This window comes from Escherichia fergusonii ATCC 35469 (assembly GCF_000026225.1).
GTDB lineage: Bacteria > Pseudomonadota > Gammaproteobacteria > Enterobacterales > Enterobacteriaceae > Escherichia > Escherichia fergusonii.
Map to the genome: position 1 here is coordinate 57,672 of NC_011740.1, position 230,686 is coordinate 288,357.

The 230,686-nt window shown below is 50.6% G+C and carries 203 protein-coding genes, 7 tRNA genes, 3 rRNA genes, 1 pseudogene and 1 riboswitch (2 of these 215 only partly in view); of the genes and pseudogenes, 118 read left to right on the top strand and 96 right to left on the bottom strand.

All coding sequences use genetic code 11. From position 1 onward, the window contains the following. The 3 genes from kefC to EFER_RS00535 form a co-directional block, all read left to right on the top strand. Positions 1-1,132, top strand: the 3' portion of a protein-coding gene (gene kefC, locus EFER_RS00525) for a glutathione-regulated potassium-efflux system protein KefC (protein WP_000377102.1). 731 nt of this gene lie to the left of the window's left edge; the window shows 1,132 of its 1,863 coding nt (coding positions 732-1,863); the start codon falls outside the window, past its left edge; its stop codon occupies positions 1,130-1,132. Between the two features lie 192 nt (positions 1,133-1,324). Beyond that, positions 1,325-1,804: a type 3 dihydrofolate reductase gene (gene folA, locus EFER_RS00530; protein ID WP_000624375.1), complete on the top strand. Its 480-nt coding sequence runs from the start codon at positions 1,325-1,327 to the stop codon at positions 1,802-1,804. A gap of 62 nt (positions 1,805-1,866) precedes the next feature. After that, the gene (locus EFER_RS00535; protein WP_075210438.1) at positions 1,867-2,004 is read left to right on the top strand and encodes a type II toxin-antitoxin system CcdA family antitoxin; all 138 of its coding nucleotides are present in this window, start codon (positions 1,867-1,869) and stop codon (positions 2,002-2,004) included. Between the two features lie 116 nt (positions 2,005-2,120). Here the strand turns inward: EFER_RS00535 and EFER_RS00540 are convergent, their stop codons facing one another. From EFER_RS00540 to lptD, 8 genes are read right to left on the bottom strand one after another with little or no spacing between them, the layout of a single operon-like run. Further along, entirely contained in the window at positions 2,121-2,570 is a 450-nt protein-coding gene (locus EFER_RS00540) for a hypothetical protein (RefSeq protein ID WP_001248957.1), read from the bottom strand. Between the two features lie 35 nt (positions 2,571-2,605). Continuing rightward, positions 2,606-3,205 (bottom strand): DUF4291 domain-containing protein, encoded by a 600-nt coding sequence (locus tag EFER_RS00545; RefSeq protein ID WP_000796360.1) that lies wholly within the window; start codon positions 3,203-3,205, stop codon positions 2,606-2,608. Positions 3,206-3,229: 24 nt separating this feature from the next. Further along, positions 3,230-4,078 carry a bis(5'-nucleosyl)-tetraphosphatase (symmetrical) ApaH gene (gene apaH / locus EFER_RS00550; protein WP_000257193.1) on the bottom strand — a complete coding sequence of 283 codons (849 nt, stop codon included), beginning with the start codon at positions 4,076-4,078 and terminating at the stop codon, positions 3,230-3,232. A 6-nt stretch (positions 4,079-4,084) separates the two neighbouring features. Further along, on the bottom strand, positions 4,085-4,462 hold the full coding sequence (apaG, locus tag EFER_RS00555; protein ID WP_000610901.1) for a Co2+/Mg2+ efflux protein ApaG: 378 nt from the start codon (positions 4,460-4,462) through the stop codon (positions 4,085-4,087). Between the two features lie 2 nt (positions 4,463-4,464). Further along, entirely contained in the window at positions 4,465-5,286 is an 822-nt protein-coding gene (rsmA, locus tag EFER_RS00560; RefSeq protein ID WP_001065388.1) for a 16S rRNA (adenine(1518)-N(6)/adenine(1519)-N(6))-dimethyltransferase RsmA, read from the bottom strand. Further along, positions 5,283-6,272 carry a 4-hydroxythreonine-4-phosphate dehydrogenase PdxA gene (pdxA, locus tag EFER_RS00565; protein ID WP_000241248.1) on the bottom strand — a complete coding sequence of 330 codons (990 nt, stop codon included), beginning with the start codon at positions 6,270-6,272 and terminating at the stop codon, positions 5,283-5,285. Before pdxA ends, rsmA begins: the two co-directional genes overlap by 4 nt. Continuing rightward, positions 6,272-7,558 (bottom strand): peptidylprolyl isomerase SurA, encoded by a 1,287-nt coding sequence (surA, locus tag EFER_RS00570; RefSeq protein WP_000800490.1) that lies wholly within the window; start codon positions 7,556-7,558, stop codon positions 6,272-6,274. Before surA ends, pdxA begins: the two co-directional genes overlap by 1 nt. A 53-nt stretch (positions 7,559-7,611) precedes the next feature. Next, complete coding sequence (gene lptD / locus EFER_RS00575) at positions 7,612-9,963, bottom strand: LPS assembly protein LptD (RefSeq protein WP_000746135.1); 2,352 nt, start codon at positions 9,961-9,963, stop codon at positions 7,612-7,614. 254 nt (positions 9,964-10,217) lie between these two features. On the opposite strand from lptD, the gene djlA reads away from it, so the two are divergent. Further along, positions 10,218-11,033 (top strand): co-chaperone DjlA, encoded by an 816-nt coding sequence (djlA, locus tag EFER_RS00580; RefSeq protein WP_001200589.1) that lies wholly within the window; start codon positions 10,218-10,220, stop codon positions 11,031-11,033. Between the two features lie 70 nt (positions 11,034-11,103). Here djlA and rluA read toward each other — a convergent pair whose 3' ends face one another. From rluA to araB, 6 genes are all read right to left on the bottom strand, one after another. Continuing rightward, positions 11,104-11,763 (bottom strand): bifunctional tRNA pseudouridine(32) synthase/23S rRNA pseudouridine(746) synthase RluA, encoded by a 660-nt coding sequence (rluA, locus tag EFER_RS00585; RefSeq protein ID WP_000525176.1) that lies wholly within the window; start codon positions 11,761-11,763, stop codon positions 11,104-11,106. Between the two features lie 11 nt (positions 11,764-11,774). Then, positions 11,775-14,681 carry an RNA polymerase-associated protein RapA gene (gene rapA, locus EFER_RS00590; RefSeq protein ID WP_001117032.1) on the bottom strand — a complete coding sequence of 969 codons (2,907 nt, stop codon included), beginning with the start codon at positions 14,679-14,681 and terminating at the stop codon, positions 11,775-11,777. Positions 14,682-14,844: 163 nt separating this feature from the next. Beyond that, a complete protein-coding gene (gene polB, locus EFER_RS00595) occupies positions 14,845-17,196 on the bottom strand; it encodes a DNA polymerase II (RefSeq protein ID WP_000035706.1) in 2,352 nt (783 codons plus the stop codon). Positions 17,197-17,270: 74 nt separating this feature from the next. After that, positions 17,271-17,966 (bottom strand): L-ribulose-5-phosphate 4-epimerase, encoded by a 696-nt coding sequence (araD, locus tag EFER_RS00600; protein ID WP_000888703.1) that lies wholly within the window; start codon positions 17,964-17,966, stop codon positions 17,271-17,273. 102 nt (positions 17,967-18,068) lie between these two features. Beyond that, positions 18,069-19,571, bottom strand: a complete 1,503-nt coding sequence (araA, locus tag EFER_RS00605; protein WP_000151711.1) for an L-arabinose isomerase — start codon at positions 19,569-19,571, stop codon at positions 18,069-18,071. A 10-nt stretch (positions 19,572-19,581) separates the two neighbouring features. Then, the gene (gene araB, locus EFER_RS00610) at positions 19,582-21,282 is read right to left on the bottom strand and encodes a ribulokinase (protein WP_000951831.1); all 1,701 of its coding nucleotides are present in this window, start codon (positions 21,280-21,282) and stop codon (positions 19,582-19,584) included. A gap of 337 nt (positions 21,283-21,619) precedes the next feature. On the opposite strand from araB, the gene araC reads away from it, so the two are divergent. The 7 genes from araC (at position 21,620) to EFER_RS00645 (ending at position 28,807) form a co-directional block, all read left to right on the top strand. Continuing rightward, positions 21,620-22,465 (top strand): arabinose operon transcriptional regulator AraC, encoded by an 846-nt coding sequence (araC, locus tag EFER_RS00615; protein ID WP_000840169.1) that lies wholly within the window; start codon positions 21,620-21,622, stop codon positions 22,463-22,465. Positions 22,466-22,686: 221 nt separating this feature from the next. After that, positions 22,687-23,919: a ribokinase gene (rbsK, locus tag EFER_RS00620; protein WP_000285498.1), complete on the top strand. Its 1,233-nt coding sequence runs from the start codon at positions 22,687-22,689 to the stop codon at positions 23,917-23,919. 25 nt (positions 23,920-23,944) lie between these two features. Next, positions 23,945-24,868 carry a dihydrodipicolinate synthase family protein gene (locus tag EFER_RS00625; protein WP_000848329.1) on the top strand — a complete coding sequence of 308 codons (924 nt, stop codon included), beginning with the start codon at positions 23,945-23,947 and terminating at the stop codon, positions 24,866-24,868. A gap of 54 nt (positions 24,869-24,922) precedes the next feature. Continuing rightward, positions 24,923-25,876, top strand: a complete 954-nt coding sequence (locus tag EFER_RS00630) for a tripartite tricarboxylate transporter substrate binding protein (protein ID WP_000831652.1) — start codon at positions 24,923-24,925, stop codon at positions 25,874-25,876. A 48-nt stretch (positions 25,877-25,924) separates the two neighbouring features. Continuing rightward, positions 25,925-26,362, top strand: a complete 438-nt coding sequence (locus EFER_RS00635; protein ID WP_001220299.1) for a tripartite tricarboxylate transporter TctB family protein — start codon at positions 25,925-25,927, stop codon at positions 26,360-26,362. A gap of 9 nt (positions 26,363-26,371) precedes the next feature. Further along, on the top strand, positions 26,372-27,859 hold the full coding sequence (locus tag EFER_RS00640; RefSeq protein ID WP_000353209.1) for a tripartite tricarboxylate transporter permease: 1,488 nt from the start codon (positions 26,372-26,374) through the stop codon (positions 27,857-27,859). Between the two features lie 183 nt (positions 27,860-28,042). After that, entirely contained in the window at positions 28,043-28,807 is a 765-nt protein-coding gene (locus EFER_RS00645; RefSeq protein WP_001148364.1) for a DedA family protein, read from the top strand. Between the two features lie 80 nt (positions 28,808-28,887). Here EFER_RS00645 and thiQ read toward each other — a convergent pair whose 3' ends face one another. The 4 genes from thiQ to sgrR all read right to left on the bottom strand — a co-directional run bounded on the left by thiQ (position 28,888) and on the right by sgrR (position 33,958). Further along, a complete protein-coding gene (gene thiQ, locus EFER_RS00650; protein ID WP_000916293.1) occupies positions 28,888-29,586 on the bottom strand; it encodes a thiamine ABC transporter ATP-binding protein ThiQ in 699 nt (232 codons plus the stop codon). After that, positions 29,570-31,180, bottom strand: a complete 1,611-nt coding sequence (gene thiP / locus EFER_RS00655) for a thiamine/thiamine pyrophosphate ABC transporter permease ThiP (RefSeq protein ID WP_000235657.1) — start codon at positions 31,178-31,180, stop codon at positions 29,570-29,572. Before thiP ends, thiQ begins: the two co-directional genes overlap by 17 nt. Next, positions 31,156-32,139 carry a thiamine ABC transporter substrate binding subunit gene (gene thiB / locus EFER_RS00660; protein WP_012599860.1) on the bottom strand — a complete coding sequence of 328 codons (984 nt, stop codon included), beginning with the start codon at positions 32,137-32,139 and terminating at the stop codon, positions 31,156-31,158. Before thiB ends, thiP begins: the two co-directional genes overlap by 25 nt. A 30-nt stretch (positions 32,140-32,169) precedes the next feature. After that, positions 32,170-32,269: riboswitch (TPP riboswitch) on the bottom strand. A 33-nt stretch (positions 32,270-32,302) separates the two neighbouring features. Continuing rightward, complete coding sequence (sgrR, locus tag EFER_RS00665) at positions 32,303-33,958, bottom strand: DNA-binding transcriptional regulator SgrR (protein WP_001141182.1); 1,656 nt, start codon at positions 33,956-33,958, stop codon at positions 32,303-32,305. Positions 33,959-34,046: 88 nt separating this feature from the next. Between sgrR and sgrT the strand changes: the two genes are divergently transcribed. Further along, positions 34,047-34,172: a glucose uptake inhibitor SgrT gene (gene sgrT / locus EFER_RS00670; RefSeq protein ID WP_000553887.1), complete on the top strand. Its 126-nt coding sequence runs from the start codon at positions 34,047-34,049 to the stop codon at positions 34,170-34,172. Positions 34,173-34,277: 105 nt separating this feature from the next. Then, entirely contained in the window at positions 34,278-35,456 is a 1,179-nt protein-coding gene (locus tag EFER_RS00675) for an MFS transporter (protein ID WP_000262118.1), read from the top strand. 60 nt (positions 35,457-35,516) lie between these two features. Here EFER_RS00675 and EFER_RS00680 read toward each other — a convergent pair. Further along, a pseudogene (locus EFER_RS00680) lies at positions 35,517-36,827 on the bottom strand (MFS transporter). Between the two features lie 231 nt (positions 36,828-37,058). Between EFER_RS00680 and EFER_RS00685 the strand changes: the two are divergent. Beyond that, positions 37,059-37,955 (top strand): LysR family transcriptional regulator, encoded by an 897-nt coding sequence (locus EFER_RS00685; RefSeq protein WP_001050010.1) that lies wholly within the window; start codon positions 37,059-37,061, stop codon positions 37,953-37,955. A 36-nt stretch (positions 37,956-37,991) separates the two neighbouring features. On the opposite strand, the gene aroD is transcribed toward EFER_RS00685, so the two are convergent. The 9 genes from aroD to leuL form a co-directional block, all read right to left on the bottom strand. After that, complete coding sequence (aroD, locus tag EFER_RS00690) at positions 37,992-38,747, bottom strand: type I 3-dehydroquinate dehydratase (protein ID WP_000180226.1); 756 nt, start codon at positions 38,745-38,747, stop codon at positions 37,992-37,994. Between the two features lie 29 nt (positions 38,748-38,776). Further along, entirely contained in the window at positions 38,777-39,988 is a 1,212-nt protein-coding gene (locus EFER_RS00695; RefSeq protein WP_000792607.1) for an MFS transporter, read from the bottom strand. 10 nt (positions 39,989-39,998) lie between these two features. After that, positions 39,999-40,862, bottom strand: a complete 864-nt coding sequence (locus tag EFER_RS00700) for a shikimate dehydrogenase (RefSeq protein WP_000840818.1) — start codon at positions 40,860-40,862, stop codon at positions 39,999-40,001. 18 nt (positions 40,863-40,880) lie between these two features. Next, on the bottom strand, positions 40,881-42,893 hold the full coding sequence (locus EFER_RS00705; RefSeq protein ID WP_000020268.1) for an oxidoreductase: 2,013 nt from the start codon (positions 42,891-42,893) through the stop codon (positions 40,881-40,883). A 265-nt stretch (positions 42,894-43,158) separates the two neighbouring features. Beyond that, positions 43,159-43,764, bottom strand: a complete 606-nt coding sequence (leuD, locus tag EFER_RS00710; RefSeq protein WP_000818233.1) for a 3-isopropylmalate dehydratase small subunit — start codon at positions 43,762-43,764, stop codon at positions 43,159-43,161. A 10-nt stretch (positions 43,765-43,774) separates the two neighbouring features. Continuing rightward, a complete protein-coding gene (gene leuC, locus EFER_RS00715) occupies positions 43,775-45,175 on the bottom strand; it encodes a 3-isopropylmalate dehydratase large subunit (RefSeq protein ID WP_001140645.1) in 1,401 nt (466 codons plus the stop codon). Between the two features lie 2 nt (positions 45,176-45,177). Beyond that, positions 45,178-46,269 carry a 3-isopropylmalate dehydrogenase gene (gene leuB / locus EFER_RS00720; protein WP_000042375.1) on the bottom strand — a complete coding sequence of 364 codons (1,092 nt, stop codon included), beginning with the start codon at positions 46,267-46,269 and terminating at the stop codon, positions 45,178-45,180. Then, positions 46,269-47,840: a 2-isopropylmalate synthase gene (gene leuA / locus EFER_RS00725; protein ID WP_000082807.1), complete on the bottom strand. Its 1,572-nt coding sequence runs from the start codon at positions 47,838-47,840 to the stop codon at positions 46,269-46,271. The genes leuB and leuA overlap by 1 nt, the downstream gene beginning before the upstream one ends. 89 nt (positions 47,841-47,929) lie before the next feature. After that, positions 47,930-48,016: a leu operon leader peptide gene (leuL, locus tag EFER_RS00730; RefSeq protein ID WP_012599863.1), complete on the bottom strand. Its 87-nt coding sequence runs from the start codon at positions 48,014-48,016 to the stop codon at positions 47,930-47,932. Between the two features lie 657 nt (positions 48,017-48,673). Between leuL and leuO the strand changes: the two genes are divergently transcribed. From leuO to mutT, 23 genes are all read left to right on the top strand, one after another. Beyond that, positions 48,674-49,618: a transcriptional regulator LeuO gene (gene leuO, locus EFER_RS00735; protein WP_001115404.1), complete on the top strand. Its 945-nt coding sequence runs from the start codon at positions 48,674-48,676 to the stop codon at positions 49,616-49,618. A 316-nt stretch (positions 49,619-49,934) separates the two neighbouring features. Continuing rightward, positions 49,935-51,659, top strand: coding sequence for an acetolactate synthase 3 large subunit (gene ilvI / locus EFER_RS00740; RefSeq protein WP_000425680.1), 1,725 nt, complete (start codon positions 49,935-49,937; stop codon positions 51,657-51,659). A gap of 2 nt (positions 51,660-51,661) precedes the next feature. Then, positions 51,662-52,153, top strand: a complete 492-nt coding sequence (gene ilvN / locus EFER_RS00745) for an acetolactate synthase small subunit (RefSeq protein ID WP_001353460.1) — start codon at positions 51,662-51,664, stop codon at positions 52,151-52,153. Positions 52,154-52,333: 180 nt separating this feature from the next. Continuing rightward, positions 52,334-53,338, top strand: coding sequence for a catabolite repressor/activator (gene cra / locus EFER_RS00755; RefSeq protein ID WP_000762414.1), 1,005 nt, complete (start codon positions 52,334-52,336; stop codon positions 53,336-53,338). A gap of 593 nt (positions 53,339-53,931) precedes the next feature. Beyond that, positions 53,932-54,390: a division/cell wall cluster transcriptional repressor MraZ gene (gene mraZ, locus EFER_RS00760; protein ID WP_000488287.1), complete on the top strand. Its 459-nt coding sequence runs from the start codon at positions 53,932-53,934 to the stop codon at positions 54,388-54,390. Between the two features lies 1 nt (position 54,391). Continuing rightward, positions 54,392-55,333: a 16S rRNA (cytosine(1402)-N(4))-methyltransferase RsmH gene (gene rsmH, locus EFER_RS00765; protein WP_000970479.1), complete on the top strand. Its 942-nt coding sequence runs from the start codon at positions 54,392-54,394 to the stop codon at positions 55,331-55,333. Further along, positions 55,330-55,695 (top strand): cell division protein FtsL, encoded by a 366-nt coding sequence (gene ftsL / locus EFER_RS00770; protein WP_000625658.1) that lies wholly within the window; start codon positions 55,330-55,332, stop codon positions 55,693-55,695. The genes rsmH and ftsL overlap by 4 nt, the downstream gene beginning before the upstream one ends. A 15-nt stretch (positions 55,696-55,710) precedes the next feature. Then, the gene (gene ftsI / locus EFER_RS00775; protein ID WP_000642222.1) at positions 55,711-57,477 is read left to right on the top strand and encodes a peptidoglycan glycosyltransferase FtsI; all 1,767 of its coding nucleotides are present in this window, start codon (positions 55,711-55,713) and stop codon (positions 57,475-57,477) included. Beyond that, entirely contained in the window at positions 57,464-58,951 is a 1,488-nt protein-coding gene (gene murE / locus EFER_RS00780; RefSeq protein ID WP_000785118.1) for a UDP-N-acetylmuramoyl-L-alanyl-D-glutamate--2,6-diaminopimelate ligase, read from the top strand. Before ftsI ends, murE begins: the two co-directional genes overlap by 14 nt. Next, positions 58,948-60,306 carry a UDP-N-acetylmuramoyl-tripeptide--D-alanyl-D-alanine ligase gene (gene murF / locus EFER_RS00785; RefSeq protein WP_000626661.1) on the top strand — a complete coding sequence of 453 codons (1,359 nt, stop codon included), beginning with the start codon at positions 58,948-58,950 and terminating at the stop codon, positions 60,304-60,306. The genes murE and murF overlap by 4 nt, the downstream gene beginning before the upstream one ends. Next, a complete protein-coding gene (gene mraY / locus EFER_RS00790; protein WP_000964131.1) occupies positions 60,300-61,382 on the top strand; it encodes a phospho-N-acetylmuramoyl-pentapeptide-transferase in 1,083 nt (360 codons plus the stop codon). The genes murF and mraY overlap by 7 nt, the downstream gene beginning before the upstream one ends. A gap of 2 nt (positions 61,383-61,384) precedes the next feature. Continuing rightward, entirely contained in the window at positions 61,385-62,701 is a 1,317-nt protein-coding gene (murD, locus tag EFER_RS00795; protein WP_000796452.1) for a UDP-N-acetylmuramoyl-L-alanine--D-glutamate ligase, read from the top strand. Continuing rightward, entirely contained in the window at positions 62,701-63,945 is a 1,245-nt protein-coding gene (gene ftsW / locus EFER_RS00800) for a cell division protein FtsW (RefSeq protein WP_002431685.1), read from the top strand. Before murD ends, ftsW begins: the two co-directional genes overlap by 1 nt. Then, positions 63,942-65,009 (top strand): undecaprenyldiphospho-muramoylpentapeptide beta-N-acetylglucosaminyltransferase, encoded by a 1,068-nt coding sequence (gene murG, locus EFER_RS00805; RefSeq protein ID WP_000016545.1) that lies wholly within the window; start codon positions 63,942-63,944, stop codon positions 65,007-65,009. The genes ftsW and murG overlap by 4 nt, the downstream gene beginning before the upstream one ends. A 53-nt stretch (positions 65,010-65,062) precedes the next feature. Next, on the top strand, positions 65,063-66,538 hold the full coding sequence (murC, locus tag EFER_RS00810) for a UDP-N-acetylmuramate--L-alanine ligase (RefSeq protein ID WP_001096084.1): 1,476 nt from the start codon (positions 65,063-65,065) through the stop codon (positions 66,536-66,538). Beyond that, entirely contained in the window at positions 66,531-67,451 is a 921-nt protein-coding gene (locus EFER_RS00815) for a D-alanine--D-alanine ligase (RefSeq protein WP_000130078.1), read from the top strand. Before murC ends, EFER_RS00815 begins: the two co-directional genes overlap by 8 nt. Before the next feature lies 1 nt (position 67,452). Continuing rightward, positions 67,453-68,283: a cell division protein FtsQ gene (gene ftsQ, locus EFER_RS00820; RefSeq protein ID WP_000075730.1), complete on the top strand. Its 831-nt coding sequence runs from the start codon at positions 67,453-67,455 to the stop codon at positions 68,281-68,283. Beyond that, entirely contained in the window at positions 68,280-69,542 is a 1,263-nt protein-coding gene (gene ftsA / locus EFER_RS00825) for a cell division protein FtsA (RefSeq protein ID WP_000588466.1), read from the top strand. Before ftsQ ends, ftsA begins: the two co-directional genes overlap by 4 nt. Before the next feature lie 61 nt (positions 69,543-69,603). Continuing rightward, a complete protein-coding gene (gene ftsZ / locus EFER_RS00830; RefSeq protein WP_000462787.1) occupies positions 69,604-70,755 on the top strand; it encodes a cell division protein FtsZ in 1,152 nt (383 codons plus the stop codon). A gap of 100 nt (positions 70,756-70,855) precedes the next feature. Further along, positions 70,856-71,773 carry a UDP-3-O-acyl-N-acetylglucosamine deacetylase gene (lpxC, locus tag EFER_RS00835; protein WP_000595473.1) on the top strand — a complete coding sequence of 306 codons (918 nt, stop codon included), beginning with the start codon at positions 70,856-70,858 and terminating at the stop codon, positions 71,771-71,773. Between the two features lie 231 nt (positions 71,774-72,004). After that, a complete protein-coding gene (gene secM, locus EFER_RS00840; RefSeq protein WP_000014339.1) occupies positions 72,005-72,511 on the top strand; it encodes a secA translation cis-regulator SecM in 507 nt (168 codons plus the stop codon). 61 nt (positions 72,512-72,572) lie between these two features. Further along, on the top strand, positions 72,573-75,278 hold the full coding sequence (gene secA, locus EFER_RS00845) for a preprotein translocase subunit SecA (RefSeq protein ID WP_000905746.1): 2,706 nt from the start codon (positions 72,573-72,575) through the stop codon (positions 75,276-75,278). A gap of 62 nt (positions 75,279-75,340) precedes the next feature. After that, positions 75,341-75,739, top strand: a complete 399-nt coding sequence (gene mutT, locus EFER_RS00850) for an 8-oxo-dGTP diphosphatase MutT (protein ID WP_000736070.1) — start codon at positions 75,341-75,343, stop codon at positions 75,737-75,739. A 95-nt stretch (positions 75,740-75,834) separates the two neighbouring features. Here mutT and yacG read toward each other — a convergent pair whose 3' ends face one another. Genes yacG through coaE form a run of 3 tightly spaced genes read right to left on the bottom strand, consistent with a single transcriptional unit; the run spans position 75,835 to position 77,402 of the window. Beyond that, on the bottom strand, positions 75,835-76,029 hold the full coding sequence (gene yacG, locus EFER_RS00855; RefSeq protein ID WP_000005041.1) for a DNA gyrase inhibitor YacG: 195 nt from the start codon (positions 76,027-76,029) through the stop codon (positions 75,835-75,837). Positions 76,030-76,038: 9 nt separating this feature from the next. Beyond that, positions 76,039-76,782: a cell division protein ZapD gene (zapD, locus tag EFER_RS00860; protein ID WP_000957725.1), complete on the bottom strand. Its 744-nt coding sequence runs from the start codon at positions 76,780-76,782 to the stop codon at positions 76,039-76,041. Then, positions 76,782-77,402, bottom strand: a complete 621-nt coding sequence (coaE, locus tag EFER_RS00865; RefSeq protein WP_001270925.1) for a dephospho-CoA kinase — start codon at positions 77,400-77,402, stop codon at positions 76,782-76,784. The genes zapD and coaE overlap by 1 nt, the downstream gene beginning before the upstream one ends. Positions 77,403-77,627: 225 nt before the next feature. Here coaE and guaC point away from each other — a divergent pair, with 225 nt between their 5' ends. After that, the gene (gene guaC / locus EFER_RS00870; protein WP_001217325.1) at positions 77,628-78,671 is read left to right on the top strand and encodes a GMP reductase; all 1,044 of its coding nucleotides are present in this window, start codon (positions 77,628-77,630) and stop codon (positions 78,669-78,671) included. Positions 78,672-78,705: 34 nt separating this feature from the next. Here the strand turns inward: guaC and hofC are convergent, their stop codons facing one another. The 4 genes from hofC to nadC form a co-directional block, all read right to left on the bottom strand. After that, positions 78,706-79,908: a protein transport protein HofC gene (gene hofC / locus EFER_RS00875; protein ID WP_000201911.1), complete on the bottom strand. Its 1,203-nt coding sequence runs from the start codon at positions 79,906-79,908 to the stop codon at positions 78,706-78,708. Beyond that, complete coding sequence (gene gspE, locus EFER_RS00880) at positions 79,898-81,283, bottom strand: type II secretion system protein GspE (RefSeq protein ID WP_001057870.1); 1,386 nt, start codon at positions 81,281-81,283, stop codon at positions 79,898-79,900. Before gspE ends, hofC begins: the two co-directional genes overlap by 11 nt. 9 nt (positions 81,284-81,292) lie before the next feature. Continuing rightward, positions 81,293-81,730, bottom strand: coding sequence for a prepilin peptidase-dependent pilin (gene ppdD / locus EFER_RS00885; RefSeq protein WP_000360917.1), 438 nt, complete (start codon positions 81,728-81,730; stop codon positions 81,293-81,295). 213 nt (positions 81,731-81,943) lie between these two features. Beyond that, positions 81,944-82,837 carry a carboxylating nicotinate-nucleotide diphosphorylase gene (gene nadC / locus EFER_RS00890; RefSeq protein WP_001135144.1) on the bottom strand — a complete coding sequence of 298 codons (894 nt, stop codon included), beginning with the start codon at positions 82,835-82,837 and terminating at the stop codon, positions 81,944-81,946. A gap of 87 nt (positions 82,838-82,924) precedes the next feature. Here nadC and ampD point away from each other — a divergent pair, with 87 nt between their 5' ends. Both ampD and ampE read left to right on the top strand, forming a co-directional pair. Beyond that, a complete protein-coding gene (gene ampD, locus EFER_RS00895; protein ID WP_000923695.1) occupies positions 82,925-83,476 on the top strand; it encodes a 1,6-anhydro-N-acetylmuramyl-L-alanine amidase AmpD in 552 nt (183 codons plus the stop codon). Then, the gene (gene ampE / locus EFER_RS00900; protein ID WP_000171974.1) at positions 83,473-84,327 is read left to right on the top strand and encodes a beta-lactamase regulator AmpE; all 855 of its coding nucleotides are present in this window, start codon (positions 83,473-83,475) and stop codon (positions 84,325-84,327) included. Before ampD ends, ampE begins: the two co-directional genes overlap by 4 nt. 39 nt (positions 84,328-84,366) lie before the next feature. Here ampE and aroP read toward each other — a convergent pair whose 3' ends face one another. Beyond that, entirely contained in the window at positions 84,367-85,740 is a 1,374-nt protein-coding gene (gene aroP / locus EFER_RS00905; protein ID WP_000969915.1) for an aromatic amino acid transporter AroP, read from the bottom strand. A gap of 589 nt (positions 85,741-86,329) precedes the next feature. Between aroP and pdhR the strand changes: the two genes are divergently transcribed. The 4 genes from pdhR to lpdA all read left to right on the top strand — a co-directional run bounded on the left by pdhR (position 86,330) and on the right by lpdA (position 93,457). Then, positions 86,330-87,094 (top strand): pyruvate dehydrogenase complex transcriptional repressor PdhR, encoded by a 765-nt coding sequence (gene pdhR, locus EFER_RS00910; protein ID WP_000331776.1) that lies wholly within the window; start codon positions 86,330-86,332, stop codon positions 87,092-87,094. Positions 87,095-87,254: 160 nt separating this feature from the next. After that, entirely contained in the window at positions 87,255-89,918 is a 2,664-nt protein-coding gene (aceE, locus tag EFER_RS00915; RefSeq protein WP_000003821.1) for a pyruvate dehydrogenase (acetyl-transferring), homodimeric type, read from the top strand. 14 nt (positions 89,919-89,932) lie between these two features. Further along, positions 89,933-91,825: a pyruvate dehydrogenase complex dihydrolipoyllysine-residue acetyltransferase gene (gene aceF, locus EFER_RS00920; protein WP_000963505.1), complete on the top strand. Its 1,893-nt coding sequence runs from the start codon at positions 89,933-89,935 to the stop codon at positions 91,823-91,825. 207 nt (positions 91,826-92,032) lie between these two features. Next, positions 92,033-93,457: a dihydrolipoyl dehydrogenase gene (lpdA, locus tag EFER_RS00925; protein ID WP_000102485.1), complete on the top strand. Its 1,425-nt coding sequence runs from the start codon at positions 92,033-92,035 to the stop codon at positions 93,455-93,457. A gap of 70 nt (positions 93,458-93,527) precedes the next feature. Here lpdA and EFER_RS00930 read toward each other — a convergent pair whose 3' ends face one another. Then, complete coding sequence (locus EFER_RS00930; RefSeq protein WP_000587613.1) at positions 93,528-95,384, bottom strand: DUF3300 domain-containing protein; 1,857 nt, start codon at positions 95,382-95,384, stop codon at positions 93,528-93,530. A 354-nt stretch (positions 95,385-95,738) separates the two neighbouring features. On the opposite strand from EFER_RS00930, the gene acnB reads away from it, so the two are divergent. Continuing rightward, a complete protein-coding gene (gene acnB / locus EFER_RS00935; protein ID WP_012599867.1) occupies positions 95,739-98,336 on the top strand; it encodes a bifunctional aconitate hydratase 2/2-methylisocitrate dehydratase in 2,598 nt (865 codons plus the stop codon). 196 nt (positions 98,337-98,532) lie between these two features. After that, on the top strand, positions 98,533-98,895 hold the full coding sequence (gene yacL / locus EFER_RS00940; RefSeq protein ID WP_000384317.1) for a protein YacL: 363 nt from the start codon (positions 98,533-98,535) through the stop codon (positions 98,893-98,895). Positions 98,896-98,932: 37 nt separating this feature from the next. Here yacL and speD read toward each other — a convergent pair whose 3' ends face one another. The 3 genes from speD to EFER_RS00955 all read right to left on the bottom strand — a co-directional run bounded on the left by speD (position 98,933) and on the right by EFER_RS00955 (position 101,062). Further along, complete coding sequence (speD, locus tag EFER_RS00945; RefSeq protein WP_000734288.1) at positions 98,933-99,727, bottom strand: adenosylmethionine decarboxylase; 795 nt, start codon at positions 99,725-99,727, stop codon at positions 98,933-98,935. Between the two features lie 15 nt (positions 99,728-99,742). Continuing rightward, positions 99,743-100,609: a polyamine aminopropyltransferase gene (gene speE / locus EFER_RS00950; protein ID WP_000818399.1), complete on the bottom strand. Its 867-nt coding sequence runs from the start codon at positions 100,607-100,609 to the stop codon at positions 99,743-99,745. A gap of 105 nt (positions 100,610-100,714) precedes the next feature. Next, a complete protein-coding gene (locus EFER_RS00955) occupies positions 100,715-101,062 on the bottom strand; it encodes a YacC family pilotin-like protein (RefSeq protein ID WP_000846617.1) in 348 nt (115 codons plus the stop codon). Between the two features lie 165 nt (positions 101,063-101,227). Here EFER_RS00955 and cueO point away from each other — a divergent pair, with 165 nt between their 5' ends. After that, complete coding sequence (gene cueO, locus EFER_RS00960) at positions 101,228-102,778, top strand: multicopper oxidase CueO (protein WP_001189665.1); 1,551 nt, start codon at positions 101,228-101,230, stop codon at positions 102,776-102,778. A 46-nt stretch (positions 102,779-102,824) separates the two neighbouring features. On the opposite strand, the gene gcd is transcribed toward cueO, so the two are convergent. Beyond that, complete coding sequence (gene gcd, locus EFER_RS00965) at positions 102,825-105,215, bottom strand: quinoprotein glucose dehydrogenase (protein WP_012599868.1); 2,391 nt, start codon at positions 105,213-105,215, stop codon at positions 102,825-102,827. 205 nt (positions 105,216-105,420) lie between these two features. Between gcd and hpt the strand changes: the two genes are divergently transcribed. Then, positions 105,421-105,957: a hypoxanthine phosphoribosyltransferase gene (hpt, locus tag EFER_RS00970; RefSeq protein WP_000683336.1), complete on the top strand. Its 537-nt coding sequence runs from the start codon at positions 105,421-105,423 to the stop codon at positions 105,955-105,957. Positions 105,958-105,997: 40 nt separating this feature from the next. On the opposite strand, the gene can is transcribed toward hpt, so the two are convergent. Continuing rightward, positions 105,998-106,660 carry a carbonate dehydratase gene (gene can, locus EFER_RS00975; RefSeq protein WP_000651599.1) on the bottom strand — a complete coding sequence of 221 codons (663 nt, stop codon included), beginning with the start codon at positions 106,658-106,660 and terminating at the stop codon, positions 105,998-106,000. A gap of 108 nt (positions 106,661-106,768) precedes the next feature. Between can and EFER_RS00980 the strand changes: the two genes are divergently transcribed. The 4 genes from EFER_RS00980 (at position 106,769) to EFER_RS00995 (ending at position 110,290) form a co-directional block, all read left to right on the top strand. After that, entirely contained in the window at positions 106,769-107,695 is a 927-nt protein-coding gene (locus EFER_RS00980) for an ABC transporter ATP-binding protein (RefSeq protein ID WP_000150637.1), read from the top strand. Further along, complete coding sequence (locus EFER_RS00985; protein WP_000972208.1) at positions 107,692-108,462, top strand: ABC transporter permease; 771 nt, start codon at positions 107,692-107,694, stop codon at positions 108,460-108,462. Before EFER_RS00980 ends, EFER_RS00985 begins: the two co-directional genes overlap by 4 nt. A gap of 104 nt (positions 108,463-108,566) precedes the next feature. Continuing rightward, positions 108,567-109,007: a PTS sugar transporter subunit IIA gene (locus tag EFER_RS00990; RefSeq protein WP_000901979.1), complete on the top strand. Its 441-nt coding sequence runs from the start codon at positions 108,567-108,569 to the stop codon at positions 109,005-109,007. Positions 109,008-109,063: 56 nt separating this feature from the next. Continuing rightward, a complete protein-coding gene (locus tag EFER_RS00995; RefSeq protein ID WP_000591804.1) occupies positions 109,064-110,290 on the top strand; it encodes a polysaccharide deacetylase family protein in 1,227 nt (408 codons plus the stop codon). Positions 110,291-110,293: 3 nt separating this feature from the next. Here EFER_RS00995 and panD read toward each other — a convergent pair whose 3' ends face one another. After that, entirely contained in the window at positions 110,294-110,674 is a 381-nt protein-coding gene (gene panD / locus EFER_RS01000) for an aspartate 1-decarboxylase (protein ID WP_000621515.1), read from the bottom strand. A 273-nt stretch (positions 110,675-110,947) separates the two neighbouring features. On the opposite strand from panD, the gene EFER_RS01005 reads away from it, so the two are divergent. Further along, the gene (locus EFER_RS01005) at positions 110,948-111,880 is read left to right on the top strand and encodes an Rpn family recombination-promoting nuclease/putative transposase (RefSeq protein WP_000339927.1); all 933 of its coding nucleotides are present in this window, start codon (positions 110,948-110,950) and stop codon (positions 111,878-111,880) included. Positions 111,881-111,948: 68 nt separating this feature from the next. Then, positions 111,949-112,164 (top strand): RpnC/YadD family protein, encoded by a 216-nt coding sequence (locus EFER_RS24525; protein ID WP_000351998.1) that lies wholly within the window; start codon positions 111,949-111,951, stop codon positions 112,162-112,164. A gap of 81 nt (positions 112,165-112,245) precedes the next feature. On the opposite strand, the gene panC is transcribed toward EFER_RS24525, so the two are convergent. The 15 genes from panC to thpR all read right to left on the bottom strand — a co-directional run bounded on the left by panC (position 112,246) and on the right by thpR (position 126,346). Next, entirely contained in the window at positions 112,246-113,097 is an 852-nt protein-coding gene (panC, locus tag EFER_RS01015) for a pantoate--beta-alanine ligase (RefSeq protein WP_000905379.1), read from the bottom strand. A gap of 11 nt (positions 113,098-113,108) precedes the next feature. Beyond that, positions 113,109-113,903 carry a 3-methyl-2-oxobutanoate hydroxymethyltransferase gene (gene panB, locus EFER_RS01020; RefSeq protein ID WP_000805475.1) on the bottom strand — a complete coding sequence of 265 codons (795 nt, stop codon included), beginning with the start codon at positions 113,901-113,903 and terminating at the stop codon, positions 113,109-113,111. A gap of 111 nt (positions 113,904-114,014) precedes the next feature. Further along, complete coding sequence (locus EFER_RS01025; protein WP_000956757.1) at positions 114,015-115,301, bottom strand: fimbrial-like adhesin; 1,287 nt, start codon at positions 115,299-115,301, stop codon at positions 114,015-114,017. Positions 115,302-115,325: 24 nt separating this feature from the next. After that, positions 115,326-115,922, bottom strand: a complete 597-nt coding sequence (locus EFER_RS01030) for a fimbrial-like protein (RefSeq protein ID WP_000553772.1) — start codon at positions 115,920-115,922, stop codon at positions 115,326-115,328. A 25-nt stretch (positions 115,923-115,947) separates the two neighbouring features. Then, positions 115,948-116,556, bottom strand: a complete 609-nt coding sequence (gene yadL / locus EFER_RS01035; protein ID WP_105223358.1) for a fimbrial-like protein YadL — start codon at positions 116,554-116,556, stop codon at positions 115,948-115,950. A gap of 11 nt (positions 116,557-116,567) precedes the next feature. Next, positions 116,568-117,143: a fimbrial protein gene (locus tag EFER_RS01040; RefSeq protein WP_000594336.1), complete on the bottom strand. Its 576-nt coding sequence runs from the start codon at positions 117,141-117,143 to the stop codon at positions 116,568-116,570. Positions 117,144-117,158: 15 nt separating this feature from the next. Further along, on the bottom strand, positions 117,159-119,756 hold the full coding sequence (locus EFER_RS01045) for an outer membrane usher protein (RefSeq protein WP_001169655.1): 2,598 nt from the start codon (positions 119,754-119,756) through the stop codon (positions 117,159-117,161). A gap of 35 nt (positions 119,757-119,791) precedes the next feature. Then, positions 119,792-120,532: a fimbrial chaperone gene (locus tag EFER_RS01050; protein WP_000465914.1), complete on the bottom strand. Its 741-nt coding sequence runs from the start codon at positions 120,530-120,532 to the stop codon at positions 119,792-119,794. Positions 120,533-120,628: 96 nt separating this feature from the next. Continuing rightward, positions 120,629-121,213: a fimbrial protein gene (locus EFER_RS01055; RefSeq protein WP_000038429.1), complete on the bottom strand. Its 585-nt coding sequence runs from the start codon at positions 121,211-121,213 to the stop codon at positions 120,629-120,631. A 354-nt stretch (positions 121,214-121,567) separates the two neighbouring features. Continuing rightward, positions 121,568-122,047 (bottom strand): 2-amino-4-hydroxy-6-hydroxymethyldihydropteridine diphosphokinase, encoded by a 480-nt coding sequence (folK, locus tag EFER_RS01060; RefSeq protein ID WP_000150769.1) that lies wholly within the window; start codon positions 122,045-122,047, stop codon positions 121,568-121,570. After that, positions 122,044-123,441: a polynucleotide adenylyltransferase PcnB gene (pcnB, locus tag EFER_RS01065; RefSeq protein WP_206748349.1), complete on the bottom strand. Its 1,398-nt coding sequence runs from the start codon at positions 123,439-123,441 to the stop codon at positions 122,044-122,046. The genes folK and pcnB overlap by 4 nt, the downstream gene beginning before the upstream one ends. 59 nt (positions 123,442-123,500) lie before the next feature. Next, entirely contained in the window at positions 123,501-124,397 is an 897-nt protein-coding gene (gluQRS, locus tag EFER_RS01070) for a tRNA glutamyl-Q(34) synthetase GluQRS (protein ID WP_000132641.1), read from the bottom strand. A gap of 65 nt (positions 124,398-124,462) precedes the next feature. Continuing rightward, positions 124,463-124,918, bottom strand: a complete 456-nt coding sequence (gene dksA, locus EFER_RS01075; RefSeq protein WP_001155227.1) for an RNA polymerase-binding protein DksA — start codon at positions 124,916-124,918, stop codon at positions 124,463-124,465. 178 nt (positions 124,919-125,096) lie between these two features. Beyond that, a complete protein-coding gene (sfsA, locus tag EFER_RS01080) occupies positions 125,097-125,801 on the bottom strand; it encodes a DNA/RNA nuclease SfsA (protein ID WP_001159440.1) in 705 nt (234 codons plus the stop codon). 14 nt (positions 125,802-125,815) lie between these two features. Next, on the bottom strand, positions 125,816-126,346 hold the full coding sequence (gene thpR, locus EFER_RS01085; protein ID WP_000016488.1) for an RNA 2',3'-cyclic phosphodiesterase: 531 nt from the start codon (positions 126,344-126,346) through the stop codon (positions 125,816-125,818). 73 nt (positions 126,347-126,419) lie between these two features. Between thpR and hrpB the strand changes: the two genes are divergently transcribed. The 6 genes from hrpB (at position 126,420) to fhuB (ending at position 137,603) form a co-directional block, all read left to right on the top strand. Further along, positions 126,420-128,849 carry an ATP-dependent helicase HrpB gene (gene hrpB, locus EFER_RS01090; RefSeq protein WP_012599872.1) on the top strand — a complete coding sequence of 810 codons (2,430 nt, stop codon included), beginning with the start codon at positions 126,420-126,422 and terminating at the stop codon, positions 128,847-128,849. Between the two features lie 93 nt (positions 128,850-128,942). Beyond that, a complete protein-coding gene (mrcB, locus tag EFER_RS01095) occupies positions 128,943-131,477 on the top strand; it encodes a bifunctional glycosyl transferase/transpeptidase (RefSeq protein ID WP_000918182.1) in 2,535 nt (844 codons plus the stop codon). 219 nt (positions 131,478-131,696) lie between these two features. Next, entirely contained in the window at positions 131,697-133,886 is a 2,190-nt protein-coding gene (gene fhuA, locus EFER_RS01100; RefSeq protein WP_000124384.1) for a ferrichrome porin FhuA, read from the top strand. A gap of 50 nt (positions 133,887-133,936) precedes the next feature. After that, positions 133,937-134,734 (top strand): Fe3+-hydroxamate ABC transporter ATP-binding protein FhuC, encoded by a 798-nt coding sequence (fhuC, locus tag EFER_RS01105; RefSeq protein WP_001158929.1) that lies wholly within the window; start codon positions 133,937-133,939, stop codon positions 134,732-134,734. Continuing rightward, positions 134,734-135,624, top strand: coding sequence for a Fe(3+)-hydroxamate ABC transporter substrate-binding protein FhuD (gene fhuD / locus EFER_RS01110; RefSeq protein ID WP_012599873.1), 891 nt, complete (start codon positions 134,734-134,736; stop codon positions 135,622-135,624). The genes fhuC and fhuD overlap by 1 nt, the downstream gene beginning before the upstream one ends. Next, positions 135,621-137,603: a Fe(3+)-hydroxamate ABC transporter permease FhuB gene (fhuB, locus tag EFER_RS01115; protein WP_000044018.1), complete on the top strand. Its 1,983-nt coding sequence runs from the start codon at positions 135,621-135,623 to the stop codon at positions 137,601-137,603. The genes fhuD and fhuB overlap by 4 nt, the downstream gene beginning before the upstream one ends. 34 nt (positions 137,604-137,637) lie before the next feature. Here the strand turns inward: fhuB and hemL are convergent, their stop codons facing one another. After that, the gene (gene hemL, locus EFER_RS01120; RefSeq protein WP_000045283.1) at positions 137,638-138,918 is read right to left on the bottom strand and encodes a glutamate-1-semialdehyde 2,1-aminomutase; all 1,281 of its coding nucleotides are present in this window, start codon (positions 138,916-138,918) and stop codon (positions 137,638-137,640) included. A 159-nt stretch (positions 138,919-139,077) separates the two neighbouring features. Between hemL and EFER_RS24810 the strand changes: the two genes are divergently transcribed. The 4 genes from EFER_RS24810 to erpA are packed head-to-tail and all read left to right on the top strand — an operon-like array spanning position 139,078 to position 140,990. Next, complete coding sequence (locus EFER_RS24810; RefSeq protein ID WP_370918659.1) at positions 139,078-139,128, top strand: hypothetical protein; 51 nt, start codon at positions 139,078-139,080, stop codon at positions 139,126-139,128. A 14-nt stretch (positions 139,129-139,142) separates the two neighbouring features. After that, entirely contained in the window at positions 139,143-140,564 is a 1,422-nt protein-coding gene (gene clcA / locus EFER_RS01125) for a H(+)/Cl(-) exchange transporter ClcA (RefSeq protein WP_000845378.1), read from the top strand. A 23-nt stretch (positions 140,565-140,587) separates the two neighbouring features. Continuing rightward, the gene (gene yadW / locus EFER_RS23975; RefSeq protein WP_128971877.1) at positions 140,588-140,653 is read left to right on the top strand and encodes a small protein YadW; all 66 of its coding nucleotides are present in this window, start codon (positions 140,588-140,590) and stop codon (positions 140,651-140,653) included. Further along, positions 140,646-140,990 carry an iron-sulfur cluster insertion protein ErpA gene (erpA, locus tag EFER_RS01130; RefSeq protein WP_001295564.1) on the top strand — a complete coding sequence of 115 codons (345 nt, stop codon included), beginning with the start codon at positions 140,646-140,648 and terminating at the stop codon, positions 140,988-140,990. The genes yadW and erpA overlap by 8 nt, the downstream gene beginning before the upstream one ends. A gap of 60 nt (positions 140,991-141,050) precedes the next feature. Here erpA and EFER_RS01135 read toward each other — a convergent pair whose 3' ends face one another. Genes EFER_RS01135 through mtnN form a run of 3 tightly spaced genes read right to left on the bottom strand, consistent with a single transcriptional unit; the run spans position 141,051 to position 143,207 of the window. Then, entirely contained in the window at positions 141,051-141,680 is a 630-nt protein-coding gene (locus EFER_RS01135) for a TRIC cation channel family protein (RefSeq protein WP_000964242.1), read from the bottom strand. Positions 141,681-141,715: 35 nt separating this feature from the next. Then, the gene (gene btuF / locus EFER_RS01140; protein ID WP_000002269.1) at positions 141,716-142,516 is read right to left on the bottom strand and encodes a vitamin B12 ABC transporter substrate-binding protein BtuF; all 801 of its coding nucleotides are present in this window, start codon (positions 142,514-142,516) and stop codon (positions 141,716-141,718) included. Continuing rightward, the gene (mtnN, locus tag EFER_RS01145) at positions 142,509-143,207 is read right to left on the bottom strand and encodes a 5'-methylthioadenosine/S-adenosylhomocysteine nucleosidase (RefSeq protein ID WP_000689837.1); all 699 of its coding nucleotides are present in this window, start codon (positions 143,205-143,207) and stop codon (positions 142,509-142,511) included. The genes btuF and mtnN overlap by 8 nt, the downstream gene beginning before the upstream one ends. 82 nt (positions 143,208-143,289) lie before the next feature. On the opposite strand from mtnN, the gene dgt reads away from it, so the two are divergent. The 3 genes from dgt (at position 143,290) to cdaR (ending at position 147,676) form a co-directional block, all read left to right on the top strand. Next, positions 143,290-144,807 carry a dGTPase gene (dgt, locus tag EFER_RS01150; protein ID WP_000614290.1) on the top strand — a complete coding sequence of 506 codons (1,518 nt, stop codon included), beginning with the start codon at positions 143,290-143,292 and terminating at the stop codon, positions 144,805-144,807. A gap of 129 nt (positions 144,808-144,936) precedes the next feature. Further along, positions 144,937-146,361 (top strand): serine endoprotease DegP, encoded by a 1,425-nt coding sequence (gene degP, locus EFER_RS01155; RefSeq protein WP_000753932.1) that lies wholly within the window; start codon positions 144,937-144,939, stop codon positions 146,359-146,361. Between the two features lie 157 nt (positions 146,362-146,518). Then, positions 146,519-147,676, top strand: a complete 1,158-nt coding sequence (gene cdaR, locus EFER_RS01160) for a DNA-binding transcriptional regulator CdaR (RefSeq protein WP_000929412.1) — start codon at positions 146,519-146,521, stop codon at positions 147,674-147,676. Between the two features lie 114 nt (positions 147,677-147,790). On the opposite strand, the gene EFER_RS01165 is transcribed toward cdaR, so the two are convergent. The 5 genes from EFER_RS01165 to map all read right to left on the bottom strand — a co-directional run bounded on the left by EFER_RS01165 (position 147,791) and on the right by map (position 153,584). Then, on the bottom strand, positions 147,791-148,177 hold the full coding sequence (locus EFER_RS01165; RefSeq protein ID WP_000272185.1) for a DUF3461 family protein: 387 nt from the start codon (positions 148,175-148,177) through the stop codon (positions 147,791-147,793). Between the two features lie 157 nt (positions 148,178-148,334). Continuing rightward, positions 148,335-149,147 (bottom strand): phosphodiesterase YaeI, encoded by an 813-nt coding sequence (gene yaeI, locus EFER_RS01170; protein WP_000633014.1) that lies wholly within the window; start codon positions 149,145-149,147, stop codon positions 148,335-148,337. 53 nt (positions 149,148-149,200) lie between these two features. Continuing rightward, positions 149,201-150,025, bottom strand: coding sequence for a 2,3,4,5-tetrahydropyridine-2,6-dicarboxylate N-succinyltransferase (gene dapD, locus EFER_RS01175; RefSeq protein ID WP_001186646.1), 825 nt, complete (start codon positions 150,023-150,025; stop codon positions 149,201-149,203). 30 nt (positions 150,026-150,055) lie between these two features. Then, on the bottom strand, positions 150,056-152,728 hold the full coding sequence (gene glnD / locus EFER_RS01180) for a bifunctional uridylyltransferase/uridylyl-removing protein GlnD (protein WP_001094549.1): 2,673 nt from the start codon (positions 152,726-152,728) through the stop codon (positions 150,056-150,058). 61 nt (positions 152,729-152,789) lie between these two features. Then, the gene (gene map, locus EFER_RS01185; RefSeq protein ID WP_001018199.1) at positions 152,790-153,584 is read right to left on the bottom strand and encodes a type I methionyl aminopeptidase; all 795 of its coding nucleotides are present in this window, start codon (positions 153,582-153,584) and stop codon (positions 152,790-152,792) included. A 367-nt stretch (positions 153,585-153,951) separates the two neighbouring features. On the opposite strand from map, the gene rpsB reads away from it, so the two are divergent. The 20 genes from rpsB (at position 153,952) to tilS (ending at position 177,422) form a co-directional block, all read left to right on the top strand. Beyond that, complete coding sequence (gene rpsB, locus EFER_RS01190; protein WP_000246882.1) at positions 153,952-154,677, top strand: 30S ribosomal protein S2; 726 nt, start codon at positions 153,952-153,954, stop codon at positions 154,675-154,677. A 134-nt stretch (positions 154,678-154,811) separates the two neighbouring features. Further along, positions 154,812-155,663: a translation elongation factor Ts gene (gene tsf / locus EFER_RS01195; protein WP_000818114.1), complete on the top strand. Its 852-nt coding sequence runs from the start codon at positions 154,812-154,814 to the stop codon at positions 155,661-155,663. A gap of 146 nt (positions 155,664-155,809) precedes the next feature. Further along, complete coding sequence (pyrH, locus tag EFER_RS01200; RefSeq protein ID WP_000224573.1) at positions 155,810-156,535, top strand: UMP kinase; 726 nt, start codon at positions 155,810-155,812, stop codon at positions 156,533-156,535. Between the two features lie 149 nt (positions 156,536-156,684). Next, positions 156,685-157,242 carry a ribosome recycling factor gene (frr, locus tag EFER_RS01205; RefSeq protein ID WP_000622418.1) on the top strand — a complete coding sequence of 186 codons (558 nt, stop codon included), beginning with the start codon at positions 156,685-156,687 and terminating at the stop codon, positions 157,240-157,242. A gap of 92 nt (positions 157,243-157,334) precedes the next feature. Continuing rightward, the gene (ispC, locus tag EFER_RS01210) at positions 157,335-158,531 is read left to right on the top strand and encodes a 1-deoxy-D-xylulose-5-phosphate reductoisomerase (RefSeq protein ID WP_000811934.1); all 1,197 of its coding nucleotides are present in this window, start codon (positions 157,335-157,337) and stop codon (positions 158,529-158,531) included. A gap of 188 nt (positions 158,532-158,719) precedes the next feature. Continuing rightward, positions 158,720-159,478, top strand: coding sequence for a (2E,6E)-farnesyl-diphosphate-specific ditrans,polycis-undecaprenyl-diphosphate synthase (ispU, locus tag EFER_RS01215; protein ID WP_001295562.1), 759 nt, complete (start codon positions 158,720-158,722; stop codon positions 159,476-159,478). Between the two features lie 12 nt (positions 159,479-159,490). After that, the gene (gene cdsA, locus EFER_RS01220; protein WP_000922431.1) at positions 159,491-160,348 is read left to right on the top strand and encodes a phosphatidate cytidylyltransferase; all 858 of its coding nucleotides are present in this window, start codon (positions 159,491-159,493) and stop codon (positions 160,346-160,348) included. A gap of 11 nt (positions 160,349-160,359) precedes the next feature. Next, a complete protein-coding gene (gene rseP, locus EFER_RS01225; protein ID WP_000953850.1) occupies positions 160,360-161,712 on the top strand; it encodes a sigma E protease regulator RseP in 1,353 nt (450 codons plus the stop codon). A 31-nt stretch (positions 161,713-161,743) separates the two neighbouring features. Further along, entirely contained in the window at positions 161,744-164,152 is a 2,409-nt protein-coding gene (bamA, locus tag EFER_RS01230) for an outer membrane protein assembly factor BamA (protein ID WP_001240913.1), read from the top strand. Between the two features lie 123 nt (positions 164,153-164,275). Continuing rightward, positions 164,276-164,761: a molecular chaperone Skp gene (gene skp, locus EFER_RS01235; RefSeq protein WP_002431677.1), complete on the top strand. Its 486-nt coding sequence runs from the start codon at positions 164,276-164,278 to the stop codon at positions 164,759-164,761. 3 nt (positions 164,762-164,764) lie between these two features. Continuing rightward, positions 164,765-165,790: a UDP-3-O-(3-hydroxymyristoyl)glucosamine N-acyltransferase gene (gene lpxD / locus EFER_RS01240; RefSeq protein ID WP_001139290.1), complete on the top strand. Its 1,026-nt coding sequence runs from the start codon at positions 164,765-164,767 to the stop codon at positions 165,788-165,790. A gap of 104 nt (positions 165,791-165,894) precedes the next feature. Further along, on the top strand, positions 165,895-166,350 hold the full coding sequence (gene fabZ / locus EFER_RS01245; RefSeq protein WP_000210739.1) for a 3-hydroxyacyl-ACP dehydratase FabZ: 456 nt from the start codon (positions 165,895-165,897) through the stop codon (positions 166,348-166,350). Positions 166,351-166,353: 3 nt separating this feature from the next. Further along, on the top strand, positions 166,354-167,142 hold the full coding sequence (lpxA, locus tag EFER_RS01250) for an acyl-ACP--UDP-N-acetylglucosamine O-acyltransferase (protein WP_000565966.1): 789 nt from the start codon (positions 166,354-166,356) through the stop codon (positions 167,140-167,142). Continuing rightward, positions 167,142-168,290 carry a lipid-A-disaccharide synthase gene (gene lpxB, locus EFER_RS01255; RefSeq protein ID WP_000139668.1) on the top strand — a complete coding sequence of 383 codons (1,149 nt, stop codon included), beginning with the start codon at positions 167,142-167,144 and terminating at the stop codon, positions 168,288-168,290. The genes lpxA and lpxB overlap by 1 nt, the downstream gene beginning before the upstream one ends. Next, positions 168,287-168,883 carry a ribonuclease HII gene (gene rnhB / locus EFER_RS01260; protein WP_000569420.1) on the top strand — a complete coding sequence of 199 codons (597 nt, stop codon included), beginning with the start codon at positions 168,287-168,289 and terminating at the stop codon, positions 168,881-168,883. Before lpxB ends, rnhB begins: the two co-directional genes overlap by 4 nt. Positions 168,884-168,919: 36 nt before the next feature. Further along, a complete protein-coding gene (dnaE, locus tag EFER_RS01265) occupies positions 168,920-172,402 on the top strand; it encodes a DNA polymerase III subunit alpha (protein ID WP_001294748.1) in 3,483 nt (1,160 codons plus the stop codon). A 12-nt stretch (positions 172,403-172,414) separates the two neighbouring features. Next, the gene (gene accA, locus EFER_RS01270; RefSeq protein ID WP_000055746.1) at positions 172,415-173,374 is read left to right on the top strand and encodes an acetyl-CoA carboxylase carboxyl transferase subunit alpha; all 960 of its coding nucleotides are present in this window, start codon (positions 172,415-172,417) and stop codon (positions 173,372-173,374) included. A gap of 97 nt (positions 173,375-173,471) precedes the next feature. Beyond that, complete coding sequence (gene ldcC, locus EFER_RS01275; protein ID WP_001021009.1) at positions 173,472-175,613, top strand: lysine decarboxylase LdcC; 2,142 nt, start codon at positions 173,472-173,474, stop codon at positions 175,611-175,613. 56 nt (positions 175,614-175,669) lie between these two features. Further along, positions 175,670-176,059 carry a VOC family protein gene (locus EFER_RS01280; protein WP_000901098.1) on the top strand — a complete coding sequence of 130 codons (390 nt, stop codon included), beginning with the start codon at positions 175,670-175,672 and terminating at the stop codon, positions 176,057-176,059. A gap of 64 nt (positions 176,060-176,123) precedes the next feature. After that, positions 176,124-177,422 (top strand): tRNA lysidine(34) synthetase TilS, encoded by a 1,299-nt coding sequence (gene tilS / locus EFER_RS01285; protein WP_000176557.1) that lies wholly within the window; start codon positions 176,124-176,126, stop codon positions 177,420-177,422. A gap of 48 nt (positions 177,423-177,470) precedes the next feature. Here tilS and rof read toward each other — a convergent pair whose 3' ends face one another. Further along, entirely contained in the window at positions 177,471-177,731 is a 261-nt protein-coding gene (rof, locus tag EFER_RS01290) for a Rho-binding antiterminator (RefSeq protein ID WP_000062318.1), read from the bottom strand. Next, the gene (locus EFER_RS01295; RefSeq protein WP_000417058.1) at positions 177,718-177,918 is read right to left on the bottom strand and encodes a YaeP family protein; all 201 of its coding nucleotides are present in this window, start codon (positions 177,916-177,918) and stop codon (positions 177,718-177,720) included. Before EFER_RS01295 ends, rof begins: the two co-directional genes overlap by 14 nt. A gap of 165 nt (positions 177,919-178,083) precedes the next feature. On the opposite strand from EFER_RS01295, the gene EFER_RS01300 reads away from it, so the two are divergent. From EFER_RS01300 to nlpE, 3 genes are read left to right on the top strand one after another with little or no spacing between them, the layout of a single operon-like run. After that, positions 178,084-178,629, top strand: coding sequence for a YaeQ family protein (locus EFER_RS01300; RefSeq protein ID WP_001185281.1), 546 nt, complete (start codon positions 178,084-178,086; stop codon positions 178,627-178,629). Continuing rightward, positions 178,626-179,048 carry an alternative ribosome rescue aminoacyl-tRNA hydrolase ArfB gene (arfB, locus tag EFER_RS01305; protein ID WP_000605340.1) on the top strand — a complete coding sequence of 141 codons (423 nt, stop codon included), beginning with the start codon at positions 178,626-178,628 and terminating at the stop codon, positions 179,046-179,048. Before EFER_RS01300 ends, arfB begins: the two co-directional genes overlap by 4 nt. 13 nt (positions 179,049-179,061) lie before the next feature. Then, positions 179,062-179,772 carry an envelope stress response activation lipoprotein NlpE gene (gene nlpE, locus EFER_RS01310; RefSeq protein WP_000239168.1) on the top strand — a complete coding sequence of 237 codons (711 nt, stop codon included), beginning with the start codon at positions 179,062-179,064 and terminating at the stop codon, positions 179,770-179,772. Between the two features lie 155 nt (positions 179,773-179,927). Here the strand turns inward: nlpE and EFER_RS01315 are convergent, their stop codons facing one another. The 7 genes from EFER_RS01315 to metN form a co-directional block, all read right to left on the bottom strand. After that, positions 179,928-180,752 carry a YaeF family permuted papain-like enzyme gene (locus EFER_RS01315; protein ID WP_002431949.1) on the bottom strand — a complete coding sequence of 275 codons (825 nt, stop codon included), beginning with the start codon at positions 180,750-180,752 and terminating at the stop codon, positions 179,928-179,930. A gap of 52 nt (positions 180,753-180,804) precedes the next feature. Continuing rightward, the gene (gene proS / locus EFER_RS01320) at positions 180,805-182,523 is read right to left on the bottom strand and encodes a proline--tRNA ligase (RefSeq protein WP_001260696.1); all 1,719 of its coding nucleotides are present in this window, start codon (positions 182,521-182,523) and stop codon (positions 180,805-180,807) included. Positions 182,524-182,633: 110 nt separating this feature from the next. Beyond that, complete coding sequence (gene tsaA, locus EFER_RS01325; RefSeq protein ID WP_000094016.1) at positions 182,634-183,341, bottom strand: tRNA (N6-threonylcarbamoyladenosine(37)-N6)-methyltransferase TrmO; 708 nt, start codon at positions 183,339-183,341, stop codon at positions 182,634-182,636. Next, on the bottom strand, positions 183,338-183,742 hold the full coding sequence (gene rcsF, locus EFER_RS01330) for an Rcs stress response system protein RcsF (RefSeq protein WP_001202321.1): 405 nt from the start codon (positions 183,740-183,742) through the stop codon (positions 183,338-183,340). The genes tsaA and rcsF overlap by 4 nt, the downstream gene beginning before the upstream one ends. A gap of 117 nt (positions 183,743-183,859) precedes the next feature. Beyond that, positions 183,860-184,675 carry a methionine ABC transporter substrate-binding lipoprotein MetQ gene (metQ, locus tag EFER_RS01335; protein WP_000874226.1) on the bottom strand — a complete coding sequence of 272 codons (816 nt, stop codon included), beginning with the start codon at positions 184,673-184,675 and terminating at the stop codon, positions 183,860-183,862. A gap of 39 nt (positions 184,676-184,714) precedes the next feature. Continuing rightward, on the bottom strand, positions 184,715-185,368 hold the full coding sequence (locus EFER_RS01340) for a methionine ABC transporter permease MetI (protein WP_001294600.1): 654 nt from the start codon (positions 185,366-185,368) through the stop codon (positions 184,715-184,717). Next, positions 185,361-186,392, bottom strand: coding sequence for a methionine ABC transporter ATP-binding protein MetN (gene metN, locus EFER_RS01345; RefSeq protein WP_000593991.1), 1,032 nt, complete (start codon positions 186,390-186,392; stop codon positions 185,361-185,363). The genes EFER_RS01340 and metN overlap by 8 nt, the downstream gene beginning before the upstream one ends. Positions 186,393-186,579: 187 nt before the next feature. On the opposite strand from metN, the gene gmhB reads away from it, so the two are divergent. The 8 genes from gmhB (at position 186,580) to dkgB (ending at position 193,723) form a co-directional block, all read left to right on the top strand. Continuing rightward, on the top strand, positions 186,580-187,152 hold the full coding sequence (gmhB, locus tag EFER_RS01350) for a D-glycero-beta-D-manno-heptose 1,7-bisphosphate 7-phosphatase (protein ID WP_001140174.1): 573 nt from the start codon (positions 186,580-186,582) through the stop codon (positions 187,150-187,152). Positions 187,153-187,518: 366 nt separating this feature from the next. Beyond that, a 16S ribosomal RNA gene (locus EFER_RS01355) occupies positions 187,519-189,060 on the top strand. 68 nt (positions 189,061-189,128) lie between these two features. After that, positions 189,129-189,205 (top strand) — tRNA-Ile (locus tag EFER_RS01360). A gap of 42 nt (positions 189,206-189,247) precedes the next feature. Beyond that, a tRNA-Ala gene (locus EFER_RS01365) sits at positions 189,248-189,323 on the top strand. A gap of 183 nt (positions 189,324-189,506) precedes the next feature. Beyond that, a 23S ribosomal RNA gene (locus tag EFER_RS01370) occupies positions 189,507-192,410 on the top strand. Positions 192,411-192,510: 100 nt separating this feature from the next. Next, positions 192,511-192,626: ribosomal RNA gene (gene rrf / locus EFER_RS01375) — 5S ribosomal RNA — on the top strand. The 16S, 23S and 5S rRNA genes sit together here with 3 tRNA genes alongside, the layout of an rRNA operon. Positions 192,627-192,680: 54 nt before the next feature. Then, a tRNA-Asp gene (locus EFER_RS01380) sits at positions 192,681-192,757 on the top strand. 162 nt (positions 192,758-192,919) lie between these two features. Beyond that, positions 192,920-193,723: a 2,5-didehydrogluconate reductase DkgB gene (gene dkgB / locus EFER_RS01385; RefSeq protein WP_000997005.1), complete on the top strand. Its 804-nt coding sequence runs from the start codon at positions 192,920-192,922 to the stop codon at positions 193,721-193,723. On the opposite strand, the gene yafC is transcribed toward dkgB, so the two are convergent. Further along, positions 193,720-194,634, bottom strand: coding sequence for a DNA-binding transcriptional regulator YafC (gene yafC, locus EFER_RS01390; RefSeq protein ID WP_000648560.1), 915 nt, complete (start codon positions 194,632-194,634; stop codon positions 193,720-193,722). The two genes, dkgB and yafC, sit on opposite strands and share 4 nt — an antisense overlap. Positions 194,635-194,874: 240 nt before the next feature. On the opposite strand from yafC, the gene EFER_RS01395 reads away from it, so the two are divergent. Beyond that, complete coding sequence (locus EFER_RS01395) at positions 194,875-195,675, top strand: endonuclease/exonuclease/phosphatase family protein (RefSeq protein ID WP_001230983.1); 801 nt, start codon at positions 194,875-194,877, stop codon at positions 195,673-195,675. Positions 195,676-195,752: 77 nt separating this feature from the next. Next, the gene (locus EFER_RS01400; RefSeq protein WP_000235383.1) at positions 195,753-196,523 is read left to right on the top strand and encodes a class I SAM-dependent methyltransferase; all 771 of its coding nucleotides are present in this window, start codon (positions 195,753-195,755) and stop codon (positions 196,521-196,523) included. Positions 196,524-196,570: 47 nt separating this feature from the next. Here EFER_RS01400 and mltD read toward each other — a convergent pair whose 3' ends face one another. Together mltD and gloB are read right to left on the bottom strand one after the other, a co-directional pair. Beyond that, positions 196,571-197,929 (bottom strand): murein transglycosylase D, encoded by a 1,359-nt coding sequence (mltD, locus tag EFER_RS01405; protein WP_000644685.1) that lies wholly within the window; start codon positions 197,927-197,929, stop codon positions 196,571-196,573. Between the two features lie 71 nt (positions 197,930-198,000). Next, positions 198,001-198,756 (bottom strand): hydroxyacylglutathione hydrolase, encoded by a 756-nt coding sequence (gloB, locus tag EFER_RS01410; protein WP_001052732.1) that lies wholly within the window; start codon positions 198,754-198,756, stop codon positions 198,001-198,003. A 33-nt stretch (positions 198,757-198,789) separates the two neighbouring features. Between gloB and EFER_RS01415 the strand changes: the two genes are divergently transcribed. Further along, positions 198,790-199,512, top strand: coding sequence for a class I SAM-dependent methyltransferase (locus EFER_RS01415; RefSeq protein ID WP_001353445.1), 723 nt, complete (start codon positions 198,790-198,792; stop codon positions 199,510-199,512). Here the strand turns inward: EFER_RS01415 and rnhA are convergent. Beyond that, a complete protein-coding gene (gene rnhA / locus EFER_RS01420) occupies positions 199,509-199,976 on the bottom strand; it encodes a ribonuclease HI (RefSeq protein WP_000917883.1) in 468 nt (155 codons plus the stop codon). The two genes, EFER_RS01415 and rnhA, sit on opposite strands and share 4 nt — an antisense overlap. Before the next feature lie 64 nt (positions 199,977-200,040). Between rnhA and dnaQ the strand changes: the two genes are divergently transcribed. Together dnaQ and EFER_RS01430 are read left to right on the top strand one after the other, a co-directional pair. Further along, a complete protein-coding gene (gene dnaQ, locus EFER_RS01425; RefSeq protein ID WP_001366128.1) occupies positions 200,041-200,772 on the top strand; it encodes a DNA polymerase III subunit epsilon in 732 nt (243 codons plus the stop codon). 132 nt (positions 200,773-200,904) lie between these two features. Further along, positions 200,905-200,981 (top strand) — tRNA-Asp (locus tag EFER_RS01430). A gap of 98 nt (positions 200,982-201,079) precedes the next feature. Here EFER_RS01430 and yafV read toward each other — a convergent pair. After that, entirely contained in the window at positions 201,080-201,850 is a 771-nt protein-coding gene (gene yafV / locus EFER_RS01435) for a 2-oxoglutaramate amidase (RefSeq protein WP_001118018.1), read from the bottom strand. Positions 201,851-202,030: 180 nt separating this feature from the next. Here yafV and ivy point away from each other — a divergent pair, with 180 nt between their 5' ends. Further along, positions 202,031-202,477, top strand: coding sequence for an Ivy family C-type lysozyme inhibitor (gene ivy, locus EFER_RS01440; protein WP_001308392.1), 447 nt, complete (start codon positions 202,031-202,033; stop codon positions 202,475-202,477). Positions 202,478-202,519: 42 nt separating this feature from the next. Here the strand turns inward: ivy and fadE are convergent, their stop codons facing one another. Then, positions 202,520-204,964, bottom strand: coding sequence for an acyl-CoA dehydrogenase FadE (gene fadE, locus EFER_RS01445; protein WP_000973091.1), 2,445 nt, complete (start codon positions 204,962-204,964; stop codon positions 202,520-202,522). A gap of 239 nt (positions 204,965-205,203) precedes the next feature. Here fadE and lpcA point away from each other — a divergent pair, with 239 nt between their 5' ends. Together lpcA and EFER_RS01455 are read left to right on the top strand one after the other, a co-directional pair. Further along, positions 205,204-205,782: a D-sedoheptulose 7-phosphate isomerase gene (gene lpcA, locus EFER_RS01450; protein WP_012599876.1), complete on the top strand. Its 579-nt coding sequence runs from the start codon at positions 205,204-205,206 to the stop codon at positions 205,780-205,782. Positions 205,783-205,986: 204 nt separating this feature from the next. Beyond that, positions 205,987-206,754, top strand: coding sequence for a class II glutamine amidotransferase (locus EFER_RS01455; RefSeq protein WP_000333380.1), 768 nt, complete (start codon positions 205,987-205,989; stop codon positions 206,752-206,754). Here the strand turns inward: EFER_RS01455 and dpaA are convergent. After that, positions 206,725-207,465 (bottom strand): peptidoglycan meso-diaminopimelic acid protein amidase, encoded by a 741-nt coding sequence (gene dpaA, locus EFER_RS01460; RefSeq protein WP_001225681.1) that lies wholly within the window; start codon positions 207,463-207,465, stop codon positions 206,725-206,727. The genes EFER_RS01455 and dpaA overlap by 30 nt on opposite strands. A 300-nt stretch (positions 207,466-207,765) precedes the next feature. Between dpaA and EFER_RS01465 the strand changes: the two genes are divergently transcribed. Then, complete coding sequence (locus EFER_RS01465) at positions 207,766-208,515, top strand: C40 family peptidase (RefSeq protein ID WP_065757557.1); 750 nt, start codon at positions 207,766-207,768, stop codon at positions 208,513-208,515. A gap of 62 nt (positions 208,516-208,577) precedes the next feature. Here the strand turns inward: EFER_RS01465 and argA are convergent, their stop codons facing one another. Further along, the gene (gene argA, locus EFER_RS01470) at positions 208,578-209,909 is read right to left on the bottom strand and encodes an amino-acid N-acetyltransferase (protein ID WP_000238002.1); all 1,332 of its coding nucleotides are present in this window, start codon (positions 209,907-209,909) and stop codon (positions 208,578-208,580) included. Between the two features lie 231 nt (positions 209,910-210,140). Between argA and amiC the strand changes: the two genes are divergently transcribed. Next, complete coding sequence (gene amiC / locus EFER_RS01475) at positions 210,141-211,394, top strand: N-acetylmuramoyl-L-alanine amidase AmiC (RefSeq protein ID WP_000017146.1); 1,254 nt, start codon at positions 210,141-210,143, stop codon at positions 211,392-211,394. 74 nt (positions 211,395-211,468) lie between these two features. Here amiC and EFER_RS01480 read toward each other — a convergent pair. From EFER_RS01480 to EFER_RS01490, 3 genes are all read right to left on the bottom strand, one after another. Continuing rightward, a tRNA-Met gene (locus EFER_RS01480) sits at positions 211,469-211,545 on the bottom strand. Between the two features lie 33 nt (positions 211,546-211,578). Continuing rightward, positions 211,579-211,655 (bottom strand) — tRNA-Met (locus tag EFER_RS01485). Between the two features lie 33 nt (positions 211,656-211,688). Continuing rightward, a tRNA-Met gene (locus EFER_RS01490) sits at positions 211,689-211,765 on the bottom strand. 208 nt (positions 211,766-211,973) lie between these two features. On the opposite strand from EFER_RS01490, the gene mltA reads away from it, so the two are divergent. Both mltA and tcdA read left to right on the top strand, forming a co-directional pair. After that, positions 211,974-213,071, top strand: a complete 1,098-nt coding sequence (mltA, locus tag EFER_RS01495) for a murein transglycosylase A (RefSeq protein WP_000678652.1) — start codon at positions 211,974-211,976, stop codon at positions 213,069-213,071. 76 nt (positions 213,072-213,147) lie between these two features. After that, entirely contained in the window at positions 213,148-213,954 is an 807-nt protein-coding gene (gene tcdA / locus EFER_RS01500) for a tRNA cyclic N6-threonylcarbamoyladenosine(37) synthase TcdA (RefSeq protein WP_000117720.1), read from the top strand. A gap of 50 nt (positions 213,955-214,004) precedes the next feature. Here the strand turns inward: tcdA and csdE are convergent, their stop codons facing one another. Together csdE and csdA are read right to left on the bottom strand one after the other, a co-directional pair. After that, positions 214,005-214,448, bottom strand: coding sequence for a cysteine desulfurase sulfur acceptor subunit CsdE (csdE, locus tag EFER_RS01505; RefSeq protein WP_000184286.1), 444 nt, complete (start codon positions 214,446-214,448; stop codon positions 214,005-214,007). After that, positions 214,448-215,653, bottom strand: coding sequence for a cysteine desulfurase CsdA (csdA, locus tag EFER_RS01510; protein WP_000991048.1), 1,206 nt, complete (start codon positions 215,651-215,653; stop codon positions 214,448-214,450). The genes csdE and csdA overlap by 1 nt, the downstream gene beginning before the upstream one ends. Before the next feature lie 188 nt (positions 215,654-215,841). Between csdA and EFER_RS01515 the strand changes: the two genes are divergently transcribed. The 4 genes from EFER_RS01515 (at position 215,842) to rlmM (ending at position 218,844) form a co-directional block, all read left to right on the top strand. Then, positions 215,842-216,069 carry a YgdI/YgdR family lipoprotein gene (locus tag EFER_RS01515; protein ID WP_000750398.1) on the top strand — a complete coding sequence of 76 codons (228 nt, stop codon included), beginning with the start codon at positions 215,842-215,844 and terminating at the stop codon, positions 216,067-216,069. A gap of 350 nt (positions 216,070-216,419) precedes the next feature. Continuing rightward, on the top strand, positions 216,420-217,337 hold the full coding sequence (gene gcvA, locus EFER_RS01520) for a glycine cleavage system transcriptional regulator GcvA (RefSeq protein WP_000044392.1): 918 nt from the start codon (positions 216,420-216,422) through the stop codon (positions 217,335-217,337). Positions 217,338-217,355: 18 nt separating this feature from the next. Further along, positions 217,356-217,751 (top strand): DUF423 domain-containing protein, encoded by a 396-nt coding sequence (locus tag EFER_RS01525; protein ID WP_000203898.1) that lies wholly within the window; start codon positions 217,356-217,358, stop codon positions 217,749-217,751. Further along, complete coding sequence (gene rlmM, locus EFER_RS01530) at positions 217,744-218,844, top strand: 23S rRNA (cytidine(2498)-2'-O)-methyltransferase RlmM (protein ID WP_001045539.1); 1,101 nt, start codon at positions 217,744-217,746, stop codon at positions 218,842-218,844. Before EFER_RS01525 ends, rlmM begins: the two co-directional genes overlap by 8 nt. A 53-nt stretch (positions 218,845-218,897) precedes the next feature. On the opposite strand, the gene xni is transcribed toward rlmM, so the two are convergent. From xni to queF, 5 genes are all read right to left on the bottom strand, one after another. After that, positions 218,898-219,653 carry a flap endonuclease Xni gene (gene xni, locus EFER_RS01535; protein ID WP_002431867.1) on the bottom strand — a complete coding sequence of 252 codons (756 nt, stop codon included), beginning with the start codon at positions 219,651-219,653 and terminating at the stop codon, positions 218,898-218,900. A gap of 111 nt (positions 219,654-219,764) precedes the next feature. Then, entirely contained in the window at positions 219,765-221,132 is a 1,368-nt protein-coding gene (gene sdaB / locus EFER_RS01540; RefSeq protein WP_000626404.1) for an L-serine ammonia-lyase II, read from the bottom strand. Positions 221,133-221,189: 57 nt separating this feature from the next. After that, positions 221,190-222,479 carry an HAAAP family serine/threonine permease SdaC gene (sdaC, locus tag EFER_RS01545; RefSeq protein ID WP_000450488.1) on the bottom strand — a complete coding sequence of 430 codons (1,290 nt, stop codon included), beginning with the start codon at positions 222,477-222,479 and terminating at the stop codon, positions 221,190-221,192. Between the two features lie 551 nt (positions 222,480-223,030). Beyond that, positions 223,031-224,395, bottom strand: a complete 1,365-nt coding sequence (gene ppnN / locus EFER_RS01550; protein WP_000627981.1) for a nucleotide 5'-monophosphate nucleosidase PpnN — start codon at positions 224,393-224,395, stop codon at positions 223,031-223,033. A 115-nt stretch (positions 224,396-224,510) separates the two neighbouring features. Next, positions 224,511-225,359: an NADPH-dependent 7-cyano-7-deazaguanine reductase QueF gene (gene queF, locus EFER_RS01555; protein ID WP_000100477.1), complete on the bottom strand. Its 849-nt coding sequence runs from the start codon at positions 225,357-225,359 to the stop codon at positions 224,511-224,513. Positions 225,360-225,427: 68 nt separating this feature from the next. Between queF and syd the strand changes: the two genes are divergently transcribed. The 4 genes from syd to EFER_RS01580 all read left to right on the top strand — a co-directional run bounded on the left by syd (position 225,428) and on the right by EFER_RS01580 (position 228,177). After that, entirely contained in the window at positions 225,428-225,973 is a 546-nt protein-coding gene (gene syd, locus EFER_RS01560) for a SecY-interacting protein (protein WP_000343994.1), read from the top strand. A 628-nt stretch (positions 225,974-226,601) separates the two neighbouring features. Next, positions 226,602-226,931, top strand: coding sequence for a YqcC family protein (locus tag EFER_RS01570; RefSeq protein ID WP_024256374.1), 330 nt, complete (start codon positions 226,602-226,604; stop codon positions 226,929-226,931). Further along, a complete protein-coding gene (gene truC / locus EFER_RS01575) occupies positions 226,931-227,713 on the top strand; it encodes a tRNA pseudouridine(65) synthase TruC (RefSeq protein WP_000890013.1) in 783 nt (260 codons plus the stop codon). The genes EFER_RS01570 and truC overlap by 1 nt, the downstream gene beginning before the upstream one ends. 17 nt (positions 227,714-227,730) lie before the next feature. Beyond that, positions 227,731-228,177 carry a flavodoxin gene (locus EFER_RS01580; RefSeq protein WP_000807763.1) on the top strand — a complete coding sequence of 149 codons (447 nt, stop codon included), beginning with the start codon at positions 227,731-227,733 and terminating at the stop codon, positions 228,175-228,177. Between the two features lie 96 nt (positions 228,178-228,273). Here the strand turns inward: EFER_RS01580 and EFER_RS01585 are convergent, their stop codons facing one another. Together EFER_RS01585 and EFER_RS01590 are read right to left on the bottom strand one after the other, a co-directional pair. Further along, entirely contained in the window at positions 228,274-229,272 is a 999-nt protein-coding gene (locus EFER_RS01585; protein ID WP_012599879.1) for a tripartite tricarboxylate transporter substrate binding protein, read from the bottom strand. Next, positions 229,273-230,686, bottom strand: the 3' portion of a protein-coding gene (locus EFER_RS01590) for a tripartite tricarboxylate transporter permease (protein ID WP_000502612.1). The gene runs 89 nt beyond the window's last position; 1,414 of the gene's 1,503 nt are visible here — the last part of the coding sequence; its start codon lies beyond the right edge, outside the window; its stop codon occupies positions 229,273-229,275.

A 230,686-nucleotide genomic window follows, 5' to 3' on the forward strand; every position in this document is an offset into this window, starting at 1 on the left:
GGCGTTTCTGGCGGGCGTACTGCTGGCAAGCTCGGAATACCGTCATGCGCTGGAGAGCGATATCGAGCCATTTAAAGGTTTGCTGTTGGGGCTGTTTTTCATCGGTGTTGGCATGTCGATAGACTTTGGCACGCTGCTTGAAAATCCGTTGCGCATTGTCATTTTGCTGCTCGGTTTCCTCATCATCAAAATCGCTATGCTGTGGCTGATTGCCCGACCGTTGCAGGTGCCGAATAAACAGCGTCGCTGGTTTGCGGTGCTGTTAGGGCAGGGCAGTGAGTTTGCCTTTGTGGTATTTGGCGCGGCGCAAATGGCGAATGTGCTGGAGCCGGAGTGGGCGAAGTCGCTGACCCTGGCGGTGGCGCTGTCGATGGCGGCAACGCCGATTCTGCTGGTGATCCTCAATCGCCTTGAGCAATCTTCTACCGAACAAGCGCGTGAAGCCGATGAGATTGATGAAGAACAGCCGCGGGTGATCATTGCTGGATTCGGTCGTTATGGACAGATTACCGGACGTTTACTGCTCTCCAGCGGGGTGAAAATGGTGGTACTCGATCACGATCCGGACCATATCGAAACGCTGCGAAAATTCGGCATGAAAGTGTTTTACGGCGATGCCACGCGGATGGATTTACTGGAATCTGCGGGAGCGGCGAAAGCGGAAGTGCTGATTAACGCCATCGACGATCCGCAAACCAACCTGCAACTGACGGAGATGGTGAAAGAACATTTCCCGCATTTGCAGATTATTGCCCGCGCCCGCGATGTTGACCACTACATTCGTTTGCGTCAGGCAGGCGTTGAAAAGCCAGAGCGTGAAACCTTTGAAGGGGCACTGAAAACCGGGCGTCTGGCGCTGGAAAGTTTAGGTCTGGGGCCGTATGAAGCGCGGGAGCGTGCAGATGTATTCCGCCGTTTTAATATTCAGATGGTGGAAGAGATGGCAGTAGTTGAGAACGACACCAAAGCCCGCGCAGCGGTCTATAAACGCACCAGTGCGATGTTAAGTGAGATCATTACCGAAGACCGCGAACATCTGTCATTAATTCAACGACATGGCTGGCAGGGCACCGAAGAAGGTAAACATACCGGCAACATGGCGGATGAACCGGAAACGAAACCCTCATCCTAATAAAGAGTGACGTAAATCACACTTTACAGCTAACTGATTGTTTTTGTTTCATTGTAATGCGGCGAGTCCAGGAAGAGAGCGTGGACTCGCCAGCAGAACGTAAAATTTTCCTCAACATCATCCTTGCGCCAGTCGACGAAGGTTTACGCTTTACGTATAGTGGCGACAATTTTTTATATCCAGGATAAATCAATGATTAGTCTGATTGCGGCGTTAGCGGTAGATCGCGTTATCGGCATGGAAAACGCCATGCCGTGGAACCTGCCTGCCGATCTCGCCTGGTTTAAGCGCAACACCTTAAATAAACCCGTGATTATGGGCCGCCATACCTGGGAATCCATCGGTCGTCCGCTGCCAGGACGCAAAAATATTATCCTCAGCAGTCAACCGGGTACGGATGATCGCGTAACGTGGGTTAAATCGGTGGATGAAGCCATCGCGGCGTGTGGTGACGTACCAGAAATCATGGTGATTGGCGGTGGTCGCGTTTATGAGCAGTTCCTGCCCAAAGCGCAAAAACTGTATCTGACGCATATCGACGCAGAAGTGGAAGGCGACACCCATTTCCCGGATTACGAGCCGGATGACTGGGAATCGGTATTCAGCGAATTCCACGACGCTGATGCGCAGAACTCTCATAGCTATTGCTTTGAGATTCTGGAGCGGCGGTAAGTTTTTGCTATGACTACAAATTGAACGATAAGACGTCTGATTTTACCAGTGAGCGCGATTTTGTGAGTCGCGCTCATTGCGTAGGTCTAAACCCTCAAGCCACTCTACAGTGGACTGAAGTAAACGAGGATGCAATCTCGGCATTAAATGAACTTGCAGAAGAAACAGGATGTTTCTCTGATGAGTACCGGAAATTTTAAGTTTTTAAACTCTGCTATTTCTGTACAGAAGTCAGAATGTTGAGTATCTGCTAAATACTTTCTTTTTGGTCTGTCGTCTGGCGATGTATTTTAGATTGTTACACATCACATCGTAGTTAGATAACATCAGCAAAGTGTTTTTTGAATAATCGAATCCAGGTTTGGTCATCAAAAACATCACCGATGATGTCAGGGATTTCAATTATTCGAAGATCGTCAGGACTGGAAAGTAGCAGTTCAAGCAATTCTTTAGCGGGTAACTGCTGGGTGTAGGGAATAGTTTCTGGCGGATAAAGCTGCTTAAGTTGCTGCCAGATATCAATGAGTTGGGTCGTTTTACTTTCTGTTATCCATACATCTTCAGCCATCCTGGTTATGTTCATTATTGACTGCTGAGAGACAGAACAGAAGAAGCCGTAGTCGACAGCAACGCTGATGCAATCACAAAGAAAAGCGATTCGCCTGCGATGCCAGGTTCGCTGCTCAGCAAACGGGGGTTCATCTGCTTCGTCAATCATTTCCAGAATAATTTCTCTGGTATTAAGCCCGGCGTTGATTTGTCGCACTTAGATATTTTCCGCTTAATAGGCGCGTATTTGTCTCAGGAATTTTTCATTCCCAAAGCCTTTCTTGCAGCTGCACTAACAGGATAAATTTTTTCTGGCGGCAGGAAGGATTTCGCCTGTGTTGTTTTACCGTTTATCAAAAGGTTATGACACTTTCGCACCAGCGGCGTCAGATCATCAATGGCAACAATGGCGTCTTCGTTAAATTGACTGATCAAGTTACGAGAAATACCAAGCTGTAATGATCGGTGCTCCAGTTTTTTGCCATTTATGCTGCGTTCTGGGTCCCACTGAACATATACATTTGCTTGCGCAAATAACGTTTCCCAAACTCCTGCATGTGGATAGACATGGGCTTCCGGCGTGGTTAGCACCGCTTGTTCCAGCAATGTATCAAAGAAGGTGCGTTTGATTCGGATTGCGAGAATGCGTTGTTGATCTTTTTTCAGTCCCCAGTTGCTACGCTCCATCATCCACATAAAAGAGGGTTTAATCCAGGTCATGCGGTTGAATGAAAAAGGTGCGCCAAATCGCCCGTCACGTACGGCGACGTCAGCGATTGCATCATTGTAAGCCTGATAAACCGTGATGGTGTGCTGATTGTAATCAGCACGTATTTCAAAATAGTCAGCCATTATTCCTCCCTGAATGGTAAAGCGTTAAGACGCGACCGCCTCTCCCTCACCCAAATCCTTATGCCGGTTCGACGGCTGGACAAAATACTGTTTATCTTCCCAGCGCAGGCAGGTTAATGTCCCGCCCCAACAGCAGCCAGTATCCAGCGCGTAAATACCTTCCGGCGTACCTTTGCCCTCCAGCGATGCCCAGTGACCAAAGGCGATGCTGTACTCTTCAGCGACAGGGCCAGGAATCGCAAACCACGGTTTCAGTGGGGCAGGGGCTTCTTCCGGCGATTCTTTGCTGTACATATCCAGTTGACCGTTTGGAAAGCAAAAACGCATACGGGTAAAGGCGTTGGTGATAAACCGCAGTCTTCCCAGCCCCCGCAATTCCGGTGACCAGTTATTTGGCATATCGCCGTACATGGCATCCAGGAAGAAGGGATAGGAGTCACTCGACAGCACCGCTTCTACATCGCGTGCGCACTCTTTGGCGGTCTGCAGATCCCACTGCGGCGTGATCCCTGCGTGGGCCATTACCAGCTTTTTCTCTTCGTCGATTTGCAGCAAAGGCTGGCGACGCAGCCAGTTAAGCAGCTCGTCGGCATCCGGCGCTTCCAGCAGCGGTGTCAGGCGATCTTTCGGTTTATTGCGGCTGATCCCGGCGAATACCGCCAGCAGATGCAGATCGTGATTGCCCAGCACCAGACGTACGCTGTCGCCTAAGGATTTCACATAGCGCAGAACATCCAGCGAACCAGGGCCGCGCGCAACCAGATCGCCTGTCAGCCAGAGGGTATCTTTCCCAGGGGTAAATTCTACTTTATGCAGCAATGCGATCAGTTCATCGTAACAACCATGAACGTCGCCAATTAGGTATGTCGCCATATTCTTTTAATGAATGAGTGTGGGAACGGCGAGTCGGAATACGGGAATGTCGATGCTGAAGGGGACGCCATTTTCATCGATCATTTCGTAGTGACCCTGCATGGTGCCCAGCGGGGTTTCAATGATTGCACCGCTGGTGTACTGGTACTCTTCGCCAGGCGCGATAAGTGGCTGAACGCCAACCACTCCTTCGCCCTGGACTTCGGTTTCACGGCCATTGCCATTGGTGATCAGCCAGTAACGCCCCAACAACTGCACTGGCGCTCGCCCCAGATTGCGTATGGTTACGGTATAAGCAAAAACGTAACGTTCATTATCAGGTGAAGATTGTGCCTCAATGTAGACGCTTTGAACCTGAATACACACTCGGGGCGAATTGATCATCGTTAACTCTCCTGCAAAGGCGCGTTCTCCGCCAGATAGTTCGCCATCTGGCAATATTGCGCGACAGAGATATTTTCCGCTCGCATCGCCGGGTCGATCCCCATTCCTGTTAATACCTCGACGCTAAACAGGTTGCCGAGGCTGTTACGAATGGTTTTACGACGCTGGTTAAAGGCTTCGGTGGTGATGCGGCTCAACACGCGAACATCTTTAACCGGGTAGGGCATCGTTGCATGAGGAACCAGGCGCACGACGGCGGAATCCACTTTGGGTGGTGGTGTAAAGGCTGACGGCGGTACTTCCAGCACCGGGATCACGTTACAATAGTATTGCGCCATGACGCTTAATCGACCATACGCCTTGCTGTTCGGTCCTGCAACCAGACGATTCACCACCTCTTTTTGCAACATAAAGTGCATGTCGGCAATGGCATCAGTATAGCTAAACAGATGGAACATCAACGGCGTGGAGATGTTATAAGGCAGGTTGCCGAAAACACGCAGCGGCTGGCCCATTTTCTCGGCCAGTTCGCCAAAGTTAAAGGTCATCGCATCCTGCTGATAAATAGTCAGTTTCGGGCCTAAGAATGGATGCGTTTGCAGACGTGCCGCCAGATCGCGGTCAAGTTCGATGACCGTCAGCTGGTCCAGACGTTCGCCGACCGGTTCGGTCAATGCCGCCAGACCGGGGCCGATTTCGACCATTGCCTGGCCTTTCTGCGGGTTAATGGCAGAAACAATGCTGTCGATCACGAACTGATCGTTGAGAAAGTTTTGCCCGAAGCGTTTACGGGCTAAGTGGCCCTGGTGGACTCGATTATTCATTGGGTGTTAACAATCATTTTGATGGCGAGATTAAGCGCCGTAATAAAACTGCCGACATCTGCTTTGCCACGTCCCGCCAGTTCAAGTGCGGTGCCGTGGTCCACTGATGTGCGAATAAAGGGCAGGCCCAGCGTAATGTTCACACCGCGCCCGAAGCCCTGGTATTTTAGCACGGGAAGACCCTGATCGTGGTACATCGCCAGCACGGCGTCGGCGTTATCGAGATATTTCGGCTGAAACAGGGTATCGGCAGGCAGCGGCCCTTTAAGTTTCATCCCCTGCACCCGTAACTCGTCGAGCACCGGAATGATAGTGTCTATCTCTTCCGTACCCATATGACCGCCTTCGCCCGCGTGCGGATTTAGCCCGCAGACCAGAATGCGCGGTTCGGCAATACCAAATTTGGTCCGCAAATCGTGATGCAAAATAGCAATGACTTCGTGCAAAAGCGCAGGGGTGATAGCATCTGCGATATCGCGCAGCGGTAAATGCGTCGTTGCCAGCGCCACGCGAAGTTCTTCGGTTGCCAGCATCATCACCACTTTTTTCGCCTGCGAACGCTCTTCGAAAAACTCGGTATGACCGGTAAACGGAATGCCTGCGTCGTTAATGACGCCTTTATGCACGGGGCCTGTGATCAGCGCAGCAAATTCACCGTTCAGACAGCCATCACACGCTCGCGCCAGCGTCTCCACCACATAATGCCCATTTTCAACCGCTAACTGCCCCGCAGTGACAGATTCACGTAGCGCGACAGGAAGTAGCGTTAATGTGCCCGCAGTTTGCGGTTGTGCAGGGGAGTTGGGGGAATAAGGGCGGAGGGTGAGCGGCAAACCGAGCATCGCTGCCCGGTCGGTAAGGAGAGTGGCATCGGCACAAACAACCAGTTCGACCGGCCACTCACGCTGTGCAAGCTGGACAACTAAGTCCGGGCCAATCCCGGCGGGCTCGCCGGGAGTGATCACAACACGTTGGGTTTTAACCATTAGTTGCTCAGGATTTTAACGTAGGCGCTGGCGCGTTGTTCCTGCATCCAGCTTGCTGCTTCTTCCGAGAACTTACGGTTCATCAGCATGCGGTACGCACGATCTTTCTGCGCAGCGTCGGTTTTATCGACATTACGGGTATCCAGCAGCTCGATCAAATGCCAGCCAAAGGAGGAGTGAACCGGTGCACTCATTTGGCCTTTGTTCAGGCGGGTGAGTGCGTCACGGAACGCCGGATCAAAAATGTCTGCTGTTGCCCAACCGAGATCGCCGCCCTGGTTAGCAGAACCTGGATCCTGGGAGAACTCTTTCGCTGCGGCAGCAAAAGTCGTTTTACCACTTTTGATATCAGCAGCGATTTGCTCCAGTTTCACGCGGGCTTGTTCGTCGGTCATAATCGGCGATGGTTTCAGCAGAATATGGCGAGCATGAACTTCGGTAACCGAGATATTTTGGCTACCACCACGCAGATCGTTGACTTTCAGAATATGGAAGCCAACACCGGAACGAATTGGGCCAACAACATCGCCTTTCTTCGCGGTACTTAACGCCTGGGCAAAGATACCCGGCAGTTCCTGAATGCGTCCCCAGCCCATCTGACCGCCTTTCAGGGCTTGTTGATCAGCAGAGTAGGAGATTGCCAGTTTGCCAAAATCAGCGCCGTTACGGGCTTGATCGACAATGGCACGCGCCTGGCTTTCTGCTTCGTTCACCTGATCAGAAGATGGATTTTCTGGCAGCGGGATCAGAATGTGGCTCAGATTCAGCTCAGTGCTGGCATCGTTTTGATTCCCGACCTGCTGCGCGAGAGATTCCACTTCCTGCGGCAGGATAGAGATACGACGACGAACTTCATTGTTGCGCACTTCAGAGATAATCATCTCTTTGCGGATCTGATTACGATAGGTGTTGTAGTTCAGCCCATCGTAAGCCAGACGGCTACGCATCTGATCCAGCGTCATGTTGTTTTGTTTAGCGATGTTAGCAATCGCCTGATCCAGCTGCTCATCGGAGATTTTCACCCCCATTTTCTGGCCCATTTGCAGCAGGATCTGATCCATGATCAACCGTTCCAGGATCTGATGACGCAGCGTAGCATCATCAGGAAGTTGTTGCCCCGCTTGTGCGGCATTCAGTTTTACTGACTGCAATAAACCATTAACGTCGCTTTCCAGCACCACGCCATTATTGACGACGGCTGCGACTTTATCGACTACCTGGGGGGCAGCGAAACTGGTATTCGCGATCATGGCGATACCGAGAAGCAGCGTTTTCCAGTTCTTCATACTTTTTCCATTTCAATTAGCCGCAATGCGGATTACGTTGTAACTCAATCAAATCACAAAGAGTTTTGATACGGCAGAATGTTCGAACGCAACATCTCTTGCGTGCCGAGGCCATAGTTAGAGCTCAGGCCACGAAGTTCGATGTTAAAGCCGATTACGTCGTCATAAACTGCATGTTGTTTATCATTATCCCAGCCGTTCAGCTTACGCTCGTAACCGACACGAATCGCATAACAGCAGGAACTGTACTGCACGCCTAACATGGAGTCGGCTGGTTTGTTCACATTGGTATCGAAGTAGTAAGCCCCGACAATCGACCAGCGATCAGCAAATGGCCAACTGGCTACGCCACCTACCTGCGAAATCCCCTTATTATATTGTTCAGAGGTGGAATAACGTGGCAATGTCGCCTGAATATATTCCGGGCTGGCATAGCGGTAATTTAGCTGTACCAGACGGTCTTGATCCCGACGGTACTCAATGCTGGCATTACTGGTCGCGACGTTATCCAGACGAGTGTCGTACTGCACACCACCCCGTACACCCCAACGCTCGGAGATTCGCCAGTAAGTATCACCAGCCCACACCAGTGAACCTTTATCGTCGTCTTTCTCCCATTTTATGTGGTCATCGCCAGTGCGAGACTCGCTGAAATAGTAGATTTGACCAACAGAAACGTTAAAACGTTCAACGGCATTTTCATCATATATACGAGATGTGACACCGGTCGTAACCTGGTTTGCTGATGCGATGCGGTCCAGACCACCATAAGTACGGTCGCGGAACAGGCCGCTATAGTCAAACTGCAACAGAGAAGAGTCGAAATTGTAGATGTCGCTCTGATCGCGATAGGGTACGTACAGATACTGCGCGCGTGGTTCCAGTGTCTGGGTAAAGCCAGGCGCCAGCAGATTCATGTCACGCTCAAAGACCATTTTGCCATCAACTTTAAATTGCGGCATTACACGGTTAACAGAATCAGCCAGCTTGTTTGTATTTCTGGCGTTATACCAGTCAAGATTGGTCTGCTGATAGTGTGTCGCCAGCAGTTTGGCTTCGGTATTTAAACTGCCCCAGTTGTTCGACAACGGGAGATTGATCGTCGGTTCAAGGTGCAGACGTGTGGCTTCTGGCATATTGCTATTGGTATTTACAAAATGCACTGCCTGACCATAGATACGGGTATCAAACGGACCGAGATCGTTATGGTAGTAGTTGACGTCTAACTGCGGCTCAGCGGCGTAACTGTTACCACTGTTATCGTCAAAGACCTGAAACTGTTTGGTCGAAAGTGTGGCGTCAAAGTTCTGTACTGCGTAACCGACGCTGAATTTTTGCGTAGCGTAGCCGTCGGTACTGGAACCGTACTTATTATCAAAGTCGTTGAAATAACTTGGATCACTAACTTTGGTGTAGTCAATATTGAAGCGCCACACCTGATCCATTACACCAGAGTGTTGCCAGTAAAATAACCAACGACGTGAGTTATCATCGTTCGGGTGTTCATCTTCATAGACTTTATCTGAAGGCAGATAGTCCAGTTCCATCAAGCCTGCGCCCGCCTGGGAGAGGTAGCGGAACTCGTTCTCCCACATAATGTTGCCACGACGATGCATATAATGCGGCGTGATGGTGGCATCCATATTTGGCGCGATGTTCCAGTAATATGGCAGGTAGAACTCAAAGTAGTTCTTGGTCGTGTACTTGGCGTTTGGGATCAAGAAACCGGAGCGGCGTTTGTCACCCACCGGTAACTGCAAATAGGGGCTGTAGAAGATTGGCACCGGGCCAACTTTAAAACGGGCGTTCCAGATTTCGGCTACTTGCTCTTCGCGGTCATGGATAATTTCGCTCCCCACCACGCTCCAGGTATCGGACCCCGGTAAGCAGGAGGTAAAGCTGCCGTTATCCAGAATGGTATAACGGTTTTCGCCTCGTTGTTTCATCAGGTCCGCTTTACCGCGCCCCTGACGACCCACCATCTGGTAATCCCCTTCCCAGACGTTAGTATCTTTGGTGTTCAGATTCGCCCATCCCTTTGGCCCTTTCAGAATGACCTGGTTGTCGTCGTAATGGACATTACCGAGCGCATCAACAGTACGAATCGGTTCTGGCTCGCCTGGTGCTTCTTTTTGATGAAGTTGCACTTCATCGGCCTGCAGTCGACTGTTCCCTTGCATGATATCTACATTGCCGGAAAACACTGCGTCATCAGGATAATTCCCTTTGGCGTCGTCAGCATTAATCGTCACGGGCAGTTCGTTCGTGTCGCCCTTCACCAGAGGACGGTCATAGCTCGGCACGCCCAACATACACTGTGAGGCGAGATCGGCTGCCAGGCCCTGTTGACTGTAAAGGGCGGTGGCAATCATGGTGGCCAGGAGGGTGGGGATACGTTTTTTCATACGTTGAATTTTATTGTTCCATCATCGGTAACGTTGCGCGCGGCAAACGGTCAGAGACTAACGTACTCATCATCTCTACGCTAGTGTTAATCCTGCCCGAATAGTGTCTGTGATGTTAGGCACGGCATAGAATGACAGGTATGATAATGCAAATTATAGGCGATGTCTCACAATAGACCGCAGCCCGAAATGGGTAAAAGCGCCTTAAATTGTGAGAGATAGCCCTGATATCCGAGTGTCGATTTGGGGAATATATGCAGTATTGGGGAAAAATCATTGGCGTGGCCGTGGCCTTAATGATGGGCGGTGGTTTTTGGGGCGTTGTATTAGGGCTGTTGATTGGCCATATGTTTGATAAAGCCCGCAGCCGTAAAATGGCGTGGTTCGCCAATCAGCGTGAGCGTCAGGCGCTGTTTTTTGCCACCACTTTTGAGGTGATGGGGCATTTAACCAAATCTAAAGGTCGCGTCACTGAGGCTGATATTCATATTGCCAGCCGTTTGATGGATCGAATGAATCTGCATGGCGCTTCCCGTACTGCGGCGCAAAATGCATTCCGGGTGGGAAAATCAGATAATTACCCACTGCGTGAAAAGATGCGCCAGTTTCGCAGTGTCTGCTTTGGTCGTTTTGACTTAATTCGTATGTTTCTGGAGATCCAGATTCAGGCGGCGTTTGCTGATGGTTCGCTGCATCCAAATGAGCGGGCGGTACTGTATGTCATTGCTGAAGAATTAGGGATCTCCCGCGCTCAGTTTGACCAGTTCCTGCGCATGATGCAGGGCGGTGCACAGTTTGGCGGCGGTTATCAGCAGCAATCTGGCGGTGGTAACTGGCAGCAAGCGCAGCGAGGCCCAACGCTGGAAGATGCCTGTAATGTGCTGGGTGTGAAGCCGACGGATGATGCGACCACCATTAAACGTGCCTACCGTAAGCTGATGAGTGAACACCATCCGGATAAGCTGGTAGCAAAAGGTTTGCCGCCTGAGATGATGGAGATGGCGAAGCAGAAAGCGCAGGAAATTCAGCAGGCCTATGAGCTGATAAAGCAGCAGAAAGGGTTTAAATAAGTTTCAGGGCGAGTAAGAAGAGAAGGCCTTAACGCCTTCTCCTGCCTACCTAATCGCGCTACCGAGACTATTAAAAATCCGCGGGCGCCTTAAACGTCATACTATTGCCATATGCCGGATGGGTAATCGTCAACATCTCTGCATGTAGCAGTAAACGTGGTGCCATTGCCCTGGCTTCTGGTGATGCATAAAAACGATCGCCGAGAATCGGATGGCCCAGCGCCAGCATATGCACACGCAGCTGATGCGAACGCCCGGTAATCGGTTTTAACACCACTCTTGCTGTGTTATCCGCAGCATACTCCACCACTTCATATTCCGTCTGCGCAGGTTTACCCGTTTCGTAACAGACTTTCTGTTTCGGGCGGTTTGGCCAGTCGCAAATCAGCGGCAGATCGACCAGACCTTCCGCTGGGGATGGGTGCCCCCAGACGCGGGCCACATACTGCTTTTTCGGCTCGCGCTCGCGGAACTGGCGTTTTAATTCCCGCTCCGCGGCTTTGGTCAGCGCCACTACAATCACGCCGCTGGTAGCCATATCCAGACGATGCACCGATTCCGCCTGCGGATAATCACGCTGAATGCGCGTCATCACGCTGTCTTTGTGCTCCTCCAGACGCCCCGGCACCGATAACAAGCCGCTCGGCTTGTTGACCACCATAATGTGGTCATCCTGATACAGGATAACCAGCCAGGGTTCCTGCGGCGGATTGTAGTTTTCCATCCCCATTTTAGGCTCCGTTACTGATGCGTCACAACGATCAAACGCAGGGCATCCAGACGCCAACCTGCCTGATCCAGGCTTTCCATTACCTGCTGACGGTTGCTCTCAATGGCGGTCAGTTCATCGTCACGAATGTTCGGGTTCACTGCGCGCAGAGCTTCCAGACGAGACAGCTCGGCAGACAGTTTTTCGTCGGCTTCGTTACGTGCTGCATCAATCAATGCACGGGCAGATTTCTCGATCTGCGCTTCACCCAGCTGAAGGATAGCGTGAACATCCTGCTGCACGGCATTAACCAGCTTGCTGCCAGTGTGGCGGTTAACCGCGTTAAGCTGACGGTTAAAGGTTTCAAACTCCACCTGCGCTGCCAGGTTGTTGCCGTTTTTATCCAGTAGCATACGTACCGGCGTCGGTGGCAGGAAGCGGTTGAGCTGCAACTGCTTCGGAGCCTGGGCTTCAACGACATAAATCAGCTCCACCAACAGCGTACCTACCGGCAACGCTTTGTTTTTCAACAGTGAAATCGTGCTGCTACCGGTATCGCCAGAGAGGATCAGATCCAGACCGTTGCGGATCAGCGGATGCTCCCAGGTAATAAACTGCGCATCTTCACGCGCCAGCGCCACTTCACGGTCGAAGGTAATGGTGATGCCATCTTCCGACAGGCCAGGGAAGTCCGGCACCAGCATATGATCGGACGGCGTCAGCACGATCATGTTGTCGCCGCGATCGTCCTGATTGATACCGATAATATCGAACAGGTTCATGGCGAAGGCGATCAGGTTGGTATCGTCATCCTGCTCTTCAATGCTTTCAGCTAATGCCTGCGCTTTTTCGCCACCGTTGGAATGGATCTCCAGCAGGCGGTCACGACCCTGTTCCAGCTGTGCCTTCAACGCCTCGTGCTGCTCGCGGCAGTTTTTGATCAGATCGTCAAAGCCTTCGGTTTGATCCGGTGAGGCCAGGTAGTTAATCAGATCGTTATACACGCTATCGTAGATAGTGCGTCCGGTCGGGCAGGTGTGCTCGAATGCATCCAGACCTTCGTGATACCAGCGCACCAGTACCGACTGAGCGGTTTTTTCCAGATAAGGCACATGGATCTGAATATCGTGTGCCTGACCGATACGATCCAGACGACCAATACGCTGCTCCAGCAGATCCGGGTTGAACGGCAGATCGAACATTACCATGTGGCTGGCGAACTGGAAGTTACGCCCTTCAGAACCAATTTCCGAACACAGCAGCACCTGCGCGCCGGTGTCTTCTTCGGCAAACCATGCCGCAGCGCGGTCACGCTCAATAATCGACATGCCTTCGTGGAACACCGCAGCGCGGATACCTTCACGCTCGCGCAGTACCTGCTCCAGTTGCAGCGCGGTAGCGGCTTTAGCGCAGATCACCAGCACTTTCTGTGAGCGATGGCTGGTCAGGTAGCCCATCAGCCACTCAACGCGCGGGTCGAAGTTCCACCAGGTGGCGTTATCGCCTTCAAATTCTTGATAAATACGCTCCGGGTAGAGCATATCGCGAGCGCGGTCTTCCGCACTTTTACGTGCGCCCATAATGCCGGACACTTTAATCGCCGTCTGATACTGCGTCGGCAGCGGCAGTTTAATAGTGTGTAGCTCGCGTTTCGGGAAGCCTTTAACGCCGTTACGGGTGTTACGGAACAGCACGCGGCTGGTGCCGTGGCGATCCATCAGCATGGAAACCAGTTCCTGACGGGCGCTCTGGGCATCTTCGCTGTTGCTGTTTGCCGCCTGCAGTAACGGCTCAATATCCTGCTCGCCGATCATCTCACCGAGCATGTTCAGTTCGTCATTGCTGAGTTTGTTACCTGCCAGCAGCATGGCAACGGCATCTGCTACCGGACGATAATTTTTCTGCTCTTCAACGAACTGCGCGAAATCGTGGAAACGGTTCGGGTCCAGCAGGCGCAGACGGGCGAAGTGGCTTTCCATCCCCAGTTGTTCCGGGGTCGCAGTCAGCAGCAGAACGCCGGGCACATGCTCTGCCAGTTGTTCAATGGCCTGATATTCACGGCTCGGCGCATCTTCGCTCCACACCAGGTGATGCGCTTCATCGACCACCAGCAGGTCCCATTCGGCTTCACAGAGATGTTCCAGACGCTGTTTGCTACGACGGGCAAAATCCAGCGAGCAAATGACCAGCTGTTCGGTGTCGAACGGGTTGTAAGCATCGTGCTGAGCTTCGGCATAACGCTCATCATCAAACAGCGCAAAGCGCAGGTTGAAACGGCGCAGCATTTCTACCAGCCACTGATGCTGTAAGGTTTCCGGGACGATAATCAGTACACGTTCAGCAGCGCCAGAGAGCAGTTGCTGATGCAGGATCATCCCGGCTTCAATGGTTTTCCCTAAACCCACTTCGTCAGCCAGCAGGACGCGCGGCGCATGGCGGCGGCCAACATCATGAGCGATGTTGAGCTGATGCGGGATCAGACTGGTACGCTGACCGCGCAGGCCGCTGTACGGCATACGGAACTGTTCGCTGGAATATTTACGTGCGCGATAACGCAGCGCAAAGCGGTCCATACGGTCAATCTGCCCGGCAAACAGACGGTCCTGCGGTTTGCTGAACACCAGTTTGCTATCAAGGAAAACTTCACGCAGGGCTACGCCGGACTCTTCAGTATCCAGGCGAGTACCGATATAGGTCAGCAAGCCATTTTCTTCTTTTACTTCTTCGACTTGCATCTGCCAGCCGTCATGGCTGGTAATGGTATCACCAGGGTTGAACATCACGCGGGTCACGGGGGAATCACTGCGTGCGTACAGACGGTTTTCACCAGTAGATGGGAAAAGTAAAGTGACAGTTCGCGCATCCACCGCGACAACGGTTCCAAGTCCCAATTCGCTTTCTGTATCGCTGATCCAGCGTTGACCAAGTGTAAAAGGCATATGTGTTCGGCTCTATATCTTTAATTGCAGGCAATAACCACCCGCTACCGTGCTTATGAGGTAGTGGCGTTATTCAGGTCCAGGAATGGAAAGGGCGCTATGGTACTGGATGGCAAAGCATTCGTCACGCATCAAAATGGTATCTGGCGAACTCTTTTTTTGCTCAAAATAGCCCAAGTTGCCCGGTCATAAGTGTAGCAAAATTATCCTCAATAAAAGGGAGTATTCCCTCCGCCACGGGTTGTAGCTGGCGGGTCAGATAGTGTTCGTAATCCAGCGGTGAACGTTGGTAGTCCAGCGGCTCCGGGCCGTTGGTGGTCCATACATACTTAATGGTGCCGCGGTTCTGATATTGCAAGGGGCGACCACGCTTTTGGTTTTCTTCATCGGCAAGGCGTGCGGCGCGTACATGAGGCGGCACATTACGCTGGTATTCGCTCAGTGGACGGCGAAGGCGTTTACGGTAAACCAGCCGTGCATCCAGTTCGCCAGCCATCAGTTTGTCGATGGTTTCGCGAACGTATTCCTGATATGGCTCGTTGCGGAAGATAAGTAGGTATAGCTCCTGCTGAAACTGCTGGGCCAGCGGTGTCCAGTCGGTGCGCACGGTTTCCAGCCCTTTAAACACCATCCGCTGTTTATCGCCCTCCTGAATCAGCCCGGCATATCGCTTTTTGCTGCCCGTATCGGCTCCGCGAATGGTTGGCATCAGAAAACGGCAGAAATGGGTTTCATACTCCAATTCCAGTGCGCTAGTCAGCCGTTGCTGTTGCAACGTTTCTGCCCACCAGGCGTTAACGTGCTGCACCAGTGCACGACCGATTTTCGCCGCTTCTTCTTCGGAGTGCGCGCCTTTCAGCCAGACAAACGTTGAGTCAGTATCGCCGTAGATTACGTCATAGCCCTGCGCTTCAATCAACGCTTTGGTTTGCCGCATGATCTGATGACCACGCATGGTGATTGACGACGCCAGGCGGGGATCGAAGAAGCGACAGGCGGTAGTCCCGAGCACGCCATAAAAGGCATTCATGATGATCTTCAGCGCCTGCGACAGTGGCTTATTGCCCTGGCGTTTGGCTTCATCGCGCCCGTGCCAGATGTTAGTCACAATCTCCGGCAGGCAATGTTTCTCCCGCGAGAACCAGGCATCGAGAAAGCCTTCGGTGCTGTGCTCTGGATCAGGCTGCGCCATGCCTTCCACCAGCCCGACGGGATCAATCAGATAGGTGCGGATGATCGAGGGGTACAGGCTTTTGTAGTCCAGCACCAGTACCGAATCATAAAGCCCAGGCCGCGAATCCATCACATAGCCGCCAGGGCTGGCGTGCGGCGGCACTTCGCCGAGATTAGGCGCGACATAACCAGCGCGATGCATTCGGGGAAAATAGAGATGACCAAACGCTGCCACCGACCCCCCGTGCCGATCTACCGGCAGGCCGTTAACCGTCGCTCGTTCGAGTAGAAACGGCATGATTTCAGTTTTGTGGAAGATCTGCGTCACCAGCTCGCAATCTTTCAGGTTATAAGTCGCCAGCGCAGGTTTATCTTCGGCGAAACGGCGGTCAATTTCGTCCATCCGATCCCACGGGTTATCGATAGATTTTCCTTCGCCTAATAACTCCTGAGCGACGGTTTCCAGCGAGAACGAAGAGAAATTCCAGAATGCAGATTTCAGCGCCTCGATACCGTCGATAATTAGCCGCCCTTTGGCCTGGGCAAAAAAGACGCCGTTTTTAAAGCCGTGCTCGCGCCACTCCAGCTCACTGTTATCGCGCCCCAGACGCAGTGGAATACGGTAGCGCTCGGCATGTTTTTGCAGCATTCGCAGATCGAACTGCACCACGTTCCAGCCGATGATCACATCAGGATCGTGGTTAGCAAACCAGGCGTTGAGTTTTTCCAGCAGCTGCGGACGACTGGCGACGTACTCCAGTTCGAAATCAAGCGCGGAGGCATCGCCATTCTCCGGCCCCAGCATATAAACGATGCGCTGCCCGCAGCCTTCCAGACCGATGCAGTACAGTTCACCGTGGCGGGTGGTTTCAATATCAATAGAAACCCACTTGAGCGGCGGGCGGTAGTCGGGATGCGGTTTCAGACGGGCATTAACGATAGCGCCATTGTGCATATCACCCTCGACCCACACCGGTGAGGTGATAAACCGCTCCATCAGATAGCGTTCTGGCGGGCGCACATCGGCCTCGTAAACGGTAACGCCAGCTTCACGCAGGCGCTTTTCGTAATTCATCAACTGGCGATGGGCGCGACAGTAAAGGCCATACACCGGCTGGCGGTGAAAATCCTTTAACGCCAGCGGCGTCAGGCGAAAGCCTTGTTCACCTTGCAAAATATGCTGAGTGCGGGGAACCTGATCGGCGGGAATAAACGCCACGGACTCTTGCGGTGCAAGCGTAACCTGCAACGGCCCGTTGTCCGTCGCTAACCAAAAGGAAACTTCGGTTCCTTGCGGGGTATCCCGCCAGTGTCGGGTTAAGATAAAACCTGCCTGCGCCACGCTGAAAATCCAATAAAAAACCAGGCTTGAGTATAGCCTGGTTTTGGTTGACTGGCTGTGGTTTTATACAGTCATTACTGGCCGTAATAGGCTTTTGCACCATGCTTACGCAGATAGTGTTTATCCAGCAATGTTTGCTGCATATCAGGCAGTTGCGGAGCAAGCTGGCGGCAGAAAATCCCCATATAAGCGACTTCTTCCAGCACGATGGCGTTATGCACCGCATCTTCGGCATTTTTGCCCCATGCAAACGGGCCGTGAGAATGGACCAGAACGCCAGGCATTTGCGCTGCATCGATACCCTGTTTTTCGAAGGTTTCGACGATCATTTTGCCCGTTTCCCATTCATATTCGCCGTTGATTTCCGCATCGGTCATTTTGCGGGTGCAGGGAATGGAGCCGTAGAAATAGTCGGCGTGGGTGGTGCCGGTTGCCGGGATTGACTGGCCCGCCTGCGCCCAGATGGTGGCGTGGCGGGAGTGCGTATGCACAATGCCGCCAATGGACGGGAATGCCTGATAGAGCAATCGATGAGTTGGCGTATCGGAGGAGGGCTTTTTCGTTCCTTCAACCACTTCACCGGTTGCGATGCTGACCACGACCATATCGTCGGCGGTCATGATGCTGTAATCGACGCCAGAAGGTTTGATCACAAAGACGCCGCGCTCGCGATTAACAGCGCTGACGTTGCCCCATGTGAGCGTGACCAGGTTGTGTTTTGGCAGTGCCAGGTTGGCTTCTAAAACCTGACGTTTGAGATCTTCTAACATGTTGACTCCTTCGTGCCGGATGCGCTTTGCTTATCCGGCCTACAAAATCGGAACGTGTAGGCCAGATAAGACGCGTCAGCGTCGCATCAGGGATGCGGCTACTTAGCGACGAAATCCGTAATACACTTCGTTCCAGCGCAGTGCATCTTTAAACGCTGGCAGGCGGGTGTCGTTATCAATCACCGTGATTTCAATGTCGTGCATCTCGGCAAACTGGCGCATATCGTTGAGGTTCAGCGCATGGCTGAAGACGGTATGGTGTGCGCCACCGGCAAGGATCCACGCTTCGGAAGCGGTTGGCAGATCCGGTTGCGCTTTCCACAGCGCATTCGCCACTGGCAGTTTCGGCAAGGAGTACGGAGTTTTCACCGTGTCGATGCAGTTAACCAGCAGGCGATAACGATCGCCGAGATCAATCAGGCTGGCGACAATGGCCGGACCGGTTTGGGTGTTGAAGATTAGGCGGGCCGGGTCGTCTTTACCACCAATACCGAGGTGCTGAACGTCGAGGATCGGTTTCTCTTCTGCGGCGATCGACGGGCAGACTTCCAGCATGTGGGAGCCGAGCACCAGGTCATTACCTTTCTCGAAGTGGTAGGTGTAGTCCTCCATAAAGGAGGTGCCGCCCTGCAGACCGGTTGACATCACCTTCATGATGCGAAGCAGGGCGGCAGTTTTCCAGTCGCCTTCGCCCGCAAAGCCGTAGCCCTGCTGCATCAGACGCTGCACGGCCAGGCCAGGAAGCTGTTTCAGACCGTGTAAATCTTCAAAGGTCGTGGTGAACGCATGGAAGCCACCTTGTTCCAGGAAACGCTTCATCCCCAGCTCAATACGCGCCGCTTCCAGCACATTCTGCCGTTTCTCGCCGTGGATTTGAGTGGCAGGCGTCATGGTGTAGCTGCTTTCGTACTCATCGACCAGCGCGTTAACATCGCCATCGCTGATGGAGTTCACCACCTGCACCAGATCGCCAACCGCCCAGGTATTGACGGAGAAACCGAACTTGATCTGTGCGGCAACTTTATCGCCGTCAGTGACCGCCACTTCACGCATGTTATCGCCAAAGCGGCAAACTTTCAGATGACGGGTATCCTGTTTAGATACCGCCTGACGCATCCAGGAGCCGATACGCTCATGTGCTTGTTTATCCTGCCAGTGACCGGTAACGACGGCATGTTGCTGACGCATACGCGCGCCAATGAAGCCGAACTCGCGACCGCCATGTGCAGTCTGGTTCAGGTTCATAAAGTCCATGTCGATACTGTCCCACGGCAGCACCGCGTTGAACTGGGTGTGGAATTGCAGCAACGGCTTATTGAGCATGGTCAGGCCGTTAATCCACATTTTGGCTGGAGAGAAGGTGTGCAGCCATACCACCAGACCAGCGCAACGATCGTCGTAATTCGCGTCGCGGCAAATAGCGGTGATTTCATCCGGCGTGGTGCCCAGCGGTTTCAGCACCAGTTTGCAGGGCAGTTTCGCTTCCGTATTCAGCGCATTAACGACGTGCTCGGCATGTTGGGTGACCTGATGCAGGGTTTCCGGGCCATACAGATGCTGGCTACCAATGACAAACCACACTTCATAATTATCAAAAATCGTCATCGTCGAGTCCTTATAGAGTCGGAACGGCCTGGTCAGCCAGTGCCGGGGCGGAAGTTGGAAGATAATGTTGTTCGGCGCTCATCGCCCATTGTTGATAGCGGCGATAAAGCTGTTCAAAGCGTTGTGCCTGTTCGCTGCGTGGTTGCAGAGTTTTCTCTACCGCACTGGCCATTTTTTGCTGTGCTGATGGGATGTCTGCGTGCACTTTCGCGGCGACGGCAGCAAAAATCGCCGCACCGAGCGCGCAACACTGATCAGAGGCGACAATTTGTAGCGGGCGATTCAGCACGTCGCAGCAGGCCTGCATAATGACCTGGTTTTTCCGCGCGATGCCGCCCAGCGCCATCACGTTATTGACGGCGATCCCCTGATCGGTGAAGCACTCCATAATTGCGCGTGCGCCAAAGGCGGTAGCGGCAATTAAACCGCCGAACAGTAGCGGAGCGTCGGTAGCGAGGTTCAGGTCGGTAATCACCCCTTTCAGGCGTTGGTTAGCGTTTGGCGTGCGACGGCCGTTAAACCAGTCGAGTACTACCGGCAGGTGATCCAGAGACGGATTTTTGGCCCATGCTTCGGTCAGCGCCGGGAGCAGTTGTTTCTGGCTGGCTTTGATTTGCTCTTTCAGTTCTGGATGCCGGGCGGCAAGCTGTTCCAGCGGCCAGCCAAGAACGCGACCAAACCAGGCGTAGATATCACCAAACGCCGATTGGCCTGCTTCCAGACCGATAAATCCAGGCACCACGCTGCCATCAACCTGACCGCAAATGCCTTTAACTGCCCGCTCGCCAACGCTCTGTTTGTCGGCAATCAGAATGTCGCAGGTGGAAGTACCGATAACTTTTACCAGAGCGTTAGGCTGTGCGCCTGCGCCAACTGCGCCCATATGGCAGTCAAACGCGCCGCCGGAAATCACCACGCTTTCAGGCAGGCCGAGATGCTGCGCCCATTCCGGGCATAACGTGCCCACCGGAATATCGGCAGTCCAGGTGTCAGTGAACAGCGGGGAAGGCAAATGGCGATTGAGGATCGGGTCCAGTTCGTCAAAGAAACTGGCTGGCGGCAGGCCGCCCCAGCTTTCGTGCCACAGCGATTTATGTCCGGCGCTGCAACGTCCGCGGCGAATATCCTGCGGGCGCGTGGTACCGGAAAGCAGAGCTGGCACCCAGTCGCACAGCTCAATCCACGATGCGGCAGATTGCGCCACGGCGCTGTCCTGGCGAGTCACATGCAGTATTTTTGCCCAGAACCATTCGCTGGAATAAATACCGCCAATATAGCGGGAGTAGTCAACGTTGCCCGGCGTGTGACATAAACGGGTAATCGCTTCCGCTTCTTCAACCGCGGTGTGGTCTTTCCACAATACGAACATCGCGTTCGGGTTTTCGGCAAACTCCGGGCGCAGCGCCAGTACATTACCGTCGGCGTCAATCGGTGCGGGCGTCGAGCCGGTTGTGTCAACGCCAATCCCGACCACGGTTGCGCGCTGTTCGGCACTAAGCGCTGCCAGCACGGTTTTCAGCGCCGCTTCCATTGACTCAATGTAGTCACGCGGATGATGACGGAACTGGTTATTCGGGGCATCACAAAATTGCCCTTTCTGCCAACGGGGATACCACTCTACGCTGGTTGCGATCTCTTCACCGGTGGCGCAGTCCACCGCCAAAGCTCGCACAGAATCACTGCCAAAATCGAGGCCAATCGCAATTGCCATTGTCTCACTCCATGCCAAAAAACGGGTATGGAGAAACAGTAGATATCGGTGCAAAAAACCGTCAGGCAGGATCCGCTAATCTTATGGACTAAAATGCTATGGCATCACAAAGTGTGACGCTGAGCAAAGTTCCTGTGTGGACAAGATGGCTGTACTTATAGACACTTCTGTTACACGTTTTCGTTATCGCTGCGGGCGCGTTTGTGAGCCAGTGCTTTTTACCTGCGGGTTTGCCGGGCTGATGGTCAGACGAGTGATTCCAGTCGAAGCTTAAATGCACATGTTTGTCTTGATATGGACAATTTGTTTCTTCTCTCCGTACCGGGAGTTATGAAATATGGCTGAACCACAAAACGATCCACTGCTGCCAGGTTACTCTTTTAATGCCCATCTGGTTGCTGGATTAACACCGATTGAGGCAAATGGTTATCTCGATTTTTATATCGACAGGCCGTTGGGCATGAAAGGATATATCCTCAATCTCACGTTGCGTGGCGAAGGGATAATCAATAATAGAGATCAGCAATTTATTTGCCGACCGGGCGATATTCTACTTTTCCCACCTGGAGAAATTCATCACTACGGACGCCATCCGGGAGCCTGTGAATGGTATCACCAGTGGGTCTATTTTCGCCCCCGCGCGTACTGGCAGGAGTGGCTAAACTGGCCGACGATATTTGCCCATACCGGCTTTTATCGCCCGGATGAAGCGCACCAGCCGCACTTTAACGAACTGTTTGGACAGATTATCAGTGCCGGGCAAGGGGAAGGGCGTTACTCGGAGCTGCTGGCGATTAATCTGCTGGAGCAACTGCTATTACGACGCATGGCAGCCATTAATGAATCTTTGCATCCACCGATGGATAACCGGGTACGTGACGCCTGCCAGTATATTAGCGACCATCTGGCAGATAGCCATTTTGATATTGCCAGTGTGGCTAAGCACGTTTGTCTTTCGCCATCGCGTCTTTCACATCTGTTTCGCCAGCAATTAGGGATCAGCGTATTAAGCTGGCGTGAAGATCAGCGTATCAGTCAGGCGAAACTGTTACTTAGCACGACACGTATGCCTATCGCTACTGTGGGACGTAATGTTGGCTTTGACGATCAGCTTTATTTTTCCAGAGTATTTAAAAAATGTACTGGTGCAAGCCCGAGCGAGTTTAGAGCAGGATGTGAATAATAAGAAAGAAGGGGACCTCCTTCTTTCATCACCCGACGTTATTTATATATATTTCGCATAATAAATTTTCTTTTATTTATCAACCAAATATTAATTATTTTTAGGTGAATCGTTTCGCCTGAATAATATTTTTGTTTGTTTTTGTTTGTCTGTTTTTTTCTTGATAAAACTCCCGTTAATAATTTGTTTTTTAGTGATAATAAAATCAAAAAGGAAGACTTATGTATCGGGATACCCGTCGTGAACATATTGTCCGGCTACTTCGCAACAAGGAGGAGTGCACTGTCAGCGATTTAGCTCATTATTTTTCCGTTACCAAAGAGACTATTCGGACAGATTTAGCATGGTTGCAAAAGCGTGGCATGGTTATTCGCCATCATGGTGGCGTCTCATTAAAAAAACATTTAATGCAAAACGCGCTTTCGCAACAAGAGTATGTCGATATGAGTTTGCTTATCAAGCAACAACAGCAGGGAATTGGCTTTTTAACCTCCCTTGATGATAAAGGACACCGAATGGCAGGAAAAGTGTGTGTGTTAGGATCATTTAACGTCGATATCGTGGCGAAAGTGTATCGTTTTCCGCATGAAGGTGAAACGTTGGTGGCCAAAGAAACCACCATGGGGCCGGGAGGGAAAGGTGCGAATCAGGCACTTGCTGCTCATCGGGCTGGGGCGCAAATACACTTCGCCTGTAAGATTGGTCGCGACCAGTTTAATCATTTTGCCCGCAATCATATTGAATCGATTGGTATTGGCTCATTTACTTTTTACGAATCTGAACGATCTACCACGGGTTGTGCAGTTATTTATGTAAATAATGAAGGTGAAAACATGATTGCCATGTCTCCAGGGGCTAATCATGAATTAAGTGATAACGATATTATTCAACTTTCTCACTTTATTGCTGAATCCAATGTCTTCATTGTGCAGATGGAGAATAATCTTGCCGCCACTCACCTGGCATTAAAATGTGCCAAACAAATGCAGGTGACAACGATTTTAAATCCTGCGCCGTGGTCCATTGATGTTGCCACACTATTACCTTATGTTGATATTGTGACACCCAATGAAACCGAAGCATCGGCGATGTCAGGTATGGTAATTAATGATATTTCTGATGCTATGAAGGCGGCGAAGCATATTCATAATGCCGGGCAGTGCTCAGTAATTATCACGATGGGAAAACAAGGCGCATTAATTTATGACGGGCAACAATGTGCGCATATTCCGGCATTTTCGGCAGTCGCTGTAGATACAACAGGTGCGGGGGATGCGTTTAATGGCGCGCTCGCCGCCGCACTGGCGAAGGGTGAATCACTTGTTAAAGCAGCCTGGTATGCCAGCGCTTTCGCTTCGCTGGCAGTAGAAAAAGAAGGGGCAGCCAATATGCCAGATATCTCTCTGGTGGATGCCAGAATTCAGCAGCAGAACGTCGCCATTCAAACTTTCTGATGTTTCACTGAACGAAGGATGAAATATGAAAACAATTGAAGGGATTATTCCGGTAATGCTAACGCCTTTTACGGCGGATAATAAAATTGATTACTCTGGTCTTAAACGGCTAATTGACTGGTATATCGAAAACGGTGCCGACGCGTTATTTGCCGTGTGTCAGTCCAGTGAAATGCAGTATTTAACCTTAGAAGAGCGCGTGGAACTGGCGAGCTTTGTGGTTGAATATAGCCAACAACGAATACCTGTTATCGCTTCTGGTCATATTTCTGATGATGTGCAATTGCAAATTCAGGAACTTAATGCAATGGCAGCAACGGGTATTGATGCGCTGGTGTTAGTGACTAACCATCTCGACCCACATAACGAAGGCACTGCGGTATTCCGTCGCACACTTGATACGCTTTTGGCGTCACTACCAGAAAGCATGGCACTGGGCCTGTATGAATGCCCGGCCCCGTATCGCCGCTTATTAACCGATGAGGAACTGCTTTACTGCGCACAAAGCGGGCGTTTTCAAATCTTAAAAGATGTCAGTTGTGATCTGCCTACAGTGACGCGCCGGGTGCAATTAACCCAGCAGACGCCAATGACGATTGTTAATGCCAATGCTGCCATTGCCTGGGAGGCGATGCTTGCAGGTTCGAAAGGTTTTTGTGGCGTCTTTACCAACTTTCATCCTGACTTGTATCACTGGCTTTGGCTTGAAGGAAAACAACACCCTGAAGAGGCAAAACAACTCGCCTGGTTTTTATCGCTGAGTGCCGTCAGTGAAAATATTGGCTATCCGAAAAATGCCAAAATATTTCATCAGCAGCGAGGAACATTTGACTGTGTTCACTGCCGGGTAACGGCTGACGATGTGCTGAAAAAATATTGGGGGCTGGAGGTGGTGCTAAAACAAATTGCTGATGCCGCAGATTTCCAGCGTCAACAACTCAAATATTAATATCCGACAGCACTTGCTGTTATTAAAAAATAATTAAGACAGGAGTCTATAAATATGAAACGTACCCTGATGAGTTGTGCCGTTGCTTCACTGCTGGTTTCAGGTTCCGCGCTGGCTGCATGGCCAGAAAAACCAATCCAAATCATTGTGCCCTGGGGCGCGGGAGGAAATACCGATACTGTTGCACGCCTGGTGGCAGAAGGGCTGCAAAAAGAGTTGAAAGTGAATGTCAACGTGGTGAATCGCACGGGAGGTGCTGGGGTGGTTGGCCATGATGCCATTGCGAAAGCTAAAGCGGATGGCTATACCCTGGGAATTGCGACGGTAGAAATCACCATGATGCACCATCAGGGGATGACGGCGTTAACGTATCAGAACTACACGCCAATTACACGGCTGGCAGTGAATCTGGGAGGCGTGCAAGTCGCAGCAAATTCGCAGTTCGAAAATATCGTCCAGATGACCGACTACATCAAGGCGAATCCAGGTAAGTTAAAAGCATCGGGTAGCGGGTTAAATTCCGGCTGGCATCTGAACTTGATAGGTATGCTCGACAGTATGGGGCTTCCGTCTTCTGCCGTGACCTGGGTGCCTTCTGAAGGTTCCAGTTCTGCACTGATGGAACTGGTTTCCGGTGGTATAGATTTTACAACGTCATCACCGGGCGAAGCGAAAAGTATGGTCGATGCCAAAATGGTACGTAATTTAGCGACCATGGCAGAAAAATCGGCAGGGCTTTATAAAGATCTTCCAGTATTCCAACAAGCAACTGGCTATAAATATCATTTGGCGACATGGAATGCCTTAGTGGTTCCGGCGGGTACTCCTGAAGAGGTCTCACAAAAATTAACTGCCGCTATGCAGGCAGTGTTTGCGCAGGGGAAATTACAAGAATTCGCTACCAAACAAGGGTTTGAAGTTTACCCGCTGTATGGCAAAGAAATGACGACTTTTATGGCAGATGAAGATGCCAGATACGGAAAATTAATAACCAAAATCAAGGGTTAATCAGACAGGGCGGTGAATATATCGCCGCCCAATTACAGGGATAGCATTATGCGCATAATACCGGTAACGCCGTTATTTCTGCTGATTTTTGCCATGTTTATTTTTGGCTGGAGCATAACGCAATATGGAGGCATATCGCAGTATGGCGCTGGATTTATGCCTTGCATCATCAGTGGATTGTTGTTGTTTTTAGCGGCTATTGATGTAGCGATAGATATTAAACACCGGCACCGTAACAAAGTTTCTTTAACGCTTGATGAAGTGAAAGCACTTTTACTGGTTATTACAGTGGTACTGCTGTTTATATTATTGTTAGATATTCTCGGTTTTGTAATTTGCTCATTTTTGTTGCTTTTTATTTTAATGAAAATACGAGGTGTCAGACTTTTGCATTCCGTTATCGTTTCGATATCGGCATCTCTTATTATCTGGTTTATTTTTGCCAGAGTGTTGTTGGTAGCCTTTCCTGAAGGAATCTTGTTTTAAGGATGCAATATGGATATTTTGATTCAGGCACTAACGTATATTAATTTGAATGCCATTCTGTCCATTATTGCTGCTACAGCCTTTGGGTTATTTGTGGGGGCCATTCCAGGATTGACCGCAACGATGGCGGTTGCGCTAATGGTACCTTTTACCTTCTTTCTTGATCCTATTCCCGCTCTGGCATTAATGATTGCCGTTGGTGCGTCATCCATTTATGCCGGAGATATCCCCGGCGCACTTTTGCGTATACCAGGGACACCTGCTTCGGCGGCTTATGTTGCTGATTCAAATGAACTGGTAAAGCAAGGTAAGGTGAATCGCGTATTGGGACTTGGGCTGGTGAGTTCGGTCATTGGTGGCGTGATTGGATCACTTATTTTGATGTTGGCTGCGCCTGTACTGGCGAAATTTGCCCTTAAATTTAGTTCTTATGAATACACATGGCTTTCTCTTTTAGGCTTAACCTGCGCGACTCTGGTTGTGGGTAATCAACCACTGAAAGGCATGGTGACCTTATGTTTGGGATTATTACTGGCGTGTATCGGTTATGATCAAATATCCGGGGTTCCACGTTTTACGTTTGGGCAAATCAGCCTGTTACAAGGGGTGAACTTTATCCCGGCGATGATTGGTCTGTTCGCGATATCCGGCGCAATTGAATATTATCGTGACAAAATTAGCCAGGTAAGTGGTGCCGTGCCACAAACGCAAACGGGGATTAATTTATTCAAGGGAATGGGGCAGGTGATTTGGTCACGAAAATTAAATCTTGGCCGTAGCAGTATTATCGGTACGCTTATCGGAGCGTTACCCGGCGCTGGAGCAGATATTGCTGCGTGGATAAGTTACGCCATTTCAAAAAAATTCTCTCGCCAGCAGGAGTTATATGGGCATGGTTCTGAGGAGGCGATTGTTGATTCCTCGAGCAGTAACAACGCCAGCCTGGCGGGGAGTTGGATCCCTTCATTAGTTTTCGGTATTCCGGGCGATTCTGCCGCCGCAATTATCATCGGCGTGCTCTATATGAAGGATATGAATCCAGGACCGACATTATTTCTGTTCCAGGCAGATAAACTCTATGCCGTGTTTATCTTGTTTCTGATCGCCAATATTGCATTACTACCGTTAGCCACAATTGCTGTCAGTTTTATCAAACGCATCATCTGGATTGATAAAGCGATTCTGTACCCGATTATTCTGATTTTCAGTATTGTCGGTGCATTTGCTATCGATAACTCGGGTGCCTCTGTCGTTGTCATGTTGGTCATGGGGGTTCTTGGATACTGGTTACAACGTAAGGAATACCCGGTTTCGCCCATTATTTTGGGGATGATTCTTGGGCCAATGTTGGAAAAAAACTTATTATCTTCAATGATTAAGTCTAATGGCGAATGGCTGGCGTTTGTTGAGCGCCCGGTATCTATGGCACTGGCTGCCTGTTTCTTTTTGGTTGTCGCGTTGCAAGGACGCAATATCTACCGTTCATTTAGCCGTTAATCCGCTGTTTTCAGACCATCCATGTTGTGGATGGTCTGCCTTCCCCTAAGTAAAATCCTGCGTGACTGCTAAATTTATACTCTAAATGATTCGCGTTGCAGGAGTATATTCATACAAAGAATAGATTGACCTGAATACCACCACTTCGCACAATCCACGACGAATTCATCAACCGGGCGCATTATGCAAGCATTGCTGGAACACTTTATTACTCAATCGACCGCGTATTCTCTGATGGCTGTTGTGCTGGTGGCTTTTCTGGAGTCGCTGGCGCTGGTCGGTCTGATTCTGCCAGGTACGGTACTGATGGCAGGACTGGGGGCACTGATTGGCAGCGGCGAGTTGAGTTTTTGGTATGCCTGGCTGGCCGGTATTGTCGGTTGCCTGCTGGGGGACTGGATCTCCTTCTGGCTGGGCTGGCGTTTTAAAAAGCCGTTGCATCGCTGGTCTTTTATGAAGAAGAACAAAGCGTTGCTCGATAAGACCGAACATGCGCTACATCAGCACAGCATGTTTACCATTCTGGTCGGACGTTTTGTCGGGCCGACGCGTCCGCTGGTACCGATGGTGGCAGGGATGCTGGATCTGCCAGTGCGTAAGTTTCTTTTACCGAATATTGTAGGTTGCCTGTTGTGGCCGCCGTTTTACTTCCTGCCGGGGATTCTGGCGGGCGCGGCGATCGATATTCCTGCCGGAATGCAGAGTGGCGAGTTTAAATGGTTGCTGCTGGCAACAGCGGTGTTTTTGTGGGTTGGTGGCTGGCTGTGCTGGCGGTCATGGCGCAGTGGTAAAGCGACTGACCGTTTAAGTCATTATTTGTCGCGCGGTCGTTTGTTGTGGCTGACGCCGTTGATTTCTGCCATCGGCGTGGTAGCGCTGGTGGTGTTAATTCGCCACCCGTTGATGCCGGTGTATATCGATATTTTGCGTAAAGTGGTTGGAGTTTAGGCCTGCATGGCAGTGTAACTGTTTGATATTTAAATTTTTATTGTCGGATGCGGCATTCACACCGCATCCGATATGACAGATTAACCTTTAATCCCCAATAGTGCCGAAGCACTCGCCTTACCGCTCAACAACTCATCGGTCATACCCTGCCAGGCGATGCGCCCGTCGGCGACCACCACCGAGCGTGTGGCGATCCGGGCCGCATCTTCCACACTGTGCGACACCATCAATAGCGTCATTTTTTGCTGCTGGCAGCTCGTGCTCACCAGCGTCAGCATCTCCTGACGTAACGCCGGATCGAGCGCAGAGAACGGTTCATCGAGCAATAAAATCGGCTGTTCGCGTACCAGACAACGCGCTAACGCCACGCGTTGTCGCTGACCGCCGGAAAGCTCGCCCGGTAACCGCGCCATTAAATTATCAATCCCCATCTGACGGGCAATAGCGTGCATTTTCTCCTGCTGCGCCGCGTTCAGTTTCAAGCCCGGATTTAGCCCCAGCCCGATGTTCTGCGCGACCGTCAGGTGACTGAACAGGTTGTTCTCCTGAAACAGCATCGACACCGGACGGCGTGACGGCGGCGTCGTGGTGTGATCAACGCCGTCGATAGTCAGCGAACCGCTGGCTGGCGTCAGAAAACCGGCGATCAAATTCAGCAGGGTACTTTTACCCGCGCCGCTTGGCCCGAGGATCGCCACCTGCTCGCCGCGTTCCACCGTTAAGCTAAAACGCATCGGCAAATGGTGATAAAGCCAGGTGATATCAGTCAGTTTTAACATTTCGCCCCGGTAGTTTTTCAATCACGGTAAACAGCAGAAAACAGAGCAGCAGTAGAATTAACGCGGTCACCGCGCCATCCTGGCTACGATAGGAGCCAATTTGCTGGTAGAGATAAAATGGCAGGGTACGGAAATCATCGTTACCGAACAACGCCACCACGCCAAAATCACCAATCGACAGCACACAGGCAAAGGCCAGCGCCTGCGCCAGTGGGCGTTTCAGGGCGCGCAGCTCCACTACTTTTAATCGTGACCAGCCTTCAATGCCCAGCGACTGACACAACATACTGTAACGCGCGGTGATATCGCGCATCGGGTTTTCCAGCACTTTCAGCGCATAAGGGATGGCCATTAACGCATTGGTGAAAATCACGATGCCGTCAGCAGATTGTGGCAGGCCGATGGTGTTGTTGAGCAGTAAAAAGAAGCCCGTTGCCAGCACAATCCCCGGCATAGCGAGGATCAACATGCCGCTCATCTCCAGCGCCTGGCCCGCCAGCATTTTTTGCCGTGCCCGCAATTCGCGACTGCTCCATAGCAGCATCATGGTCAGCACCACGCACAATACGCCTGCCGCCAGCGCAATACGCAACGAGGTCCACAGCGCCTGCCACAGCACCGGTTGTGCCAGCACCTCTGGCAACTGGCGATTTACCCCATCGACAATCACCGCCAGTAACGGTGGCAGCAACAGCAGCAGCGCCAGCACAATTAACACCGTGTCGCAAATGCGGCTATGCAGACGGTCGTCCGGGTCGCGCCAGCCTTGCAGCAGCGTGGTGCCGGGCGCAATGGCTTTACTTAGTCGCTGACTCAACAGCACCAGCCCAAGGCAACATATCATCTGGATCAGCGCCAGCATCGCCGCGCGGGCAGGATCGTAGTCGTAACTCAGCGCCTGATAAATAGCCAGCTCGATAGTGGTCGCCTGCGGACCACCGCCCAGCGACAGCACGGTGGCGAAGCTGGCGAAACAGAGCATAAAGATCAGCGCAGCAACCGGCGGGATTTGGCGCCGTAACCACGGCCATTCAACGAAGCGGAAAAAATGCCAGCCGCGCATGCCAAGCTGGGCAGCAAGCTGACGCTGTTCGCCGGGAATGTTTTCCAGTGCCTGGAGCAATAAGCGGCTCGCCATCGGCAGATTAAAAAATACGTGCGCCAGCAAAATGCCTTGCAGGCCGTAGGGCGAAAAGGTCCACTCCAGACCGAGCGATTGGCAGAGTGATGCCAGCCAACCCTGGCGACCATAGACGCTAAGAATGCCGAAAACAGCAACCAGCACCGGGAGGATCAGGGTCATTGCGCACAGACGCAACAGCGCCAGCCGTCCCGGAAAGCGCCTGCGGTAGAGGGCGCGGGCGAGGAATATTGCCGGTACGACAGAGATCAGCGCCGAGAGAAACGCCTGCCAGAAGGAAAAGCGCACCACATGCCACAGGTAGCTGTCCTGCCAGATTGCCATCCAGTCACCCTGCGGCGCGTTCCACCACAGGGCGAGAAACGCCGCCAGTGCGACCGCCACCACAAGCGTAGCGGCGCTTACACCTGGAATTAACCAGCCGGGAATTAACGGCTGACGGCGCGTTGCCATTCGCTAATCCATGCCTGACGTTGTGCCGCCACTTCGGCTGGCGTGAACTCTAGCGTGGTTGCTGGTTTGGTCAGTTGTTCAAACCCGGCAGGCAGCGTGACGTTTGCCACCGGATACATCCAGTTGCCGGTTGGGATCGCATTCTGAAAAGCCGGAGAAACCATAAACTGGAGGAATTTCTGCGCCAGCTCCGGCTGCTTGCTGGCAGCGGTGCGGGCGGCAACTTCCACTTGCAGATAGTGACCTTCGCTGAAATTCGCGGCGGCGTAGTTATCTTTCTTCTCTTCGAGAATGTGATAAGCCGGAGAGGTGGTGTAACTTAGTACCAGATCGCTTTCGCCTTTTAAAAACAGGCCGTAGGCTTCGCTCCAGCCTTTGGTGACCGTGACCGTTTTCTTCGCCAGCTTCTGCCAGGCCTGCGGGGCGTCATCGCCATAGACTTTTTGCATCCACAACAGCAGACCCAGGCCCGGCGTACTGGTACGCGGATCCTGATAAATCACCCGCCAGTTTTGATCGCTTTCAACCAATTCTTTCAGGCTTTGCGGCGGATTTTTCAGTTTGTTCTTGTCATAGACGAAGGCGAAATAGCCGTAATCAAACGGGACAAAAGTGTCATTATTCCAGCCACCGGGAACATTAAAGGCATCCGCTGCCACACCGCTTTTAGCAAAAAGCCCGGTTTTGCTGGCGGCGTCTAACAGATTGTTATCCAGCCCCAGCACCACATCGGCTTTACTGTTTTTGCCTTCCATCCGCAGACGGTTGAGAAGCGAAACGCCATCTTCCAGCGCCACCAGTTTGAGTTCGCAATTACAGTCGGCTTCAAAGGCTTTTTTCACCACCGGACCAGGCCCCCAGTCGGCGGCGAAGGAATCGTAGGTATAAACAGTCAGAACGGGTTTAGCGAAAACAGGTGCTGTACAGAGCAACAGCAGGGGAAGATATTTTTTTAACACTTTGCACCTCAAAGAAGAGTGGCAAAGGACTTGAGAAGGAGCCTCAAATCCCTTCGCCGGCGTTATCCGGATCAGGTTCGACGGGTATTTTCTCAGCGCACGCGTCTGCGTGGCACCCCGTTGAGAACGGCGTTAGTGTAGTGATTTTGTTATCAACCAGCAATCATGGATCCGGTGGTGCAAACCACGCGGATTTAAAATCGAACCAGCCGAGAGTGTTCATGCGCAGGCCGCGCATACTGCGTTGCCCCTGAATGATCAGCCAGTGGTGGATGAGCGGCACCATTGCTTTGCTGGCGACCAGTTGCTGGCACCAGTTCGCCAGGTTCATTTCGCCATTGCGCCAGCGGGCGGCGTCGGCTTGCCAGTCGATCGGAATACAGTGTTGTAGCAGCGGCACTTCGCACAAATGCGCGAACAGCGAAAAATCCAGCGGCAGCGTAAAGTTGGCGCTGTTAAGCCAGATGTCGCTTTCGATCTCTCCTTCGTGCCACTGATCGTAGCTGATCTCTTTGATTTCCAGCGTGACCTGGTGACTTGCCAGAATCTGCTGCATGATCCTGGCAATCACCCGATGCTCACTATGATCCTGATAAAAGGTCAGGGTGAGGCTTTCCAGTCCGGCAGGTTTTTCGCTCTGTAGGATATGGGCATGGTGCCAGCGCGGCAGCAGACCGTAGGCCGGAAACCACAGTTGCTGGTACTGCTCTTCGGCAAAATAGACCAGGTTGGTGGGGGAGAGAACATAGCTTACCCAGTCTCTTACCGCCTGATTCGCCCCACGATGGGTGCGGCTGTCGAACAGTAAATAATAGCAACCTTCCTCCAGGCGGCTTTCAATCTCTTTTTCCTCGCCCTGAGGCCCTTCAAGCATCAGTCCACAGGCTGGCTCGTCGGCACTTTCCGGCAGAACCCAGACGTTTACTTCGTCGATTAATGCGCGATAACCGAAGAAGTCATCGAATGCCTGAATTTTCAGTTGATTGCTGCTGTTGCGGAGCACCGCATACGGACCGGTGCCGATGGGATGGCTGGCAAAGTTACTGAGGGTTTCCCATTCGCGCGGCAGGATCATCGCCGGAACTTGCCCCAGCAGTAACGGCAACCAGCGGTCTGGCTGCGTGAGATGGATGTCCAGCGTCCAGGGCGTCGGCGACACAATTTCAGCAATATGCGAATAGAGCGGCAGCGTATTGATCCGTTTCAAAGAGGCTATCACGTCGTCCATTTCCAGTTCACGACCATGATGAAAATGGACTCCTGGACGTAAAAAGAAGCGCCAGTGAAGCGGTGAAATTTGCTGCCAGTGGTGGGCGATGTCCGCCTCCAGTTCCCCATTTTCCTCATTTACGCGCGTTAGCGAACTGAAAATTTGCCGGGCAATATGCGTTTCGGAACGGCGCAATGCGCTGCCGGGCAGCAGATTACGCAACGGACGATAGTAGAGCACGCGCAGGATATGTCGCCCCTGGCGGAAGCTACGCCCCAGATGAGAAACCAGCATTTTCCGCACAGCTGCTTTGTCGCCAACCAACTGCACCAGTTGGTCTATATGGTCCTGCTCAAGTAAATCTTCCGCACGTTGTTGCTGGAGCGCCAGCCCGGTATAGAGGAATGTCAGGCGTGAACGCTTACCGCGACCGACTTCCGCTTCCCACGTCAACCAGCCACGCTCCTGCATGGTATTCAGGAGCGTGCGCATATGGCGACGGGAACAGTTGAGCAACTCCGCCAGTTCGTTCAGCGTGGTCTCCTGAGATTTACCGTCGCAGCATTGCCACAAACGGATGAACTGCTGTTGCAAACGAGAGGAAGGCATAAAAGGGGAACTCCTGGGGAAAATCCAGCAATTTAATAATCCCTATATTAGGCCAATAATCACTGTCGATGAAGCGAGGAGGTGGGATATGCATCAGTTTTATCAGCGGTATTTTACCGCAACTGAAAAGTTGTCCTGGTTATATTGGTTAAGCGCCTCCCGGCGTTTAGCAATGCTGGAAGAACTGATGCAGTGGGAGTTGAGTGCTCCGTAACTGAATTGCCGACATCATGTGTGACTGAGTATTGGTGTAAAATCACCCGCCAGCAGATAATACCTGCTGGCTTTTTTTATTCTCGCCGCGCTAAAAAGGAAACTTATGGTCTGGATTATGACGATGGCTCGCCGTATGAATGGTGTCTACGCGGCTTTTATGCTGGTCGCCTTTATGATGGGAGTCGCAGGGGCGCTACAGGCTCCTACATTGAGTTTATTTCTCAGTCGTGAGGTTGGCGCCCAGCCATTCTGGGTCGGACTCTTTTATACGGTGAATGCTATCGCCGGGATTGGCGTAAGTCTGTGGCTGGCAAAGCGTTCTGACAGCCAGGGCGACAGGCGTAAACTGATCATGTTTTGCTGCCTGATGGCGATTGGCAATGCGCTACTGTTTGCATTTAATCGTCATTATCTGACATTGATCACCTGTGGTGTGTTTCTGGCCTCACTGGCTAATACAGCAATGCCACAGCTGTTTGCCCTGGCGCGGGAATATGCGGATAACTCTGCGCGTGAAGTCGTGATGTTTAGCTCAGTTATGCGTGCGCAGCTTTCTCTGGCATGGGTTATCGGTCCACCGCTGGCTTTTATGCTGGCGTTGAATTACGGCTTCACGGTGATGTTTTCGATTGCTGCCGGGATATTCGTCATCAGCCTGATATTGATTGCGTTTATGCTTCCGTCTGTAACCCGGGTGGAGTTGCCGCCAGAAAATGCTCCAGCAATACAAGGTGGCTGGCAGGATAATAATGTTCGGATGTTGTTTGTTGCCTCAACGCTAATGTGGACCTGCAACACGATGTACATTATTGATATGCCATTGTGGATAAGCAGCGATCTTGGATTACCTGACAAACTGGCGGGTCTACTGATGGGCACGGCAGCAGGGTTGGAAATCCCGGCAATGATTCTGGCGGGTTACTTTGTAAAACATTTTGGCAAACGGCGCATGATGCTCGTGGCAGTAGCCGCTGGTGTGCTGTTTTATATCGGGCTAATTTTCTTTCATAGTCGTATGGCGCTGATCACACTACAGCTGTTTAACGCAGTGTTTATCGGCATTGTTGCAGGTATTGGGATGCTATGGTTTCAGGATTTGATGCCAGGCAGAGCGGGATCAGCTACAACATTATTTACTAATAGCATTTCTACCGGGGTGATTCTGGCAGGTGTTATTCAGGGAGCAATAGCGCAAAGTTGGGGGCATTTTGCAGTCTATTGGGCAATTGCTGCCATTTCGATCGTGACGTTATTTTTAACCGCGAAGGTAAAAGACATTTGATGAATGTAGGATGAGTATAAAAAGGGGGAGAAAATGCTTCCCCCTTTTATCGTATACCGATTATTTCAGGACAATACGCTTAATGTCGCCAATGATAAAGACATAAGCAATGACGCCGATTAATGCTGTCACCCCGATATAGATCAACGCATAAAAGAAATTACCGCTTAACGAGATAATAAAACCGATAATCAGCGGGGTAATAATTGATGCGAGATTAGCACAGAAATTAAAAATCCCCCCGGTAAGTCCCGCCATATTATCTGGGGCGATATCAGAAATTAAGGTCCAGCCGAGCCCTACCATTCCCTAGCCAAAAAAAGCAATCGACATAATAACAATAACCGTGGTGTTATCATTAACCCAGTTGGCTGCAATAATACAGCTTGATAACAGTAATCCAGAAATAATTGGCAGTTTCCGACTGATATTTACCGAACCTGTTTTATTTAACAGACGATCAGATATCCAGCCGCCAAAAATAATACCAATCGCCGCAGCAAGAAACGGCCAGGTAGCAAAGAATCCAACATGGAGCCACGGCATCTGGCGCTCGTTTGCCAGATAAGTAGGGAACCAGGTCAGAAAGAAAACCAGTGTAGTATTCCCGGCAAATTGCCCAAGACTGGCCCCGATAATTTGCCGACAGGAGAGAAGTCTTTCGGCATCATTCCAGTTAAACGGAATATTACTGTTAGCTACGGTGTTATTGTTTACGCCAATGTACGCCAGTTCTTCTTTATTTGCTGATTTTGATTCATGTGGCTCATGATAAAAACGCCACCATACGAAGGTAAACAGAATACCTATCGCACCGGTAGCAAAAAATAATATTCGCCAACCATAATGTTCCAGCACAAAAAACAACAAAGGAGAAAACGCGGCAAGGCCAATATATTCTCCAACGGTGTAAGTTGCCGTTGCCCGTGCTCGTTCATGTTGTGGAAACCATTTGCTCACCACCCGACTGTTTACCGGAAAACAAGGCGCTTCGCTAATACCTAAACCTAATCGCAGAAGTAATAATGATTTTAACCCAAGAGCAAAGCTTTGCAGAAGAGTGAATGTTGACCAGAAAAAAATTGAAAGTGCGTAGGTTAATTTATTCCCAAAACGGTCTAAAAATATGCCACCTGGAATTTGTGCCAGGGCATAGGTCCAGGCAAAAGCAGAGAAAACAATGCCCATCATTGCTGGATCTATTGCCAGTTCCCTGGTGAGTTGCGGAGCGACTATCCCCAGAATGGTGCGATCAAGGTAATTGATCATCGTACCAATGGATAATAGCAATAATATGACAATTCGAGCTCGACTTCTTTTTTGTACCATAGGTGGTGATGCCAGACCATCCTGGGAAGTTTGTGTCCTCATGGAAATATCCTTTAAAAGTTTAAAATATTTTTGCATGTATCTTTACAGGCAAAAATACTCTTTCTTCTTATTCATGAGATTTATGTTTTAGTATGCTTTGTTACAGATAAAAATTATCAGTCGAGAATAATTGATATGACTCCAGAAAATGACGTTTAGTCCGCAGCAATATTAAACGCTATGGTATATTGGCTACAGTGATTTTATTCTTATATTATACGGTCAAAAATAATGAATCTAAAGCAACTTTATTATTTTAAGCGTCTTGCTGAAACAGAACATTACACTGAAGCAGCATCCGCACTTTGTATTACTCAACCCGCCCTAAGCCACGCAATCTCTGAACTGGAGAAAGAGTTAGGTGTGGCACTCTTTGCCCGCCGTGGGCGTAACATTCAGATCACGCCAAACGGTAAACGTTTTTTACCCTATGTTGAAGATGCTCTGACGTCATTAGAGAATGGTCGTATGACGTTACAAAAAAGTTGCGATAAAAACAAAGAAAATATTCGTATTGCCTTTATTTATACCATGGGGGAATATGTTGTCCCACAGTTAATCAATAAATTCTCATTATCACCTGCATATTCAGATGTGACATTTTCTTTTACCCAGGGAACATCGTTAACGTTATTACAGGATTTAAAAGCAGGAAAAACAGATTTAGCAATATGTTCTTATATTGCCGATGAGCCTGATATTAATTTTATTCCTGTTATTCAACAGGAATTGGTTGTGGTTACCGCCAGGGAACACCCACTCGCCAGTTTATATAAAAATGAGGTCGATTTAGGCGAGACGATCCATTATCCCTATGTATATTTTTCTGAAAACAGCGGCTTACGTCCATTTATTGATAACGTATTTATGCAGCAAAAACTGGTGCCAGATATTGCCTGCTATGTGGAAGAAGATACAGCAATGGCGGGTCTGGTGAGTATCAATTACGGTATTGCTATTATGCCAAGAATTACTGCTCTCTCTTATTACCCTGTACATATTCTGAACATTAAAAATGCGATTCCTCCACGTTATATCTACCTGGCGACGATGAAAGATCGTGTGCTCTCCCCGGCATTACAGACATTTAAAGATGTCATCATCAACGATTGCCAGAGTTTTCGGTAATAATGCGCCCGGCATTAAATTCCGGGCGCAAAGCCATCAGGAAAGAATATCCATTACTTCACGCAACTGAGCAATGGCGATCTGCCCAGGCGCTGAAGCCTGGCCCACCGTACCAAATGTCATTGCAGAACCAAACAGGCGACCCGTAACCCGGCTGACGCCACCGATTTTACCCATCGACATGGTGATCAATGGTTGAGTGGCGTATTTCTCTTTCATCGTCAGTGTCGCCGAAAGCAGCGTCAATACGTCTTGCGGACTTTGTGGCATGACTGCGATTTTGGGCAGGTCGGCTCCCAGATCCTGCATGCGGCGCAGGCGATAAATAATATCTTCCTGTGCAGGTGTTTTATGGAAATCATGATTACTCATGATCACCTTAACCCCTGCGGCATGGGCGTCATTCACCAGAGCACGAACTTTGTTTTCATCGTTGAATAATTCAACGTCAATCAGGTCAGTAAGACCGCTTAATGCCGCCTGGCGATTCAGCTCAAAATAGGCGTCGTCACTGATTTCTGTTTCGCCGCCTTCTTTTTTACTGCGAAAAGTAAACAGCAGCGCGGTTTCGGCAAGCAGTTGGCGAATTTCCCCCAGTGCCTGTAAAACTTTCGCTACGTTATGCACTTCTGCGAAGTGATCGACCCGCCATTCGATGATATCTGCTCCACAACTGGCCAACGCACGGGCATTGTTTTGCAACTCGTCGAGTGATTTACCCAGCAGCGGCACGCAAATCAGCGTTTCGCCTTCCCGAAAAGTGATGTTTTTAACCGTTACTGCATTCGTCATAGTGTTATCCATTTTTTGTCAGTAAATCTTCAGGCGGCAGCCGGAACGCGGGCTGTTTTTTGCGCGGCACGTGCCTGAAATTGACGATAACCGATATAAAGGGCTATCACAAAGCCGATGACGGCGATTAAGAGATCGAACCACATGATGCTGGCAATGCTAATTTTTGACAGTTTCGCCGTGATCAATGGGATCGTGAAACTGGCAAGACTACCCGCAGTGTAAAAGATCCCCGTCGCTTTGCCTTTACCGTTTGGTAAGCTCATCGCCATGATCGTGGCACCAAGTTGCAGGACACCACCGGCTGCCGCAAAACCAATGACAAAGGCGAATCCGGTGACAACCATCGGCGTCGGGAACAGGCAGACGATCAACAACGCCACCATCGACAAAGTAGTGTAGATGATCATTGCGATAGCTGAACTCATCACATCTTTGACAAACGCCGCAGTGACGAACACGCAGGTCAGTGATCCTACGGTATAAATGCTCAGCAATTTAATGGCAGAAGCGTATGGGATCCCGGCAACAAACTGGCCATACTGCGCTAACCACTGGCTGACCAGATAAAAAGTCGCCATGCCGATATAGCCATATAACGTAAAGATCAGCATATCCATGGTATTGGCGTTTGTCTGAGGTGCAGTAACTGTTGCGGTTTTTGCGACAGTTTCTTTTTTTGCCCGATGATCCGGGAAGGGCATTTTCACCAGATAGATGCCGCTAATCACAAATAGCCCGGCTGCGATGAGGAATGACCAGCCAAACCACAAGTTTGCCCAAATCAGGAAGCTGATAATAAACGGCAACAGGAACTGCCCGGCAGAAACAAATGCTTTGATCAGCACATTCGCACGACTGGCAGAATTAGGGAAAGATTCCATTAACGCCGGATAAGTACCGGAATCGAGGAAACTGTTCGCCAGGCCCGCCAGAATACCGAAGACATAGGCGGCATAGATATTTTTGGTCAGCAAAATCCCGACTAAAAACAGCAGATAACTGAGAATGCCGAGATAAATAAACGGCTTACGACCAAAGCGATCAGAGAGGAAGCCGGTTAATAGTGTTGCCAGCTTACCAATCCCCAGCGAGGAGATCACAATAGAAACACCTGCGGCATCGGTGCTCCATTGTTGCTGCAAATGCGCCATGTTGAGGGTGATTAACAGCACCCCCATGCCGTGAAGCATATAGTTGAGATAAAGCCCCGCCGCAGTTGGGACGTATTTATTTTTCATTACGCCGACCTTAGAACAGAATGCTTTTAATATAATCAACGGGCATTTCTTTACCCGTCCAGATTTCAAAAGCTGCAGCACCTTGCCAGAGCATCATTCCCAGGCCGTTAATAGTGCGACAACCGCTGTTCTCTGCGACTTCCAACAGATGGGTTTTGCGTGGGTTGTACACCACATCAGAGACGATCAGATCCGGGCGCAGGAAACTGGCATCGGGCAGCAACATTTGCCCTTCGAACGGCTTCATACCTACGCCAGTGGCATTGGTGAGCAGCACACTGCAGTCAATCTCTGCACGCAACTTGTCATGATCGTCGAGATCAAACAGATGGATCTCGCAGTCGGTGTTGTTGCGGATCTTCGCCACAGTTTGCTCGGCATTCGGGAAAAATTTATCCCGTTTGTTGAAGATAGAAATTTCTTTCACGCCGTCCAGTGCTGCCTGTACGCAAATTGCGGTGGCAGCTCCTCCTGCACCCAGGACAGTCATTTTTTTGCCGATAACATCAATATTGGCTTCTTTCAGTGCACGCATATAGCCCGTGCCATCGGTGATGTGGCCGGTTAATATGCCGTCATCGTTAACGACAGTGTTGACCGCACCAACCAGTTGCGCAGCCGGAGAGAGATTGTCCAGATACTGACAAATCTCGGTTTTATTTGGCATTGAAACATTAAAGCCGCGCAGTTTTAGGGCCCGGAATCCCTGAACAACATCTTTCAGTTCCTGGTTATCGACTTCAAAAGCTAGGTAAACATAGTCCAGCCCCAGATGTGCAAAGGCTTCATTGTGCATTGTTGGAGACATGCTATGACGAATAGGTGTCGCAATAAGCCCAATCAGTTCAGTATGCCCGGTAATACGTTCTGCCATGATAACGTCCTCAAGTTGTTAGAAATGAAATTCTTTTCCCAGGGCACCCATATCTTCCAGGGTATCCAGTACGCTGCGGCCTTCCCGCACACCATCAATAATCCGGCGCGCCATTACACTATCGCCTATATTCATCATTTTGATGTTGTTTTCTCTGGCCCAGCGGTCGATGTCGTCAAATCCGGCCCGATTGGCTCGCATCCCTAAACAGATAAAGCCGTAATCAAAGGGGATATCGAAGGTGCTTTGTGCGTTTTTAACGGTGAAATGATCAGCGGAAACAGCCATTAGCTGTGTTTGCATATGCTGCTCTACGCGATGTTCTTCCAGCAGATTTAACATGGCGTTTTTGGTGATGATATCGAGGTCACGTGCCGGGGCGTCCAGCATCTCAATAAGTGTTACGTTCGCGCCACGGGTAGCAAAATATTCGACCACGTCCAGACCTACAGCACCGCCGCCAACAACGGCGATACGCTTGCCTTGCGTCTTCGTAAATCGGTCGAGATTGTTGATCATGCCGGTAATGGAAAATACGTTACCGTCTGCGAGATCAATGTGTTCCTGTAAACTGTCGATAGGCGGTAACAGAGGAACCGAACCGGTGGCGTTAACAATTAAGTCAGGATGCAATGCTGCCACACTGGTGACATCCGCACGCTTACCGACCTGTAACATCAGGTTGTTGAGTGACGCGAGGCGGTTTTTCATAAACAGAGGGAAGTCAGCAATACGCGTTTTTTCCGGCAGACGGGATATTTCGCAGGAAAGACCACCGAGGTGTGTTTTCTCTTCCAGAAGCCAGGTCATGCAACCGACTTCAGCTGCTGTACAGGCGGCTTCCATTCCCGCCGTACCGCCGCCAATAACAACCACGTTGGTAGTACGAGTAACGTTACGCAGCTTGTAGGCGTCGCCATGGATAATATCCGGGTTAATGGAACAACGCAGAGGGCGCGAGCGGGCAATACGGTGATCGGCACAACCGATATTGCAGGAGATGCATTTACGCATCAGCCGTTCATTGCCACTTTGTACTTTTTGTACCCACTCCGGTTCAGCAATCAGCCCACGACCAATGGCGATAAGGTCTGCATCACCGCTGGCCACAATATCTTCAGCCACTTTGGGAGAACGAATATTACCCGCGATAACGGTAGGTTTATGGAATTTGTCACGCACGGCACGAGAAAGGTAGCGCTTCCAGCCATCTTCCAGTGACATCTGGTCGATTTGCAGATTCAGGCTGTCGTTTTGCGCTGCCGATACGTTGATGATATCCACTTTATCCTGACAGAGTTCAAGAATACGCAGTGAGTCCTCCAGCGTGTTGCCACCTGCGAGGAAATCATCGGCACTGATACGTAAGCTGACAGGGAAGCGTGGGCCTACGCTGGCGCGTACTTTATCAACCACCAGGGTTAAAAAGCGGGCTCGGTTTTCCAGGCTGCCACCAAATTCATCGTCACGTTTATTAAAGAGCGGCGATAAAAACTGGCTGATTAAATAGGAGTGACCACCGTGGATCTCCACACAATCAAAATTAGCGCGACGCACACGTTCAGCGGCTTCACCAAATTTATCTATTGCGTGATAGATCTCCTCATGAGTCATCGGGCGCGGCGTGTTGCCGTTTTTCTTCGATGGCGTACTGGAGGAGGAGAGCGGCGTTTCACCATTCAGACGATAGGCATAAGCGGAAGCACCAGCGTGATTTAATTGTATGGCGACACACGCGCCGTGGCGGTGAAGGGTTTCGGTAAGTTTAAACAGACCAGGAATATATTGATCGTTATCGATACGTAATTGCGTGGTGCCGTTGGAGGCAAAAGGGAAATCGATGCAGATATTCTCAATGGTAATCAGGCCCGTGCCGCCACGTGCACGAAGTTCATAGTAATCAAGCTGCTCTTGCGATACTTCACCGTTCAGACTCGCCAGATTGGTGCCCATTGGCGGCATGATTATCCGGTTTTTGATGGTCATTCCGTTGATGGTCAGCGGGCTGAACAGATGGGGGTAGTGGCTCATGTCATCTCTCCACTGGATGCCCAGGGACAGACATACGCCTGCAGTGGGTCCAAAGTTAATATTTCACTGCGGGCAAGATAACGAGGCGGTTGCAAGAAAAATAATGCTTTTTTTTGTCGGGAGTTATAGGAAAATTCTATGGAATTAACTAAATATTCACGGTGAGTTTTGAATAATTTAAAGAGTTGCGTGATTTGTTTACTTATTCGTACGCCAGGATACATAAACGCGGGGAAAGGCCCGGTCATTTGACCGGGCAAGGGGATTAATTCATAAACGCAGGTTGTTTTGCTTCATAAGACGCAATTGCGTCGTCGTGCTGCAGAGTCAGGCCGATGCTGTCCAGACCGTTCATCATGCAGTGGCGGCGGAAGGCATCGATGGTAAAGCGATAAGTTTTCTCTCCCACTTTCACCTCTTGCGCTTCCAGGTCCACATCAAAATGAATCCCCGGATTGGCTTTCACCAGCGCAAACAGTTCGTCCACTTCTGCATCGCTTAATTTCACCGGCAGCAGCTGGTTGTTAAAGCTGTTGCCGTAGAAGATGTCAGCAAAACTCGGTGCAATCACCACTTTAAAACCGTAATCGGTCAATGCCCACGGCGCATGCTCACGCGAGGAACCGCAGCCGAAGTTTTCTCGTGCCAGCAAAATGGAAGCGCCCTGATATTGCGGGAAGTTCAGTACGAAGTCCGGGTTTGGCTGTTGGCCTTTTTCATCCAGAAAACGCCAGTCATTAAACAGATGCGCGCCAAAACCAGTGCGCGTCACTTTCTGCAAAAACTGTTTCGGGATGATTGCGTCAGTATCGACATTGGCGGCATCCAGCGGAACCACCAGGCCTGTGTGTTTGATAAATTTCTCTGCCATGGTGTGCTCCTTATTTAATGTTGCGAATGTCGGCGAAATGTCCGGTCACAGCAGCGGCTGCAGCCATTGCCGGGCTGACCAGATGCGTGCGCCCGCCGCGCCCCTGGCGGCCTTCAAAGTTACGGTTGCTGGTGGAGGCACAACGCTCGCCCGGATTCAGGCGGTCGTTATTCATCGCCAGACACATTGAGCAACCGGGCAAGCGCCATTCAAAACCGGCTTCAATAAAGATTTTGTCCAGACCTTCCGCTTCTGCCTGGGCTTTTACCGGACCAGAGCCGGGAACTACTAGCGCCTGTACGCCAGGTGCGACTTTCCGGCCTTTGGCGATTTCCGCTGCCGCGCGTAAATCTTCAATGCGCGAGTTAGTGCAGGAACCGATAAACACTTTGTCGATAGCCACTTCGGTCAGCGGAATACCCGGTTTCAGCCCCATATAGGCCAGCGCTTTTTCTGCCGACGCGCGTTCAACCGGATCGGCAAACGAAGCCGGATCGGGAATGTTATCGTTCACGGAAATCACCTGACCGGGATTAGTTCCCCATGTTACCTGCGGGGCGATCTCTTCTGCTTGCAGAGTGACAACGGTATCGAAAGTTGCGCCTTCGTCGGTTTGCAGAGTTTTCCAGTAGGCAACGGCGTCGTCGAAATCTTTGCCTTTCGGCGCATGCAGACGGCCTTTGACATAGTTAAAGGTGGTTTCGTCCGGTGCAACCAGACCGGCTTTCGCGCCCATTTCGATTGCCATATTGCACAGGGTCATGCGACCTTCCATGCTTAAATCACGGATTGCTTCGCCGCAAAACTCCACCACATGTCCGGTGCCGCCTGCGCTGCCGGTTTTACCGATGATCGCCAGCACGATATCTTTCGCGGTAATGCCCGGCGCGGCTTTGCCCTGGACTTCAATTTTCATAGTCTTCGCACGGCCCTGTTTCAGGGTTTGCGTTGCCAGTACGTGTTCAACTTCAGAAGTGCCGATACCAAAGGCCAGTGCGCCAAACGCGCCGTGGGTGGCGGTATGTGAGTCGCCGCAGACAATGGTCATTCCTGGTAAGGTGACGCCCTGTTCCGGCCCCATTACGTGGACGATCCCCTGATACGGGTGATTCAGGTCATACAGTTCGACGCCAAACTCTTTGCAGTTTTTGATCAGCTCCTGCATCTGGATGCGCGCCATTTCACCGCAGGCATTAATGTCTTTAGTCTGAGTCGAGACGTTGTGATCCATGGTAGCGAAGGTTTTCCCCGGCTGGCGTACCGGGCGACCGTGGGCGCGCAGACCATCGAACGCCTGCGGTGAGGTCACTTCATGCACCAGATGGCGGTCGATATATAACAGCGGGGTTTCATTTTCGGCTTCATACACTACGTGAGCGTCGAATAATTTTTCGTATAACGTCTTAGCCATGATTACACCCCTTCTGCCACATAGCGGGCAATGATATCGCCCATTTCATCGGTACTAACGGCGGCAGCGCCACGGGCTAAATCTCCGGTGCGAATGCCTTCTTCTAACGCGCGGTTAATGGCGCGTTCAATGGCGGAAGCCGCATCATCGGCATCCAGGCTGTAACGCAGCAGCAGCGCCAGCGACAGAATTTGTGCAATCGGGTTGGCGATGTTTTTGCCTGCGATATCGGGTGCCGAGCCGCCCGCCGGTTCATACAGACCAAAACCTTGCTCGTTCAGGCTGGCGGAAGGCAACATGCCCATGGAGCCTGTGATCATCGCGCACTCATCAGACAGAATGTCGCCAAACAAGTTGGAGCACAGCAGAACGTCAAACTGTGATGGATCTTTAATCAACTGCATGGTGGCGTTGTCGATGTACATATGCGCCAGTTCGATGTCCGGATATTCCGTGGCGATCTCATTAACAATCTCCCGCCATAAAATAGAGGATTGCAGCACATTGGCTTTGTCGATTGAGGTGACTTTGTGACGGCGCTTGCGGGCAGATTCAAACGCGATACGGGCAATGCGCTCGATCTCAAAACGGTGATACACCTCGGTATCAAACGCTTTTTCATATTGTCCACTACCTTCGCGGCCTTTTGGTTGACCGAAATAGATGCCGCCGGTCAGTTCGCGCACACACAGGATGTCGAAGCCGTTAGCGGCAATGTCAGCACGCAGCGGACAGAATGCTTCCAGCCCCTGATACAGTTTTGCCGGACGCAGGTTGCTGAATAATTTGAAGTGCTTACGCAAAGGCAACAGCGCGCCGCGTTCTGGTTGCTGGTCTGGCGGCAAATGTTCCCATTTCGGGCCGCCCACCGAGCCAAACAGCACGGCATCGGCTTGCTCACAACCTTCAACCGTCACAGGCGGCAGCGGCTGCCCGTGGTTATCAATGGCTGCGCCGCCTACATCGTAATGGCTGGTGGTGATACGCATCGCAAAGCGGTTACGCACGGCATCCAGCACTTTCAGTGCCTGGGTCATCACTTCCGGCCCGATCCCATCTCCGGGTAAAACGGCAATATGGTAATTCTTCGACATCACACGGTTTCCTTGTTGTTTTCGTTGTGTTGAGCTTTGCGTTGCAACTCTTTTTCGACTTCTGCGGCGCGCCAGATATTGTTCAGTACGTGCACCATGGCTTTGGCGGAGGACTCGACAATATCGGTGGCCAGGCCGACGCCGTGGAAGCGGCGACCGTTGTAGTTAGCGACGATATCCACCTGACCCAGCGCATCTTTACCGTGGCCTTTGGCCGTCAGGCTGTATTTCACCAGTTCGACGTTATAGTCAGTGATGCGGTTAATCGCCTGATAGACGGCATCGACCGGACCATTACCGTTGGCAGCTTCCGCTTTAACTTCCTCGCCACAGGCCAGTTTGACGGCGGCAGTGGCAATATCGTTAGAACCAGACTGCACGCTGAAGTAATCCAGACGGAAATGCTCCGGCTCTTCTTGCTGCTTACCGATGAAGGCCAGCGCCTCCAGATCGTAATCAAACACCTGACCTTTTTTGTCCGCCAGCTTCAGGAAGGCATCGTACAAATTGTCTAAATTATATTCACTTTCTTTATACCCCATCTCATCCATGCGGTGTTTTACTGCCGCACGACCGGAACGAGAGGTCAGATTCAGCTGGATTTGGTTCAGACCAATAGATTCTGGTGTCATGATTTCGTAGTTTTCGCGGTTTTTCAGCACGCCATCCTGGTGGATACCGGAGGAGTGTGCGAATGCGCCGCTGCCAACAATGGCTTTGTTTGCCGGGATCGGCATATTACAAATCTGGCTAACTAACTGGCTGGTGCGCCATATTTCCTGGTGATTAATGGCGGTATGAACGTTGAGAATATCCTTACGAACTTTGATCGCCATGATTACTTCTTCCAGCGAACAGTTACCGGCTCGCTCGCCGATCCCATTCATTGCACCTTCCACCTGGCGTGCTCCGGCATGTACCGCCGCCAGTGAGTTGCCAACTGCCAGGCCTAAATCGTCGTGGGTATGTACGGAGATAATGGCTTTGTCGATGTTAGGCACGCGTTCATACAGGCCGCTGATGATTCCGGCGAACTCAAACGGCATGGTGTAGCCCACGGTGTCAGGAATGTTGATGGTGGTGGCACCGGCGTTAATCGCCGCTTCAACCACGCGCGCCAGATCGGCAATGGGTGTACGCCCGGCGTCTTCGCAAGAAAATTCAACATCATCGGTGTAATTACGTGCGCGTTTCACCATATAGATAGCGCGTTCGATCACTTCGTCCAGCGTGCTACGCAGCTTGGTGGCAATGTGCATTGGTGAAGTGGCAATAAAGGTATGGATACGGAAGGCTTCGGCAACTTTCAGAGATTCAGCTGCCACGTCGATATCCTTTTCCACGCAGCGAGCTAACGCACATACGCGGCTGTTTTTGACCTGGCGGGCGATTGTCTGCACCGATTCAAAATCGCCCGGCGAAGAGACGGGGAAACCGACTTCCATCACGTCAACACCCATACGCTCAAGGGCCAGCGCAATTTGCAGTTTTTCTTTCGCACTCAGGCTTGCCTGTAACGCCTGTTCACCGTCGCGCAATGTGGTATCGAAAATAATAACTTGCTGGCTCATCATTTATTCCTTGTCTCTTAGAGCGCCTCGCTTCGGGCATAAAAAAACCCGCGCAATGGCGCGGGTTTTTTGTTTGACTGAGTGCTGACTTAATTCTGAATGCCGCTCACCAGTCTACCGCGCAAAGAAGATGCGTTTAGTAGTAGTAGACCGTTAAAACGAACGATGTGAGTCATTAAGTCAGCTCCAAGCGAATGCGATATGCTTTTAGTGGTACTGGATAGCCAGGCTGATGTCAACCCCAGCCATTAGAAAGCTCGCTGTTTTCAAGGTCGAATACAGCACCTGATTTAGCTAAATGTGCTGATATTTTCGCATAATGCAAAATTAATACATAGGCCAGATGGCCAGTTTTTATTATTTGACATATCTAAGAATATTTCTTCGCATTTTCTCACTAAAAAGACACAGAGATAGATAACGTAAGTGAATAATTCAGGGCCCTGATTTCGTTGTATTTATCGGTTTGCTGAATCACTTCAGTGTCATTAATTGTTAATTAATGATAAATTAATGTTAACCATTAACAGAAAAGTACTATAAACATTTAATTAAACCACTAATTATCATTCACCCGGTGCATGATTGTTTATTTGTATGGCTTATGATTAGATCAAATATGTAATTCAAACTTTATGATTTGGGCAATTGTGATAGGGATCAACCAGCACTGGCGTGGGTTTTTTCTTTATCTAAGCCCATACCTTTATGTTTTCCTAATTTTCGTGTTTGCCCTTTTTCTTATTTTATATGCATGGTAAATCATATTTTCCGAGATTATTTCTCAGCATTCCGGCAAGAAAAGGGAGCTAAGCGTGACAGTGGAGTTTAATATGCCAGAGGTAAAATTTGATCAGCCAAGTCTTTCTGAGATAGGCAGACCACAGCTTCGCATGGTCGATCTGAATCTGTTAACCGTTTTTGATGCGGTGATGCAAGAGCAAAATATCACACGTGCCGCACAAACTCTGGGGATGTCACAGCCTGCGGTGAGTAACGCCGTGGCGCGCCTGAAAGTGATGTTTAATGATGAGTTGTTTGTCCGGTATGGTCGGGGGATCCAACCGACTGCTCGTGCGTATCAGTTGTTTGGTTCGGTAAGACAGGCTTTGCAATTAGTGCAGAATGAATTGCCCGGGTCTGGTTTCGAACCAGCCAGTAGCGAACGGATATTTAATCTTTGTGTTTGCAGTCCGCTGGACAATCTGCTGACCTCATTGGTTTATAATCGCATCAATGATATTGCCCCAAATATTCACGTTGTTTTTAAATCTTCTCTTAATCAAAACACTGAACACCAATTGCGTTATCAGGAAATCGAATTTGTCATTGGTTATGAAGAATTCCGCCGTCCTGAGTTTTCCAGCGTACCGTTATTTAATGATGAAATGGTGCTGGTTGCCAGCAAGAAACATCCGACGATTAATGGCCCGCTGTTGGAAAACGATGTTTATCAATTGCAGCACGCGGTTGTATCTCTGGAGCGTTTTGCTTCGTTCAGTCAACCCTGGTATGACACGACTGAAAAACAGGGCTGTATTGCTTATCAGGGAATGGCATTGATCAGTGTGTTGAATGTGGTTTCGCAAACCCATCTGGTTTCCATTGCGCCGCGATGGTTAGCCGAGGAGTTTGCTGAATCACTGGAATTACAAGTGCTTCCACTGCCTTTAAAACTGAATAGTAGAACATGTTATCTTTCGTGGCATGAAGCTGCCGGACGTGACAAAGGCCATCAATGGATGGAAGAGTTATTGGTCTCCGTCTGCCGCCATTAATCTTATCGCAATAAACCAGATCGAATGGTCTGGTTTATTCTGCTTTTTTTAAAAAATATGAAATTTTATGCTGTATTACTGATGGGGCTTTCTCAACAGAAAGTGAAAAATAGAGTAATCGCTGTAACTATCGATTTTTAAGAGATTATTTATTATTCCCAGCCTTATAGTCAGAGTTATTCTCCAGTTATTTCCGACTTTCATTCTGATTATACTTTTCTTTACATCGATATGGGATTTTCCCCTAATTGCCTGAGTCAAAACGAGCAGTTAATGTATTTTGGAATTTATTGTTCGTTTAACAGTGAGGCAAGCCATGGAGATGTTGTCTGGAGCCGAGATGGTCGTCCGATCGCTTATCGATCAGGGCGTAAAGCAAGTATTCGGCTATCCCGGGGGCGCAGTCCTCGATATTTATGATGCATTACATACCGTAGGCGGTATTGAGCATGTTCTCGTTCGCCATGAACAGGCGGCGGTGCATATGGCTGATGGCCAGGCACGTGCGACGGGGGAAGTGGGCGTCGTGCTGGTGACATCAGGCCCAGGGGCGACTAACGCCATCACGGGGATCGCTACAGCGTATATGGATTCGATTCCACTGGTGGTTCTTTCCGGTCAAGTGGCGACGTCATTGATTGGTTACGATGCCTTTCAGGAGTGTGACATGGTGGGGATTTCCCGCCCGGTGGTGAAGCACAGTTTTCTGGTCAAACAGACAGAAGATATTCCGCAGGTGTTGAAAAAAGCCTTCTGGCTGGCGGCAAGTGGTCGTCCAGGACCTGTGGTGGTCGATCTACCAAAAGATATCCTGAATCCGGCAAAAAAATTACCGTATGCCTGGCCGGAAGCAGTCAGTATGCGTTCTTACAATCCCACAACCACTGGGCATAAAGGGCAAATTAAGCGCGCTCTGCAAACGCTGGTTGCGGCAAAAAAACCGGTTGTCTACGTAGGCGGTGGGGCAATCACGGCGGGCTGCCATCAGCAGCTGAAAGAAACGGTGGAGGCGTTAAATCTGCCCGTTGTTTCCTCATTGATGGGGCTGGGGGCGTTTCCGGCAACGCATCGTCAGGCTCTGGGCATGCTGGGAATGCACGGCACCTACGAAGCCAATATGACGATGCATAACGCGGATGTGATTTTCGCCGTCGGGGTACGTTTTGATGACCGAACGACGAACAATCTGGCAAAGTACTGCCCAAATGCCACGGTTTTGCATATCGATATTGATCCTACCTCCATTTCTAAAACCGTGACTGCTGATATCCCGATTGTTGGAGATGCCCGCCAGGTCCTTGAACAAATGCTTGAACTCCTGTCGCAAGAATCCGCCCATCAACCGCTGGATGAGATCCGCGACTGGTGGCAGCAGATTGAACAGTGGCGCGCTCGTCAGTGCCTGAAATATGACACTCACAGTGAAAAGATTAAACCACAGGCGGTGATCGAGACTCTTTGGCGGTTGACGAAGGGGGACGCTTACGTGACGTCCGATGTCGGGCAGCACCAGATGTTTGCTGCGCTTTATTATCCATTCGACAAACCGCGTCGCTGGATCAACTCTGGCGGTCTCGGCACGATGGGGTTTGGTTTACCTGCGGCACTGGGCGTCAAAATGGCGTTGCCAGAAGAAACCGTGGTTTGCGTCACTGGCGACGGCAGTATTCAGATGAACATTCAGGAACTGTCTACCGCCTTGCAATACGAGCTGCCCGTACTGGTGGTGAATCTCAATAATCGCTATCTGGGGATGGTGAAGCAGTGGCAGGACATGATCTATTCCGGCCGTCATTCACAATCTTATATGCAATCGCTACCCGATTTCGTCCGTCTGGCGGAAGCCTATGGGCATGTCGGGATTCAGATTTCTCATCCGCAAGAGCTGGAAAGCAAACTTAGCGAGGCGCTGGAACAGGTGCGCAATAATCGTCTGGTCTTTGTTGATGTTACCGTCGATGGCAGTGAGCACGTCTACCCGATGCAGATTCGCGGGGGCGGAATGGATGAAATGTGGTTAAGCAAAACGGAGAGAACCTGATTATGCGCCGGATATTATCAGTCTTACTCGAAAATGAATCAGGCGCGTTATCCCGCGTGATTGGCCTTTTTTCCCAACGTGGGTACAACATTGAAAGCCTGACCGTTGCGCCCACCGACGATCCGACATTATCGCGTATGACCATCCAGACCGTGGGCGATGAAAAAGTGCTTGAGCAGATCGAAAAGCAATTACACAAACTGGTCGATGTCTTGCGCGTGAGCGAGCTGGGGCAGGGGGCGCACGTCGAGCGGGAAATCATGCTGGTGAAAATTCAGGCCAGCGGCTACGGACGTGACGAAGTGAAGCGCAATACGGAAATATTTCGTGGGCAAATCATCGATGTCACGCCATCGCTTTACACCGTCCAACTGGCAGGCACCAGCGATAAGCTTGATGCATTTTTAGCATCGATTCGCGATGTGGCGAAAATTGTGGAAGTTGCTCGCTCTGGCGTGGTCGGACTTTCGCGCGGTGAAAAAATAATGCGTTGAGAATGATCTGAAACCATAAATTGAGGCCCAATATCTCGTGTTGGGCTTTTTTTTGCGAAATCAGTGGAAACACAGAATAAAAGCGGTTGCCGCAGTTAATTTTCTGCGCTTAGATGTTAATGAATTTAACCCATACCAGTACAATGGATATGGTTTTTACATTTTACGCAAGGGGCAATTGTGAAACTGGATGAAATCGCTCGGCTGGCGGGAGTGTCGCGGACCACTGCAAGCTATGTTATTAACGGCAAAGCGAAGCAATACCGTGTGAGCGACAAAACCGTTGAAAAAGTCATGGCTGTGGTGCGTGAGCACAATTACCACCCGAACGCCGTGGCAGCTGGGCTTCGTGCTGGACGCACACGATCGATCGGGCTGGTAATCCCTGATCTGGAAAACACGAGCTATACCCGTATAGCAAATTACCTGGAGCGCCAGGCTCGCCAACGGGGTTATCAACTGCTGATTGCCTGCTCAGAAGATCAACCAGACAACGAAATGCGCTGTATCGAGCATCTTTTACAGCGTCAGGTAGATGCCATTATTGTTTCCACTTCGTTGCCACCGGAGCATCCGTTCTATCAACGTTGGGCTAACGACACCTTCCCGATTGTTGCGCTGGACCGCGCTCTTGATCGTGAGCATTTTACCAGTGTGGTTGGTGCGGATCAGGACGATGCCGAAATGCTGGCGGAGGAGCTACGTAAATTCCCCGCAGAAACCGTGCTTTATCTTGGTGCGCTGCCGGAGCTTTCTGTCAGCTTCCTGCGTGAGCAAGGGTTTCGTACTGCGTGGAAAGATGATCCGCGTGAAGTCCATTTCCTCTACGCCAACAGTTATGAGCGTGAAGCTGCCGGACAGCTGTTTGAGAAATGGCTGGAAACGCACCCAATGCCACAAGCATTATTCACCACCTCGTTTGCTTTGTTGCAAGGGGTAATGGATGTCACACTGCGTCGTGACGGTAAGTTACCTTCCGATCTGGCTATTGCTACTTTTGGTGATAACGAACTGCTGGATTTCCTGCAATGCCCGGTACTGGCGGTGGCGCAGCGTCATCGTGATGTTGCCGAACGTGTCCTTGAAATCGTGCTGGCGAGCCTTGATGAACCACGTAAACCTAAACCTGGTTTAACGCGCATTAAGCGTAATCTCTATCGCCGTGGAGTATTGAGCCGCAGCTAAGCGTTTTATGAAAATTGGCGCCGGAGAAAAAACTCTGGCGCTTTTCGGGATAAAATCTTATTTCCTTACCATAATTAAGATTATTCCTGAGCTTTGGCATTAACTCTTCGTAATTAATCTCTCTTTCTTATTAATTGCCCTGGTTTTGGTAATTGACACGTAACGAATAGTTACCATTGTATTGCTTTGTTACAGGCGAGAGAGCAATTGCCGAATTAACAAACACTTTTCTGTCTCCCCTTATCCAACCCCTTGCCGTGCCCCGTGCCTGGCGGTAAACAAGGACTGTTATCCTTATGCATATTGTCTTAAAATGCCGCCCGCGTCGCAAACTGACACTTTATATTTTCATTAAAGAAATTGGAGTCGTTTTTAAAACGGTAATGATGAGTGGGATTTTTTCTTGCAACTATTCATGACGTTAATTTGCTTCGTTCGTTGGGCGATTTTTAAACAATGCAGATATTAGTCGTAAACATTGGGTTTTTTGCTTCGGTAAGGAATGTTCCTGGCTTGACAAGCTTTTCCTCCGCTCCGTAAACTCCTTTTAGTGGGAATTTGTGGGATAAAGTGGTAATCGGGGGGAGACTGGCATGTTCCGGGGAGCAACGTTAGTCAATCTCGACAGTAAAGGGCGCTTATCGGTGCCTACCCGTTATCGGGAAGAACTGCTCGGGAACGCTGCCGGTCAAATGGTATGTACCATTGACATTCATCACCCGTGCCTGCTGCTTTACCCCCTTCCTGAATGGGAAATTATCGAGCACAAATTATCGCGTCTTTCGAGCATGAACCCCGTTGAGCGCCGTGTTCAGCGCCTTCTGTTGGGGCATGCCAGTGAGTGCCAGTTGGATAACGCAGGTCGACTATTGATCGCTCCTGTGTTGCGGCAACATGCCGGGCTGACAAAAGAAGTGATGCTGGTCGGGCAGTTCAATAAGTTCGAGCTGTGGGATGAAACGACCTGGCATCAACAGGTCAGGGAAGATATCGACGCTGAACAGTCTATTACCGAAAACTTATCGGAACGACTGCAGGACTTGTCTCTATAAAATGATGGAAAACTATAAACATACCACGGTACTGCTGGACGAAGCCGTAAATGGCCTCAATATCCGTCCTGACGGTATCTACATTGATGGAACTTTTGGTCGCGGTGGTCACTCACGTCTGATCCTCTCGCAGCTTGGCGAAGAGGGGCGTTTGCTGGCGATCGATCGCGACCCGCAGGCTATCGCCGTTGCGAAGACTATTGATGATCCGCGCTTCTCCATCATCCACGGACCTTTCTCCGCGCTGGGCGAATATGTTGCCGAGCGCGATCTTATCGGCAAGATCGACGGCATTCTCCTCGATCTTGGCGTCTCTTCACCGCAACTTGATGATGCTGAACGCGGCTTTTCCTTTATGCGCGATGGTCCGCTGGACATGCGTATGGACCCAACCCGTGGGCAGTCAGCCGCTGAATGGCTACAAACCGCAGAAGAAGCCGATATCGCCTGGGTATTGAAAACCTATGGTGAAGAGCGTTTTGCCAAACGCATTGCCCGCGCCATTGTCGAGCGAAACCGCGAACAGCCGATGACCCGCACCAAAGAACTGGCGGAAGTCGTGGCTGCCGCAACGCCGGTGAAAGATAAGTTTAAACATCCCGCGACCCGTACCTTCCAGGCGGTGCGCATTTGGGTAAACAGTGAACTGGAGGAGATAGAGCAGGCGCTAAAAAGCTCGCTCAACGTGCTGGCCCCGGGGGGGCGGCTCTCGATCATCAGCTTCCACTCGCTGGAAGACCGCATTGTGAAACGCTTTATGCGTGAAAACAGCCGTGGTCCGCAAGTTCCGGCAGGGTTACCGATGACTGAAGAGCAGCTCAAAAAACTGGGTGGCCGTCAGCTGCGAGCACTAGGCAAGTTAATGCCGGGCGAAGAAGAGGTGGCTGAGAACCCTCGTGCCCGTAGTTCAGTTCTGCGTATTGCAGAGAGGACGAACGCATGATCAGCAGAGTGACAGAAGCTCTAAGCAAAGTTAAAGGATCGATGGGAAGCCACGAGCGCCATGCATTGCCTGGTGTTATCGGTGACGATCTTTTGCGATTTGGGAAGCTGCCACTCTGCCTGTTCATTTGCATTATTTTGACGGCGGTGACCGTGGTAACCACGGCGCACCATACCCGTTTACTGACCGCTCAGCGCGAACAACTGGTGCTGGAGCGAGATGCTTTAGACATTGAATGGCGCAACCTGATCCTTGAAGAGAATGCGCTCGGCGACCATAGCCGGGTGGAAAGGATCGCCACGGAAAAGCTGCAAATGCAGCATGTTGATCCGTCACAAGAAAATATCGTAGTGCAAAAATAAGGATAAACGCGACGCATGAAAGCAGCGGCGAAAACGCAGAAACCAAAACGTCAGGAAGAACATGCCAACTTTATCAGTTGGCGTTTTGCGTTGTTATGCGGCTGTATTCTCCTGGCGCTGGCTTTTCTGCTCGGACGCGTTGCCTGGTTGCAGGTAATCTCCCCGGATATGCTGGTGAAAGAGGGCGACATGCGCTCTCTTCGCGTTCAGCAAGTATCCACCTCCCGCGGCATGATTACCGATCGTTCTGGTCGCCCGTTAGCAGTGAGTGTGCCAGTAAAAGCGATCTGGGCCGACCCGAAAGAAGTGCATGAAGCTGGCGGCATCAGCGTCGGTGACCGCTGGAAGGCGTTGGCTAATGCGCTTAATATTCCGCTGGATCAACTTTCCGCCCGCATTAATGCCAACCCGAAAGGGCGCTTTATCTATCTGGCGCGTCAGGTTAACCCTGACATGGCTGAGTACATCAAAAAACTGAAGCTGCCGGGGATTCATCTACGTGAAGAATCTCGCCGTTACTATCCGTCTGGCGAAGTGACCGCTCACCTCATCGGCTTTACTAACGTCGATAGTCAGGGGATTGAGGGCGTCGAGAAGAGTTTCGATAAATGGCTTACCGGGCAGCCTGGCGAGCGCATTGTGCGTAAAGACCGCTATGGTCGCGTAATTGAAGATATCTCTTCCACCGACAGCCAGGCGGCACACAATCTGGCGCTGAGTATTGATGAACGCCTGCAGGCGCTGGTTTATCGCGAACTGAATAACGCGGTGGCCTTTAACAAGGCTGAATCCGGTAGTGCCGTGCTGGTGGATGTCAACACCGGTGAAGTGCTGGCGATGGCTAACAGCCCGTCATACAACCCAAACAATCTGAGTGGCACGCCGAAAGAGGCGATGCGTAACCGTACCATCACCGACGTGTTTGAACCTGGCTCAACGGTCAAACCGATGGTGGTGATGACCGCGTTGCAACGTGGCGTGGTGCGAGAAAACTCGGTACTGAATACCGTTCCTTATCGAATTAACGGCCACGAAATCAAAGACGTGGCACGCTACAGCGAATTAACCCTGACCGGGGTATTACAGAAGTCGAGTAACGTCGGTGTTTCCAAACTGGCGTTAGCGATGCCGTCCTCAGCGTTAGTAGATACTTACTCACGTTTTGGACTGGGAAAAGCGACCAATTTGGGGTTGGTCGGAGAACGCAGTGGCTTATATCCTCAAAAACAACGGTGGTCTGACATAGAGAGGGCCACCTTCTCTTTCGGCTATGGGCTAATGGTAACACCGTTACAGTTAGCGCGAGTCTACGCAACTATCGGCAGCTATGGCATTTATCGCCCGCTATCGATTACCAAAGTTGATCCCCCGGTTCCCGGTGAACGTGTCTTCCCGGAGTCCATTGTTCGCACCGTGGTGCATATGATGGAAAGCGTGGCGCTACCGGGTGGCGGCGGCGTGAAGGCGGCGATTAAAGGCTATCGTATCGCCATTAAAACCGGTACTGCGAAAAAGGTCGGGCCGGACGGTCGCTACATCAATAAATATATTGCTTATACCGCAGGCGTTGCGCCTGCGAGTCAGCCGCGCTTCGCGCTGGTTGTTGTTATCAACGATCCGCAGGCGGGTAAATACTACGGCGGCGCCGTTTCCGCGCCGGTCTTTGGTGCCATCATGGGCGGCGTATTGCGTACCATGAACATCGAGCCGGATGCGCTGACAACGGGCGATAAAAATGAATTTGTGATTAATCAAGGCGAGGGGACAGGTGGCAGATCGTAATTTGCGCGACCTTCTTGCTCCGTGGGTGCCAGACGCACCTTCGCGAGCACTACGAGAGATGACACTCGACAGCCGTGTGGCTGCGGCGGGCGATCTCTTTGTAGCTGTAGTAGGTCATCAGGCGGACGGGCGTCGATATATCCCGCAGGCGATAGCGCAAGGTGTGGCTGCCATTATTGCAGAGGCGAAAGATGAGGCGACCGACGGTGAAATCCGTGAAATGCACGGCGTACCGGTCATCTATCTCAGCCAGCTCAATGAGCGTTTATCTGCACTGGCGGGCCGCTTTTACCATGAACCCTCTGACAATTTACGTCTCGTGGGCGTAACGGGCACCAACGGCAAAACTACGACTACTCAGCTTCTGGCGCAGTGGAGCCAACTGCTTGGCGAAACAAGCGCGGTAATGGGTACTGTTGGTAATGGCCTGCTGGGAAAAGTGATCCCAACAGAAAATACCACCGGTTCGGCAGTCGACGTTCAGCATGAGCTGGCGGGGCTGGTGGATCAGGGCGCGACTTTTTGCGCAATGGAAGTTTCCTCCCACGGGCTGGTACAGCACCGTGTGGCGGCATTGAAATTTGCGGCGTCAGTCTTTACCAACTTGAGTCGCGATCACCTTGATTACCATGGTGATATGGAACACTACGAAGCGGCGAAATGGCTGCTTTATTCTGAACATCATTGCGGTCAGGCGATTATTAACGCCGACGATGAAGTGGGCCGCCGCTGGCTGGCAAAACTGCCGGACGCGGTTGCGGTATCAATGGAAGATCATATCAATCCGAACTGTCACGGACGCTGGTTGAAAGCGACCGACGTGAACTATCACGACAGCGGTGCGACTATTCGCTTTAGCTCAAGCTGGGGTGATGGCGAAATTGAAAGCCATCTGATGGGCGCTTTTAATGTCAGCAACCTGCTGCTCGCGCTGGCGACGCTGCTGGCACTTGGCTACCCGCTGGCTGATCTGTTAAAAACCGCCGCGCGTCTGCAACCGGTTTGCGGACGTATGGAAGTGTTCACTGCACCGGGCAAACCGACGGTGGTGGTGGATTACGCGCATACGCCGGATGCATTGGAAAAAGCCTTGCAGGCTGCACGTCTTCACTGTGCAGGCAAGCTGTGGTGCGTCTTTGGCTGTGGTGGCGATCGCGATAAAGGTAAGCGTCCACTGATGGGCGCAATTGCTGAAGAGTTTGCTGACGTGGCGGTGGTGACGGACGATAACCCGCGTACCGAAGAGCCGCGTGCCATCATCAACGATATTCTGGCGGGAATGTTAGATGCCGGACATGCCAAAGTGATGGAAGGCCGCGCTGAAGCGGTGACTTGCGCCGTTATGCAGGCTAAAGAGAACGATGTGGTACTGGTCGCGGGCAAAGGCCATGAAGATTACCAGATTGTTGGCAATCAGCGTCTCGACTATTCCGATCGCGTCACGGTAGCGCGTCTGCTGGGGGTAATTGCATGATTAGCGTAACCCTTAGCCAACTTACCGATATTCTCAACGGTGAACTAAAAGGGGCAGATATCACCCTTGATGCTGTAACCACTGACACACGAAAACTGACGCCGGGTTGCCTGTTTGTTGCCCTGAAAGGCGAACGTTTCGATGCCCATGATTTTGCTGACCAGGCGAAAGCTGGCGGTGCGGGTGCACTACTGGTTAGCCGTCCGCTGGATATCGATCTGCCGCAGTTAATCGTCAAGGATACTCGTCTGGCGTTTGGTGAACTGGCTGCATGGGTTCGCCAGCAAGTTCCGGCGCGCGTGGTTGCTCTGACCGGTTCCTCCGGCAAAACCTCCGTTAAAGAGATGACGGCGGCGATTTTAAGCCAGTGTGGCAACACGCTTTATACGGCAGGCAATCTCAACAACGACATCGGTGTACCGATGACGCTGTTGCGCTTAACGCCAGAGTACGATTACGCAGTTATTGAGCTTGGTGCAAACCATCAGGGTGAAATTGCCTGGACTGTTAGCCTTACTCGCCCGGAAGCGGCGCTGGTCAACAACCTGGCAGCGGCGCATCTGGAAGGTTTTGGCTCGCTTGCGGGTGTCGCGAAAGCGAAAGGTGAAATCTTTAGCGGCCTGCCGGAAAACGGTATCGCCATTATGAATGCCGACAACAACGACTGGCTGAACTGGCAGAGTGTGATTGGCTCACGCAAAGTGTGGCGCTTCTCACCGAATGCTAACAACAGCGATTTCACCGCCACCAATATCCACGTGACCTCGCACGGTACGGAATTTACGCTGCAAACCCCAACGGGTAGCGTCGATGTTCTGCTGCCGTTGCCGGGGCGTCACAATATTGCGAATGCGCTGGCAGCCGCTGCGCTCTCCATGTCCGTGGGCGCAACGCTTGATGCTATTAAAGCGGGGCTGGCAAATCTGAAAGCTGTCCCTGGCCGTCTGTTCCCCATTCAACTGGCGGAAAATCAGTTGCTGCTCGACGACTCCTACAACGCTAACGTCGGCTCCATGACCGCCGCTGTTCAGGTACTGGCTGAAATGCCGGGCTACCGTGTGCTGGTGGTGGGCGATATGGCAGAACTGGGCGCTGAAAGCGAAGCCTGCCATGTACAGGTGGGCGAAGCGGCGAAGGCGGCTGGTATTGACCGCGTGTTAAGCGTGGGTAAACAAAGCCATGTTATCAGCACCACCAGCGGCGTTGGCGAACATTTTGCTGATAAAACTGCGTTAATTACGCATCTTAAATCACTGATTGCTGAGCAACAGGTAATTACGATTTTAGTTAAGGGTTCACGTAGTGCTGCCATGGAAGAGGTAGTACGCGCTTTACAGGAGAATGGGACATGTTAGTTTGGCTGGCCGAACATTTGGTCAAATATTATTCCGGCTTTAACGTCTTTTCCTATCTGACGTTTCGCGCCATCGTCAGCCTGCTGACTGCGCTGTTCATCTCATTGTGGATGGGCCCGCGCATGATTGCTCATTTACAAAAACTCTCCTTTGGTCAGGTGGTGCGTAACGACGGTCCTGAATCACACTTCAGCAAGCGCGGTACGCCGACTATGGGCGGGATTATGATCCTGACAGCGATTGTGATCTCCGTGCTGCTGTGGGCATACCCGTCCAACCCGTATGTCTGGTGCGTGTTGGTCGTGCTGGTCGGTTACGGTGTTATTGGCTTCGTTGATGACTATCGCAAAGTAGTGCGTAAAGACACCAAAGGGTTGATTGCTCGCTGGAAGTATTTCTGGATGTCGGTCATTGCGCTGGGTGTTGCTTTCGCTTTGTACCTTGCCGGCAAAGATACGCCCGCAACGCAACTGGTGGTCCCGTTCTTTAAAGATGTGATGCCGCAACTGGGACTGTTCTACATTCTGCTGGCTTACTTCGTCATTGTGGGTACTGGCAACGCGGTAAACCTGACCGATGGTCTCGACGGTCTGGCAATTATGCCGACCGTATTTGTCGCCGGTGGTTTTGCGCTGGTGGCGTGGGCGACCGGCAATATGAACTTTGCCAGCTATTTACACATACCGTATCTGCGACACGCCGGGGAACTGGTCATTGTCTGTACCGCGATAGTCGGGGCAGGGCTGGGCTTCCTGTGGTTTAACACCTATCCGGCGCAGGTCTTTATGGGCGATGTCGGTTCGCTGGCGTTAGGTGGCGCGCTGGGCATTATCGCCGTACTGCTGCGTCAGGAATTCCTGCTGGTGATTATGGGGGGCGTGTTCGTGGTAGAAACGCTTTCCGTCATCCTGCAGGTCGGCTCCTTTAAACTGCGCGGACAACGTATTTTCCGCATGGCGCCGATTCACCACCACTATGAACTGAAAGGTTGGCCGGAACCGCGCGTCATTGTGCGTTTCTGGATTATTTCGCTGATGCTGGTCCTGATTGGTCTGGCAACGCTGAAGGTACGTTAATCATGGCTGATTACCAGGGTAAAAATGTCGTCATTATCGGCCTGGGCCTTACCGGGCTTTCTTGCGTGGACTTTTTCCTCGCTCGCGGTGTGACGCCGCGCGTCATGGATACGCGGATGACACCGCCTGGCCTGGATAAATTACCCGAAGCCGTAGAACGCCACACGGGCGGTCTTAATGACGAATGGCTGATGGCGGCTGATCTGATCGTCGCCAGTCCCGGCATTGCATTGGCGCATCCTTCCTTAAGCGCTGCCGCCGATGCCGGAATCGAAATCGTTGGCGATATCGAGCTATTCTGCCGCGAAGCACAAGCACCGATTGTGGCGATCACCGGTTCTAATGGCAAAAGCACTGTCACCACACTAGTGGGTGAAATGGCGAAAGCGGCGGGCGTTAACGTTGGCGTGGGTGGCAACATTGGCCTGCCCGCGTTGATGCTGTTGGATGCTGAGTGCGAACTGTACGTGCTCGAGCTGTCGAGCTTCCAGCTGGAAACCACCTCCAGTTTACAGGCGGTGGCAGCGACCATTCTGAACGTGACAGAAGATCATATGGATCGCTATCCATTTGGTTTACAGCAGTATCGTGCGGCAAAATTGCGCATTTATGAAAATGCGAAAGTTTGCGTGGTTAATGCTGACGATGCCTTAACAATGCCGATTCGTGGTGCGGATGAACGTTGCGTTAGCTTTGGTATCAATATGGGCGACTATCACCTGAATCATCAGCAGGGTGAAACCTGGCTGCGGGTGAAAGGCGAGAAAGTGTTGAACGTGAAAGAGATGAAACTTTCCGGTCAGCATAACTACACCAATGCGCTGGCGGCACTGGCGCTGGCAGACGCAGCTGGATTACCACGTGCCAGTAGCCTGAAAGCGTTAACTACGTTCACTGGTCTACCGCATCGCTTTGAAGTGGTGCTGGAACATAACGGTGTGCGCTGGATTAACGATTCGAAAGCCACTAACGTCGGCAGTACGGAAGCAGCGTTGAATGGCTTGCACGTAGACGGCACGCTGCATTTGTTGCTGGGCGGCGATGGTAAATCGGCGGACTTCAGCCCACTGGCGCATTACCTGAATGGTGATAACGTGCGTCTGTATTGTTTTGGTCGTGACGGTGCGCAGCTGGCGGCGCTACGCCCGGAAGTGGCAGAACAAACTGAAACCATGGAACAGGCGATGCGCTTGCTGGCTCCGCGTGTTCAACCAGGAGATATGGTTCTGCTCTCCCCGGCCTGTGCCAGCCTTGATCAGTTCAAGAACTTTGAACAACGAGGCAATGAATTTGCCCGTCTGGCGAAGGAGTTAGGTTGATGCGTTTATCTCTCCCTCGCCTGAAAATGCCACGTCTGCCGGGATTCAGTATCCTTGCATGGCTCTTTACGGCAGTAAAAGGCTGGGTGATGGGCTCGCGGGAAAAAGATACCGACAGCCTGATCATGTACGATCGTACTCTGCTGTGGCTGACCTTCGGCCTTGCGGCGATCGGTTTTATCATGGTGACGTCGGCATCAATGCCGATCGGGCAACGCTTGACTAACGATCCCTTTTTCTTCGCTAAGCGTGATGGCGTCTACCTGATCCTGGCGTTCATTCTGGCGATTATTACACTGCGCCTGCCGATGGAGTTCTGGCAGCGCTATAGCACTACGATGCTGTTAGGTTCGATCATTTTGCTGATGATCGTACTGGTGGTAGGTAGCTCGGTAAAAGGGGCATCGCGTTGGATCGATCTTGGTTTGCTGCGTATTCAGCCAGCGGAGCTGACTAAGTTATCGCTGTTTTGCTACATCGCCAACTATCTGGTGCGTAAAGGCGACGAAGTACGTAATAACCTGCGTGGCTTCCTGAAACCGATGGGCGTGATTCTGGTGTTGGCGATCTTGCTGCTGGCACAACCTGACCTCGGTACGGTGGTGGTGCTGTTTGTGACGACGCTGGCGATGCTGTTTTTGGCGGGGGCGAAGCTGTGGCAGTTTATCGCCATTATCGGCATGGGAATCTCGGCTGTTATTCTGCTGATCCTCGCTGAACCGTACCGTATTCGCCGTGTAACTTCATTCTGGAATCCCTGGGATGATCCGTTTGGCAGCGGTTACCAACTGACACAATCGCTGATGGCGTTTGGTCGTGGCGAATTATGGGGACAAGGGCTGGGTAATTCGGTGCAGAAACTGGAGTATCTGCCGGAGGCGCATACTGACTTTATTTTCGCCATTATCGGTGAAGAACTGGGGTATGTCGGTGTGGTACTGGCACTTTTAATGGTATTCTTCGTCGCTTTTCGCGCGATGTCTATCGGTCGTAAAGCGCTGGAAATTGATCACCGTTTTTCAGGCTTTTTGGCCTGTTCTATCGGTATCTGGTTCAGCTTCCAGGCACTGGTGAACGTTGGCGCAGCCGCGGGGATGTTACCGACCAAAGGCCTGACATTGCCTCTCATCAGTTACGGCGGTTCGAGTTTATTGATTATGTCGACAGCGATCATGCTGTTGTTGCGCATTGATTATGAAACACGTCTGGAAAAAGCCCAGGCGTTTGCACGAGGTTCACGATGAGCGGTCAAGGGAAGCGGTTAATGGTGATGGCTGGTGGTACTGGTGGTCATGTGTTCCCAGGACTGGCGGTTGCGCACCATTTAATAGCCCAGGGGTGGGAAGTTCGCTGGTTGGGTACTGCCGATCGTATGGAAGCGGACTTAGTGCCAAAACATGGCATTGAAATTGATTTCATTCGTATCTCTGGTCTGCGTGGCAAAGGTATAAAAGCGCTGTTAGCTGCGCCTCTGCGTATTTTTAACGCCTGGCGTCAGGCGCGGGCGATTATGAAAGCGTTCAAACCTGATGTTGTATTAGGTATGGGCGGATATGTTTCCGGGCCTGGCGGTCTGGCGGCGTGGTCGCTTGGCATCCCGGTTGTGCTTCACGAACAAAACGGTATCGCGGGCTTAACCAATAAATGGCTGGCGAAGATTGCCACTAAAGTGATGCAGGCATTTCCGGGGGCTTTCCCCAATGCGGAAGTTGTTGGTAACCCGGTACGGACCGATGTGCTGGCACTACCGTTGCCGCAGCAGCGTTTGGCTGGACGTGAAGGTCCGATTCGCGTACTGGTGGTAGGTGGTTCCCAGGGAGCGCGGATATTAAACCAGACAATGCCGCTGGTCGCGGCAAAACTTGGCGATACAGTAACCATCTGGCATCAGAGCGGTAAAGGTGCGCAACAAATCGTTGAGCAGGCTTATGCGGATGCGGGGCAACCGCAGCATAAAGTGACAGAGTTTATTGATGATATGGCGGCTGCCTATGCCTGGGCAGATGTGGTTGTGTGTCGCTCTGGCGCGTTGACAGTCAGTGAAATAGCTGCCGCCGGATTGCCCGCGATTTTTGTGCCATTTCAGCATAAAGACAGGCAACAGTACTGGAATGCGTTACCGCTGGAGAAAGCGGGAGCAGCGAAAATTTTTGAGCAGCCACAGTTTACCGTGGATGCCGTTGCCAGCACGCTTGCTGGCTGGTCACGTGAAACTTTATTAACTATGGCAGAACGCGCCCGTGCGGCATCAGTACCTGATGCCACTGAGCGGGTTGCAAACGAAGTGAGCCGGGCTGCCCGGTCTTAATTGTAGTGATGCCTTTTGCATCGCATGGATTTCAGAAGTTAATGGCGTAAAGAATGAATACACAACAATTGGCAAAACTGCGTTACATCGTGCCCGAAATGCGTCGCGTTCGGCACATTCACTTTGTCGGCATCGGTGGTGCCGGTATGGGCGGTATTGCCGAAGTTCTGGCCAATGAAGGTTATCAGATCAGTGGTTCAGATTTAGCGCCAAACCCGGTCACTCAGCAGTTAACAAACCTGGGCGCGACGATTTACTTTAACCATCGCCCGGAAAATGTGCGTGATGCCAGCGTGGTGGTCGTCTCCAGTGCTATTTCTGCCGATAACCCGGAAATTGTTGCTGCCCATGAAGCGCGTATTCCGGTGATCCGTCGTGCTGAAATGCTGGCCGAATTAATGCGTTTTCGTCACGGTATCGCCATTGCCGGGACACATGGTAAAACCACCACCACCGCAATGGTGTCCAGCATTTATGCAGAAGCGGGCCTTGATCCGACATTTGTTAACGGTGGTCTGGTGAAGGCAGCAGGTGTTCATGCACGTTTAGGTCATGGCCGTTACCTGATTGCTGAAGCGGATGAGAGTGACGCGTCTTTCCTCCATCTGCAACCGATGGTGGCGATTGTCACCAATATCGAAGCCGACCATATGGATACTTATCAGGGCGACTTCGAGAATTTAAAACAAACCTTTATTAATTTTCTGCACAACTTACCGTTTTACGGTCGTGCAGTAATGTGTGTTGACGATCCGGTGATCCGCGAATTGTTACCACGTGTGGGCCGTCAAATTACCACTTACGGTTTCAGTGAAGATGCTGACGTGCGTGTGGAAGATTACCAGCAGATTGGTCCGCAGGGGCACTTTACGTTACTGCGTCAGGACAAAGAACCTTTGCGTGTAACACTCAATGCGCCTGGCCGTCATAACGCGCTGAATGCCGCAGCTGCGGTTGCAGTTGCCACGGAAGAGGGGATTGAAGATGACGTTATTCTGCGTGCGCTGGAGAGCTTCCAGGGAACCGGCCGTCGCTTCGATTTCCTCGGTGAGTTCCCGTTGAATCCAGTGAATGGTAAAAGCGGTACGGCAATGCTGGTCGATGATTACGGTCACCACCCGACCGAAGTGGACGCGACGATTAAAGCAGCACGTGCAGGCTGGCCGGAGAAAAATCTGGTGATGTTGTTCCAGCCGCATCGTTTTACCCGTACCCGCGATCTGTATGATGACTTCGCCAATGTTCTGACGCAGGTTGATACCCTGCTGATGCTGGAAGTCTATCCGGCAGGCGAATCCCCGATTCCAGGCGCAGATAGCCGTTCGCTTTGCCGCACAATTCGCGGTCGCGGTAAAATCGATCCAATACTGGTGTCTGATCCCGCTAAAGTTGCAGAGATGCTGGCGCCGGTCCTTACCGGTAACGATCTCATCCTCGTACAAGGGGCCGGGAATATCGGCAAGATTGCGCGTTATTTAGCAGAAATCAAACTCAAGCCGCAAACTTCTGAGGATGGACAGCATGACTGATAAAATTGCTGTTCTGCTGGGTGGCACTTCCGCAGAGCGGGAAGTTTCACTGAATTCAGGTGCGGCTGTGTTGGCGGGTCTGCGTGAAGGCGGTGTAGATGCATATCCTGTCGACCCGAAAGACGTCGATGTGGCACAGCTGAAATCCATGGGATTTCAAAAGGTGTTTATTGCCCTGCATGGCCGTGGCGGTGAGGACGGTACCCTACAAGGTATGCTTGAGCTTCTGGGCTTACCTTATACCGGTAGTGGTGTGATGGCTTCAGCTATTTCAATGGACAAGCTGCGTAGCAAATTATTATGGCAAGGGGCAGGGCTGCCCGTTGCTCCATGGGTGGCAATCACGCGTACTGAGTTTGAAAAAGGGCTTAGTGATGAAGTGGTTAAACAAATTTCTGCGTTAGGTTTACCATTAATAGTGAAACCAAGCCGCGAAGGCTCAAGCGTTGGAATGTCGAAAGTAGTAGCAGAAAATTCTGTTGAAAATGCATTAAAATTGGCATTTCAGCATGATGACGAAGTTCTGGTTGAAAAATGGCTAAGTGGGCCGGAGTTCACGGTTGCGATACTCGGAGAAGAAATTTTACCATCGATTCGTATCCAACCTGCTGGAACCTTCTATGATTATGAGGCGAAATATCTCTCTGATGAGACACAATATTTCTGTCCATCTGGTCTGGAAGCAGAACAAGAGTCGATTTTAAAGTCGTTAGTGCAAAAAGCATGGACAACTTTAGGCTGCAAAGGATGGGGACGCATTGACGTCATGTTGGATGATGATGGGCAGTTTTATCTGCTGGAAGCGAATACCTCGCCGGGGATGACCAGCCATAGTCTGGTGCCAATGGCTGCGCGTCAGGCAGGAATGAGTTTTTCGCAGTTGGTAGTACGAATTCTGGAATTGGCGGACTGATATGTCGCAGGCTGCGCTGAACACACGAAACAGTGAGGAAGAAATCTCTTCTCACCGCAATAATGGCACTCGTCTGGCGGGGATACTTTTCCTGCTGACCGTACTATGTACCGTGTTAGTCAGCGGCTGGGTTGTGCTGGGATGGATGGAAGATGCGCAGCGTTTACCATTGTCCAAACTGGTGTTAACGGGTGAGCGTCATTACACGCGTAACGATGATATCCGACAGTCGATTCTGGCGCTGGGTGAGCCGGGCACCTTTATGACTCAGGATGTCAACATTATCCAGAGTCAGATTGAACAACGTTTGCCATGGATTAAGCAGGTGAGCGTCAGAAAGCAGTGGCCCGATGAATTGAAGATTCATCTGGTTGAATATGTGCCGATTGCGCGTTGGAATGATCAGCATATGGTAGATGCCGAAGGAAATACCTTCAGTGTACCAACCGATCGCACCAGCAAGCAGGTTTTGCCCATGTTATACGGCCCGGAAGGTAGCGCAAATGAAGTCTTGCAGGGCTACCGGGAGATGGGCCAGGTGCTGGCAAAAAACAGGTTTACTCTGAAGGAAGCGGCAATGACCGCTCGCCGCTCCTGGCAGTTGACGCTGAATAACGATATTAAGCTCAATCTTGGCAGGGGCGATACGATGAAACGTTTGGCTCGCTTTGTAGAACTTTATCCAGTTTTACAGCAGCAGGCGCAAACCGATGGCAAACGGATTAGCTACGTTGATTTGCGTTATGACTCTGGTGCGGCAGTAGGCTGGGCGCCTTTACCGCCAGAGGAATCTAATCAGCAACAAAATCAGGCACAGGCAGAACAACAATGATCAAGGCGACGGACAGAAAACTGGTAGTAGGACTGGAGATTGGTACCGCGAAGGTTGCCGCTTTAGTAGGGGAAGTTCTGCCCGACGGTATGGTCAATATCATTGGCGTGGGCAGCTGCCCGTCACGTGGTATGGATAAAGGCGGGGTGAACGACCTCGAATCCGTGGTTAAGTGCGTACAACGCGCTATTGACCAGGCAGAATTAATGGCAGATTGCCAGATCTCCTCGGTGTATCTGGCGCTTTCTGGTAAGCATATCAGCTGCCAGAATGAAATCGGTATGGTACCGATTTCCGAAGAAGAAGTGACGCAGGAAGACGTTGAGAACGTTGTACATACCGCGAAGTCGGTACGTGTCCGCGACGAACATCGTGTTCTGCATGTTATCCCGCAGGAATACGCCATTGACTACCAGGAGGGCATCAAGAATCCTGTGGGGCTTTCCGGTGTACGGATGCAGGCTAAAGTGCATTTGATCACCTGTCACAACGATATGGCAAAAAACATTGTTAAAGCTGTTGAACGTTGTGGCCTGAAAGTTGACCAACTGATATTTGCCGGACTCGCAGCCAGTTATTCCGTATTGACGGAAGATGAACGTGAACTGGGGGTCTGCGTAGTGGATATCGGTGGTGGTACAATGGATATTGCCGTTTATACTGGCGGTGCCTTGCGCCATACCAAAGTTATTCCTTACGCCGGGAATGTGGTGACCAGCGACATCGCTTATGCCTTCGGTACACCACCAAGTGATGCCGAAGCGATTAAGGTACGGCATGGTTGTGCGTTGGGGTCGCTGGTAGGCAAAGATGAGAGCGTTGAAGTGCCAAGTGTGGGGGGGCGTCCACCACGCAGCCTGCAACGGCAGACTCTGGCAGAAGTGATTGAGCCGCGTTATACCGAGTTGCTAAATCTGGTCAACGAAGAGATATTGCAGTTACAGGAACAACTTCGTCAGCAAGGCGTGAAACATCACCTCGCGGCGGGGATTGTATTAACCGGTGGCGCTGCGCAAATTGAAGGCCTGGCGGCCTGTGCCCAGCGTGTGTTTCATACTCAGGTGCGTATTGGCGCACCGCTGAATATCACCGGGTTAACAGATTATGCTCAGGAGCCGTATTACTCGACGGCGGTTGGGTTGCTTCACTACGGAAAAGAGACTCATCTTAGTGGTGAGGCTGAAGTGGAAAAACGGGTTACAGCATCAGTTGGGTCGTGGATCAAACGACTGAATAGCTGGTTGCGCAAAGAGTTTTAATTTTTTAAGAGGTCGGCAATTATTACGGCCTCAGGCGACAGGCACAAAACGGAGAGAAACTATGTTTGAACCTATGGAACTTACCAACGACGCGGTGATTAAGGTCATCGGCGTCGGTGGCGGCGGTGGCAATGCCGTTGAACACATGGTGCGCGAGCGCATTGAGGGTGTTGAATTCTTCGCGGTGAATACCGACGCTCAGGCGTTGCGTAAAACAGCGGTTGGCCAGACTATTCAGATCGGTAGTGGTATTACCAAAGGTCTGGGTGCGGGGGCAAACCCGGAAGTCGGTCGCAATGCAGCTGACGAAGATCGCGAAGCATTGCGAGCAGCACTTGAAGGGGCAGACATGGTCTTTATCGCCGCCGGTATGGGTGGTGGTACGGGGACTGGTGCTGCACCCGTAGTGGCTGAAGTTGCAAAAGATTTAGGAATCCTGACCGTTGCTGTCGTCACTAAGCCGTTCAACTTCGAAGGCAAGAAGCGTATGGCATTTGCGGAGCAGGGGATCACTGAGCTGTCCAAGCATGTGGACTCGCTGATCACCATCCCGAACGACAAACTACTGAAAGTTCTGGGCCGTGGTATCTCCCTGCTGGATGCGTTTGGCGCAGCGAACGATGTACTCAAAGGCGCTGTTCAGGGTATCGCTGAACTGATTACTCGTCCGGGCCTGATGAACGTGGACTTTGCAGACGTACGCACCGTAATGTCTGAAATGGGCTACGCAATGATGGGGTCTGGCGTGGCGAGCGGTGAAGACCGTGCGGAAGAAGCGGCTGAAATGGCTATTTCTTCTCCGCTGTTGGAAGATATCGACCTGTCTGGTGCACGCGGTGTACTGGTTAACATTACAGCGGGCTTCGACCTGCGTCTGGATGAGTTCGAAACTGTGGGTAATACCATCCGTGCATTTGCGTCGGATAACGCCACCGTGGTTATCGGTACTTCTCTTGACCCGGATATGAACGATGAACTGCGCGTAACCGTAGTTGCAACGGGTATCGGTATGGACAAGCGTCCAGAAATTACTCTGGTGACCAATAAACAGGTACAGCAGCCGGTAATGGATCGCTATCAGCAGCACGGTATGGCGCCGTTAACACAAGAGCAGAAACCGGTAGCGAAAGTGGTAAATGACAATACGCCACAAAGCGCAAAAGAGCCGGATTATCTGGATATCCCAGCATTCCTGCGTAAGCAAGCTGATTAAGAATTAGCTGGAATTTGGGTTTCGAGGCTCTTTGTGCTAAACTGGCCCGCCGAATGTATAGTACACTTCGGTTGGATAGGTAATTTGGCGAGATAATACGATGATCAAACAAAGGACACTTAAACGTATCGTTCAGGCGACGGGTGTCGGTTTACATACCGGCAAGAAAGTCACCCTGACGTTACGCCCTGCGCCGGCCAACACCGGGGTCATCTATCGTCGCACCGACTTGAATCCACCGGTAGATTTCCCGGCCGATGCCAAATCTGTGCGTGATACCATGCTCTGCACGTGTCTGGTCAACGAGCATGATGTACGGATTTCGACCGTAGAGCACCTTAACGCTGCTCTGGCGGGTTTAGGCATCGATAACATCGTTATTGAGGTTGATGCTCCGGAAATCCCGATCATGGACGGCAGTGCTGCCCCGTTTGTCTACCTGCTGCTTGATGCAGGCATTGAGGAACTGAACAGCGCGAAAAAATTTGTACGTATCAAAGAGACTGTTCGTGTTGAAGATGGCGACAAGTGGGCTGAATTCAGACCGTACAATGGTTTTACGTTGGATTTCACCATCGACTTTAACCACCCGGCGATCGATTCCAGCACTCAGCGCTACGCGATGAACTTCTCTGCTGATGCATTTATGCGCCAGATTAGCCGGGCGCGTACCTTCGGTTTCATGCGTGATATCGAATATCTGCAGTCTCGAGGCTTGTGCCTGGGCGGCAGCTTCGATTGTGCCATCGTTGTTGACGATTATCGCGTGCTGAACGAAGACGGTCTGCGTTTTGAAGACGAGTTTGTACGTCACAAAATGCTCGACGCGATCGGTGATTTGTTCATGTGCGGTCACAACATTATTGGTGCATTTACCGCTTATAAATCCGGTCATGCACTGAATAACAAATTGTTGCAGGCAGTCCTGGCAAAACAGGAAGCTTGGGAATATGTGACCTTCCAGGACGACGCAGAACTGCCGCTGGCGTTTAAAGCGCCTTCGACTGTACTGGCATAACGACAAGTTTTTGTCGTATAAAATTCGACTGGTTAACCTGGCACTCTCTCCGGCCAGGTAAGCCAGTCGTTTTTTTTTGTATTTTATCTATTGCAGCAAAACAGTGTTGTGCGAACGCTGCTTTATTAATCACTTTTACCCCTGAGTACTCGTCATTACTGCTGTGGAATACGGGCTTTAATGATAAGATTTGTTTGTAAAAAGTGTGCATATGATCAGGATGGCAATGACGTGAGTGGAATACTGACGCGCTGGCGACAGTTAGGTAGACGCTACTTCTGGCCGCATCTCTTGTTAGGGATGGTCGCGGCGAGTTTAGGGTTGCCTGCGCTCAGCAATGCTGCCGAGCCTAACGCACCTGCGAAAGCCACCTCCAGTAATCATGAACCTTCTGCGAAGGTTAACTTTAGCCAGCTTGCTTTGCTTGAGGCTAACACTCGTCGGCCTAATTATTCCGTTGATTACTGGCATCAGCACGCAATTCGTACCGTTATTCGTCATCTCTCTTTTGCCATGGCACCGCAAGTCTTGCCTGTTGCAGAAGAGTCGTCCCCGCTGCAGGCTCAGCACCTTGCTCTGCTGAATACGCTCAGTGCGATGCTGACGCAAGAAGGTACACCTGCCACCATTGTGCACCGCGTGGACTATGCCCATTTCTCTCCTCTGGCTGCATTTAGCACATCCGTCTGGATTAGCCAGGCGCAGGGTATCCGCGCCGGCCCTCAACGCCTTAGCTAAAAATATAAAACCATTAATTCCTTGTATTGACTCCGCTGAGCGGGGCGTTTGAGATTTTATTATGCTTATCAAATTATTAACAAAAGTATTCGGTAGCCGTAACGATCGTACGTTGCGTCGTATGCGTAAAGCAGTCAATGTCATCAATGCGATGGAACCGGAGATGGAAAAACTCTCCGATGACGAGCTGAAAGCGAAAACTGCGGAATTCCGCGCCCGTCTGGAAAAAGGTGAAACAGTTGAAAGTCTGATCCCGGAAGCTTTCGCTGTGGTACGTGAAGCCAGTAAACGTGTATTTGGTATGCGTCACTTCGATGTGCAGCTGCTCGGCGGTATGGTTCTAAACGATCGCTGTATCGCAGAAATGCGTACTGGTGAAGGTAAAACACTGACCGCAACACTGCCTGCCTATCTTAATGCGTTGAGTGGTAAAGGTGTTCACGTAGTTACTGTCAATGACTATCTGGCCCAGCGTGACGCCGAAAATAACCGTCCGTTGTTTGAGTTCCTTGGCATGACCGTGGGGATCAACCTGCCAGGTATGCCTGCACCAGCGAAACGTGCGGCGTATGCAGCCGACATTACCTACGGTACAAACAACGAATTCGGCTTCGACTATCTGCGTGACAATATGGCATTTAGTCCGGAAGAGCGCGTACAGCGTAAACTGCATTATGCGCTGGTGGACGAAGTTGACTCCATTCTCATTGATGAAGCACGTACCCCACTGATCATTTCCGGCCCGGCAGAAGACAGTTCGGAAATGTACAAGAAAGTGAACAAAATCATCCCGCACCTGATTCGTCAGGAGAAGGAAGATTCGGATACGTTCCAGGGCGAAGGCCACTTCTCGGTTGATGAAAAATCGCGCCAGGTAAACCTGACCGAAAGAGGTCTGGTGTTGATCGAAGAATTACTGGTGAAAGAAGGCATTATGGATGAAGGTGAGTCGTTGTACTCCCCGGCTAACATTATGCTGATGCACCACGTAACAGCGGCACTGCGTGCACATGCCTTGTTTACCCGTGATGTTGATTACATCGTAAAAGACGGTGAAGTTATCATCGTTGATGAGCATACTGGCCGTACCATGCAAGGGCGTCGTTGGTCTGATGGTTTGCATCAGGCAGTGGAAGCGAAAGAAGGGGTGGAAATCCAGAACGAAAACCAGACGCTGGCTTCTATCACCTTCCAGAACTACTTCCGCTTGTATGAAAAACTGGCAGGTATGACCGGTACAGCGGATACCGAGGCATTCGAATTCCGTTCTATCTATCGACTGGATACCGTGGTTGTACCGACCAACCGTCCGATGATCCGCAAGGATATGCCGGATCTGGTGTATATGTCGGAAGCCGAGAAAATTCAGGCAATTATCGAAGATATCAAAGAGTGTACAGCGAGAAACCAGCCGGTACTGGTAGGTACTATCTCCATCGAAAAATCGGAGTTGGTGTCTAACGAGCTGACCAAAGCGGGTATCAAACATAACGTTCTGAACGCCAAATTCCACGCTAACGAAGCTGCTATCGTCGCCCAGGCGGGTTATCCTGGTGCGGTGACCATTGCAACTAACATGGCAGGCCGCGGTACGGATATCGTGCTGGGTGGTAGCTGGCAGGCAGAAGTTGCTGCTCTGGAAAACCCAACACCAGAGCAAATTGAAGAAATTAAAGCTGCATGGCAGGTTCGCCACGACCAGGTTCTGGCGGCGGGCGGTTTACACATCATTGGTACAGAACGTCACGAATCACGTCGTATTGATAACCAGTTACGTGGTCGTTCCGGTCGTCAGGGGGATGCGGGTTCTTCGCGTTTCTACCTGTCGATGGAAGATGCACTGATGCGTATTTTTGCCTCTGATCGCGTTTCCGGCATGATGCGCAAACTGGGTATGAAACCAGGCGAAGCCATTGAACACCCGTGGGTGACCAAAGCGATTGCTAACGCCCAACGTAAAGTTGAAAGCCGTAACTTCGATATTCGTAAGCAGTTGCTGGAATATGATGATGTGGCTAACGATCAGCGTCGCGCAATTTATGCACAGCGTAACGAACTGCTGGATGTCAGCGATGTAAGCGAAACCATCAATAGCATCCGTGAAGATGTCTTTAAAGTCACAATCGACGCTTATATTCCGCCACAATCTCTGGAAGAAATGTGGGATATTCCAGGTTTGCAAGAACGCCTGAAAAACGACTTCGATTTGGATATGCCGATTGCAGAATGGCTGGATAAAGAGCCGGAGTTGCATGAAGAGACGCTGCGCGAACGTATTCTGACTCACGCCATCGAAGTTTATAAGCGTAAAGAAGAGATTGTTGGTGCTGAGATGATGCGCCACTTTGAAAAAGGCGTGATGCTGCAAACACTCGACTCCCTTTGGAAAGAGCATCTGGCAGCAATGGATTATCTGCGTCAGGGTATCCACCTGCGTGGTTACGCGCAAAAAGATCCGAAGCAGGAATACAAGCGTGAGTCTTTCTCAATGTTTGCTGCAATGCTGGAATCACTGAAATATGAAGTGGTCAGTACGCTGAGTAAAGTTCAGGTACGTATGCCGGAAGAAGTTGAAGAGCTGGAGCAGCAGCGTCGTATGGAAGCCGAGCGTTTAGCACAAATGCAGCAGCTGAGCCATCAGGATGACGACACTGCTGCAGCTGCGGCACTTGCTGCCCAAACGGGGGATCGTAAAGTGGGTCGTAATGATCCTTGCCCGTGTGGTTCTGGTAAAAAATACAAGCAGTGCCATGGCCGCCTGCAGTAATTAAATATTCACACATAAGGTAAAAGGCGCAGGATTCTGCGCCTTTTTTACAGGTTTAAAGCATGAAAAAACTGCAAATTGCGGTAGGGATAATCCGTAACCAAAAGCATGAAATCTTTATAACGCAGCGTGCAGCAGATGCGCATATGGCGAATAAACTTGAGTTTCCTGGTGGCAAAATTGAGGCGGGAGAAACACCCGATCAGGCAGTAATTCGCGAGCTGCAGGAAGAGGTTGGTATCACCCCAGAACGATTCTCACTGTTTGAAAAACTTGAGTATCAGTTCCCTGACAGACATATCACGCTTTGGTTTTGGTTGGTTGAAAGCTGGGAAGGTGAGCCGTGGGGTAAAGAAGGGCAACCGGGTCAATGGATTGCACTTGACAATCTGAATGCGGAAGATTTTCCTCCGGCTAATGAACCAGTAATTGCAAAGCTCAAGCGTTTACAGGTCGGATAAGACGTTACGCCGTATCCTACATTTACACCAGATGCCTGATGCGACGCTGGCGCGTCAGGCCTGGTATCCGACAATGTTACAAACATAACGTCCGGTTATTTTGGTTCTTCGCTCCAGTCATCGCTTTCGGACAGATCGCCACTGCTGGGAATGCGTTTTTCCTCTGCGGCCCATTCTCCCAGGTCAATTAGCTGACAACGTTTAGAGCAAAATGGACGAAAGGGGCTTATTTCTCCCCAGACAACAGTTTTCCCGCAGGTTGGACAATTAACGGTAATCGTTTCTGACATTTTTACCCCTTAGCAGCAGGCCAGTTCAAAGTCCAGGCGTTCTGGCACCAGACCATTTTCACTGTCCAGCGGCATGAATCGAATCGCAAAACGGCTCTTATGACCGGAAATTTGCGGATAGAGCTGTGAATCCAGTGGCAATTGCAGACGCAGCAGATCGGCATCTTCGCCATTATCCTGATAAAAACCATTCAGGCTGGTTTGTTTGCGGAATGGAACAGAATTACGAATTAAATCCAGAACCAATGTGAGCGCATGGTTAAGCGGGCTGAGGCTGGCGAGCCATGTTTCGATTTGTGCATCACGCATTGCCTGTGGCATATGCAGCCAAATATGCAGTGTCGGTAAATCAAAACTACAGCAGCCGCCAGGGATACTCAGACGCTGACGAACCAGAGCAATCAGGCGATCTTCACGTAAAAATTGCCCGATACGCGGTGCAGAAATCAAAATACTTCCTGCGTTTTTTAACTCTGTTCGTAGCGCTTCAATACGGTCCTGGTCAACGCCCGGAACTTCAATCCACGCCTGAAGTTTCCGTTGTTGGCGTTCCAGTTCTTTGAGGAGTTCAGTACGCACTTCACCACGTTCAAACACATCCAGCAGGTCGGCAATATTGCGGAAGAAATGCAAAGCGCCAGCATGATCGGCAACAGGCAGATTGACGGAGAGTTGTTGAATCAGAAATTCAATACGCAACCATGTGCGCATTTTTTCATTAAGAGGATGTTCAAAAAGAACCTGGGTGAGCATTATGGTTTTTCCTGTGAGACAAACTGCGCCGCGAGTTGTAAATACTTCGCGTGCAGGTGGGCGACATCCGATGCAATCGCATCCGCTGTGCCGTTATTATCAATAACGTCGTCTGCCACGGCAAGGCGCGCGTCACGCGTGGCCTGGGCAGCAAGAATTTGTTCAACATGCTCGCGCGTAACATCATCACGCCGCATAGTTCGTTTGAGCTGTGTTTCTGGCGTGACATCGATAACGAGGACACGATTCGCTTTTTTATATAATGCGTTTTCCACCAGCAATGGCACAACCCATAACACGTAAGGGGAAGTTGCACGTTGAATCTGACACTGGGTTTCCTGCTGAATCAAAGGATGAAGCAGGGCATTTAGCCAGGCTTTCTCCTCCGGGTGAGAAAATATTCGTTCTCGTAAAACCCGCCGTTTCAATGACCCATCTTCAGCAATAATTTCACGACCAAAATGTTCTTCGATTGCCTTAAGCGCGGGTTTTCCAGGTTCAACTACCTGACGTGCAATAATATCAGCGTCAATGATATTTATACCGAGACGGGCAAACGCATTTGCAACAGTGCTTTTACCACTACCAATACCGCCCGTTAAGGCTACCGTATACCTCATATATGTATATTCCTGGAATTAAACATATTAATCAGTTTGTTAAAAAATAAACGGTGGAAATGGCCGTTAAAGCGGATGGTACTTACCATTCGTCAGGTAAATTTATGGGATTGTAGCGTAAAAAAAGAGAATTTCGCAGTCTTGCACGGTACTGATTAGTGCGTATGATAGCGTCACTGGAGTTGTGCTTTAACCCTTACTGCCATTAACCCCAGGAATCCGCACATGCGTATCGAAGAAGATCTGAAATTAGGTTTCAAAGACGTTCTCATCCGCCCTAAACGCTCCACTCTCAAAAGTCGCTCCGATGTTGAACTGGAACGCCAATTCACCTTTAAACACTCAGGCCAAAGCTGGTCAGGTGTACCTATTATTGCCGCAAACATGGATACCGTTGGAACATTTTCCATGGCATCTGCACTGGCCTCTTTCGACATTTTGACTGCTGTTCATAAACATTATTCTGTTGAAGAATGGCTGGCGTTTGTGAACAGCTCTTCTGTCGACGTGCTGAAACATGTCATGGTTTCCACCGGAACTTCTGACGCTGATTTCGAAAAAACCAAACAAATTTTGGCGCTTAATCCGGCATTAAACTTCGTTTGTATTGATGTAGCGAATGGCTACTCCGAACATTTCGTCCAGTTTGTGGCGAAAGCGCGTGAAGCATGGCCGACCAAAACCATTTGTGCAGGCAATGTGGTAACTGGCGAAATGTGCGAAGAGCTGATCCTGTCTGGCGCTGATATCGTTAAAGTCGGCATTGGTCCAGGCTCTGTTTGTACAACTCGCGTGAAAACGGGTGTCGGTTATCCGCAACTTTCTGCGGTAATCGAATGTGCCGATGCGGCACACGGTTTGGGCGGTATGATTGTCAGCGATGGCGGTTGCACCACGCCGGGCGATGTCGCTAAAGCCTTTGGCGGCGGTGCCGATTTCGTGATGCTGGGCGGTATGCTGGCGGGTCACGAAGAAAGTGGCGGACGTATTGTCGAAGAGAACGGCGAGAAATTTATGCTGTTCTACGGTATGAGCTCCGAGTCTGCCATGAAACGCCACGTTGGCGGCGTTGCGGAGTATCGCGCGGCAGAAGGTAAAACGGTTAAGTTGCCGCTGCGTGGGCCGGTAGAAAATACCGCTCGCGATATTCTCGGTGGTCTGCGTTCCGCTTGCACTTATGTTGGTGCTTCTCGTTTGAAAGAGTTGACCAAACGCACAACGTTTATTCGCGTTCAGGAACAAGAAAACCGTATTTTCAATAGCCTGTAACCACGCAACGCTGGCGTGCAAACTCACGCCAGCGTTATCCCATTCCACTCATTGCATCTCCAAGATGGAATATTGGTAAATACATTGCCACTACCAACGTTCCGATAATGATCCCTGTCACCACCAGTAATGCTGGCTCCAGAAGAGCAGCCAGGCTGTCTGCAAGACTGAATGTATTTTCGCTGTGGTGCTGAGCAAGATTGTGCAACATGGAGTCCAGCGAACCAGACGCTTCACCTGTTCTCACCAGTTGCATACATAGTGGACTGAACTCTTCGGCGTTTTTTAATGCCAGCCAGATGGGATGCCCCGTGCTGATTTCCTGCTGCATTTGCCTTAACCGTTGTGACCAGTATGGGCAACTGATGGTTTCTCTGACACTCTCCAACCCCTGCAAAAACGAGATCCCAACACTTTGTGTTAACGCGAGAATAGTAAAAATCTGTGTGAGCTTTTGCCCGCGTATCAGCGCACCAACGACAGGACAGCGAAGCAGCAAACGCTGGCGAATAATAAGCCACTCTGTGTTGCGACTGATTAACCGATTTGCGATAGCCAGCAGGACGATTAAGGCCATTATTAACCCTCCCCACTGACTGATAAAATCAGCTGTAGCCATGACACCTTGTGTCAGTGCAGGCAAGGGCGTGTTGAAGGTTTTATAAATAGCGGCAAATTCAGGCAACACAAAATGCAGCATTGCTACAACCACAACAATAGCCAGCGTTAAAATGATCAGCGGATAGCGCAATGCTTTTTTCACTTTCTCTGCCAGCAAATGCTGTGCTTTTTGCTGGCGGGCCAGTTCAAAACAACATTCATCCAGCTTTCCGGTTAATTCACCTGTACGGATCATCGCCTGGTAAAGTGGGGGAAATACCTCTGACCATTGCGTTAATGCACGGGAAAGCGCATTGCCTTGCTCCAGTTCATGGGCCAGTGTCTGTAACAGTGCCTGCCATTGTTTACTGGGATGCTGCCCGGCAAGTAGCGCTAACCCTTCAGAAAGTGTTAGTCCAGCTTTTAGCAGCGTTGCTAACTGATGGATAACTTCTGCGCTTCTTCGTGAACTCCAGTGGGCCTTCTGCACGTTTATCTTTCTCATGCTTAGGGGCGTGATCCGCAACTGCTGCAAATTAAGCAGCAGTCCGGCACGGTTTTGTGCCCACAATACGCCTTCTTGTGCGTGGCCATCGCTGTCAATCCCTTGCCAGCACCAGAGTTGCTTAGTGGCCATGAGGTATTCCCAACACGCGAATGAGCTCTTCAAACGTGGTTAACCCTTGCTCAACAGCCTGGCAGCCATTAGCAAAAAGCGGCTGGATACCTTCCTGTTGTGCGTGTGTTTCCAGTTCTGCCACACCACTACCGTTAGCGATCAACTGGCGTAACGATGGTGTGATGGGAAGAACTTCAAACAGCGCAACTCGACCGTAGAATCCCTGATTGCAGTGTTTGCAACCCAGAGCCTGCCAACGAGGAAGTGGTGTTGACCATAAATTCTCAGGAAGTGTGATTGACTCGCCATGAATATGACGGCAATGCGGACAAAGTTTTCTGACCAGGCGTTGGGCCACAACCAGTGTCAGTGCTGAAGACAACATCCAGTGGGCTACGCCCATTTGTTGCAACCGCACCAAAGTTTCACTGGTGGAGTTGGTATGCAGTGTTGAAAGCACCAGATGCCCGGTTTGCGCAGCTTTAATGGCTATTTCTGCTGTTTCACCATCACGAATTTCCCCCACCATGATGACATCAGGATCCTGGCGAAGAAGTGCCCGTAATACTCCCTGAAAGGTTAGCCCGGCGCGTGGGTGAATTTGTGTCTGATTTAATCCGTCAATGGGGATCTCAACAGGATCTTCCACGCTACAGAGATTGCTTTGTGGCGTATTTCGCGTTTGCAGTGCGCTATACAACGTGACAGTTTTACCGCTACCCGTTGGGCCGGTCACCAGTATCAGCCCCTGAGGTTGTTGCAGTGCCTGAATAAAGGGCTCCAGCTGGTTTTGTTGCATCCCCAGTTGGTGAATATCCAGTGCTTGTTCGACCTGATGCAGAAGGCGTAACACCACTTTTTCACCGCCACGACAAGGCAGAGTAGCAATTCGAAAAGAGACAGCATTCCCCGCCAAATCAACAGTAAATTGGCCATCTTGCGGCAGGCGGTGTTCCGCGATATCGAGATTACCCAGAACTTTCAGTCTTGCTGTCAATGCGGTTCCCGTCTCTTTTGCGACATCAGGAAGCGCGTGAAGAACGCCATCTATACGTAGTCGAATACGGTAACAACTTTCCGCTGGTTCGACATGAATGTCAGAAGCTCGTTTAGCCAGTGCCGAATGCAATGTTTGATTGAGTAGCTCTGCCGCCGTCAGATGACCAGGCGAAACCACGGCAGGAAGTGTTTGCTGCGGTTGATGCTGGTGGCTTTCCATTTGTTGGCGTGTCCAACAGACAATGTTGATCCGTTTTTGTGTTGCAAAATGCAGAGCGTCCAGCAACTCATGGGAAGGGGCATCCACAACGGCAACGTTAATCACTTCTTGATCACTATCTAACAAGATGCCCTGGTAACGTTGGCAGAGCGCAGTAAGTTGTGCGTTATTCATAGCCGCTCCTTAATTGCCGTTAAAACGGAAAACATCTTCACACGCCTGTTGTAAGGCGCTATCGCTTTGGATATTGCAGTTACGTGTCCAGCCAGTGATGCCGTTACCGTTACTCCAGTTTGGCGTCATAACAACGTTTAGGCCGTTGAGACTTTCCTGGCCGGTAAGCGTCACTACGCCTTGCGCGATACTCATACCCGAGACATAGCGTGTGGTGGTAGCAGAAGGAATACCATTGCTCCCCGCATCGCAGGTGGTGACTCCGCCATGTTCAAGTGCGCACAACTCGACTGCGGTTCGGTAAGGAACAAAAGTTTGCAGCATATCGGTCAGTGCTGCTTTGCGAAGGTAGTTTTGATAAGCAGGAATGCCAATGGCACTCAGGATGGCAATAATACCGATGACCACCATCAGCTCGATAAGAGTAAAACCGCGTTGTTTGTCCATTTTTTCACTCCATGATTACGTTGGCGCTACTTTGACAAACACAATTCAGGCTGGCGAGGATGAAAAATCAAAACGGGAAAGCCGCTCCAGAGGTTTTTAATCGGATTGCATAAAGGCACAGGCGAGATGCGAGGCGGCTCGAAAAACAGGGAGAGAAATTTATGACGGGCAGGACAATGTTATCCCGCCCGTTAAGGCATCTTCAGGAAAGGGTTAGCGAAAACGCATGGAGAGATCGAGTGCTCTGACATGTTTGGTCAATGCACCTACCGAGATAAAATCTACCCCAGTCTGCGCAAATTCACGCAGTGTTTTTTCCGTGACGTTACCAGAGACCTCCAGCTGCGCCTTACCATTTGTACGTTTTACGGCTTCGCGCATCTGCTCTGTTTCAAAGTTATCCAGCATGATGATATCTGCACCTGCTTTTAAAGCTTCATCCAGTTCTTCCAGGTTTTCGACTTCCACCTCTACCGGCACATCGGGGTGTAACCAAAATGCTTTTTCCACGGCCTGTCGCACTGAACCGGAGGCAATAATATGGTTTTCTTTGATCAGAAAGGCATCGGAAAGTCCCAGTCGATGATTCGCCCCTCCACCACAAAGTACGGCATATTTTAATGCGGAGCGCAGACCTGGCAGGGTTTTACGTGTATCCAGCAGTTGGGTATTGGTGCCCGCGAGAAGATCAACATACTGGCGAACTTTACTCGCTACACCAGAAAGTGTTTGTACAAAATTCAGTGCGGTACGTTCACCCGTTAGCAGCACGCGAGACGGGCCTTCCAGTTCGAAAAGCGGCTGATTTTCTTTTATGGTATCGCCATCGTCCACATGCCAGGTAATGGTGACATCGTCGCCCGCCAGTTGAATAAAGACCTCTTCAACCCAGCGTTTACCGCAAAAAACGCCATTTTCGCGGGTGATAACAGTGGCATGAGAGCGAGAGTTTTCCGGTAAAAGCTGTGCCGTAATGTCATTGTTGGCATCTACTTTTCCGCCTAAATCTTCCCGTAGTGCCTGTGCTACAGCATTGGGAATATCGAGATTTATGCGTTCCAGCAACTCGTCACGTCGGAAGTCGGGGTTATAGCGGCGAGGCGGCATGATAAAACTCCAGTTAGCTAACGAATCATAAGATAGAAACATGCTACTCTGAAGCGGGTATCAGCACCACATATAAGGAGATCCTGAATGTTGTTAGAAAATGGGTGGTTAGCAGAGGCACGTCGAGTTCCTTCTCCGCATTACGATTGCCGCCCGGATGACGAGGCCCCGTCACTTTTGGTGGTGCACAATATCAGTTTGCCGCCAGGGGAATTTGGTGGTCCGTGGATAGACGCATTATTCACCGGAACTATTGATCCTGATGCCCATCCTTTCTTTGCTGAAATTGCTCATTTGCGTGTATCAGCGCATTGCTTAATTCGTCGCGACGGCGAAATTGTCCAGTATGTTCCTTTTGATAAGCGCGCCTGGCATGCAGGTGTGTCAAATTACCAGGGGCGTGAACGTTGCAATGATTTTTCGATAGGTATTGAGCTGGAAGGTACCGATACGCTTGCTTATACCGATGCTCAGTACTTACAACTGGCGGCAGTGACACGGGCACTGATCACGCTTTATCCGTTGATTGCTAACAATATGACAGGGCATTGCGATATTGCTCCAGAACGTAAAACCGACCCCGGTCAGGCATTTGACTGGGCACGGTTTCGCGCTCTGGTGAATAAGGAGGCAATATGACGTTGTTTACAACCTTACTGGTGCTAATTTTTGAGCGCCTGTTTAAGTTGGGCGAGCACTGGCAATTTGATCACCGTCTTGAGGCTTTATTCCGGCGAGTTAAACATTTTTCCGCTGGGCGCACTTTAGGGATGATGCTCATTACAATGGCTATCACCTTCTTGCTACTGCGTGGTTTACAAGGACTTCTGTTCAATGTTCCCACACTGTTGGTCTGGATCCTGATCTCCTTGCTGTGTATTGGTGCAGGTCGTGCCAGAGTGCATTATCACGCTTACCTGAAAGCGGCATCCCAGGATGATGCCCATGCACGTAAAACAATGGCTAATGAGTTAACGTTGATTCATGGCGTGCCACCCGATTGTGATGAACGTGAGTATTTGCGTGAACTGCAAAATGCGCTGCTATGGATTAACTTCCGCTATTATCTGGCTCCATTATTCTGGTTGGTGGTGGGCGGTTCCTGGGGGCCTGTGACACTTGTTGGTTATGCATTTTTACGTGCCTGGCAATCCTGGCTGGCTCGTTATCAAACACCGCAGCAGCGTCAGCAGTCAGGAGTAGATGCCATTTTACATGTTCTGGATTGGTTGCCAGTTCGCCTTGCGGGTGTTGTTTATGCTTTAACCGGACATGGTGAAAAAGCGCTCCCAGCCTGGTTTGCCTCATTAACTGATCTACATAGCTCCCAATATCATGTACTTACCCGGCTGGCCCAGTTCTCACTGGCACGCGATCCACATCTCGATAAAGTCGAAAAGCCAAAAGCAGCGGTTGCTATGGCGAAGAAAACGTCTGTTGTGGTGGTTGTGGTGATTGCCGTTTTAACGATTTACGGTGCGCTGGTCTGAGTTAAATGCCCTCACCGGGGAGGTGAGGGCGAAATGAAATTAGTGTGCTTTTACTGCTTTTGCCGTTTTCTCTTTAAACAGATAGCCGATACCTAATACGATCAGCCACACCGGGATCAGGTATACCGAAATCGCCATTCCTGGGGTCATCAGCATAATCACCAGTACCGCCGCCATAAACAGCAGGCAGATCCAGTTACCCAGTGGATAAAGCAGGGCAGGGAAGCGGGTTACCACACCTTGCTCTTGTTTGGCGCGCCGGAATTTCATATGCGCCAGGCTAATCATTGCCCAGTTGATCACCAGTGCGGATACCACCAGCGCCATTAATAGTCCGAAAGCGGACTCTGGGGCAAGGTAGTTAATCAGTACGCACAACGCCGTTACCAGTGCAGACACCAGAATGGTGTTGACTGGTACGCCGCGTTTATCGACAGACGCCAGTGCTTTTGGCGCGTTCCCTTGTTGTGCCAGACCAAACAGCATACGGCTGTTGCAATATACGCAGCTGTTATACACGGAGAGCGCAGCAGTCAGTACCACGATGTTCAGTGCATTCGCCACAAAGGTATCGCCTAACTCGTGGAAGATCAGCACAAACGGACTGGTATCGGCGGTAACGCGGGTCCACGGCATCAGCGAGAGCAGTACGGCTAACGAACCAATGTAGAAAATCAGGATGCGGTAGATAACCTGATTAGTTGCTTTCGGGATACTTTGCTCCGGGTTATCAGCTTCTGCTGCGGTGATCCCCACCAGTTCCAGACCACCAAACGAGAACATGATAATCGCCATCATCATCACCAGCCCGGTAAAGCCGTGCGGCAGGAAACCACCCTGATCCCACAGGTTGCTAACGGTCGCCTGCGGGCCGCCGTTGCCACTGAACAGTAGCCAGCCGCCGAAGATGATCATCGCTACCACCGCAATAACTTTGATAATGGCAAACCAGAACTCCATCTCACCAAACACTTTAACGTTAGTCAGGTTGATGGCGTTGATCACCACAAAGAATACGGCGGCAGAAACCCAGGTTGGGATTTCTGGATACCAGAACTGAATGTATTTACCCACGGCAGTCAGCTCTGCCATGGCAACTAAAACGTACAGTACCCAGTAGTTCCAGCCAGAAGCGAAACCGGCAAAACTGCCCCAGTATTTATAAGCAAAGTGGCTAAAGGAGCCTGCGACAGGTTCTTCTACCACCATTTCACCCAGCTGACGCATGATCAGAAAGGCGATAAAACCAGCAATGGCGTAACCCAGGATAATCCCTGGCCCTGCGGACTGTATTACGGAGGCGCTACCCAGGAATAGCCCTGTTCCTATCGCGCCACCCAGCGCGATAAGCTGAATATGGCGGTTTTTAAGGCCGCGCTTTAGCTGCTCGCCGTGCTGTTGACCTTCCATCATGAAACCTCGTGTTGTGTTTACTCTTTATATTTCATGCCGCCTGAATGCACTGAACTATTTTGAGTAAATATTGTTCTGAACTCGCAGTGATGCGTGTGTAATTGTGTACTTCCGATTGTTGTATTTTTTTCTTTACGGTTTCCAATGGTGAATTGTTACCGAAAGTCTTCCGTCAGTTCAAGAATAATGGTAGGCGGCAGTGAATGCACCTGATTTGTGCTGGAATAAATGTGGAGTGCGTAAAAAGTCGCCAATTGTCAATTTCCTAATAATTGCACTACTAAATTAAAGTAATTATTAATTCAATTAGTATGAATAAAAATACATGATATTGGTAAGTGAATCGCTTCAGGTTGCATGATTTTTCGTTTCATTAAAGTTAAATTTTCTTCAGGCTGAGTAAATTTAACATTTGTGCATAGTTACAACTTTGAAACGTTATATATGTCAACTTGTTAAAATGTGCACGGTTTCATGATTTCAATCAAAACCTGTATGGACATAAGGTGAATACTTTGTTACTTTAGCGTCACAGACATGAAATTGGTAAGACCAATTGACTTCGGCAAGTGGCTTAAGACAGGAACTCATGGCCTACAGCAAAATCCGCCAACCAAAACTCTCCGATGTGATTGAGCAGCAACTGGAGTTTTTGATCCTCGAAGGCACACTCCGCCCGGGCGAAAAACTCCCACCGGAACGCGAACTGGCGAAACAGTTCGACGTCTCCCGTCCCTCCTTGCGTGAGGCGATTCAACGTCTCGAAGCAAAGGGCTTGTTGCTTCGTCGCCAGGGTGGCGGCACTTTTGTCCAGAGCAGCCTCTGGCAAAGCTTCAGCGATCCGCTGGTGGAGCTGCTCTCCGACCATCCTGAATCACAGTATGACTTGCTCGAAACACGACACGCCCTGGAAGGTATCGCCGCTTATTACGCCGCGCTGCGTAGTACCGATGAAGACAAGGAACGCATCCGTGAACTCCACCACGCCATAGAGCTGGCGCAGCAGTCTGGCGATCTGGACGCGGAATCAAACGCCGTCCTCCAGTATCAGATTGCCGTCACCGAAGCAGCCCACAATGTAGTTCTGCTTCATCTGCTAAGGTGTATGGAGCCGATGTTGGCTCAGAATGTCCGTCAGAACTTCGAATTGCTCTATTCGCGTCGCGAGATGCTGCCGCTGGTGAGTAGTCACCGCACTCGCATATTCGAAGCGATTATGGCCGGTAAGCCGGAAGAAGCGCGCGAAGCATCGCATCGCCATCTGGCCTTTATCGAAGAAATTTTGCTCGACAGAAGCCGTGAAGAGAGCCGCCGTGAGCGTTCTCTGCGTCGTCTGGAACAACGAAAGAATTAGTGATTTTTCTGGTAAAAATTATCCAGAAGATGTTGTAAATCAAGCGCATATAAAAGCGCGGCAACTAAACGTAGAACCTGTCTTATTGAGCTTTCCGGTGAGAGTTCAATGGGACAGGTTCCAGAAAACTCAACGTTATTAGATAGATAAGGAATAACCCATGTCAGAACGTTTCCCAAATGACGTGGATCCGATCGAAACTCGCGACTGGCTCCAGGCGATCGAATCGGTCATCCGTGAAGAAGGTGTTGAGCGTGCTCAGTATCTGATCGACCAACTGCTTGCTGAAGCCCGCAAAGGCGGTGTCAACGTAGCCGCAGGCACCGGTATCAGCAACTACATCAACACCATCCCCGTTGAAGAACAACCGGAGTATCCGGGTAATCTGGAACTGGAACGCCGTATTCGTTCAGCTATCCGCTGGAACGCCATCATGACGGTTCTGCGTGCGTCGAAAAAAGACCTCGAACTGGGCGGCCACATGGCGTCCTTCCAGTCTTCCGCAACCATTTATGATGTGTGCTTTAACCACTTCTTCCGTGCGCGCAACGAGCAGGATGGCGGCGACCTGGTTTACTTCCAGGGCCACATCTCCCCGGGCGTTTACGCACGTGCTTTCCTGGAAGGTCGTCTGACCCAAGAGCAGCTGGATAACTTCCGTCAGGAAGTTCACGGCAATGGCCTCTCTTCCTATCCGCACCCGAAACTGATGCCGGAATTCTGGCAGTTCCCGACCGTATCTATGGGTCTGGGTCCGATTGGTGCTATTTACCAGGCTAAATTCCTGAAATATCTGGAACACCGTGGCCTGAAAGATACCTCTAAACAGACCGTTTACGCGTTCCTCGGCGACGGTGAAATGGACGAACCGGAATCCAAAGGTGCGATCACCATCGCTACCCGTGAAAAACTGGATAACCTGGTCTTCGTTATCAACTGTAACCTGCAGCGTCTTGACGGCCCGGTCACCGGTAACGGCAAGATCATCAACGAACTGGAAGGTATCTTCGAAGGTGCTGGCTGGAACGTGATCAAAGTGATGTGGGGTAGCCGTTGGGATGAACTGCTGCGTAAAGATACCAGCGGTAAACTGATCCAGCTGATGAACGAAACCGTTGACGGCGACTACCAGACCTTCAAATCGAAAGATGGTGCGTACGTTCGTGAACACTTCTTCGGTAAATATCCTGAAACCGCAGCACTGGTTGCAGACTGGACTGACGAGCAGATCTGGGCACTGAACCGTGGTGGTCACGATCCGAAGAAAATCTACGCTGCATTTAAGAAAGCGCAGGAAACCAAAGGCAAAGCGACAGTAATCCTTGCTCATACCATTAAAGGTTACGGCATGGGCGACGCGGCTGAAGGTAAAAACATCGCGCACCAGGTTAAGAAAATGAACATGGACGGCGTGCGTCACATCCGCGACCGTTTCAATGTGCCGGTGTCTGATGCAGATATCGAAAAACTGCCGTACATCACCTTCCCGGAAGGTTCTGAAGAGCATACCTATCTGCACGCTCAGCGTCAGAAACTGCACGGTTATCTGCCAAGCCGTCAGCCGAACTTCACTGAGAAGCTTGAGCTGCCGAGCCTGCAAGACTTCGGCGCGCTGCTGGAAGAGCAGAGCAAAGAGATCTCTACCACTATCGCTTTCGTTCGTGCCCTGAACGTGATGTTGAAGAACAAGTCGATCAAAGATCGTCTGGTGCCGATCATCGCCGACGAAGCGCGTACTTTCGGTATGGAAGGTCTGTTCCGTCAGATTGGTATTTACAGCCCGAACGGTCAGCAGTACACCCCGCAGGACCGCGAGCAGGTTGCTTACTATAAAGAAGACGAGAAAGGTCAGATTCTGCAAGAAGGGATCAACGAGCTGGGCGCAGGTTGTTCCTGGCTGGCAGCGGCGACCTCTTACAGCACCAACAATCTGCCGATGATCCCGTTCTACATCTATTACTCGATGTTCGGCTTCCAGCGTATCGGCGATCTGTGCTGGGCTGCTGGCGACCAGCAGGCACGTGGCTTCCTGATCGGCGGTACTTCCGGTCGTACCACCCTGAACGGCGAAGGTCTGCAGCACGAAGATGGTCACAGCCACATTCAGTCGCTGACTATCCCGAACTGTATTTCTTACGACCCGGCTTACGCTTACGAAGTTGCTGTCATCATGCATGACGGTCTGGAGCGTATGTACGGTGAGAAACAAGAGAACGTTTACTACTACATCACCACGCTGAACGAAAACTACCACATGCCGGCAATGCCGGAAGGTGCTGAGGAAGGTATCCGTAAAGGTATCTACAAACTCGAAACCATTGAAGGTAGCAAAGGTAAAGTTCAGCTGCTGGGCTCCGGTTCTATCCTGCGTCACGTCCGTGAAGCGGCAGAGATCCTGGCGAAAGATTATGGCGTAGGTTCTGACGTATATAGCGTGACCTCCTTCACCGAACTGGCGCGTGATGGTCAGGATTGTGAACGCTGGAATATGCTGCACCCGCTGGAAACTCCACGCGTTCCGTATATCGCTCAGGTGATGAACGACGCTCCGGCAGTGGCATCTACCGACTATATGAAACTGTTCGCTGAGCAGGTCCGTACTTACGTACCGGCTGACGACTACCGCGTACTGGGTACTGATGGCTTCGGTCGTTCCGACAGCCGTGAGAACCTGCGTCACCACTTCGAAGTTGATGCTTCCTACGTGGTTGTAGCGGCGCTGGGCGAACTGGCTAAACGTGGCGAAATCGATAAGAAAGTGGTTGCTGACGCAATCGCCAAATTCAACATCGATGCAGAAAAAGTTAACCCGCGTCTGGCGTAAGAGGTAAAAGAATAATGGCTATCGAAATCAAAGTACCGGACATCGGGGCTGATGAAGTTGAAATCACCGAGATCCTGGTCAAAGTGGGCGACAAAGTTGAAGCCGAACAGTCGCTGATCACCGTAGAAGGCGACAAAGCCTCTATGGAAGTACCGTCTCCGCAGGCGGGTATCGTTAAAGAGATCAAAGTCTCTGTTGGCGATAAAACCCAGACCGGCGCACTGATTATGATTTTCGATTCCGCCGACGGTGCAGCTGACGCTGCACCTGCTCAGGCAGAAGAGAAGAAAGAAGCCGCTCCGGCAGCAGCACCCGCGGCTGCGGCGGCAAAAGACGTAAATGTTCCGGATATCGGCAGCGATGAAGTCGAAGTGACCGAAATCCTGGTGAAAGTGGGCGACAAAGTTGAAGCTGAACAGTCGCTGATCACCGTAGAAGGCGACAAGGCCTCTATGGAAGTTCCTGCTCCGTTTGCAGGCACCGTGAAAGAGATCAAAGTGAACGTGGGTGACAAAGTGTCTACCGGCTCGCTGATTATGGTCTTCGAAGTCGCGGGTGATGCAGGCGCGGCAGCTCCGGCGGCTAAACAGGAAGCGGCTCCGGCAGCGGCCCCTGCACCAGCGGCTGGCGTGAAAGAAGTTAACGTTCCGGATATCGGTGGTGACGAAGTTGAAGTGACCGAAGTGATGGTGAAAGTGGGCGACAAAGTTGCCGCTGAACAGTCACTGATCACCGTAGAAGGCGATAAAGCTTCTATGGAAGTTCCGGCTCCGTTTGCTGGCGTCGTGAAGGAACTGAAAGTCAACGTTGGCGACAAAGTGAAAACTGGCTCGCTGATTATGATCTTCGAAGTTGAAGGCGCAGCACCTGCGGCAGCTCCTGCGAAACAGGAAGCGGCAGCGCCGGCTCCGGCAGCAAAAGCTGAAACTCCGGCAGCAGCACCGGCTGCGAAAGCAGAAGGCAAATCTGAATTTGCTGAAAACGACGCTTACGTTCACGCGACTCCGCTGATCCGCCGTCTGGCACGCGAATTTGGCGTTAACCTGGCGAAAGTGAAGGGCACTGGCCGTAAAGGTCGTATCCTGCGCGAAGACGTTCAGGCTTACGTGAAAGAAGCGATCAAACGTGCAGAAGCGGCTCCGGCGGCAACTGGCGGCGGTATCCCTGGCATGCTGCCGTGGCCGAAGGTGGACTTCAGCAAGTTTGGTGAAATCGAAGAAGTGGAACTGGGCCGCATCCAGAAAATCTCTGGTGCGAACCTGAGCCGTAACTGGGTGATGATCCCGCATGTTACTCACTTCGACAAAACCGATATCACTGAGCTGGAAGCGTTCCGTAAACAGCAGAACGAAGAAGCAGCGAAACGTAAGCTGGATGTGAAGATCACCCCGGTTGTCTTCATCATGAAAGCCGTTGCTGCAGCACTTGAGCAGATGCCTCGCTTCAACAGTTCTCTGTCGGAAGACGGTCAGCGTCTGACCCTGAAGAAATACATCAACATCGGTGTGGCGGTGGATACCCCGAACGGCCTGGTTGTTCCGGTATTCAAAGACGTCAACAAGAAAGGCATCATCGAGCTGTCTCGCGAGCTGATGACCATTTCTAAGAAAGCGCGTGACGGTAAGCTGACTGCGGGCGAAATGCAGGGCGGTTGCTTCACCATTTCCAGCATCGGCGGCCTGGGTACTACCCACTTCGCGCCGATTGTGAACGCGCCGGAAGTGGCTATCCTCGGTGTTTCCAAGTCCGCGATGGAGCCTGTGTGGAATGGTAAAGAGTTCGTGCCGCGTCTGATGCTGCCGATTTCTCTCTCCTTCGACCACCGCGTGATCGACGGTGCTGATGGTGCCCGTTTCATTACCATCATTAACAACACGCTGTCTGACATTCGCCGTCTGGTGATGTAAGTAAAAGAGCCGGCCCAACGGCCGGCTTTTTTCTGGTAATCTCATGAATGTATTGAGGTTATTAGCGAATAGACAAATCGGTTGCCGTTTGTTGTTTAAAAATTGTTAACAATTTTGTAAAATACCGACGGATAGAACGACCCGGTGGATGATGGGCGTCATAAAAAAAACGTCAGACCCGCCGGAGATAAATATATAGAGGTCATGATGAGTACTGAAATCAAAACTCAGGTCGTGGTACTTGGGGCAGGCCCCGCAGGTTACTCCGCTGCCTTCCGTTGCGCTGATTTAGGTCTGGAAACCGTAATCGTAGAACGCTACAACACCCTCGGCGGTGTTTGCCTGAACGTCGGCTGTATCCCTTCTAAAGCACTGCTGCACGTAGCAAAAGTTATCGAAGAAGCCAAAGCGCTGGCTGAACACGGTATCGTCTTCGGCGAACCGAAAACCGATATCGACAAGATTCGTACCTGGAAAGAGAAAGTGATCAATCAGCTGACCGGTGGTCTGGCTGGTATGGCGAAAGGCCGCAAAGTCAAAGTGGTCAACGGTCTGGGTAAATTCACCGGGGCTAACACCCTGGAAGTGGAAGGTGAGAACGGCAAAACCGTGATCAACTTCGACAATGCGATCATTGCAGCGGGTTCTCGCCCGATCCAACTGCCGTTTATTCCGCATGAAGATCCGCGTATTTGGGACTCCACAGATGCGCTGGAACTGAAAGAAGTACCAGAACGCCTGCTGGTAATGGGTGGTGGTATCATCGGTCTGGAAATGGGGACCGTATACCACGCGCTGGGTTCACAGATTGACGTGGTTGAAATGTTCGACCAGGTTATCCCGGCAGCTGACAAAGACATCGTTAAAGTCTTCACCAAGCGTATCAGCAAGAAATTCAACCTGATGCTGGAAACCAAAGTTACCGCCGTTGAAGCGAAAGAAGACGGTATCTATGTGACGATGGAAGGTAAAAAAGCACCGGCTGAACCGCAGCGTTACGACGCCGTACTGGTAGCGATTGGTCGTGTGCCGAACGGTAAAAACCTCGACGCAGGCAAAGCAGGCGTGGAAGTGGACGACCGTGGTTTCATCCGCGTTGATAAACAGCTGCGTACCAACGTACCGCACATCTTTGCTATCGGCGATATCGTCGGTCAGCCGATGCTGGCACACAAAGGTGTTCACGAAGGTCACGTTGCCGCTGAAGTTATTGCCGGTAAGAAACACTACTTCGATCCGAAAGTTATCCCGTCTATCGCCTATACCGAACCAGAAGTTGCATGGGTGGGTCTGACTGAGAAAGAAGCGAAAGAGAAAGGCATCAGCTACGAAACCGCCACCTTCCCGTGGGCAGCTTCTGGTCGTGCTATCGCTTCTGACTGCGCAGACGGTATGACCAAGCTGATTTTCGACAAAGAATCTCACCGTGTGATCGGTGGTGCGATTGTCGGTACTAACGGCGGCGAGCTGCTGGGTGAAATCGGTCTGGCAATCGAAATGGGTTGTGATGCTGAAGACATCGCACTGACCATCCACGCGCACCCGACTCTGCACGAGTCTGTGGGCCTGGCGGCAGAAGTGTTCGAAGGTAGCATCACTGACCTGCCGAACCCGAAAGCGAAGAAGAAGTAATTCTTCGAGTGCCGGGACATCCGGTAATTAAAAAAGCGGCTAACCACGCCGCTTTTTTTACGTCTGTAATTTACCTTTCCAGTCGCCTTGCTCCGCGCTCAGAGAGACGTTCCCGTACTGCTGAGCGTTGCTCACTACTAAGTCTGGAGACGCGGCTGGTGTCATTCAAGCGATTCTCGCGAAAGACCTGACGTTGTTCAGGTGTTGCTGACTGAATTCGCTGGCGAGCGCTATCCCTTTGCTGTTGGCTCAGCGGTCGTTGCTGATTCTGAACTTTCTCCCGAAAAGCCTGACGCTGCTCAGGCGAGGCCGATTGAATACGCTGGCGGGCGCTATCCCTTTGCTGCTGACTCAACGGTCGTTGCTGGTTCTGAACTTTCTCCCGAAACGCCTGGCGCTGCTCAGGTGTCGCAGAATCATAACGCTTACGGGCTTTCTCCCGCTGTTGTTGAGTTAACTGGCGTTGCGGTGGGCGAACATTCCCGTCTTCACGGTTGTGGTATTCGCCATTAAAACGTGAAGTGTTGCTGTTACGGCGGGGCAGAGCATAATCACGAAAATCATCCTGTTGCTCCCGCTGATGAAATTGCTGTGAAGCAGCCTGACGTTGTGTATCACGCATGGTCACTGGTGCAGAGTGCGTCCGCTGTTGAAATTGACTCGCTGCCGCCTGGCGCTGGATATCGCGAGACTGTGCTGGCAGCTGTGTGGTGCTCATACCACCATTGACGTTTGTTTGATGAAAACGTTTTGCCATATCCTGATCATGGTAAGGCACGCCGTCACGGTAATTTGGATTATGCTGCCACCTCATATTCTTGTCAGTAAGATGCTCACCCGTGATACGGTTGAAATTATTGACGTTGATATTGATGTTATCGCCGTTATGCTGCCAGCCGTTCCCGTCCCGATAGTCGTCGTTGTGGTTATGGTGATTGTCGTCATCATGATGATGATCGTGATGATCATCATCCCAGTCGATATTGCTGAATAAGGCATACGTTGTGGCAACACCCATGCTGTAACCGAAGCCGCGCACGAAGCTATCAACAAACGGTTCGCCTGCTGGTGGTGGCAAATAAACGGGTGGATAAGCCGTATTTTCCCAGCTTCCGTAAACTACGGTGGGGTTATAGTTTGGAATATAAATTACGTCCGGTTTCGTTGGCTCAATGGTGATAATAGTCGGTTCGGGATCTGGCTGGGTAATAATGGTTGTTGTACTGGCGACAGACGTCGTGTCCTGGTTTTCCGATTCATGAGATTTTACCGGCGCAGCTTTCCGGGTTGTGGTCACAACTTTCTGTTCCACGGTTGATTTTAACGATCCGGTCTGCTGTGCCAGGCGACGTAATTTCTGTACTGAGTCCATGACGTCCTGCGGTTGTGCCAGGAATGCATCACCAAGATTTTTCACCCACTCCGGGTTTTCGCCCATTAATGCCATTAGTTGCGGAAAAGCCACCAGCGATTTTACGCTGGCATCCCAGGGTTGGTCAGAAACGGCCTGAATAGCATTATCACCCTGTTTTGTCGGATTATCTCGTGACCACTGAACTGCCTGTGCCACATTGGTTGGATAAGTGGCTGCCATCAATACTTGTGATAGCAAAGCATCAGGATAAAGCGCAATTGGCGCGACCCACTGGTCAATTTGCGCAGTGGTAAAAGTCGATTTCACTTCAGCGGTACTGGCAGGCGTAAGTGGTAGGGTTGCCGTTACTTCTGGTGCAGGCGTTGCTGGAGGAACTGGTGTCGGTTGCTCCCCGATTTGTGGGGCTGTTGCCACGGTGGCAATAACGGGCACTGGCTGGACGGGGGTATCTGGCGTGCGGCTTTTTATATATAGCCCGGCAGAGGCGGCACAAAGCCCGGCACTGCAAATAAGCACCAGCACATTGGGTTTAAACGGCGAAGTTATTATCATGATCCTGATCTCAAGGAAATCGTAATGGTCGGCGAACTGCCACCCGCAGGTGCTGAATGCGAAAGTATAAAGAGGCTGTAGTTTAAATTTTGACGAATATTGGGATTTGTTGAGATGGGTGATTATAACCGTGCGAATTAACAGGTGGTTTCAGACTGGTAACATTCTCTAGACTATCCTTAACGATTCAGCCACTTTTTTGTGTTGCTTTTTTGTAAACGAATTAACACATCGCTAAAATCCTGCTATTCTGCCCGTTGCGGTACTGGGCATTTACCCTACAAACTGCTGTCTCACAGGAGCGTGAAGAGAATCGCCTGCCGCACTATGACAATGAGAGCGAGGAGAACCGTCGTGCTAGAAGAATACCGTAAGCACGTAGCTGAGCGTGCCGCTGAGGGGATTGCGCCCAAACCCCTGGATGCAAACCAAATGGCCGCACTTGTAGAGCTGCTGAAAAACCCGCCCGCGGGCGAAGAAGAATTCCTGTTAGATCTGTTAACCAACCGTGTTCCCCCTGGCGTCGATGAAGCCGCCTATGTCAAAGCAGGCTTCCTGGCTGCTGTCGCCAAAGGCGAAGCTAAATCCCCGCTGCTGACTCCGGAAAAAGCTATCGAACTGCTGGGCACTATGCAGGGTGGTTACAACATTCATCCGCTGATCGACGCGCTGGACGATGCCAAACTGGCACCGATTGCTGCCAAAGCACTGTCCCACACGCTGTTGATGTTCGATAACTTCTATGACGTAGAAGAGAAAGCCAAAGCAGGCAACGAATATGCGAAGCAGGTAATGCAGTCCTGGGCAGATGCCGAATGGTTCCTGAATCGTCCGGCGCTGGCTGAAAAACTGACCGTTACCGTCTTCAAAGTAACTGGTGAAACCAACACCGATGACCTTTCTCCGGCACCGGATGCGTGGTCACGCCCGGATATCCCACTGCACGCGTTGGCGATGCTGAAAAACGCGCGTGAAGGCATCGAGCCAGACCAGCCGGGTGTTGTTGGTCCGATCAAGCAAATCGAAGCTCTGCAACAGAAAGGTTTCCCGCTGGCGTACGTCGGTGACGTTGTGGGTACGGGTTCATCGCGTAAATCCGCCACGAACTCCGTGCTGTGGTTTATGGGTGAAGATATTCCTCATGTACCGAACAAACGCGGCGGTGGTTTGTGTCTCGGCGGTAAAATTGCGCCAATCTTCTTTAACACAATGGAAGACGCCGGTGCACTGCCAATCGAAGTCGACGTCTCTAACCTGAACATGGGCGACGTGATTGACGTTTACCCGTACAAAGGTGAAGTGCGTAACCACGAAACCGGCGAACTGCTGGCAACCTTCGAACTGAAAACCGACGTGCTGATTGATGAAGTGCGTGCTGGCGGCCGTATTCCGCTGATTATCGGGCGTGGCCTGACCACCAAAGCGCGTGAAGCACTTGGTCTGCCGCAGAGCGATGTATTCCGTCAGGCGAAAGATGTCGCTGAGAGCGATCGCGGCTTCTCGCTGGCGCAGAAAATGGTCGGTCGTGCCTGCGGCGTGAAAGGCATTCGTCCGGGCGCGTACTGCGAACCGAAAATGACCTCAGTCGGTTCTCAGGACACCACCGGTCCAATGACCCGTGATGAACTGAAAGACCTGGCGTGCCTGGGCTTCTCGGCTGACCTGGTGATGCAGTCTTTCTGTCACACAGCGGCTTATCCGAAACCAGTTGACGTTAACACTCACCACACGCTGCCGGACTTCATCATGAACCGTGGCGGTGTGTCGCTGCGTCCGGGTGATGGCGTAATTCACTCCTGGCTGAACCGTATGCTGCTGCCGGATACCGTCGGTACTGGCGGTGACTCCCATACCCGTTTCCCGATCGGTATCTCTTTCCCGGCGGGCTCTGGTCTGGTGGCATTTGCAGCTGCAACAGGCGTAATGCCGCTGGATATGCCGGAATCCGTTCTGGTTCGCTTCAAAGGCAAAATGCAGCCGGGCATCACCCTGCGCGATCTGGTACACGCCATTCCGCTGTATGCGATCAAACAAGGTCTGCTGACCGTTGAGAAGAAAGGCAAGAAAAACATCTTCTCTGGTCGCATTCTGGAAATTGAAGGTCTGCCGGATCTGAAAGTTGAGCAGGCCTTTGAGCTGACCGATGCGTCCGCCGAGCGTTCTGCTGCCGGTTGTACCATCAAGCTGAACAAAGAACCGATCATCGAATACCTGAACTCCAACATCGTTTTGCTGAAGTGGATGATCGCGGAAGGTTACGGCGATCGTCGTACCCTGGAACGTCGTATTCAGGGCATGGAAAAATGGCTGGCGAATCCTGAGTTGCTGGAAGCCGATGCAGATGCGGAATACGCGGCAGTGATCGACATCGATCTGGCGGATATCAAAGAGCCAATCCTCTGTGCACCGAACGACCCGGACGACGCGCGTCCGCTGTCTGCGGTACAGGGCGAGAAAATCGACGAAGTGTTTATCGGTTCTTGCATGACCAACATCGGTCACTTCCGTGCCGCCGGTAAACTGCTGGATGCGCATAAAGGTCAGCTACCGACCCGCCTGTGGGTGGCACCGCCAACCCGTATGGACGCTGCGCAGCTTACCGAGGAAGGCTATTACAGCGTCTTCGGTAAGAGCGGTGCGCGTATCGAGATACCTGGCTGTTCCCTGTGTATGGGTAACCAGGCGCGTGTAGCAGACGGTGCGACGGTGGTTTCCACCTCTACCCGTAACTTCCCGAACCGTCTGGGTACTGGCGCGAACGTCTTCCTGGCTTCTGCTGAACTGGCTGCTGTTGCGGCGCTGATTGGCAAACTGCCGACACCGGAAGAGTACCAGACCTACGTGGCGCAGGTAGATAAAACAGCCGTTGATACTTACCGTTATCTGAACTTCAACCAGCTTTCTCAGTACACCGAAAAAGCGGATGGGGTGATTTTCCAGACTGCGGTGTAACAGCCTGAAAATAGCTCAGGTGTTATCCTGAATACCTGACAAGCAACACTTCTTTAAACCCCCTTTTTGCTCAAGGAAAGGGGGTTTATTTTTATTCCTTATCCTTTTCCACCTTTTATTCTTGCATAGTACTGCGATAATTAAACCTAAGGTGCAATGCAGTATTGGCGCATTGCCAGGAGCAGAGGAACATACTATGGATTACGAATTTCTGCGTGATGTAACCGGAGTGGTAAAGGTGCGCATGTCCATGGGGCATGAAGTCATCGGGCACTGGTTTAATGAAGAGGTGAAAGAAAACCTGGCCTTGCTTGACGAAGTGGAAGACGCAGCGCGCACGCTCAAAGGCAGCGAACGTTCCTGGCAACGGGCAGGGCATGAATACACCCTGTGGATGGACGGCGAAGAGGTGATGGTTCGCGCCAATCAACTGGAATTCGCTGGCGATGAAATGGAAGAGGGGATGAACTACTACGACGAGGAAAGCCTGTCGCTGTGCGGCGTTGAGGACTTCTTGCAGGTAGTAGCGGCTTATCGCGATTTTGTGCAGCAGAAGTAGATTAATCAGGCGGAGCCTCTGTGCTCCGCCTGAGTCGTTAAACAGCTGGCATATTGCGCCCGTAATAAATCTCGCGCATCTCTTTCCACAGCGCCGCGGTAATTTCCTCACGCTCGCTGTCGGTTAAATCTTCTGGCCTTGTGTGGAACATATAGTGCTTAAGGTCGAACTCTTTAAGCAACATCTTGGTATGGAAGATATTTTCCTGATAGACGTTCACATCCACCATGTCATACAGCGCCTTCATATCGTCAGACATAAAGTTCTGAATCGAATTAATCTCATGGTCGATAAAGTGCTTCATACCGTTAATGTCGCGGGTAAAACCGCGCACGCGATAATCAATGGTTACGATATCGGACTCAAGCTGGTGGATCAGGTAATTCAGCGCCTTCAGCGGAGAAATCACGCCGCAGGTAGAGACTTCAATATCGGCACGGAAGGTACATAAACCACCTTCAGGATGGCTTTCCGGGTAGGTATGTACGCAAATATGACTTTTATCGAGATGGGCAACGACCGTTTCTGGCAGTGGGCCGGGGTGTTCTGTTTTGTCGATAAGTTTCGGGTCGACCGGTTCTTCACTCACCAGAATAGTGACGCTGGCACCTTGTGGTTCGTAATCCTGGCGGGCAATGTTAAGAATATTGGCTCCGATAATGGAACAGGTTTCTGACAGAATTTCGGTCAGGCGGTTGGCATTATAGAGTTCATCGATATAAGCGATATAACCGTCGCGCTCTTCGGCAGTTTTGGCATAGCAGATATCGTAAATACAAAAACTCAGACTTTTGGTCAGATTATTAAAGCCATGCAGTTTCAGTTTTTTCAATTTCTTATCTTCTCCTTAGGACGGCTGTGAGGCCAGTGCGTCTTGCAGATACTGAGGTAAGGCAAAAGCTGCCGTATGGACTGCCGGATTGTAATAACGGCATTTCAGGCCAGAAGCGAGAAAACGCGCCTGAATAATTTCGCTTGAGAGATGGCGTAAGGCGTCGTTATCTGTCGCCCATGCAAAGGTCATGATGCCGCCGTAATAGGTCGGGATTGCCGCCTGATAAAAGCCGACATCGCTAAAATAATTGCTGAGTTTGCGATGACTGTCGATAGCCTCTTCCTGCTGTAAAAAGCAGACGCCGTTTTGTGCGACGAAGATACCGCCAGGATTCAGGCAACGTTTGCAGCCTTCATAAAATGCTGAGGTGAACAGACTTTCGCCGGGACCGATAGGATCGGTGCAGTCGGAGATAATGACATCAAAGGTCTGGCTGGTTTGATTAACGAAATTGACGCCATCGTCGATCACCAGTTTAAAGCGCGGATCGTCGTAGCTACCGGCGTTATGGTTGGGCAGATACTGACGGCAGAACGACACGACACCCGCATCGATTTCCACCATCGTGATTGACTCAACGTTTTTATGTCGGGTCACTTCACGCAGCATGGCACCGTCGCCGCCGCCGATAATCAGCACATCTTTCGCGTGACCGTGGGCTAATAGCGGAACGTGGGTCATCATCTCATGATAGATAAACTCGTCGCGCTCGGTGGTTTGTACTACGCCATCCAGCGCCATTACGCGGCCAAATGCAGCGTTCTCAAAAATGATCAGATCCTGGTGATCGGTCTTTTCATGATACAGAACGTTATCTACCGCAAAGTACTGCCCAAACTGGTCGTGTAGCGTTTCATGCCACTGTTTTTTCTCGGCCATGGGTTGATACCTCCTTTGTTAACACCCGTAAAAAAAGGGCGCAACATAATAGCTAACATTGACCGCGGATGCACGGTCAATATTTCTACAAAAAGGTATCAGGGATTATTTGACGTAGGCAAGCAGGCTTAAGGAATCGCGGGCCAGGGCTTTGCACTTTTTAGCGACGGGAATGCCGATGCCGCTGAGATCGCGGTAGCTGTCTTCACCGAGGGATTTCATATCGAAGGTGTCGTAGTTGCTGAGATCCCACTGGTTTTGCTGGGCGAAAAAGACCAGTGCGCGACGAATTTGTCCGTTAGGTAAGTTCTGGTAACCACAATCATTCTTCAGAAAAACAAAAACTGCCGTTAAATCGGCCATATCTTCGGCTTCAGACTCGCTGAGCGCGTAACTGTTTGCGCAAACGGCCATCAGGCTGCCGAATAACACTGTTCTGAAAAACGTCTTCATTGCTTCTACCAGGGGCTTAAAGAAGATAAACGTTAGCACACTGCGAGCGAGGCGACGACCATTATTGTCGATTAAATTGTGTCTGCGGCTTGACCTTCCCGTAAGGGGAAGGACTATGCTCAACGTTTGATTTTGTTTCGCCTGCTTAAGAATAAGGAAATACCTATGCAACGCCGTGATTTCTTAAAATATTCCGTCGCGCTGGGCGTGGTTTCGGCTTTGCCGCTGTGGAGCCGAACAGTTTTTGCCGCCGAACGTCCAACACTGCCGATCCCCGATCTCCTTACCTCTGATGTTCGTGGCCGCATAAGATTATCAATCATGCAAGGCCAGTCCACCTTTGCCGGAAAAACCGCGACCACCTGGGGCTATAACGGCAATCTGCTGGGGCCGGCGGTGAAATTACAGCGCGGCAAAGTGGTAACGGTTGATATCTATAACCAACTGACGGAAGAGACGACGTTGCACTGGCACGGGCTGGAAATACCGGGTGAAGTCGACGGCGGCCCGCAGGGAATTATTCCGCCAGGTGGCAAGCGCTCGGTGACGTTGAACGTTGATCAACCTGCCGCTACCTGCTGGTTCCATCCACATCAACATGGCAAGACCGGGCGACAAGTGGCGATGGGGCTGGCTGGGCTGGTAGTGATTGAAGATGACGAGATTCTAAAATTAATGCTGCCAAAACAGTGGGGTATCGATGATGTCCCGGTGATCGTGCAGGATAAAAAATTTAACGCTGACGGGCAGATTGATTATCAACTGGATGTGATGACCGCTGCCGTGGGTTGGTTTGGCGATACGCTGCTGACCAATGGTGCTATCTACCCGCAACACGCCGCCCCGCGCGGCTGGCTGCGCCTGCGTTTGCTCAATGGCTGTAACGCCCGCTCGCTCAATTTCGCTACCAGCGACAATCGTCCATTGTATGTGATTGCCAGTGACGGTGGTCTGCTACCTGAACCGGTGAAGGTGAGCGAGCTGCCGGTGCTGATGGGCGAACGTTTCGAAGTGCTGGTGGAGGTTAACGACAACAAACCCTTTGATCTGGTGACGCTACCGGTCAGCCAGATGGGGATGGCGATTGCGCCGTTTGACAAGCCGCATCCGGTAATGCGGATTCAGCCGATTGCCATTAGTGCCTCTGGTGCTTTGCCAGACACATTAAGTAGCCTGCCAGCATTACCTTCGCTGGAAGGGCTGACGGTACGTAAGCTGCAACTCTCTATGGACCCGATGCTCGATATGATGGGTATGCAGATGCTGATGGAGAAATATGGCGATCAGGCGATGGCCGGGATGGACCACAGCCAGATGATGGGCCATATGGGGCACGGCAATATGAATCATATGAACCACGGCGGGAAGTTCGATTTCCACCATGCCAATAAAATCAACGGTCAGGCGTTTGATATGAATAAGCCGATGTTTGCGGCGGCGAAAGGGCAGTACGAACGTTGGGTTATCTCTGGCGTGGGCGACATGATGCTGCATCCGTTCCATATCCACGGTACACAGTTCCGTATCTTGTCAGAAAATGGCAAACCGCCAGCGGCTCATCGCGCAGGCTGGAAAGATACCGTTAAGGTAGAAGGTAATGTCAGCGAAGTACTGGTGAAGTTTAATCACGACGCACCGAAAGAACATGCATATATGGCGCACTGCCATCTGCTGGAGCATGAAGATACGGGGATGATGTTAGGGTTTACGGTATAAAAAGACCGTATTTGGAAATATGCCCGGATCTCTCCGGGCATTATGGTTATTTCACATCATCCGGCAACGCATAAGCCACAATATAGTCGCCCATCTTCGTACCAAATGAACCGTGACCGCCTGCGGATATCACCACATATTGCTTGCCATTCACTTCATAGGTCATCGGTGTTGCCTGACCACCCGCCGGTAAACGGCCCTGCCACAGTTTTTCACCGTTGCTCATGTTGTAAGCGCGCAGGTAGTTATCTGCCGTAGCGGCGATAAACAGCACGTTACCCGCCGTGGAGATTGGCCCGCCCAGCATCGGCATACCCATATTGAACGGCACAGGAACCGGCATCGGGAACGGCATGCTGTCCTGCGGCGTACCAATGCGTTTCTTCCACACCACTTCATTGGTTTTCAGATCCAGCGCCGAAATATAACCCCATGCTGGCTGTTTACATGGCAGACCAAATGGTGAAAGGAACGGGTTAAGCGTAACGCCATACGGTACGCCGTACTGCGGCTGAATGCCGGATTCCGTACCGGTGCCTTTGGCATCTTTTGGCTGTTCCATCGGGTTGCCAGGACCGCGAGGGATCAGTTTCGAAACAAACGGCAGTGCCATTGGGTTGGCAATTGCCACTTCACGATTCGGATCAACGGAAATCCCGCCCCATTCGAACATCCCCAGGTTACCCGGGAAGACCAGCGTACCCTGTTCAGATGGCGGCGTGAAAATACCTTCATAGCGCATCTGGTGGAACATCACGCGGCACACCAGTTGGTCAAACATGGTGGCGCCCCACATATCCGCACCGCTCAAATCTTTCTTCGGACGGAAGCTCAGTTCAGAGAACGGTTGAGTAGGGGTAACGTAATCACCTTTCGCTGCGCCTTGGGGAACTGGTTTTTCCGGGGCCGGAACCACCAGTTCACCATTGCGGCGATCAAGCACAAAAATGTTGCCGGTTTTCGCTGGAGCGTAAATAACCGGAACTTTTTGACCATTAACGGTGATATCTGCCAGCGTTGGCTGTGCCGGAAGATCCATATCCCACAGGTCGTGGTGAACGGTCTGATAGCTCCACGCCAGTTTCCCGGTAGTGGCATTCAGCGCCAGAATCGAGCTGGCATAACGTTCCTGTTCTGGGGTGCGGTTACCGCCCCAGATATCTGGCGTGGTAACGCCCATCGGCAGATACACCAGATCCAGCTTCGCGTCATAGGCCGCAGGTGCCCACGAGTTTGGCGAGTTAAAGGTAAAGGTGTGTTCGTCAGACGGGATCGCGTTCGGATCTTTCGCGCCTGGATCAAAGGCCCACAACAGCTCCCCGGTATTGACATCAAAACCACGGATCACGCCAGACGTTTCGCGGGTTGAGAAGTTATCAGTGACGGAACCCGCCATCACGATGGTTTTATCAGTGATAATCGGTGGTGAAGTCGGCTCATACAGGCCCGGTTTGGTGTCCGGCATGTTGCTTTGCAGGTTGAGCACGCCTTTATTGGCGAAGGTTTCGCACAGCTTGCCGTTTTCAGCGTTAATCGCAATCAGGCGGCCATCATTGACTGGGAGAATGATACGACGCGGGCAATCCGCCATCACTTCCGGCGAAGCAGTTTCTGCTTTGGCTTCATGATAAGAGACACCACGGCAGGTTACATGCTGGAAAGACTCGTTGGTTTTCAGCTCAGGATCGTAATGCCATTTCTCTTTGCCGCTGGCGGCATCGAGCGCAAACAAACGCTGGTGAGCGGTACACAGGTAAAGCGTGTCGCCTACTTTAATCGGCGTCACTTCATTGGTGATTTCGCCCGGATCGTTCGGCTGTTTCACATCGCCTGTACGGAACACCCAGGCTTCTTTCAGCTTGTGGACGTTATCAGCGTTAATTTGTTTCAGTGGTGAAAAGCGTTGACCTTCCTGATTGCGACCATAGGCAGGCCAGTCTTGATCGGCAACGGGGGAGATAGCTTCGGCAGGTGTAGCATCAGCGCTTAAGGTGCCGTTGATTTCCTGTGGATCGTTAAATCCGGCCCAGGTGAGGATACCACCGCTAATCAACAGCGCGACCACCAACGCGGCAACTGCGCCGCTGGCAGGAATGACCAGGCGACGCCAGACAAACGGCAGGATCAGCCAGATACCAAAGAAGACCAGAATGTCGCTACGCGGCGTCAGCGCCCAGAAATCGAAACCCACTTCCCAGACGCCCCAAATCATGGTGCCAAGCAGCAATGCCGCGTAAAGCCAAAGTGCGGCGCGTTTGCTGCGCCACAGCATCCAGGCGACGCCGAGCATCATAAGGCCAGCGATAGGGTAGTACCAGGAGCCGCCGATCGCGACCAACCAGCCTCCGCCAATGAGAAGATACAGCCCGCAAAGCGCTGCAAATAGGGCTGTTAGCGTGACGAGTAATCGTCGCGAGCCGGTATTGTTAATTGCCATAAAGAGACACCATTTCAATTCATTAATATTTTAGTAGCAATTAATTATAGGTTTTAACATGTGTGATCGTCATCACAATTCGAGCTTTATTAACAGATTCCGCCAATGAATAGTTTTACTGGTATACTGCGTGTCTTGCGCTTTGTTGCGGTGCCAAAACCTGCCCGTGCGAAGTGATTTGTTTTTAAATCATATGGTTAGAGATATGAAACATACTGTAGAAGTAATGATCCCCGAAGCGGAGATTAAAGCGCGTATCGCCGAACTGGGTCGTCAGATTACTGAGCGTTACAAAGACAGCGGCAGCGATATGGTGCTGGTAGGCCTGCTGCGTGGCTCATTTATGTTTATGGCGGACCTGTGCCGTGAAGTTCAGGTATCTCATGAAGTCGATTTTATGACCGCCTCCAGCTACGGTAGCGGCATGTCCACCACCCGCGATGTGAAAATCCTCAAAGATCTGGATGAAGATATCCGTGGCAAGGACGTGCTGATTGTTGAAGATATCATCGACTCGGGTAATACACTGTCGAAAGTGCGTGAAATCTTAAGCCTGCGCGAACCGAAGTCGCTGGCGATTTGTACGCTGCTGGATAAACCGTCCCGTCGTGAAGTGAACGTCCCGGTAGAATTTATCGGTTTCTCGATCCCGGATGAGTTTGTGGTGGGTTACGGCATTGATTACGCTCAGCGTTACCGCCATCTGCCGTACATCGGCAAAGTAGTGCTGCTGGACGAGTAAGTGCGGATGTGCCGGATGTGTTGCATCCGGCATGGTGTTTTTATTTGTGGTTGGCGTGTTTAAGCTTGAGATTGGAAATCCCGTGACGGTAACGTTGTTCAAGGGTTTCGCGGTTGGTGGCGGTAACATCCAGATCACGCAGCAAACCGTCGTGAATGCCGTAGGCCCAGCCGTGAATGGTAACTTTCTGCCCGCGTTTCCACGCTGATTGCATAATGGTGGAGTGGCCCAGGTTATATACCTGTTCCATGACGTTCAGTTCACACAAGGTATCCAGACGGCGCTCTTGCGGCATTTCGCCAAGCAATGAGCTATGTTTGAACCAGATATCGCGAATGTGCAGCAGCCAGTTGTTGATAAGCCCCAGTTCTGGGTTTTCAACTGCGGCTTGTACGCCGCCGCAACCGTAGTGGCCACAGATAATAATGTGTTCAACTTCGAGAACATCCACTGCATACTGAACCACGGAAAGGCAGTTCAGGTCGGTGTGAATGACCAGGTTAGCAACATTACGGTGAACAAAGAGTTCGCCCGGTTCAAGACCGGTTAAACGTTCTGCAGGAACGCGACTGTCGGAACATCCAATCCATAGAAAGCGCGGTTTTTGCGCTTGCGCCAGTTTCTCAAAAAACCCGGGATCCTCTTCCACCAGCATTTTTGACCATAGTGCATTGTTGCTGATGAGTGTATCTATGTCTTTCATGGAGGTTAACGACCTGTAACCAAATAATTACGTTTGGCTAATATAGGGCAACTCCGGGACGATTTAAACCACAGATAAAGTGTAAGAACGTAAGGTAAGTAAAAATTTATGACCATTGCACTGGAACTTCAACAGCTTAAAAAAACCTATCCAGGCGGCGTTCAGGCGCTTCGTGGAATCGATTTGCAGGTCGAAGCGGGTGATTTTTATGCGCTTCTCGGGCCGAACGGGGCCGGGAAATCAACCACTATCGGTATTATCAGCTCTCTGGTAAATAAAACCTCCGGGCGGGTCAGCGTATTTGGTTACGATCTCGAGAAGGATGTCGTGAACGCTAAACGTCAGTTGGGACTGGTGCCGCAGGAATTTAACTTCAACCCGTTTGAAACCGTGCAACAAATTGTGGTGAACCAGGCGGGGTACTACGGTGTAGAGCGCAAAGAAGCGTACATCCGCAGCGAAAAGTATCTTAAACAGCTCGATTTATGGGGAAAGCGTAACGAACGTGCGCGTATGTTATCGGGGGGGATGAAGCGCCGTTTAATGATTGCTCGTGCGTTAATGCATGAACCTAAACTGCTGATTCTTGACGAACCAACCGCAGGTGTGGATATCGAACTTCGCCGCTCAATGTGGGGATTTTTGAAGGATTTAAACGACAAAGGCACCACCATCATTCTTACCACGCACTACCTGGAAGAAGCAGAAATGCTGTGCCGCAATATCGGCATTATTCAACACGGTGAGCTGGTGGAAAATACCTCGATGAAGGCGCTGCTGGCGAAGCTGAAATCGGAAACTTTTATTCTCGATCTCGCGCCGAAAAGCCCGTTACCGAAGCTCGATGGCTATCAGTATCGACTGGTCGATACTGCTACGCTGGAAGTTGAAGTGCTGCGTGAGCAGGGGATCAACAGCGTGTTCACGCAGTTAAGTGAGCAGGGCATTCAGGTATTAAGTATGCGTAACAAAGCTAACCGTCTGGAAGAGCTGTTTGTTTCACTGGTTAATGAAAAACAAGGAGATCGCGCATGATGCATCTTTACTGGGTGGCACTAAAAAGCATCTGGGCGAAAGAGATCCATCGCTTTATGCGTATCTGGGTGCAGACGCTGGTGCCACCGGTCATCACCATGACCCTTTATTTTATTATCTTCGGTAACCTGATTGGTTCGCGCATCGGCGATATGCATGGCTTCAGCTATATGCAGTTCATCGTGCCGGGGCTGATCATGATGTCGGTAATCACCAATGCCTACGCCAACGTCGCTTCATCATTTTTTGGTGCCAAGTTCCAGCGTAATATTGAAGAGCTGCTGGTTGCACCCGTACCGACTCACGTGATTATTGCCGGATATGTCGGCGGTGGCGTAGCGCGCGGACTGCTTGTTGGCATGCTGGTGACAGCAATTTCGCTGTTCTTTGTGCCGTTTCAGGTGCATTCGTGGGTATTTGTCGCTTTAACGCTGGTGCTCACGGCGGTGTTATTCTCCCTTGCTGGATTGCTGAACGGCGTGTTTGCCAAAACGTTTGATGACATCAGCCTGGTGCCAACCTTTGTGTTAACGCCACTCACGTATTTGGGCGGGGTCTTTTACTCCCTGACTTTGCTGCCGCCGTTCTGGCAGGGACTGTCGCACCTGAACCCGATCGTTTATATGATCAGTGGTTTCCGCTACGGCTTCCTCGGAATCAATGATGTGCCGCTGGTCACTACATTTGGCGTACTGGTGGTCTTTATTGTGGCGTTTTATTTGATTTGCTGGTCGCTGATCCAACGTGGGCGTGGTTTGCGTAGCTAAGGCTATTTCCTCTCCTCTGGATTCGGGGGAGAGGAGTTTTGAAGGCTATCACCCTTTATCAACAATGGTCAGGGTAGACTGATTTTCGGCTAAGGAGGAAGGTGATGTTAGGTTGGGTAATTACCTGTCACGATGATCGGGCGCAAGAGATACTGGATGCGCTGGAGAAAAAACACGGGGCGCTTCTTCAGTGCCGGGCCGTGAATTTCTGGCGAGGATTAAGTTCTAATATGCTCAGCCGTATGATGTGCGATGCTCTGCATGAAGCAGACTCTGGCGATGGGGTGATCTTTTTAACTGATGTTGCCGGAGCGCCGCCGTACCGCGTGGCTTCGCTATTAAGCCACAAACACTCCCGCTGCGAAGTGATTTCTGGGGTAACGTTACCGTTAGTTGAACAGATGCTGGCCTACCGTGAAACGTTATCCAGTGCGGAGTTTCGCGAGCGAATTGTCGAACTGGGTGGGCCTGAAGTTAGTAGTCTCTGGCACCAACAACAAAAGAATCCCCCCTTTGTCCTCAAGCATAATTGGTTCGAGTATTAAATCGCATTCCGATTTTGTTACACTAACGGCGCTGTTTCTCGCCTGGTAGTTTTCTCATGATTAAAAAGATTATTTTTTTACTGCTGCTGGTTTCATCTGGTGTCAGTGCAGCACTTCCCGCGCGTTATATGCAAACGACTCAGGATGCGGCTATCTGGGGAAAAATTGGCGACAAAACGGTTACCGTTGGCAACATTCGTGCCGGGCAGATTATTTCGGTCATCCCAACTGCAGCTGATTATTATGAATTCAATTTTGGTTTTGCTACGGGATATATTGATAAGGGGCATCTGGAACCTGTACAAGGGCGACAAAAAGTTGAAGATGGCCTGGGGGATCTGAATAAGCCACTGAGTAACCAAAATATTATTACATGGAAAGATACTCCGATATACAACGCGCCTGATGCGGGTAGTGCGCCATTTGGCGTGCTGGCCGATAATTTGCGATACCCCATTATTAATAAATTAAAAGATCGTCTGAATCAAACCTGGTACCAAATTCGTATTGGCGAACGACTGGCCTATATCAGTGCGCTGGATGCGCAGCAGGATAACGGTATTCCTGTATTGACCTACCATCATATTTTACGCGATGAAGAGAACACCCGTTTTCGTCATACGTCGACCACGACGTCGGTGCGAGCTTTCAATAACCAGATGACCTGGTTGCGCGATCGTGGATATACCACGTTAACCTTGTATCAACTGGAAGGGTATCTGCGTAATTCAATGAATCTTCCGGCTCGCGCGGTGGTACTGACGTTTGATGATGGCTTGAAATCAGTGAGTCGTTATGCATATCCCATTCTGAAAAAATACGGTATGAAGGCGACGGCATTTATTATTACTTCGCGTATTAAACGTCATCCACAAAAATGGAATCCTCAGTCATTACAGTTTATGAGTATTTCTGAACTGCGAGATGTTCGTGATGTTTTTGATTTCCAGTCACATACTCATTTTTTACATCGGGTCGATGGATATCGCCGACCCATATTACTCAGCCGCAGTGAGCATAATATTCTTTTTGATTTCGAACGTTCTCGCCGGGCGTTAAACCAATTTAATCCACATGTTTTGTATCTTTCTTATCCGTTTGGTGGATTTAATGACAAAGCCGTGAAGGCTGCAAACGATGCCGGATTTCACCTGGCGGTGACGACCATGAAAGGCAAAGTAAAACCGGGGGATAATCCGTTGTTACTAAAACGGCTTTATATCTTGAGAACGGATTCGCTGGAGACGATGTCGCGGCTGGTGAGTAACCAGCCGCAGGGGTGATTATCAGGCAACCTGTACCGGAATCGCTTTCGCGGTACGTTTCATTTCGTTGTCGCCTTCAAAGTAGGCAACGTTGGGCCGCCATGTACGGGCTTCTTCATCTGGCATGGTGACGAAGCTGGCGATGATGACAATATCGCCGACGCTGGCGCAGTGGGCCGCCGCACCGTTAACGGAAATAATTCTCGAACCGCGTTCTGCCGCGATGGCATAGGTGGAGAAACGCTTGCCGTTGGTGACATTCCAGATATCAATGGCTTCGTTTTCGAGAATACCAGCTGCGTCAAGAAAATCCTGGTCAATGGCGCAAGAACCTTCATAGTGCAGGTCCGCATGAGTCACTTTCACGCGGTGGAGTTTGCCCTGCAGCATCGTGCGAATCATAACTTCTACCTTTCTACCCTGTCGTTAACGAAGCAGGCGATGCCTGCTTTGAGGAAATTCTCACGCAGTATTGCCCGATTTTTGTTTAGTGTCTACTCATCTGACGGCATTTGCATCAGCAGTTTGCGTACCGTGCCGAAGCGTGCCATGTAACGCCTGTAACCAATTGAAATTTCTCTGAACGCTGCTCGGTAAACACTAAAGAGGCGGCTGACGACGGCGCGCCTTGACTGGATACTGCCTTCACGCAAGACAACACGGAAGGCAGGGAAGATGGATGCACCGAGTACCACACCGCATGACGCGGTATTTAAACAATTTTTAATGCATGCGGAGACGGCTCGCGACTTTCTGGATATCCATTTGCCAGCGGAGCTACGCGAACTGTGTGACCTCGACACGCTGCATCTTGAGTCGGGGAGTTTTATTGAAGAAAGCCTGAAAGGGCACAGCACTGATGTGCTCTATTCCGTGCAAATGCAGGGTAATACGGGCTATCTACATGTTGTGATTGAACACCAAAGCAAGCCGGACAAAAAAATGGCGTTTCGTATGATGCGTTATTCTATTGCCGCCATGCACCGGCATCTGGAGGCTGACCACGATAAGCTGCCGCTGGTGGTGCCGATTCTGTTTTATCAGGGCGAGGCCACACCTTATCCACTCTCAATGTGCTGGTTTGATATGTTTTACTCGCCGGAGCTGGCGCGACGCGTCTATAACAGTCCTTTCCCGCTGGTGGATATCACTATCACACCGGATGACGAAATCATGCAACATCGGCGGATTGCGATTCTCGAACTGCTGCAAAAACATATTCGCCAGCGCGACTTAATGTTATTGCTGGAGCAACTGGTCACGCTGATTGACGAAGGGTACACTAGCGGAAGTCAGTTAGTTGCCATGCAAAACTATATGCTGCAACGCGGTCATACTGAACAAGCGGATTTGTTTTATGGTGTGGTGAGAGACAGGGAAACGGGAGGGGAGTCTATGATGACGCTGGCGCAGTGGTTTGAAGAGAAGGGGATTGAGAAGGGAATGGAGAAAGGAATGGAGAAAGGAATTGAGAAGGGGATTCAGCAGGGAAGACAGGAAGTAAGTCAGGAATTCGCCCTGCGTCTTCTGAGTAAAGGAATGTCTCGGGAAGACGTTGCAGAGATGGCAAATTTACCTCTTGCTGAGATTGATAAAATGATTAACTAAGTTGTCTGTATTATCAGTTATAGCCAGATAATTGTTATTGTTAACTGACCAGATAATTAAGGGAACCTATGGACATAAAGACACGGAGAGAAACCAGGCAGACGTTGGCGCAGTGGTTTGAAGAGAAGGGATTTCAGAAGGGATTTCAGAAGGGATATAAAGAGGGACTCCAGAAGGTAAGGCTGGCCCAGCGTCTTCTGAGTAAAGGAATGTCTCGGGAAGACGTTGCAGAGGTGACAACTTTACCTCTTACAGAGGTTGATAAGCTAATTAACTCTAACTAAGTTGTCTGCGTTATGAATAATCGCTTACAGATAACGTGGCAATGAATAACTGGCGCCATCAGCCGTAGCGCCAGTTAAATATTACGCCAGTTCGACCATTTTGTTGTCGATCAGGCGAGCATCGCCAAGCCAGGCGGCTACCAGAATCACCGCTCGTTTGCTGTTTTCAGAGATTTCCAGCAAGGTGTCGGCATCGCGAATCTGAATATCATCGGAACGGAAACCTTTTTCATTCAGTTCTTGCCCGGCAATAGCAATAATTTCATCGAGATCCCGTTCGCCAGCCTGCAATTTGTCGGCAATTGAACTTAAGACTTTGTAGAGACCCGGCGCAATTTTACGTTGTTCCGCCGTCAGATAGCCGTTACGGGAACTGAGCGCCAGACCGTCTTTCGCGCGCATAATCGGCACTCCGACAATCTCAATATCAAAGCCCATGTCGGCAACCATTTTGCGGATCAGCGCCAGTTGCTGAAAATCCTTTTCACCGAAGCAGGCGATGTCCGGCTGGACCAGGTTGAACAGTTTGCTGACGATGGTCGATACGCCGCGAAAATGTCCTGGACGGCTGGCACCTTCCAGCATGGTGGAAAGGCCTGGAACATCGACATAGGTGTGGGTTTCTGTACCGTTCGGATAGATCTCTTTTACCGAGGGAGCGAAAACCAGATCCACTTTACGTTTGTTTAGCTTCTCGCAGTCTTCCTGCAAGGTTCGTGGATAACGAGCCAGATCTTCCGGGCGGTCAAATTGCATCGGGTTAACGAAAATACTGACGACGACCACATCGGCGCGGGCTTTGGCTTCGTCAACCAGCTTCATATGACCATCGTGCAGGTTACCCATAGTAGGCACCAGTGCCACGCGTTTGCCTTCCATTCGCAGGCGGCGAATTTGCTGACGCAGCAACGGCAGGGTTTCGATAATTAACACAACGTGACTCCTCAATGGAAACTGTGTTCTTCGCCCGGATAAACACCGGACTCCACTTCAGCTATATACTGACGCACTGCTGCGCGGATGTCGCCCGTTTCGGCAAGGAAATTTTTTGCAAATTTAGGGATATGGCCGCCGGTAATACCGAACGCGTCGTGCATTACGAGGATTTGCCCGTCGGTGACGTTGCCCGCGCCAATGCCGATTACCGGAATCGCCAGCGCTTCGGTAATGCGTTTCGCCAGTTCAACCGGTACGCATTCCAGTACCAGCAACTGTGCACCAGCGGCTTCTAAGGCTAACGCATCGCTGAGCAGTTGATCGCCCGCTTCATCGCCTCGCCCTTGTACTTTGTAGCCGCCAAAAATATTCACTGACTGTGGGGTTAAACCTAAATGACCACACACCGGAACTGCGCGTTCAGTCAGCATGCGTACTGTCTCAACCAACCATGCGCCGCCTTCAATTTTGACCATATTGGCTCCGGCACGCATTACTGTGGCGGCATTTTCAAAGGCCTGTTCCGGGGTGGAATACGCCATAAACGGCAGGTCAGCCAGCAGCAGGCAATTTGGTGCGCCACGACGTACGGCAGCAGTGTGGTAGGCGATATCTTGAACGGTTACCGGGAGTGTTGAGTCGTGCCCCTGAACAGTCATGCCCAGCGAATCGCCAACCAACATCACGTTAAGTCCTTCTTCGGCAAACAATTTAGCGAAGCTGTAGTCGTAAGCGGTTATTGTCGCGAAGCGTTTTTTGTTCTGTTTGCATTTCTGCAATGAAGCAATGGTGGTCGGTTTCATAACGTATCCTGATAAATGATGTTGTGCTGTTTGCATTTTATCAGTCACATTGGTGGGGGCAATGATTTCTCTGTTGTTGCACCGCCATTATCAGGCGGTGCAACGATGCTATCAGGGGTAGGTCACCTGAAAAGTACTGGTGGCTTTTAACTCACCTGACTCTATAGGAATATTTCCGTCTTGTTGTAAGGTCGCCTGGAAATGAAGAGGTTGTGAAGTACCGTTACCATGATCTGGGTAAATCCCATCAGTGGTATCATTTTCTGTTTCGTAATCTTTATAAACAGATGTTGAAACATTGGGTTCCAGTATCATTTTTACACTTTTGTTGGTTGCTAACCCTTCAATTAATACACCAACTCCTTTTGCCGCATCATTACCTGTGCGCGTATTACCCAGAAGTTTCTTGTTTTCTGTGCCGATTTTTGTGGAGACGAGTTTTGTTTCAATATTACGAACACGGATGCAGTTTTGTAAGTTAATATCAAAAGGAACTGGGGTTGCACCATTTTTTATTTGTTGGGAAGTATATTCACCCATTTTTACTGTTGAGCCACTGACAGCTGAACCACTCAAAACGGAGGTGAAGCATGTAGGTAATGTAATTGTTACATTAGTTAGATCAAAATCTATAAAAAGAAAATAACTATGTTCATTAATGCCAATGCCAGCGCCTTCAGCATGAAAAGCATAAAGATAGTCGCGAGTACGTAACAATTGAACCTTCTGGTTTTGTACGGGATCGAAAGAGGAGTCAGTATAAAATTCGACGGTAAGGCTTTGCATAACGCCACCAATAGCCCAGTATCTGCTGGTACTGTTAGCCTTATTACATCCATTTCTCTGTAAATCACTATCTGTGATGCGAAATGCAAAATACTGCTTGGGATTATTACTATCACCAATATATAAACCGGAGCCGATGTTCGTTAGCGTACTATAGGCTGACCAGACATTTGAAATTAACAGTGTGTAATAAAGACCTGGCACTGATGTGCTAAATAACTTATGCCCGTTATAGTTTTTACCTGAATACACCATGGCATTTTCAATAGTCATATCACCACCACTGGCATTCCCACTGGTATTACAGTACAATACCCCTGTTCCGCCACTACCACCCGCACTATCTAATTCCGCCCAGTATAGTTTTACTCCTGTTTGATTAATGCCAGAGCCTGTAGGTTTATAAAAAATTAGGTTGTTTGTGATGGTGGCATATCTGAAAGTTGCTTTTCCATTACCTGAGGGCCCAGCCAGACTAGTGGACGATGGGGGGGGATTTCCTACAACAAAACCAGTGTTAGCCGCGAAGGAAATACTAGAAAGAGATAATAAGAGCAGAATGCAGCACTTTAAAAATGCTTGCGTTTTATATACGATTTTTAGCGTTAACATATTATTATCTTCTTATATTAGAGATTACTCATAGTAGACGTCGACCAGTACAGTACTTTTGACTTGACCGGATGTAATGTTAAGTGCTGGGTTAACTTTTTGCATTCGGGTATAAAATTTCCAGGATGAATTATTCATCTCTGATGACATCACCGGATAAATTGAACGAGAAATGCCAGCTGTATTCAGAACATTGAAGGTGTTTGCCGGGTCCTGGATAGAAAAGATAACGACGCCAACATTACTGGCCCCCGAGACGTTCTCATTATTAAATATTTGCCTGGAGCCTGTTGCCATTACACCGCTAAGAGGGCGGAATTCAATATGCAACTGATTGAGTACATCTCCTGTTCCCTGAAATGCACAGTCTGTCACCGTGATGGTAAATTCTTTTCCGCCAGGTTGATTGTCTTCAGCAGAGGTATTACCGGCAAAATATCCCACACCGACGACGCCAAGATCGATATTACCTTGATTGCTAATTCCGCTTTTGCAGGTGCTATTTTTGACATTAGCCGTCATATCAATATCCATTCCCGCCATGACGGGGTGTATCATTGATAATATTAACGACAGAAATAAACCTGCTTTCTTCGTCATTTTACGTTGGGTGGGATGCATAGTAAGTACCTGATATGGCGACCAGTTAGTTGTAAGTCACGGTAAATGTTGCTGGTGCAGAAAATGTGCCAGCGGTAACGTCGCTGACAGTTTTATCTTTATCAACCACCAGACGGGCGCTCATCGGATAGTCCACTACGTTATTACCTGTGGCGGAGGCAATAATTACCTCTTTATTTGCCGGTGCTGCACAGCTAAATGGAGCCGCACTTCCCGTTGCAGGTACAGTGGTGTCCCAGACTTCTACCACAACGGCGCTTGCTTTGCCGGTACCTGTAGAACCATTTGCAAAACCTGCTCCGTCATTACTGGTCCCTTCGCAAGTTGCGCGTTTGGTCAGGTTTATCAGAGCCTTTTTCCCGGGAATACCCGCGCAGTTTTTAAACTGTAATTTGAAAGTCTTAATTTTTGATTTTGCATTGATTTCAGAAATATAAACATCGCCAAAATCCACTGCAGAAATTTGTTGATTGCTATCATTAACCAGTTTTGCGTCGCAAGTCCCAGTCTCAACAGTGGTAACGACTGTCAGACCGATACTGTCGGTAGCCGCATAGGATGGCGCGACTAACTGGGATGCAGCAAGAATCATACTTACGGATAATCCATAACGTAATTTTTTATACATCATTATTGTCATCCTTGTTATTGATAGGTGAAATTAAAAGTTGCCTTAGCACGAAAATTACCTGGCATGCCTTGACCTGCACCTGTTTCACGCAATGCAACGGTCATTGAGAGACCGTCTGTATTGATTTCTGTCAGGCTCCAGCGAATTTTTTCTGCGCTGTTAGGGGTCAGAAATGTAGAATCATCAGTATTTATTTTTTTAATTCCCATACCAATATAGCTGGTTGTTGAGGATGTGTCTGATGATAATGGCGCTATTAATTTTGGAGCGCTACCAGACTTGTTGCCTGACAGCGTTGTATCAATCCAGCTGATGCCACCGCTACAACCACTGGCAACCAGTTTAAAGTCTGCCTGGGCTTCGGCTGTTTTATTAACTATTTTATCCAATCCCATATTGGGTATTCGTAGTGTGTAATTATCGTTACCATCATCTGTAACACTTGAGCCATTCAGTGCAGTGAGAGTAATATTACAGGTTGTCGCCTTCACCGTTGCGGTGAAATCAACATTAATATCTGTAGCAAATACTGATGGTGAAAATAATATACCCATTAGTATTGTTAATTTATATGGTGTCATTTTTATCATGTGGAGCCCTTGTGGTTACTGAATCTGACAATTAATTCCATTGATGATAATCGTTTGTGCGATCTTTTCTGCTTCTGCGTTTTGTTGATAATGGGCCAGGCAATTTACGGGCTTACCCGCTTCGAGCCATTTAATCTGGATATTACCCTGTTGACTGATACCACGCACAAAAGCTTGCCCGCCCTGGCCGACATTTCCAATATTATTGCCTTGCTCATCATAAATATCCGCAGCAAATGGAATGTTACGACCATCGCTACGTTTAATATTCATAATCGCTGATTGCCCCTGTACCGTTTCAAAACCAGCGAAGATGACAGAGCCCTGACGCGGTACGGCAACAGTACTGGTACTTTTCAATTCAACATCGTTCTCAAGATCGTTAATATCCAGAGCGATGCGGTTTTCATGATATGGCGACAGGGCGCTGGTTACGCCATAGCCCCAGCGATCTACAGTACTATTACCGTAGTTGATACGGGCACCTTTTGCTCCGGGGGCCTGAACCACTGCCAGAGTGTCGGAATCACTAAAGCTGTCGTTACTGAATGTCAGACCTCCACTGTGCAGCACAAAACCACCGTCGGTATTGAGCGAAAACTGACGGCTATTATCACTACTTGCGGAAACCGAACCGGCCAATGTTCCCCAAGGGGATTCATAACTGGCATAACCCCCGATATAACTTAAATCATCGGTGGATTTATTCATCGTATAGCCAGTATTCACACTGTAACTGATGCGATTGTTATCGTTGTAACCACTGCTACTGATATTTAGTTGATTATTACCTTTAAAATCGCTGTTTAGCTGAGTGTCAATATTCTGGAAACCTGAATCACGGTGTTCTGTCCCCAGGAGTTTTTCAATTGGAATGGTGAAACTGAGATAGATACTATCATCGGTTTCACCATCTTCATTCCAGGAACGCTGAGCACTAATGCTATAGCTGCCCCAGGAGGCACTATTGCTGTAGCCAATGGAATAATTGCTTTGATTTTGGCCGGAAGCCCAATAGTCAGACCAGCTTCCCGAAAGATAAAAGGAGCCGTAATCCTTTTTCTCAAATTTCAGCGGTTGGTTAATACTGACCGTAACCTGATTTTTCATGCGCGAGTAATTACGCATGGATTGCGGTTCAAGCTCTTGCTCTGGATGCTTCACTTCATCAATGAGTGTTAAAGCGTCATTAAGACCAAGATAATTCTGCGTTGAATAGCGGTAAGCCGCGATATTTAGCGACGTACTGGTATCTTCGAATAATTTGTTCCACGATAAACGATAGCTCTGCCCCTGGTAGGTTTTATCTTCAGGGATGCGGACATTGGAGTGAGTGACATCGAAAGAAAAAGCACCCAGGGACGTATTTAAACCAAGTCCCAATAATCCGGCAGTATAGTTATTATCGGTGAGCTGAATACCTGTATACGCGGTCAGATAGTTGTTTAGGCCATAGTAGTAGCTGGCCTGAAATAAATTAGGTTCATCCTGAATATCGTCCTTTAATACCTGACCACCACTAATATCCCAGCGACCAACGCCAGGACGTAGCATTTGCACTACCGATGAAAACGGCTGAGAGAAAGTCCGCTTCGAGCCATCAGCTTCTTCAATCGTGACAATGAGGTCGCTGCCATAGCCTGATGGACTGAGATCATCAATAGTAAATGCACCTGGTGGTACTGTTGTTTCATAGATCTTATAACCGCTCTGAGTGATAGTCACTTTTGCGTTAGTGTTGGCGACACCATGAATAACCGGAGCAAAACTGGCTAATGCAGGGGGAAGCATCCGACTGTCGCTGTATAAGCGAACGCCACGAATGCTTACGGAATCAAAAGTTTCCCCAGTGGTATAGGATTCACCAATAATTAATTGCGAACGTAGTGATGCAAGATCGCGCTGCAAATACCGATTCTGAAAATTGTAATCGCTACCAGAATCGTTCATCCAGTTGTAGTTACCTGAAGCGCGCATTCGCCATGCGCCTAAATTCACACCACCATTAAATGAGGCATAAAGGCTGTCATTTTTTCTGCCAGGGCTTTCACTATGATAACCGTTAACGTTATACGAAAGCATGGCAGCATTAATACCATTTTCCCATAATGACGGATCAACATAGTTTTGGTAATTTTTCATGACCCATGCCTGGGGGACATCAATATCCAGACGTTGATCATTCACATCATAGCGCACAGATGATTGCGGGATAATTTCGGTCAGATTGAGACAATCACCGAGTTCTTCATCTCGCTCCAGTAGTACCGCATTTTCACTATGAATATCTGGTTGGGTAATGTGAAACTGCAATATATTCTTCTGGGTGATACAAGCCTGGGCATTTTTCTTCCCGTCAATAACGACAAAAGGGATACTTTGATTAATGACGGGTTGATCATTAACATAAACATTTACGTCGTAAATACCGGGTAGCGTAGGGTTACCTTCACTGTACCGACTAAGGTCGATATTTGAAGCATCACGCCCCATCAGGAAGGTGTGGTCATATTCAACGTGTTCAGCACTTATGCTACAGGAACTATAAAGCAGCGCACAAAGCGTAGCGATCTGCGTGAGGTTGTAAGGATGAGTTGTTGTTATTTTTTGCACGTTTCGCTTCCTGCTGCGTTATATCCCCTGCCTGACTACAGGGTTGCATTGCCTTCAATTGCGCCACCAAAATCATTAATGGCGTAGAAATGAACTTTTGCAGAGCTTGATTTGCCACTCATACCATTCACCTTGATGACATCGTTACTGAATGGCGCAATCATCTTCACGTCGAGTGGATAGCGCTTGCCACTGGTTTCTAGATCACCACTGCTAAAAGAGACGTAATAAGGCGTAGGGTTTGCTACTCGCAAAGCTGTTTGGCCTCCCGCAGTTGCCCATGTCCATTTAAGTGCTAACGGCGCGTCAGACGGATTGCCTTTTAACCCTTCAGGACGATAAAACAATTTGATACGGGTACGAAATGCCAACTGCAGCAGGCTTTGATTTGTAGTTGTTGCGGCATCTGGTTTTGGAGGAACTTCCAGTACGTTAAACCAGAACACACTTTCTCTGTCTTTTGGCAGGACGCTGCTGGCGGTGTACATCAGTTTGATAGTTTGGCCGCGTTTTGCATCAATGCGTGATACGGGCGGAGTCGCAGTAAAGGGTACGGTAATACTGCCAGGCTCAGCATTGTCATCGCCGGTATCCAGCCAACTTTGAACAAGTAATGGGTTATTGCCTTTATTTTCCAGACGAACGCTGACACTTTTTTGGTCGCTTTTATAGATTACGCGTGTACCGGAAATTACGATATCTGCTATAGCTGATGAGCTAAAAGCTACACAGGTTGCGAAGCATAATGCTGCTGTATGTTTAGTGTTGAAAAACATAAACCATTCCTGGCAGAGTTAAAAAAACAGGGAGTAGTATGAAATATCAATATTATTCCCTGTATGTATTCAATTCATGAATATAGATGGAAATGCTTACTGATAAGTAACGGTATATGCAGTGTTAGTTTTTACATAACCAGCGGTGGCTGCCAGGCTCGCATCTGCACGAACATAAGATGCTTTAAAATCATAAGTTGCGGATTTGGAAGTTGCATCCAGTGCTTTGGAATAGATATCGCCAGGATTGTTGATTTTAACCTGCTTAATAGTAGAACCTTCAATATTGTGCAGAGCAATATTAACACCGTCAGATGGCGTATTAATTGACATGTCATTATTCAGTGTTCCTTTACTGTTACCAAAGAAGACTGAACCAAAAGTCATTTTTGCTGTGCTGCCTGGTGCCGGATTAGCTTTACTACAGTCAACAGTGATGCTGAATGGTTTAGCTTTAGCACCAACGGTAGTGTCCAGCACACCCTCAGAGATTTCCGCAACAGTTGCAGTTTGCAGCAGGATCAGGCCATCTTTGTTACCGCCGTCTACGCGGGTTTCACAGGTATTATCAACAACCAGACCACTGATATTTAACTGACCACCGTCCATATCAGCAGAAGCGGAACCTGCAACCATTGCCAGCATAAGACCAGAGAGAGCAAAACCTAATTTTTTAGACATAAAAATCCTTGAACATATTCCATGAGTTCGATCTCTAAGTTGAATTTAATTTTTAGTAAATCAACCAAGAGAAACCGTAGTGAGTTTGTAAATGATGAATGTTTGTTTTACCTATTGTTACATCCATTCATCATTAGGTTGGACATTGTGCATAAAAAAATGAATAAATCCACTTAAATCATCTTTAAGTAAAATTAAATTTCAAAGGAATCAAAAATAGTGTATGGAGGTAATTTTTATGAGTGATAAAAAATATATATTGTTTCGCAAATTTTTATTTATATCAGATTACATTAATTGGCAATGCATCGAATTAGATTTTCAGAATAAATTTATATTCACTAAAATGATGAATTACCATTTGTCAGGTTTAGTAAAACCTTTTTTATGTAAGAGCTTATTTAAAAATAAACCATCAGGAAAAACCAGCTCCGGCGCAATCTCAAACAGTGGCCACAACATAAAGCCACGATTTTTCATATCGTAGTGCGGAACGGTCAGACGTTCGGTATTTATCACTTCATTACCAAACAGCATGATGTCGAGATCCAGCGTGCGTGGTCCCCAGCGTTCAGCTTTACGAACACGACCCTGTTGCAGCTCTATGCGCTGTGTATGGTTGAGTAACTCTTCCGGGGCGAGGGAGGTTTCAAGCGCCACGGCGGCGTTGAGGTAATCAGGTTGATCTTGTGGCCCCAGCGGCGGGGTGCGGTAAAAAGAGGAAACAGCAAGAATTTTGCTTTGAGGAATTTCGCTAAGTGCTTTGACGGCAGCATTGACCTGCTCCAGCGGAGAGGCCAGATTGCTGCCGATGGCGATATAGGCGATGGTCACGCCGTACCCTCACGACGCGGGGCACGTCGGCGTGGACGACGATGACGGCGGCGCGGTGCCGGATCTTCGTCAAGCTCATTAAGCATGCCTTTTTGTTCTGGTGGCGCAGAAACCTGAAATTCACCCCACCATTTTGCCAGGCGTTGCAATTCAGAATTGCGCTCAACTTCGGCACGAAGTGCCAGAAGATCATAAGCCGCACGGAATTTTGGATGCTCCAGCAGCTTCCATGCACGTTTACCCTGGCGGCGCGACATGCGTAACTGCAATTGCCAGATATCGCGGGTTAACGTAGTGAGACGTTTAGGGATCGCCAGCGAACGGCAGGCTTCGTCCAGTACATCATTCATTGCCAGTGCAAAGGCATCTGACCAGGTCAGACCGCTCTCCTGGGCAATGCGTTGTGCTGTCTCCATTAACGGATACCAGAACATCGCTGCAAAAAGGAACGCAGGATTCACGCGCAGACCGTTGTGAATACGGTTATCGGTGTTCTTCAACACCTGAATAATCATCCGTTCCATTGCGCTATCACCGTTTTCGGTGAAGTAACGAGTAATGGTCGGGAACAACGGCTGGAACAGATGGTATTCGCGCAGCAGCTTGTAGGTTTCGTAACCGTAACCTGCCTGCAACAGTTTAAGAGATTCTTCAAACAGGCGAGCTGGCGGTACATCGTTGAGCAATGCGGCCAGGCGCGGGATTGGCTCGGCGGTTTCCGGGCTGATTTGCATGTTTAGTTTCGCGGCAAAACGCACGGCACGTAGCATACGTACCGGATCTTCACGGTAGCGCGTTTCCGGGTTACCAATCAGCCGAATAATGCCTTCTTTCAGGTCTTGCATCCCACCAACGTAATCGCGTACGGTGAAATCCGCCACGCTGTAATACAGGCTATTGATGGTGAAATCGCGGCGCTGGGCGTCTTCTTCGATGGAACCGAAAATGTTGTCGCGCAGCAACATGCCGTTTTGCCCGCGTTGGGATGTCGTGCGGTCGCTGACATTACCTTCGTGGTGTCCACGGAAGGTTGCGACTTCGATAATCTCTGGACCAAACATGACATGAGCAAGACGGAAACGGCGACCTACCAGGCGGCAGTTACGGAACAGTTTGCGAACCTGCTCCGGCGTGGCGTTGGTGGTGACATCAAAATCTTTTGGTTTTTTGCCAAGTAACAGGTCGCGTACACCACCGCCAACCAACCAGGCTTCGTATCCCGCTTTATTGAGCCTGTACATTACCTTCAGAGCGTTTTCACTGATATCTTTGCGAGAGATAGCATGTTGCTCACGCGGGATCACCGTCACCTGTGGACGGGCGGCAGCCTGTTCAGCCTCGCTTTCCTCGCGGCTTAGCACCTTGCGGCAAAAATTAGCGACTCGGGTAAAAATAGTACACCTCGGTAGTGTCAAACATCATTCAGGACAAAAAAATAGCGGCTAATCATAGCTCAGCATGACGCATTTGAGAATGTTGAATTTACAATTGCTGACTCTGGCACTGTGGTGAGCCGCCAGTTGTTCACTGCACTTTGTAATAATTCATTAACACTGAGATCTTGCCACGACGGAAACTCAGGTTGCCCAAGGAAACGTAACGCCGCGATTAGTACCGGGCGTGGATCACCTTTCGGCAACGCAGGCGCATGATTCTGCTTGGAAAGTTTAGCGCCTTGTTGATTTAGCGCCAGCGGTAAATGGATGTAATCCGGTACTTGCCAGCCAAAGAGTTGGTACAGCGAAATTTGCCTTACTGTCGGTTCAATCAGATCAGCCCCACGCACTATTTCTGTAACGCCCTGGAAATGATCATCAACCACAACAGCCAGGTTGTAGGCGAACAACCCATCACGGCGATGAATTATAAAATCTTCCCGGGCCAGTTTTTCGTCAGCGTGAATAACACCACGCAGGCGATCGGTAAATTGTGTCACTGGGTGCGTCTGTTTTATTCGCACAGCTGCATGTTCAGGTCCATGATGCAGCTCACGACAATGCCCGTCGTAAATTCCGCCGACGCTCTGCACCCGTGCACGGGTACAGGTGCAATAGTAGCTCAGCCCTTGTTGCTGTAACCAGGCTAGCGCTTCACGGTAGGCATCGTGACGTTGTGATTGCCAAAGAACTTCGCCATCCCAGTGCAGCCCGTAATGTTCCAGTTGGCGCAGAATGGTATCAGCGGCACCGGGAACTTCACGCGGTGGATCAATATCTTCAATGCGTACTAACCAATGACCGTGTTGGGCACGAGCCTGAAGAAAACTGCCGAGCGCGGCAATCAGAGAACCAAAATGGAGCTCGCCGGAAGGTGAGGGGGCGAAGCGGCCAATATAATGTGTGTCAGTCATCTCTTTGAACAAAAAATAAGGCGGGAGTAATTCCCGCCTGTGGTAAACGTGATGAAACGGTTGGCTTAGCCCGCCATCTGTTTTTCGCGAATTTCAGCCAGCGTTTTGCAGTCGATGCACAAATCAGCTGTTGGGCGCGCTTCCAGACGACGAATACCGATTTCCACACCGCAGGATTCGCAGTAGCCGAAATCTTCGTCTTCAACCTTCTTCAGCGTTTTTTCGATCTTTTTGATCAGTTTGCGCTCGCGGTCACGGTTACGCAGTTCGAGGCTGAACTCTTCTTCCTGGGCTGCACGGTCTACCGGGTCCGGGAAGTTAGCTGCTTCATCCTGCATATGTGTAACGGTGCGATCGACTTCATCCCTGAGTTGATTACGCCATGCTTCCAGAATACGACGGAAGTGCGCCAGCTGGGCTTCGTTCATATACTCTTCGCCCGGCTTCTCCTGGTATGGCTCCACCCCAGCGATGGCGAGAATACTCAGGGACGATGTTTTACGGTTTTGCCCTTCTTGCATGTTGCTTCTCCTTAACACGCACTATCGATCCCCATGTGCGGGGGAAAAAATGAGGCCGCTATAAATAGCAGATGCTTTTCCGGATAGCAATTATCTAAACGTAACACTTGACAAGCTTGTGAGGAAAAGCGTATTTGCGCACGCGACCAGAATGTAAAATAACCAGTTACTTACTCCACTATAACGTAATGGGTAATAATTTTTTAAGCGACATGCCTTCGGCAGAAATTTCAGCTTTATAGGCCAGAATTTCTACCCCCCTTTGCTGAGCTTCAGTCAAAAGTTGCGCGTATTTCATATCTATGTGCCGCGCGGGTGAAAACCGTGTAATGGCTGAATGCAACACGGCAAACAAAATTACCGCTCGTTGCCCCTCAGCCGCTACGCTCATCAATTCCCGAAGATGTTTCTGCCCACGTTGGGTGATTGCATCGGGAAAGTAGCCTTGTCCGTGATCCGCTAACGTAACCGATTTCACTTCAATATAGCAGTCAGGTTGAAACCCTGCCTGTAACATGAAATCGATACGGCTGCGTTCGGCCCCGTATTTTACTTCGCTCCTTAACTCGCTATAGCCTGACAATTCTGAAAGCCAGTCATTCTCAAGGGCTTCTTTCGTCAGACGATTGGCCCAAAGCGTATTCACACAAATCAATGCGCCAGCTTGCGTTTCAGTCAGTTCCCACGTGTGAGGATACTTACGCTTTGTATTCTCTGACGTTGAATACCAGACCGTATCGCCAGGCGTGGCGCAGCCAGTCATTGCACCTGTATTGGGACAGTGTAGCGTCAATTCACGACCATCAGGTGTGATCACATCGGCTAAAAAGCGTTTATAGCGCTGGATTAATGTGGCGCGCTGTAAAGGTGGGAAAAACTGCATCGATCAATTCCTTGTTATGGCGTTAATGTCCAGCGTTGCAATGCTGTATAGCGGGTAGAGCCACGGGTAAACGTGGAGGCATACAGAACAAATTCACTCACCGGAAATGACCAGCAAAATCCTGGTGCGGGAATCGCCACCGCATGGCTTACGTCGCGCAATAGCGTAATGTGCGGATGAAAAGGTTTCGGGCTTTGATAGCAGCCGCTACGTGCGGCCTGTGAGCGCAATAAATTGGCCAGTTGTAGCAGCTCGCGCGGCGGCTGACGTGTTCCCAGCCATATTACACGAGCCCCAGGCCATTGCCCGGCATCGTCGAGTCTTAGGGTGAAACCGGGCTGACGAATTCGCCCGGCAAGCTGGCTGAGGATCTGCTGTTTCTCGCTACTTACGTCACCCAAAAATGCCAACGTCAGATGGAGATTCCCGGCGGCAACCGGGCGGCCCGCTTCCTGGGGAAACTGCTCTGCCCGCCAGTGAACGATTTGTTTGCGGATTTGTGCAGGTAATTCGATAGCAAAGAACAGCTTTTGTGGCCCGGACATGTGAGGTACTCGGTTATGCATTACCGCGATGCTACAATGTGGCGCGAAGATTGTTAACCCTCTGGAGCGTTTTGTGTCGTCGTTGCCCGTTGCTGCCGTCTTACCTGAATTACTTACCGCTCTTGATTGTGCGTCGCAGGTGTTATTAAGTGCGCCAACCGGGGCCGGGAAATCAACCTGGTTGCCGCTGCAACTGCTGGCGCATCCCGGCATTAACGGAAACATTATCCTGCTGGAGCCGCGTCGTCTGGCGGCGCGTAACGTTGCGCAACGACTGGCGGAGCTGCTTAACGAAAAGCCAGGTGATACCGTTGGCTACCGGATGCGCTCGCAAAACTGTGTCGGGCCAAATACTCGCCTGGAAGTAGTTACCGAAGGCGTGTTGACGCGCATGATCCAGCGTGACCCTGAACTGAGCGGCGTTGGATTGGTGATCCTCGATGAGTTTCATGAGCGCAGCTTGCAGGCGGATCTGGCGTTGGCGCTGTTACTCGATGTGCAACAAGGTCTGCGTGATGATCTTAAACTACTGATTATGTCGGCTACGCTGGACAATGACCGCTTGCAGCAGATGCTGCCAGAAGCGCCCGTCGTCATCTCAGAAGGGCGCTCGTTTCCGGTTGAACGCCGTTATTTATCGCTGCCCGCTCATCAGCGTTTTGATGAAGCCGTGGCGGTTGCCACCGCTGAATTGCTGCGTCAGGAACGCGGATCATTACTGTTATTTTTACCTGGTGTCGGAGAAATTCATCGCGTTCAGGAACAACTGGCTTCGCGCATCGGTAGTGATGTGTTGCTCTGCCCGCTGTATGGCGCGTTGTCGCTGAACGATCAGCGAAAAGCGATCCTTCCGGCACCAGAAGGGATGCGCAAAGTGGTGCTGGCAACCAATATTGCTGAAACCAGTTTAACCATCGAAGGTATTCGTCTGGTGGTGGATTGTGCTCAGGAACGTGTGGCGCGCTTTGATCCGCGCACGGGGCTTACGCGGCTGATTACTCAACGCGTTAGTCAGGCATCTATGACGCAGCGTGCGGGGCGTGCCGGACGTCTGGAGCCGGGGATCTGTCTACATTTAATCGCCAAAGAACAAGCAGAACGCGCCTCCGCGCAAAGTGAACCGGAAATCTTACAAAGCGATCTCTCCGGTTTGCTGATGGAATTACTGCAATGGGGATGCAGCGATCCGACGCAGATGAGCTGGCTGGATCAACCGCCAGCCGTGAATTTACAGGCCGCGAAACGCCTGTTACGGATGCTGGGGGCGATGGACGGTGAACGGCTAAGCACGAAAGGGCAGAAAATGGCGACGCTGGGTAACGATCCGCGTTTAGCGGCAATGCTGGTGAGCGCAAAGAGCGACGACGAAGCTGCTACCGCTGCAAAAATTGCCGCTATTCTCGAAGAGCCACCACGGATGGGCAATATCGATCTGGATGTGGCGTTTTCGCGTAATCAACCAGCCTGGCAGCAACGTAGCCAGCAACTGTTAAAGCGCTTAAACGTATGCGGCGGTGAGTCAGACAGTTCGCTTATCGCACCGTTACTTGCCGGAGCGTTTGCCGATCGCATTGCTCGCCGCCGTGGGCAAGATGGACGCTATCAACTGGCAAACGGCATGGGGGCGATGCTCGATGCCGACGATGCGCTAAGCCGCCACGAATGGCTGATCGCACCGTTATTATTGCAGGGCACCGCCTCGCCGGATGCGCGGATTTTACTGGCGCTACTGGTCGATATCGATGAATTAGTACAACGCTGTCCGCAGCTGGTGCAGCAATCGGACACCGTGGAGTGGGATGATGTGCAAGGTACGCTGAAAGCATGGCGTCGGCTGCAAATTGGCCAACTGACGGTAAAAATGCAGCCGCTGGCGAAGCCTTCAGAAGACGAGTTGCATCAGGCGATGCTTAACGGCATTCGTGATAAAGGTTTAAGCGTGCTCAACTGGACGGCGGAAGCGGAACGGCTACGCTTGCGTTTGTTATGCGCCGCCAGGTGGTTGCCAGAATATGACTGGCCAGCGGTTGATGATGAAAGTTTGTTGGCGACGCTGGAAACGTGGCTACTGCCGCATATGACAGGGGTACATTCGCTACGCGGCCTGAAATCACTCGATATTTATCAGGCGCTACGCGGATTACTTGATTGGGGGATGCAGCAACGTCTGGATAGTGAATTGCCTGCGCATTACACTGTGCCGACGGGAAGCCGGATCGCCATTCGTTACCATGAAGATAACCCGCCCGTGCTGGCGGTGAGAATGCAGGAGATGTTTGGCGAGGCCACCAATCCGACGATCGCCCAGGGGCGCGTGCCGCTGGTGCTGGAGTTGCTTTCTCCTGCCCAAAGGCCGCTGCAAATCACACGAGATTTGAGCGCCTTCTGGAAAGGAGCGTATCGCGAGGTGCAAAAAGAGATGAAAGGGCGTTATCCCAAACACGTCTGGCCGGATGATCCGGCAAATACCGCACCGACGCGACGGACGAAAAAGTATTCATGAAGACCAAAGTAAATTTGAGAGATATCTTCTTCTGTCTTGTTACAGAAGAACAGAAAATCGGGCTTTTGCGCCTGAATATTGCGGAGAAAAAGCATGGCCGGGAATGACCGCGAGCCAATTGGACGCAAAGGGAAACCGACGCGTCCGGTCAAACAAAAGGTAAGCCGTCGTCGTTACGAAGATGACGATGATTACGACGATTATGATGACTATGAGGATGAAGAACCGATGCCGCGCAAAGGTAAGGGCAAAGGCAAAGGGCGTAAGCCTCGTGGCAAACGCGGCTGGCTATGGCTGCTGCTAAAACTGGCTATCGTTTTTGCCGTGCTGATCGCCATTTACGGCGTTTATCTCGATCAAAAAATTCGTAGCCGTATTGATGGCAAAGTCTGGCAATTGCCTGCGGCTGTTTATGGCCGAATGGTCAACCTTGAGCCAGATATGACCATCAGCAAAAACGAGATGGTGAAGCTGCTGGAGGCGACCCAGTATCGCCAGGTGTCGAAAATGACGCGCCCTGGCGAGTTTACCGTGCAGGCCAACAGCATTGAGATGATCCGCCGTCCGTTTGATTTCCCGGACAGTAAAGAAGGGCAGGTACGTGCGCGTCTGACCTTTGATGGCGATCACCTGTCGACGATCGTCAATATGGAGAACAACCGTCAGTTTGGTTTCTTCCGTCTTGATCCGCGTCTGATCACCATGATCTCTTCGCCAAACGGTGAGCAGCGTCTGTTTGTGCCGCGCAGTGGTTTCCCGGATTTGCTGGTGGATACGTTGCTGGCGACAGAAGACCGTCATTTCTACGAGCATGATGGGATCAGTCTCTACTCCATCGGACGTGCGGTGCTGGCAAACCTGACCGCCGGACGCACGGTACAGGGGGCGAGTACGCTGACGCAACAGTTGGTGAAAAACCTGTTCCTCTCCAGCGAACGTTCTTACTGGCGTAAAGCGAACGAAGCCTACATGGCGCTGATCATGGATGCGCGTTACAGCAAAGACCGCATTCTTGAGCTGTATATGAACGAGGTGTATCTCGGTCAGAGCGGCGACAACGAAATCCGCGGTTTCCCGCTGGCGAGTCTGTACTACTTTGGTCGCCCGGTAGAAGAGCTGAGTCTCGACCAGCAGGCGCTGTTGGTTGGTATGGTGAAAGGGGCGTCGATCTATAACCCGTGGCGTAACCCGAAACTGGCGCTGGAGCGACGTAACCTGGTGCTGCGTCTGCTGCAACAACAGCAGATTATTGATCAAGAGCTCTATGACATGTTGAGTGCACGTCCGCTGGGCGTTCAGCCGCGCGGTGGCGTAATCTCTCCACAGCCAGCCTTTATGCAACTGGTGCGTCAGGAGCTGCAGGCGAAATTAGGCGATAAGGTAAAAGATCTCTCCGGCGTGAAGATCTTCACTACCTTTGACTCGGTGGCTCAGGACGCGGCGGAAAAAGCCGCCGTGGAAGGCATTCCGGCACTGAAGAAACAGCGTAAGTTAAGCGATCTGGAAACGGCAATTGTGGTCGTCGACCGCTTTAGTGGTGAAGTTCGTGCGATGGTCGGTGGTTCTGAGCCGCAGTTTGCAGGTTACAACCGTGCGATGCAGGCGCGTCGTTCGATTGGTTCCCTTGCAAAACCAGCGACTTATCTGACGGCCTTAAGCCAGCCGAAAATCTATCGCCTGAACACGTGGATTGCCGATGCGCCAATCGCGCTGCGTCAGCCGAATGGCCAGGTCTGGTCACCGCAGAACGATGATCGTCGTTATAGCGAAAGTGGCAGAGTGATGCTGGTGGATGCGTTGACACGTTCGATGAACGTGCCGACGGTGAATCTGGGGATGGCGCTGGGTCTGCCTGCGGTTACGGATACCTGGATTAAACTGGGCGTACCGAAAGATCAGCTGAATCCGGTTCCGGCAATGTTGCTGGGGGCGTTGAACTTAACGCCAATCGAAGTGGCGCAGGCGTTCCAGACCATCGCTAGTGGTGGTAACCGAGCACCGCTTTCTGCGCTGCGTTCGGTAATCGCGGAAGATGGCAAGGTACTGTATCAGAGCTTCCCGCAGGCGGAACGCGCTGTTCCGGCTCAGGCGGCGTATCTGACACTATGGACCATGCAGCAGGTGGTACAACGCGGTACGGGGCGTCAGCTTGGAGCGAAATATCCAAATCTGCATCTGGCAGGGAAAACGGGTACTACCAACAACAACGTAGATACCTGGTTTGCGGGCATTGACGGCAGCACGGTGACTATCACTTGGGTAGGCCGTGATAACAACCAGCCGACCAAACTGTATGGAGCCAGCGGGGCAATGTCGATTTATCAGCGTTATCTGGCTAACCAGACGCCAACACCGCTGAATCTTGTTCCGCCAGAAGACATTGCAGATATGGGCGTGGACTATGACGGCAACTTTGTTTGCAGCGGTGGCATGCGTGTCTTACCGGTCTGGACCAGCGATCCGCAATCGCTGTGCCAGCAGAGTGAGATGCAGCAGCAACCGTCAGGCAATCCGTTTGATCAGTCTTCTCAGCCGCAGCAACAGCCGCAACAGCAACCTGCTCAGCAAGAGCAGAAAGACAGTGACGGCGTAGCAGGTTGGATCAAGGATATGTTTGGTAGTAATTAACGTCTAAGCGTGACATACCGGATGGCGAGTCGCCATCCGGTAAAATAACATCCTACCCAAAGTATTAACCCTTTTTTTTCATCTGATTGTTTATTAACCCCTCAGGAATGCTCAGATTGCGTACCGCTTGCGAACCCGCCAGCGTTTCGAATATTATCTCATCTTTATAATAATCATTCTCGTTTACGTTATCATTCACTTTACATCAGAGATATACCAATGGCGCGTTCCAAAACTGCTCAGCCAAAACACTCACTGCGTAAAATTGCAGTTGTAGTAGCCACAGCGGTTAGCGGCATGTCTGTTTATGCACAGGCAGCGGTTGAACCGAAAGAAGACACTATCACCGTTACCGCTGCACCAGCGCCGCAAGAAAGCGCATGGGGGCCGGCTGCAACTATTGCGGCGAAGCACTCTGCTACTGCGACTAAAACGGATACACCAATTGAAAAAACGCCGCAGTCCATTTCGGTTGTGACAAATGAAGAGATGCAGATGCATCAATTTCAGTCTGTAAAAGAAGCATTAGGTTATACACCTGGTGTTACGGTTAGCAGTCGTGGTGCTTCTAATACATATGATTTTGTTATCATTCGTGGTTTCTCATCTGTTGGTCTGAATCAAAATAACTACCTTGATGGGCTAAAACTTCAGGGCAACTTTTATAACGATGCTGTGATTGATCCTTACATGCTCGAGAGGGTTGAACTGATGCGTGGTCCGACGTCTGTTCTCTATGGGAAAAGTAATCCTGGTGGGATTATTTCTATGGTGAGTAAGCGTCCGACAACTGAACCCCTGAAAGAAATTCAGTTTAAAATGGGGACGGATAATCTGTTTCAGACCGGATTCGATTTCAGTGATGCACTGGATGATAACGGTGAGTTCTCCTACCGTTTGACTGGCCTCGCACGCTCAACAAACGAACAGCAGAAAAACTCTGAATCTCAGCGTTATACCATTGCTCCATCATTCTCATGGCGTCCGGACAACAAAACTAATTTTACTTTCCTGTCCTATTTCCAGAATGAACCTGAAACGGGTTATTACGGTTGGTTGCCGAAAGAGGGGACCGTTGAGCCATTGCCTAATGGTAAGCGTCTACCGACTGACTTCAATGAAGGTGCGTCGAATAATACATACTCCCGTAACCAGAAAATGGTGGGATATAGTTTTGAACATGGTTTTAATGACACCTTCACCGTGCGTCAGAATCTGCGTTTCAGTGAAATGAAAACCTCACAGAAAAGTGTTTATGGCACAGGGATCGCCGCCGATGGTCATACCCTAAACCGCGGGACAGTGGTGGATAATGAGCGTCTGCAAAACTTTAGCGTTGATACCCAACTTGAAAGTAAATTTGCTACAGGTGAAGTCGAGCATACTTTGCTGACAGGGGTTGACTTCATGCGTATGCGCAATGATATCAATGCCAGCTTTGGATCCGCACCATCCATCGATCTTTATAACAAATATTCTCCTGAATACTTTGCATTTGGTAGCGCAGAGCCATACCAGATGAATGAAAGCAAACAAACAGGTATTTATGTTCAGGATCAGGCGGAATGGAATAAATGGGTATTCACTCTAGGGGGACGTTACGATTGGTCTAAGCAAGCGACTACTGTTCGTGAAAACTCTTATACGCCGACTGAAGGTTATATTGAGCGCAATGATCATCAGTTCACCTGGCGCGGTGGTGTAAATTACTTATTCGATAATGGTATTTCACCTTACTTTAGCTATAGCCAGTCCTTTGAACCGAGTGCTTTCGATCTATGGAGCAACCCGCGCGTTTCCTATAAGCCATCGAAAGGTGAACAGTATGAAGCTGGCGTAAAATATGTTCCGAATGATATGCCGGTCGTTGTTACGGGCGCAGTCTATCAATTGACGAAAACAAATAACCTGACAGCAGACCCAACAAACCCGTTAGCGCAAGTCCCAGCAGGTGAGATTCGCGCTCGTGGTGTGGAACTTGAAGCAAAAGCCGCGTTAAATGCCAATATTAACTTGACGGCTTCTTATACTTACACCGATGCGGAATACACCAAAGATACTAATCTCAAAGGTAAAACTCCAGAACAAGTACCGGAGCATATGGCATCTCTCTGGGGGGATTATACCTTCAATGAAGGGCCGCTTTCTGGTTTAACATTGGGAACAGGTGGTCGTTTTATTGGTTCCAGCTATGGTGATCCGACAAACACTTTTAAAGTGGGTAGCGCAGCTGTAATGGATGCTGTTGTAAAATATGATCTGGCACGCTTTGGTATGGCGGGATCCAGCCTTGCTGTTAACGTCAACAATTTGCTCGATCGTGAGTATGTTGCCAGTTGCTTCCAGACCTATGGCTGCTTCTGGGGCGCAGAACGTCAGGTCGTTGCAACCGCAACCTTCCGTTTCTAATTTCTCTTTTGGGGCACGGATTTCCGTGCCCGTTTCACAAGTTGGCTGTTATGCAGGAATACACGAATCATTCCGATACCACTTTTGCACTGCGTAATATCTCCTTTCGTGTGCCCGGGCGCACGCTTTTGCATCCGCTGTCGTTAACCTTTCCTGCCGGGAAAGTGACCGGTCTGATTGGTCACAACGGTTCTGGTAAATCCACTCTGCTCAAAATGCTTGGCCGTCATCAACCGCCGTCGGAAGGGGAGATTCTTCTTGATGCCCAGCCGCTGGAAAGCTGGAGCAGCAAAGCGTTTGCTCGCAAAGTGGCTTATTTGCCGCAGCAGCTTCCTCCGGCAGAAGGGATGACGGTGCGTGAACTGGTGGCGATTGGTCGTTACCCGTGGCATGGCGCGCTGGGGCGCTTTGGTGCGGCAGATCGCGAAAAGGTCGAAGAGGCTATCTCGCTGGTTGGCTTAAAACCGCTGGCGCATCGGCTGGTCGATAGCCTCTCTGGCGGCGAACGTCAACGGGCGTGGATCGCCATGCTGGTGGCGCAGGATAGCCGTTGTCTGTTGCTCGACGAACCGACCTCGGCGCTGGATATCGCCCACCAGGTTGATGTGCTGGCGCTGGTGCATCGTTTAAGTCAGGAGCGTGGCCTGACGGTCATTGCCGTGCTGCACGATATCAATATGGCTGCGCGTTACTGTGATTATCTGGTCGCCCTGCGCGGCGGTGAAATGATTGCTCAGGGAACGCCTGCGGAAATTATGCGCGGCGAAACCCTCGAAATGATTTATGGCATCCCGATGGGTATTTTGCCGCATCCGGCGGGTGCTGCACCTGTGAGTTTTGTTTATTGATGAGCGGCTTACCTCTTATTTCGCGCCGTCGACTGTTAACGGCGATGGCGCTTTCTCCGTTGTTATGGCAGATGAATACCGCCCACGCGGCGGCTATTGATCCCAATCGTATTGTGGCGCTGGAGTGGTTGCCGGTGGAATTACTGCTGGCGCTCGGCATCGTACCTTACGGCGTGGCGGATACCATCAACTATCGCCTGTGGGTCAGCGAACCGCCATTACCTGAATCGGTGATTGACGTCGGTTTGCGGACAGAACCTAACCTTGAACTGCTGACCGAAATGAAGCCGTCGTTTATGGTCTGGTCGGCAGGGTATGGCCCTTCGCCAGAAATGCTGGCACGTATTGCGCCGGGGCGCGGATTTAACTTCAGCGACGGCAAACAGCCGCTGGCGATGGCGCGTAAATCGCTGACGGAAATGGCAGATTTGCTTAACCTGCAAAGCGCAGCAGAAACGCATTTAGCGCACTATGAAGACTTCATCCGCAGCATGAAACCCCGCTTTGTGAAGCGTGGTGCGCGCCCGTTATTGCTGACGACGCTTATCGATCCGCGCCATATGCTGGTCTTCGGCCCGAACAGCCTGTTCCAGGAAATTCTCGATGAGTACGGCATCCCAAATGCCTGGCAAGGAGAAACCAACTTCTGGGGCAGTACTGCCGTCAGTATCGATCGTCTGGCAGCGTATAAGGACGTTGATGTGCTCTGTTTTGATCACGACAACAGCAAAGACATGGACGCACTAATGGCAACCCCGCTGTGGCAGGCCATGCCGTTTGTCCGTGCCGGACGCTTTCAGCGCGTCCCCGCAGTTTGGTTTTATGGTGCGACGCTCTCGGCAATGCATTTTGTGCGTATTCTGGATAACGCCATTGGAGGTAAAGCGTGAGTAAACGTATTGCGCTTTTCCCGGCGTTATTGTTGGCGCTGCTGGTGATTGCCGCAGCGATGCTCACCTGGATGAACTTCTCGCAGGCGCTGCCGCGTAGCCAGTGGGCGCAGGCCACCTGGTCGCCAGATATCGATGTCATCGAGCAGATGATTTTTCACTACAGCTTGCTGCCGCGTCTGGCGATTTCGCTGCTGGTGGGCGCGGGTCTGGGACTGGTGGGCGTGCTGTTTCAGCAAGTGCTGCGTAACCCGCTGGCGGAACCGACGACGTTGGGCGTTGCAACAGGCGCGCAACTGGGGATTACCGTCACGACGCTTTGGGCGATCCCTGGTGCGATGGCGAGCCAGTTTGCTGCGCTTGCGGGCGCTTGCGTTGTTGGCTTAATCGTTTTTGGCGTCGCGTGGGGGAAACGGCTTTCGCCGGTAACACTGATCCTCGCGGGGCTGGTGGTGAGCCTTTATTGTGGGGCAATTAATCAGCTACTGGTTATCTTCCATCACGACCAGCTGCAAAGCATGTTCCTGTGGAGTACCGGAACGCTAACGCAAACCGACTGGGGCGGCGTTGAGCGTTTATGGCCACAGCTGCTGGGCGGCGTGATGCTGACGTTACTGCTACTTCGTCCATTAACCCTGATGGGGCTTGATGATGGCGTGGCGCGTAATCTCGGACTGGCTTTATCGCTCGCGCGTCTGGCGGCGCTGTCGCTGGCGATAGTCATCAGTGCTCTGCTGGTGAACGCGGTGGGGATTATCGGCTTTATCGGGTTGTTCGCGCCACTGCTGGCAAAAATGCTGGGGGCGCGGCGTCTGCTGCCAAGACTGCTGCTGGCGTCACTGATTGGTGCGCTGATCCTCTGGCTTTCCGATCAAATCATCCTCTGGCTGACTCGCGTGTGGATGGAAGTTTCTACCGGTTCGGTGACTGCGTTGATAGGTGCGCCGCTGTTACTGTGGCTGCTGCCGCGTTTACGCAGCATCAGTGCGCCGGATATGAAGGCCAACGATCGTGTTGCGACTGAACGCCAACATGTGCTGGCGTTTGCCCTTGCTGGCGGCGTGCTGCTGTTGATGGCTGTGGTGGTGGCGCTGTCGTTTGGTCGTGATGCGCACGGCTGGACGTGGGCGAGCGGGGCGTTGCTCGATGATTTAATGCCCTGGCGCTGGCCGCGAATTATGGCGGCACTGTTTGCGGGCATCATGCTGGCCGTGGCGGGCTGTATTATTCAGCGGCTGACCGGAAACCCGATGGCAAGCCCGGAAGTGCTGGGGATTAGCTCCGGCGCGGCGTTTGGCGTGGTGTTAATGCTGTTTCTGGTGCCGGGTAATGCCTTTGGCTGGCTGTTACCCGCGGGAAGTCTCGGGGCGGCGGTGACGCTGTTGATCATTATGATCGCCGCCGGACGCGGTGGATTTTCTCCACACCGCATGTTACTGGCGGGGATGGCGTTAAGTACCGCGTTCACCATGCTTTTGATGATGTTGCAGGCAAGTGGTGACCCGCGAATGGCGCAAGTTCTGACCTGGATTTCCGGTTCGACCTACAACGCGACCGATGCGCAGGTCTGGCGCACCGGAATTGTGATGGTGATTTTGCTGGCGATTACCCCGCTGTGCCGCCGCTGGCTGACCATTTTACCGCTGGGAGGTGATACCGCACGAGCCGTGGGAATGGCGCTGACGCCGACGCGAATTGCGCTACTGCTGCTGGCGGCTTGCCTGACGGCGACCGCGACAATGACCATTGGACCGTTGAGTTTTGTTGGTCTGATGGCACCGCATATTGCGCGGATGATGGGATTTCGACGGACGATGCCGCATATTGTGATTTCGGCGCTGGTGGGGGGATTGTTGCTGGTGTTCGCAGACTGGTGCGGGCGAATGGTGCTGTTTCCGTTCCAGATCCCGGCGGGGCTGCTGTCGACGTTTATCGGCGCGCCATATTTTATTTATTTGTTGAGAAAGCAGAGCCGTTAATAAAATGCCTCGCCCGGTGGGCGAGGCAAAATCATTACAACTTCGCAAATACCCGACGTGCAGCATCGATGGTGTTATTGATATCTTCCATGCTGTGCGCCACAGACATAAAGCCCGCTTCAAACGCCGACGGTGCCAGATACACACCTTCATCCAGCATCATATGGAAGAAACGCTTAAAGCGCTCGACGTCGCAGGCCATCACATCCTGATAGCACGTCACGGACTCGGCGTCGGTAAAGAAAATACCGAACATGCCGCCAACGTGGTTAACGACCAATGGAATTCCCGCTTCTTCTGCCGCTTCCAGCAGACCTTCTGCCAGACGTGTTGTCAGCTCATCCAGCGTCTCGTGAACGCCCGGCTGCGCGACTTCATTCAGACAGGCGAAACCGGCTGCCATCGCAATCGGATTACCGGAAAGCGTACCCGCCTGGTAGACCGGACCGATTGGGGCCAGCGCATCCATCACATCACGACGACCACCGAATGCGCCTACCGGCATTCCACCGCCGATGATTTTGCCCAGGCAGGTGAGGTCTGGCACCACGTCGTAATAATCCTGCGCGCCAGCTAGCGCCACGCGGAAACCGGTCATCACTTCATCGATGATAAGCAATGCGCCAAATTCGTCGCACAGTGCGCGCAGACCCGGCAGGAACTCTGGCAGCGGCGGAACACAGTTCATGTTGCCTGCTACTGGCTCGACAATAATACAGGCAATCTCTTGCGGGTATTGCTCAAACGCGGCGCGTACAGAGGCCAGATCGTTATAAGTACAGGTTAATGTATGTTTGGCGAAATCTGCCGGAACGCCCGGAGAGTTTGGCTGGCCTAAAGTGAGCGCGCCAGAACCGGCTTTCACCAGCAGGCAGTCAGCGTGACCGTGGTAGCAACCTTCGAATTTAATGATTTTGTCGCGGCCGGTAAAACCACGGGCCAGGCGGATGGCGCTCATCGTCGCTTCGGTGCCGGAGTTCACCATGCGCACCATATCCATGGTCGGGACCAGTTCGGTCACCAGTTGCGCCATTTTCACTTCCATTTCGGTCGGTGCGCCAAAGCTCAGACCGCGTTCGGCGGCTTCAATCACGGCATTGCGGATCGCCGGATGGTTATGGCCCAGCACCATCGGCCCCCAGGAACCGACATAATCGATATAGGCTTTGCCATCAACATCGTACAGATAAGCGCCGTCCGCTTTTTCGATAAACAGTGGAGTGCCGCCCACGCCGGTAAAGGCGCGAACAGGGGAGTTCACACCGCCAGGGATCAGCTCGCGCGCTGCGCTGTATAGATTTTCAGACTTACTCATGGAGGGTTCCTGATTCGTAGAAAAAGTGAATGGCTGCTATTCTATGTTATTCATAACAAGTTAAGTACTCGTCAAACATCAGGTTGCCTGTGCTTATGCAACCTGGACGCATAAGAGTATAAAAGTTTTACGCATTTGAAACATTACGCTTTGCAAAGGATTTTCACGCAACGTGCGAGTAAAATGCCGTCATCTTATTTGTATGACTAATAAGTGATCATTGGATGAAAACTGATACTCCCTCTTTAGAAATACCACAGGCTGCGCGCCTGCGACGCAGACAACTGATTCGCCAACTTCTTGAGCGCGATAAAACCCCGTTAGCCATTTTGTTTATGGCAGCTGTCGTCGGTACGCTTGTCGGTCTGGCGGCTGTCGCTTTTGATAAGGGCGTCTCCTGGTTGCAGAACCAACGGATGGGGGCGCTGGTCCATACTGCCGATAATTATCCGCTACTGTTAACCGTCGCTTTTCTCTGTTCGGCGGTGCTGGCGATGTTCGGCTACTTTTTGGTGCGCAAATACGCGCCGGAAGCCGGTGGCTCGGGGATCCCAGAAATTGAAGGGGCGCTGGAAGATCAACGTCCCGTTCGCTGGTGGCGTGTATTGCCGGTGAAATTCTTTGGCGGGCTGGGGACACTCGGCGGCGGCATGGTGTTGGGGCGTGAAGGGCCAACCGTGCAGATCGGCGGTAATATCGGTCGGATGGTGCTTGATATATTCCGCCTGAAAGGTGATGAGGCGCGCCATACGCTGCTGGCAACCGGTGCAGCAGCGGGTCTGGCTGCGGCCTTTAATGCGCCGTTGGCGGGTATTTTGTTTATTATCGAAGAGATGCGTCCGCAGTTTCGCTATACGTTAATTTCGATTAAAGCGGTATTTATTGGTGTCATTATGTCGACCATTATGTACCGGATTTTTAATCATGAAGTTGCGCTGATTGACGTCGGTAAACTTTCTGACGCGCCGCTTAATACGCTATGGCTTTATCTGATCCTCGGTATTATTTTTGGCATTTTTGGCCCCATTTTTAATAAATGGGTGTTGGGGATGCAGGATTTACTGCACCGTGTGCACGGCGGCAATATTACTAAATGGGTGATAATGGGCGGTGCGATTGGCGGTTTGTGTGGATTGCTGGGGTTTGTGGCACCAGCAACTTCGGGCGGCGGTTTTAACCTGATTCCTATCGCCACGGCGGGGAACTTCAGCATGGGAATGCTGGTGTTTATCTTCGTCGCGCGAGTCATTACTACCTTACTTTGCTTCTCTTCCGGTGCGCCGGGCGGTATTTTTGCCCCGATGTTGGCGCTGGGGACTGTGCTGGGTACTGCTTTCGGAATGGTTGCCGTTGAGTTGTTTCCGCAATATCACCTTGAGGCGGGGACGTTTGCTATTGCCGGAATGGGGGCGTTACTGGCGGCTTCTATTCGCGCGCCGTTAACGGGGATCATTCTGGTTCTGGAGATGACCGATAACTATCAGCTCATTTTGCCAATGATTATTACCGGTCTTGGCGCAACGCTATTAGCACAATTTACCGGCGGGAAACCGCTATACTCGGCGATTCTTGCGCGCACGCTGGCAAAACAGGAAGCGGAACAACTGGCGCGAAGCAAGGCCGCATCAGCCAGCGAGAATACTTGAACGAAATACCAGGGTATTAGATAATGGCGATTATTATTGGGTCAGAATTTGCCCAATTGCCGATGTCGTTTGGAGCAAAATATGAGTGATGACGTAGCACTGCCGCTGGAGTTTACCGACGCAGCAGCCAACAAAGTTAAAAGCCTGATCGCTGACGAAGATAACCCGAATCTGAAATTACGCGTGTATATCACCGGTGGCGGTTGTAGCGGCTTCCAGTATGGTTTCACCTTTGATGATCAGGTGAATGAAGGCGATATGACCATCGAAAAACAGGGCGTAGGCCTGGTGGTTGACCCGATGAGCTTGCAATATCTGGTCGGCGGTTCCGTTGACTATACCGAAGGTCTGGAAGGTTCTCGTTTCATCGTGACCAACCCGAACGCGAAAAGCACCTGCGGTTGCGGCTCTTCTTTCAGCATCTGATCAAATCACGATTCTTTCTTATGGCCCACAATGTGTTATTTGTGGGCCATTTTCGTTTAACTACTCGCAACGTCGTTCATCGTTTAATGCAAAAGTAGGCAGGCGCAAATTCCAGCGTATTGCTGCAAGGCGTACTAATAATGTGACCGCCATACCCATCAGACAGGCGGTATCTGCAGGAACGCTGAATGCGATAAGTGTTGTGACATGTACCATGCCGCCAATCATGCAGGCGACAGCGTAAATTTCTGTGCGCAAGATTAGCGGTATTTCGCGGGCCAGTACATCACGAATAATTCCACCGCCGACACCGGTAATCACCCCCATTGTTACCGCCACAACGGGGCCTATTCCGGCTGCGAATGCTTTGTTGACGCCAATGCCGACAAACGCAGCCAAACCTATGGCATCGAGTACTGGAAGAATCCAGTGCGGAACATTTCGGGTATGACGAACCAGAAATAACGTCACCATGCTGGTTACCATAGCGACGACCAAATCGGTGGGATCTTTCGCCCAAAAAACGGGGCCGTTATCCAACGCCATATCGCGGATGGTGCCTCCACCAATAGCAGTTACGACAGCCAGAACAAGCACGCCAAACGGGTCCATCCGTATTTTTCCGGCCAATATAACGCCGGAGATGGCAAATGCTATTGTGCCTACAATATCCAACCAATAGACAAGCATAGTCGAATCCCCACTGAGAGCCTGCGAGGCAGACTCTAATTAACCTGTGAAAGGGCAGTACAGAGTTGTTTTGCTGCGAGGATAATACGCGGGCTTGCTCTTTCAAACCAGTCACTTTTTAGCGGAATAACCGGGATTTGTAGTTGATTGCCCCAGTATTGTTTGATTTTAGGAATATCGCTCGAGTTTCCTGCTATCACGATTGCCTGAGGAGCACGTGCCAGTACCTGTTCACGGCTGACTTGTGGCCAGGGAACCCGGCTATCGGAAAAGATATTTTCTCCGCCACAAAGGGTAATAATTTGGCTTTGAATTGAGTCTTTTCCACTAGTAAATGGAGGATTGATGCCGAACTGCAGAAAAATACGCTTTTTCGCTTTACCGGCAAACTGGGATTTGAGGCTTTCGTACTCGGCAAGCAGGTGTTCTGCGGCTTGCGTAGCTTGCTCCGGGTGTGGACTCCATGGTGCAAGTTTGAGCAACGCATCAGAAATCTGTTCAATGTTTGAGGCATCCACCCACATCACTTTTATACCTAACGACGAGAGCTGATTAACTTGCCGTTCGGCATTACCGCCACGCCAGGCGACCACGAGATCTGGTTTTAGAGCGACAATGCGTTCAAGATTGATTCCTTGCCACGTAGATACTTGCTCAATGTTTTTGGCTTCTGGTGGAAAATCAGAATAGCTGCTGACGCCAACAGGCGTGATCCCGGCGGCAAAAACCAGTTCAGTATTGGCAGGGGAGAGGGAAATAACACGCGGTGCGGCACAAAGCCACAGTGGCAGCAAGAAGAACAGGGCGGCGAGCGCCCTGAATGATAGATTAGCCATGTGCCAGTTTCTGTACCAGCGTTTCAACCATCAGACTTGACTGTTTCGCAGCTACAGCAAGGAACTCATCAAAACTAATGTGTGATTGTTGATCAGCAACGTCGGAGATTGCACGTACTACCACAAACGGTACTTTGAAGTTGTGGCAAACATGAGCGATAGCTGTTGCTTCCATCTCAACGGCAATGGCTTGCGGGAAATTGTGACGAATCTTCGCCAGGCTAACGGAACCGTTAATAAACGCATCACCACTGACAATTAAGCCACGCACCGCATTGAGGTTATGCTCAGCAATGCACGCTTCTGCGGCGGCAATCAATTTATCATCGGCTTTAAAGCCTGCCGGGCAACCAGGCAACTGGCCATATTCGTAGCCAAATGCTGTCACATCCGCATCGTGATAACGGGCTTCGTCGGAAACCACAATATCACCCACTTTCAGTGTCGGAGCCAGGCCACCTGCAGATCCCGTGTTAATGATGACATCTGGTTTAAAATGATCGATCAGCAACGTCGCACCCATTGCCGCAGCAACTTTACCGATGCCCGATTTCAGCAGCGCTACTTCAGTGCCGTTAAGTTGGCCGGTGTAAATTTCTACGCCGCCCATGGTACAGGTTTGACGGTTTTCGATTTTGTCACGTAACAGCGTGACCTCTTCTTCCATTGCACCAATAATACCGATTTTCATAAAGATACTCGCGCCAGGTCAGATTTAAAGGCATAGTTTATCATGCGCTTGTAAGGAAGCGTAATGCTCAGCGGGAGAGGACATGATTCAGATTGATTTCCGAAAAAAAATAAACTGGCATCGTCGTTATCGTTCGCCTCAAGGGGTGAAAACCGAGCATGAAATTTTGCGGATCTTTGAAAGTGATCGCGGGCGGATTATTAACTCGCCAGCCATTCGCCGTCTGCAACAAAAAACCCAGGTCTTCCCACTGGAGCGCAACGCTGCGGTGCGCACACGTCTTACTCATTCTCTGGAAGTCCAACAAGTTGGGCGGTATATCGCCAAAGAGATATTAAGCCGCCTGAAAGAGCAAGACCTGCTGAAGACCTACGGTCTTGATGAACTGACAGGTCCATTTGAAAGTATCGTGGAGATGTCTTGCCTGATGCATGACATTGGCAACCCTCCGTTTGGTCACTTTGGTGAGGCGGCAATTAATGACTGGTTTCGCCAGCGCCTGTTTCCGGCAGATGCAGAAAGCCAACCGCTTAGCGATGACCGCTGTATTGTCGCATTACTGCGTTTGCGGGAAGGAGAAGAGACGTTAAACGAGCTGCGGCGTAAGGTGCGTCAGGATCTTTGCCACTTTGAAGGTAATGCACAAGGTATTCGCCTGGTGCATACATTGATGCGGATGAATCTCACCTGGGCACAAGTTGGCGGTATATTAAAATACACGCGCCCGGCGTGGTGGCGCGGTCAACCACCAGCGACTCATCACTATTTAATGAAAAAACCGGGCTACTATCTTTCTGAAGAACCCTATATTGCGAGATTACGTAAAGAACTTAATTTAGCGCTTTACAGTCGTTTTCCATTAACCTGGATTATGGAGGCTGCCGATGATATCTCCTATTGTGTGGCTGATCTGGAAGATGCGGTAGAAAAAAACATTTTCAGCGTCGAGCAACTTTATCATCACTTGCATGAAGCGTGGGGAGAACACGAAAAAGGTTCTCTCTTTGCTCAGGTGGTAGAAAACGCCTGGGAAAAATCGCACGTGAATTCTCTTAGTCGCAGTACAGAAGATCAGTTTTTTATGTATTTACGGGTAAACACCTTAAATAAACTGGTGCCGCATGCGGCGCAGCGTTTTATTGATAATTTGGCGGAGATTTTTGAAGGAACGTTTAATCACGCCCTGTTGGAAGATAATAGTAGTTATAGCCGATTGCTGGAGCTTTATAAAAATGTGGCGCAAAAACATGTTTTTAGCCATCCAGAGGTCGAGCAGTTAGAATTACAAGGGTATCGGGTAATTAGCGGATTATTAGAAATTTATCGCCCGCTATTAAGCTTACCTTTATCCGATTTTGCCGAATTGGTAGAAAAAGAAAGGTTGAAGCGTTTTCCTATAGAGTCTCGCTTATTTCAGAAGCTCTCAACCCGTCATCGCCTTGCATATGTCGAAGCTGTTGGTAAATTATCGTCTGACTCGCCAGAATATCCGATACTGGAATATTATTATCGTTGCCGATTGCTGCAGGATTATATCAGCGGTATGACAGATCTTTATGCATGGGATGAGTACCGGCGTCTGATGGCCGTAGAACAATAACCAGGCTTTTGTAAAGACGGACAATAAATTTTTACTTTTTGCAGAAACTTTAGTTCGGAACTTCGCGCTATAAAACGAATCTGAGGAACACAGCAATTTTGCGTTATCTGTTAATCGAGACTGAAACACATGAAAAAAACCACATTAGCACTGAGTGCATTGGCTCTGAGTTTAGGTTTGGCGCTTTCTCCTCTTTCTGCAACGGCGGCTGAAGCCACTCCGGCAGCGTCAGCTCAGCAGATGCCAAGCCTGGCTCCGATGCTCGAAAAGGTGATGCCATCGGTGGTCAGTATTAACGTAGAAGGTAGCACAACCGTAAATACGCCGCGTATGCCGCGTAATTTCCAGCAGTTCTTTGGGGATGATTCCCCGTTCTGTCAGGAAGGTTCTCCGTTCCAGAGTTCTCCATTCTGCCAGGGTGGTCCTGGTGGAAATGGCGGCGGCCAGACACAAAAATTTATGTCCCTGGGCTCAGGTGTCATTATTGACGCTGAGAAAGGCTACGTAGTTACCAACAACCACGTTGTTGATAACGCCAATGTGATTAAAGTGCAACTGAGCGATGGTCGTAAGTTCGACGCGAAGATGGTCGGCAAAGATCCTCGTTCTGACATCGCGCTGATTCAGATTCAAAATCCGAAAAACCTGACTGCTATTAAGATGGCGGATTCTGACGCCTTGCGTGTGGGTGACTACACCGTTGCTATCGGTAACCCATTCGGTCTGGGGGAAACGGTAACTTCAGGTATCGTTTCTGCTCTGGGGCGTAGCGGTCTGAACGTAGAAAACTACGAAAACTTTATTCAGACGGATGCCGCAATCAACCGTGGTAACTCCGGTGGTGCGCTGGTTAACCTGAATGGTGAACTGATCGGGATTAATACCGCGATCCTCGCACCAGATGGCGGTAACATCGGTATCGGTTTTGCAATCCCAAGCAATATGGTGAAAAACCTGACATCTCAGATGGTTGAATTCGGTCAGGTGAAACGCGGTGAACTGGGGATTATGGGCACCGAGTTAAACTCTGAACTGGCGAAGGCAATGAAAGTTGATGCCCAACGTGGTGCATTCGTAAGCCAGGTCATGCCGAACTCCTCAGCGGCGAAAGCAGGTATTAAAGCAGGTGATGTGATTACCTCTCTGAACGGTAAGCCGATCAGTAGCTTTGCCGCACTGCGTGCTCAGGTTGGTACTATGCCTGTCGGTAGCAAACTGAGCCTTGGCTTACTGCGCGACGGCAAACCAGTAACGGTGAATCTGGAGCTGCAGCAGAGCAGCCAGAATCAGGTTGATTCCAGCTCTATCTTCAACGGTATTGAAGGCGCTGAGATGAGCAATAAGGGCAAAGATCAGGGCGTGGTAGTGAACAACGTGAAAACGGGCACCCCGGCTGCGCAGATCGGCCTGAAGAAAGGTGATGTGATTATTGGTGCTAACCAGCAGGCAGTGAAAAACATTGCAGAGCTGCGTAAAATTCTCGACAGCAAACCGTCTGTTCTGGCGCTGAACATTCAGCGTGGCGACAGCACTCTCTATCTGTTGATGCAGTAATCCTCCACAGCCCCTTCCTGAAAAACAGGAAGGGGTTCCCTTTTATATAATGTGAAGCCCTCCACAACTCCATATTTCTTCCTTCTCCTTTGTGCGATTGCACAATGTCGGTATTTAAACATCTCCTTATGCTAGAACCCTGCACAATGGAGGGCTTATGGCTGGATGGCATCTTGATACCAAAATGGCTCAGGATATCGTGGCGCGGACCATGCGCATTATCGATACCAATATCAACGTAATGGATGCCCGCGGGCGCATTATCGGCAGCGGCGATCGTGAGCGTATTGGTGAATTGCATGAAGGCGCATTGTTGGTGCTTGCACAAGGACGCGTTGTGGATATTGATGACGCCGTGGCGCGGCATTTGCACGGCGTGCGACAAGGAATAAATCTACCACTGCGGCTGGAAGGTGAGATTGTTGGCGTCATTGGTCTGACGGGCGAACCAGAGCATTTACGAAAATATGGTGAGCTGGTCTGTATGACTTCCGAAATGATGCTTGAGCAGTCACGATTGATGCATCTGCTGGCCCAGGATAGTCGCCTGCGGGAAGAGTTGGTGATGAATCTGATTCAGGCAGAAGAAAATACACCAGCGTTAACTGAGTGGGCGCAGCGGCTGGGTATCGATCTTAATCAGCCACGTGTGGTCGCGGTTGTGGAGGTGGATAGCGGGCAGCTCGGTGTAGATAGTGCGATGGCTGAGTTGCAGCAATTACAAAACGCCCTTACCACCCCGGAACGAAATAATCTGATTGCGATTGTCTCTCTGACGGAAATGGTAGTACTCAAACCGGCCCTAAACCCGTTTGGGCGCTGGGATGCTGAAGATCATCGCAAGCGTGTTGAACAATTGATTTCACGTATGAAAGAGAATGGACAGCTACGTTTTCGCGTCGCGCTGGGCAACTATTTCACCGGACCTGGCAGCATCGCACGTTCTTATCGTACGGCCCGTACGACGATGATGGTCGGAAAACAACGGATGCCGGAAAGCCGCAGTTATTTTTATCAAGATTTGATGTTGCCAGTGCTGCTGGATAGCTTGCGTGGTGGTTGGCAGGCAAATGAACTTGCTCGTCCTTTGGCAAGACTTAAAGCGATGGATAATAACGGTCTGTTGCGCCGCACACTGAACGCGTGGTTTCGCCATAATGTTCAGCCGTTGGCAACCTCAAAAGCATTATTTATCCATCGTAATACTCTGGAGTACCGGCTTAATCGCATATCGGAACTCACTGGCTTAGATCTGGGGAATTTTGATGACAGGTTATTGTTGTATGTGGCGTTACAACTGGATGAGCAGCGATAGGGTAAAAAGAGTAAATGCCGGGAAATATGCTCGTCTTACTTCAAGTTGCATGTACGGTGACTCGAATTATTCAGCGTATACTTTACCCGGCTGGCAGAATGGCAATATGCAAAATTATTTACGTGTCAGCTTCTCTAAATCTGCTTCTATCTCGCTGATTTTATTGGTCACTACTGACTCCAGATGACGTAAGTCGTCGAGAATTTTACGCTTAAGGTCAACTTCGCTGCGGTCACGCTGGCAGATTTGATCAAGCTCATCAATGATATAACGGAGATTAGGGCTGATTTCCTGAACTTCTTTATATCCCTGGCCAATACCATCGGCGACCACCGTTTTGCGCTGACGCGGATATTTAAACTTCACACTCTTGGCGAAAAACTCGCCTTTATCTTTCTGGAAATAGATTTTCAAAATATCGTTATTGGCTTCCTGCCGGAGGCTGTAACGATCAATTTCCTCAGGATTGGTAATGCCCAAACTTTTCAGATTGTCGTACATAGTGGTACCTCAAAAGAGTCAGTAATTGTGCTTATCTTAGCATTTCGCCTGGCGGTTTAGCTCGACGGAGATCGCAGGAAGCCTTTTCTTCCAGACTTTTATCATGGTCTAAAAATCAAAAAATTACCTGCTTTATTCTGATAAGAGAATTCGCTTTCTACACCAGTTCCATGATCGTCACTTCCGGGCGGCAATTCAGACGCAAGCCATACAAACTTCCGACACCCCGAGTCGTGTAAATTTGTCGCTCACCAAAGGCGTTTAAACCAGCGATGTAGCGTTTATCTTCTATGGGCGCAAAAGGCTCACCAACCAACGGTATGCGTAACTGCCCGCCGTGAGTGTGACCACAGAGCATCAGATCCCACTTTTCATTACGCATGACTTCTTTGCTGTCGGGATTATGTGCCAGCACCAGTCGTGGCAGATTTGCTTCGCTGGCGGGAGGCGGTTTGCATTGTCCAGCCCATAAATCACCAGTGCCAACCAGTTCAAATTGCTGCTTTTGAGTGGTGATTAGCGTGGATTCGTTAAATAACACCGTGATCCCCGCCGACTTTAACGCCTCGCCAATCAAGCGATTTTTCACCGTTCCCACGGGGCGATCGTGATTGCCATAACAGGCAAACGTCGGCGCACATTCGGCAAGGGGGGAGAGTACGTCAGCAAACGCCGAAAAATTCAGCGGCATATCGAATAATACGTAATCACCGCCCAGCAATATCAAATCGGGCTTTTGTGCAACTCCAAGATTAATGGCGTCTGAAATCAAGGTAAGCGGAACAAAGCGGGAATAATGGAGATCGGCCAGAAACAGAATTTTGAATGGTGCGGCTTTTTCTTCAAAAAAGGCGAAGCGGTGATGGGTTAATTCAAGCCAGCCGGGTTCCAGGTAATGCATATAACCGAAACTTGAACTCACCGTTAACGTCGCGGCGGCAGCCTGTAAAAAACGCCTGCGTGTGATCATCATTCATCCCTGTAAAAAAATCGGGCAGCGTCGTGCTGCCCGTGTACTGACTTTTAGTCGATGGTACGTAGCAGTTCGTTAATGCCGACTTTGCCACGAGTTTTCGCGTCAACTTTCTTAACGATAACCGCACAGTAAAGACTGTATTTGCCATCTTTCGACGGCAGATTGCCTGAAACAACCACAGACCCCGCCGGGACGCGTCCGTAATGGACTTCGCCAGTTTCGCGATCATAGATTTTGGTGCTTTGCCCAATGTAAACACCCATTGAGATCACCGAACCTTCTTCTACGATGACGCCTTCAACGATTTCTGAACGCGCGCCGATGAAGCAGTTATCTTCAATAATGGTCGGGTTAGCCTGCAGCGGCTCCAGTACACCGCCGATGCCTACACCGCCAGACAGGTGGACGTTTTTACCAATCTGCGCACAGGAACCGACAGTGGCCCAGGTATCAACCATCGTGCCTTCATCAACATATGCGCCGATGTTGACATAAGACGGCATCAGCACGGTGTTACGGGCAATAAACGCACCCTGACGTACCGCCGCTGGTGGTACAACACGGAAGCCTTCTTTCTGGAAACGTGCTTCGTCGTAATCAGCGAATTTCATCGGCACTTTATCGAAGTAGCGGCTTTCTGCCCCTTCGATCACCTGATTATCATTAATACGGAAAGAGAGCAGCACCGCTTTTTTCAACCACTGATGCGTCACCCACTGACCGTCAATTTTTTCCGCCACACGCAGTGCGCCGGAATCCAGCAGGGCGATCACCTGATTTACCGCTTCGCGGGTAACGGTGTCTGCATTGGCTGGCGTGATCTCGGCACGGCGTTCAAAAGCGGTCTCAATAATGTTCTGTAACTGCTGCATTGTTAAACTCTTTCCATATAAATAAACACATTACCCTTTATCGTTTGGATTGAGGGCCTCTGTCAACCGCTGATGCACTTCCTGCTGCAACTCGTTATTAAGCGCACGCCGGTCAGCGGTAGCAATTATGAATAAATCTTCTACTCGTTCGCCAATGGTTGTAATTCGGGCGCCATGAAGCGAAATTCCCAGATCGGCAAAAATTTTCCCGACCCTTGCCAGCAGTCCTGGTTGGTCGAGAGCGATAAGCTCAAGGAACGATTTGCGGTCGGTATGGGTTGGCAAAAACGTCACTTCGGTTTCAACAGTAAAATGGCGCAATTTAGCAGGTTGGCGACGCGGCTGCGGTGGCTGCCAGCTACTTTGTGTCAGTACTTGCTCCAGACCAAATCGAATAACCTCATGGCGATCTGCGGAAAGTGGGCTGCCGTCCGGCTCAAGGACAATGAATGTATCCATCGCCATACCGTCGCGGGTGGTAAAAATTTGTGCGTCGTGAACGCTTAAGTTGCGTCGATCTAACTCGGCACAAACAGCGGCAAACAAGTAAGGACGGTCCGGGCTCCAGATAAAAATCTCGGTGCCACCACGCGTGGCGTGTGGGCTTAGCAACACTAATGACTTACTTAAATCATGCTTTAGCAAATGGCGTGCGTGCCAGGCCAGTTGATTTGGACTGTGACGAACAAAATAGTTTGCCCGGCAGCGTGACCAGATATGGTGCAGTGCCTCTTCGTCAATATTGTCCATACGCAGTAGCGCCAGCGCCTGGAGTTGGTGATGGCGAACGCGTTCGCGCATATCCGGCGTGTTTTGCATTCCGCGCCGTAGCTGCTTTTCGGTAGCAAAGTAGAGCTCACGCAACAGACTTTGCTTCCAGCTATTCCACAGTGTTTCGTTGGTGGCGCATATATCGGCCACCGTCAGGCATACCAGATAACGAAGTCGGTTTTCTGTTTGCACTTCTTCGGCAAACTGCTTGATGACTTCCGGGTCCTGAATATCGCGGCGTTGGGCGGTCACCGACATCAGCAGGTGCTGGCGAACCAGCCAGGCTACCAGCTGCGTTTCGCGCGAGTTAAGCCCGTGGAGTTCGGCAAAATGCACTACATCCTGAGCACCGAGAATGGAGTGGTCGCCGCCACGCCCTTTGGCGATATCGTGAAACAGCGCGGCGATGAAAATCAGCTCAGTTGACGGCAATCGCGGCCAGACATCCACACACAACGGATGGCGCTGGCGCGTTTCTTCACTGGCAAAACTCTCCAGTTTCAACATCACGCGAATAGTATGTTCATCCACCGTGTAGGCGTGGAACAGGTCAAACTGCATCTGCCCGACGATATGCGACCATTGCGGCATATAGGCACCGAGCACGCTATGGCGATGCATTGGCAATAGTCCGCGCCGCACCGCTCCGGGGTGACGCAGAATGCTTAAAAACAGTTTTCGTGCTTCCGGAATATTACACAGCGGTTGTTGCAGATGGCGACGAGCATGGCGCAGATGGCGCAGCGTGGTGGAGTAAATGCCGGTGATCTCACTGTTGCGCACCATGGTGTAGAACATACGCAAGATGGCTTCCGGCTGGCGCATAAATAGTGTTTCATCACGCAGGTCGATTAGCGAACCGCGTAGCTGAAACTCATCGTCGATTGGACGTGGTTTTTCGTCGGCGGGCAGGGCGAGGATGGCTTCATCGAACAGTTGCAGCAGCATCTGGTTGAGTTCGCTGACGCGGCGCGTAACGCGGAAGTAATCCTTCATCATCTGCTCGACGGGTTCGTTACCTTCGCCACTGTAATTCAGACGCTGGGCGACGCTAAGTTGGCGATCAAACAGCAGGCGATTATCGTAACGGCTGACGACCAGATGCAGGGCAAAGCGAATACGCCACAATATATGCAGACATTCGTTTAATTCCGCCCGTTCCGCTGAGGTTAAGAAGCCAAATCCAACCATCTCATCCAGCGATGTTGCGCCAAAATGACGGCGGGCAACCCATTGCAGAGTGTGGATATCGCGCAAGCCGCCGGGGCTACTTTTGATGTCTGGCTCAAGGTTGTAGCTGGTGCCGTGGTAACGCTGATGGCGCTGGTTCTGTTCTTCAACTTTCGCTGCGTAGAACTTGTCGGAAGGCCAGAATCCTTCGCTGAAAATATGTTTTTGCAGTTCGAGGAATAACGCAACATCGCCAATTAATAAGCGGGATTCGATTAAATTGGTGGCGACGGTTAAATCCGATAACCCTTCCAGCATGCACTCTTCAAGCGTGCGCACGCTATGACCGACTTCCAGCTTCACATCCCAGAGCAGCGTTAACAGCTCGCCCACTTTTTGCGCCTGATCGTCCGGGAGTTTTTTGCGGCTTAAAATCAGTAAATCGACGTCTGAAAGCGGATGCAGCTCGCCACGACCGTAGCCACCGACGGCGACCAATGCCAGGTCGGCAATCTGGCTGAATCCCGCTTCAATCCATAACCGTTGCAGGAGTTGGTCGATAAACTCGGTACGTGCCTCAATCAACTGTTCTGCGGAGATCCCATTGTCAAAGGCATCACCCAGCCAACGCTGGAAGGTATCAATATGAGCTTTTATCCCACAAACGGTTAATTCATCACGGGGCCAGGCGCATGGATTTTGCGGTTGACCGGGCAGGGTGGGGAGAGCGGTGTTTGCGTACTGTTCTGGAAGGGTATTCATTGTGCGCCACCCATAAGATTAAATTATCGCATTAAAAAAGCCGGCATTCGCCGGCTTCATTTTATTCGTCGTGCGAGATTATCGCCGGGATGGTGTCATCCTTGCGTAGCGTCAGAATTTCGCAGCCGTTATCCGTCACCACAATAGTATGCTCATATTGTGCAGACAAGCTGCGATCTTTGGTTTTTACCGTCCAGCCATCTTTCATGGTGCGGATCTCTTTTTTGCCCGCGTTGACCATTGGCTCGATGGTGAAGGTCATCCCCGGTTTCAATACGACGTTGGTTTCACGGGAGTCATAGTGCAGCACCTGCGGTTCTTCGTGGAAGCCGCGACCAATACCGTGTCCGCAATATTCACGAACGACGGAGAAGCCTTCTGCTTCGACAAATTTCTGAATCGCCGCACCGATTTCGCGCAGATTAATGCCCGGTTTTACCATGCGCAGCGCCAGGTAAAGACTCTCTTGCGTTACGCGGCACAGACGTTCGCCCATGATGGTTGGCTTACCGACGATAAACATTTTTGAGGTATCGCCGTGGAAACCATCTTTGATTACGGTGACATCAATGTTAACGATATCGCCATCTTTCAGCAGCTTCGCATCGTCCGGGATACCGTGGCACACCACTTCATTAATAGAGATGCAAACGGATTTCGGATAGCCGTGATAGCCGAGGCAGGCAGAAACCGCGTGTTGTTCATTAACAATGTAATCATTACAGATGCGATCCAGCTCGCCGGTGCTGACGCCCGGTTTAACATACGGTTCGATCATCTCCAGCACTTCGGCAGCCAGTCGGCCAGCGACGCGCATTTTTTCGATATCTTCTGGGGTCTTGATTGAGATAGCCATTAATTCTGTCCATCAGCGTCGGTGATACCGACAATATATATGTAAGTGCCGTCAATGGTATCACACCCGGGCAAATTGAGAATCATTCTGAATTTCGCCAAACGTGCCACTGAACGTTTTCTATAATAGAAAATTCATCGTCTGATGCTGTACACAGCGCCAACAATTATTGGTGTCCACGACGTATTTGTGGTATAAAGCGCGCCGGACTTCCGATCCATTTCGTATACACAGACTGGACGGAAGCGACAATCTCACTTTGTGTAACAACACACACGTATCGGCACATATTCCGGGGTGCCCTTTAGGGTCGGTAATATGGGATACGTGGAGGCATAACCCCAACTTTTATATAGAGGTTTTAATCATGGCAACTGTTTCCATGCGCGACATGCTCAAGGCTGGTGTTCACTTCGGTCACCAGACCCGTTACTGGAACCCGAAAATGAAGCCGTTCATCTTCGGTGCGCGTAACAAAGTTCACATCATCAACCTTGAGAAAACTGTACCGATGTTCAACGAAGCTCTGGCTGAACTGAACAAGATTGCTTCTCGCAAAGGTAAAATCCTTTTCGTTGGTACTAAACGCGCTGCAAGCGAAGCGGTGAAAGACGCTGCTCTGAGCTGCGACCAGTTCTTCGTGAACCATCGCTGGCTGGGCGGTATGCTGACTAACTGGAAAACCGTTCGTCAGTCCATCAAACGTCTGAAAGACCTGGAAACTCAGTCTCAGGACGGTACTTTCGACAAGCTGACCAAGAAAGAAGCGCTGATGCGCACTCGTGAGCTGGAGAAACTGGAAAACAGCCTGGGCGGTATCAAAGACATGGGCGGTCTGCCGGACGCTCTGTTTGTAATCGATGCTGACCACGAACACATTGCTATCAAAGAAGCAAACAACCTGGGTATTCCGGTATTTGCTATCGTTGATACCAACTCTGATCCGGACGGTGTTGACTTCGTTATCCCGGGTAACGACGACGCAATCCGTGCTGTGACCCTGTACCTGGGCGCTGTTGCTGCTACCGTACGTGAAGGCCGTTCTCAGGATCTGGCTTCCCAGGCGGAAGAAAGCTTCGTAGAAGCTGAGTAATAAGGCACGCTCGTACGAGCCCTTATAGACCAGGTAGTACACGTTTGGTTAGGGGGCCTGCATATGGCCCCCTTTTTCACTTTTATATCTGTGCGGTTTAATGCCGGGCAGATCACATCTCCGAGGATTTTAGAATGGCTGAAATTACCGCATCCCTGGTAAAAGAGCTGCGTGAGCGTACTGGCGCAGGCATGATGGATTGCAAAAAAGCACTGACTGAAGCTAACGGCGACATCGAGCTGGCAATCGAAAACATGCGTAAGTCCGGTGCTATTAAAGCAGCGAAAAAAGCAGGCAACGTTGCTGCTGACGGCGTGATCAAAACCAAAATCGACGGCAACTACGGCATCATTCTGGAAGTTAACTGCCAGACTGACTTCGTTGCAAAAGACGCTGGTTTCCAGGCGTTCGCAGACAAAGTTCTGGACGCAGCTGTTGCTGGCAAAATCACTGACGTTGAAGTTCTGAAAGCACAGTTCGAAGAAGAACGTGTTGCGCTGGTAGCGAAAATCGGTGAAAACATCAACATTCGCCGCGTTGCTGCGCTGGAAGGCGACGTTCTGGGTTCTTATCAGCACGGTGCGCGTATCGGCGTTCTGGTTGCTGCTAAAGGCGCTGACGAAGAGCTGGTTAAACACATCGCTATGCACGTTGCTGCAAGCAAACCAGAATTCATCAAACCGGAAGACGTTTCCGCTGAAGTGGTAGAGAAAGAATACCAGGTTCAGCTGGATATCGCGATGCAGTCTGGTAAGCCGAAAGAAATCGCAGAGAAAATGGTTGAAGGCCGCATGAAGAAATTCACCGGCGAAGTTTCTCTGACCGGTCAGCCGTTCGTTATGGAACCAAGCAAAACTGTTGGTCAGCTGCTGAAAGAGCATAACGCTGAAGTGACTGGCTTCATCCGCTTCGAAGTAGGTGAAGGCATCGAGAAAGTTGAGACTGACTTTGCAGCAGAAGTTGCTGCGATGTCCAAGCAGTCTTAATTATCGAAAAGGAGCCGCCTGAGGGCGGCTTCTTTTTGCGCCCATCTTGTAAATTCAGCTAACCCTTATGGGGCTGCGCTGAAAAGCGACGTACAATGTCGCCGGTATTAATTCATTTCAATCGTTGACAGTCTCAGGAAAGAAACATGGCTACCAATGCAAAACCCGTCTATAAACGCATTCTGCTTAAGTTGAGTGGCGAAGCTCTGCAGGGCACGGAAGGCTTCGGTATTGATGCAAGCATACTGGATCGCATGGCTCAGGAAATCAAAGAACTGGTTGAACTGGGTATTCAGGTTGGTGTGGTGATTGGTGGGGGTAACCTGTTCCGTGGCGCTGGTCTGGCGAAAGCGGGTATGAACCGCGTTGTGGGCGACCACATGGGGATGCTGGCGACTGTAATGAACGGCCTGGCAATGCGTGATGCACTGCACCGCGCCTATGTGAACGCTCGTCTGATGTCCGCTATTCCATTGAATGGCGTGTGCGACAGCTACAGCTGGGCAGAAGCGATTAGCCTGTTGCGCAACAATCGTGTGGTGATCCTCTCCGCTGGTACAGGTAACCCGTTCTTTACCACCGACTCTGCAGCTTGCCTGCGTGGTATCGAAATTGAAGCTGATGTGGTGTTGAAAGCAACCAAAGTTGACGGCGTGTTTACTGCTGATCCGGCGAAAGATCCAACCGCAACGATGTACGAGCAACTGACTTACAGCGAAGTGCTGGAAAAAGAGCTGAAAGTCATGGACCTGGCGGCCTTCACGCTGGCTCGTGACCATAAATTACCGATTCGTGTTTTCAACATGAACAAACCGGGTGCGCTGCGCCGTGTGGTAATGGGTGAAAAAGAAGGGACTTTAATCACGGAATAATTCCCGTGATGGATAAATAAGGGTAAGATTCCGCGTAAGTATCGCGGGGGATCTTACCCGTAATATGTTTAATCAGGGCTATACTTAGCACACTTCCACTGTGTGTGACTGTCTGGTCTGACTGAGACAAGTTTTCAAGGATTCGTAACGTGATTAGCGATATCAGAAAAGATGCTGAAGTACGCATGGATAAATGCGTAGAAGCGTTCAAAACCCAAATCAGCAAAATACGCACGGGTCGTGCTTCTCCCAGCCTGCTGGATGGCATTGTCGTGGAATATTACGGCACGCCGACGCCGCTGCGTCAGCTGGCAAGCGTAACGGTAGAAGATTCCCGTACTCTGAAAATCAACGTGTTTGATCGTTCAATGTCTCCGGCCGTTGAAAAAGCGATTATGGCGTCCGATCTTGGCCTGAACCCGAACTCTGCGGGTAGCGACATTCGTGTTCCGCTGCCACCGCTGACGGAAGAACGTCGTAAAGATCTGACCAAAATTGTTCGTGGTGAAGCAGAACAAGCGCGTGTTGCAGTACGTAACGTGCGTCGTGACGCGAACGACAAAGTGAAAGCACTGTTGAAAGATAAAGAGATCAGCGAAGACGACGATCGCCGTTCTCAGGACGATGTACAGAAACTGACTGATGCTGCAATCAAGAAAATTGAAGCGGCGCTGGCAGACAAAGAAGCAGAACTGATGCAGTTCTGATTTCTTGAACGACAAAAAACGCCGCTCAGTAGATCCTTGCGGATCGGCTGGCGGCGTTTTGCTTTTTATTCTGTCTCAACTCTGGATGTTTCATGAAGCAACTCACCATTCTGGGCTCGACCGGCTCGATTGGTTGCAGCACGCTGGACGTGGTGCGCCATAATCCCGAACACTTCCGCGTAGTTGCGCTGGTGGCAGGCAAAAATGTCACTCGCATGGTAGAACAGTGCCTGGAATTCTCTCCCCGCTATGCCGTAATGGATGATGAAGCGAGTGCGAAACTTCTTAAAACGATGCTACAGCAACAGGGTAGCCGCACCGAAGTCTTAAGTGGTCAGCAGGCAGCTTGTGATATGGCAGCGCTTGAAGATGTTAATCAGGTGATGGCGGCTATTGTTGGCGCAGCTGGCCTGTTGCCTACGCTTGCTGCGATCCGCGCGGGTAAAACTATTTTGTTGGCCAATAAAGAATCACTGGTCACTTGCGGACGTCTGTTTATGGACGCCGTAAAGCAGAGCAAAGCGCAATTGTTACCAGTCGATAGCGAACATAACGCCATTTTTCAGAGTTTACCGCAACCTATCCAGCATAATCTGGGATACGCTGACCTTGAGCAAAATGGCGTGGTGTCCATTTTGCTTACCGGGTCTGGTGGCCCTTTCCGTGAGACGCCATTGCGCGATTTGGCAACAATGACGCCCGATCAAGCCTGCCGTCATCCGAACTGGTCGATGGGACGTAAAATTTCTGTCGATTCGGCTACCATGATGAACAAAGGTCTGGAATACATTGAAGCGCGTTGGCTGTTTAACGCCAGCGCCAGCCAGATGGAAGTGCTGATTCACCCGCAGTCAGTGATTCACTCAATGGTGCGTTACCAGGACGGCAGTGTTCTGGCACAGTTGGGTGAACCGGATATGCGTACGCCAATTGCCCACACCATGGCATGGCCGAATCGCGTGAACTCTGGCGTGAAGCCACTCGATTTTTGCAAACTGAGTGCGTTGACATTTGCCGCACCGGATTATGATCGTTATCCATGCCTGAAACTGGCTATGGAGGCGTTCGAACAAGGCCAGGCTGCAACGACCACATTGAATGCCGCAAACGAGATCACTGTTGCAGCTTTTCTTGCGCAACAGATTCGCTTTACTGATATTGCTGCGCTGAATTTATCTGTACTGGAAAAGATGGATTTACAAGAGCCGCAAAGCGTGGAAGATGTGCTGAGCGTAGATGCCACTGCCCGTGAAATCGCCAGAAAAGAGGTGATGCGTCTCGCAAGCTGAGGATAATCCGGCTACAGAGAGTCGTGCTATTTGTTAGCGTAGGGCTTCAGTGATATAGTCTGCGCCATCTGATCGTAAGTAGTTGGCTTTATAAGGTCAGGTATGCCGTGGTTTTACACGGCTTTTTTTTGTATAGGCTTCAGTATTCCTGAGTACCGTAAACCCTGTCAGGGAATAAGAAACGCGTGATGTTGTCTGCTACTCAACCACTTAGCGAAAAATTGCCAGCGCATGGCTGTCGCCATGTTGCGATCATAATGGACGGCAATGGTCGCTGGGCAAAAAAGCAAGGGAAGATTCGTGCCTTTGGGCATAAAGCCGGGGCAAAATCCGTCCGCCGGGCTGTCTCTTTTGCGGCCAACAACGGTATTGAGGCGTTAACGCTGTATGCCTTTAGCAGTGAAAACTGGAACCGACCAGCGCAGGAGGTCAGTGCGTTAATGGAATTGTTTGTGTGGGCGCTCGATAGCGAAGTAAAAAGCCTGCACCGACATAACGTGCGTCTGCGTATTATTGGCGATACCAGTCGTTTTAACTCGCGTTTGCAAGAACGTATTCGTAAATCGGAAGCGCTAACAGCCGGAAATACCGGTCTAACGCTGAATATTGCGGCGAACTACGGTGGACGTTGGGATATAGTCCAGGGCGTCAGGCAACTGGCTGAAAAGGTGCAGCAAGGAAATCTGCAACCGGATCAGATAGATGAAGAGATGCTAAACCAGCATGTCTGTATGCATGAACTGGCCCCTGTAGATTTAGTAATTAGGACTGGGGGAGAACATCGCATAAGTAACTTTTTGCTTTGGCAAATTGCCTACGCCGAACTTTACTTTACAGATGTTCTTTGGCCCGATTTCGATGAACAAGACTTTGAAGGGGCACTAAATGCCTTTGCCAATCGAGAGCGTCGTTTCGGCGGCACCGAGCCCGGTGATGAAACAGCCTGATGGGGGTCGCTTTTGCTGAAGTATCGCCTGATTTCTGCTTTTGTTTTAATACCTGTAGTCATCGCGGCATTGTTTCTGTTGCCGCCGGTGGGGTTCGCCATTGTTACGCTGGTGGTTTGTATGCTGGCAGCGTGGGAATGGGGACAGCTTAGCGGTTTTACCTCTCGCTCGCAGCGGGTATGGTTGGCGGTGCTATGCGGGTTATTGCTGGCGCTAATGCTATTTCTGTTGCCTGACTATAACCGCAGTATTCAACATTCACTGGTTGCGGTTTCGCTTTGGGCCTCAACAGGATGGTGGATCGCTGCGCTATTGCTGGTACTGTTTTATCCTGGATCAGCTGCAATCTGGCGTAATTCAAAAACATTACGCATTATCTTCGGCATTCTGACCATTGTTCCTTTCTTCTGGGGAATGTTGGCGTTACGCAGCTGGCACTATGACGAGAACCATTACAGTGGCGCGATATGGCTGCTGTATGTCATGATCCTCGTATGGGGAGCTGACTCTGGCGCATATATGTTTGGTAAATTATTTGGTAAACATAAGCTGGCCCCGAAGGTCTCTCCCGGTAAAACCTGGCAGGGTTTTATTGGTGGACTGGCAACTGCCGCAGTAATCTCCTGGGGCTACAGCATGTGGGCTGATCTCAATGTTGCGCCAGTAATTTTACTTGTATGCTCTATCGTCGCGGCATTGGCTTCGGTATTGGGCGATTTAACCGAGAGTATGTTTAAGCGTGAAGCCGGAATCAAAGACAGTGGTCATCTGATTCCTGGCCATGGTGGTATTCTGGATCGTATTGATAGCCTGACCGCTGCTGTGCCGGTCTTTGCTTGCCTGTTGTTACTGGTATTCAGGACGCTTTAACGGAAGGTATTATGCTGAGTGTTCTCTGGGATTTGGCTTCATTCATCGTTGCGCTGGGTGTACTTATCACGGTGCATGAATTTGGTCATTTCTGGGTTGCCCGGCGTTGTGGTGTTCGCGTCGAGCGCTTTTCCATTGGCTTTGGCAAAGCTCTCTGGCGCCGAACCGATCGGTTAGGTACTGAATATGTCGTCGCCATGATCCCCCTTGGCGGCTATGTCAAAATGCTTGACGAGCGTGCTGAACCAGTCGTTCCTGAGTTGCGCCGCCATGCCTTTAATAATAAAACTGTCGGCCAACGAGCAGCGATTATTGCAGCTGGCCCGATAGCAAACTTCCTTTTCGCAATCTTTGCTTACTGGCTGGTTTTTATTATCGGCGTACCAGGTGTTCGCCCGGTTGTTGGTGAAATATCAGCCAATTCGATAGCTGCACAGGCGCAAATTGCACCAGGCACGGAACTAAAAGCGGTTGATGGTATCGAAACCCCTGATTGGGATTCCGTGCGTTTACAACTGGTCGACAAAATCGGGGATGAGAGTACAACTCTTAGCGTAGCGCCCTTTGGTAGCAACCAGCGAAGAGATGTAAAACTGGATTTACGTCAATGGTCATTTGAGCCAGACAAAGAAGATCCTGTATCTTCGTTGGGTATTCGTCCACGTGGACCGCAGATTGAACCAGTACTGGTTGTTATTCAGGCAAACTCAGCAGGTATGAAGGCAGGTTTGCAAGCAGGCGACAGGATCGTTAAAGTCGACGGTCAACCGTTAACGCAGTGGGGAACGTTTGTTACTCTGGTGCGCGACAATCCTGGTAAACCGTTGGCATTGGAAATTGAGCGTCAGGGAAACCCTTTATCACTGACGTTGATCCCGGAGAGTAAACCGGGTAAAGGCAAAGCGATTGGATTTGCAGGCATTGAGCCTAAACTCATTCCTTTGCCGGAAGAGTATAAAATTGTACGCCAGTATGGGCCGTTCAACGCCATCCTCGAAGCTACGGATAAAACGTGGCAGTTGATGAAACTGACGGTCAGTATGCTGGGAAAATTGATCACCGGTGATGTTAATCTGAACAACCTCAGTGGGCCGATATCTATCGCCAAAGGGGCTGGGATGACAGCGGAACTTGGAATTGTTTATTACCTGCCGTTTCTTGCGCTCATCAGCGTGAACTTAGGGATAATCAATCTGTTTCCGTTGCCCGTGCTAGATGGGGGGCATCTGCTGTTCCTTGCGATCGAAAAGATCAAGGGCGGCCCGGTATCCGAGCGAGTTCAAGACTTTAGTTATCGCATTGGCTCGATTTTGCTGGTGCTGTTAATGGGGCTTGCACTTTTCAATGATTTCTCTCGGTTGTAAGAGAGTTAGTTAGGAAGAACGCATAATAACGATGGCGATGAAAAAGTTGCTCATAGCGTCGCTGCTGTTTAGCAGCGCCACCGTATACGGTGCTGAAGGGTTCGTAGTGAAAGATATTCATTTCGAAGGCCTACAGCGTGTCGCCGTTGGTGCGGCCCTCCTCAGTATGCCGGTGCGCACAGGCGACACGGTTAATGATGAAGATATCAGTAATACCATACGCGCACTGTTTGCCACTGGTAACTTTGAGGATGTCCGTGTCCTTCGTGATGGTGATACTCTTCTGGTTCAGGTCAAAGAACGCCCGACAATTGCCAGCATCACTTTCTCCGGTAACAAATCGGTGAAAGATGACATGCTGAAGCAAAACCTGGAGGCTTCTGGCGTGCGTGTGGGCGAATCTCTCGATCGCACTACCATTGCTGATATCGAAAAAGGTCTGGAAGATTTCTACTATAGCGTCGGTAAATATAGCGCCAGCGTAAAAGCTGTGGTTACGCCTTTGCCGCGTAACCGTGTCGATCTCAAACTGGTTTTCCAGGAAGGGGTATCGGCAACAATCCAACAGATTAATATTGTTGGTAACCACGCTTTTACTACCAACGAATTGATTTCCCATTTCCAACTGCGTGATGAAGTACCGTGGTGGAACGTGGTGGGGGATCGTAAATACCAGAAACAGAAACTGGCAGGCGACCTTGAAACGCTGCGTAGTTATTATCTGGATCGTGGTTATGCGCGTTTCAACATCGATTCTACTCAGGTCAGCCTGACGCCAGATAAAAAAGGTATTTACATCACTGTTAACATTACAGAAGGCGATCAATACAAGCTTTCAGGTGTACAAGTGACAGGTAACCTTGCAGGCCATTCCGCTGAAATCGAAGAATTGACGAAAATCGAGCCGGGTGAACTGTATAACGGCACCAAAGTGACCAAAATGGAAGATGATATTAAAAAGCTTCTGGGTCGCTACGGTTATGCCTATCCGCGTGTACAGTCGATGCCTGAAATTAACGATGCTGACAAAACCGTTAAATTACGTGTGAACGTTGATGCGGGTAACCGTTTCTATGTGCGTAAAATCCGTTTTGAAGGCAACGACACCTCGAAAGATTCAGTTCTGCGTCGTGAAATGCGTCAGATGGAAGGTGCCTGGTTAGGTAGTGATCTGGTTGATCAGGGGAAAGAGCGTCTGAATCGTCTGGGTTACTTTGAAACCGTCGACACTGACACACAACGTGTTCCCGGCAGCCCGGATCAAGTTGACGTAGTTTACAAGGTGAAAGAACGTAACACCGGTAGCTTCAACTTTGGTATCGGCTACGGTACTGAAAGTGGCGTCAGCTTCCAGATAGGTGTACAGCAAGACAACTGGTTAGGTACAGGTTATGCAGTGGGTATCAACGGTACCAAAAACGATTACCAGACCTACAGCGAACTGTCTGTTACCAACCCGTATTTTACTGTTGATGGCGTAAGCCTCGGCGGACGTATCTTCTATAATGATTTCCAGGCGGATGATGCTGACCTGTCTGACTATACCAACAAAAGTTATGGTACAGACGTAACGCTCGGCTTCCCGATCAATGAGTATAACTCGCTGCGTGCTGGCCTGGGTTATGTGCATAACAAACTGTCCAATATGCAGCCACAGGTTGCAATGGATCGTTATCTGGAATCAATGGGTGAATATGGTAAAGACAGCTTTGCTGCTGACGATTTCACCTTTAACTACGGCTGGACATACAACAAACTTGACCGTGGTTATTTCCCGACAGATGGTTCACGCGTAAACCTGACTGGTAAAGTCACTATTCCTGGTTCAGATAACGAATACTACAAATTATCGTTAGACACTGCGACTTATGTACCGATCGATGACGATCATAAATGGGTTGTCCTGGGGCGTACTCGCTGGGGTTATGGTGATGGTATTGGCGGCAAAGAAATGCCGTTCTATGAGAACTTCTATGCCGGTGGTTCCAGCACTGTGCGTGGCTTCCAGTCCAACACTATTGGTCCGAAAGCGGTCTATAAAAAGGGTGCTCACTCTTCTAATGATGAGTACGATGATTACGAAGAGTGTACTGAGAGTAATGGTTGCCAATCTGATGACGCCGTGGGTGGTAACGCAATGGCGGTTGCCAGCTTTGAGCTGATCACACCGACACCGTTTATTAGCGAAAAATATGCTAACTCAGTTCGTACTTCCTTGTTCTGGGATATGGGTACGGTTTGGGATACCAACTGGCAAGCAAGTAGATATCCTGATTATCCAGACTATAGTGATCCAGGCAATATCCGTATGTCTGCGGGTATCGCATTACAATGGATGTCCCCATTGGGGCCGTTGGTGTTCTCCTACGCCCAGCCGTTCAAAAAGTACGATGGAGACAAAGCAGAACAATTCCAGTTTAACATTGGTAAAACCTGGTAATTGTTCTTCGCAAAGGAATGTAATGGTAGTGTAGCGATGACTTTTGGCGATCCCAATGTGGATCGCCCAGGCCACGCAAAGAACTGCACCTTCGGGTGCAAATGGGATGGTAAGGAGTTTATTGTGAAAAAGTGGTTATTAGCTGCAGGTCTTGGTTTAGCGATGGTAACGTCTGCCCAGGCTGCTGACAAAATTGCAATCGTCAACATGGGCAACCTGTTCCAACAGGTAGCACAGAAAACTGGCGTATCTAACACGCTGGAAAATGAGTTCAAAGGCCGTGCAGCTGAACTGCAAAAAATGGAAGGCGACCTGCAAGCGAAGATGCAGCGTCTGCAATCTATGAAAGCAGGTAGCGAGCGTACCAAACTGGAAAAAGACGTGATGGCTCAGCGCCAGACTTTTGCTCAGAAAGCGCAGGCTTTTGAGCAGGATCGTGCACGTCGTTCCAACGAAGAACGCGGCAAACTGGTTACTCGTATCCAGACTGCTGTGAAATCCGTTGCCAACAGCCAGGATATCGATCTGGTTGTTGATGCAAACGCCGTTGCTTACAACAGCAGCGATGTAAAAGACATCACTGCCGACGTACTGAAACAGGTTAAATAAGTAATGCCTTCAATTCGACTGGCTGATTTAGCGCAGCAGTTGGATGCAGAACTACACGGTGATGGCGATATCGTCATCACCGGCGTTGCGTCCATGCAATCTGCACAAACAGGTCACATTACGTTCATGGTTAACCCAAAATACCGTGAGCATTTAGGCTTGTGCCAGGCGTCCGCGGTTGTCATGACCCAGGACGATCTTCCTTTCGCGAAAAGTGCCGCGCTGGTAGTGAAGAACCCCTACCTGACTTACGCACGCATGGCGCAAATTTTAGATACCACGCCGCAGCCCGCGCAGAACATTGCACCCAGTGCAGTGATTGACGCGACGGCGAAGCTGGGTAACAACGTATCGATTGGCGCGAACGTGGTGATTGAGTCCGGCGTTGAACTGGGCGATAACGTGATTATCGGTGCCGGTTGCTTCGTAGGTAAAAACAGCAAAATCGGTGCAGGTTCGCGTCTCTGGGCGAACGTAACCATTTACCATGAGATCCAAATCGGTCAGAATTGCCTGATCCAGTCCGGAACAGTGGTAGGCGCAGACGGCTTTGGCTATGCCAACGATCGGGGTAACTGGGTGAAGATCCCACAGATTGGTCGCGTAATTATTGGCGATCGCGTGGAGATCGGTGCCTGTACTACTATCGATCGCGGTGCGCTGGATGACACCGTTATTGGCAATGGCGTGATCATTGATAACCAGTGCCAGATTGCACATAACGTCGTGATTGGCGACAATACGGCGGTTGCCGGTGGCGTCATTATGGCGGGCAGCCTGAAAATTGGTCGTTACTGCATGATCGGCGGAGCCAGCGTAATCAACGGGCATATGGAAATATGCGACAAAGTGACGGTTACGGGCATGGGTATGGTGATGCGTCCCATCACTGAACCAGGCGTCTATTCCTCAGGCATTCCGCTGCAACCCAACAAAGTCTGGCGCAAAACCGCTGCACTGGTGATGAACATTGATGACATGAGCAAGCGTTTGAAATCGCTTGAGCGCAAGGTTAATCAACAAGACTAACGTTCCATCTTTTGTTCGCCAAACTTTACGGCCTGTCTCATTCTTACGATTGCGGCAGGCCGTGTTATTATTGTCGTTTCTTATATTTTGACAGGAAGAGTATCTTGACTACTAACACTCATACTCTGCAGATTGAAGAGATTTTAGAACTTCTGCCGCACCGTTTCCCGTTCTTACTGGTGGATCGCGTGCTGGATTTTGAAGAAGGTCGTTTTCTGCGCGCAGTAAAAAATGTCTCTGTCAATGAGCCATTCTTCCAGGGCCATTTTCCTGGAAAACCGATTTTCCCGGGTGTGCTTATTCTGGAAGCAATGGCACAGGCAACAGGTATTCTGGCGTTTAAAAGCGTAGGAAAACTGGAACCGGGCGAGCTGTACTACTTCGCCGGTATTGACGAAGCGCGCTTCAAGCGCCCGGTCGTGCCAGGCGATCAAATGATCATGGAAGTCACTTTCGAAAAAACGCGCCGCGGCCTGACCCGTTTTAAAGGGGTTGCTCTGGTCGACGGTAAAGTAGTTTGCGAAGCAACGATGATGTGTGCTCGTAGCCGGGAGGCCTGATACGTGATTGATAAATCCGCCTTTGTGCATCCAACCGCCATTGTGGAAGAAGGCGCGTCAATTGGCGCCAACGCTCACATTGGTCCTTTTTGTATCGTTGGACCCCATGTCGAAATTGGTGAGGGTACCGTACTGAAATCTCACGTTGTCGTGAATGGTCATACTAAAATTGGCCGCGACAATGAGATTTATCAGTTCGCCTCCATCGGCGAAGTCAACCAGGATCTGAAATATGCTGGCGAACCGACCCGTGTGGAAATCGGCGATCGTAACCGCATTCGCGAAAGCGTCACCATTCATCGTGGCACAGTCCAGGGCGGTGGATTGACGAAGGTGGGCAGCGACAACTTACTGATGATCAACGCGCACATTGCGCACGATTGTACGGTAGGTAACCGCTGTATTCTCGCCAACAACGCAACGCTGGCGGGTCATGTATCGGTAGACGACTTCGCGATCATCGGCGGCATGACCGCAGTCCATCAGTTCTGCATCATTGGTGCGCACGTGATGGTTGGCGGCTGTTCCGGTGTGGCGCAGGACGTCCCTCCTTATGTCATTGCGCAGGGTAACCACGCAACGCCGTTCGGTGTCAACATCGAAGGGCTGAAGCGCCGCGGATTCAGCCGCGAGGCGATTACCGCTATCCGCAATGCGTATAAGCTGATTTATCGCAGCGGTAAAACGCTCGATGAAGTGAAACCGGAAATTGCCGAACTTGCGGAAACATATCCGGAAGTGAAAGCCTTTACCGATTTCTTTGCACGCTCAACGCGCGGTCTGATTCGTTAATGACTGAACAGCGTCCATTAACGATTGCCCTGGTCGCCGGAGAAACCTCCGGCGATATCCTGGGGGCCGGTTTAATCCGTGCTCTGAAAGAACGTGTGCCCAACGCCCGCTTTGTTGGCGTTGCCGGGCCACGAATGCAGGCCGAAGGCTGCGAAGCCTGGTACGAAATGGAAGAGTTGGCGGTGATGGGCATTGTTGAAGTGCTCGGGCGTCTGCGTCGCTTACTGCATATTCGTGCCGATCTGACAAAGCGTTTTGGCGAACTGAAGCCAGATGTTTTTGTTGGCATTGATGCGCCTGACTTCAATATTACCCTAGAAGGTAACCTTAAAAAGCAGGGTATCAAAACCATTCATTATGTCAGTCCGTCCGTCTGGGCGTGGCGACAGAAACGCGTTTTCAAAATAGGCAGAGCCACCGATCTGGTGCTCGCATTTCTGCCTTTCGAAAAAGCGTTTTATGACAAATATAACGTGCCGTGCCGTTTTATCGGTCATACCATGGCTGATGCCATGCCGTTAGATCCAGATAAAAATGCCGCCCGTGATGTGCTGGGGATCCCTCACGATGCTCATTGTCTTGCGTTGCTGCCGGGAAGTCGTGGTGCGGAAGTGGAGATGCTGAGTGCCGATTTCCTGAAAACGGCTCAGCTTTTGCGCCAGACATATCCCGATCTCGAGATCGTGGTGCCGCTGGTGAATGCCAAACGCCGCGAGCAGTTTGAGCGTATCAAAGCTGAAGTTGCGCCAGACCTGTCGGTTCATCTGCTGGATGGAATGGGTCGTGAGGCGATGGTCGCCAGTGATGCGGCGCTACTGGCGTCGGGTACGGCAGCCCTGGAGTGCATGCTGGCGAAATGCCCGATGGTAGTGGGATACCGCATGAAGCCTTTCACCTTCTGGCTGGCGAAGCGACTGGTGAAAACCGAGTATGTCTCTCTACCCAATTTGCTGGCGGGCAGAGAGTTAGTCAAAGAGTTATTGCAGGAAGAGTGTGAGCCGCAAAAACTGGCTGCGGCGCTGTTACCGCTGTTGGCGAACGGGAAAACCAGCCACGCTATGCACGATACCTTCCGTGAACTGCATCAGCAGATCCGCTGCAATGCCGATGAGCAGGCGGCACAAGCCGTTCTGGAGTTAGCACAATGATCGAATTTGTTTATCCACACACGCAGCTGGTTGCGGGTGTGGATGAAGTTGGACGCGGGCCGTTGGTTGGCGCGGTGGTTACCGCTGCTGTAATCCTTGACCCGGCGCGCCCGATTGCCGGGCTGAATGATTCCAAAAAGCTGAGCGAAAAACGCCGTCTGGCGCTCTGTGAAGAGATCAAAGAGAAAGCGTTAAGCTGGAGTCTGGGCCGCGCGGAACCCCACGAAATCGACGAACTGAACATTCTTCATGCGACCATGTTGGCGATGCAGCGCGCCGTCGCGGGGCTGCATATTGCGCCAGAATATGTGTTGATTGATGGTAACCGCTGCCCAAAATTACCGATGCCTGCGATGGCAGTGGTGAAAGGCGACAGTCGTGTGCCGGAAATCAGTGCTGCGTCTATCCTGGCGAAAGTGACGCGCGACGCTGAAATGGCGGCGCTGGATATTGTTTTCCCGCAATATGGTTTTGCCCAGCACAAAGGGTATCCAACCGCTTTTCATCTGGAAAAACTGGCTGAATATGGCGCGACTGAACATCATCGTCGTAGCTTTGGGCCTGTCAAACGCGCACTGGGACTTGCGTCCTGATTCTTGTGTCGAGATTAAGTAAACCGGAATCTGAAGATGTCTGAACCACGTTTCGTACACCTGCGGGTGCACAGCGACTACTCGATGATCGATGGCCTGGCCAAAACCGCGCCGCTGGTAAAAAAGGCGGCGGCGTTGGGTATGCCAGCACTGGCGATCACCGATTTCACCAACCTTTGCGGTCTGGTGAAGTTCTACGGAGCGGGACATGGCGCAGGGATTAAGCCCATCGTCGGGGCAGATTTTAATGTCCAGTGCGACCTGCTGGGTGATGAGTTAACCCACCTGACGGTGCTGGCGGCGAACAATACTGGCTATCAGAATCTGACGTTGCTGATCTCAAAAGCGTATCAGCGCGGGTACGGTGCCGCCGGGCCGATCATCGATCGCGACTGGCTTATCGAATTAAACGAAGGGCTGATCCTCCTTTCCGGCGGGCGCATGGGCGACGTCGGGCGCAGTCTTTTGCGTGGTAACAGCGCGCTGGTAGATGAGTGCGTTGCGTTTTATGAAGAGCACTTCCCGGATCGCTATTTTCTCGAGCTGATCCGAACCGGCAGGCCGGACGAAGAAAGTTATCTGCACGCGGCAGTGGAACTGGCGGAAGCGCGCGGTTTGCCCGTCGTGGCGACCAATGACGTGCGCTTTATCGACAGCAGCGACTTTGACGCGCACGAAATCCGCGTCGCGATCCATGACGGCTTTACTCTCGACGATCCCAAACGCCCGCGTAATTATTCGCCGCAGCAATATATGCGCAGCGAAGAGGAGATGTGCGAGCTGTTTGCCGACATCCCCGAAGCCCTGGCCAACACTGTTGAGATCGCCAAACGCTGTAACGTGACTGTGCGTCTGGGTGAATACTTCCTGCCGCAGTTCCCGACCGGGGACATGAGCACCGAAGATTATCTGGTCAAGCGTGCAAAAGAAGGCCTGGAAGAGCGTCTGGCGTTTTTATTCCCTGACGAGGAAGAACGTCTTAAGCGTCGCCCGGAGTATGACGAGCGTCTGGATACTGAACTTCAGGTTATCAACCAAATGGGCTTCCCGGGTTACTTCCTCATCGTTATGGAATTTATCCAGTGGTCGAAAGATAACGGCGTACCGGTAGGGCCAGGCCGTGGTTCTGGTGCAGGGTCACTGGTGGCTTACGCGTTAAAAATCACCGACCTCGATCCGTTGGAATTTGACCTGCTGTTCGAACGTTTCCTTAACCCGGAACGTGTCTCCATGCCTGACTTCGACGTTGACTTCTGTATGGAAAAACGCGACCAGGTTATCGAACACGTGGCAGATATGTACGGTCGCGATGCGGTATCGCAGATCATCACCTTCGGTACGATGGCGGCAAAAGCGGTGATCCGCGACGTAGGCCGCGTGCTGGGGCATCCGTATGGCTTTGTCGATCGTATCTCGAAACTGATCCCGCCAGATCCGGGGATGACGCTGGCGAAAGCGTTTGAAGCCGAGCCGCAACTGCCGGAAATCTACGAAGCGGACGAAGAAGTTAAGGCGCTGATCGACATGGCGCGCAAACTGGAAGGGGTCACCCGTAACGCTGGTAAGCACGCCGGTGGGGTGGTTATCGCGCCGACCAAAATTACCGATTTTGCGCCGCTTTATTGCGATGAAGAGGGCAAACATCCGGTTACCCAGTTTGATAAAAGCGACGTTGAATACGCCGGGCTGGTGAAGTTCGACTTCCTCGGCCTGCGTACGCTCACCATCATCAACTGGGCGCTGGAGATGATCAACAAACGGCGGGCGAAGAATGGTGAGCCGCCGCTGGATATCGCCGCCATCCCGCTGGATGACAAGAAAAGTTTCGACATGCTGCAACGCTCGGAAACCACGGCGGTATTCCAGCTTGAATCGCGCGGCATGAAGGACCTGATCAAACGTCTGCAACCTGACTGCTTCGAAGATATGATCGCACTGGTGGCGCTATTCCGTCCCGGTCCGTTGCAATCAGGGATGGTGGATAACTTTATCGACCGTAAACATGGTCGCGAAGAGATCTCCTATCCGGATGTGCAGTGGCAGCATGAAAGCCTGAAACCGGTACTGGAGCCAACCTACGGCATTATCCTGTATCAGGAACAGGTCATGCAGATTGCCCAGGTGCTTTCTGGTTATACCCTCGGTGGCGCGGATATGCTGCGTCGTGCGATGGGTAAGAAAAAGCCGGAAGAGATGGCCAAGCAGCGTTCTGTATTTGCTGAAGGCGCAGAAAAGAACGGGATCAACGCCGAACTGGCGATGAAAATCTTCGACCTGGTGGAGAAATTCGCTGGTTACGGATTTAACAAATCGCACTCTGCGGCCTATGCTTTGGTTTCATATCAAACGTTATGGCTGAAAGCGCACTATCCAGCGGAGTTTATGGCGGCAGTAATGACCGCCGATATGGACAACACCGAGAAGGTGGTAGGCCTGGTGGATGAGTGCTGGCGGATGGGGCTGAAAATCCTGCCACCAGATATAAACTCCGGTCTTTACCATTTCCACGTCAACGACGACGGCGAAATCGTGTATGGTATTGGCGCGATCAAAGGGGTAGGTGAAGGTCCGATTGAGGCGATCATCGAAGCCCGTAATAAAGGCGGCTATTTCCGTGAACTGTTTGATCTCTGCGCCCGTACAGACACCAAAAAGTTAAACCGGCGAGTGCTGGAAAAACTGATCATGTCCGGGGCGTTTGACCGTCTTGGGCCACACCGCGCGGCGCTGATGAACTCGCTGGGCGATGCGTTAAAGGCGGCTGATCAACACGCGAAAGCAGAAGCCATCGGTCAGGCCGATATGTTCGGCGTGCTGGCAGAAGAGCCGGAACAAATTGAACAATCCTACGCCAGTTGCCAACCGTGGCCGGAGCAGGTGGTGTTAGATGGGGAGCGTGAAACGTTAGGTCTGTATCTGACGGGACACCCTATCAACCAGTATTTAAAAGAGATTGAGCGTTATGTCGGAGGCGTAAGGCTGAAAGACATGCACCCGACAGAACGTGGTAAAGTCACCACGGCTGCGGGGCTCGTTGTTGCTGCGCGGGTTATGGTCACCAAGCGCGGCAATCGTATCGGTATCTGCACGCTGGATGACCGTTCCGGGCGGCTGGAAGTGATGTTGTTTACTGACGCCCTGGATAAATACCAGCAATTGCTGGAAAAAGACCGCATACTTATCGTCAGCGGACAGGTCAGCTTTGATGACTTCAGCGGTGGGCTTAAAATGACCGCTCGCGAAGTGATGGATATTGACGAAGCCCGGGAAAAATATGCTCGCGGGCTTGCTATCTCGCTGACGGACAGGCAAATTGATGACCAGCTTTTAAACCGACTCCGTCAGTCTCTGGAACCCCACCGCTCTGGGACAATTCCAGTACATCTCTACTATCAGAGGGCGGATGCACGCGCGCGGTTGCGTTTTGGCGCGACGTGGCGTGTCTCTCCGAGCGATCGTTTATTAAACGATCTCCGTGGCCTCATTGGTTCGGAGCAGGTGGAACTGGAGTTTGACTAATACAGGAATACTATGAGTCTGAATTTCCTTGATTTTGAACAGCCGATTGCAGAGCTGGAAGCGAAAATCGATTCTCTGACTGCGGTTAGCCGCCAGGATGAGAAACTGGATATTAATATCGATGAAGAAGTGCATCGTCTGCGTGAAAAAAGCGTAGAACTGACGCGTAAAATCTTCGCCGATCTCGGTGCATGGCAGATTGCGCAACTGGCACGCCATCCACAGCGTCCTTATACCCTGGATTACGTTCGCCTGGCCTTTGATGAATTTGACGAACTGGCTGGCGACCGCGCGTATGCAGACGATAAAGCTATCGTCGGGGGTATCGCCCGTCTCGATGGTCGTCCGGTGATGATCATTGGTCATCAAAAAGGTCGTGAAACCAAAGAAAAAATTCGCCGTAACTTTGGTATGCCAGCGCCAGAAGGTTACCGCAAAGCACTGCGTCTGATGCAAATGGCTGAACGCTTTAAGATGCCAATCATCACCTTTATCGACACCCCGGGGGCTTATCCGGGCGTGGGCGCAGAAGAACGCGGTCAGTCTGAAGCCATTGCACGCAACCTGCGTGAAATGTCTCGCCTTAGCGTACCGACTATTTGCACCGTTATCGGTGAAGGTGGTTCTGGCGGCGCGCTGGCGATTGGCGTGGGCGATAAAGTGAATATGCTGCAATACAGCACCTATTCCGTTATCTCGCCGGAAGGTTGTGCGTCCATTCTGTGGAAGAGCGCCGACAAAGCACCGCTGGCGGCTGAAGCGATGGGTATCATCGCTCCGCGTCTGAAAGAACTGAAACTGATCGACTCCATCATCCCGGAACCGCTGGGCGGCGCTCACCGTAACCCGGAAGCGATGGCGGCGTCTCTGAAAGCGCAACTGCTGGCGGATCTGGCCGATCTCGACGTGTTAAGTACTGAAGATTTAAAAAATCGTCGTTATCAGCGCCTGATGAGCTACGGTTACGCGTAAACAGCAAATGTTCTGAAAAGGGTCACTTCGGTGGCCCTTTTTTATCGCCATGGTTTGAGCGGGCTATGATTAAGGAAGGATTTTCCAGGAGGAACACATGAATATCATTGCCATTATGGGACCGCATGGCGTCTTTTATAAAGATGAGCCCATCAAAGAACTGGAGTCGGCGCTGGTGGCGCAAGGTTTTCAGATTATCTGGCCACAAAACAGCGTTGATTTGCTGAAATTTATCGAACACAACCCACGAATATGCGGCGTGATTTTTGACTGGGATGAATACAGTCTCGATTTATGTAGCGATATCAATCAACTTAATGAATATCTCCCGCTTTATGCCTTCATCAATACTCACTCGACGATGGATGTCAGCGTGCAGGATATGCGGATGGCGCTCTGGTTCTTTGAATATGCGCTGGGGCAGGCAGAAGATATCGCCATTCGTATGCGTCAGTACACCAACGAATATCTCGATAACATTACCCCGCCATTCACTAAAGCCTTGTTTACTTATGTCAAAGAGCGGAAGTACACCTTTTGTACGCCGGGGCATATGGGCGGCACCGCGTATCAGAAAAGCCCGGTAGGCTGTCTGTTTTATGATTTTTTCGGCGGTAATACCCTCAAGGCGGACGTCTCTATTTCGGTAACCGAGCTAGGTTCGTTGCTCGACCACACCGGGCCACATCTGGAAGCGGAAGAGTACATCGCACGGACTTTCGGCGCGGAACAGAGTTATATCGTCACCAACGGAACATCGACGTCGAACAAAATTGTGGGTATGTACGCCGCGCCATCCGGCAGTACGCTGTTAATTGACCGCAATTGTCATAAATCGCTGGCGCATCTGTTGATGATGAACGATGTAGTACCGGTCTGGCTAAAACCAACACGTAATGCGTTGGGGATTTTGGGCGGGATCCCGCGACGAGAATTTACCCGCGACAGTATCGAAGAGAAAGTCGCTGCTACCACGCAGGCACAATGGCCGGTTCATGCGGTGATCACCAACTCAACCTATGATGGCTTGCTCTACAACACCGACTGGATCAAACAGACGCTGGATGTCCCCTCGATCCACTTCGATTCCGCCTGGGTCCCGTATACTCATTTTCATCCGATCTATCAGGGCAAAAGTGGTATGAGTGGCGATCGGGTGGCAGGAAAAGTTTTCTTCGAAACGCAATCGACCCACAAAATGCTGGCGGCGTTGTCGCAGGCATCACTGATCCACATTAAAGGTGAGTACGACGAAGAGGCGTTTAATGAAGCCTTTATGATGCATACCACCACCTCGCCCAGTTATCCCATTGTTGCTTCGGTTGAGACAGCGGCGGCGATGCTGCGTGGTAATCCGGGCAAACGGCTGATTAACCGTTCAGTAGAACGAGCGCTGCATTTTCGCAAAGAGGTCCAGCGGCTGCGGGAAGAGTCTGACGGCTGGTTTTTCGATATCTGGCAACCGCCGCAGGTGGATGAAGCCGAATGCTGGCCCGTTGCGCCTGGCGAACAGTGGCACGGCTTTAACGATGCGGATGCCGATCATATGTTTCTCGATCCGGTTAAAGTCACTATTTTGACACCGGGGATGGACGAGCAGGGCAATATGAGCGATGAGGGGATCCCGGCGGCGCTGGTGGCAAAATTCCTCGACGAACGTGGGATCGTAGTAGAGAAAACCGGCCCTTATAACCTGCTGTTTCTCTTTAGTATTGGCATCGATAAAACCAAAGCAATGGGATTATTGCGTGGGTTGACGGAATTTAAGCGCTCTTACGATCTCAACCTGCGGATCAAAAATATGCTGCCCGATCTCTATGCAGAAGATCCCGATTTTTATCGCAATATGCGTATTCAGGATCTGGCGCAAGGGATCCATAAGCTGATTCGTAAACACGATCTTCCCGGTTTGATGTTGCGGGCATTTGATACTTTGCCGGAGATGATCATGACGCCACATCAGGCATGGCAACGGCAGATTAAAGGCGAAGTAGAAACCATTGCGCTGGAACAACTGGTCGGTAGGGTATCGGCAAATATGATCCTGCCTTATCCACCGGGCGTACCGCTGTTGATGCCTGGAGAAATGCTGACCAAAGAGAGCCGCACAGTACTCGATTTTCTACTGATGCTTTGTTCCGTAGGGCAACATTACCCCGGCTTTGAAACGGATATTCACGGCGCGAAACAGGACGAAGATGGCGTTTACCGCGTACGAGTCCTAAAAATGGCGGGATAACTTGCCAGAGCGGCTTCCGGGCGAGTAACGTGCTGTTAACAAATAAAGGAGACGTTATGCTGGGTTTAAAACAAGTTCATCATATTGCGATTATTGCGACGGATTATGCGGTGAGCAAAGCTTTCTACTGCGATATTCTCGGTTTCACGCTGCAAAGCGAAGTCTATCGCGAAGCGCGCGATTCGTGGAAAGGGGATTTGGCGCTTAATGGGCAATATGTGATTGAGCTTTTCTCATTTCCGTTCCCGCCGGAGCGCCCCAGCCGACCGGAAGCTTGCGGCCTGCGTCATCTGGCTTTTAGCGTTGATGATATCGATGCGGCAGTGGCGCATCTTGAAAGCCATAACGTGAAATGTGAAGCCATACGTGTCGATCCCTACACGCAAAAGCGCTTCACATTCTTTAACGATCCGGACGGACTGCCGTTGGAACTGTATGAGCAGTAAGGCTTGTCATCGCGGCATTTGCCCGGTAACGTGCCGGGCATTGCTACTGTAAAATCGCACCATCATGACACTCACGCTCAATAGACAACTTCTCACCTCACGCCAGATTCTGGTGGCCTTTAGCGGCGGGCTTGACTCCACCGTTCTGCTGCATCAGTTGGTGCAGTGGCGGACGGAAAATCCGGGCGTCACCCTGCGCGCTATTCATGTGCATCACGGTTTAAGTGCCAATGCCGATGCCTGGGTTATGCATTGCGAGAACATCTGCCACCAGTGGCATGTGCCGCTGGTGGTTGAGCGTGTGCAACTTGCGCAAGAGGGGCTAGGTATTGAGGCTCAGGCGCGGCAGGCACGTTATCAGGCATTTGCTCGTACCCTGTTACCTGGTGAAGTGCTGGTTACAGCGCAACATCTCGACGATCAATGTGAAACGTTTCTGCTGGCGTTAAAACGTGGTAGCGGCCCTGCAGGGCTTTCGGCTATGGCGGAAGTCTCGGAGTTTGCCGGAACGCGGCTGATCCGACCGTTGCTCGCCCGCACACGGGGAGAACTGGAGCAGTGGGCGTTGGCGCATGGTTTACGTTGGATTGAAGACGAAAGTAATCAGGACGACTCATACGATCGTAACTTCCTGCGCCTGCGCGTTGTGCCGTTATTGCAGCAGCGTTGGCCGCATTTTGCCGAAGCAACGGCCCGCAGCGCTGCACTTTGTGCTGAGCAAGAGAGCCTGCTGGATGAACTGCTGGTGGATGATTTAGCACACTGTCAAACGCCGCAGGGGACGCTGCAGATTGCGCCAATGCTGGCGATGAGTGATGCCCGTCGCGCGGCGATTATCCGCCGCTGGCTGGCAGGGCAGAATGCACCGATGCCTTCCCGCGACGCGTTGGTGAGGATCTGGCAGGAAGTGGCGCTGGCGCGAGAAGATGCATCCCCCTGTTTACGTTTGGGGGCGTTTGAAATCCGCCGCTATCAGTCGCAACTGTGGTGGATTAAATCCGTCACTGGGCAAAGCGAAACCATTGTGCCGTGGCAGACGTGGTTACAACCGCTGGAATTACCGGCGGCGCTGGGAAGTGTACAGCTTACTGCGGGAGGCGATATTCGCCCTCCGCGTGCAGACGAAGCGGTCAGCGTGCGTTTCAAAGCGCCAGGATTGCTGCATATTGTCGGGCGCAATGGTGGGCGTAAGTTAAAGAAAATCTGGCAGGAACTGGGCGTACCGCCGTGGCTGCGTGACACCACGCCACTGCTGTTTTATGGCGAAACGCTGATTGCAGCGGCAGAGGTATTTGTGACGCAAGAAGGTGTGGCTGAAGGTGAGAATGGCGTCAGTTTTGTCTGGCAGAAAACGCTTAGTTAAGTGAAAGCCGGATAAGACGCTTCAAACGTCGCATCCGGCGAAAGTCAATCAGGACTCGCTCACCACCACCGTACCGATTTCCGGGTGGCTAAAGCTGGTAATTTTATCCAGACGTAGCTCGCGGGTTTCGCCAGCAGCTTCGACGACCAGATATTCCACATTTTTGCGGGAGACTAAATCGCTGGCCTTCCCCTGCAGTTTTTCGCCATCTTTCAGCTCAAGTGTCAGCATTAAATGATGCTGGCAGGCGAGCTCAAGATTATCGTAATCATCACAATTGATTGGTTGATACGTATCATTCATTGACATAATCGCTCACCAGTAAGTTTGCCGCAGCGTATGCTGCTTTTTCCCTGACAGCCTCAGAAAGGGCATCGTCGGCAGCCATTTCATTCAGCACTTTCAAAACGCAGCCCAGCGCGTCCGGAACGTATCCTAAGTCTCCGCTGGCGATTTCCGCGTACCGCTTGCGTATTAACTCACAATATTTTTCCACATGCCCTCCTGTCAGCACTCTGACTTAACCGTGGATGCAAGTCTAAGCCTACGAAGATAAACTCTGTTTCGCAAGGTGACTATACCACACTCATTTCTGCAATATCAGCGTCGCAACTGCACGTATTCCGTTACAATGGCCTCCTGATTCGAAAGGAGTTTTCTTATGGCGCTTAAAGCGACAATTTATAAAGCGACGGTTAATGTGGCCGATCTCGACCGCAACCAGTTTCTCGATGCCTCTCTGACGCTGGCGCGCCATCCTTCAGAAACCCAGGAGCGCATGATGCTGCGCCTGCTGGCGTGGCTGAAATATGCCGATGAGCGTCTGCAATTTACCCGAGGTTTGTGTGCCGATGATGAGCCGGAAGCGTGGCTGCGTAATGATCATCTGGGCATTGATTTGTGGATTGAACTGGGATTGCCGGATGAGCGGCGGATTAAGAAAGCCTGCACCCAGGCCGCAGAAGTGGCGCTGTTTGCCTATAATAGTCGGGCGGCGCAAATCTGGTGGCAGCAAAATCAGAGCAAATGTGCGCAGTTTGCCAATCTTTCTGTCTGGTATCTGGACGACGAGCAACTGGCAAAAGTGAGCGCCTTTGCCGATCGTACCATGACGCTGCAGGCAACGATTCAGGATGGGGTGATTTGGTTATCGGATGATAAGAATAATCTGGAAGTAAACTTGATCGCCTGGCAACAACCTTCATGATTATGATTTCCCGACATGTTGCTATCCCCGATGGCGAGTTTGAGATCACTGCTATTCGTGCACAGGGCGCGGGCGGACAGCATGTTAATAAGACCTCAACGGCTATTCATCTGCGTTTTGACATTCGAGCGTCCAGCCTGCCAGAGTATTACAAAGAGCGCCTGCTCGCTGCCAGCCATCATCTGATTAGCAGCGATGGAGTGATAGTCATCAAGGCACAGGAATACCGCAGCCAGGAACTGAACCGCGAAGCGGCGCTGGCTCGGCTGGTGGCAGTGATTAAAGAATTAACAACAGAACAAAAAGCCCGACGACCGACACGACCTACCCGCGCATCAAAAGAGCGCAGGCTGGTATCGAAAGCACAAAAATCAAGCGTGAAGGCGTTGCGCGGCAAAGTGCGCGGCGGTCGGGAATAAAAAGAAGGAATGGATGGTGAAAAAAGCGATAGTGACAGCGATGGCTGTAATCAGCCTCTTTACACTGATGGGATGTAATAATCGGGCCGAAGTCGATACGCTTTCCCCGGCGCAGGCCGCTGAACTGAAGCCGATGCCGCAAAGCTGGCGCGGCGTACTGCCGTGTGCTGATTGCGAAGGTATCGAAACCTCTCTGTTCCTCGAAAAAGATGGAACCTGGGTGATGAATGAGCGTTATCTGGGGGCTCGTGAAGAACCTTCCTCCTTCGCTTCCTACGGTACATGGGCGCGAACCGCTGACAAACTGGTATTAACCGACAGTAAAGGTGAAAAGTCATATTATCGGGCGAAAGGAGATGCGCTGGAGATGCTCGATCGTGAAGGCAATCCGATCGAATCGCAGTTCAACTATACACTGGAACCGGCAAAGTCCAGCCTGCCAGTGACGCCGATGACTCTACGCGGCATGTATTTTTATATGGCTGATGCGGCAACCTTTACTGATTGTGCGACCGGAAAACGTTTCATGGTAGCGAATAACGCTGAGCTGGAACGGGGCTATTTGGCTGCCCGCGGCAACAGCGAGAAACCGGTGTTACTGTCAGTAGAAGGTCACTTTACGCTTGAGGCTAATCCGGATACTGGTGCGCCGACCAAAGTATTTGCGCCCGATACGGCAGGTAAATTTTACCCGCACCAGGATTGCAGTAGTTTGGGGCAGTAAGCCATCGTGAGACAGAAACAAACGAAAAATTGCCTGATGCGCAGCGCTTATCAGGCCTACAGCCAATAATGCAACATTTTGTATTAGCACGATTTTGTAGGTCGGGTAAGGCGCTCACGCCTCATCCGGTATTTTGTGGACGAGGCTGGCTCTTATCACTGAGTCAACCCAACGAAGCGACCCGCTTTGATATAAATCCCTGGCTTCAAGTGCCCAATATACTCTAATTGCGTTTCTGACTTAAACGCAGAGACATCGCCAGTACGCATATGCATCAGATCGGCAGGGCTAATCCAGCCAGACTGTGCCAGCGTAAGCGGATGTCCGGCTTTGGCAAATGCATCAGTGACAAATTCCGAACAAAACCACGACTTTTTGTCTCCTTCGCTCACACTGCTTAACTGCGCTTTCGCCAGGCCGCTGACGCACTGTTGGCGAAAATCCTCGGAGAACGGATTCAGTGAGCACATCTGGCGAGTCACCATAAATGGAATAAATTCGACAATGCCGCGATAGTTATAACCGCTATCTTTGATTTTATTGGCAAACGCGGTAATTTCTGTGGCTTGTTGCGGGGTAAGATCCGGGACTCGTAAGACGAAAAGCTTATCACTATGCTTCATCGCTTTTTTAAGGGAAACAATCTGGACGCCATCTCCTGTCGCTTCTGCAACGTTATTATCTCCCAAAAAGATTGCAACGTGGCTCACAGAGGAAGTGCTGAAGACGCGGATACCAAATGAGGTTACCCCAAGGCTTGAGGAGAACAGTAAATCGCCGGGTTTGAGATCAGGTTCTGTTATTTCTTTTATTGATTGTTCGGTGAAAGAGCTTTGATGCTGGAATTTGACTGCCCATGTTTTTGCCTTGGCATCTACCGCTGTGGCTGATGAGTCTGGTTGGCTGATATCAACGGTACAGGCCGAAAGTAAAAGAAAGCAGGGGAGAAGCAGGCAGCAGTACGCCTTTGGTTTATCCATTTTATACAATCCATGTAAAAAAGGGTCCTGAAATTCAGGACCCTTTCTGGCATCAGCCTTTAATCTGTTTCACCAGATAATCGACGATGTCACCGGTCTTAATTAACTGTTTCTCACCGTTACGACGGTATTTGTATTCGATATCGTCGTTGTCGAGGTTACGGTCACCCAACACGATAGTGTGCGGAATACCGATCAGTTCCATATCAGCAAACATCACGCCCGGACGTTCTTTGCGGTCATCCAGCAGCACTTCGATACCCTGTGCGCGCAGTTCGCTATACAGTTTCTCAGCCAGCTCCTGTACGCGGAAGGATTTGTGCATGTTCATCGGCAGAATCGCCACCTGGAAAGGTGCGATAGCGTCAGGCCATACGATGCCGCGTTCGTCGTAGTTCTGCTCAATTGCCGCCGCTACTACGCGCGTTACGCCGATACCGTAGCAACCCATAGTCAGGATCTGATTACGGCCATCTTCACCCTGAACGGAGGCTTTAAGTGCTTCGGAGTACTTAGTACCCAGCTGGAAGATGTGACCGACTTCGATACCACGTTTGATCAGCAGCGTACCCTGGCCATCCGGGCTTGGATCGCCAGCCACTACGTTACGGATATCCGCAACTTCCGGGGTTGCGACATCGCGATCCCAGTTGATACCGAAGTAGTGTTTGCCATCGATGTTAGCACCAGCAGCAAAATCACTCATCGCCGCAACAGTACGGTCAATTACTACCGGAATCGGCATGTTTACCGGGCCCAGTGAACCCGGACCGGCTTTAACCACGGCACGAATTTCTTCTTCAGTCGCGAAAGTCAGCGGGCTTGCAACCTGCGGCAGTTTCTCAGCTTTAACTTCGTTCAGCTCGTGGTCACCGCGAACCAGCAGCGCAACCAGCGGGAAGCTACTGCCTTCAACGGCTTTAACCAGCAGAGTCTTAACCGTTTTTTCAATCGGCAGATTGAATTGTTCTACCAGTTCAGCGATGGTTTTCGCGTTCGGCGTATCAACCAGCGTCATTTCCTGGGTAGCAGCAGCGCGCGGTTCTTTCGGCGCGATAGCTTCTGCCAGCTCAATGTTCGCTGCATAGTCAGAGGTGTCGGAGAAGACCACATCGTCTTCACCGCTTTGCGCCAGCACCTGGAATTCGTGAGAGGCGCTGCCGCCGATAGAACCGGTGTCGGCCTGTACGGCGCGGAAATCCAGCCCCATGCGGCTGAAGATTTTGCTGTAGGCCGCATACATTGCATCGTAGGTTTCCTGCAGGGATTCCTGAGAAGTATGGAAAGAGTAAGCATCTTTCATCAGGAATTCGCGGGAACGCATGACGCCGAAACGCGGGCGCACTTCATCACGGAACTTGGTCTGGATCTGATAGAAGTTCAGCGGCAGCTGTTTGTAAGAGCTCAGCTCGTTACGAATCAGGTCAGTGATAACTTCTTCATGAGTTGGGCCGAGTACGAACGGACGGTCACCACGGTCAGCAATACGCAGCAATTCCGGGCCATACTGTTCCCAACGACCACTCTCTTGCCACAGTTCAGATGGCTGAACCACCGGCATTAACACCTCGATCGCACCGGCGTTGTTCATCTCTTCACGCACGATGTTTTCGACTTTTTTCAGAACGCGCACGCCGGTCGGCAGCCAGGTGTATAACCCGGAGGCCAGCTTGCGGATCATCCCGGCGCGTAACATCAGCTGATGGCTGATCACCTCGGCGTCGGCAGGTGTCTCCTTAAGAGTGGAGAGCAGGTATTGGCTAGTACGCATGTTGTTACGGTTCCAGTTGGAAGGTAGAGCAGGCTCAAGGCGAGCCTGGGACAAAAAAAGTGATTTAGTTTACCAGTGCAAAAGAAATGTCAAAAGAGAAGGGCGCGAATTTAACGCGGTTCCAGCGCAAAGACTTCAAAACCAGCGTCGGTGACGCGCCAGCGAACGTTAAAATTATGCAGCCAGACGGCATAGGTTTTGCCCGTTTCCTCACCTTTACGATAGGCTGGACGCGGGTCCTGCGCCAGTACTTCGCGGATAAACAGCGTTAACTGCGGATAGCGCTTCTCCAATGTCAAAAGCTGCTTTTCGACCTCTAAGGTAAAACTCACCGCCATCTCTGCCGCTGGTGCACTTTGCGCATAGCTGGCGCTGGCATCGGGAAGCGATTCGGCAAAGGGGAGATACGGTTTGATATCCACCACTGGCGTCCCATCGACCAGATCCAGACTGCCAAGCTTCAGAATCACGCTATCTTTATGGCAAACAACCTCTTTCAGCTCTACCAGCGACATACCAATCGGATTAGGACGGAAAGTAGAGCGTGTGGCGAAAACACCCATTCTGGCATTACCACCAAGACGAGGCGGACGCACAGTTGGGCGCCAGCCGCCTTCCATTGTTTGATGAAAGACAAAAAGGATCCATAAATGGCTAAACGCTTCCAGGCCGCGAACGGCGTCGGCCTGGTTGTAGGGAGCAATGAGATGCAGTTCGCCGTTGGCGCTTTTTACCAGACCTGGCTGGCGCGGAACGGCGAATTTTTCTTTATAGGGCGAGCGAATAACGCCTATTTGCTCGAACTGGAAACTGCTCATTTCGCCGTAATGTTAAGCGCAGAACCGATACATACAGCCTGACGATAGCAGCCTGGCGTACCGCTGGTAACTTCGCAGCTATGCAGTAATACCGCATTGGCTTTCATTTTAGAGGCATTGATTTGCATCCGCTTACGCGCGGTTGGAATGCTCGGCGGAGAGTCCTGATTAGAGGCCTGGCAAGAATCGCCACTGACTTCACCGAGATCGCGGAATGGTTTGCCGACTAATTCTTCTGCATTGGTATAAATTCGGACCGGCGCGGCGCGCGGTGCTTTCGGTTTTGCAGGCTCCGCTTTCGGCTGGGGTGCAGTGCTTTGAACGGGTTCGACAGGGGATCTGCTTAACATGGAACAGCCGCTTAGCATGAGTGCTACTAAACAGATCGGTAAAGCACGCATAGTATTTCCTCAATGTATGATCAAAACGTCAATATTGAATCAGGAGCTTGTAAAAATGACAAGACGGGCAAGCGCCCGTCCTGAATGATATTACAAATTGTGGAAACAGCCTAAAAATTACCAGCCTTTAACAGCGCCACCGTTAAACACTTTGTTTGCTGCTTCGTAAACTTCGTCAGACTGATAAGCCTGGACGAATTTCTTCACGTTCTCAGCGTCTTTGTTATCTTCACGCGTTACGATCAGGTTTACGTACGGGGACTCTTTATCTTCGACAAAGATACCGTCTTTCGCCGGAGTCAGGCCAATCTGGCTGGCATAGGTGGTATTGATAACTGCCAGAGCGATTTGCGCGTCGTCCAGAGAGCGAGGCAGCTGCGGTGCTTCCAGCTCAACAATTTTCAGGTTTTTTGGGTTCTCAACAACATCAAGAACTGTTGGCAACAGGCCAACGCCATCTTTCAGTTTGATCAAGCCCACTTTTTGCAGCAGCAGCAGTGAACGACCAAGGTTAGTCGGGTCGTTTGGCACGGCAACCTGCGAACCATCCTGCAGTTCATCCAGCGATTTGATTTTCTTGGAGTAACCGGCAATCGGATACACAAACGTGTTGCCTACTGCGACCAGTTTGTAGCCACGATCTTTCAGTTGCTGATCAAGGTACGGTTTATGCTGGAAGGCGTTGGCGTCGATATCGCCTTTGCTCAATGCTTCGTTTGGCAGAACATAGTCGTTGAAGGTGACCAGCTCAACGTCCAGGCCATATTTGTCTTTCGCGACTTTCTGCGCGACTTCTGCAACCTGCTGTTCGGCACCAACAATCACGCCGACTTTAATGTGGTTTGGATCTTTTTCATCCTGACCGCAGCCTACCAGTGCCAGTGATCCAATCAGGGCTCCCACTGCCGCAAAGGTTTTGAATTTGAACGCCATACCTTATTCCTTCTTCAATTATTTATGTTGTGTTGAACGTTACTTGCGAGTGACAGCCCGGACGATGCGGTCGCCTGCGAACTGAATTAAATAAACCAGAATGACCAGCAATACCAGTACCGTATTCATCACCGTCGCGTTGTAGCCGATGTAGCCATACTGATAGCCAATCTGACCTAAACCACCGGCACCGACTGCGCCACCCATTGCGGAATAACCAACCAGGGTAATCAGGGTGATAGTTGCCGCATTCACCAGACCTGGCAACGCCTCCGGTAACAGCACTTTACGGACGATCTGCATCGGCGTAGCACCCATTGCGCGGGAAGCTTCAATTAACCCGGTTGGGATCTCCAGCAGAGCGTTCTCGACCATACGGGCAATAAACGGTGCTGCACCAACGGTCAGCGGAACAATCGCTGCCTGCAAACCAATCGATGTACCGACAATAACGCGAGTAAACGGAATCATCCATACCAGCAAGATAATGAACGGGATGGATCGGAAAATGTTCACAATCGCAGAAACGGTACGATACAGCTTCGCGTTAGCAATAATTTGCCCCGGACGCGTGACATAAAGCAGGACGCCAACCGGCAGGCCAATTACAAAACCAAAAAAACCGGATACGAAGGTCATTGCCAGCGTTTCCCATACGCCACGAACCAGCAGCCACATCATCGGCTCAGACATAACCCAGTACCTCTACTTTTACATGGTGTTCCTGCAGCCAGGCAATGGCGGCTTGCGTATCTTGTTGTGTGCCGTGCATTTCAGTCAGCATAATGCCGAACTTAACGCCACCGGCGTAATCCATCTGCGCGCTAATAATGTTGTTATTGACGTTGAAACGACGCGCGGTTTCAGAAAGCAGCGGGGCATCGACCGATTGACCGGTAAACTCCAGGCGCAGCATCGGCACGCAGTCAGCGAATGGTTCCGCTTGCAGACGTTCCTGATAGTCTTCCGGGATATCCAGATGCAGGGTCGACTGAATAAACTTCTGCGCCAGCGGCGTTTTCGGATGCGAGAACACTTCACTTACCGTGTCCTGCTCGATCAACTCGCCATTACTGATCACCGCCACGCAATCACAAATGCGCTTCACAACGTCCATTTCGTGGGTGATCAACAGAATCGTCAAACCCAGACGACGATTGATGTCTTTCAGCAGTTCGAGAATAGAACGTGTTGTTGCCGGGTCCAGCGCGCTGGTGGCCTCATCACACAGCAATACTTTGGGATTGCTGGCTAACGCACGGGCAATCGCCACACGTTGTTTCTGTCCACCGGAAAGATTCGACGGGTAGCTATCATGCTTATCGCCAAGACCAACCAATGACAGTAATTCTGTCACGCGACGTTTAATCTCGTCTTTCGGCGTGTTGTCCAGCTCCAGCGGCAGTGCCACGTTGCCAAAAACAGTGCGCGAAGAGAGCAGGTTAAAATGCTGGAAAATCATACCAATCTGGCGGCGAGCTTTGGTCAACTCGGATTCTGACAGCGTGGTCAGTTCCTGACCATCGACCAGCACGCTACCCTCGGTTGGGCGCTCCAGCAGGTTTACACAACGTATAAGCGTACTCTTACCCGCGCCTGAGGCACCGATAACGCCATAAATTTGTCCAGCTGGCACATGCAGGCTGACGTTGTTTAACGCCTGGATGGTGCGGGTGCCCTGGTGGAACACTTTGGTGATATTCGAAAGTTTTATCATTGATTATTTATTATCGTCATTAAGTTAGTCGTGGCATTTCGAATGCCTGAAACGGTCAAAGCCGTCAATGAAATGGATGTTAAGGCATCCAGACGTCTAAATCAATCAGGTTTATGCGAAGAGCACTTTCTTGCAGGTCGAAACATGCGATACTAGCGTCACATGCCTTATTAAGGAGCTATAAAAGGTGGCGAAGAGCGTACCCGCAATTTTTCTTGACCGTGATGGCACCATTAATGTCGATCACGGCTATGTCCATGAGATCGACAACTTTGAATTTATCGACGGTGTTATTGACGCCATGCGCGAGCTAAAAAAAATGGGCTTTGCGCTGGTGGTAGTAACCAACCAGTCTGGCATTGCTCGCGGTAAATTTACTGAAGCACAGTTTGAAACGCTGACCGAGTGGATGGACTGGTCGCTGGCGGACCGCGATGTCGATCTGGATGGTATCTATTATTGCCCGCATCATCCGCAGGGTAGTGTTGAAGAGTTTCGCCAGGTCTGCGACTGCCGCAAACCACATCCGGGGATGCTTTTGTCAGCACGCGATTATTTGCATATTGATATGGCCGCTTCTTATATGGTGGGCGATAAATTAGAAGATATGCAGGCAGCGGCTGCGGCGAACGTGGGAACAAAAGTGCTGGTGCGTACGGGAAAACCTATTACGCCTGAAGCAGAAAACGCGGCGGATTGGGTGTTAAATAGCCTGGCAGACCTGCCGCAAGCGATAAAAAAGCAGCAAAAACCGGCGTAATGATTAAAAGATGAGCGGTTGAAATAAAAATGCATTTTTCCGCTTGTCTTCCTGAGACGACTCCCTATAATGCGCCTCCATCGACACGGCGGATGTGAATCACTTCACACAAGCAGCCGGTTCGGTTGAAGAGAAAAAATCCTGAAATTCAGGGTTGACTCTGAAAGAGGAAAGCGTAATATACGCCACCTCGCGACAGTGAGCTGAAAGCCGCGTCGCAACTGCTCTTTAACAATTTATCAGACAATCTGTGTGGGCACTCGAAGATACGGATTCTTAACGTCGCAAGACGAAAAATGAATACCAAGTCTCAAGAGTGAACACGTAATTCATTACGAAGTTTAATTCTTTGAGCATCAAACTTTTAAATTGAAGAGTTTGATCATGGCTCAGATTGAACGCTGGCGGCAGGCCTAACACATGCAAGTCGAACGGTAACAGGAAGCAGCTTGCTGCTTTGCTGACGAGTGGCGGACGGGTGAGTAATGTCTGGGAAACTGCCTGATGGAGGGGGATAACTACTGGAAACGGTAGCTAATACCGCATAATGTCGCAAGACCAAAGAGGGGGACCTTCGGGCCTCTTGCCATCGGATGTGCCCAGATGGGATTAGCTTGTAGGTGGGGTAACGGCTCACCTAGGCGACGATCCCTAGCTGGTCTGAGAGGATGACCAGCCACACTGGAACTGAGACACGGTCCAGACTCCTACGGGAGGCAGCAGTGGGGAATATTGCACAATGGGCGCAAGCCTGATGCAGCCATGCCGCGTGTATGAAGAAGGCCTTCGGGTTGTAAAGTACTTTCAGCGGGGAGGAAGGGAGTAAAGTTAATACCTTTGCTCATTGACGTTACCCGCAGAAGAAGCACCGGCTAACTCCGTGCCAGCAGCCGCGGTAATACGGAGGGTGCAAGCGTTAATCGGAATTACTGGGCGTAAAGCGCACGCAGGCGGTTTGTTAAGTCAGATGTGAAATCCCCGGGCTCAACCTGGGAACTGCATCTGATACTGGCAAGCTTGAGTCTCGTAGAGGGGGGTAGAATTCCAGGTGTAGCGGTGAAATGCGTAGAGATCTGGAGGAATACCGGTGGCGAAGGCGGCCCCCTGGACGAAGACTGACGCTCAGGTGCGAAAGCGTGGGGAGCAAACAGGATTAGATACCCTGGTAGTCCACGCCGTAAACGATGTCGACTTGGAGGTTGTGCCCTTGAGGCGTGGCTTCCGGAGCTAACGCGTTAAGTCGACCGCCTGGGGAGTACGGCCGCAAGGTTAAAACTCAAATGAATTGACGGGGGCCCGCACAAGCGGTGGAGCATGTGGTTTAATTCGATGCAACGCGAAGAACCTTACCTGGTCTTGACATCCACGGAAGTTTTCAGAGATGAGAATGTGCCTTCGGGAACCGTGAGACAGGTGCTGCATGGCTGTCGTCAGCTCGTGTTGTGAAATGTTGGGTTAAGTCCCGCAACGAGCGCAACCCTTATCCTTTGTTGCCAGCGGTCCGGCCGGGAACTCAAAGGAGACTGCCAGTGATAAACTGGAGGAAGGTGGGGATGACGTCAAGTCATCATGGCCCTTACGACCAGGGCTACACACGTGCTACAATGGCGCATACAAAGAGAAGCGACCTCGCGAGAGCAAGCGGACCTCATAAAGTGCGTCGTAGTCCGGATTGGAGTCTGCAACTCGACTCCATGAAGTCGGAATCGCTAGTAATCGTGGATCAGAATGCCACGGTGAATACGTTCCCGGGCCTTGTACACACCGCCCGTCACACCATGGGAGTGGGTTGCAAAAGAAGTAGGTAGCTTAACCTTCGGGAGGGCGCTTACCACTTTGTGATTCATGACTGGGGTGAAGTCGTAACAAGGTAACCGTAGGGGAACCTGCGGTTGGATCACCTCCTTACCTTAAAGAAGCGTTCTTTGAAGTGCTCACACAGATTGTCTGATGAAAATGAGCAGTAAAACCTCTACAGGCTTGTAGCTCAGGTGGTTAGAGCGCACCCCTGATAAGGGTGAGGTCGGTGGTTCAAGTCCACTCAGGCCTACCAAATTTGCACCGCAAATTTGAAGAGGTTTTAACTACATGTTATGGGGCTATAGCTCAGCTGGGAGAGCGCCTGCTTTGCACGCAGGAGGTCTGCGGTTCGATCCCGCATAGCTCCACCATCTCTGTAGTGATTAAATAAAAAATACTTCAGAGTGTACCTGCAAAGGTTCACTGCGAAGTTTTGCTCTTTAAAAATCTGGATCAAGCTGAAAATTGAAACACTGAACAATGAAAGTTGTTCGTGAGTCTCTCAAATTTTCGCAACACGATGATGAATCGCAAGAAACATCTTCGGGTTGTGAGGTTAAGCGACTAAGCGTACACGGTGGATGCCCTGGCAGTCAGAGGCGATGAAGGACGTGCTAATCTGCGATAAGCGTCGGTAAGGTGATATGAACCGTTATAACCGGCGATTTCCGAATGGGGAAACCCAGTGTGATTCGTCACACTATCATTAACTGAATCCATAGGTTAATGAGGCGAACCGGGGGAACTGAAACATCTAAGTACCCCGAGGAAAAGAAATCAACCGAGATTCCCCCAGTAGCGGCGAGCGAACGGGGAGGAGCCCAGAGCCTGAATCAGTGTGTGTGTTAGTGGAAGCGTCTGGAAAGGCGCGCGATACAGGGTGACAGCCCCGTACACAAAAATGCACATACTGTGAGCTCGATGAGTAGGGCGGGACACGTGGTATCCTGTCTGAATATGGGGGGACCATCCTCCAAGGCTAAATACTCCTGACTGACCGATAGTGAACCAGTACCGTGAGGGAAAGGCGAAAAGAACCCCGGCGAGGGGAGTGAAAAAGAACCTGAAACCGTGTACGTACAAGCAGTGGGAGCCTCTTTATGGGGTGACTGCGTACCTTTTGTATAATGGGTCAGCGACTTATATTCTGTAGCAAGGTTAACCGAATAGGGGAGCCGAAGGGAAACCGAGTCTTAACTGGGCGTTAAGTTGCAGGGTATAGACCCGAAACCCGGTGATCTAGCCATGGGCAGGTTGAAGGTTGGGTAACACTAACTGGAGGACCGAACCGACTAATGTTGAAAAATTAGCGGATGACTTGTGGCTGGGGGTGAAAGGCCAATCAAACCGGGAGATAGCTGGTTCTCCCCGAAAGCTATTTAGGTAGCGCCTCGTGAATTCATCTCCGGGGGTAGAGCACTGTTTCGGCAAGGGGGTCATCCCGACTTACCAACCCGATGCAAACTGCGAATACCGGAGAATGTTATCACGGGAGACACACGGCGGGTGCTAACGTCCGTCGTGAAGAGGGAAACAACCCAGACCGCCAGCTAAGGTCCCAAAGTCATGGTTAAGTGGGAAACGATGTGGGAAGGCCCAGACAGCCAGGATGTTGGCTTAGAAGCAGCCATCATTTAAAGAAAGCGTAATAGCTCACTGGTCGAGTCGGCCTGCGCGGAAGATGTAACGGGGCTAAACCATGCACCGAAGCTGCGGCAGCGACACTGTGTGTTGTTGGGTAGGGGAGCGTTCTGTAAGCCTGTGAAGGTGTGCTGTGAGGCATGCTGGAGGTATCAGAAGTGCGAATGCTGACATAAGTAACGATAAAGCGGGTGAAAAGCCCGCTCGCCGGAAGACCAAGGGTTCCTGTCCAACGTTAATCGGGGCAGGGTGAGTCGACCCCTAAGGCGAGGCCGAAAGGCGTAGTCGATGGGAAACAGGTTAATATTCCTGTACTTGGTGTTACTGCGAAGGGGGGACGGAGAAGGCTATGTTGGCCGGGCGACGGTTGTCCCGGTTTAAGCGTGTAGGCTGGTTTTCCAGGCAAATCCGGAAAATCAAGGCTGAGGCGTGATGACGAGGCACTACGGTGCTGAAGTGACAAATGCCCTGCTTCCAGGAAAAGCCTCTAAGCATCAGGTAACAACAAATCGTACCCCAAACCGACACAGGTGGTCAGGTAGAGAATACCAAGGCGCTTGAGAGAACTCGGGTGAAGGAACTAGGCAAAATGGTGCCGTAACTTCGGGAGAAGGCACGCTGATATGTAGGTGAAGCGACTTGCTCGTGGAGCTGAAATCAGTCGAAGATACCAGCTGGCTGCAACTGTTTATTAAAAACACAGCACTGTGCAAACACGAAAGTGGACGTATACGGTGTGACGCCTGCCCGGTGCCGGAAGGTTAATTGATGGGGTTAGCGGTAACGCGAAGCTCTTGATCGAAGCCCCGGTAAACGGCGGCCGTAACTATAACGGTCCTAAGGTAGCGAAATTCCTTGTCGGGTAAGTTCCGACCTGCACGAATGGCGTAATGATGGCCAGGCTGTCTCCACCCGAGACTCAGTGAAATTGAACTCGCTGTGAAGATGCAGTGTACCCGCGGCAAGACGGAAAGACCCCGTGAACCTTTACTATAGCTTGACACTGAACATTGAGCCTTGATGTGTAGGATAGGTGGGAGGCTTAGAAGTGTGGACGCCAGTCTGCATGGAGCCGACCTTGAAATACCACCCTTTAATGTTTGATGTTCTAACGTTGGCCCCTTATCGGGGTTGCGGACAGTGTCTGGTGGGTAGTTTGACTGGGGCGGTCTCCTCCTAAAGAGTAACGGAGGAGCACGAAGGTTGGCTAATCCTGGTCGGACATCAGGAGGTTAGTGCAATGGCATAAGCCAGCTTGACTGCGAGCGTGACGGCGCGAGCAGGTGCGAAAGCAGGTCATAGTGATCCGGTGGTTCTGAATGGAAGGGCCATCGCTCAACGGATAAAAGGTACTCCGGGGATAACAGGCTGATACCGCCCAAGAGTTCATATCGACGGCGGTGTTTGGCACCTCGATGTCGGCTCATCACATCCTGGGGCTGAAGTAGGTCCCAAGGGTATGGCTGTTCGCCATTTAAAGTGGTACGCGAGCTGGGTTTAGAACGTCGTGAGACAGTTCGGTCCCTATCTGCCGTGGGCGCTGGAGAACTGAGGGGGGCTGCTCCTAGTACGAGAGGACCGGAGTGGACGCATCACTGGTGTTCGGGTTGTCATGCCAATGGCACTGCCCGGTAGCTAAATGCGGAAGAGATAAGTGCTGAAAGCATCTAAGCACGAAACTTGCCCCGAGATGAGTTCTCCCTGACCCTTTAAGGGTCCTGAAGGAACGTTGAAGACGACGACGTTGATAGGCCGGGTGTGTAAGCGCAGCGATGCGTTGAGCTAACCGGTACTAATGAACCGTGAGGCTTAACCTTACAACGCCGAAGATGTTTTGGCGGAAGAGACATCGACAAGTAAGCTTGATACAGATGACATCGACAGGTCAGAACATGACGTGTCGATAAACAGAATTTGCCTGGCGGCCTTAGCGCGGTGGTCCCACCTGACCCCATGCCGAACTCAGAAGTGAAACGCCGTAGCGCCGATGGTAGTGTGGGGTCTCCCCATGCGAGAGTAGGGAACTGCCAGGCATCAAATTAAGCAGTAAGCCGGTCATAAAACCGGTGGTTGTAAAAGAATTCGGTGGAGCGGTAGTTCAGTCGGTTAGAATACCTGCCTGTCACGCAGGGGGTCGCGGGTTCGAGTCCCGTCCGTTCCGCCACTTATTAAGAAGCCTCGAGTTAATGCTCGAGGTTTTTTTTCGTCTATATGTTTATTGTTGCCATAATCGCAGAAATCCTCTGCGTTTTACGCTCTTTTTCCGCAACAGTCTGAAGTCCATAATCATCTCAGTAAACGAAAATAGCATTAAAAGAGACATATTATGGCTATCCCTGCATTTGGTTTAGGTACTTTCCGTCTTAAAGACGACGTTGTTATTGCATCAGTGAAAACGGCACTTGAACTTGGTTATCGTGCAATTGATACCGCACAAATCTATGATAACGAAGCTGCAGTAGGTCAGGCGATTGCAGAAAGTGGCGTGCCTCGTAATGAACTCTATATCACCACTAAAATCTGGATTGAAAATCTCAGCAAAGACAAACTGATCCCGAGTCTGAAAGAGAGCCTGCAAAAATTGCGTACCGATTATGTTGATCTGGCGCTAATCCACTGGCCGTCACCAAACGATGAAGTCTCTGTTGAAGAGTTTATGCAGGCGCTGCTGGAAGCCAAAAAACAAGGTCTGACGTGTGAGATCGGTATTTCCAACTTCACGATCCCATTGATGGAAAAAGCGATTGCTGCTGTTGGCGCTGAAAATATCGCTACCAACCAGATTGAACTCTCTCCTTATCTGCAAAACCGTAAAGTAGTCGATTGGGCTAAACAGCACGGTATCCATATTACTTCCTATATGACGCTGGCATATGGGAAGGCCCTGAAAGATGAGGTTATTGCTCGTATTGCAGCTAAACACAATGCGACTCCGGCACAAGTGATTCTGGCGTGGGCTATGGGGGAAGGTTACTCAGTAATTCCTTCTTCTACTAAACGTGAAAACCTGGAGAGTAATCTTAAGGCACAAAATTTACAGTTTGATGCCGAAGATAAAAAAGCGATCGCCGCACTGGATTGCAACGACCGCCTGGTAAGCCCGGAAGGTCTGGCTCCTGAATGGGATTAAGCCTCTCTAACAGCTCCTTTGGGAGCTGTTTTTACATGCTCGCTAAGGAAATCGATAAAAGCCCGGATGCGCGTACTTACCGCACGGTCGCTGTAATAGACGGCACTGAATGGCATTTCCACTGGCAGTACTTTATCTGCCATTAACTCTACCAGTTCACCACGAGCAATTTCTCTGTCGATCATATAGTCGGACAAACACGCAATCCCGTTGCCACTCAGGCAAAGCTGTTTCAGTGTTTCCCCACTATTGGATGACAAAACGTACTTCACCTCATGTAATTGTCCATCGCTACAGGTTATCGGCCAGGTATTGAGAGAAGCGGGTTCAGTGAATCCCAGGCAAACATGTTGCTTTAAATCGTCAATAGTTTCTGGCTTGCCGTAGCGGGCAATATAATCAGGGGAGGCGATAATTTTTCGATAACTGTTAAACAATGGCCTGGCTCGTAAGCTGGAATCTGTTAACGTACCAGCGCGAATCGCGACATCCACTTTTCGTTCAATCAAATTAATAATCGTTTCGGAGGAGACTAGCGATAAAGTGACTTCCGGATAGCGTTCACGGAAAGGTTTAATCAACGGCATCAGGAAGTGCAGCACCACAGGGGTTGCAGCATCGATCCGTAACAGTCCACGCGGCGTATTACGCGTCTCCATAATTTCTGATTCTGCCGCTGCCATCTCCTGCAAAATTGACTGTACGCGACGAAAATAACGCTCGCCTTCTTCCGTCAGGCTAAGTTGCCGCGTGGTCCGATTAAGCAGGCTGACACCAAGTTTCATCTCCAGCTTTTTCACCGCCCGGCTTACCGCTGAGTTTGCTTGCCCTAATTGTTCCGCTGCCCGGCTAAAGCTGCCGCTTTCGACGACCGAAACAAAAATGGCGAGTTCTTCCGACGTAGCTTTCATTTTTGCCCCTGTTGCAAAATTGAAGAGATATTTTGAATTTATTTGTCATTAAACCATCAGGACGCGAGATATGTCATCCGATTTAGTGTTCTCAACAATGAGTAAAATTCTGACCGGTGTAAGCACTTGCTTACATAACAATATACAATTGCTCGTTGAAAGAGTGAGCTAAAATCCCTATAACAGTAGAACCCTCCCGAGTGCGGAAGGGTTGACGTAATAGAGGTTTCAAAGTCAAAAGTGCGAAAAAACACCTATGCCATGCGCTATGTTGCCGGACAACCTGCGGAAAGGATCTTACCGCCGGGGTCTTTTGCGAGCATCGGCCAGGCATTACCACCCGGAGAACCGTTAAGTACTGAAGAGCGTATTCGGATCCTGGTGTGGAACATATACAAACAGCAACGCGCTGAATGGTTGTCGGTATTAAAGAACTACGGCAAAGATGCGCATCTGGTGTTATTGCAGGAAGCGCAGACAACGCCAGAGTTAGTACAGTTTGCGACCGCTAACTATCTTGCCGCCGATCAGGTACCCGCTTTCGTACTGCCACAACATCCTTCTGGCGTAATGACCCTTTCGGCGGCGCATCCAGTGTATTGCTGCCCGTTACGTGAACGAGAACCCATTTTGCGTCTGGCGAAGTCGGCACTGGTGACGGTCTATCCATTACCTGACACCCGCCTGTTGATGGTGGTTAATATACACGCCGTCAACTTCAGTCTGGGCGTGGATGTCTATAGTAAGCAGTTACTTCCTATTGGTGATCAGATAGCTCACCACAGCGGCCCGGTCATTATGGCAGGAGATTTCAATGCCTGGAGCCGTAGAAGGATGAACGCGTTATATCGCTTTGCGCGGGAAATGTCGCTGCGCCAGGTGCGTTTTACCGATGATCAGCGCCGTCGGGCGTTTGGTCGCCCGCTCGATTTTGTTTTCTACCGTGGTCTGAACGTCAGCGAAGCTTCTGTACTGGTTACGCGTGCTTCCGACCACAATCCGCTACTCGTTGAATTCAGTCCCGGCAAGCCTGATAAATAAGGTATGTCAGGTCTGCCACAGGGCAGACCAACGTTTGGCGCTGCCCTTTTATACTCAAACAACAAAAGGACAGCGCAATGGCAACACAATCCCACCATGACCACGTAGAAAAGCAGTTTAGCTCGCAGGCCTGTGAGTATTTAACCAGTACCGTACATGCATCCGGGCGAGATTTACAGCGCCTGGCGGTGCGTCTGGCTGATTATCCTGATGCAACTGTACTGGATATGGGCTGCGGTGCAGGGCATGCCAGCTTTGTCGTTGCGCAGACCGTGAGCGAGGTGGTGGCGTATGACTTATCTGCCCAAATGCTGGATGTCGTGGCACAAGCTGCCGAAGCCCGGCAACTGAAAAATATCACCACCCGCCAGGGATATGCCGAAAGTCTGCCATTTGCCGATAACGCCTTTGATATTGTTATCAGCCGTTATTCTGCCCATCATTGGCATGATGTCGGCGCAGCACTGCGCGAAGTGAGTCGGGTATTGAAGCCCGGCGGTATGCTGATTGTGATGGACGTCATGTCGCCAGGACATCCGGTACGTGATATCTGGTTACAGACGGTAGAAGCATTACGCGATACCTCTCACGTACGAAACTACGCCAGCGGTGAGTGGTTGACGTTAATCAATGAAGCCAATCTGATAGTTGATAATTTAATTACAGATAAGTTACCGCTGGAATTTTCTTCATGGGTCGTGAGAATGCGTACGCCAGAAGCGTTAGTAGACGCTATTCGCATTTACCAACAGAGCGCATCGACAGAGGTGAAAACGTATTTTGCCTTGCAGAATGATGGCTCTTTCACCAGTGATATCATCATGGTAGAAGCACATAAAGCGGCATAAATAAAAAAGGCACCGGGGGAATCGGTGCCTTTTTATTATCTGGTTTGTCAGGAATCTGGCATGTTGTTGTTTTTCACAAACAACGTCAGCTTATCGCCTGGTTGCAGATTCGCAGTGTCGCTGTTCCAGCGCATCACATCTTTGATGTTCACGCCGTGGCGTTTAGCAATGCTTGAAAGCGAATCGCCTTTGCGCACACGATACGTAATGCTATCGCTGTTGTTTGCCAACCGCTGTGCGCTACTGCCTGCACCAATCGTCAAACTTTGGCCTGGCTTCAGCTTAGATCCGCGCAGTTTGTTCCACTGCTGCAAATCTTTGGTGCTTACGCCGAGACGTGAAGCGATACTTGAAAGCGTGTCGCCAGAGCGTACGGTGTAAACACGGCTGTTAAGCGGCGTATTGTCGGCAACCAGCGTCGACTGTACAGCAGCAATTTCGCCTGAAGCCAGAGATTCACGCAGTTGATCTGCATGCTTCTTTGGCACCATCACGTACTGCGGGCCACTTGCGCCCAGCGTGGAGCCTTTCACGCCAGCGTTGAATGTCTTCAGCTTGCTGACGGAAATCCCCGCCATATCTGCAACCTTCGCCATTTCAACCGGGCTGCTCAGGTGCACACGCGCCAGAGCACGGCTTTCATCAGTCGTTGGCAGACGTACACCATAACGCTTGCTGTTTTTGAGAATATCACTCAATGCCAGCATTTTAGGCACGTACTGCTTCGTTTCCTGCGGCAATGGTAATGACCAGAAGTCCGTGGATTTCCCACGCGCTTTGTTCGTTTTAATTGCCTTCATGACCCGACCTTCGCCGCTGTTATAAGCCGCTACGGTCAGAAGCCAGTCGCCGTCAAACATCTTGTTCAGACGCTGCATCATGTTCAGCGCGGCAGTTGTTGAAGCAACAACATCGCGACGCGCGTCATAATTGCGGGTCTGTTTCAAACCATAATTGCGCCCCGTGCTCGGAATGATCTGCCAAATACCTGCGGCATTGGCGCCAGACGTCGCGTGAGGATCAAAAGCGCTCTCCACTATGGGTAGTAGTACCAGTTCCATAGGCATGTTACGTTTTTTAACTTGCCCGGCTATCCAGTACATATACGGCTCTGCCCGTAAAGTTACATCGTGGAGATAGCTCTTATTGCGTAAATATTTCTGTTTCTGTTCGCGAATCCGGTCGTTTTCCGGAATTCCCATCTTTAGCTCGTCGCCAATGAAAGCCCACAAGTCACCATCTGGCGCGATAGACGTCCCATCGTCCATCCATCGTGCCTGACTTGTAAACTTTGCTGCTTCCCCTTGACCAGCTGCAGAAAGGCTCTGTGCGTGCTGTTGAACGTTGCCGGTACTCTGGCAACCCACGAGCAGGACAGAGGCGAGTAATATCGCTTTTGCCTTCATGTGTGTGTCAATAGTTGCTTAAAAGACGACCGATCATAACGGCGAACGGAGCCGATGACAAGAAAGTTTTATCAGAACCTATCTTTCTTTGACCTTAACCATGCAAAACGCTCTTCAGGTTGTTGCAATAATGTTTCTTCATTAATTACATTAATTAAATCAATATCTTCCGTTCTTAAAAAAACATTAATTTGCCGCTCATTTTTCAGAATTACGGGTAGTGTTATTTGATTTTTTGCCCGTAACTCCTTAACTTTACGATAATAATCATTTATGGACAAATCGTGCGGAAGAATACTCAAAGCAAACTTCATATTTGATAACGTATATTCATGAGCACAACATACCAATGTATCGTCAGGTAATGCGCTTAACTTTTTAAGTGATTGATACATTTGGGATGGCGTCCCTTCAAATAACCGGCCACACCCACCAGAAAACAGCGTGTCGCCGCAAAATAAATAAGGTTTACTGAAGTAACAGATATGTCCTAAAGTGTGACCCGGTGTGGCAATTACACTAAATTCATGCCCCAAAACGAAAGCAGTTTCACCATCTTTGACTACCTGCGTTGTTCCCTTATCTTGTGTCTCTTGTGGACCATACACCACAATTTGCGGAAACTTTTTCACCAGTTCTTTCACGCCGCCAACGTGATCGTGGTGATGGTGGGTGAGAAATATGGCCTCCGGTTGCCAGTTATTGGCGGCAATGGCGTTTAATACCGGCTCTGCGTCTCCGGGATCGACAATCAGGCAACGACCTGCTTCATCATTCAAAACCCAGATGTAATTGTCATCAAAGGCGGGAATACTGTTAAGATTCATAGATTACCTCTCAGTGTGAAACGGAAGGTTGTGATGAAACCGGCAAGAGTCCCTCAAACTGTCGTGGCTCCTGATTGCTGGGGCGATTTGCCCTGGGGAGAGCTTTATCGCAAGGCGCTGGAGCGCCAGCTCAACCCGTGGTTCACTAAAATGTATGGTTTTCATCTGCTTAAGATTGGCAATTTAAGCGCAGAAATCAATTGCGAAGCGTGCGCGGTTTCTCATCAAGTGAATGTTTCTGCGCAAGGAATGCCCGTCCAGGTGCAGGCGGACCCACTTCATCTTCCTTTTGCCGATAAATCCGTTGATGTTTGTCTACTGGCACATACATTGCCGTGGTGCACCGATCCGCATCGATTATTGCGTGAAACCGATCGGGTATTGATTGATGATGGCTGGCTGGTCATTAGTGGCTTTAATCCCATCAGTTTAATGGGATTGCGCAAACTTGTGCCGGTATTGCGAAAAAACTCGCCCTATAACAGCCGGATGTTTACTCTGATGCGGCAACTGGACTGGCTCTCTTTGTTGAATTTTGAAGTGCTGCACGCCAGCCGTTTCCACGTTCTCCCGTGGAACAAACACGGTGGAAAACTATTGAATGCGCATATTCCTGCGCTTGGTTGCTTACAACTTATCGTTGCCCGGAAACGGACTATTCCTTTAACGCTAAATCCGATGAAACAGAGTAAAAACAAGCCACGAATTCGCCAGGCGGTTGGTGCCACCCGGCAATGTCGTAAACCACAGGCTTAAACTTCGACTTGATAGCCTGTATCTTCCAGTGTGGGATTCATCGCCGCAGCACGAGCCAGTTCATCACAGCGTTCGTTTTCCGGGTGTCCGGCATGGCCTTTAACCCATTCCCATTTGATTTGATGCTGCCCCAATGCAGCATCAAGACGTTGCCAGAGATCGACATTTTTTACTGGTTTTTTGTCTGCTGTTTTCCAGCCACGTTTTTTCCAGTTATGGATCCACTGAGTGATCCCCTGGCGGACATACTGGCTGTCGGTACTCAAAATGACTTCGCAATGTTCTTTTAAGGCCTCCAGCGCGACAATAGCGGCCATCAACTCCATACGGTTGTTGGTAGTGCGGGTGTAGCCAGCGCTAAAGGTTTTCTCGCGTCCGCGATAGCGTAAAATAGCGCCGTAACCCCCGGGTCCAGGATTACCCAGACACGAACCATCGGTGAAAATTTCTACCTGTTTAAGCATCTCTGGTAGACTTCCTGTAATTGAATCGAACTGTAAAACGACAAGTCTGACATAAATGACCGCTATGAGCACTGCAATTACACGCCAGATCGTTCTCGATACCGAAACCACCGGTATGAACCAGATTGGTGCGCACTATGAAGGCCACAAGATCATTGAGATTGGTGCCGTTGAAGTGGTGAACCGTCGCCTGACGGGCAATAACTTCCATGTTTATCTCAAACCCGATCGGCTGGTGGATCCGGAAGCCTTTGGCGTACATGGTATTGCCGATGAGTTTTTGCTCGATAAGCCCACGTTTGCCGAAGTAGCCGATGAGTTCATGGACTATATTCGCGGCGCGGAGTTGGTGATCCATAACGCAGCGTTCGATATCGGCTTTATGGACTATGAGTTCTCGTTGCTCAAGCGCGATATTCCGAAGACCAATACCTTCTGTAAGGTCACCGATAGCCTTGCGGTGGCGAGGAAAATGTTTCCTGGTAAGCGCAACAGCCTCGATGCGTTATGTGCCCGCTACGAAATAGATAACAGTAAACGAACGCTGCACGGGGCATTACTCGATGCCCAGATCCTTGCGGAAGTTTATCTGGCGATGACCGGTGGTCAAACGTCGATGGCTTTTGCGATGGAGGGAGAGACACAACAGCAACAAGGTGAAGCAACAATTCAACGCATTGTGCGTCAGGCAAGTAAGTTACGCGTTGTTTTTGCGACAGATGAAGAGCTTGCGGCACATGAAGCCCGTCTCGATCTGGTGCAGAAAAAGGGCGGAAGCTGCCTCTGGCGGGCATAAATACCTGTAAAAGGCGCTAAAAATAGCGACTTGGGCGATTTTTGCAGCAAACGATTCAAAAGATGAGAAAAACCGTTGACGAAGGGTGAGGCAATCCGTAATATTCGCCTCGTTCCCAACGGAACAAAACGCGGAGCGGTAGTTCAGTCGGTTAGAATACCTGCCTGTCACGCAGGGGGTCGCGGGTTCGAGTCCCGTCCGTTCCGCCAATATTCAGAAAGCCTGAGTCAGTAATGATTCAGGCTTTCGTCGTTTAAGTTCCAGAAAAAAATAGCCACGAAACTTATCTCGTAGCCATATTTACCCCCTAACGCAATGTGAATTCATCCGCATCCTGCCATGCCGGAAACTTTTCGCGATATTCCCTTAACACCGCCATCGACAGCTCCGCATCAATGCGCGTTGCCTGATGCGCATCGGCAGTAGCGATAATCTCGCCCTGTGGATTAATCACCCGGCTGTCACCGCGATAATGGCAGCCGTTGCCATCGCTGCCGACGCGATTACATCCCGCCACATACGCCTGATTCTCAATCGCGCGGGCCGTCAGCAATGCCTGCCAGTGCAGAGAGCGCGGAGCAGGCCAGTTGGCGACGTACAGGGCGAGGTCATAATCGTTGAGATTGCGCGACCACACCGGAAAACGTAAGTCGTAGCACACCAGCGGCAAAATACGCCAGCCGCGCCATTCCACAATCACTCGCGCATTGCCCGCTTTATAATGAAGATGCTCATCTGCCATTCGGAACAGATGACGCTTGTCATAAAAATGCACCTTGCCGCCCGGCTCAACCAGCAAAAAGCGATTAACCGAACCAGACTCCGTTTGTAATGCAACACTGCCGGCAATCAGCGCATTGCACTGCTGCGCTTTGGCTGTCATCCAGTTCACTACGTCATCTTGTGCTAGCGACGAAGCTGCCGCTTCCATGGCAAAGCCGCTGGTAAACATCTCCGGTAGAACGATCACATCGCGCCCGGTAATACCTTCCAGTTGACGATCAAAATGGCGCAGGTTGGCAGGACCATCCATCCACACCAGTGGTTGCTGCAAAAGCGTAATCTTCAAACCAGGCACGGTGTACAATTCCTTTATGTGAAGGGTTTTATAACTTTAACACCTTATCAGGCAGTTGCCTTAGCGCAGAATAAATTGATAACAAATGCTGATATTGGAAATATCTGATTTGCAAATTATCGTGTTATCGCCAGGCTTTAGCAGGTTAATAACATGGGCAGGATAAGCTCGGGAGGAATGATGTTTAAGGCAATAACAACAGTCGCCGCTCTGGTCATCGCCACCAGTGCAATGGCGCAGGATGATTTAACCATTAGCAGCCTTGCAAAGGGCGAAACCACCAAAGCTGCGTTTAATCAGATGGTACAAGGGCATAAGTTGCCTGCCTGGGTGATGAAAGGCGGTACTTATACTCCCGCACAAACCGTGACATTGGGTGATGAGACGTATCAGGTGATGAGCGCGTGCAAACCGCATGACTGTGGTTCGCAACGTATCGCTGTGATGTGGTCCGAGAAATCTAATCAGATGACGGGGCTGTTCTCGACCATTGATGAGAAAACGTCGCAAGAGAAACTCACCTGGCTGAATGTGAACGATGCGCTTTCGATTGATGGTAAAACGGTGCTGTTCGCGGCGTTGACCGGCAGTCTGGAAAACCATCCGGATGGCTTTAATTTTAAATAATTAGCGGATAAAGAAACGGAGCCTTTCGGCTCCGTTATTCAATTACGCGGCTTCAACTTTCCGCACTTTCTCCGGCAACTTTACCGGCTTCGTCGCCAGCTCTTCCGGATCAAAGTCATCAACGTTAATGCTGCGCAGACGGCTTTCTTCAGCTTTCACCAGAATAGCAGCTTCATCTTTATCAATCAGCCCCTTCGCCAGTGCGTTGTGCGCCAGTTCATCCAGACGGGTAAATGGCAGGTTTTTACCCAGCGCTTTACAGATCCGCTGATGAATTGGGCCGGCGGCAATCACATCCACCAGTGCCTCTTCCAGTAAACCAACCGGGTTATGCTCGCTCGGCGTCAGGTACTGACCGCGACCAATGCGTGAACGGGTGGCATTCGGCACTTGTAAAATCTTCGCCACTTTATGATCCAGCTTGTCAGACGGTGCCAGATAATGACGTCCGGTCGGGAAGATCACCACATTCAGCAGCCCGGCAACCACGCGGTTCGGGAAGTTTTGCAGTAAATCGTCCATTGCCTGTTCAGCCTGATACAGCGCATCCTGTACGCCCCAATGCACTAGCGGCAGGTCGGTTTCATTACGGCCTTCATCGTCATAACGCTTCAGAACGGCAGAGGCGAGGTAAAGCTGACTTAAAATATCACCCAGACGTGCCGAGATGCGTTCGCGACGTTTCAGGCTGCCGCCCAGCACCGCCATCGAAACATCAGAAAGCAGGGCGAGGTTGGCACTCAGGCGGTTCAGGTGCTGATAATAACGTTTAGTGGCATCGCCGGTTGGTGTGCTGCTGGTTAAACCGTGCGTCAAACCCAGCCAGAAGCTGCGAACTTTGTTGCTACCGACATGACCGATATGTTTGAACAGCAGTTTATCGAACGCGTTAACGTCATTGTTTTTCGCCGCTTCCATCTCTTCCAGCACGTACGGATGGCAACGAATCGCTCCCTGACCGAAGATCATCATGCTGCGGGTCAGAATGTTGGCCCCTTCAACGGTGATGGCAATCGGTGCGCCCTGGTAAGCTCGTGCCAGGAAGTTGCTCTGACCGAGCATAATGCCTTTACCCCCGGTGATATCCATCGCATCAATAATCGACTGCTGCCCGCGGTGGGTACAGTGATATTTGACGATAGCCGACAGCACGGCAGGTTTTTCACCGAGCATAATGCCGTAGGTAATCAGCGATGCCGCAGCATCCATCACGTAGGCGTTTCCGGCAATACGCGCCAGCGGCTCTTCAATCCCTTCCATCTTACCGATAGAGATTTTGAACTGACGACGAATGTGTGCATACGCGCCGGTTGCCAGCGCCACCGACTTCACGCCGCCGGTTGAGTTGGAAGGCAGGGTAATACCACGGCCTACGGAGAGACATTCCACCAGCATCCGCCAGCCTTGCCCGGCCATTTTTGGTCCGCCAATAATGTAGTCGATCGGTACGAAGACATCTTTACCGCGCGTCGGTCCGTTTTGGAACGGTACGTTCAGCGGGAAGTGGCGACGACCAATTTCCACGCCTGGCGTGGTGGTCGGGATCAGCGCACAAGTAATGCCTAAATCTTCTGCGCCACCCAGCAGTTTTTCCGGGTCGGAGAGTTTAAACGCCAGACCAAGCACGGTCGCAATCGGCGCGAGCGTAATGTAGCGTTTGTTCCAGGTCAGACGCATGCCCAGCACCTGCTGGCCCTGCCATTCACCCATGCAGACAATCCCGGTATCCGGGATAGCGCCCGCATCGGAACCCGCTTCCGGGCTGGTCAGTGCAAAGCAAGGGATCTCCTGACCACGCGCCAGACGCGGCAGATAGTGATTTTTCTGCTCGTCAGTGCCGTAATGTTGCAGCAGTTCGCCCGGACCTAATGAGTTCGGCACGCCGACGGTAATCGCCAGGATCCCGCTCACGCCGGAGAGTTTTTGCAGCACACGAGACTGGGCATAAGCCGAGAACTCCAGTCCGCCGTACTCTTTTTTGATGATCATCGCGAAGAAACGATGCTCTTTGAGGTACGCCCACAACTCTGGCGGCAAATCAGCCAGCTCATGGGTAATCTGGAAATCATTCGCCATCCGGCAGGCTTCTTCTACCGGGCCGTCGAGAAACGCTTGCTCTTCGGCGGTCAGGCGCGGCTGCGGATAGTTATGCAGCTTTTTCCAGTCCGGCTTGCCCTGGAACAAGTCGCCCTCCCACCAGGTGGTGCCCGCATCAATCGCTTCTTTCTCAGTGCGCGACATCGGCGGCATCACCTTACGGAAACCGCGAAATACCGGTGCGGAAATCATCGACTTACGCATAGGCGCAAAGTTAAATGGCACGAGGATAATGGCCAGAGGCACCAGTACCCACGCCGACCACAGACCAGCAACGCCGAGGGCGGCTGTCCAGGCGAGCAAAATCAGACTGCTGATAAATAAGCTCACGCGGTGATAGAACAACGCGCCGAGCAGGACAACCGTAGCGAGAATACTCAAAATCATCATAACGAAAAGCCCCTTACTTGTAGGAGGTCTGACCACTTGTGATGATATGGTTGTAGTGGATGTAAAAACATTTATCAATGTGTTTACAATATAATTACAACAAAGCTCACATTGTTGCTGTTTTTATCCGCACTTCAGGTCAAAAAGTCCTGGTCATAGCACTTGCCCGTACTTCTCGCTTTTGGCGGTATCCGGTACACTGCATTTTGTCTATTACATTTATGCTGAAGGATATCCTCATGTACCAGGATCTTATTCGTAATGAACTGAACGAAGCGGCGGAAACGCTGGCTAACTTTTTAAAAGATGACGCCAATATTCACGCCATTCAGCGCGCGGCGGTCCTGTTAGCAGACAGCTTCAAAGCCGGTGGTAAGGTGCTTTCCTGCGGCAACGGCGGCTCCCATTGCGACGCCATGCACTTTGCCGAAGAGTTGACCGGTCGCTACCGTGAAAACCGTCCGGGCTACCCGGCGATTGCTATTTCTGACGTTAGTCATATTTCCTGCGTCGGTAACGATTTCGGTTTCAATGATATTTTCTCCCGTTACGTTGAAGCGGTAGGTCGCGAAGGCGATGTACTGCTGGGGATCTCCACCTCCGGTAACTCTGCAAACGTGATCAAAGCGATCGCGGCGGCGCGTGAGAAGGGAATGAAAGTGATCACCCTGACCGGTAAAGACGGCGGCAAAATGGCAGGCATGGCAGATATCGAAATTCGCGTTCCGCACTTTGGTTATGCCGACCGCATTCAGGAGATTCACATTAAAGTGATCCATATCCTGATCCAGTTAATTGAAAAAGAGATGGCTAAGTAAGTCTGGCGTAGGCCGGATAGGGCGTTTACGCCGCATCCGGCATTTGTGCACTGATGCCTGATGCAACGCTGACGCGTCTTATCATGCCTACAATCTGTACCCGAACCGTAGGCCGAATAATGCATTCACGCCGCATCCGACCTGAAAATTCTTAAATCAATCTTCGCCGGGGGCCATGCGCTCCCGCTGTTGTGGAGGTTACCCATGTGCGAATTGCTCGGGATGAGCGCCAACGTCCCTACCGATATCTGCTTTAGTTTCACCGGTCTGGTGCAGCGTGGTGGTGGAACCGGGCCACATAAAGATGGCTGGGGCATTACCTTTTACGAAGGTAAAGGCTGTCGCACATTTAAAGATCCACAACCCAGCTTTAATTCCCCCATCGCCAAACTTGTCCAGGACTACCCGATAAAATCCTGTTCGGTTGTGGCTCATATTCGCCAGGCCAATCGGGGCGAGGTGGCACTGGAAAATACTCATCCGTTTACCCGCGAGTTATGGGGACGAAACTGGACTTATGCCCATAACGGGCAACTGACGGGGTACAAGTCACTGGAAACCGGCAACTTCCGCCCGGTAGGTGAAACCGACAGCGAAAAAGCCTTTTGCTGGCTGCTGCATAAATTAACGCAGCGTTACCCGCGCACACCGGGCAACATGGCGGCAGTGTTTAAATATATCGCCTCACTGGCGGATGAACTGCGGCAGAAGGGCGTTTTCAACATGCTGCTTTCGGACGGGCGCTATGTAATGGCGTATTGCTCGACCAATCTGCACTGGATCACCCGCCGCGCGCCGTTTGGCGTGGCAACGTTGCTGGATCAGGATGTGGAAATCGACTTCAGCTCGCAGACCACACCGAATGATGTGGTCACGGTGATTGCGACACAGCCGCTGACGGGCAATGAAACCTGGCAAAAGATTATGCCAGGCGAATGGCGCTTATTTTGCCTCGGGGAGCGTGTAGTTTGATGCCAGCTGTGGTTGCACCACTTCATGGCTCAACGGCTTGCTGACGACGTAACGGCCATTGACCACAGAAACGGTCGGTGGCTTACGGGTCTGTTCAAAGTAGTCGTAGCCCGGCTTCAGTTGCTCCCAGAAGTCCTTAAAGTTGGAATATTTATGGCGCTGCATGTTGGCGTCGGTCATGCGGAACGGGTAAATACTTACCTGCACACTCGGCTGACCAAACACCAGCGCGCCGGTAACGAACTGGAAGATCTCATCAATACCCTGATTGGTCATCGCGTAGCAGCCGATGGAAACACAATCGCCGTGAATCATCAGGTATTTCCCTTCATAACCATGTGCACGGTCATAGGCATTGGGGAAACCAATATTAATCGCTTTGTAGTAACGGCTGTCTGGTTTTAACTGATTACGCTGGACGCTATAAAACCCTTCCGGGCTTTTGAAATCGCCCTGACGCTGTTTTGGCCCTAAGCCGCCGGAATATTTACAGATTTTATAGCTGTCGAGCAGTTGATATTGCTCGCCCATTTTGACGTAGAGATCGAGCGTACGTTCTTCCTTGAAGATCTGGATGTAGACAGGGGATCCCATCAACTGCTGCTTATACTCTTTGCTCACTGGCGTGGTCGAGCTACTGCTGCCCAGCAAACCGGCAAACGAAACGCACGGGATCAACAACATCGCAAGAATTAATGCGATTTTACGCATACTGCTTATTCCTTGATAAAACGGTTACACACGCCAGGACGGCAAAATAGATCCCAAATCGGAATAGTCTGGATTTGGAAGGCTCACATTATCACCAAAAGAGTTTTACGCAAGCCTGTCGGCGCTGGGTTTACAAATTTAGCACAAGGGCAGTTTTCAATAGTCCGAAAAGCGCATGTATCACTTATTTCCTAAGATTATGAAACCTCGTAAGTAATATGCAAATAAGCAATTAATAATCCCGTTTACTCCCCCAACCTTTTAAAATTCTCTCCTTCATTCAGCTGGTTTATGTCCTTCATGTCTTCATTCTTTCACGGCAGATTTCTCCATCCAGGCGTGTTTTCGTTATGCGTTTTGCTCCCTTTACTCGCCAGCGCTACCACATCACCTATCTCTCTCAGTTACGCCGCCCGCCAGCGGATGCAAAACCGTGCCAGACTGCTAAAACAGTACCAGGTGCATCTAAAAAAACAGGCGAGCTACATTGTGGAAGGCAATGCCGAAAGCAGAAGGGCGCTGCGCCAGCACAACCGGGAGCAGGTAAAACAGCATCCAGAATGGTTTCCTGCACCGCTCAAGGCGAGTGACAGACGCTGGCAGGTGCTGGCAGAAAACAACCACTTTTTAAGCAGCGACCATCTGCATAACATCACCGAAGTAGCGATTCACCGTCTGGAGCAGCAGCTTGGCAAGCCTTACGTCTGGGGCGGCACGCGGCCTGATCAAGGCTTCGACTGTAGCGGGTTGGTTTTTTATGCCTACAACAAGATCCTCGAGGCGAAGCTCCCGCGTACGGCCAATGAGATGTATCACTACCATCGGGCAACGATTGTGGCGAACAACGACCTGCGCCGGGGAGATTTGCTGTTTTTCCATATTCACAGCCGTGAGATTGCCGATCATATAGGCGTGTATTTGGGAGACGGTCAGTTTATCGAGTCGCCGCGAACGGGGGAAACCATTCGGGTAAGCCGGTTAGCTGAACCTTTCTGGCAGGATCATTTTTTGGGGGCTAGACGGATTTTGACTGAAGAAACGATCCTGTAGCCAGCAGAGCGTGTGTGACACTCGAAGCGCCGGATATCATTCATATCCGGCACCAAACCGGACTAGCCCAAATCCGCCATTAACACTTTGGAACGACGCTGATAGTTGTACATCAACTTTTTGCTTTCTGGCAGCAAATCAATATCCACAGGTGTAAACCCGCGTTCCTGAAACCAGTGAATACTACGGGTAGTAAGGACAAATAGTTTGCTTAATCCTATCTGTTTGGCCTGTGCAGCAATTCGTTCAAGTAAGACTTCACCGCGAGCTGAACTGCGGTAATCCGGGTGTACCGCCACACATGCCATTTCGCCTATCTTCTCTTCCGGGAATGGATAGAGCGCGGCACAGGCAATAGTCGTGTTATCACGCTGAATAATAGTAAATTTATCGATCTCCATTTCCAGTTGTTCGCGCGAGCGACGTACCAGAATTCCCTGTTGTTCCAGCGGGCGAATCAACTCCAAAATACCGCCAATATCATTAATAGTGGCGCGGCGGATTTGTTCTGCGCTTTCCATAACAATCTGCGTACCAATACCGTCACGGGAGAACAGTTCTTGTAGTAGTGCGCCATCTTCTTGATAGCTAATTAAATGGCAACGCCGCACGCCACTGCGGCAGGCCTTCACCGCACCGCGTAAAAAGCGTACGGTGCCTGAGTTATAATCGCCAGCCGTTTCCTGTGCTTCTACACGCGCCTGAGCTTCGTTAGGAAAGAGTTCAGATACAATATCGCCATCGTCATTAGTCACGCCCTGAGATGAGCAGAAACCGATCATTTTCTCTGCTTTCAGTTTAATGGCGAGTTGGGTCGCAATTTCTTCCGAGGTCAGGTTAAAACTTTCGCCAGTGACAGAAACGGCCACAGGTCCGAGCAACACGATTGCACCACTGTCCAGTTGGCGGTGGATCGCTTCTTCATCAATACGGCGAATACGTCCGCTATGACAATAATCCACACCATCATCAACGCCCAGTGGCTGCGCAATGATGAAATTACCGCTGACCACATTAATATGTGCGCCCTGTAACGGCGTGTTATTTAGACTCATCGACAGGCGAGCGGTGATATCCAATTGTAATGTGCCAGCAGCCTGTTTAACCAGTTCCAGCGTTTTGGCATCTGTTACGCGGATATTCTTGTGATAAAGCGGCTCATGTTGATGCGCTGCAAGGTTGGCATCGATTTGTGGTCGGGCTCCATAAACTACAACCAGACGAATTCCGAGGCTATGTAATAAGCCAATATCATTGACAATACTGGAGAAGTTCTCATGCTCAATGGCTTCGCCGCCGAGCATAATGACAAACGTCTTTCCCCGATGGGTGTTGATATAGGGAACAGAATGACGGAACCCCTGAACAAGTTCGGTACTACGCTCCTTTACCACGGCTCGCCCTCTTTGCATGAATATTCGAAATTATTGTATTTTTATTCTGTTTTTCTCCACCATGCAAGCGCAAATTTTGCCCGGTCTGCAGTTTTTTATCAGTAATTTCGTGAATATAAAAAGAATGTTTACTGTTTAATAGATGACAGATTATGCGCTATTCGCTAAAGTTTCCGGTCAATTTGGTCGTTTTGTGTATCTTTACCGTTTAGATTTTTGCTCGGGAGTAGCATGTCAGGAACCAATTCAGCAATCAGCCGTCGTCGCTTATTACAAGGGGCGGGAGCTATGTGGCTATTGAGCGTAAGTCAGGTGGGACTGGCAGCGGTCAGTCAGGTTGTCGCTGTACGTGTCTGGCCTGCATCGAGTTATACGCGTGTCACAGTAGAATCGAGTCGCCTGCTGAAATACAAACAATTTGCGTTGAGTAATCCTGAACGTGTGGTGGTTGATCTCGAAGGCGTAAATCTTAACTCCGTGCTGAAAGGTGTGGCGGCGCAAATACGAACTGATGATCCTTTCATAAAATCAGCACGGGTAGGGCAGTTTGATCCACAAACTGTGCGAATGGTTTTTGAACTCAAGCAAAATGTAAAACCACAGATTTTCGCTTTGGCTCCGGTTGCCGGGTTTAAAGAGCGTCTGGTGATGGATCTTTACCCAGCCAATGCCCAGGACATGCAGGATCCGCTGCTGGCATTGTTAGAAGATTACAACAAAGGCGATCTCGAAAAGCAGGTGCCGCCAGCACAAAGTGGTCCACAACCGGGTAAAGCAGGTCGCGATCGCCCGATAGTCATCATGCTTGACCCTGGCCACGGCGGCGAAGACTCCGGTGCGGTGGGGAAATACAAAACACGCGAAAAAGACGTGGTATTGCAAATAGCTCGCCGCCTGCGCTCTCTGATCGAGAAAGAGGGCAACATGAAGGTGTACATGACGCGCAATGAAGACATCTTCATTCCGTTGCAGGTACGTGTGGCTAAAGCGCAGAAACAGCGTGCCGACCTGTTTGTCTCTATCCATGCTGACGCTTTTACCAGTCGCCAACCGAGCGGTTCCTCGGTATTTGCGCTTTCGACTAAAGGGGCGACCAGTACCGCTGCAAAATATCTGGCACAAACGCAGAACGCCTCGGACTTGATTGGCGGTGTGAGCAAGAGTGGCGACCGCTATGTTGACCACACCATGTTCGATATGGTGCAGTCACTGACCATTGCCGACAGCCTGAAGTTTGGTAAGGCTGTATTGAATAAGCTGGGTAAAATCAACAAACTGCATAAAAATCAGGTTGAACAGGCCGGGTTTGCTGTACTAAAAGCGCCAGATATTCCATCCATTTTGGTGGAAACGGCGTTTATCAGTAACGTTGAGGAAGAACGAAAGTTGAAAACCGCAACTTTCCAGCAGGAGATTGCTGAATCTATTCTTGCAGGGATCAAAGCTTACTTTGCCGATGGTGCGACGCTGGCGAGAAGGGGATGATAAAAAAGCGCTGAATGGCGCTTTTTTTATCGAGAGCAGAAACAAAAAAACACCCAACAGGGTGCTTTAGTAATTGGTTGCGGGGGCCGGATTTGAACCGACGACCTTCGGGTTATGAGCCCGACGAGCTACCAGGCTGCTCCACCCCGCGTCACCGTACTACTTTACTTCATTAAATTTTGATTGGTTGCGGGGGCCGGATTTGAACCGACGACCTTCGGGTTATGAGCCCGACGAGCTACCAGGCTGCTCCACCCCGCGTCACCGTACTGCTTTACTTCATCAAATTTTAATTGGTTGCGGGGGCCGGATTTGAACCGACGACCTTCGGGTTATGAGCCCGACGAGCTACCAGGCTGCTCCACCCCGCGTCCGTGGATGCGCACTATACTCCGCTCGCATTTTCATGCAACCTTTTTTTTACCCGGATCACGGATTTGGCATGATTTTGAGCAAAAACAAATCACTAAAGTCTATTTTTTGTGCAAAATTTGCGTCAGGGAGAGGCTGCTCATTTCATTAAACGCGGCGGTTTGTTATCTTCATTGCGCCTTATTTTTTAAACTGAAGAAGAGAACAATGAAAGGACGTTGGGTAAAGTACCTTCTTATGGGCACGGTTGTGGCAATGCTTGCCGCCTGCTCTTCCAAACCAACCGATCGCGGACAGCAATATAAAGACGGGAAATTTACCCAGCCTTTCTCTCTGGTAAACCAGCCAGATGCCGTTGGCGCGCCAATTAACGCCGGTGATTTTGCCGAGCAAATTAACCATATCCGTACTTCGTCACCGCGTCTGTATGGCAACCAGAGTAATGTTTATAATGCGGTGCAGGAGTGGCTACGCGCAGGCGGTGATACCCGCAATATGCGTCAGTTCGGCATTGACGCCTGGCAGATGGAAGGTGCCGACAACTATGGCAACGTGCAGTTTACGGGCTATTACACGCCTGTCATTCAGGCGCGCCATACCCGTCAGGGCGAGTTCCAGTATCCTATTTACCGTATGCCGCCAAAGCGTGGTCGTCTGCCGTCTCGTGCTGAGATCTACGCGGGAGCGTTGAGCGATAAATACATCCTCGCTTACAGCAACTCTCTGATGGATAACTTCATTATGGATGTGCAGGGTAGCGGGTATATCGACTTTGGTGATGGCAGTCCGCTTAACTTTTTCAGCTATGCAGGGAAAAACGGTCATGCCTATCGCAGCATCGGTAAGGTGCTGATTGACCGTGGCGAAGTGAAAAAAGAAGATATGTCGATGCAGGCGATTCGTCACTGGGGTGAAACACACAGTGAAGCCGAGGTTCGCGAGCTGCTTGAGCAGAATCCTTCATTTGTTTTCTTTAAACCGCAGTCTTTTGCACCAGTGAAAGGAGCAAGTGCAGTTCCGCTGGTTGGCCGCGCTTCAGTTGCCTCTGATCGTTCCATTATCCCGCCTGGTACAACCTTACTGGCAGAAGTGCCGCTGCTGGATAATAACGGCAAATTTAACGGTCAGTACGAACTGCGGCTGATGGTGGCGCTGGATGTCGGTGGTGCAATCAAAGGCCAACACTTCGATATTTATCAAGGTATCGGGCCGGAAGCCGGACACCGCGCAGGTTGGTACAACCACTATGGACGGGTTTGGGTGCTGAAAACCGCCCCGGGTGCAGGTAACGTCTTTAGCGGCTGATGTGATATTCTGTATACCGTTTTGACGGATATGACAGGGTGAGGGATAACCTCACCCTTTTTAATTCTGAGGTGCTATGTCTGTGGTAATTAGTGATGCCTGGCGTCAGCGTTTTGGTGGCACAGCGCGTCTGTATGGTGAAAAAGCGTTGCAACTGTTTGCTGATGCACATATTTGTGTGGTCGGTATTGGCGGTGTCGGCTCCTGGGCGGCGGAAGCGCTGGCGCGTACGGGGATTGGCGCAATCACGCTTATCGATATGGATGATGTGTGCGTCACCAATACCAATCGGCAAATTCACGCGCTGCGAGATAACGTCGGGCTGGCCAAAGCGGAAGTAATGGCGGAGCGTATTCGCCAGATTAACCCGGAGTGCCGTGTAACGGTGGTGGATGACTTCGTGACGCCGGATAACGTAGCGCAATATATGAGTGCCGGTTATTCGTACGTGATTGATGCCATTGATAGTGTGCGACCCAAAGCGGCGCTGATTGCTCATTGTCGGCGCAACAAAATCCCTCTGGTCACGACTGGTGGTGCTGGTGGGCAGATTGATCCGACGCAGATTCAGGTTACCGATCTGGCTAAAACGATTCAGGACCCGCTGGCGGCGAAGTTGCGCGAGCGCCTGAAAAGCGATTTTGGCGTAGTGAAAAACAGCAAAGGTAAGCTCGGCGTGGATTGCGTGTTCTCTACCGAAGCGCTGGTGTACCCGCAGTCAGACGGTACGGTGTGCGCGATGAAAGCCACGGCAGAAGGGCCGAAGCGGATGGATTGTGCATCTGGATTTGGGGCGGCGACGATGGTGACCGCCACCTTTGGTTTTGTTGCGGTTTCTCATGCGCTGAAGAAGATGATGGTGAAAGCGGCGCGTCAGGGGTAAACAATCAGGTCGGATGCGACGTGAACGTCTTATCCGACCTGGTTTTGTGCTTAACCCTGCTTCGCCGCCGCGATAATCGCCTCACTTAACGCATTCAACCCCTGGCTGCGTGAGGCGCTAAGCTGCCCACGCAATCCCAGCTCATCAAACAATGCCAGCGGCGACTGTGCCTGCAATTCGGCGGCGGTTTTCCCCTCAACGGCAGTCAACAACACTGCCAGCAGGCCGCGCACAATGCGTCCTTCGCTGTCGCCAAAGAAATGCATCGTGCCGTTTTCAGCCACGGTATACCCCAGCCAGACGCGGTTTTCGCATCCGGCAATCTCTTTAGCCTGCGCTTTTAACTCGTCTGGCAAAGCCGGAAGCTGTTTCCCCAACATAATTAGCTGACGATATTTGTCTTCCCATTGAGTCAACGGCGCGAAAGTATCGTGTAACGTCTCTACGGTAACGGTTGTGCCGAACGGATGTCCGGCGAATTGCGGGTTCGTCATTAATCCACCAATAATTCCAGCGCACGGTCAACGGCATTCACCAGCGCATCTACATCACTCTTTGTATTATATGGCGCAAAAGAGGCGCGCAGTGTGCCGGTTACACCTAATTCTGCCAATAGCGGCTGAGCGCAATGCTGCCCGGCCCGCAGGGCAATGCCGTACTCCGCCAGCAGCGTCACCATATCGCTGTGATGAACGCCAGCAAAATCAAAGGCCAGCAGGCTGGAATCCTGGCAGCGGAATGAACGAAAGCCTGGACGTTTCGTCAGCGCATCTTCCGCCAGCGTTGCTAAGCTACGGCTCCAGCTTTCGGCCTGGTTGATATCGTAATCTGCCAGCCATTCCAGCGCCGCACTTAACCCAATTACGCCAGCCACATTTGGCGTTCCGGCTTCCAGTTTCCACGGCACGGATTGAGGGGTGAAGCTGTCAAAACTCACTTCGTGAATCATTTTACCGCCACCCAGCCAGGGTGACATCGCTTCCAGCAGTTCTGGTTTGCCATACAGCACGCCGATACCTGTCGGGCCATACAGTTTGTGACCTGAAAAAGCATAGAAATCAATATCCAGTTGCTGAACATCTGCGGGGAAATGTACTGCTCCTTGGGCACCATCAACCATCACTATCACCCCTGCGGCGTGGGCAAAAGTGATTGCTCGCGCCAGATCCGGGCAACCGCCAGTGACATTCGACATTTGCCCCAGAGCAAGAATCCGGCTACGAGGTGTGATCAGCTCCGGCAACAAATCGACATCCGGCAACCATTGCGCATTAAGCGGCAATTTCACCACTTTGGCTCCGGTTTGTTGGGCGACCATCAGCCAGGGGACGAGGTTGGCGTGGTGCTCTGCCACACTGACAATAATTTCATCGCCCGGTTGCAGACGCGGACGGGCATAGCATTGCGCCACCATGTTGATGGATTCAGTGGTGCCGCGCGTCCAGACGATAGTTTTATCATCCGGTGCATTCAGTAATTGCGCTACTTTCTCCCGTGCAGCTTCATAACGCGCGGTCAGGCGTTGGGCTTCGGCAAACTGACTGCGATGGACGTTTCCGGCGCTCAGGCTGTAAAACTGTTGGGTGGCTTCAACCACGGCTTCAGGTTTAAGCGCGGTCGCGGCGCTGTCGAGATAGACGCCCGCATCCTGTAGCGCGGGAAATTGCGCACGAAATTGCGCGGGATTAAATGCGTTCATGATGTACCTCAGTTAATCGGCCGATCGTGGCGTAAAAATGCAGCCGACACAAGGGGGGCATAACCATCGGAATAATCTTGATATCCTGGCGAAACCGGAGATGTGTCATAAGCTAATTAATGTTAGGTAAATATTTCTGTCTGTTACTTTGTTCATTATTTAGCATAAAACGCTGTAAGGAGAATAAGATGAAAAAGACTGCCGCAATTATTTCCGCTTGTATGCTGACTTTTGCCCTGAGCGCCTGTTCCGGTTCGAACTATGTGATGCACACCAATGACGGACGTACCATCGTCTCTGACGGCAAACCACAGACTGATAACGATACTGGTATGATTTCGTATAAAGACGCTAATGGCAACAAACAGCAGATTAACCGTACCGACGTGAAAGAGATGGTCGAACTGGATCAGTAATTCGCGATCGCAAGGTAAAAAAAAGCACCGCAATAAGGCGGTGCTACATTAATCACTATGGACAGACAGGGTAAATGTACAGGAAGTGAAAAAGGGTAGCTATGCTACCGTGGTCTGAATCGCAGACCAATTGCAAACACAACAACACAACATCACAACCGTAAGCCAAAAGTTCACCAGAACACGCATTCCGATAAAACTTTTCGTTCCGGCTCAGGAAGTGCCGCCACTATAGGTATTTGCTGGTAGAAGCTCAACGGACAATTTATAATGGCTCAGATTAAAAAAACTAATAGGTTACGTAGTGTAGCCTGATTGTTAAATCTTTTTAACATCAAAGTCTAAAAGCCATGTCAAAACGTTTACCACCCCTCAATGCTCTGCGTGTTTTTGATGCTGCAGCACGACATTTAAGCTTCACGCGAGCAGCTGATGAGCTTTTTGTGACGCAGGCCGCAGTAAGCCACCAAATCAAGTCTCTTGAGGATTTCCTGGGGTTAAAACTGTTCCGTCGCCGTAACCGTTCTCTACTTTTAACGGAAGAAGGACAAAGTTACTATCTCGATATCAAAGAGATATTTTCGCAGCTAACGGAAGCAACACGTAAACTTCAGGCGCGAAGTGCGAAAGGGGCGTTAACGGTCAGTTTATTACCCAGTTTCGCCATTCAATGGTTGGTTCCTCGTCTCTCCAGCTTTAATACAGCTTATCCGGGAATTGATGTCAGAATTCAGGCGGTGGACCGTCAGGAAGATAAACTGGCGGATGATGTTGATGTGGCAATTTTTTATGGCCGGGGCAACTGGCCAGGTTTACGTGTTGAAAAACTCTACGCAGAATATCTCCTTCCGGTATGTTCACCTCTGCTTTTGACCGGAGACAAGCCGTTAAAAACGCCTGAAGATCTCGCTAAACACACCTTATTGCATGATGCCTCTCGCCGTGACTGGCAAACTTACATTCGGCAGTTGGGGTTAAATCATATTAATGTGCAACAGGGGCCGATTTTCAGCCATAGTGCGATGGTGTTGCAGGCAGCGATTCACGGACAGGGCGTGGCACTGGCGAACAATGTTATGGCGCAGTCGGAGATTGAGGCCGGGCGACTTGTTTGCCCATTTAACGATGTTCTGGTCAGTAAGAACGCATTTTATCTGGTTTGTCATGACAGCCAGGCAGAACTCGGTAAAATAGCGGCTTTCCGCCAGTGGATTCTGGAAAAAGCGGCGAGTGAACAAGAGAAATTCCGCTTTCGTTACGAACAATAACTTACGTAGGGTACTAGCATGACCAGCCGTTTTATGCTGATTTTTGCCGCCATCAGCGGTTTCATTTTTGTTGCTCTGGGGGCTTTTGGCGCTCATGTCCTGAGCAAAACCCTGGGTGTGGTTGAAATGGGTTGGATCCAGACCGGCCTTGAGTATCAGGCGTTTCATACTCTGGCGATCTTAGGTCTGGCGGTGGCGATGCAACGTCGGATAAGCATCTGGTTCTACTGGAGCAGTGTATTTCTGGCGTTAGGTACGGTGCTGTTTAGCGGCAGCCTTTATTGCCTGGCGCTCTCTCATTTGCGCCTGTGGGCGTATGTTACTCCTGTCGGTGGCGTTAGCTTTCTGGCAGGTTGGGTTCTCATGTTAATTGGCGCTATCCGTTTGAAGCGTAAGGGCGTAAGTCATGAATAAGGTTGTATTGTTGTGTCGCCCAGGCTTCGAAAAAGAGTGTGCCGCAGAAATCACGGACAAAGCAGGGCGACAAGAGATTTTCGGTTTTGCTCGTGTGAAAGAGAATGCGGGTTATGTCATTTATGAATGTTATCAAGCTGAAGATGGCGATAAATTAATTCGTGAATTGCCATTCAGCTCGTTGATCTTTGCCCGTCAGTGGTTTGTGGTGGGCGAGTTGCTTCAGCATTTACCACCAGAAGATCGCATTACCCCTATAGTCGGCATGTTGCAGGGTGTGGTGGAGAAAGGCGGTGAGTTGCGTGTTGAAGTTGCCGATACCAACGAAAGCAAAGAACTGCTCAAATTCTGTCGTAAATTCACGGTGCCATTACGTGCAGCATTGCGTGATGCAGGTGTCCTTGCGAACTATGAAACGCCGAAGCGTCCGGTGGTGCATGTGTTCTTTATTGCACCAGGTTGCTGCTATACCGGTTATTCTTACAGCAATAATAATTCACCGTTCTATATGGGCATTCCGCGTCTGAAGTTCCCGGCAGATGCACCAAGCCGTTCCACGCTCAAACTGGAAGAGGCATTTCATGTATTTATTCCGGCAGATGAGTGGGATGAACGTCTGGCAAACGGAATGTGGGCAGTGGATCTGGGGGCTTGCCCTGGCGGTTGGACTTACCAGTTAGTGAAGCGCAACATGTGGGTATATTCCGTTGATAACGGCCCGATGGCGCAAAGTTTGATGGATACCGGCCAGGTCACATGGCTACGGGAAGATGGTTTTAAATTCCGTCCGACGCGTAACAACATTTCCTGGATGGTGTGCGATATGGTTGAGAAACCTGCAAAAGTAGCTGCACTGATGGCGCAATGGCTGGTTAATGGCTGGTGCCGTGAAACCATCTTCAACCTTAAACTGCCAATGAAAAAACGCTACGAAGAAGTGTCACATAATCTGGCGTACATTCAGGCTCAGCTTGATGAACATGGCATTAATGCCCAGATTCAGGCGCGACAGTTGTATCACGATCGCGAAGAAGTGACGGTGCATGTCCGTCGTATATGGGCTGCTGTTGGTGGTCGTCGCGACGAACGCTAATCTCTGACTACCTGTGCCGGAAGCTGTTACTGTCTGCTTCCGGCATTGGTTTATCAGCGTTTAAGTCTTAGCTGTTGTAAATTGCCATCAATATGCACATCAGTTTGTAAACGGGCGATATCGCGGCACAGAAACGCCATCTCTTTATGCATTTCTAATTTTTTGCGCCACTTTTCGGCTACCGCGTCGAGATTCTCATATATCCCTTCCAGACTTTGAAACTCGACCAGCAATTGCGTGGCGCTTTTTGGCCCGATCCCCGCAACGCCTGGCACTTTTGAGCTGCTGATCCCCGCCAGCCCCCAATAATCGGGTAACTGTTGCGGTTGAACGCCAAATTCTTTATCGATAAACGGCGCATCCAACCAGCGTTTTTGAAAATAATCACGAATACGCAGAGTCGGTGAAAGCAGTTGGCAGTAGCCTTTATCAGTTGAAACTATGGTCGCCTGATGCCCGGCTTGAGTGACTTTTACTGCCAATGTGGCAGCCAGGTCGTCAGCTTCGTTGCCAGTGGCAGACCAACACGGTACGCCTCGTTGTTCAAAGGCGGCACGTAACGTGGGCATTTCGTTGTGCAACTCATCCGGCATCGGCGGTCGACCCGCTTTATAGTCTGGCAGGCGCTGATGACGCCAGCCACTGTTACGGTTTTCATCATCAAAAACGGCAACCACGTGAGTCGGCTGACTATGCATAATAAGCTGATCAAGGGCATGCTGGCAGGTCTCCACGCAGGGTGAACCCTGCACGGCATGAATGCGACGGATAAGATTCAGTGCATCGACAATAAGCAAATGAACAGCCACGATAACCCCCTTAAAGATCAGGCGATAAGGGTAACATTCGATGCCGGAACAGGCTATGGCTGGTTGAGAAAACAGGAAGAGGCCTCGCAAAACGAGGCCTCTGGAGAGCGATTAATCGCAGGCAACGATCTTCATTGCCAGGCCACCACGAGAGGTTTCGCGGTACTTGGCATTCATGTCTTTCCCTGTTTCGTACATGGTCTCGATAACTTTATCGAGGCAGACGCGCGGCTCGCTGGTACGGCGCAGCGCCATACGTGCAGCATTCACCGCTTTCACTGCCGCAATGGCGTTACGCTCGATGCATGGCACCTGGACCTGTCCGGCGACCGGGTCACACGTCAGACCGAGGTTATGCTCCATGGCGATTTCCGCCGCGATGCACACCTGCGCCGGGCTTGCGCCTAACAGTTCTGCCAGACCAGCAGCCGCCATAGAGCACGCCACGCCAACTTCACCCTGGCAACCCACTTCTGCACCAGAAATCGAGGCGTTCATTTTATAAAGAGAGCCAATGGCGCTGGCAACCAGCAGGTAACGAGCCAGTGAGTTAGCGTTCACTTCGCGGATAAACTTGTCGTAGTACGCCAGCACGGCCGGGATAATCCCGCACGCACCGTTAGTCGGCGCAGTCACCACGCGACCGCCCGCAGCGTTCTCTTCATTCACTGCCAGTGCGAACATGTTGATCCAATCAACAACCGCCATCGGGTCAGTGGTGGTTTTATCCTGGCTGACCAGCATCCGGCGTAGTGCCGCAGCACGGCGTGGAACGCGCAGTTTGCCAGGCAACACGCCTTCGGTGGAAATACCGCGCTCAATACCGCCACGCATGACTTCCCAGACATTCGCCAGGTGCTGTTCCAGCTCTTCTTTGCTGTGCAGCGCCAGCTCGTTTTTCATCATCAGGCCAGAGAGTGACAGCCCGGTTTCCTGACAATGTTTTTGCAGATCGGCTGCTGAACTGTACGGATAAGGAACTTCAACCGGTGCGCTATCCTGCTGGCCAAAATGTTCTTCATCAACGATAAAACCACCGCCGATAGAGTAGTAAGTCTGGCTGTAAACGACTTTATCGCCCGCCAGCGCGGTAATGCGCATACCGTTTTCATGTAGAGAAAGGTTGTCGGCATGGAAGTTCATGCACTGATCAACCGGGAACTCCACTTCGTGCTGACCGTTTGCCAGCATCAGGCGACCATGAGTATTCACATCCTGAATAAAACCAGGGATGGAATCGATATCCACGGTATCCGGCAGGTTACCCGCCAGGCCCATAATAATGGCGATATCAGTGTGGTGGCCTTTACCGGTCAGAGAGAGCGAGCCGTACACGTCAACCACCACGCGGGTCACGTCTTTAAGCAGGTTACGGGCAATCAGATCGTCGGTAAATTGTTTACCCGCTTTCATTGGTCCAACGGTATGAGAACTGGAAGGGCCAATGCCGATTTTGAAAATATCGAATACGCTAATCATAGGAAATACATCGCGTTAAAACGGAGGAAGCGCCGCCCGAAAGCGGCGCGAAAGAACTTAGCTGAACAGAGAGTAGAAGATTGCGGAGATTGCAATCAGACCCATCACGACAACGAATACGTTGCTGATGTGACCGCTGTACTTACGCATTGCCGGTACTTTCTGGATTGCGTACATCGGCATCAGGAACAGGATCATCGCGATGATTGGGCCGCCCAGGGTTTCAATCATACCCAGGATGCTCGGGTTCAGGGTGGCAACAATCCAGGTCGTTACCAGCATGAACAGCGCAGTGATACGGTTCAGCTTGTTGATTTCGATAGACTTACCTTTACCACGCAGAGATTTAATCACCATACCGTTGAAGCCTTCACGTGCGCCCAGGTAGTGGCCGAGGAAGGATTTGGTGATAGCGATAATCGCGATAATCGGAGCCATCCACGCGATGATCGGTGCGTTAAAGTGGTTAGCCAGGTAAGACAGAATCGAGATGTTCTGCTCTTTAGCCGCAGCCAGGTCTGCCGGAGACAGGCTCAGTACGCAGCTGAAAACGAAGAACATTACAGTCAGCACCATCATGATGTGTGCGAATGCCAGGATCTTCGAGCATTTCTTTTCTGCCATATCGCCGTACTCTTCACGCTTCGCAACGGCGAAAGAAGAGATGATCGGAGAGTGGTTGAACGAGAACACCATTACCGGAATCGCCAGCCACAGGGTCATCCACAGACCGTTTCCGGTTGCAGATGCAGTGTCCAGAGACAGAGTTTCCAGTGCTGCGCCGTTCCACTGCGGGATCAGGTACAGAGCCAGCAGCATCAGGACGCCAACAAACGGGAATACCAGAATACTCATCGCCTTAACGATCATCTGCTCACCGAAGCGAACGATGGTCATCATACCCACGATCAGGATCAGCGACAGAATCGCACGCGGCGGCGGCGTCATGCTCAGCTGGTGGGTCATGAAGCTTTCGACAGTGTTGGTGATTGCCACACTGTAAACCAGCAGGATCGGGTAGATAGCAAAGAAGTACAGCAGAGTAATTAGTTTACCAGCGCCAATACCAAAGTGTTCTTCTACCACCTCGGTGATGTCTTCGCCTGGGTTTTTACCAGACAGCACGAAGCGGGTCAGGCCACGGTGCGCGAAAAACGTCATCGGGAACGCGAGAATAGCCATGATGATCAGCGGGATCATACCGCCAACACCGGCGTTGATTGGCAGGAATAGTACACCAGCACCGATCGCTGTGCCGTACAGGCCCAGCATCCACATGGTGTCAGTTTTGCGCCATGCACTACGTGAGTCTTTCGACACAATCGTGCTGGTTTGAGTCGTTTCCATCAATTTCTCCTGGAGAATGCAAAAAATCAGGTTTTTGGTCAGGCCGACCGTGAAAGGGGCATAACCGTAAAATGAAATCTGTCTGTGGACGACGGGAGTAATCATTTTCCGCCGTAATAATTTGAGGGCGGAAAGATACACACAAGTTATGTTTCTATCAGTGATCTCGATCTCAAATACAATAATCCACTTGTAAGATGGATATTCTCAAATCATTACTCTGTAAATTAAAAGTAAAAGAGAATTTAAGGGCGATAATCACAGGTTTGACAACATATGACCACTTCTCAGGCGCGCATGATATGTAGGTTAATCTGAGAATTTCAACACTTTTAGCCAATAATTGTGCTTTATTTTATTTGTCAGAGATAAAATATGGTCTTCTGAAAAAGGAAAACGTTTGCCTTGCAATATAAATTGTCTGACATATTCAAATTAATGATATAAAAATGAGCGAAACAGTGGAAACATTCAGATAACAAATGAAACGGATTGATAATTAAACAGCTGAATGGGAAAGCCCGACAACGAAGGTTGCCGGGTGGAGGGGATTAAGTGCGGATTTCGTAACAGGGAATATAAGCAGAACCGGGTAACTTCATACGATGTTGGGCAACAAAGCCCTGCAGCAGATCATCCATACGACGCATAATTTCCTTATCGCCGTTGATTTTATAAGGACCGAACTCTTCAATAGCGCGGATGCCAACTTCTTTCACGTTACCCGCCACAATACCGGAGAATGCACGACGTAGATCGGCAGCCAGCACTTCGACAGGTTGATCGGGATAAAGCTTCAGATTAGCCATATTCTCGTGAGTCGGCTCAAACGGCATTTGCAGATCTGGTGTGATGCGCATAGACCAGTTAAAGCTGTAGGCATCGCCTGTATCACGGCGATTTTCTTTCACCAGCGGCATCGATTTTTTCATCTGCCGGGCAACTTCGGCGGCATCATCAATGATAATGCGATAATGGCGGCGCGCACTTTCCCCCAGCGTATGGACAACAAATTCATCCAGTACGCGGAAGTAATCGGCGCTCTCTTTCGGCCCGGTGAGGATCAGCGGTAAAACCTGATCTTTGTTGGCCGGATTCATCAAAATCCCCAGCAGATACAGCAGCTCCTCCGCCGTACCTACACCACCAGGGAAGATGATGATGCCGTGGGCGATACGGACAAACGCTTCCAGCCGTTTTTCGATATCCGGCATGATGATCAATTCGTTGACTAGCGGGTTAGGTGGTTCTGCAGCAATGATCGATGGCTCTGTCATACCAATAAAACGGCTGTCTTTGTAACGCTGCTGGGCATGACCCACTGCCGCGCCTTTCATTGGCGCTTCCATCGCTCCCGGACCACAGCCGGTACAGATATTCAGCTCACGCAGACCAAGTTGATTGCCGACGCGACGCGCATACAGATATTCAGTTTCATTAATTGAGTGACCACCCCAGCACACCACCATATTTGGCGCTTCACCCACGTGCAGCGCACGGGCGTTACGCAATATAGAAAACACGAGGTTGGTGATATGAACAGAATTATCGAGATTCAGGTTCGGAAAGCGGACAGTGTTATGGATTTGCCCATAGACAAACAGTATATCGCGCAGCACCGCAAACAGGTTGGCCTGTAGTGAGCGGATAATCCGGCCATCAACGAAAGCATCTTCCGGTGGATTAATCAGTTCCAGTTTTACGCCGCGTTCACGGCGAAGAACGTTTATATCGAAGTTTTCAAAACGAGACAGCAGCTCTTTACTGTTGTCAGTTAAACTGCCGGAGTTGAGTACGGCGAGAGAACAGTTACGAAACAGTTGATAGAGGTCGCTGCTGGCGGTGCGTTTAAGCATATCCACTTCCAGCTGCGACAACATATCCATGGAGCCAAGCGGGCTAATATGTGTAATCAAGAAAAACTCCTTATGGGACGAGTGTCGTCATTCCCTGCTGATTACAATAGCCCTGCCTTATGACATTTAACAACCTTGCGCGCGGAATCTGCCACGCAAAAATGATAAATAAAGTTTACTGACGAACCAGACGCCCGGTAGAGGGCTGGAAATTGCAGTTGCTGCGCCATGGGTTAATATCCAGACCGCCGCGCCTCGTATAACGGGCATAGACGCTAAGTTCTTCTGGCTGGCATAAGCGCAATATATCGCTGAAAATACGCTCAACGCACTGTTCATGGAACTCGTTATGGTGGCGGAAAGAGACCAGATAACGCAGCAGTTTCTCGCGATCAATCTTACGACCACGATACTGAATTTGAATAGATCCCCAGTCAGGCTGGTGGGTTATAAGGCAGTTTGATTTCAGCAGATGGCTGACCAGCGTCTCTTCGACCACTTTTTCACCGCTGGTGGCATTTTGCAGATAATCAGCATTGAAATCATAGTGATCAATTTCGATATCCTGATTATCAATGCAGGTGCCATGCAGGTGAGCAATGGGTTGCCCTTCCAGTTCATCAAGTTGATAGAGGGCAACACTGACTTCCCCCTGGGCGCAGGCACGTAGATCACGCTCCAGCGTCTGACGAACATCCTCCCAACTGTCAAAGCGCGTCTGGTTAAAGCTGTTGAGATACAACTTAAAGCTTTTCGACTCAATAAGATTGACGCTAGTGTAATCCAGTTCTACATGCCCGACCGCAACTTGTGGCAGACCTTTCGCATTCAGCCATGACAATTCATATAACGTCCAGATATCTGCGCCATGAAAAGGCAGATTATCTGCGGTCAATCCCAGCGGATCGCGATTCAGACTGCGTGGCACACCCTGCAACAGGCTGGCGTCATAAGTATCCCGGTAATCAGTTGATTTCCCGAGAGTCAGGCTGTGAAGCGCCTGATGGTTTTCATAAGAAGACATGTTTCACCGTGATAAACCAGTTACACTAAGCGACAAGTGTATCCTGGCTTATGTGAAGAGAGAAATTAGTGGACGAATTGACCGCGCAAGCCCTACGAGATTTTACGACCCGTTACTGCGATGCATGGCATGAAAAACACCATAGTTGGCCGCTTAGCGAAGAACTTTATGGTGTTCCGTCACCATGCATTATTTCGACAACCAGCGACGCAGTGTACTGGCAACCACAGCCATTCGTGGGTGAGCAAAATCTTGCCGCCGTTGAGCGCGCTTTTGATATTGTTCTGCAACCGGCAATCCAGACGTTTTACACGACTCAGTTTGCCGGGGATATGCATGCGCAGTTTGCTGAACATACTCTGACATTGCTGCAAACCTGGAGTGAGGATGATTTCAGACGTGTGCAGGAAAATCTTATCGGCCATCTGGTAACACAGAAACGTCTTAAGCTTTCTCCTACGCTATTTATCGCGACGCTGGAGAATGAACTCGACGTGATTTCCCTGTGTAATCTAAGTGGAGAAGTGTGTAAAGAGACTCTCGGAACACGTAATCGTCAGGTTCTTGCGCCATCTCTTGCGGAATTCCTTAAGCAGCTTAATCCTCTCCTGTAATCCACAATACCCAGAACGTTGTAGGAGATCTCTTACACACCTTGTAGGAGATCTGCAGCAAATAACTGAAGGGGTAATAACAATTCGGCAGTTAAATGCATTTAAATCATATAGATAGCTAGCGAAGGACTACTTTCATATGAAAATAACTTTAAGACAATACTTATAGGCTGGTTGTAAGACGAGGCAAAAAAGCCGATTCTATCTTCGTCGACAAGGAGTCGCACAGTGAAGTGAACGTCAGGAAGATGGCGCTTCAAAAGGACACACCAGGACGGTGCTACAAGGAAGACTTCAGGACGAAGTATAAAGGAAAACGCAGGATGCGTTAAGGGACACCTCCAGGACGGAGAACGAGAGCTGAACAGGATGGTCAGTGGGTCAGGAAGGCCAGGATGCTTCAGGATGAAGTAATCACACCGGGGTGGTGTGTGCAGGATGCGCGAGTTCAGGACGAACAACAGGTCGCAAGACCACAGGAAAAGTTGTCACGGATGAGCAGGGAGCAACAAATGTAGCTGGAATGCTGCAAAACGAATCGGGAGCACTGTTTATACAGTGCTCCCTTTTTTTATTTCCTCGTGGCAGATGCTATCCTTCGCAGCAGATTTCTTCCCTTGAGGTTTTCATGATGACGCATGAACAAGTGCGCCAGCAGTTGCTCGTCCTGGAGTCGCTGCTGCGTGAACATCAATTCTGGCAAACTGAGGCACCGCAAGCCTATCAGTTTACCAGCACGCAACCGTTCTTTATGGACACGATGGAACCGCTGGAGTGGCTCCAGTGGGTTTTAATCCCACGTATGCACGCTTTGCTGGATAGTCATCAGCCTTTACCTGATGCGTTTGCTGTGGCGCCATACTATGAAATGGCGCTGGAAAACGATCATCCTCAGCGGGAGCTGTTACTGGCAGAGCTGCAAAAGCTCGATGCCTTATTTGCGGATGATGCCAACTGATGCTGGAAATACTCTACCAGGATGAATGGCTGGTTGCGGTAAATAAACCTTCCGGCTGGCTGGTTCATCGCAGCTGGCTGGATCGCGACGAGAAAGTGGTGGTCATGCAAACCGTTCGTGACCAGATAGGTCAGCATGTTTTTACTGCTCATCGTCTGGACCGTCCAACTTCTGGAGTATTGTTGATGGGATTATCCAGCGAGGCCGGGCGGCTGTTAGCGCAACAGTTTGAACAGCACCAAATCCAGAAACGTTACCATGCGATTGTGCGTGGCTGGCTGATGGAAGAAGCAGTGCTGGATTATCCGCTGGTGGAAGAGCTGGATAAAATCGCCGATAAGTATGCCCGTGAAGATAAAGGCCCACAGCCAGCAGTGACGCAGTATCGCGGTCTGGCGACGGTTGAAATGCCAGTAGCGACCGGACGTTACCCGACCACGCGCTACGGCCTGGTGGAGCTGGAGCCGAAAACCGGACGCAAACATCAGCTTCGCCGACATCTTGCCCATTTGCGTCATCCGATAATTGGTGACAGCAAACATGGCGATTTACGCCAGAATCGCAGCGGTGCTGAACATTTTGGCCTCCAGCGCTTAATGCTACATGCCAGTCAGTTGTCATTGACGCATCCTTTTACTGGCGAGCTGTTGACGATTCATGCCGGGCTGGACGATATCTGGATGCAGGCATTATCACAATTTGGCTGGCGCGGTCTGCTTCCTGAAAATGAAAGGGTTGAGTTCAGTGGGCCAGCAGTCCAGGATGAAGAGATAAGTTCTTAATCCAGGGAGATAATCCAATGGCGGAAATTGGTATTTTTGTCGGTACGATGTACGGCAATTCACTGTTAGTCGCGGAAGAAGCCGAAGCAATTCTGACCGCGCAAGGTCATACCGTAAAGGTATTTGAAGATCCTGAATTAGCTGACTGGCAACCTTATCTGAATAAAGTTGCTCTGGTAGTGACTTCAACTACCGGGCAGGGTGATCTTCCTGACAGTATTGTGCCGCTCTATCAGGGAATTAAAGACCGACTTGGTTTTCAGCCTGATTTGCGTTACGGCGTAATTGCCCTTGGTGATAGTAGCTATGCCAATTTCTGCAACGGCGGAAAAATGTTCGATGCCCTGCTGCAGGATCAAAGTGCAATACGGGTTGGTGAAATGTTGTTAATTGATGCCAGCGAAAACCCGGAGCCAGAAACGGAATCCAATCCGTGGGTGGAGCAGTGGGGCACGCTGCTTTAATTCAAATCGAGACCCCGGCGCAATTATACGCCGGGGCATACTCGTCATACTTCACGTTGCAGGTGCTACGACGCGAATTATTGAGAGTGGGGGAGATTATTTCTTTGCAGATTTCAGCATATCTTTAAAAGGTTCGAGCTCTTGCTGAGTTTTATCGAGATAAGCATTTGCCTGGTCCCGATCAAGCCAGAAAGGTTCTTGTTGCAGTGAAGTACGTAACTCTTCCTGATATTTAGGGTTATCCTGGATTTTTTTGATAATTTCCCCCATTTTTTGCAGAATTTCAGGATTGGTGCCTTTGGGGAAAGCGACAACATAAGGGAATTCACTGGTGTAGTTAATTCCTTTTTCGACAAATGTCGGGAAATCACCAAATAATGGATTACGCTCAGGTCCCCCTTGCGCAAGAATGGTCATTTTCCCGGTAGTCTGGTAATCCTTAACCGCAGAATAAGCAACGACACCCAGGTCAATACGACCACTTAATAAACCAATTACGCGATCAGCCGCGGTGCCAGCATCCACGGTTTTGAGTTTAATTCCTGCCATTTGTTCAAGTTTTAAACCCTGCGTGTAAGTTAAGCCGCCGAATTCAGTACCATAAATTACCTTGCCAGGTTCCGCTTTAGCCTTAGCGATTAAGTCGTCAAGTGAGTTAATACCTGATTTTTTACTTGCTGTCAGAACATAAGTTCTGTTCATCCCGGCAATCGTGGCAATATCAAAATCTTTATAGTTGTAGTCGACGATACCCGTCATTTTGTTAATGACCATATGGCCGGTATGGCAGAATACGGCCTTGGTGCCATCAGCCGCAGCATTCTTGACGTTAGTGGTCGCAATACTGCCTGCAGAACCGGGCATATTCGTAATGACCAGCGGAACTCCTGCGACTTCCTTGAAATATTTTGCCAACAGACGAGCGTTCATATCGGTGTCACCACCGGCACTTGCGGTGATCACAAATTCAACAGGCTTTGTCGGCCAGTCAGTTGCTGCGTAAGCACTAAAACTGAGTGAACAGGTAATGAGAGAGGCTAAGATCGTTCTGGTTTTCATTGCGAAGTTCCTTTTTAAATGTAATTTTTGCGTCAATTATTTTCTTGCTTTCGCTTTTTTCCATTCACTCCAAATACACAGCAGAATAGAAACGATTGACAAGACGATAAACAAACAAGAAATAGGTGTAGTAACAAAGCCAGAAATTTGACCGTCAGAAAGTTGTAATGCCCGACGGAAGTTAGTTTCGGCCATAGAGCCAAGAATAAAACCGATGATGAATGGAGCCTGAGCGATAGAATATTTAACAAAGAAATAGCCTACGCCGCCAAATAGCAATATTGTCCAGATATCAAATATACGATTATTTAAACCAAAAGCACCGACAATACACAGAACCAGAATAACAGGCATCAGAATATGCTTTGGAACATTGAGTAAATGAGCAAAAATACGTAAGCCATAAAACTCAATAACCAACATTGCAAATGATGCAACAATTAATGCTGCGAAAATGGTATAAACCAATGCACCCTGAGTCATAAAAAGCATCGGACCAGGCGTGATGCCGTGTAACATAAATCCGCCAAGCAACATCGCAGTAACTGCATCGCCAGGAATACCCAGAGTCATTAATGGAACCAGTGCTCCACCAATACCTGCGTTATTTGCTGACTCTGATGCTACAACACCATCAATAATACCAGTGCCGTACTTCTCAGGGTGTTTGGATTGTTTTTTAGCAACGAGGTAGGCAAGAATGTTTGACGTTCCTGAGCCAATTCCCGGAAGAATGCCAACACCAATACCGATGGCGGATGAACGGAAACAGTTTGGCATTTGCCCGAAAAATTCTTTTAACGAGAAGCCAAAGCCACGCACGTTACGCATGGTAATTTTGCCGACCTGGGCATCTTCAGTGATATGTGCCGTTTCTGCGACTTTAAATAACTCACTGACAGCAAAAAGACCAATTAACACAGTCAGAACAGCAAACCCGTTGCTGAGTTCACTCATGCCAAATTCAAAACGTGGAACGGCATCAATCGGGGATAAACCTACAGTTGCACAAGCCATTCCCACTGCACCGGAAAAGATTCCACGGATCATATTCCCGGATGAGAGTGTTGCAATCAGCGTAAGGGAAAAAATGGCGATAGAAAAATATTCATGTGGGCCAAACTGTAGGGCAATTTCTGCCAATGGTGGAGCAATAAATACCAGTGTGGCAACACCCAACAATGTCCCGATAAAGGAATAAACAACACCGACCCCTAACGCTTTTACCCCTTCGCCTTTTTCCAGCATCGGATGACCTTCGAAGCATGTTGCTACCGATGATGGTGTGCCTGGTATTTTAAGTAAGATTGCTGATATCAGACCGCCGGATGTCGCCCCGATATATAATGCCGCAAGCAACGATATGCCCAGCGCAGCTTCCATTCCATAGGTGACAGGCAAAAATAGTGTAATTGCCATTACGGCTGTCAATCCTGGTACTGCACCAAAG

What these genes read in the sequence shown, in the direction of transcription:
- erpA (WP_001295564.1), top strand. Translation starts at nt 140,646, where the DNA reads ATGAGTGATGACGTAGCACTGCCGCTGGAGTTTACCGACGCAGCAGCC.
- aroD (WP_000180226.1), bottom strand. Translation starts at nt 38,747, where the DNA reads ATGACGAATGCAGTAACGGTTAAAAACATCACTTTTCGGGAAGGCGAA.
- EFER_RS00930 (WP_000587613.1), bottom strand. Translation starts at nt 95,384, where the DNA reads ATGATAATAACTTCGCCGTTTAAACCCAATGTGCTGGTGCTTATTTGC.
- mutT (WP_000736070.1), top strand. Translation starts at nt 75,341, where the DNA reads ATGAAAAAACTGCAAATTGCGGTAGGGATAATCCGTAACCAAAAGCAT.
- EFER_RS01315 (WP_002431949.1), bottom strand. Translation starts at nt 180,752, where the DNA reads ATGGATAAACCAAAGGCGTACTGCTGCCTGCTTCTCCCCTGCTTTCTT.
- EFER_RS01280 (WP_000901098.1), top strand. Translation starts at nt 175,670, where the DNA reads ATGCTGGGTTTAAAACAAGTTCATCATATTGCGATTATTGCGACGGAT.
- ftsL (WP_000625658.1), top strand. Translation starts at nt 55,330, where the DNA reads ATGATCAGCAGAGTGACAGAAGCTCTAAGCAAAGTTAAAGGATCGATG.
- surA (WP_000800490.1), bottom strand. Translation starts at nt 7,558, where the DNA reads ATGAAGAACTGGAAAACGCTGCTTCTCGGTATCGCCATGATCGCGAAT.
- map (WP_001018199.1), bottom strand. Translation starts at nt 153,584, where the DNA reads ATGGCTATCTCAATCAAGACCCCAGAAGATATCGAAAAAATGCGCGTC.
- leuA (WP_000082807.1), bottom strand. Translation starts at nt 47,840, where the DNA reads ATGAGCCAGCAAGTTATTATTTTCGATACCACATTGCGCGACGGTGAA.
- EFER_RS01135 (WP_000964242.1), bottom strand. Translation starts at nt 141,680, where the DNA reads ATGCTTGTCTATTGGTTGGATATTGTAGGCACAATAGCATTTGCCATC.
- pdhR (WP_000331776.1), top strand. Translation starts at nt 86,330, where the DNA reads ATGGCCTACAGCAAAATCCGCCAACCAAAACTCTCCGATGTGATTGAG.
- metQ (WP_000874226.1), bottom strand. Translation starts at nt 184,675, where the DNA reads ATGGCGTTCAAATTCAAAACCTTTGCGGCAGTGGGAGCCCTGATTGGA.
- bamA (WP_001240913.1), top strand. Translation starts at nt 161,744, where the DNA reads ATGGCGATGAAAAAGTTGCTCATAGCGTCGCTGCTGTTTAGCAGCGCC.
- EFER_RS00645 (WP_001148364.1), top strand. Translation starts at nt 28,043, where the DNA reads ATGCAAGCATTGCTGGAACACTTTATTACTCAATCGACCGCGTATTCT.
- proS (WP_001260696.1), bottom strand. Translation starts at nt 182,523, where the DNA reads ATGCGTACTAGCCAATACCTGCTCTCCACTCTTAAGGAGACACCTGCC.
- rluA (WP_000525176.1), bottom strand. Translation starts at nt 11,763, where the DNA reads ATGGGGATGGAAAACTACAATCCGCCGCAGGAACCCTGGCTGGTTATC.
- sgrR (WP_001141182.1), bottom strand. Translation starts at nt 33,958, where the DNA reads ATGCCTTCCTCTCGTTTGCAACAGCAGTTCATCCGTTTGTGGCAATGC.
- lpcA (WP_012599876.1), top strand. Translation starts at nt 205,204, where the DNA reads ATGTACCAGGATCTTATTCGTAATGAACTGAACGAAGCGGCGGAAACG.
- yacG (WP_000005041.1), bottom strand. Translation starts at nt 76,029, where the DNA reads ATGTCAGAAACGATTACCGTTAATTGTCCAACCTGCGGGAAAACTGTT.
- EFER_RS00635 (WP_001220299.1), top strand. Translation starts at nt 25,925, where the DNA reads ATGCGCATAATACCGGTAACGCCGTTATTTCTGCTGATTTTTGCCATG.
- thiQ (WP_000916293.1), bottom strand. Translation starts at nt 29,586, where the DNA reads ATGTTAAAACTGACTGATATCACCTGGCTTTATCACCATTTGCCGATG.
- dapD (WP_001186646.1), bottom strand. Translation starts at nt 150,025, where the DNA reads ATGCAGCAGTTACAGAACATTATTGAGACCGCTTTTGAACGCCGTGCC.
- ampE (WP_000171974.1), top strand. Translation starts at nt 83,473, where the DNA reads ATGACGTTGTTTACAACCTTACTGGTGCTAATTTTTGAGCGCCTGTTT.
- djlA (WP_001200589.1), top strand. Translation starts at nt 10,218, where the DNA reads ATGCAGTATTGGGGAAAAATCATTGGCGTGGCCGTGGCCTTAATGATG.
- panB (WP_000805475.1), bottom strand. Translation starts at nt 113,903, where the DNA reads ATGAAACCGACCACCATTGCTTCATTGCAGAAATGCAAACAGAACAAA.
- cueO (WP_001189665.1), top strand. Translation starts at nt 101,228, where the DNA reads ATGCAACGCCGTGATTTCTTAAAATATTCCGTCGCGCTGGGCGTGGTT.
- rseP (WP_000953850.1), top strand. Translation starts at nt 160,360, where the DNA reads ATGCTGAGTGTTCTCTGGGATTTGGCTTCATTCATCGTTGCGCTGGGT.
- rof (WP_000062318.1), bottom strand. Translation starts at nt 177,731, where the DNA reads ATGTCAATGAATGATACGTATCAACCAATCAATTGTGATGATTACGAT.
- sgrT (WP_000553887.1), top strand. Translation starts at nt 34,047, where the DNA reads ATGCATCAGTTTTATCAGCGGTATTTTACCGCAACTGAAAAGTTGTCC.
- ivy (WP_001308392.1), top strand. Translation starts at nt 202,031, where the DNA reads ATGTTTAAGGCAATAACAACAGTCGCCGCTCTGGTCATCGCCACCAGT.
- EFER_RS24525 (WP_000351998.1), top strand. Translation starts at nt 111,949, where the DNA reads ATGGACATAAAGACACGGAGAGAAACCAGGCAGACGTTGGCGCAGTGG.
- leuB (WP_000042375.1), bottom strand. Translation starts at nt 46,269, where the DNA reads ATGTCGAAGAATTACCATATTGCCGTTTTACCCGGAGATGGGATCGGG.
- yacL (WP_000384317.1), top strand. Translation starts at nt 98,533, where the DNA reads ATGGATTACGAATTTCTGCGTGATGTAACCGGAGTGGTAAAGGTGCGC.
- tsf (WP_000818114.1), top strand. Translation starts at nt 154,812, where the DNA reads ATGGCTGAAATTACCGCATCCCTGGTAAAAGAGCTGCGTGAGCGTACT.
- EFER_RS00700 (WP_000840818.1), bottom strand. Translation starts at nt 40,862, where the DNA reads ATGGCAGAACGTATTACCGGGCATACTGAACTGATTGGGCTTATTGCG.
- murF (WP_000626661.1), top strand. Translation starts at nt 58,948, where the DNA reads ATGATTAGCGTAACCCTTAGCCAACTTACCGATATTCTCAACGGTGAA.
- mtnN (WP_000689837.1), bottom strand. Translation starts at nt 143,207, where the DNA reads ATGAAAATCGGTATTATTGGTGCAATGGAAGAAGAGGTCACGCTGTTA.
- sdaC (WP_000450488.1), bottom strand. Translation starts at nt 222,479, where the DNA reads ATGGAAACGACTCAAACCAGCACGATTGTGTCGAAAGACTCACGTAGT.
- rsmA (WP_001065388.1), bottom strand. Translation starts at nt 5,286, where the DNA reads ATGAATAATCGAGTCCACCAGGGCCACTTAGCCCGTAAACGCTTCGGG.
- csdE (WP_000184286.1), bottom strand. Translation starts at nt 214,448, where the DNA reads ATGACGAACCCGCAATTCGCCGGACATCCGTTCGGCACAACCGTTACC.
- truC (WP_000890013.1), top strand. Translation starts at nt 226,931, where the DNA reads ATGCTGGAAATACTCTACCAGGATGAATGGCTGGTTGCGGTAAATAAA.
- rpsB (WP_000246882.1), top strand. Translation starts at nt 153,952, where the DNA reads ATGGCAACTGTTTCCATGCGCGACATGCTCAAGGCTGGTGTTCACTTC.
- dnaE (WP_001294748.1), top strand. Translation starts at nt 168,920, where the DNA reads ATGTCTGAACCACGTTTCGTACACCTGCGGGTGCACAGCGACTACTCG.
- araA (WP_000151711.1), bottom strand. Translation starts at nt 19,571, where the DNA reads ATGACGATTTTTGATAATTATGAAGTGTGGTTTGTCATTGGTAGCCAG.
- tsaA (WP_000094016.1), bottom strand. Translation starts at nt 183,341, where the DNA reads ATGAGCAGTTTCCAGTTCGAGCAAATAGGCGTTATTCGCTCGCCCTAT.
- gspE (WP_001057870.1), bottom strand. Translation starts at nt 81,283, where the DNA reads ATGAATAACGCACAACTTACTGCGCTCTGCCAACGTTACCAGGGCATC.
- arfB (WP_000605340.1), top strand. Translation starts at nt 178,626, where the DNA reads ATGATTATGATTTCCCGACATGTTGCTATCCCCGATGGCGAGTTTGAG.
- EFER_RS00705 (WP_000020268.1), bottom strand. Translation starts at nt 42,893, where the DNA reads ATGAGCCACTACCCCCATCTGTTCAGCCCGCTGACCATCAACGGAATG.
- ispU (WP_001295562.1), top strand. Translation starts at nt 158,720, where the DNA reads ATGTTGTCTGCTACTCAACCACTTAGCGAAAAATTGCCAGCGCATGGC.
- gluQRS (WP_000132641.1), bottom strand. Translation starts at nt 124,397, where the DNA reads ATGACTGACACACATTATATTGGCCGCTTCGCCCCCTCACCTTCCGGC.
- btuF (WP_000002269.1), bottom strand. Translation starts at nt 142,516, where the DNA reads ATGGCTAATCTATCATTCAGGGCGCTCGCCGCCCTGTTCTTCTTGCTG.
- nlpE (WP_000239168.1), top strand. Translation starts at nt 179,062, where the DNA reads ATGGTGAAAAAAGCGATAGTGACAGCGATGGCTGTAATCAGCCTCTTT.
- EFER_RS00955 (WP_000846617.1), bottom strand. Translation starts at nt 101,062, where the DNA reads ATGAAGACGTTTTTCAGAACAGTGTTATTCGGCAGCCTGATGGCCGTT.
- zapD (WP_000957725.1), bottom strand. Translation starts at nt 76,782, where the DNA reads ATGCTCACCCAGGTTCTTTTTGAACATCCTCTTAATGAAAAAATGCGC.
- yaeI (WP_000633014.1), bottom strand. Translation starts at nt 149,147, where the DNA reads ATGATCACACGCAGGCGTTTTTTACAGGCTGCCGCCGCGACGTTAACG.
- EFER_RS00995 (WP_000591804.1), top strand. Translation starts at nt 109,064, where the DNA reads ATGATTAAAAAGATTATTTTTTTACTGCTGCTGGTTTCATCTGGTGTC.
- thiP (WP_000235657.1), bottom strand. Translation starts at nt 31,180, where the DNA reads ATGGCAACGCGCCGTCAGCCGTTAATTCCCGGCTGGTTAATTCCAGGT.
- EFER_RS01165 (WP_000272185.1), bottom strand. Translation starts at nt 148,177, where the DNA reads ATGTACGACAATCTGAAAAGTTTGGGCATTACCAATCCTGAGGAAATT.
- speE (WP_000818399.1), bottom strand. Translation starts at nt 100,609, where the DNA reads ATGGCCGAGAAAAAACAGTGGCATGAAACGCTACACGACCAGTTTGGG.
- panD (WP_000621515.1), bottom strand. Translation starts at nt 110,674, where the DNA reads ATGATTCGCACGATGCTGCAGGGCAAACTCCACCGCGTGAAAGTGACT.
- tilS (WP_000176557.1), top strand. Translation starts at nt 176,124, where the DNA reads ATGACACTCACGCTCAATAGACAACTTCTCACCTCACGCCAGATTCTG.
- rnhB (WP_000569420.1), top strand. Translation starts at nt 168,287, where the DNA reads ATGATCGAATTTGTTTATCCACACACGCAGCTGGTTGCGGGTGTGGAT.
- EFER_RS01040 (WP_000594336.1), bottom strand. Translation starts at nt 117,143, where the DNA reads ATGATAAAAATGACACCATATAAATTAACAATACTAATGGGTATATTA.
- EFER_RS00990 (WP_000901979.1), top strand. Translation starts at nt 108,567, where the DNA reads ATGTTAGGTTGGGTAATTACCTGTCACGATGATCGGGCGCAAGAGATA.
- gcvA (WP_000044392.1), top strand. Translation starts at nt 216,420, where the DNA reads ATGTCAAAACGTTTACCACCCCTCAATGCTCTGCGTGTTTTTGATGCT.
- EFER_RS00815 (WP_000130078.1), top strand. Translation starts at nt 66,531, where the DNA reads ATGACTGATAAAATTGCTGTTCTGCTGGGTGGCACTTCCGCAGAGCGG.
- murG (WP_000016545.1), top strand. Translation starts at nt 63,942, where the DNA reads ATGAGCGGTCAAGGGAAGCGGTTAATGGTGATGGCTGGTGGTACTGGT.
- degP (WP_000753932.1), top strand. Translation starts at nt 144,937, where the DNA reads ATGAAAAAAACCACATTAGCACTGAGTGCATTGGCTCTGAGTTTAGGT.
- EFER_RS01055 (WP_000038429.1), bottom strand. Translation starts at nt 121,213, where the DNA reads ATGTCTAAAAAATTAGGTTTTGCTCTCTCTGGTCTTATGCTGGCAATG.
- leuO (WP_001115404.1), top strand. Translation starts at nt 48,674, where the DNA reads ATGCCAGAGGTAAAATTTGATCAGCCAAGTCTTTCTGAGATAGGCAGA.
- mraY (WP_000964131.1), top strand. Translation starts at nt 60,300, where the DNA reads ATGTTAGTTTGGCTGGCCGAACATTTGGTCAAATATTATTCCGGCTTT.
- fhuC (WP_001158929.1), top strand. Translation starts at nt 133,937, where the DNA reads ATGCAGGAATACACGAATCATTCCGATACCACTTTTGCACTGCGTAAT.
- fhuA (WP_000124384.1), top strand. Translation starts at nt 131,697, where the DNA reads ATGGCGCGTTCCAAAACTGCTCAGCCAAAACACTCACTGCGTAAAATT.
- lpxC (WP_000595473.1), top strand. Translation starts at nt 70,856, where the DNA reads ATGATCAAACAAAGGACACTTAAACGTATCGTTCAGGCGACGGGTGTC.
- glnD (WP_001094549.1), bottom strand. Translation starts at nt 152,728, where the DNA reads ATGAATACCCTTCCAGAACAGTACGCAAACACCGCTCTCCCCACCCTG.
- ftsQ (WP_000075730.1), top strand. Translation starts at nt 67,453, where the DNA reads ATGTCGCAGGCTGCGCTGAACACACGAAACAGTGAGGAAGAAATCTCT.
- coaE (WP_001270925.1), bottom strand. Translation starts at nt 77,402, where the DNA reads ATGAGGTATACGGTAGCCTTAACGGGCGGTATTGGTAGTGGTAAAAGC.
- EFER_RS01300 (WP_001185281.1), top strand. Translation starts at nt 178,084, where the DNA reads ATGGCGCTTAAAGCGACAATTTATAAAGCGACGGTTAATGTGGCCGAT.
- clcA (WP_000845378.1), top strand. Translation starts at nt 139,143, where the DNA reads ATGAAAACTGATACTCCCTCTTTAGAAATACCACAGGCTGCGCGCCTG.
- ppdD (WP_000360917.1), bottom strand. Translation starts at nt 81,730, where the DNA reads ATGGACAAACAACGCGGTTTTACTCTTATCGAGCTGATGGTGGTCATC.
- murD (WP_000796452.1), top strand. Translation starts at nt 61,385, where the DNA reads ATGGCTGATTACCAGGGTAAAAATGTCGTCATTATCGGCCTGGGCCTT.
- mltD (WP_000644685.1), bottom strand. Translation starts at nt 197,929, where the DNA reads ATGAAGGCAAAAGCGATATTACTCGCCTCTGTCCTGCTCGTGGGTTGC.
- tcdA (WP_000117720.1), top strand. Translation starts at nt 213,148, where the DNA reads ATGTCTGTGGTAATTAGTGATGCCTGGCGTCAGCGTTTTGGTGGCACA.
- amiC (WP_000017146.1), top strand. Translation starts at nt 210,141, where the DNA reads ATGTCAGGAACCAATTCAGCAATCAGCCGTCGTCGCTTATTACAAGGG.
- EFER_RS00630 (WP_000831652.1), top strand. Translation starts at nt 24,923, where the DNA reads ATGAAACGTACCCTGATGAGTTGTGCCGTTGCTTCACTGCTGGTTTCA.
- mrcB (WP_000918182.1), top strand. Translation starts at nt 128,943, where the DNA reads ATGGCCGGGAATGACCGCGAGCCAATTGGACGCAAAGGGAAACCGACG.
- cdaR (WP_000929412.1), top strand. Translation starts at nt 146,519, where the DNA reads ATGGCTGGATGGCATCTTGATACCAAAATGGCTCAGGATATCGTGGCG.
- leuD (WP_000818233.1), bottom strand. Translation starts at nt 43,764, where the DNA reads ATGGCAGAGAAATTTATCAAACACACAGGCCTGGTGGTTCCGCTGGAT.
- araC (WP_000840169.1), top strand. Translation starts at nt 21,620, where the DNA reads ATGGCTGAACCACAAAACGATCCACTGCTGCCAGGTTACTCTTTTAAT.
- hemL (WP_000045283.1), bottom strand. Translation starts at nt 138,918, where the DNA reads ATGAGTAAGTCTGAAAATCTATACAGCGCAGCGCGCGAGCTGATCCCT.
- dnaQ (WP_001366128.1), top strand. Translation starts at nt 200,041, where the DNA reads ATGAGCACTGCAATTACACGCCAGATCGTTCTCGATACCGAAACCACC.
- can (WP_000651599.1), bottom strand. Translation starts at nt 106,660, where the DNA reads ATGAAAGACATAGATACACTCATCAGCAACAATGCACTATGGTCAAAA.
- rcsF (WP_001202321.1), bottom strand. Translation starts at nt 183,742, where the DNA reads ATGCGTGCTTTACCGATCTGTTTAGTAGCACTCATGCTAAGCGGCTGT.
- lptD (WP_000746135.1), bottom strand. Translation starts at nt 9,963, where the DNA reads ATGAAAAAACGTATCCCCACCCTCCTGGCCACCATGATTGCCACCGCC.
- dksA (WP_001155227.1), bottom strand. Translation starts at nt 124,918, where the DNA reads ATGCAAGAAGGGCAAAACCGTAAAACATCGTCCCTGAGTATTCTCGCC.
- ampD (WP_000923695.1), top strand. Translation starts at nt 82,925, where the DNA reads ATGTTGTTAGAAAATGGGTGGTTAGCAGAGGCACGTCGAGTTCCTTCT.
- hofC (WP_000201911.1), bottom strand. Translation starts at nt 79,908, where the DNA reads ATGGCCACTAAGCAACTCTGGTGCTGGCAAGGGATTGACAGCGATGGC.
- EFER_RS00545 (WP_000796360.1), bottom strand. Translation starts at nt 3,205, where the DNA reads ATGGCTGACTATTTTGAAATACGTGCTGATTACAATCAGCACACCATC.
- rsmH (WP_000970479.1), top strand. Translation starts at nt 54,392, where the DNA reads ATGATGGAAAACTATAAACATACCACGGTACTGCTGGACGAAGCCGTA.
- fadE (WP_000973091.1), bottom strand. Translation starts at nt 204,964, where the DNA reads ATGATGATTTTGAGTATTCTCGCTACGGTTGTCCTGCTCGGCGCGTTG.
- mltA (WP_000678652.1), top strand. Translation starts at nt 211,974, where the DNA reads ATGAAAGGACGTTGGGTAAAGTACCTTCTTATGGGCACGGTTGTGGCA.
- araB (WP_000951831.1), bottom strand. Translation starts at nt 21,282, where the DNA reads ATGGCAATTGCGATTGGCCTCGATTTTGGCAGTGATTCTGTGCGAGCT.
- dpaA (WP_001225681.1), bottom strand. Translation starts at nt 207,465, where the DNA reads ATGCGTAAAATCGCATTAATTCTTGCGATGTTGTTGATCCCGTGCGTT.
- EFER_RS01025 (WP_000956757.1), bottom strand. Translation starts at nt 115,301, where the DNA reads ATGTTAACGCTAAAAATCGTATATAAAACGCAAGCATTTTTAAAGTGC.
- aroP (WP_000969915.1), bottom strand. Translation starts at nt 85,740, where the DNA reads ATGATGGAAGGTCAACAGCACGGCGAGCAGCTAAAGCGCGGCCTTAAA.
- ftsZ (WP_000462787.1), top strand. Translation starts at nt 69,604, where the DNA reads ATGTTTGAACCTATGGAACTTACCAACGACGCGGTGATTAAGGTCATC.
- leuC (WP_001140645.1), bottom strand. Translation starts at nt 45,175, where the DNA reads ATGGCTAAGACGTTATACGAAAAATTATTCGACGCTCACGTAGTGTAT.
- rlmM (WP_001045539.1), top strand. Translation starts at nt 217,744, where the DNA reads ATGAATAAGGTTGTATTGTTGTGTCGCCCAGGCTTCGAAAAAGAGTGT.
- lpxB (WP_000139668.1), top strand. Translation starts at nt 167,142, where the DNA reads ATGACTGAACAGCGTCCATTAACGATTGCCCTGGTCGCCGGAGAAACC.
- ldcC (WP_001021009.1), top strand. Translation starts at nt 173,472, where the DNA reads ATGAATATCATTGCCATTATGGGACCGCATGGCGTCTTTTATAAAGAT.
- guaC (WP_001217325.1), top strand. Translation starts at nt 77,628, where the DNA reads ATGCGTATCGAAGAAGATCTGAAATTAGGTTTCAAAGACGTTCTCATC.
- EFER_RS01340 (WP_001294600.1), bottom strand. Translation starts at nt 185,368, where the DNA reads ATGTCTGAGCCGATGATGTGGCTGCTGGTTCGTGGCGTATGGGAAACG.
- araD (WP_000888703.1), bottom strand. Translation starts at nt 17,966, where the DNA reads ATGTTAGAAGATCTCAAACGTCAGGTTTTAGAAGCCAACCTGGCACTG.
- EFER_RS01465 (WP_065757557.1), top strand. Translation starts at nt 207,766, where the DNA reads ATGTCTTCATTCTTTCACGGCAGATTTCTCCATCCAGGCGTGTTTTCG.
- EFER_RS00675 (WP_000262118.1), top strand. Translation starts at nt 34,278, where the DNA reads ATGGTCTGGATTATGACGATGGCTCGCCGTATGAATGGTGTCTACGCG.
- folA (WP_000624375.1), top strand. Translation starts at nt 1,325, where the DNA reads ATGATTAGTCTGATTGCGGCGTTAGCGGTAGATCGCGTTATCGGCATG.
- sfsA (WP_001159440.1), bottom strand. Translation starts at nt 125,801, where the DNA reads ATGCAGTTTTTCCCACCTTTACAGCGCGCCACATTAATCCAGCGCTAT.
- sdaB (WP_000626404.1), bottom strand. Translation starts at nt 221,132, where the DNA reads ATGATTAGCGTATTCGATATTTTCAAAATCGGCATTGGCCCTTCCAGT.
- EFER_RS00985 (WP_000972208.1), top strand. Translation starts at nt 107,692, where the DNA reads ATGATGCATCTTTACTGGGTGGCACTAAAAAGCATCTGGGCGAAAGAG.
- fhuD (WP_012599873.1), top strand. Translation starts at nt 134,734, where the DNA reads ATGAGCGGCTTACCTCTTATTTCGCGCCGTCGACTGTTAACGGCGATG.
- lpdA (WP_000102485.1), top strand. Translation starts at nt 92,033, where the DNA reads ATGAGTACTGAAATCAAAACTCAGGTCGTGGTACTTGGGGCAGGCCCC.
- gcd (WP_012599868.1), bottom strand. Translation starts at nt 105,215, where the DNA reads ATGGCAATTAACAATACCGGCTCGCGACGATTACTCGTCACGCTAACA.
- ilvI (WP_000425680.1), top strand. Translation starts at nt 49,935, where the DNA reads ATGGAGATGTTGTCTGGAGCCGAGATGGTCGTCCGATCGCTTATCGAT.
- EFER_RS00695 (WP_000792607.1), bottom strand. Translation starts at nt 39,988, where the DNA reads ATGAAAAATAAATACGTCCCAACTGCGGCGGGGCTTTATCTCAACTAT.
- EFER_RS01580 (WP_000807763.1), top strand. Translation starts at nt 227,731, where the DNA reads ATGGCGGAAATTGGTATTTTTGTCGGTACGATGTACGGCAATTCACTG.
- ftsW (WP_002431685.1), top strand. Translation starts at nt 62,701, where the DNA reads ATGCGTTTATCTCTCCCTCGCCTGAAAATGCCACGTCTGCCGGGATTC.
- lpxD (WP_001139290.1), top strand. Translation starts at nt 164,765, where the DNA reads ATGCCTTCAATTCGACTGGCTGATTTAGCGCAGCAGTTGGATGCAGAA.
- thpR (WP_000016488.1), bottom strand. Translation starts at nt 126,346, where the DNA reads ATGTCCGGGCCACAAAAGCTGTTCTTTGCTATCGAATTACCTGCACAA.
- queF (WP_000100477.1), bottom strand. Translation starts at nt 225,359, where the DNA reads ATGTCTTCTTATGAAAACCATCAGGCGCTTCACAGCCTGACTCTCGGG.
- dgt (WP_000614290.1), top strand. Translation starts at nt 143,290, where the DNA reads ATGATTCAGATTGATTTCCGAAAAAAAATAAACTGGCATCGTCGTTAT.
- apaG (WP_000610901.1), bottom strand. Translation starts at nt 4,462, where the DNA reads ATGATCAATTCGCCCCGAGTGTGTATTCAGGTTCAAAGCGTCTACATT.
- aceE (WP_000003821.1), top strand. Translation starts at nt 87,255, where the DNA reads ATGTCAGAACGTTTCCCAAATGACGTGGATCCGATCGAAACTCGCGAC.
- leuL (WP_012599863.1), bottom strand. Translation starts at nt 48,016, where the DNA reads ATGACTCACATCGTTCGTTTTAACGGTCTACTACTACTAAACGCATCT.
- EFER_RS01455 (WP_000333380.1), top strand. Translation starts at nt 205,987, where the DNA reads ATGTGCGAATTGCTCGGGATGAGCGCCAACGTCCCTACCGATATCTGC.
- rapA (WP_001117032.1), bottom strand. Translation starts at nt 14,681, where the DNA reads ATGCCTTTTACACTTGGTCAACGCTGGATCAGCGATACAGAAAGCGAA.
- EFER_RS00625 (WP_000848329.1), top strand. Translation starts at nt 23,945, where the DNA reads ATGAAAACAATTGAAGGGATTATTCCGGTAATGCTAACGCCTTTTACG.
- EFER_RS00640 (WP_000353209.1), top strand. Translation starts at nt 26,372, where the DNA reads ATGGATATTTTGATTCAGGCACTAACGTATATTAATTTGAATGCCATT.
- aceF (WP_000963505.1), top strand. Translation starts at nt 89,933, where the DNA reads ATGGCTATCGAAATCAAAGTACCGGACATCGGGGCTGATGAAGTTGAA.
- accA (WP_000055746.1), top strand. Translation starts at nt 172,415, where the DNA reads ATGAGTCTGAATTTCCTTGATTTTGAACAGCCGATTGCAGAGCTGGAA.
- yafC (WP_000648560.1), bottom strand. Translation starts at nt 194,634, where the DNA reads ATGAAAGCTACGTCGGAAGAACTCGCCATTTTTGTTTCGGTCGTCGAA.
- rnhA (WP_000917883.1), bottom strand. Translation starts at nt 199,976, where the DNA reads ATGCTTAAACAGGTAGAAATTTTCACCGATGGTTCGTGTCTGGGTAAT.
- ftsI (WP_000642222.1), top strand. Translation starts at nt 55,711, where the DNA reads ATGAAAGCAGCGGCGAAAACGCAGAAACCAAAACGTCAGGAAGAACAT.
- EFER_RS01030 (WP_000553772.1), bottom strand. Translation starts at nt 115,922, where the DNA reads ATGCATCCCACCCAACGTAAAATGACGAAGAAAGCAGGTTTATTTCTG.
- pdxA (WP_000241248.1), bottom strand. Translation starts at nt 6,272, where the DNA reads ATGGTTAAAACCCAACGTGTTGTGATCACTCCCGGCGAGCCCGCCGGG.
- dkgB (WP_000997005.1), top strand. Translation starts at nt 192,920, where the DNA reads ATGGCTATCCCTGCATTTGGTTTAGGTACTTTCCGTCTTAAAGACGAC.
- murC (WP_001096084.1), top strand. Translation starts at nt 65,063, where the DNA reads ATGAATACACAACAATTGGCAAAACTGCGTTACATCGTGCCCGAAATG.
- EFER_RS01050 (WP_000465914.1), bottom strand. Translation starts at nt 120,532, where the DNA reads ATGTTTTTCAACACTAAACATACAGCAGCATTATGCTTCGCAACCTGT.
- EFER_RS01515 (WP_000750398.1), top strand. Translation starts at nt 215,842, where the DNA reads ATGAAAAAGACTGCCGCAATTATTTCCGCTTGTATGCTGACTTTTGCC.
- ilvN (WP_001353460.1), top strand. Translation starts at nt 51,662, where the DNA reads ATGCGCCGGATATTATCAGTCTTACTCGAAAATGAATCAGGCGCGTTA.
- EFER_RS01570 (WP_024256374.1), top strand. Translation starts at nt 226,602, where the DNA reads ATGATGACGCATGAACAAGTGCGCCAGCAGTTGCTCGTCCTGGAGTCG.
- metN (WP_000593991.1), bottom strand. Translation starts at nt 186,392, where the DNA reads ATGATAAAACTTTCGAATATCACCAAAGTGTTCCACCAGGGCACCCGC.
- gloB (WP_001052732.1), bottom strand. Translation starts at nt 198,756, where the DNA reads ATGAATCTTAACAGTATTCCCGCCTTTGATGACAATTACATCTGGGTT.
- mraZ (WP_000488287.1), top strand. Translation starts at nt 53,932, where the DNA reads ATGTTCCGGGGAGCAACGTTAGTCAATCTCGACAGTAAAGGGCGCTTA.
- hpt (WP_000683336.1), top strand. Translation starts at nt 105,421, where the DNA reads ATGAAACATACTGTAGAAGTAATGATCCCCGAAGCGGAGATTAAAGCG.
- EFER_RS01005 (WP_000339927.1), top strand. Translation starts at nt 110,948, where the DNA reads ATGGATGCACCGAGTACCACACCGCATGACGCGGTATTTAAACAATTT.
- EFER_RS01415 (WP_001353445.1), top strand. Translation starts at nt 198,790, where the DNA reads ATGAAACCGGCAAGAGTCCCTCAAACTGTCGTGGCTCCTGATTGCTGG.
- ftsA (WP_000588466.1), top strand. Translation starts at nt 68,280, where the DNA reads ATGATCAAGGCGACGGACAGAAAACTGGTAGTAGGACTGGAGATTGGT.
- apaH (WP_000257193.1), bottom strand. Translation starts at nt 4,078, where the DNA reads ATGGCGACATACCTAATTGGCGACGTTCATGGTTGTTACGATGAACTG.
- csdA (WP_000991048.1), bottom strand. Translation starts at nt 215,653, where the DNA reads ATGAACGCATTTAATCCCGCGCAATTTCGTGCGCAATTTCCCGCGCTA.
- pyrH (WP_000224573.1), top strand. Translation starts at nt 155,810, where the DNA reads ATGGCTACCAATGCAAAACCCGTCTATAAACGCATTCTGCTTAAGTTG.
- EFER_RS00685 (WP_001050010.1), top strand. Translation starts at nt 37,059, where the DNA reads ATGAATCTAAAGCAACTTTATTATTTTAAGCGTCTTGCTGAAACAGAA.
- secA (WP_000905746.1), top strand. Translation starts at nt 72,573, where the DNA reads ATGCTTATCAAATTATTAACAAAAGTATTCGGTAGCCGTAACGATCGT.
- nadC (WP_001135144.1), bottom strand. Translation starts at nt 82,837, where the DNA reads ATGCCGCCTCGCCGCTATAACCCCGACTTCCGACGTGACGAGTTGCTG.
- rbsK (WP_000285498.1), top strand. Translation starts at nt 22,687, where the DNA reads ATGTATCGGGATACCCGTCGTGAACATATTGTCCGGCTACTTCGCAAC.
- EFER_RS01525 (WP_000203898.1), top strand. Translation starts at nt 217,356, where the DNA reads ATGACCAGCCGTTTTATGCTGATTTTTGCCGCCATCAGCGGTTTCATT.
- EFER_RS00980 (WP_000150637.1), top strand. Translation starts at nt 106,769, where the DNA reads ATGACCATTGCACTGGAACTTCAACAGCTTAAAAAAACCTATCCAGGC.
- ispC (WP_000811934.1), top strand. Translation starts at nt 157,335, where the DNA reads ATGAAGCAACTCACCATTCTGGGCTCGACCGGCTCGATTGGTTGCAGC.
- EFER_RS01400 (WP_000235383.1), top strand. Translation starts at nt 195,753, where the DNA reads ATGGCAACACAATCCCACCATGACCACGTAGAAAAGCAGTTTAGCTCG.